General features: G+C 59.0%; 201 protein-coding genes, 5 tRNA genes and 4 pseudogenes (2 of these 210 running past the window's edge). 90 read left to right on the top strand and 120 right to left on the bottom strand.

Annotated features, from left to right (window positions below; all coding sequences use genetic code 11):
* The 5 genes from nuoN to ACA049_RS11145 all read left to right on the top strand — a co-directional run.
* Positions 1-845, top strand: the 3' portion of a protein-coding gene (nuoN, locus tag ACA049_RS11165) for an NADH-quinone oxidoreductase subunit NuoN (RefSeq protein WP_497335382.1). The gene continues 619 nt to the left of window position 1, outside the view; only the last 845 of its 1,464 coding nucleotides appear in the window; the start codon falls outside the window, past its left edge; the stop codon is at positions 843-845.
* Positions 846-1,019: 174 nt separating this feature from the next.
* Positions 1,020-1,403 carry a type II toxin-antitoxin system Phd/YefM family antitoxin gene (locus ACA049_RS11160; protein WP_497335380.1) on the top strand — a complete coding sequence of 128 codons (384 nt, stop codon included), beginning with the start codon at positions 1,020-1,022 and terminating at the stop codon, positions 1,401-1,403.
* Positions 1,400-1,777 carry a type II toxin-antitoxin system VapC family toxin gene (locus ACA049_RS11155; RefSeq protein WP_497335378.1) on the top strand — a complete coding sequence of 126 codons (378 nt, stop codon included), beginning with the start codon at positions 1,400-1,402 and terminating at the stop codon, positions 1,775-1,777. Before ACA049_RS11160 ends, ACA049_RS11155 begins: the two co-directional genes overlap by 4 nt.
* A 181-nt stretch (positions 1,778-1,958) precedes the next feature.
* Entirely contained in the window at positions 1,959-2,309 is a 351-nt protein-coding gene (locus ACA049_RS11150; RefSeq protein ID WP_497336819.1) for a toxin, read from the top strand.
* Entirely contained in the window at positions 2,299-2,613 is a 315-nt protein-coding gene (locus ACA049_RS11145) for a helix-turn-helix domain-containing protein (protein ID WP_497335376.1), read from the top strand. Before ACA049_RS11150 ends, ACA049_RS11145 begins: the two co-directional genes overlap by 11 nt.
* 185 nt (positions 2,614-2,798) lie before the next feature.
* On the opposite strand, the gene ACA049_RS11140 is transcribed toward ACA049_RS11145, so the two are convergent.
* Genes ACA049_RS11140 through ACA049_RS11115 form a run of 6 tightly spaced genes read right to left on the bottom strand, consistent with a single transcriptional unit; the run spans position 2,799 to position 8,754 of the window.
* Complete coding sequence (locus tag ACA049_RS11140; RefSeq protein WP_497335374.1) at positions 2,799-4,541, bottom strand: ABC transporter substrate-binding protein; 1,743 nt, start codon at positions 4,539-4,541, stop codon at positions 2,799-2,801.
* 48 nt (positions 4,542-4,589) lie between these two features.
* On the bottom strand, positions 4,590-4,862 hold the full coding sequence (locus ACA049_RS11135; protein WP_109629387.1) for a DUF2160 domain-containing protein: 273 nt from the start codon (positions 4,860-4,862) through the stop codon (positions 4,590-4,592).
* Between the two features lie 10 nt (positions 4,863-4,872).
* Complete coding sequence (locus tag ACA049_RS11130) at positions 4,873-5,673, bottom strand: carbohydrate ABC transporter permease (protein ID WP_497335372.1); 801 nt, start codon at positions 5,671-5,673, stop codon at positions 4,873-4,875.
* A gap of 8 nt (positions 5,674-5,681) precedes the next feature.
* Positions 5,682-6,548, bottom strand: coding sequence for a carbohydrate ABC transporter permease (locus ACA049_RS11125; protein WP_010458824.1), 867 nt, complete (start codon positions 6,546-6,548; stop codon positions 5,682-5,684).
* The gene (locus ACA049_RS11120) at positions 6,545-7,660 is read right to left on the bottom strand and encodes an ABC transporter ATP-binding protein (RefSeq protein WP_497335370.1); all 1,116 of its coding nucleotides are present in this window, start codon (positions 7,658-7,660) and stop codon (positions 6,545-6,547) included. The genes ACA049_RS11125 and ACA049_RS11120 overlap by 4 nt, the downstream gene beginning before the upstream one ends.
* Positions 7,660-8,754 (bottom strand): ABC transporter ATP-binding protein, encoded by a 1,095-nt coding sequence (locus ACA049_RS11115; protein ID WP_497335368.1) that lies wholly within the window; start codon positions 8,752-8,754, stop codon positions 7,660-7,662. Before ACA049_RS11115 ends, ACA049_RS11120 begins: the two co-directional genes overlap by 1 nt.
* A 370-nt stretch (positions 8,755-9,124) precedes the next feature.
* On the opposite strand from ACA049_RS11115, the gene ACA049_RS11110 reads away from it, so the two are divergent.
* Positions 9,125-10,972, top strand: coding sequence for a sigma-54-dependent Fis family transcriptional regulator (locus ACA049_RS11110; protein WP_497335366.1), 1,848 nt, complete (start codon positions 9,125-9,127; stop codon positions 10,970-10,972).
* A gap of 131 nt (positions 10,973-11,103) precedes the next feature.
* On the opposite strand, the gene cysS is transcribed toward ACA049_RS11110, so the two are convergent.
* Positions 11,104-12,486, bottom strand: a complete 1,383-nt coding sequence (gene cysS, locus ACA049_RS11105; RefSeq protein ID WP_497294770.1) for a cysteine--tRNA ligase — start codon at positions 12,484-12,486, stop codon at positions 11,104-11,106.
* Positions 12,487-12,503: 17 nt separating this feature from the next.
* Positions 12,504-14,204 carry a glutamine--tRNA ligase/YqeY domain fusion protein gene (locus tag ACA049_RS11100; RefSeq protein ID WP_497335364.1) on the bottom strand — a complete coding sequence of 567 codons (1,701 nt, stop codon included), beginning with the start codon at positions 14,202-14,204 and terminating at the stop codon, positions 12,504-12,506.
* 277 nt (positions 14,205-14,481) lie between these two features.
* Here ACA049_RS11100 and ACA049_RS11095 point away from each other — a divergent pair, with 277 nt between their 5' ends.
* Both ACA049_RS11095 and lpxH read left to right on the top strand, forming a co-directional pair.
* Positions 14,482-14,988: a peptidylprolyl isomerase gene (locus ACA049_RS11095; RefSeq protein WP_145309581.1), complete on the top strand. Its 507-nt coding sequence runs from the start codon at positions 14,482-14,484 to the stop codon at positions 14,986-14,988.
* Positions 14,985-15,737, top strand: a complete 753-nt coding sequence (gene lpxH / locus ACA049_RS11090; RefSeq protein ID WP_497335362.1) for a UDP-2,3-diacylglucosamine diphosphatase — start codon at positions 14,985-14,987, stop codon at positions 15,735-15,737. Before ACA049_RS11095 ends, lpxH begins: the two co-directional genes overlap by 4 nt.
* A 129-nt stretch (positions 15,738-15,866) precedes the next feature.
* Here lpxH and ACA049_RS11085 read toward each other — a convergent pair whose 3' ends face one another.
* The 7 genes from ACA049_RS11085 to ACA049_RS11055 all read right to left on the bottom strand — a co-directional run bounded on the left by ACA049_RS11085 (position 15,867) and on the right by ACA049_RS11055 (position 27,077).
* Positions 15,867-17,396, bottom strand: a complete 1,530-nt coding sequence (locus tag ACA049_RS11085) for a DHA2 family efflux MFS transporter permease subunit (protein WP_497294775.1) — start codon at positions 17,394-17,396, stop codon at positions 15,867-15,869.
* A gap of 155 nt (positions 17,397-17,551) precedes the next feature.
* The gene (locus ACA049_RS11080) at positions 17,552-18,757 is read right to left on the bottom strand and encodes an HlyD family secretion protein (RefSeq protein ID WP_497335360.1); all 1,206 of its coding nucleotides are present in this window, start codon (positions 18,755-18,757) and stop codon (positions 17,552-17,554) included.
* 15 nt (positions 18,758-18,772) lie between these two features.
* A complete protein-coding gene (locus ACA049_RS11075) occupies positions 18,773-20,242 on the bottom strand; it encodes an efflux transporter outer membrane subunit (RefSeq protein ID WP_497335358.1) in 1,470 nt (489 codons plus the stop codon).
* A complete protein-coding gene (locus tag ACA049_RS11070) occupies positions 20,239-20,712 on the bottom strand; it encodes a MarR family winged helix-turn-helix transcriptional regulator (RefSeq protein ID WP_219097066.1) in 474 nt (157 codons plus the stop codon). Before ACA049_RS11070 ends, ACA049_RS11075 begins: the two co-directional genes overlap by 4 nt.
* A 256-nt stretch (positions 20,713-20,968) precedes the next feature.
* Positions 20,969-24,637, bottom strand: a complete 3,669-nt coding sequence (locus ACA049_RS11065) for a translocation/assembly module TamB domain-containing protein (RefSeq protein ID WP_497335356.1) — start codon at positions 24,635-24,637, stop codon at positions 20,969-20,971.
* The gene (locus ACA049_RS11060; protein WP_497335354.1) at positions 24,634-26,361 is read right to left on the bottom strand and encodes an autotransporter assembly complex protein TamA; all 1,728 of its coding nucleotides are present in this window, start codon (positions 26,359-26,361) and stop codon (positions 24,634-24,636) included. Before ACA049_RS11060 ends, ACA049_RS11065 begins: the two co-directional genes overlap by 4 nt.
* 65 nt (positions 26,362-26,426) lie before the next feature.
* Complete coding sequence (locus ACA049_RS11055; RefSeq protein WP_497335352.1) at positions 26,427-27,077, bottom strand: GNAT family N-acetyltransferase; 651 nt, start codon at positions 27,075-27,077, stop codon at positions 26,427-26,429.
* A gap of 331 nt (positions 27,078-27,408) precedes the next feature.
* Between ACA049_RS11055 and xthA the strand changes: the two genes are divergently transcribed.
* Together xthA and ACA049_RS11045 are read left to right on the top strand one after the other, a co-directional pair.
* Entirely contained in the window at positions 27,409-28,221 is an 813-nt protein-coding gene (gene xthA, locus ACA049_RS11050) for an exodeoxyribonuclease III (RefSeq protein ID WP_403107730.1), read from the top strand.
* Positions 28,222-28,427: 206 nt separating this feature from the next.
* Positions 28,428-29,768, top strand: coding sequence for a substrate-binding domain-containing protein (locus tag ACA049_RS11045; protein ID WP_497335350.1), 1,341 nt, complete (start codon positions 28,428-28,430; stop codon positions 29,766-29,768).
* A gap of 114 nt (positions 29,769-29,882) precedes the next feature.
* Here ACA049_RS11045 and ACA049_RS11040 read toward each other — a convergent pair whose 3' ends face one another.
* Positions 29,883-31,112 (bottom strand): acyl-CoA dehydrogenase, encoded by a 1,230-nt coding sequence (locus ACA049_RS11040; RefSeq protein WP_497335348.1) that lies wholly within the window; start codon positions 31,110-31,112, stop codon positions 29,883-29,885.
* A gap of 152 nt (positions 31,113-31,264) precedes the next feature.
* On the opposite strand from ACA049_RS11040, the gene ACA049_RS11035 reads away from it, so the two are divergent.
* The 3 genes from ACA049_RS11035 (at position 31,265) to ACA049_RS11025 (ending at position 33,823) form a co-directional block, all read left to right on the top strand.
* Complete coding sequence (locus ACA049_RS11035) at positions 31,265-32,194, top strand: LysR family transcriptional regulator (RefSeq protein ID WP_008148497.1); 930 nt, start codon at positions 31,265-31,267, stop codon at positions 32,192-32,194.
* 180 nt (positions 32,195-32,374) lie between these two features.
* The gene (locus tag ACA049_RS11030; RefSeq protein WP_497335346.1) at positions 32,375-32,776 is read left to right on the top strand and encodes a MerR family transcriptional regulator; all 402 of its coding nucleotides are present in this window, start codon (positions 32,375-32,377) and stop codon (positions 32,774-32,776) included.
* A 147-nt stretch (positions 32,777-32,923) separates the two neighbouring features.
* A complete protein-coding gene (locus ACA049_RS11025) occupies positions 32,924-33,823 on the top strand; it encodes a hydroxymethylglutaryl-CoA lyase (RefSeq protein ID WP_497335344.1) in 900 nt (299 codons plus the stop codon).
* A gap of 669 nt (positions 33,824-34,492) precedes the next feature.
* On the opposite strand, the gene ACA049_RS11020 is transcribed toward ACA049_RS11025, so the two are convergent.
* Positions 34,493-36,190, bottom strand: a complete 1,698-nt coding sequence (locus tag ACA049_RS11020; protein ID WP_497335342.1) for an AMP-binding protein — start codon at positions 36,188-36,190, stop codon at positions 34,493-34,495.
* 295 nt (positions 36,191-36,485) lie between these two features.
* On the opposite strand from ACA049_RS11020, the gene ACA049_RS11015 reads away from it, so the two are divergent.
* The 4 genes from ACA049_RS11015 (at position 36,486) to ACA049_RS11000 (ending at position 42,163) form a co-directional block, all read left to right on the top strand.
* Positions 36,486-37,649 (top strand): isovaleryl-CoA dehydrogenase, encoded by a 1,164-nt coding sequence (locus ACA049_RS11015; RefSeq protein ID WP_438658451.1) that lies wholly within the window; start codon positions 36,486-36,488, stop codon positions 37,647-37,649.
* Positions 37,650-37,661: 12 nt separating this feature from the next.
* Positions 37,662-39,269 carry a carboxyl transferase domain-containing protein gene (locus tag ACA049_RS11010; protein WP_497335340.1) on the top strand — a complete coding sequence of 536 codons (1,608 nt, stop codon included), beginning with the start codon at positions 37,662-37,664 and terminating at the stop codon, positions 39,267-39,269.
* Positions 39,270-39,392: 123 nt separating this feature from the next.
* Positions 39,393-40,208 (top strand): gamma-carboxygeranoyl-CoA hydratase, encoded by an 816-nt coding sequence (locus ACA049_RS11005; protein ID WP_497335338.1) that lies wholly within the window; start codon positions 39,393-39,395, stop codon positions 40,206-40,208.
* The gene (locus ACA049_RS11000; protein WP_497335336.1) at positions 40,208-42,163 is read left to right on the top strand and encodes an acetyl/propionyl/methylcrotonyl-CoA carboxylase subunit alpha; all 1,956 of its coding nucleotides are present in this window, start codon (positions 40,208-40,210) and stop codon (positions 42,161-42,163) included. Before ACA049_RS11005 ends, ACA049_RS11000 begins: the two co-directional genes overlap by 1 nt.
* A 39-nt stretch (positions 42,164-42,202) precedes the next feature.
* On the opposite strand, the gene ACA049_RS10995 is transcribed toward ACA049_RS11000, so the two are convergent.
* Positions 42,203-42,850: a LexA family protein gene (locus ACA049_RS10995; RefSeq protein WP_497335334.1), complete on the bottom strand. Its 648-nt coding sequence runs from the start codon at positions 42,848-42,850 to the stop codon at positions 42,203-42,205.
* 129 nt (positions 42,851-42,979) lie between these two features.
* On the opposite strand from ACA049_RS10995, the gene ACA049_RS10990 reads away from it, so the two are divergent.
* On the top strand, positions 42,980-43,318 hold the full coding sequence (locus ACA049_RS10990) for a DUF6124 family protein (RefSeq protein ID WP_497335332.1): 339 nt from the start codon (positions 42,980-42,982) through the stop codon (positions 43,316-43,318).
* 483 nt (positions 43,319-43,801) lie between these two features.
* The gene (locus ACA049_RS10985; RefSeq protein ID WP_497335330.1) at positions 43,802-44,953 is read left to right on the top strand and encodes a M14 family metallopeptidase; all 1,152 of its coding nucleotides are present in this window, start codon (positions 43,802-43,804) and stop codon (positions 44,951-44,953) included.
* A gap of 43 nt (positions 44,954-44,996) precedes the next feature.
* On the opposite strand, the gene ACA049_RS10980 is transcribed toward ACA049_RS10985, so the two are convergent.
* Together ACA049_RS10980 and ACA049_RS10975 are read right to left on the bottom strand one after the other, a co-directional pair.
* Complete coding sequence (locus ACA049_RS10980) at positions 44,997-45,542, bottom strand: cytochrome b (protein WP_497335328.1); 546 nt, start codon at positions 45,540-45,542, stop codon at positions 44,997-44,999.
* Complete coding sequence (locus ACA049_RS10975; protein ID WP_497335326.1) at positions 45,539-46,630, bottom strand: catalase family peroxidase; 1,092 nt, start codon at positions 46,628-46,630, stop codon at positions 45,539-45,541. The genes ACA049_RS10980 and ACA049_RS10975 overlap by 4 nt, the downstream gene beginning before the upstream one ends.
* A 158-nt stretch (positions 46,631-46,788) precedes the next feature.
* Between ACA049_RS10975 and ACA049_RS10970 the strand changes: the two genes are divergently transcribed.
* Positions 46,789-47,295 carry an RNA polymerase sigma factor gene (locus ACA049_RS10970; protein ID WP_109629333.1) on the top strand — a complete coding sequence of 169 codons (507 nt, stop codon included), beginning with the start codon at positions 46,789-46,791 and terminating at the stop codon, positions 47,293-47,295.
* The gene (locus ACA049_RS10965; protein ID WP_497335324.1) at positions 47,292-48,044 is read left to right on the top strand and encodes an anti-sigma factor family protein; all 753 of its coding nucleotides are present in this window, start codon (positions 47,292-47,294) and stop codon (positions 48,042-48,044) included. Before ACA049_RS10970 ends, ACA049_RS10965 begins: the two co-directional genes overlap by 4 nt.
* A 152-nt stretch (positions 48,045-48,196) precedes the next feature.
* Here the strand turns inward: ACA049_RS10965 and ACA049_RS10960 are convergent, their stop codons facing one another.
* Positions 48,197-49,033: an IclR family transcriptional regulator gene (locus ACA049_RS10960; RefSeq protein ID WP_497335322.1), complete on the bottom strand. Its 837-nt coding sequence runs from the start codon at positions 49,031-49,033 to the stop codon at positions 48,197-48,199.
* Between the two features lie 243 nt (positions 49,034-49,276).
* Between ACA049_RS10960 and ACA049_RS10955 the strand changes: the two genes are divergently transcribed.
* From ACA049_RS10955 to ACA049_RS10925, 7 genes are all read left to right on the top strand, one after another.
* Entirely contained in the window at positions 49,277-50,296 is a 1,020-nt protein-coding gene (locus ACA049_RS10955) for an ABC transporter ATP-binding protein (protein ID WP_497335320.1), read from the top strand.
* The gene (locus ACA049_RS10950) at positions 50,293-51,162 is read left to right on the top strand and encodes an ABC transporter permease (protein WP_010458758.1); all 870 of its coding nucleotides are present in this window, start codon (positions 50,293-50,295) and stop codon (positions 51,160-51,162) included. Before ACA049_RS10955 ends, ACA049_RS10950 begins: the two co-directional genes overlap by 4 nt.
* A 6-nt stretch (positions 51,163-51,168) precedes the next feature.
* Complete coding sequence (locus tag ACA049_RS10945; protein ID WP_077749753.1) at positions 51,169-51,963, top strand: ABC transporter permease; 795 nt, start codon at positions 51,169-51,171, stop codon at positions 51,961-51,963.
* Between the two features lie 7 nt (positions 51,964-51,970).
* On the top strand, positions 51,971-52,261 hold the full coding sequence (locus ACA049_RS10940; protein ID WP_497335318.1) for a (2Fe-2S)-binding protein: 291 nt from the start codon (positions 51,971-51,973) through the stop codon (positions 52,259-52,261).
* A 154-nt stretch (positions 52,262-52,415) separates the two neighbouring features.
* Positions 52,416-53,771 (top strand): FAD/NAD(P)-dependent oxidoreductase, encoded by a 1,356-nt coding sequence (locus ACA049_RS10935; protein WP_497335316.1) that lies wholly within the window; start codon positions 52,416-52,418, stop codon positions 53,769-53,771.
* Positions 53,768-54,883 carry an NAD(P)/FAD-dependent oxidoreductase gene (locus ACA049_RS10930; protein ID WP_497335314.1) on the top strand — a complete coding sequence of 372 codons (1,116 nt, stop codon included), beginning with the start codon at positions 53,768-53,770 and terminating at the stop codon, positions 54,881-54,883. Before ACA049_RS10935 ends, ACA049_RS10930 begins: the two co-directional genes overlap by 4 nt.
* Positions 54,884-54,901: 18 nt before the next feature.
* A complete protein-coding gene (locus ACA049_RS10925) occupies positions 54,902-55,948 on the top strand; it encodes an ABC transporter substrate-binding protein (RefSeq protein ID WP_497335312.1) in 1,047 nt (348 codons plus the stop codon).
* A 188-nt stretch (positions 55,949-56,136) separates the two neighbouring features.
* Here ACA049_RS10925 and ACA049_RS10920 read toward each other — a convergent pair whose 3' ends face one another.
* The 7 genes from ACA049_RS10920 to ACA049_RS10890 form a co-directional block, all read right to left on the bottom strand.
* Positions 56,137-57,099, bottom strand: a complete 963-nt coding sequence (locus tag ACA049_RS10920) for a Csu type fimbrial protein (RefSeq protein ID WP_497335310.1) — start codon at positions 57,097-57,099, stop codon at positions 56,137-56,139.
* Entirely contained in the window at positions 57,096-59,453 is a 2,358-nt protein-coding gene (locus ACA049_RS10915; RefSeq protein ID WP_497335308.1) for a fimbria/pilus outer membrane usher protein, read from the bottom strand. Before ACA049_RS10915 ends, ACA049_RS10920 begins: the two co-directional genes overlap by 4 nt.
* Positions 59,454-59,653: 200 nt before the next feature.
* Positions 59,654-60,442, bottom strand: a complete 789-nt coding sequence (locus ACA049_RS10910; protein WP_497335306.1) for a fimbrial biogenesis chaperone — start codon at positions 60,440-60,442, stop codon at positions 59,654-59,656.
* 28 nt (positions 60,443-60,470) lie between these two features.
* Positions 60,471-60,974: a Csu type fimbrial protein gene (locus ACA049_RS10905; RefSeq protein ID WP_497335304.1), complete on the bottom strand. Its 504-nt coding sequence runs from the start codon at positions 60,972-60,974 to the stop codon at positions 60,471-60,473.
* 4 nt (positions 60,975-60,978) lie between these two features.
* On the bottom strand, positions 60,979-61,515 hold the full coding sequence (locus ACA049_RS10900; RefSeq protein ID WP_497335302.1) for a Csu type fimbrial protein: 537 nt from the start codon (positions 61,513-61,515) through the stop codon (positions 60,979-60,981).
* A 20-nt stretch (positions 61,516-61,535) separates the two neighbouring features.
* The gene (locus ACA049_RS10895; RefSeq protein WP_497335300.1) at positions 61,536-62,069 is read right to left on the bottom strand and encodes a Csu type fimbrial protein; all 534 of its coding nucleotides are present in this window, start codon (positions 62,067-62,069) and stop codon (positions 61,536-61,538) included.
* A 17-nt stretch (positions 62,070-62,086) separates the two neighbouring features.
* Entirely contained in the window at positions 62,087-62,584 is a 498-nt protein-coding gene (locus ACA049_RS10890) for a Csu type fimbrial protein (protein WP_497336817.1), read from the bottom strand.
* Positions 62,585-62,891: 307 nt separating this feature from the next.
* Here ACA049_RS10890 and zapE point away from each other — a divergent pair, with 307 nt between their 5' ends.
* Complete coding sequence (zapE, locus tag ACA049_RS10885) at positions 62,892-64,016, top strand: cell division protein ZapE (protein WP_497335298.1); 1,125 nt, start codon at positions 62,892-62,894, stop codon at positions 64,014-64,016.
* A gap of 202 nt (positions 64,017-64,218) precedes the next feature.
* On the top strand, positions 64,219-65,532 hold the full coding sequence (locus tag ACA049_RS10880) for a leucine-rich repeat-containing protein kinase family protein (RefSeq protein WP_497335296.1): 1,314 nt from the start codon (positions 64,219-64,221) through the stop codon (positions 65,530-65,532).
* Between the two features lie 147 nt (positions 65,533-65,679).
* Here the strand turns inward: ACA049_RS10880 and ACA049_RS10875 are convergent, their stop codons facing one another.
* Positions 65,680-66,387: a YebC/PmpR family DNA-binding transcriptional regulator gene (locus tag ACA049_RS10875; RefSeq protein WP_497335294.1), complete on the bottom strand. Its 708-nt coding sequence runs from the start codon at positions 66,385-66,387 to the stop codon at positions 65,680-65,682.
* A gap of 233 nt (positions 66,388-66,620) precedes the next feature.
* On the opposite strand from ACA049_RS10875, the gene ACA049_RS10870 reads away from it, so the two are divergent.
* Entirely contained in the window at positions 66,621-67,949 is a 1,329-nt protein-coding gene (locus tag ACA049_RS10870; protein WP_497335292.1) for a type VI secretion system Vgr family protein, read from the top strand.
* Here ACA049_RS10870 and ACA049_RS10865 read toward each other — a convergent pair.
* Positions 67,950-68,024, bottom strand: a pseudogene (locus tag ACA049_RS10865) (hypothetical protein); the annotation flags it as partial.
* 83 nt (positions 68,025-68,107) lie between these two features.
* Positions 68,108-69,433, bottom strand: a complete 1,326-nt coding sequence (locus ACA049_RS10860; protein WP_497335290.1) for an MFS transporter — start codon at positions 69,431-69,433, stop codon at positions 68,108-68,110.
* A 268-nt stretch (positions 69,434-69,701) separates the two neighbouring features.
* Between ACA049_RS10860 and ACA049_RS10855 the strand changes: the two genes are divergently transcribed.
* Positions 69,702-70,574 carry a LysR family transcriptional regulator gene (locus ACA049_RS10855; RefSeq protein ID WP_497335288.1) on the top strand — a complete coding sequence of 291 codons (873 nt, stop codon included), beginning with the start codon at positions 69,702-69,704 and terminating at the stop codon, positions 70,572-70,574.
* Positions 70,575-70,795: 221 nt separating this feature from the next.
* On the opposite strand, the gene ACA049_RS10850 is transcribed toward ACA049_RS10855, so the two are convergent.
* The gene (locus tag ACA049_RS10850; protein ID WP_497335286.1) at positions 70,796-71,659 is read right to left on the bottom strand and encodes a LysR substrate-binding domain-containing protein; all 864 of its coding nucleotides are present in this window, start codon (positions 71,657-71,659) and stop codon (positions 70,796-70,798) included.
* A 115-nt stretch (positions 71,660-71,774) separates the two neighbouring features.
* On the opposite strand from ACA049_RS10850, the gene ACA049_RS10845 reads away from it, so the two are divergent.
* The 3 genes from ACA049_RS10845 to ACA049_RS10835 all read left to right on the top strand — a co-directional run bounded on the left by ACA049_RS10845 (position 71,775) and on the right by ACA049_RS10835 (position 74,673).
* Positions 71,775-72,884: a 2-aminoethylphosphonate--pyruvate transaminase gene (locus tag ACA049_RS10845; protein WP_497335284.1), complete on the top strand. Its 1,110-nt coding sequence runs from the start codon at positions 71,775-71,777 to the stop codon at positions 72,882-72,884.
* Between the two features lie 126 nt (positions 72,885-73,010).
* Positions 73,011-73,838, top strand: a complete 828-nt coding sequence (phnX, locus tag ACA049_RS10840; protein ID WP_497335282.1) for a phosphonoacetaldehyde hydrolase — start codon at positions 73,011-73,013, stop codon at positions 73,836-73,838.
* Positions 73,839-74,124: 286 nt separating this feature from the next.
* Positions 74,125-74,673: a cytochrome b gene (locus ACA049_RS10835; RefSeq protein WP_497335280.1), complete on the top strand. Its 549-nt coding sequence runs from the start codon at positions 74,125-74,127 to the stop codon at positions 74,671-74,673.
* A 7-nt stretch (positions 74,674-74,680) separates the two neighbouring features.
* On the opposite strand, the gene ACA049_RS10830 is transcribed toward ACA049_RS10835, so the two are convergent.
* Both ACA049_RS10830 and ACA049_RS10825 read right to left on the bottom strand, forming a co-directional pair.
* The gene (locus tag ACA049_RS10830) at positions 74,681-75,598 is read right to left on the bottom strand and encodes a 1-aminocyclopropane-1-carboxylate deaminase/D-cysteine desulfhydrase (RefSeq protein WP_497335278.1); all 918 of its coding nucleotides are present in this window, start codon (positions 75,596-75,598) and stop codon (positions 74,681-74,683) included.
* A gap of 170 nt (positions 75,599-75,768) precedes the next feature.
* Positions 75,769-77,808, bottom strand: coding sequence for an oxidoreductase (locus ACA049_RS10825; protein ID WP_497335276.1), 2,040 nt, complete (start codon positions 77,806-77,808; stop codon positions 75,769-75,771).
* Positions 77,809-78,017: 209 nt separating this feature from the next.
* On the opposite strand from ACA049_RS10825, the gene ACA049_RS10820 reads away from it, so the two are divergent.
* Together ACA049_RS10820 and ACA049_RS10815 are read left to right on the top strand one after the other, a co-directional pair.
* Complete coding sequence (locus ACA049_RS10820; protein WP_497335274.1) at positions 78,018-79,148, top strand: carbon-nitrogen hydrolase family protein; 1,131 nt, start codon at positions 78,018-78,020, stop codon at positions 79,146-79,148.
* A gap of 3 nt (positions 79,149-79,151) precedes the next feature.
* The gene (locus tag ACA049_RS10815; protein WP_497335272.1) at positions 79,152-80,192 is read left to right on the top strand and encodes an AraC family transcriptional regulator; all 1,041 of its coding nucleotides are present in this window, start codon (positions 79,152-79,154) and stop codon (positions 80,190-80,192) included.
* Positions 80,193-80,538: 346 nt separating this feature from the next.
* Here the strand turns inward: ACA049_RS10815 and ACA049_RS10810 are convergent, their stop codons facing one another.
* From ACA049_RS10810 to ACA049_RS10755, 12 genes are all read right to left on the bottom strand, one after another.
* Positions 80,539-81,375, bottom strand: a complete 837-nt coding sequence (locus tag ACA049_RS10810) for a DUF2242 domain-containing protein (protein WP_497335270.1) — start codon at positions 81,373-81,375, stop codon at positions 80,539-80,541.
* 329 nt (positions 81,376-81,704) lie between these two features.
* Complete coding sequence (locus ACA049_RS10805; protein ID WP_497335268.1) at positions 81,705-83,576, bottom strand: SurA N-terminal domain-containing protein; 1,872 nt, start codon at positions 83,574-83,576, stop codon at positions 81,705-81,707.
* Between the two features lie 102 nt (positions 83,577-83,678).
* Positions 83,679-83,756 (bottom strand) — tRNA-Leu (locus ACA049_RS10800).
* A gap of 53 nt (positions 83,757-83,809) precedes the next feature.
* Entirely contained in the window at positions 83,810-84,082 is a 273-nt protein-coding gene (locus tag ACA049_RS10795) for an HU family DNA-binding protein (protein WP_002552737.1), read from the bottom strand.
* A 147-nt stretch (positions 84,083-84,229) separates the two neighbouring features.
* The gene (gene lon / locus ACA049_RS10790; RefSeq protein ID WP_010458711.1) at positions 84,230-86,626 is read right to left on the bottom strand and encodes an endopeptidase La; all 2,397 of its coding nucleotides are present in this window, start codon (positions 86,624-86,626) and stop codon (positions 84,230-84,232) included.
* A 163-nt stretch (positions 86,627-86,789) separates the two neighbouring features.
* Positions 86,790-88,073 (bottom strand): ATP-dependent Clp protease ATP-binding subunit ClpX, encoded by a 1,284-nt coding sequence (gene clpX / locus ACA049_RS10785; protein ID WP_007946893.1) that lies wholly within the window; start codon positions 88,071-88,073, stop codon positions 86,790-86,792.
* Positions 88,074-88,186: 113 nt separating this feature from the next.
* Positions 88,187-88,822 carry an ATP-dependent Clp endopeptidase proteolytic subunit ClpP gene (gene clpP / locus ACA049_RS10780; RefSeq protein ID WP_095167796.1) on the bottom strand — a complete coding sequence of 212 codons (636 nt, stop codon included), beginning with the start codon at positions 88,820-88,822 and terminating at the stop codon, positions 88,187-88,189.
* A 93-nt stretch (positions 88,823-88,915) separates the two neighbouring features.
* Complete coding sequence (gene tig, locus ACA049_RS10775) at positions 88,916-90,226, bottom strand: trigger factor (RefSeq protein WP_497335266.1); 1,311 nt, start codon at positions 90,224-90,226, stop codon at positions 88,916-88,918.
* Positions 90,227-90,629: 403 nt separating this feature from the next.
* A tRNA-His gene (locus tag ACA049_RS10770) sits at positions 90,630-90,705 on the bottom strand.
* Between the two features lie 78 nt (positions 90,706-90,783).
* Positions 90,784-90,868 (bottom strand) — tRNA-Leu (locus tag ACA049_RS10765).
* 57 nt (positions 90,869-90,925) lie between these two features.
* A tRNA-His gene (locus ACA049_RS10760) sits at positions 90,926-91,001 on the bottom strand.
* Positions 91,002-91,033: 32 nt separating this feature from the next.
* A tRNA-Arg gene (locus ACA049_RS10755) sits at positions 91,034-91,110 on the bottom strand.
* A gap of 275 nt (positions 91,111-91,385) precedes the next feature.
* Between ACA049_RS10755 and folD the strand changes: the two genes are divergently transcribed.
* Both folD and pbpG read left to right on the top strand, forming a co-directional pair.
* Complete coding sequence (gene folD / locus ACA049_RS10750) at positions 91,386-92,240, top strand: bifunctional methylenetetrahydrofolate dehydrogenase/methenyltetrahydrofolate cyclohydrolase FolD (protein WP_497335264.1); 855 nt, start codon at positions 91,386-91,388, stop codon at positions 92,238-92,240.
* Positions 92,241-92,476: 236 nt separating this feature from the next.
* Positions 92,477-93,415, top strand: coding sequence for a D-alanyl-D-alanine endopeptidase (pbpG, locus tag ACA049_RS10745; protein ID WP_497335262.1), 939 nt, complete (start codon positions 92,477-92,479; stop codon positions 93,413-93,415).
* A gap of 55 nt (positions 93,416-93,470) precedes the next feature.
* On the opposite strand, the gene ACA049_RS10740 is transcribed toward pbpG, so the two are convergent.
* The 3 genes from ACA049_RS10740 to ACA049_RS10730 all read right to left on the bottom strand — a co-directional run bounded on the left by ACA049_RS10740 (position 93,471) and on the right by ACA049_RS10730 (position 94,679).
* Entirely contained in the window at positions 93,471-93,686 is a 216-nt protein-coding gene (locus ACA049_RS10740) for a hypothetical protein (RefSeq protein WP_010458697.1), read from the bottom strand.
* 17 nt (positions 93,687-93,703) lie between these two features.
* Positions 93,704-93,910 carry a DUF6021 family protein gene (locus ACA049_RS10735; RefSeq protein WP_497335260.1) on the bottom strand — a complete coding sequence of 69 codons (207 nt, stop codon included), beginning with the start codon at positions 93,908-93,910 and terminating at the stop codon, positions 93,704-93,706.
* A 94-nt stretch (positions 93,911-94,004) separates the two neighbouring features.
* The gene (locus tag ACA049_RS10730; RefSeq protein ID WP_497335258.1) at positions 94,005-94,679 is read right to left on the bottom strand and encodes a cysteine peptidase family C39 domain-containing protein; all 675 of its coding nucleotides are present in this window, start codon (positions 94,677-94,679) and stop codon (positions 94,005-94,007) included.
* Positions 94,680-94,875: 196 nt separating this feature from the next.
* Here ACA049_RS10730 and ACA049_RS10725 point away from each other — a divergent pair, with 196 nt between their 5' ends.
* On the top strand, positions 94,876-95,070 hold the full coding sequence (locus ACA049_RS10725; protein WP_497335256.1) for a hypothetical protein: 195 nt from the start codon (positions 94,876-94,878) through the stop codon (positions 95,068-95,070).
* Between the two features lie 74 nt (positions 95,071-95,144).
* Here ACA049_RS10725 and ACA049_RS10720 read toward each other — a convergent pair whose 3' ends face one another.
* Together ACA049_RS10720 and ACA049_RS10715 are read right to left on the bottom strand one after the other, a co-directional pair.
* Positions 95,145-95,894 (bottom strand): TerC family protein, encoded by a 750-nt coding sequence (locus ACA049_RS10720; RefSeq protein ID WP_438662094.1) that lies wholly within the window; start codon positions 95,892-95,894, stop codon positions 95,145-95,147.
* Positions 95,895-95,922: 28 nt separating this feature from the next.
* Complete coding sequence (locus ACA049_RS10715) at positions 95,923-96,165, bottom strand: hypothetical protein (RefSeq protein WP_497335254.1); 243 nt, start codon at positions 96,163-96,165, stop codon at positions 95,923-95,925.
* A gap of 274 nt (positions 96,166-96,439) precedes the next feature.
* Here ACA049_RS10715 and nhaR point away from each other — a divergent pair, with 274 nt between their 5' ends.
* Positions 96,440-97,339: a transcriptional activator NhaR gene (gene nhaR / locus ACA049_RS10710; protein ID WP_109629261.1), complete on the top strand. Its 900-nt coding sequence runs from the start codon at positions 96,440-96,442 to the stop codon at positions 97,337-97,339.
* A 4-nt stretch (positions 97,340-97,343) separates the two neighbouring features.
* Here nhaR and ACA049_RS10705 read toward each other — a convergent pair whose 3' ends face one another.
* Positions 97,344-98,498 carry an MFS transporter gene (locus ACA049_RS10705; RefSeq protein WP_497335252.1) on the bottom strand — a complete coding sequence of 385 codons (1,155 nt, stop codon included), beginning with the start codon at positions 98,496-98,498 and terminating at the stop codon, positions 97,344-97,346.
* A gap of 281 nt (positions 98,499-98,779) precedes the next feature.
* Between ACA049_RS10705 and sstT the strand changes: the two genes are divergently transcribed.
* Positions 98,780-100,012 (top strand): serine/threonine transporter SstT, encoded by a 1,233-nt coding sequence (gene sstT / locus ACA049_RS10700; protein ID WP_497335250.1) that lies wholly within the window; start codon positions 98,780-98,782, stop codon positions 100,010-100,012.
* A gap of 162 nt (positions 100,013-100,174) precedes the next feature.
* Here sstT and ACA049_RS10695 read toward each other — a convergent pair whose 3' ends face one another.
* Entirely contained in the window at positions 100,175-100,684 is a 510-nt protein-coding gene (locus ACA049_RS10695) for a DUF1993 domain-containing protein (RefSeq protein WP_497316986.1), read from the bottom strand.
* 139 nt (positions 100,685-100,823) lie between these two features.
* Between ACA049_RS10695 and ACA049_RS10690 the strand changes: the two genes are divergently transcribed.
* A complete protein-coding gene (locus tag ACA049_RS10690; RefSeq protein ID WP_497335248.1) occupies positions 100,824-101,471 on the top strand; it encodes a YceH family protein in 648 nt (215 codons plus the stop codon).
* Between the two features lie 136 nt (positions 101,472-101,607).
* Here ACA049_RS10690 and ACA049_RS10685 read toward each other — a convergent pair whose 3' ends face one another.
* Together ACA049_RS10685 and ACA049_RS10680 are read right to left on the bottom strand one after the other, a co-directional pair.
* A complete protein-coding gene (locus ACA049_RS10685; RefSeq protein ID WP_497335246.1) occupies positions 101,608-102,126 on the bottom strand; it encodes a cupin domain-containing protein in 519 nt (172 codons plus the stop codon).
* A 240-nt stretch (positions 102,127-102,366) separates the two neighbouring features.
* The gene (locus ACA049_RS10680) at positions 102,367-103,185 is read right to left on the bottom strand and encodes a shikimate 5-dehydrogenase (RefSeq protein WP_497335244.1); all 819 of its coding nucleotides are present in this window, start codon (positions 103,183-103,185) and stop codon (positions 102,367-102,369) included.
* Positions 103,186-103,430: 245 nt separating this feature from the next.
* Between ACA049_RS10680 and ACA049_RS10675 the strand changes: the two genes are divergently transcribed.
* The 3 genes from ACA049_RS10675 to ACA049_RS10665 all read left to right on the top strand — a co-directional run bounded on the left by ACA049_RS10675 (position 103,431) and on the right by ACA049_RS10665 (position 104,516).
* The gene (locus ACA049_RS10675; RefSeq protein WP_497335242.1) at positions 103,431-103,802 is read left to right on the top strand and encodes a hypothetical protein; all 372 of its coding nucleotides are present in this window, start codon (positions 103,431-103,433) and stop codon (positions 103,800-103,802) included.
* A gap of 236 nt (positions 103,803-104,038) precedes the next feature.
* Positions 104,039-104,233, top strand: coding sequence for a hypothetical protein (locus ACA049_RS10670; RefSeq protein WP_003179723.1), 195 nt, complete (start codon positions 104,039-104,041; stop codon positions 104,231-104,233).
* Positions 104,234-104,333: 100 nt separating this feature from the next.
* A complete protein-coding gene (locus ACA049_RS10665; RefSeq protein WP_497335240.1) occupies positions 104,334-104,516 on the top strand; it encodes a hypothetical protein in 183 nt (60 codons plus the stop codon).
* Here the strand turns inward: ACA049_RS10665 and ACA049_RS10660 are convergent.
* Positions 104,513-105,574 carry an AI-2E family transporter gene (locus ACA049_RS10660; protein WP_497335238.1) on the bottom strand — a complete coding sequence of 354 codons (1,062 nt, stop codon included), beginning with the start codon at positions 105,572-105,574 and terminating at the stop codon, positions 104,513-104,515. The genes ACA049_RS10665 and ACA049_RS10660 overlap by 4 nt on opposite strands.
* Positions 105,575-105,914: 340 nt before the next feature.
* Between ACA049_RS10660 and ACA049_RS10655 the strand changes: the two are divergent.
* Positions 105,915-106,049, top strand: a pseudogene (locus ACA049_RS10655) (U32 family peptidase); the annotation flags it as partial.
* Positions 106,050-106,083: 34 nt separating this feature from the next.
* On the opposite strand, the gene ACA049_RS10650 reads toward ACA049_RS10655, so the two are convergent.
* The 6 genes from ACA049_RS10650 to ACA049_RS10625 all read right to left on the bottom strand — a co-directional run bounded on the left by ACA049_RS10650 (position 106,084) and on the right by ACA049_RS10625 (position 109,581).
* On the bottom strand, positions 106,084-106,701 hold the full coding sequence (locus ACA049_RS10650; RefSeq protein WP_497335236.1) for a hypothetical protein: 618 nt from the start codon (positions 106,699-106,701) through the stop codon (positions 106,084-106,086).
* Between the two features lie 115 nt (positions 106,702-106,816).
* The gene (locus ACA049_RS10645; protein WP_497335234.1) at positions 106,817-107,488 is read right to left on the bottom strand and encodes a YajG family lipoprotein; all 672 of its coding nucleotides are present in this window, start codon (positions 107,486-107,488) and stop codon (positions 106,817-106,819) included.
* A 74-nt stretch (positions 107,489-107,562) separates the two neighbouring features.
* Entirely contained in the window at positions 107,563-107,769 is a 207-nt protein-coding gene (locus ACA049_RS10640) for a helix-turn-helix domain-containing protein (RefSeq protein ID WP_201205025.1), read from the bottom strand.
* 9 nt (positions 107,770-107,778) lie between these two features.
* Positions 107,779-108,384 carry a hypothetical protein gene (locus tag ACA049_RS10635; protein WP_497335232.1) on the bottom strand — a complete coding sequence of 202 codons (606 nt, stop codon included), beginning with the start codon at positions 108,382-108,384 and terminating at the stop codon, positions 107,779-107,781.
* A gap of 140 nt (positions 108,385-108,524) precedes the next feature.
* On the bottom strand, positions 108,525-108,869 hold the full coding sequence (locus tag ACA049_RS10630; RefSeq protein WP_497335231.1) for a hypothetical protein: 345 nt from the start codon (positions 108,867-108,869) through the stop codon (positions 108,525-108,527).
* An 82-nt stretch (positions 108,870-108,951) separates the two neighbouring features.
* Complete coding sequence (locus ACA049_RS10625) at positions 108,952-109,581, bottom strand: hypothetical protein (protein WP_497335229.1); 630 nt, start codon at positions 109,579-109,581, stop codon at positions 108,952-108,954.
* On the opposite strand from ACA049_RS10625, the gene ACA049_RS10620 reads away from it, so the two are divergent.
* Positions 109,569-110,612 (top strand): hypothetical protein, encoded by a 1,044-nt coding sequence (locus tag ACA049_RS10620; RefSeq protein ID WP_497335227.1) that lies wholly within the window; start codon positions 109,569-109,571, stop codon positions 110,610-110,612. The two genes, ACA049_RS10625 and ACA049_RS10620, sit on opposite strands and share 13 nt — an antisense overlap.
* 31 nt (positions 110,613-110,643) lie before the next feature.
* On the opposite strand, the gene ACA049_RS10615 is transcribed toward ACA049_RS10620, so the two are convergent.
* The 3 genes and pseudogenes from ACA049_RS10615 to ACA049_RS10605 form a co-directional block, all read right to left on the bottom strand.
* Complete coding sequence (locus ACA049_RS10615) at positions 110,644-118,926, bottom strand: hypothetical protein (RefSeq protein ID WP_497336815.1); 8,283 nt, start codon at positions 118,924-118,926, stop codon at positions 110,644-110,646.
* Positions 118,927-119,001: 75 nt separating this feature from the next.
* Positions 119,002-119,454: pseudogene (locus ACA049_RS10610) on the bottom strand (ESPR-type extended signal peptide-containing protein); the annotation flags it as partial.
* A gap of 320 nt (positions 119,455-119,774) precedes the next feature.
* On the bottom strand, positions 119,775-120,668 hold the full coding sequence (locus ACA049_RS10605) for an EAL domain-containing protein (RefSeq protein WP_497335225.1): 894 nt from the start codon (positions 120,666-120,668) through the stop codon (positions 119,775-119,777).
* A 551-nt stretch (positions 120,669-121,219) separates the two neighbouring features.
* On the opposite strand from ACA049_RS10605, the gene ACA049_RS10600 reads away from it, so the two are divergent.
* Positions 121,220-121,531 (top strand): hypothetical protein, encoded by a 312-nt coding sequence (locus ACA049_RS10600; protein ID WP_497335223.1) that lies wholly within the window; start codon positions 121,220-121,222, stop codon positions 121,529-121,531.
* A gap of 18 nt (positions 121,532-121,549) precedes the next feature.
* Here the strand turns inward: ACA049_RS10600 and ACA049_RS10595 are convergent, their stop codons facing one another.
* From ACA049_RS10595 to ACA049_RS10555, 9 genes are all read right to left on the bottom strand, one after another.
* Positions 121,550-125,200, bottom strand: coding sequence for a transporter substrate-binding domain-containing protein (locus ACA049_RS10595; RefSeq protein WP_497335221.1), 3,651 nt, complete (start codon positions 125,198-125,200; stop codon positions 121,550-121,552).
* Between the two features lie 199 nt (positions 125,201-125,399).
* On the bottom strand, positions 125,400-129,047 hold the full coding sequence (locus ACA049_RS10590; RefSeq protein ID WP_497335219.1) for a transporter substrate-binding domain-containing protein: 3,648 nt from the start codon (positions 129,045-129,047) through the stop codon (positions 125,400-125,402).
* Positions 129,048-129,674: a response regulator gene (locus ACA049_RS10585; RefSeq protein ID WP_497335217.1), complete on the bottom strand. Its 627-nt coding sequence runs from the start codon at positions 129,672-129,674 to the stop codon at positions 129,048-129,050.
* Positions 129,675-129,894: 220 nt separating this feature from the next.
* Positions 129,895-131,007, bottom strand: coding sequence for an EAL domain-containing response regulator (locus ACA049_RS10580; RefSeq protein ID WP_497335215.1), 1,113 nt, complete (start codon positions 131,005-131,007; stop codon positions 129,895-129,897).
* Positions 131,008-131,211: 204 nt separating this feature from the next.
* Positions 131,212-134,013 carry an ATP-binding protein gene (locus ACA049_RS10575; RefSeq protein WP_497335213.1) on the bottom strand — a complete coding sequence of 934 codons (2,802 nt, stop codon included), beginning with the start codon at positions 134,011-134,013 and terminating at the stop codon, positions 131,212-131,214.
* Entirely contained in the window at positions 134,014-134,640 is a 627-nt protein-coding gene (locus tag ACA049_RS10570; protein WP_497335211.1) for a response regulator, read from the bottom strand.
* 128 nt (positions 134,641-134,768) lie between these two features.
* Positions 134,769-135,842, bottom strand: a complete 1,074-nt coding sequence (locus ACA049_RS10565; RefSeq protein ID WP_497335209.1) for an EAL domain-containing response regulator — start codon at positions 135,840-135,842, stop codon at positions 134,769-134,771.
* 402 nt (positions 135,843-136,244) lie between these two features.
* A complete protein-coding gene (locus ACA049_RS10560; protein WP_497335207.1) occupies positions 136,245-136,478 on the bottom strand; it encodes an Arc family DNA-binding protein in 234 nt (77 codons plus the stop codon).
* Between the two features lie 144 nt (positions 136,479-136,622).
* Positions 136,623-137,492 (bottom strand): LysR substrate-binding domain-containing protein, encoded by an 870-nt coding sequence (locus ACA049_RS10555; RefSeq protein ID WP_094468157.1) that lies wholly within the window; start codon positions 137,490-137,492, stop codon positions 136,623-136,625.
* Between the two features lie 96 nt (positions 137,493-137,588).
* Here ACA049_RS10555 and ACA049_RS10550 point away from each other — a divergent pair, with 96 nt between their 5' ends.
* Positions 137,589-138,497: a DMT family transporter gene (locus tag ACA049_RS10550; RefSeq protein WP_497335205.1), complete on the top strand. Its 909-nt coding sequence runs from the start codon at positions 137,589-137,591 to the stop codon at positions 138,495-138,497.
* Between the two features lie 362 nt (positions 138,498-138,859).
* Here the strand turns inward: ACA049_RS10550 and ACA049_RS10545 are convergent, their stop codons facing one another.
* A complete protein-coding gene (locus ACA049_RS10545; protein WP_497335203.1) occupies positions 138,860-139,573 on the bottom strand; it encodes a FadR/GntR family transcriptional regulator in 714 nt (237 codons plus the stop codon).
* 282 nt (positions 139,574-139,855) lie between these two features.
* Here ACA049_RS10545 and ACA049_RS10540 point away from each other — a divergent pair, with 282 nt between their 5' ends.
* Entirely contained in the window at positions 139,856-141,202 is a 1,347-nt protein-coding gene (locus ACA049_RS10540; protein WP_497335201.1) for an MFS transporter, read from the top strand.
* Between the two features lie 24 nt (positions 141,203-141,226).
* Entirely contained in the window at positions 141,227-142,570 is a 1,344-nt protein-coding gene (gene gudD, locus ACA049_RS10535) for a glucarate dehydratase (protein ID WP_497335198.1), read from the top strand.
* 127 nt (positions 142,571-142,697) lie between these two features.
* Here gudD and ACA049_RS10530 read toward each other — a convergent pair whose 3' ends face one another.
* Positions 142,698-143,576, bottom strand: a complete 879-nt coding sequence (locus ACA049_RS10530; RefSeq protein WP_497335196.1) for a LysR family transcriptional regulator — start codon at positions 143,574-143,576, stop codon at positions 142,698-142,700.
* A 160-nt stretch (positions 143,577-143,736) separates the two neighbouring features.
* Between ACA049_RS10530 and ampC the strand changes: the two genes are divergently transcribed.
* Positions 143,737-144,903, top strand: a complete 1,167-nt coding sequence (ampC, locus tag ACA049_RS10525; protein WP_497335194.1) for a class C beta-lactamase — start codon at positions 143,737-143,739, stop codon at positions 144,901-144,903.
* 120 nt (positions 144,904-145,023) lie between these two features.
* Here the strand turns inward: ampC and ACA049_RS10520 are convergent, their stop codons facing one another.
* Positions 145,024-145,401: a DUF6124 family protein gene (locus ACA049_RS10520; RefSeq protein ID WP_497335192.1), complete on the bottom strand. Its 378-nt coding sequence runs from the start codon at positions 145,399-145,401 to the stop codon at positions 145,024-145,026.
* A 500-nt stretch (positions 145,402-145,901) separates the two neighbouring features.
* On the opposite strand from ACA049_RS10520, the gene ACA049_RS10515 reads away from it, so the two are divergent.
* The 3 genes from ACA049_RS10515 (at position 145,902) to ACA049_RS10505 (ending at position 152,360) form a co-directional block, all read left to right on the top strand.
* The gene (locus ACA049_RS10515; protein ID WP_497335190.1) at positions 145,902-146,525 is read left to right on the top strand and encodes a response regulator; all 624 of its coding nucleotides are present in this window, start codon (positions 145,902-145,904) and stop codon (positions 146,523-146,525) included.
* A gap of 3 nt (positions 146,526-146,528) precedes the next feature.
* The gene (locus tag ACA049_RS10510) at positions 146,529-150,092 is read left to right on the top strand and encodes an ATP-binding protein (RefSeq protein ID WP_497335188.1); all 3,564 of its coding nucleotides are present in this window, start codon (positions 146,529-146,531) and stop codon (positions 150,090-150,092) included.
* Between the two features lie 105 nt (positions 150,093-150,197).
* Positions 150,198-152,360, top strand: a complete 2,163-nt coding sequence (locus tag ACA049_RS10505) for an autotransporter outer membrane beta-barrel domain-containing protein (protein ID WP_497335186.1) — start codon at positions 150,198-150,200, stop codon at positions 152,358-152,360.
* 254 nt (positions 152,361-152,614) lie between these two features.
* Here the strand turns inward: ACA049_RS10505 and ACA049_RS10500 are convergent, their stop codons facing one another.
* The 3 genes from ACA049_RS10500 to ACA049_RS10490 form a co-directional block, all read right to left on the bottom strand.
* Complete coding sequence (locus ACA049_RS10500; protein ID WP_497335184.1) at positions 152,615-153,178, bottom strand: DUF4174 domain-containing protein; 564 nt, start codon at positions 153,176-153,178, stop codon at positions 152,615-152,617.
* A 207-nt stretch (positions 153,179-153,385) separates the two neighbouring features.
* The gene (locus ACA049_RS10495; RefSeq protein WP_438662115.1) at positions 153,386-154,171 is read right to left on the bottom strand and encodes a sulfite exporter TauE/SafE family protein; all 786 of its coding nucleotides are present in this window, start codon (positions 154,169-154,171) and stop codon (positions 153,386-153,388) included.
* 256 nt (positions 154,172-154,427) lie between these two features.
* A complete protein-coding gene (locus tag ACA049_RS10490) occupies positions 154,428-155,177 on the bottom strand; it encodes a hypothetical protein (RefSeq protein ID WP_497335182.1) in 750 nt (249 codons plus the stop codon).
* Between the two features lie 250 nt (positions 155,178-155,427).
* On the opposite strand from ACA049_RS10490, the gene ACA049_RS10485 reads away from it, so the two are divergent.
* The 3 genes from ACA049_RS10485 (at position 155,428) to ACA049_RS10475 (ending at position 158,067) form a co-directional block, all read left to right on the top strand.
* Positions 155,428-156,576 carry an aldose epimerase family protein gene (locus ACA049_RS10485; protein ID WP_497335180.1) on the top strand — a complete coding sequence of 383 codons (1,149 nt, stop codon included), beginning with the start codon at positions 155,428-155,430 and terminating at the stop codon, positions 156,574-156,576.
* Between the two features lie 168 nt (positions 156,577-156,744).
* Positions 156,745-157,566 carry an aldo/keto reductase gene (locus tag ACA049_RS10480; protein WP_497335178.1) on the top strand — a complete coding sequence of 274 codons (822 nt, stop codon included), beginning with the start codon at positions 156,745-156,747 and terminating at the stop codon, positions 157,564-157,566.
* A 30-nt stretch (positions 157,567-157,596) separates the two neighbouring features.
* Positions 157,597-158,067: a DUF1810 domain-containing protein gene (locus ACA049_RS10475; protein WP_497335176.1), complete on the top strand. Its 471-nt coding sequence runs from the start codon at positions 157,597-157,599 to the stop codon at positions 158,065-158,067.
* Here the strand turns inward: ACA049_RS10475 and ACA049_RS10470 are convergent.
* Complete coding sequence (locus ACA049_RS10470) at positions 158,032-160,392, bottom strand: DNA polymerase II (protein WP_497335174.1); 2,361 nt, start codon at positions 160,390-160,392, stop codon at positions 158,032-158,034. The genes ACA049_RS10475 and ACA049_RS10470 overlap by 36 nt on opposite strands.
* A 334-nt stretch (positions 160,393-160,726) precedes the next feature.
* Between ACA049_RS10470 and ACA049_RS10465 the strand changes: the two genes are divergently transcribed.
* Entirely contained in the window at positions 160,727-161,167 is a 441-nt protein-coding gene (locus ACA049_RS10465; protein WP_007944798.1) for a CBS domain-containing protein, read from the top strand.
* 128 nt (positions 161,168-161,295) lie between these two features.
* On the opposite strand, the gene ACA049_RS10460 is transcribed toward ACA049_RS10465, so the two are convergent.
* On the bottom strand, positions 161,296-161,919 hold the full coding sequence (locus ACA049_RS10460; RefSeq protein ID WP_497335172.1) for a glutathione S-transferase: 624 nt from the start codon (positions 161,917-161,919) through the stop codon (positions 161,296-161,298).
* Between the two features lie 157 nt (positions 161,920-162,076).
* On the opposite strand from ACA049_RS10460, the gene ACA049_RS10455 reads away from it, so the two are divergent.
* The 3 genes from ACA049_RS10455 to ACA049_RS10445 all read left to right on the top strand — a co-directional run bounded on the left by ACA049_RS10455 (position 162,077) and on the right by ACA049_RS10445 (position 163,928).
* A complete protein-coding gene (locus tag ACA049_RS10455) occupies positions 162,077-162,592 on the top strand; it encodes a DUF3455 domain-containing protein (protein ID WP_497335170.1) in 516 nt (171 codons plus the stop codon).
* A gap of 98 nt (positions 162,593-162,690) precedes the next feature.
* Positions 162,691-163,212 (top strand): sigma-70 family RNA polymerase sigma factor, encoded by a 522-nt coding sequence (locus ACA049_RS10450; protein ID WP_497335168.1) that lies wholly within the window; start codon positions 162,691-162,693, stop codon positions 163,210-163,212.
* Complete coding sequence (locus ACA049_RS10445; RefSeq protein ID WP_497335166.1) at positions 163,209-163,928, top strand: anti-sigma factor; 720 nt, start codon at positions 163,209-163,211, stop codon at positions 163,926-163,928. Before ACA049_RS10450 ends, ACA049_RS10445 begins: the two co-directional genes overlap by 4 nt.
* Before the next feature lie 6 nt (positions 163,929-163,934).
* Here ACA049_RS10445 and ACA049_RS10440 read toward each other — a convergent pair whose 3' ends face one another.
* Positions 163,935-164,555, bottom strand: coding sequence for a cysteine hydrolase family protein (locus ACA049_RS10440; protein ID WP_497335164.1), 621 nt, complete (start codon positions 164,553-164,555; stop codon positions 163,935-163,937).
* A 225-nt stretch (positions 164,556-164,780) separates the two neighbouring features.
* Here ACA049_RS10440 and ACA049_RS10435 point away from each other — a divergent pair, with 225 nt between their 5' ends.
* On the top strand, positions 164,781-165,143 hold the full coding sequence (locus ACA049_RS10435; RefSeq protein WP_497335162.1) for a hypothetical protein: 363 nt from the start codon (positions 164,781-164,783) through the stop codon (positions 165,141-165,143).
* Between the two features lie 198 nt (positions 165,144-165,341).
* On the opposite strand, the gene ACA049_RS10430 is transcribed toward ACA049_RS10435, so the two are convergent.
* On the bottom strand, positions 165,342-166,433 hold the full coding sequence (locus ACA049_RS10430; protein ID WP_497335160.1) for a DUF1615 domain-containing protein: 1,092 nt from the start codon (positions 166,431-166,433) through the stop codon (positions 165,342-165,344).
* A 206-nt stretch (positions 166,434-166,639) separates the two neighbouring features.
* On the opposite strand from ACA049_RS10430, the gene ACA049_RS10425 reads away from it, so the two are divergent.
* Positions 166,640-168,175 carry an FAD-dependent oxidoreductase gene (locus ACA049_RS10425; RefSeq protein ID WP_497335158.1) on the top strand — a complete coding sequence of 512 codons (1,536 nt, stop codon included), beginning with the start codon at positions 166,640-166,642 and terminating at the stop codon, positions 168,173-168,175.
* 125 nt (positions 168,176-168,300) lie between these two features.
* Here ACA049_RS10425 and hemB read toward each other — a convergent pair whose 3' ends face one another.
* The 3 genes from hemB to ACA049_RS10410 all read right to left on the bottom strand — a co-directional run bounded on the left by hemB (position 168,301) and on the right by ACA049_RS10410 (position 171,084).
* Complete coding sequence (gene hemB, locus ACA049_RS10420; protein ID WP_497335156.1) at positions 168,301-169,275, bottom strand: porphobilinogen synthase; 975 nt, start codon at positions 169,273-169,275, stop codon at positions 168,301-168,303.
* A gap of 234 nt (positions 169,276-169,509) precedes the next feature.
* Entirely contained in the window at positions 169,510-170,352 is an 843-nt protein-coding gene (locus tag ACA049_RS10415; RefSeq protein WP_497335154.1) for a PhzF family phenazine biosynthesis protein, read from the bottom strand.
* 33 nt (positions 170,353-170,385) lie between these two features.
* Positions 170,386-171,084, bottom strand: a complete 699-nt coding sequence (locus ACA049_RS10410; RefSeq protein WP_497335152.1) for a glutathione binding-like protein — start codon at positions 171,082-171,084, stop codon at positions 170,386-170,388.
* Between the two features lie 358 nt (positions 171,085-171,442).
* Between ACA049_RS10410 and ACA049_RS10405 the strand changes: the two genes are divergently transcribed.
* Positions 171,443-172,117 carry a histidine phosphatase family protein gene (locus ACA049_RS10405; RefSeq protein WP_497335150.1) on the top strand — a complete coding sequence of 225 codons (675 nt, stop codon included), beginning with the start codon at positions 171,443-171,445 and terminating at the stop codon, positions 172,115-172,117.
* Positions 172,118-172,258: 141 nt separating this feature from the next.
* On the opposite strand, the gene mnmH is transcribed toward ACA049_RS10405, so the two are convergent.
* Positions 172,259-173,362, bottom strand: coding sequence for a tRNA 2-selenouridine(34) synthase MnmH (mnmH, locus tag ACA049_RS10400; protein WP_497335148.1), 1,104 nt, complete (start codon positions 173,360-173,362; stop codon positions 172,259-172,261).
* Entirely contained in the window at positions 173,362-174,396 is a 1,035-nt protein-coding gene (gene selD, locus ACA049_RS10395) for a selenide, water dikinase SelD (RefSeq protein WP_497335146.1), read from the bottom strand. The genes mnmH and selD overlap by 1 nt, the downstream gene beginning before the upstream one ends.
* A 398-nt stretch (positions 174,397-174,794) precedes the next feature.
* Here selD and ACA049_RS10390 point away from each other — a divergent pair, with 398 nt between their 5' ends.
* The gene (locus tag ACA049_RS10390) at positions 174,795-175,751 is read left to right on the top strand and encodes a nucleoside-specific channel-forming protein Tsx (RefSeq protein ID WP_497335144.1); all 957 of its coding nucleotides are present in this window, start codon (positions 174,795-174,797) and stop codon (positions 175,749-175,751) included.
* A 24-nt stretch (positions 175,752-175,775) separates the two neighbouring features.
* Positions 175,776-176,798 (top strand): purine-nucleoside phosphorylase, encoded by a 1,023-nt coding sequence (locus ACA049_RS10385; RefSeq protein ID WP_497335142.1) that lies wholly within the window; start codon positions 175,776-175,778, stop codon positions 176,796-176,798.
* A 618-nt stretch (positions 176,799-177,416) separates the two neighbouring features.
* Here the strand turns inward: ACA049_RS10385 and ACA049_RS10380 are convergent.
* The 4 genes and pseudogenes from ACA049_RS10380 to ACA049_RS10365 form a co-directional block, all read right to left on the bottom strand.
* Positions 177,417-177,950: pseudogene (locus ACA049_RS10380) on the bottom strand (DUF1254 domain-containing protein); the annotation flags it as partial.
* A gap of 139 nt (positions 177,951-178,089) precedes the next feature.
* Positions 178,090-179,661: a sensor domain-containing diguanylate cyclase gene (locus tag ACA049_RS10375; protein ID WP_497335140.1), complete on the bottom strand. Its 1,572-nt coding sequence runs from the start codon at positions 179,659-179,661 to the stop codon at positions 178,090-178,092.
* 59 nt (positions 179,662-179,720) lie between these two features.
* Positions 179,721-180,518 carry an aldolase gene (locus ACA049_RS10370; RefSeq protein ID WP_497335138.1) on the bottom strand — a complete coding sequence of 266 codons (798 nt, stop codon included), beginning with the start codon at positions 180,516-180,518 and terminating at the stop codon, positions 179,721-179,723.
* A 17-nt stretch (positions 180,519-180,535) separates the two neighbouring features.
* Positions 180,536-181,240 (bottom strand): haloacid dehalogenase type II, encoded by a 705-nt coding sequence (locus tag ACA049_RS10365; protein WP_497335136.1) that lies wholly within the window; start codon positions 181,238-181,240, stop codon positions 180,536-180,538.
* Between the two features lie 108 nt (positions 181,241-181,348).
* Between ACA049_RS10365 and ACA049_RS10360 the strand changes: the two genes are divergently transcribed.
* Both ACA049_RS10360 and ACA049_RS10355 read left to right on the top strand, forming a co-directional pair.
* Positions 181,349-182,197, top strand: a complete 849-nt coding sequence (locus ACA049_RS10360) for a LysR substrate-binding domain-containing protein (RefSeq protein WP_497335134.1) — start codon at positions 181,349-181,351, stop codon at positions 182,195-182,197.
* Positions 182,198-182,308: 111 nt separating this feature from the next.
* Positions 182,309-182,776: a hypothetical protein gene (locus ACA049_RS10355; protein WP_497335132.1), complete on the top strand. Its 468-nt coding sequence runs from the start codon at positions 182,309-182,311 to the stop codon at positions 182,774-182,776.
* Between the two features lie 189 nt (positions 182,777-182,965).
* Here the strand turns inward: ACA049_RS10355 and ACA049_RS10350 are convergent, their stop codons facing one another.
* Complete coding sequence (locus tag ACA049_RS10350; RefSeq protein ID WP_497335130.1) at positions 182,966-184,708, bottom strand: L,D-transpeptidase family protein; 1,743 nt, start codon at positions 184,706-184,708, stop codon at positions 182,966-182,968.
* Positions 184,709-184,789: 81 nt separating this feature from the next.
* On the opposite strand from ACA049_RS10350, the gene ACA049_RS10345 reads away from it, so the two are divergent.
* The 4 genes from ACA049_RS10345 to ACA049_RS10330 all read left to right on the top strand — a co-directional run bounded on the left by ACA049_RS10345 (position 184,790) and on the right by ACA049_RS10330 (position 188,460).
* A complete protein-coding gene (locus tag ACA049_RS10345; protein ID WP_497335128.1) occupies positions 184,790-185,494 on the top strand; it encodes a murein L,D-transpeptidase catalytic domain family protein in 705 nt (234 codons plus the stop codon).
* A gap of 146 nt (positions 185,495-185,640) precedes the next feature.
* Positions 185,641-186,459 (top strand): alpha/beta fold hydrolase, encoded by an 819-nt coding sequence (locus ACA049_RS10340; RefSeq protein WP_497335126.1) that lies wholly within the window; start codon positions 185,641-185,643, stop codon positions 186,457-186,459.
* A complete protein-coding gene (locus ACA049_RS10335) occupies positions 186,446-187,627 on the top strand; it encodes a PAS domain-containing sensor histidine kinase (protein WP_497335124.1) in 1,182 nt (393 codons plus the stop codon). The genes ACA049_RS10340 and ACA049_RS10335 overlap by 14 nt, the downstream gene beginning before the upstream one ends.
* Positions 187,628-187,674: 47 nt before the next feature.
* Positions 187,675-188,460 (top strand): transporter substrate-binding domain-containing protein, encoded by a 786-nt coding sequence (locus tag ACA049_RS10330; RefSeq protein WP_497335122.1) that lies wholly within the window; start codon positions 187,675-187,677, stop codon positions 188,458-188,460.
* Positions 188,461-188,509: 49 nt separating this feature from the next.
* Here ACA049_RS10330 and ACA049_RS10325 read toward each other — a convergent pair whose 3' ends face one another.
* Entirely contained in the window at positions 188,510-188,722 is a 213-nt protein-coding gene (locus tag ACA049_RS10325) for a hypothetical protein (protein ID WP_497335120.1), read from the bottom strand.
* A gap of 250 nt (positions 188,723-188,972) precedes the next feature.
* Between ACA049_RS10325 and dusA the strand changes: the two genes are divergently transcribed.
* Positions 188,973-189,968 carry a tRNA dihydrouridine(20/20a) synthase DusA gene (dusA, locus tag ACA049_RS10320; protein WP_497335118.1) on the top strand — a complete coding sequence of 332 codons (996 nt, stop codon included), beginning with the start codon at positions 188,973-188,975 and terminating at the stop codon, positions 189,966-189,968.
* 54 nt (positions 189,969-190,022) lie between these two features.
* On the opposite strand, the gene ACA049_RS10315 is transcribed toward dusA, so the two are convergent.
* Entirely contained in the window at positions 190,023-190,856 is an 834-nt protein-coding gene (locus tag ACA049_RS10315; protein WP_497335116.1) for an undecaprenyl-diphosphate phosphatase, read from the bottom strand.
* A gap of 499 nt (positions 190,857-191,355) precedes the next feature.
* Between ACA049_RS10315 and ACA049_RS10310 the strand changes: the two genes are divergently transcribed.
* The 4 genes from ACA049_RS10310 to ACA049_RS10295 all read left to right on the top strand — a co-directional run bounded on the left by ACA049_RS10310 (position 191,356) and on the right by ACA049_RS10295 (position 195,351).
* Positions 191,356-192,096 (top strand): winged helix-turn-helix domain-containing protein, encoded by a 741-nt coding sequence (locus tag ACA049_RS10310; protein WP_497335114.1) that lies wholly within the window; start codon positions 191,356-191,358, stop codon positions 192,094-192,096.
* 28 nt (positions 192,097-192,124) lie between these two features.
* Entirely contained in the window at positions 192,125-192,874 is a 750-nt protein-coding gene (locus tag ACA049_RS10305) for an EAL domain-containing protein (protein WP_497335112.1), read from the top strand.
* A 30-nt stretch (positions 192,875-192,904) separates the two neighbouring features.
* Positions 192,905-193,594 (top strand): helix-turn-helix domain-containing protein, encoded by a 690-nt coding sequence (locus ACA049_RS10300; protein ID WP_497335110.1) that lies wholly within the window; start codon positions 192,905-192,907, stop codon positions 193,592-193,594.
* A gap of 362 nt (positions 193,595-193,956) precedes the next feature.
* The gene (locus tag ACA049_RS10295) at positions 193,957-195,351 is read left to right on the top strand and encodes an undecaprenyl-phosphate glucose phosphotransferase (RefSeq protein ID WP_497335108.1); all 1,395 of its coding nucleotides are present in this window, start codon (positions 193,957-193,959) and stop codon (positions 195,349-195,351) included.
* A gap of 245 nt (positions 195,352-195,596) precedes the next feature.
* Here the strand turns inward: ACA049_RS10295 and ACA049_RS10290 are convergent, their stop codons facing one another.
* The 6 genes from ACA049_RS10290 to galE form a co-directional block, all read right to left on the bottom strand.
* Entirely contained in the window at positions 195,597-197,675 is a 2,079-nt protein-coding gene (locus tag ACA049_RS10290) for a YjbH domain-containing protein (RefSeq protein ID WP_497335106.1), read from the bottom strand.
* A complete protein-coding gene (locus tag ACA049_RS10285) occupies positions 197,672-198,394 on the bottom strand; it encodes a capsule biosynthesis GfcC family protein (protein ID WP_497336813.1) in 723 nt (240 codons plus the stop codon). The genes ACA049_RS10290 and ACA049_RS10285 overlap by 4 nt, the downstream gene beginning before the upstream one ends.
* Positions 198,395-198,429: 35 nt before the next feature.
* On the bottom strand, positions 198,430-199,095 hold the full coding sequence (locus ACA049_RS10280) for a YjbF family lipoprotein (RefSeq protein WP_497335104.1): 666 nt from the start codon (positions 199,093-199,095) through the stop codon (positions 198,430-198,432).
* A 14-nt stretch (positions 199,096-199,109) separates the two neighbouring features.
* The gene (locus tag ACA049_RS10275) at positions 199,110-200,219 is read right to left on the bottom strand and encodes a polysaccharide biosynthesis/export family protein (protein WP_497335102.1); all 1,110 of its coding nucleotides are present in this window, start codon (positions 200,217-200,219) and stop codon (positions 199,110-199,112) included.
* Between the two features lie 86 nt (positions 200,220-200,305).
* Entirely contained in the window at positions 200,306-200,548 is a 243-nt protein-coding gene (locus ACA049_RS10270) for a hypothetical protein (RefSeq protein ID WP_497335100.1), read from the bottom strand.
* A gap of 140 nt (positions 200,549-200,688) precedes the next feature.
* On the bottom strand, positions 200,689-201,705 hold the full coding sequence (gene galE, locus ACA049_RS10265) for a UDP-glucose 4-epimerase GalE (RefSeq protein WP_497335098.1): 1,017 nt from the start codon (positions 201,703-201,705) through the stop codon (positions 200,689-200,691).
* A 311-nt stretch (positions 201,706-202,016) separates the two neighbouring features.
* Between galE and galU the strand changes: the two genes are divergently transcribed.
* Together galU and ACA049_RS10255 are read left to right on the top strand one after the other, a co-directional pair.
* Positions 202,017-202,850, top strand: a complete 834-nt coding sequence (gene galU / locus ACA049_RS10260; RefSeq protein WP_090182155.1) for a UTP--glucose-1-phosphate uridylyltransferase GalU — start codon at positions 202,017-202,019, stop codon at positions 202,848-202,850.
* A 28-nt stretch (positions 202,851-202,878) separates the two neighbouring features.
* Positions 202,879-203,286: a mannose-1-phosphate guanylyltransferase gene (locus ACA049_RS10255; protein ID WP_497336811.1), complete on the top strand. Its 408-nt coding sequence runs from the start codon at positions 202,879-202,881 to the stop codon at positions 203,284-203,286.
* 4 nt (positions 203,287-203,290) lie between these two features.
* Here the strand turns inward: ACA049_RS10255 and ACA049_RS10250 are convergent, their stop codons facing one another.
* From ACA049_RS10250 to ACA049_RS10215, 8 genes are all read right to left on the bottom strand, one after another.
* Positions 203,291-204,430, bottom strand: a complete 1,140-nt coding sequence (locus ACA049_RS10250; RefSeq protein ID WP_497335096.1) for an SGNH/GDSL hydrolase family protein — start codon at positions 204,428-204,430, stop codon at positions 203,291-203,293.
* Positions 204,431-204,468: 38 nt separating this feature from the next.
* Positions 204,469-205,506, bottom strand: coding sequence for an acyltransferase family protein (locus ACA049_RS10245; protein ID WP_497335094.1), 1,038 nt, complete (start codon positions 205,504-205,506; stop codon positions 204,469-204,471).
* A 12-nt stretch (positions 205,507-205,518) separates the two neighbouring features.
* Positions 205,519-206,622: a hypothetical protein gene (locus ACA049_RS10240; protein WP_497336809.1), complete on the bottom strand. Its 1,104-nt coding sequence runs from the start codon at positions 206,620-206,622 to the stop codon at positions 205,519-205,521.
* The gene (locus ACA049_RS10235) at positions 206,622-207,842 is read right to left on the bottom strand and encodes an MATE family efflux transporter (protein WP_497335092.1); all 1,221 of its coding nucleotides are present in this window, start codon (positions 207,840-207,842) and stop codon (positions 206,622-206,624) included. Before ACA049_RS10235 ends, ACA049_RS10240 begins: the two co-directional genes overlap by 1 nt.
* Positions 207,839-208,951, bottom strand: a complete 1,113-nt coding sequence (locus ACA049_RS10230; RefSeq protein ID WP_497335090.1) for a polysaccharide pyruvyl transferase family protein — start codon at positions 208,949-208,951, stop codon at positions 207,839-207,841. The genes ACA049_RS10235 and ACA049_RS10230 overlap by 4 nt, the downstream gene beginning before the upstream one ends.
* 14 nt (positions 208,952-208,965) lie before the next feature.
* Positions 208,966-210,048, bottom strand: coding sequence for a glycosyltransferase (locus ACA049_RS10225; RefSeq protein ID WP_497335088.1), 1,083 nt, complete (start codon positions 210,046-210,048; stop codon positions 208,966-208,968).
* 106 nt (positions 210,049-210,154) lie between these two features.
* Entirely contained in the window at positions 210,155-212,383 is a 2,229-nt protein-coding gene (locus ACA049_RS10220) for a polysaccharide biosynthesis tyrosine autokinase (protein WP_497335086.1), read from the bottom strand.
* A gap of 45 nt (positions 212,384-212,428) precedes the next feature.
* On the bottom strand, positions 212,429-212,869 hold the full coding sequence (locus ACA049_RS10215) for a low molecular weight protein-tyrosine-phosphatase (RefSeq protein ID WP_497335084.1): 441 nt from the start codon (positions 212,867-212,869) through the stop codon (positions 212,429-212,431).
* Between the two features lie 300 nt (positions 212,870-213,169).
* Here ACA049_RS10215 and ACA049_RS10210 point away from each other — a divergent pair, with 300 nt between their 5' ends.
* Positions 213,170-214,147, top strand: a complete 978-nt coding sequence (locus tag ACA049_RS10210) for a glycosyl hydrolase family 5 (protein WP_497335082.1) — start codon at positions 213,170-213,172, stop codon at positions 214,145-214,147.
* Between the two features lie 12 nt (positions 214,148-214,159).
* Here ACA049_RS10210 and ACA049_RS10205 read toward each other — a convergent pair whose 3' ends face one another.
* Positions 214,160-214,513 carry a hypothetical protein gene (locus ACA049_RS10205; RefSeq protein WP_497336807.1) on the bottom strand — a complete coding sequence of 118 codons (354 nt, stop codon included), beginning with the start codon at positions 214,511-214,513 and terminating at the stop codon, positions 214,160-214,162.
* 370 nt (positions 214,514-214,883) lie between these two features.
* Here ACA049_RS10205 and tal point away from each other — a divergent pair, with 370 nt between their 5' ends.
* Complete coding sequence (tal, locus tag ACA049_RS10200; RefSeq protein WP_109629027.1) at positions 214,884-215,810, top strand: transaldolase; 927 nt, start codon at positions 214,884-214,886, stop codon at positions 215,808-215,810.
* 203 nt (positions 215,811-216,013) lie between these two features.
* Here the strand turns inward: tal and rssC are convergent, their stop codons facing one another.
* Both rssC and rssB read right to left on the bottom strand, forming a co-directional pair.
* Positions 216,014-216,496 carry an anti-sigma factor antagonist RssC gene (gene rssC, locus ACA049_RS10195; protein ID WP_007935262.1) on the bottom strand — a complete coding sequence of 161 codons (483 nt, stop codon included), beginning with the start codon at positions 216,494-216,496 and terminating at the stop codon, positions 216,014-216,016.
* Positions 216,496-217,677 carry a two-component system response regulator RssB gene (gene rssB / locus ACA049_RS10190; RefSeq protein ID WP_010456296.1) on the bottom strand — a complete coding sequence of 394 codons (1,182 nt, stop codon included), beginning with the start codon at positions 217,675-217,677 and terminating at the stop codon, positions 216,496-216,498. Before rssB ends, rssC begins: the two co-directional genes overlap by 1 nt.
* A gap of 276 nt (positions 217,678-217,953) precedes the next feature.
* Here rssB and ACA049_RS10185 point away from each other — a divergent pair, with 276 nt between their 5' ends.
* Positions 217,954-218,253 (top strand): PilZ domain-containing protein, encoded by a 300-nt coding sequence (locus ACA049_RS10185; protein ID WP_438661898.1) that lies wholly within the window; start codon positions 217,954-217,956, stop codon positions 218,251-218,253.
* Positions 218,254-218,314: 61 nt separating this feature from the next.
* On the opposite strand, the gene ACA049_RS10180 is transcribed toward ACA049_RS10185, so the two are convergent.
* Positions 218,315-219,004 (bottom strand): MlaA family lipoprotein, encoded by a 690-nt coding sequence (locus tag ACA049_RS10180; protein WP_497335080.1) that lies wholly within the window; start codon positions 219,002-219,004, stop codon positions 218,315-218,317.
* A 200-nt stretch (positions 219,005-219,204) separates the two neighbouring features.
* On the opposite strand from ACA049_RS10180, the gene pcrP reads away from it, so the two are divergent.
* Entirely contained in the window at positions 219,205-219,825 is a 621-nt protein-coding gene (gene pcrP, locus ACA049_RS10175; RefSeq protein WP_497335078.1) for an HAD superfamily inactivated hydrolase PcrP, read from the top strand.
* 109 nt (positions 219,826-219,934) lie between these two features.
* Positions 219,935-220,198 carry a DUF4404 family protein gene (locus ACA049_RS10170; RefSeq protein ID WP_094471546.1) on the top strand — a complete coding sequence of 88 codons (264 nt, stop codon included), beginning with the start codon at positions 219,935-219,937 and terminating at the stop codon, positions 220,196-220,198.
* 172 nt (positions 220,199-220,370) lie between these two features.
* On the opposite strand, the gene queF is transcribed toward ACA049_RS10170, so the two are convergent.
* On the bottom strand, positions 220,371-221,201 hold the full coding sequence (gene queF / locus ACA049_RS10165; protein WP_497335076.1) for an NADPH-dependent 7-cyano-7-deazaguanine reductase QueF: 831 nt from the start codon (positions 221,199-221,201) through the stop codon (positions 220,371-220,373).
* A 61-nt stretch (positions 221,202-221,262) separates the two neighbouring features.
* Complete coding sequence (gene copI / locus ACA049_RS10160) at positions 221,263-221,787, bottom strand: copper-resistant cuproprotein CopI (protein WP_497335074.1); 525 nt, start codon at positions 221,785-221,787, stop codon at positions 221,263-221,265.
* 155 nt (positions 221,788-221,942) lie between these two features.
* Here copI and ACA049_RS10155 point away from each other — a divergent pair, with 155 nt between their 5' ends.
* Together ACA049_RS10155 and ACA049_RS10150 are read left to right on the top strand one after the other, a co-directional pair.
* The gene (locus ACA049_RS10155) at positions 221,943-222,623 is read left to right on the top strand and encodes a heavy metal response regulator transcription factor (RefSeq protein ID WP_497335072.1); all 681 of its coding nucleotides are present in this window, start codon (positions 221,943-221,945) and stop codon (positions 222,621-222,623) included.
* Positions 222,623-223,972, top strand: coding sequence for a heavy metal sensor histidine kinase (locus ACA049_RS10150; protein WP_497335070.1), 1,350 nt, complete (start codon positions 222,623-222,625; stop codon positions 223,970-223,972). The genes ACA049_RS10155 and ACA049_RS10150 overlap by 1 nt, the downstream gene beginning before the upstream one ends.
* Before the next feature lie 89 nt (positions 223,973-224,061).
* On the opposite strand, the gene ACA049_RS10145 is transcribed toward ACA049_RS10150, so the two are convergent.
* The 3 genes from ACA049_RS10145 to ACA049_RS10135 form a co-directional block, all read right to left on the bottom strand.
* Positions 224,062-225,306 (bottom strand): lipoprotein-releasing ABC transporter permease subunit, encoded by a 1,245-nt coding sequence (locus tag ACA049_RS10145; RefSeq protein WP_497335068.1) that lies wholly within the window; start codon positions 225,304-225,306, stop codon positions 224,062-224,064.
* Positions 225,307-225,370: 64 nt separating this feature from the next.
* Positions 225,371-226,054, bottom strand: coding sequence for a lipoprotein-releasing ABC transporter ATP-binding protein LolD (gene lolD, locus ACA049_RS10140; RefSeq protein ID WP_178082290.1), 684 nt, complete (start codon positions 226,052-226,054; stop codon positions 225,371-225,373).
* Positions 226,055-226,061: 7 nt separating this feature from the next.
* Complete coding sequence (locus ACA049_RS10135) at positions 226,062-227,312, bottom strand: lipoprotein-releasing ABC transporter permease subunit (protein WP_109629005.1); 1,251 nt, start codon at positions 227,310-227,312, stop codon at positions 226,062-226,064.
* 94 nt (positions 227,313-227,406) lie between these two features.
* Here ACA049_RS10135 and ACA049_RS10130 point away from each other — a divergent pair, with 94 nt between their 5' ends.
* Together ACA049_RS10130 and ACA049_RS10125 are read left to right on the top strand one after the other, a co-directional pair.
* A complete protein-coding gene (locus ACA049_RS10130) occupies positions 227,407-227,985 on the top strand; it encodes a PilZ domain-containing protein (protein WP_109629003.1) in 579 nt (192 codons plus the stop codon).
* 14 nt (positions 227,986-227,999) lie between these two features.
* Positions 228,000-228,722, top strand: coding sequence for a glycerophosphodiester phosphodiesterase (locus ACA049_RS10125; RefSeq protein ID WP_010456321.1), 723 nt, complete (start codon positions 228,000-228,002; stop codon positions 228,720-228,722).
* 42 nt (positions 228,723-228,764) lie between these two features.
* Here the strand turns inward: ACA049_RS10125 and sthA are convergent, their stop codons facing one another.
* Positions 228,765-230,045, bottom strand: the 3' portion of a protein-coding gene (gene sthA, locus ACA049_RS10120) for a Si-specific NAD(P)(+) transhydrogenase (RefSeq protein WP_007907752.1). It continues 114 nt past the right edge of the window; only the last 1,281 of its 1,395 coding nucleotides appear in the window; the start codon falls outside the window, past its right edge — the gene reads right to left on this strand; its stop codon occupies positions 228,765-228,767.

Raw genomic sequence — 230,045 nt, 5'->3', positions numbered from 1 at the left:
CACAACTGGGCCTGGGCATGATGCTGATCGGTCTGGCGTTCAAGCTGTCGCTGGTACCGTTCCACCTCTGGACCCCGGACGTTTACGAAGGTGCTCCGGCACCGGTGGCGGCGTTCCTGGCCACTGCATCGAAAGTGGCTGTGTTCGCGGTGATGGTGCGTCTGTTCCAGATCTCGCCTGCGGCAAGCAGCGGCGTGCTGAGCGACGTGCTGACCATCATCGCCATCGCGTCGATCCTGTTCGGTAACCTGCTGGCCCTGACCCAGAGCAACCTCAAGCGTCTGCTGGGTTACTCGTCCATTGCTCACTTCGGTTACCTGCTGATCGCCCTGGTGGCGAGCAAAGGCCTGGCCGTGGAAGCCATCGGCGTGTACCTGGTCACCTACGTCATCACCAGCCTCGGCGCGTTCGGCGTGATCACGCTGATGTCCTCGCCGTACAACGGCCGTGACGCGGATGCCCTGTACGAATACCGCGGCCTGTTCTGGCGCCGTCCGTACCTGACCGCCGTCCTGACCGTGATGATGCTGTCCCTGGCCGGTATCCCGCTGACTGCGGGCTTCATCGGCAAGTTCTACATCATCGCCACCGGTGTCGAGTCGCACCAATGGTGGCTGGTCGGTTCCCTGGTATTGGGCAGCGCCATCGGCGTCTTCTACTACCTGCGCGTCATGGTCACCCTGTACCTGATCGAACCCAACCTGCGTCGCCACGATGCGCAACTGCACTGGGAACAACGTGCAGGCGGCGTGATGCTGCTGGCCATCGCTCTGGTAGCGTTCTTCCTTGGCGTCTACCCACAACCGCTGCTGACGCTGGTTCAGCACGCAGGTCTGGCGGGCTGATCGCTTAGCGATACTCGGTAGAAAACAGAAACGGCACCTTCGGGTGCCGTTTTTGCGTTTTGGGGGATTGCTCTCCCTTTCTCGGAAAGGGACTTCAAACACATCGGCATCGGCTGACATCCGGTTACCGCTGCTGAGCGCTAAGGTGGGTGAAGAGCTAATCAGGAGCATCCAATGAAGCTAGACGTTCTTTCGAGATCCGATAGTGGTTTCGAGTTGACCACTCACTCGCCACATCACAGTTTGACCTATCGTCCTCTCGCCTTTGCCGCCGCCAAAAATTCTGGCTATATTTGTCCAGAATATGCGGGAGAAATTATGATCATCGTTCCGTTAGCCGAAGCGAAAAACAATTTGTCCAAACTCGTCGATGACGCAGCAGCCGGGCAGATCATCACTATCGCTAAACATGGGCGAGCCCTTGCCCGACTTGTGCCGGTGGGAAAGCCCTCAGCACGCCGTATCGGCGCAATGAAAGGCAAGCTGATCCTGCCTGAAGACTTTGACGCGCCGCTGTCGGAAGAAATGCTGGATGCCTTTGAAGGAATTCAAGGATGAGGGTTCTGCTCGATACTCACATTCTGCTTTGGACGCTCGGCGATGACCCCAAGCTATCTGGTAAAGCCAGAAAGCTCATCGAAAACGCTGCTGACATTTACATCAGTGCAGCGACATTCTGGGAAATGGCGATCAAGGTTGGACTGGGAAAGCTAAACGTTGACCTGGAGGAAATCCGACAGTACAGCCTCGAAAGTGGCTTCATCGAACTGCCAGTCACCTCAGAACACGCCATAGCAGTGAAAGACCTCGAACATCACCACCGCGACCCATTCGACCGACTGATTATTGCGACCGCCATGACGGAACCGATGAAGCTCCTTACCGCAGACCCATTGGTTGCCAAGTACACAGACTTGGCAATTTTGGTTTAACCCGCACGCCTCTCCCCTCTCCTCCCCGATATCCAGAATTGCCTCGCGGTTGAATCAGCCGCGTCCTACATCCCTATCCTGCTTCCGACCTTAACGTAATGACTTGACCGAATTGGCAGGCACAGACGCCTTGACCGATTCGATTATCGAGACAAAACTATACGTAGGTAGCGTACAGAACATGGATGCTCTTTTTATCGAATTACGTATGTTTCAGAAACATCGAGACGAGTACCTGGATGACGATCTGTTTCGCAGCTTTCAACTGGAGTTGCTGAAGAATCCGGAAGCGGGCGATCTCATTGAGGGCACCGGAGGGCTGCGCAAAATCCGCTTCTGCGATCAACGACGAGGCAAGGGCAAGCGCAGCGGATTGCGGGTGATTTATTACTGGTGGTCAGGCTTCGATCAATTCTGGCTGTTCACGGTGTACGACAAAAATGAGCTAGATGACCTGTCGCCCTCTCAGAAAAAAATGTTCAGACAAGCGCTGGAAAGAGAAATCAATACGAGATCCCACTATGAAACGTGACATTTTTTCCGAACTGATGGATGGCCTCGAAGCCCTGGCGGATGAGCGCCAAGGCAAAATCACTTTGCGAACCCACAAGGTTCAGTTGCCAAAACTGGTGCCCATCACTGCCGAGGAAGTGGTAGCCATCCGCCAACAGCTCAACCTCTCCCGGTCCGTGTTCGCCATGTATCTGCGCACCAACACCCGAACCCTCGAGAACTGGGAACAGGGACGGGCAATACCCAATGCCCAGGCAACGACACTGATCCGTCTGGTTGAACGCTTTCCGCAGACGATCGACCAACTCGCGGCGCTGACTTGATTCCAGTGCGATGGCTGATAGACCGCTTCGCGAGCAAGCCCGCTCCCACAGGGGATCTACTGCGAACGCACCACTTGTGAACAACCCGTCCTACTGTGGGAGCGAGCTTGCTCGCGATGGCGGCGACACTGGCACAAACAAAAACGGCACCTTTCGGTGCCGTTCGCCTTTCTCGGTTCAGAAGCTTACTTGCGTGCTTCCGCCCACGACTTCAACAGCTCGTTGTAATTCACGGTTTCACCTTTAGGTTTCTCGTTCGCCAGTTTCGGCTTCGGTGCACCCGGCTGATCGAACCAGTACTGAGCATCGCGCTCCGGGTTCATTTTCGGTGCGCAGGTGGCTTGCGCCTTTGAGCGTTCCAGACGGGTCATGATCGCGTCCTGATCCTTGGCTAGGCCATCCAGCGCCTGTTGCGGAGTCTTCTCGCCGCTGGCCGCTTCCGCGATGTGGCTCCACCACAGTTGTGCCAACCGTGGATAGTCCGGCACGTTGGTCCCGGTCGGGGTCCATTGCACGCGGGCCGGGCTGCGATAGAACTCGACCAGGCCACCGAGTTTAGGGGCCAGGTCGGTCATGGCTTGCGAGTTGATGTCCGACTCACGAATCGGCGTCAGGCCGACGATGGTTTTCTTCAGCGACACGGTTTTCGACGTGACGAATTGCGCATAGAGCCAGGCCGCCAGTTTCTGCTTCTCAGGCGTGGACTTCATGAACGTCCAGGAACCCACGTCCTGATACCCCAGCTTCATGCCCTCCTCCCAGTACGGTCCGCGTGGAGATGGCGCCATGCGCCATTTCGGCGTGCCGTCGGCATTCATTACCGGCAGGCCCGGTTTGGTCATGTCGGCGGTGAACGCGGTGTACCAGAAGATCTGCTGGGCGATGTTGCCTTGGGACGGTACCGGGCCCGATTCGGAGAAGGTCATGCCCGCCGCCTCCGGTGGCGCGTAGGCCTTGAGCCAGTCGACGTATTTCTGCGTCGCATAGACCGCCGCCGGGCCGTTGGTGTCGCCGCCGCGGGTCACGCTGGAGCCGACCGGGTGGCAATCCTCGACGCGGATGCCCCACTCGTCCACCGGTAAACCGTTAGGGATGCCTTTGTCGCCGGCACCGGCCATGGAAAACCAGGCATCGGTGAAGCGCCAGCCGAGGGACGGGTCTTTCTTGCCGTAGTCCATGTGCCCGTAGACACGCTTGCCGTCGATCTCCTTGACGTCTTCGCTGAAGAACTTGGCGATGTCTTCATAGGCCGACCAGTTCACCGGCACGCCCAATTCGTAGCCGTATTTCTCCTTGAACTTGGCTTTGAGCTCTGGCCGTTCGAACCAGTCGGCGCGGAACCAGTACAGGTTGGCGAACTGTTGGTCAGGCAATTGATAGATCTTGCCGTCCGGCGCGGTGGTGAACGAGATGCCGATGAAGTCTTTGAGGTCGAGGGTTGGCGAGGTGAAGTTCTTGCCTTCGTTGGCCATCAGATCGGTGATCGATTCGGTCTTGCCGTAGCGAAAGTGCGTACCGATCAAGTCCGAGTCGTTGACCCAGCCGTCATAGATGTTCTTGTCCGACTGCATCTGGGTCTGCAGCTTTTCCACCACGTCGCCTTCTTGCAGCAAGTCGTGGGTCAGCTTGATCCCGGTGATTTCGGTGAAAGCCTTGGCCAGGGTTTTGGATTCATATTCGTGGGTCGCGATGGTTTCCGACACCACCTTGATGCTCATCCCGCGAAACGGCTCGGCGGCCTTGATGAACCACTTCAGCTCTTCGAGCTGCTGCTCTGGCGTGAGGGTGGACGGTTTGAATTCACTGCCGATCCACTTCTTCGCGGCGTCTTCGTAGGCATCTGCCCAGGCCGAAGCGCTCAGACCGCTGAGTGCCAGCATGGCTGCCAATGAAATGCTATGTCGCAGCTTATTGTTTTTGTCGAACATAGAGACCTCCTGTTTGGTTTTCGGAGCAACATTGCCGATCGATTTCGACTAGCCCCAACGCATCACAGCCAACAGCCACACCAGGGACAACGCGAACGCAACCCAGATGCTCCAGTCGGTGACGCCGATTACCAGCAAATGCAGGTAGGCGCTGCCGAGAAGACCGATAAACAGCCGATCGCCACGGGTGGTGGCAATCGGCAAGAAACCACGCCGAGGGACACTCGGCGAACGTAATTCCCAGGTCGTCATGCCCGCCAGAATCAGGCCAATGGCGATGAAGAACGCCGCCGTGGGGACAGTCCAGCTCATCCATTCCATCATCAGCTCCTCAGACCCGGCCCAGGGCAAAGCCCTTGGCCACGTGGTTGCGAACAAACCAGATCACCAGCATGCCGGGCAGGATGGTCAACACCCCCGCCGCTGCCAGCACCCCCCAGTCGATGCCGGACGCCGAAACCGTGCGGGTCATCACCGCCGCAATCGGTTTGGCGTTCACCGATGTCAGCGTCCGCGCCAGCAGCAGTTCGACCCAGGAAAACATGAAGCAGAAGAACGCCGTGACGCCGATCCCGGAGCCGATCAGCGGAACGAAAATCTTCACGAAGAACTTGGGGAAACTGTAGCCGTCAATGTAGGCGGTTTCGTCGATTTCTTTCGGAACCCCGGACATGAAGCCTTCCAGAATCCACACCGCCAACGGCACGTTGAACAGACAGTGAGCCAGCGCCACCGCGATGTGCGTGTCGAACAGGCCGATCGAGGAATACAGCTGGAAGAACGGCAGCAGAAACACCGCCGGTGGCGCCATGCGGTTGGTCAGCAGCCAGAAGAACAGGTGCTTGTCACCGAGAAAGCGGTAACGCGAGAACGCATACGCCGCCGGCAACGCCACGCTCAGGGAAATGATCGTGTTCAGGCTCACGTAATACAGCGAATTGAGGTAACCGGTGTACCAGCTCGGATCGGTGAAGATCACCTTGTAGTTGGCGAAGGTGAAATTCTGCGGAAACAGCGTCAGACCGCCGAGGATTTCGGTGTTGCTCTTGAAGGACATGTTCAGCAGCCAGTAGATCGGCACCAGCAGGAACAGGATGTAGATCAGCAGCGGAATCAGCTTTCTCTTGCTCATGGCAGACCTCAGCGGTTGGCGTCAGAGTGAGTCATGGCGGTGTAGAACAGCCAGGACACCAACAGGATGATCAGGAAGTACACCAGCGAGAAAGCCGCCGCCGGACCGAGGTCGAATTGCCCTACGGCCATCTGGGTCAAGGTCTGACTCAGGAAGGTCGTGGCATTCCCCGGTCCACCGCCCGTGAGTACGAAAGGCTCGGTGTAGATCATGAAACTGTCCATGAACCTCAGCATCACCGCGATCAGCAGCACGCTCTTGAGCTTGGGCAGCTGGATATGTCGGAAAACCGCCCAGGCCGATGCCCGATCAATCCGCGCGGCCTGGTAGTACACGTCCGGAATCGCCCGCAACCCGGAGAAACACAACAGCGCCACCAGCGACGTCCAGTGCCAGACGTCCATCACCAGCACCGTGACCCAGGCGTCCATGGTGTTGGCCGCGTAGTTGTAGTTGATGCCCATGGCCTTGAGGCTGGCACCGAGCAGACCGATGTCCGCGCGGCCGAAAATCTGCCAGATGGTGCCGACCACGTTCCACGGGATCAGCAACGGAATCGCCAGGATAATCAGCACCAGCGACGACCAGCGGCCCTTGGTCGGCATGGTCAGGGCGATGGCGATGCCCAGTGGGATTTCGATCAGCAGCACACAGCCGGAATAGATGAATTGCCGCAGCAGCGAGTCGTGCAACCGTGGATCGAGCAGCACCTGCTTGTACCAATCGGCGCCGACGAAATAGCGGCTCGACTGGTCGAAGATGTCCTGCACCGAGTAGTTGACCACGGTCATCATCGGGATCACCGCACTGAACGCCACCAGCAGAAACACCGGCAGGACCAGCCACCAGGCCTTGTTGTTCTGCACCTTGTTCATGGCTGCACCTCATTATTGGCTTGCGCTGGCAGCAAGTAATCATCCGCATAAACCATCAACCACTGAGCCGGGAAGCTGATCCAGGCCGTGCCTTCCGGCACCGGTTTGTCTTCGGCCAGACGCACTTTCAACGGCGCGCCGTCGAGGTTCAGGGTCATGATCTTGTAGGTGCCGAGGTCTTCGACGTGTACGACCTGTGCCTGCATCGCGTCATCGAACGGCTCGTCCCATACATGCACGAACTCAGGACGGATACCGACCTTCAGGGTTTTCCACTCGGACTCGGCGATTCGTTGCTGTTGGGCGTCGGACAAAGGCAGATGCGTCGAAGCAAAGCCGACGCCGCCCGGTTGTGGCTGCACCTCGATCAGGTTCATCCCCGGACTGCCGATGAAATAACCGACAAAGGTGTGGGTCGGCCGTTCGAACAATTCGCGTGGGGTGCCGAATTGCACGATCTGGCCGCCGTACATCACCGCGATCTTGTCAGCGAAGGTCGAGGCCTCCAGTTGATCGTGGGTGACGTAGACCATGGTGATGTTGAACTGCTCGTGGATCTGCTTGAGCTTGCGCCGCAGTTTCCACTTCAGGTGCGGGTCGATCACCGTCAAGGGTTCGTCGAACAGGATCGCCGAGACGTCGTCACGCACCAGTCCACGGCCCATGGAGACTTTCTGTTTTTCGTCGGCGGTGAGGTTGCGCGCCTTTTTGCTCAGCAGCGCCTGGAGGTCGAGGACCTCGGCGATTTCCTGCACCTTGCTGTGAATTTTCGCCTCGGCCATGCCCTGATTGCGCAGCGGGAAGGCCAGGTTGTCAAACACCGTCATGGTGTCGTAGACCACCGGAAACTGGAAAACCTGAGCGATGTTGCGCTTCTCGGGGGTCAGGTCGTTGACCACTTTGCTGTCGAACAGCACCTGGCCCTGAGACGGACTAAGCAACCCGGAAATGATGTTGAGCAACGTCGACTTGCCGCAGCCCGAAGGCCCGAGCAAGGCGTAAGCACCGCCCTGCTCCCAGACGTGGTCCATCTCGCGGATCGCATAATCCTCCGGGCCGCTCGGCGTGCTGGTGTAGCTGTGAGCGAGGTGCTGCAATCGGATTTCGGCCATCAGGCAACCCTCGCGATGCGGCGACCGGGCGCCTGGACCAGCCGCCCCTGCGCATCGAACACAAACAGTTTATGGGTCGGGATATAAATCCGGATCGGCGCATCGACGTCGTATTCATGGACGCCGGGCAAGTGCAGCACCAGCAGGAAATGCTCGTTGCGCACGTGCAGGAAGGTTTCCGAACCGCTGATCTCGGCCACTTCGACGGTCACCGCGAGTTCGAGGTCATCGTCGTTGCTCGGCACCAGCGAGATATGGCTTGGACGCACGCCGAAACGGAACTCGCCCTCGCCGACCGGGCGCAAATCGACGTTCAACGGAAAGTGTACGAAATTGGCGAAGCTGACTTCGTTGCCGGCAATTCGCCCCGGCATCAAATTGATCGGCGGCTCGGAGAACAATTCGGCGGCCAGCACCGTTTGCGGTTGGTGATAGACCTCGGAGGATTTGCCGCTCTGGATCACCCGGCCTTCGTGAAGAATGGTGGTGGTGCCGCCCAGGGCCAGCGCTTCGTTGGGTTCGGTGGTGGCGTAGATGGCGATGGTGTGCCGCGCCTTGAACAGCTCGCGCATTTCCTGGCGCAGTTCTTCGCGCAACTTGTAGTCGAGGTTCACCAGCGGCTCATCGAACAGAATCAGCTCGGCATCCTTGACCAGCGCCCGGGCCATCGCGGTGCGCTGTTGCTGGCCACCTGAAAGCTCAAGCGGATAGCGCTTGAGGAATTTCTCGATGCGCAGCATCTTCGCGGTTTCCAGCACTTTGCTCTGGATCAGCTCATTGGAGACACCGCCCTGGCGCAAAGGCGAGGCGATGTTCTCGAAGACGGTCATGGTCGGGTAATTGATGAACTGCTGATAGACCATCGACACGTTGCGCAAACGCACCGGGCGCTGCGTGACGTCGACGCCGTTCATCAGGATGCGGCCCGTGTCGGGCTTATCCAGACCGGCCATCAGGCGCATGAGACTGGTTTTGCCGGACAGCGTGCGCCCGAGCAAAACGTTGAAGGATCCGGGTTCGAAACTCAGGCACGCATCGTCGATCCAGGTCTGGCCCTCGACGGTACGGCTGACGTGCTCCAGGGTTAATGACATGGCTCGGCCTTTTTTATTATTTGGAGTCAAGCGACCCAGGCTGTAGAGCGAGTTTCATGCCAGAAAATGTAAGTTGTTGAACCGCCTTGAAAATCTTCAAAACAGCAGCACAACCGCTTTCGTTGCTGAACAGAAATGAACAGCCACGATTGAACAACTGAACAATCCAACCGTTGACAATGAACAATAGTGAACAACACTCTATAAACACTTTTCAGCCGCACATTGCCCCTGTAGGAGCCAGGCTTGCCGGCGAAGGCAATTTCAATGACGCCTTCGCCGGCAAGCCTGGCTCCTACAGTTATCTAGCGTTTGAACGTGATGCAAAAACCCATAAAAACAATAAAAGCTTGCTCAGAGATCGACTGCCATGGCCGTACCCGCCTCGCCGCTCTCCCACGACGCCATCATCCAGGACTCCTGGTCCCGTTGCCGTGCGTTCGGCCTTGATCATCAAAGTGCCCCGGCCTTCGATCAGCTCCCGGCCGAGGGCATCGCCCAGTTGCTGGAGAGCCAGCATGCCCTGGTGCAAACCACCCACCAGGAAGTCCTGCCGTACTACGAAAACATCCTGAGCAACTCCAACTGCCTGATCATGCTCGCCGACAATCAGGGCCAGGTGCTGACGTCCTGGGGCACCCAGCGTTTTATCGAACCGAGCCTGACCCGCGGTTTCAGCGCCGGCGCCAGCTGGATGGAGCGTTGCAGCGGCACTAACGCCATTGGCACCGCGCTGGCCTGCGAGCAAGCAGTGCACATCGAACACGATGAGCATTTCCTCAAGGCCAACCGCTTCATGACCGGTTCTGCCGCGCCGATTTTCGATGCCGAACGCAAGGTGATCGCGGTGCTGGACGTGTCCAGCGACAGCTACCTGCCGCCGTCCCACACCCTCGGCATGGTCAAGATGATGAGCCAGACCGTGGAAAACAGGCTGATCCTCAACCTGTTTCACGGCCAGCATTTTCAACTGACGTTCAACACCGGGTTGAACAATCTCGACAGCCAATGGGCCGGTTTGCTGATTTTCGATGAAACCGGCCAGGTGCTGTCCGCCAACCGCCGGGCCGACAATCTGCTGGGCATCAGCCTGTCGCGCGTCAGTGTCGAGAGCCTGTTCAAGGTGTCGTTGCTGGAACTGTTGAACCAGCCCGACGGCCTGCCCTTTGCGCTGCAGGCCTCGGGGCGCAACCGCTTTCAATGCCTGTTGAAACGGCCGAAACAGGTGCCGATTCAAGCCAGACTGTTTTCTGAAACCAAAAGCGCGGAACCGGCCGTGGCCGCGCCTGCTGCGATCAGCCTCAACACCCTGCATTTCGGCGACAGCCGCGTTGAAAAAGCCGTGCGCCAGGCCGAGCGTTTGCTGGAAAAAGACATTCCGCTGTTGATCCACGGTGAAACCGGGGTCGGCAAGGAAGTCTTCGTCAAAGCCCTGCATCAAGCCAGTTCCCGGAGCAAACAGCCATTCATCGCCGTCAACTGTGCAGCGATCCCCGCCGAACTGGTGGAGTCCGAGCTGTTTGGCTACGAGAAAGGCGCGTTCACCGGCGCCAATCAGAAAGGCAGCATCGGCCTGATCCGCAAGGCGGATAAAGGCACGCTGTTCCTCGATGAAATCGGCGACATGCCATTGCCGACTCAAGCTCGTCTGTTAAGGGTTTTGCAGGAACGTTGCGTGCAACCGGTCGGCAGTAGCGAATTGTTTCCGGTGGATATCCGCATCATCTCGGCGACCAACCGCTCGTTGCGCGAACAAGTGCAACTCGGCCGGTTTCGCGAAGACCTTTATTACCGGATCGGCGGCTTGACCCTGGAATTGCCGCCGCTACGGGAACGCAGCGACAAACAGGCGCTGTTCAAGCGCTTGTGGGAACAGCATCGCGAGCCATCGCAGTGGGCGGGGTTGAGCCGGGAGGTGATGGAGTTGTTCGGTCGTCATCCGTGGCCGGGGAATTTACGCCAGGTCAGCAGCGTGATGCAGGTGGCGCTGGCCATGGCCGAGGAACAACCGGTGCGGCCGGAGCATTTGCCGGATGACTTTTTTGTCGATCTGGAGATGGAGCCAGTGGACTCGCCGGAGCCGCTGGCGGTGGATTTGAATGATGCCGAGGATTTGAATCGGTTGTTGCAGGCGGCTGGGGGGAATATCTCCCATTTGGCCCGGCGGTTGGGGGTTAGCCGCAATACCCTTTACAAGCGGTTGCGCCAGGCTGAATGACCAGCAACTCGCACTGACTGTATTTGATTTGCGACCGTTCGCGGGCAAGATCAAACACCCCATCAGCTCACCCACTCGCCCAAAAACAAAAACCCGCACAAGGCGGGTTTTGTTTGTAACGAACGCTGCAATCAGTCAGCCAAACGCCAGGTCGTGCCGCCCTTCCCGTCTTCCAGCACCACGCCCATCGCGGTCAACTGGTCGCGGATGCGGTCGGACTCAGCCCAGTCTTTACCCGCACGAGCCGCCAGACGCGCAGCAATCAGCGCATCAACCTCAGCGGCATCAACCCGCCCTTCGGCACCGGCCTGCAGGAAGTCATCGGCTTCGAGCTGCAACACACCCAGCACACTCGCCAATTCCTTCAAGCGCGCCGCCAGACCCGCCGCCGCATCAAGATCGCTCTCGCGCAGACGGTTGATCTCTCGCACCATCTCGAACAGCACCGCGCAGGCTTCCGGTGTGCCGAAGTCGTCGTTCATCACCTGGGTGAAACGCTCGACAAAGGCTTCGCCACCGGCCGGCGCCACGTTCGGCAGGCCTTTCAACGCGTGGTAGAAACGCTCGAGTGCGCCTTTGGCGTCCTTGAGGTTGTCTTCCGAATAGTTGATCGCGCTGCGGTAGTGGCTCGACACCAGCAGGTAACGCACGACTTCCGGGTGGTACTTTTCCAGCACATCGCGAATGGTGAAGAAGTTGTTCAAGGACTTGGACATCTTCTCGCCATTGATGCGAATCATGCCGCAATGCATCCACGCGTTGGCGTAGGTCTTGCCGGTGGCCGCTTCGCTCTGGGCGATTTCGTTTTCGTGGTGCGGGAACTCGAGGTCGCTGCCGCCGCCATGAATATCAAAGGTCTCGCCCAGGCAGCAGGTCGACATCACCGAGCATTCGATGTGCCAGCCCGGACGACCGTCGCCCCACGGCGAAGGCCAGCTCGGCTCGCCCGGCTTGGCGCCTTTCCACAGCACGAAGTCCAGCGGGTCCTGCTTGGACTCGTCGACTTCGATCCGCGCGCCGATGCGCAGGTCTTCGATCTTCTTGCGCGACAGCTTGCCGTAGCCCATGAACTTGGCGACGCGGTAGTACACGTCGCCATTGCCCGGGGCGTAGGCATAGCCCTTGTCGATCAGGGTCTGGATCATGCTCTGCATGCCAGCGATGTGATCGGTGGCCCGCGGTTCCATGTCCGGCTTGAGGATGTTGAGGCGTGCCTCGTCCTCGTGCATCGCGGTGATCATGCGCTCGGTCAGCACGTCGAACGGCTCGCCGTTCTCCTTCGCCCGATTGATGATCTTGTCTTCAATGTCGGTGATGTTGCGCACATACGTCAGGTTATAACCGCTGAACCGCAACCAGCGGGTCACCAGGTCAAACGCGACCATGCTGCGGCCGTGGCCAATGTGGCAGTAGTCATACACGGTCATCCCGCAGACATACATGCGCACATTATTGCCATCCAGCGGCTTGAAGACTTCTTTGCTCTTGGTGAGCGTGTTGTAGATCGAAAGCACTTTAGAGGTTCCTTGAATCACTGGCCCCACGAATCACGCAAGGTCACGGTACGGTTGAATACCGGAGCACCGGGTTTCGAGTCCTTGATATCCGCGACGAAGTAACCTTCGCGCTCGAACTGGAAACGGTCTTCCGGCTGTGCATTGCCCAGCGAAGGCTCGGCACGACAACCGGTGAGAACTTGCAGCGAGTCAGGGTTGATGTTGTCCAGGAAACTGGCGCTGTCTTCGGCCTTCTCAGGGTTGGCCGAACGGAACAGGCGATCGTACAGACGCACTTCACACTCGACGCTGGCTGCGGCCGGCACCCAGTGCACCACGCCTTTGACCTTGCGGCCTTCAGGGTTCTTGCCCAGTGTTTCCGGGTCATACGAGCAACGCAGCTCGACGATGTTGCCATCGGCGTCCTTGATCGCTTCGTCGGCACGGATCACGTAGCTGCCGCGCAGACGCACTTCGCCGTTCGGCTCAAGGCGCTTGTAGCCTTTTGGCGGCTCTTCCATGAAGTCATCGCGGTCGATGTAGATTTCACGCGCGAACGGCAGCTTGCGCACGCCCAGTTCTTCTTTCTGCGGATGACGCGGCAGTTCGAGGTTCTCGACCTGGTCTTGCGGGTAGTTGGTGATCACCACCTTCAACGGACGCAGCACGCACATGGCGCGTGGAGCGTTCTGGTCCAGATCCTGACGGATGCTGAACTCGAGCATGCCGAAGTCGACCACGCCGTCGGAACGGTTGGTGCCGACCATGTCGCAGAAGTTGCGGATCGACGCCGGGGTGTAGCCACGGCGGCGGAAGCCCGACAGCGTCGACATACGCGGGTCATCCCAGCCAAACACGTGCTTTTCATCGACCAGTTGCTTGAGCTTGCGCTTGCTGGTGATGGTGTAGTTCAGGTTCAGACGGCTGAACTCGTACTGGCGCGGGTTCGCCGGTACCGGCAGGTTCTCGAGGAACCACTCGTACAGCGGACGGTGGCTTTCGAACTCCAGGGTGCAGATCGAGTGGGTGATGCCTTCGATGGCGTCCGACTGACCGTGGGTGAAGTCATAGTTCGGGTAGATGCACCACTTGTCGCCAGTCTGGTGGTGATGCGCATGGCGGATGCGGTACATGATCGGGTCGCGCAGGTTCATGTTCGGCGAGGCCATGTCGATCTTGGCCCGCAGCACGCGTGCGCCGTCCGGGAATTCGCCGGCACGCATGCGGGCGAACCAGTCGAGGTTTTCTTCCACTGAGCGGTCACGGAACGGGCTGTTCTTGCCCGGCTCTGTGAGCGTGCCACGGTATTCCTTGGCCTGTTCCGGGCTCAGGTCATCGACGTAGGCCTTGCCGGCCTTGATCAGCTCGACGGCCCAGTCGTGCAACTGGTCGAAATACTGCGAGGCGTAGCGCACTTCACCGGACCATTCGAAGCCCAGCCATTTGACGTCGCTTTCGATCGCGTCGATGTATTCCTGGTCTTCCTTGGCCGGGTTGGTGTCGTCGAAACGCAGGTGGGTGACGCCGCCAAATTCCTGGGCCAGGCCGAAGTTCACGCAAATCGACTTGGCGTGACCGATGTGCAGGTAGCCGTTGGGCTCAGGCGGGAAACGGGTGACGATCTGCGTGTGCTTACCCGAGTCCAGGTCCGCCTGGATGATCGGGCGCAGGAAATTGACCGGCACGGCAGGGCCGGTCTTGGAATTCGAGGTAGGGTCGACAGTGGGCTTGCTCATAGGATCCTTGAACGTACAAGTGCGCGGCCAGTTGGCCAAATCAAAGCGGCTGTTAAAACAAAGGGGCTTATCATAGCCGATGCCGTCAAGTCGCTGACAGAGCAGGCCCGAAAACGGCTGCATTTAATCGGATGCAAATGAAAAACAGCCTCGAAATTCGCGCCCGGCACGCTAAACTGCGCACCTTGGCCGATATTGGCCGGACCGGTTGAGGGCTTCAACGCCCCGAAACCCACGAATTCATTGAAAACGCTTTACCTCATAAAGAGTAATGATCATGACCCAAGTCAAACTGACAACAAACCATGGCGACATCGTCCTGGAACTGAACGCTGAAAAGGCACCGCTGACCGTTGCCAACTTCATCGAGTACGTCAAAGCCGGTCACTACGAAAACACCGTTTTCCACCGCGTCATCGGTAACTTCATGATCCAGGGCGGCGGTTTCGAGCCAGGCATGAAAGAAAAGAAAGACAAGCGCCCAAGCATCCAGAACGAAGCCGACAACGGCCTACCGAACGACAAGTACACCGTCGCCATGGCCCGCACCATGGAGCCGCATTCGGCTTCCGCCCAGTTCTTCATCAACGTGGCTGACAACAGCTTCCTGAACCACAGCGCCAAGACCACTCAGGGCTGGGGCTACGCCGTGTTCGCCAAAGTCGTTGAAGGCACCGACGTTGTCGACAAGATCAAAGGTGTTTCCACCACCATGAAATCCGGCCACCAGGACGTACCAGCAGAAGACGTGATCATCGAGAAAGCCGAGATCATCGAAGCGTGATACTGCTGATTTCAGACTTGCATCTGGAAGAGGAGCGCCCGGACATTACCCGGGCGTTTCTGGATTTGCTCGCCGGACGCGCCCGCTTGGCGAGTGCGCTGTACATCTTGGGCGACTTTTTCGAGGCGTGGATTGGCGACGATGCCATGACGCCGTTCCAGCGTTCCATCTGCCAGGCCCTGCGCACCCTTAGCGACAGCGGCACGGCGATTTTTCTGATGCACGGCAATCGCGACTTCATGCTCGGCCAGGCCTTTTGCAAACAGGCCGGCTGCACGTTGTTGAAGGACCCGAGTGTCGTGCAGTTCAACGGCGAGCCGGTGCTATTAATGCACGGCGACAGCCTCTGCACCCGCGACGAGGCTTATATGAAGCTGCGTCGCTACCTGCGCAACCCGATTACCCTGTTCATCCTTAGGCACTTGCCGCTGCGCACGCGGCATAAGCTGGCGCGCAAGCTGCGCAGCGAAAGCCGGGCGCAGACGCGGATGAAGGCCAATGACATTGTCGATGTCACGCCGGAAGAAGTGCCGCGGATCATGCAGGAATATGGCGTAAAAACGTTGATCCATGGCCACACCCATCGTCCGGCCATTCACAAACTGCAGATTGGCGAACAAGCGGCCAAACGCATTGTGCTGGGGGATTGGGATCGTCAGGGCTGGGCGTTGCAGGTGGATGAGCAAGGGTTCGCGCTGGCCCCCTTCGACTTCACTCCTCCACCGCAGCTGGCAGCCCCAGCCAACTGACAGCCGCACGCAAGACCCCTTGTAGGAGCGAGGCTTGCCCGCGAAGGCTGCGTATCAATCAGTATCTCGGTCGACTGACACGCAGCCTTCGCGGGCAAGCCTCGCTCCTACAGGGGATCTGCGGCGAGTTCAGTGACCGCTGGCAGCAGGGCCTGCTTTAGCGGCAAACGGCGGTTTTGCCAGCCACACAATCACGATCAACCCCATGAACGCCCACCCCAGCAACGTGAAGTAATCCACGGTGGAGAGCATGTAGGCCTGACTGGTCAGCACATGATCCAGCTGCGCATACGCCGGGTTGCTCGGCCCGCCCAGCGCATTCAGTGCCTCGCGGGTCGCCGGTTCATAAGTGCTGATGCTTTCGCTCATATAGGCATGGTGCTGATCCGCCCGGCGGATCCAGATCCACGTGGTCAGCGATGCCGCAAAACTGCCGCCCAGGGTCCGCAGGAATGTCGCGAGGCCCGCGCCGTCGGCGATCTGGCTTGGTGGCAGGTCCGACATCAGGATGCTCAAGGTCGGCATGAAGAACAGCGCCACACCAATCCCCATGAACAGTTGCACCAGCGCGATGTGCTGGAAGTCCACTTCATTGGTGAACCCGGCGCGCATGAAGCAGCTCAGGCCAATCGCCAGGAACGCCAGCCCGGCCAGCAGCCGCAGGTCGAACTTGTGTGCGTACTTGCCGACAAACGGCGACATCAGCACCGGCAAAATCCCGATGGGCGCCACCGCCAGCCCCGCCCAGGTCGCCGTGTAACCCATCTGGGTTTGCAGCCATTGCGGCAGGATCAGGTTGATGCCGAAGAACCCGGCGTAACCCAACACCAGCACGATGGTGCCGATGCGGAAGTTGCGATACGCAAACAGCCGCAGGTTGACCACCGGGTGTTTGTCGGTCATTTCCCAGATCACGAACACCGCCAGCGCGATTACTGAAATTGCCGCGCCGATGAGGATGAAGTTCGACTCGAACCAATCCAGATCATTGCCCTTGTCGAGGATCACCTGCAACGCGCCGACACCAATGATCAGCGTGATCAAACCCACGTAGTCCATCGGTTGACGGCTGGTTTCCACCGGACGCGCCTTGAGCTGCTGGCGCACCACCATCACCGCGAAGATGCCGATCGGCACGTTGATGAAGAAGATCCACGGCCAGCTGTAACTGTCGGTGATCCAGCCGCCAAGGATCGGGCCGGCAATCGGCGCGACCACCGTGACCATCGCCAGCAACGCCAGGGCCATGCCGCGCCTGGCCGGCGGATACACCGCGATCAGTAGCGTCTGGGTCATCGGGTACAACGGACCGGCGACCAGGCCTTGCAGCACCCGGAAGCCAATCAGCTCAGGCATCGAGGTCGAGATACCGCAAAGAAACGAGGCGATCACGAACAGGATGGTTGCCCAGAGAAACAACTTCACCTCACCGAAACGGCGGCTGAGCCAGCCGGTCAGGGGCAGCGCGATGGCGTTGCTCACCGCAAACGAAGTGATGACCCAGGTGCCCTGCTCCGAACTCACGCCCAGGTTGCCGGAAATCGTCGGCAGCGCCACGTTGGCGATGGTGGTGTCGAGCACTTGCATGAAGGTCGCCAGCGACAGGCCGATGGTGCTGAGCAGCAGGCTGGGCGGCGTGAAAGACGCGTTATTGCTCATCGCAAATCCTTTGGAACGTGGCTGGCGCGACGCTTTTCAACTGGCGCCGCGGACCTTGTGGGAGCGGGCTTGCTCGCGATGGCGGTGGATCAATCAAAAAAAATGTTGAATGTAAATCCGCCTTCGCGAGCAAGCCCGCTCCCACAGGGGTGGTGTCAGCGCTGCACGGTTTTGCTGACCGCAGCGCTGTTGTCGTGGATCAACTGCGTGATCATCGCGTCGGCTTCGGCCAATTGACGGTCGTAGACGTTGGTGCTGAACGACGCCTTTTGCGGCGGCTGTTGCGCCAGCACCGGGCCGCTCTGGTCACGCAGGTTCACATCGACCTGAGTCGACAGGCCCACCCGCAACGGGTGCTTGGCCAGTTCTTCGGCGTTGATGTGAATCCGCACGGGCACCCGCTGCACGATCTTGATCCAGTTACCGGTGGCGTTCTGCGCCGGCAGCAGGGCAAACGCGCTGCCAGTACCGGCGCCGAGGCTGTCGATGGTGCCGCTGAATTTCACGTCGCTGCCGTAGAGATCGGCTTCGATATCGACCGGTTGACCAATGCGCATGTCGCGCAGCTGGGTTTCCTTGAAGTTGGCGTCGATCCACAGCTGATCCAGCGGAATCACCGCCATCAGCGCCGTCCCCGGCTGGACGCGCTGGCCCAGTTGCACGGAGCGCTTGGCCACGTAACCGGTGACCGGCGCGATCAAGGTGCTGCGGGAGTTGTTCAAGTAGGCCTGACGCAATTGCGCAGCAGCGGCCATCACGTCCGGATGCGACGAAACCACGGTGTCATCCACCAAGGCGCTGGTGGTTTTCAGTTGCTGTTTGGCGTTGGCCAAAGCGTTTTGCGCCGAGGTCAGGTCATCGCGAGCGTGGGACAGCTCTTCCTGAGAGATCGCGCCGCCAGCGGCGAGGTTCTTCCGGCGATTGAAGTTGTCCTGGGCCTTCTGCACTTCAGCTTGCTGGGCGTTGACCTGGGCTTTCATGCCGTCGACATTGCTGTACAAGCCGCGCACCTGACGCACGGTGCGGGCCAGGTTGGCCTGGGCACTTTGCAGACCGACCTGGGCGTCGTTCGGGTCGAAGTTGATCAGCACCTGGCCTTCATGGACCAGGTCGCCATCATCGGCGCCAATGCTGACCACGGTGCCGGTGACCAGCGGGGTGATTTCCACCACGTTGCCGTTCACATAGGCGTCGTCAGTGCTTTCGTTCCAGCGCCCGTAGAACTCGTGATAACCCCAGACGCCGACACCGGCGAGGATCACCACGATCGCGAGTACGACCAGCATGACTTTGCGTTTGCGCGGGTTGCTGGTGTCTGGAGCGTTGTCAGGGGTTTGTGTTGTCGTTTCGGCAGTGGCCATGACAAATACCTTGAATTAGTTGTGCTGCGTGGCTGGGAGTGCGTTGGCTGCGGTCAGGGTTTCGCCCTGGAAGCCGCCGCCCAGCGCCTGCATCAGTTGGATCGACAGGTCAATCTGCTCGGCATTCAGGTTGGCCAACTGACGCTGGGCCTGGAGCAATTGCTGCTCGATGCTGAGCACGTCCAGGTAGTTACCGATGCCGGAACCGTACCGCTGGACCACGGTGTTGTAAGAATCCTGGGCAATGTCGGTGGCGTGTTGCTGCGCCCCGATCTGCCGCCCGATATCGCGCAACTGGTTGATGGTGTCGCTGACATCACCCAGGGCTTTCACCAGGCTTTTGTTGTACTGCGCCACCGCGAGGTCATAGTCGGCGTCGCGTGAATCGAGGTCAGCGCGCAAGCGGCCGCCGTCGAAAATCGGCACGGAGATGGTCGGCGCAACGTTGAAGAAACGGCTTGCCGAACCAAACATCGCATCCCCCAGCAACGACTCGGCACCGGCTGCGGCGCTCAGGTTGAGGTTGGGGTAGAACTGGGTTTTGCCGGCGGCGATGTTCTTGCTCGCAGCCTCGACCCGCCAGCGTGCGGCCACCAGGTCTGGACGACGACCGAGCAACTCGGCGGGCAATACCGATGGTAATGCGACAGCGCTGGCTTGCAGGATCTTCGGCCGGGCGATTTCGTTGCCGCGATCCGGGCCTTTGCCGAGCAGCACGGCCAAAGCGATTTTCGCGCTTTGCAGGCGTTTTTCGGCGTCGATCAGGCTCGCTTCGGAGCTGGCTTCCAGGCTTTCGGTTTGCTGGAACTGGTATTGGCTGTCGATCCCCGAGCTCAGCCGGCGCTGGCTCAGTTCAAGCATTTGCTTGGTGCGTTTGAGGTCTTCGTTGGCCAGGTCGTAGACAATGTGCGCCTGGCCCAGATCGCTGTAAGCGCGGGCGACGTCGGCGGACAACGTCAGTTGCGCAGCCTGCTGATCGACTTCGGCCGCACGGGCCTCGCCCAACGCAGCTTCCCAGGCATCCCGCTGACCGCCCCAGAGGTCGAAGTTGTAATTGAAACTGGCACCGATGTTACGCACGGTGGAATACGTATCGCCCTGCCCGCTCGGGTCTTGATCGCGGGCCAGACGCGAACGGCTGACACCGGCGCTGGCATCGAGGGTCGGCATGCGTGCGGCATCGGCGGCATACGCCGCGGCGCTGGCCTGATGGGCGCGAGCGTCGGCAATTTGCATGTCGGGGCTGTCGTGCAGGGCTTCGCGGATCAGGCCGTCGAGTTGCGGGTCGCCGAGGCTTTTCCACCAGTCGCTTTTCGGCCAGGCCGCAGGCGACAAAGTCACGCCGCTGAGGGATTGCCCGGCCTTGAGGTTTTTCGCTTCGAGGCTGACGCCTTCGGTGTTCAGGCCGCTGTAACTGGCGCAACCGGCCAGGGTCATAGCCGCCAGCACCAGGCTCAGGCCGGCACGCAGGGTTTTACTGCTCATTGGTCACCTACCCGCAGCAAGGTGATCGAATCACCGGCCGCTACCAGCATTTTCTTGAGGATCTGTTCCAGGGTTTTCAGTTCTTCCGGGGTAATCGCGCCGGCCAGTTCATTCATGGCGTCGGCGCCGATTTCCGGCAGGCGGTCAGTCAATTGTTGGCCTTGCTCGGTGAGCACCAGTTGCACCTGACGGCGATCGGCTTCGGAACGTTGGCGGGCGAGAAAACCTTTCTGTTCCAGACGGTCGAGCATGCGGGTCATCGAACCGCTGTCCAGCGACAGGTGCCGGCACAGCTCGGCCGGGGTATCGACACCGAACTGGGCCATGATGATCAGCACTTTGAACTGCGCGGCGGTGATGCCGTGAGGTTCCATGTGCGTGTCGATGATCCGGTCCTTGAGCAGCGCAGCGCGCCCGAGCAGGAGGCCGAGATGGCAAGTGTGGAATGCGTCTGGGGTGAAATGTTTCATCTGACCACCAATTAGCTGCCTAGGCAGAGAATGTATGACGAGATGTTACTGCCTAGGCAGCGAATGTCAACGTAATAGTTAGGTTGCTTGCTATTTGGCTGATAAATGGCGCGGGAATGTTGTTTCGGATCGGTGACCGCAGCGCGGCCTTCGCGAGCAAGCCCGCTCCCACATTGGATTTGTGTACGCCGCAGATCAAATGTGGGAGCGGGCTTGCTCGCGAAGGGAGCGACTCGGTTTCGGAGGGGAACGCGGGTTAGAAATCCCGCTTGTAGAAGATGTCGAGCGAACTGGCCACACCGCCCGCGGCTTCGAGGTAGACCTTTTTGCTCAGTTTGTAGCGTAAGGCAATGGTGTTGGCCGGTTCAAACACGCCAACGCCATAGCGCAGGCTGAGCTTCTCGGAGATATTACCGCTGGCCACGACGCTGGTGGTGTTGCCGCTGCCCTGGGTGTCGAGCTGGAAGTCCTGAATCCCCAGATCGTTGGCCAGTTTGCCGGTCACCCCCGAACTGCCCATCAAACCCAACCCCAGCGCCGCCTGGGCCAGCATGTTGTTGTCTTCGCCGTTGGTGCTCAGCGGACGCCCCAGCACCAGATAGGACAAGGCCTGCTCCTGGCTCATGGCCGGCTCGGAGAAGATCTGCGTGGTCGGCTGTTCGGCGCTGCCGCTGAGGCGAATGCCAGCAATCACATCGTCGGTCTGGCGAATGGCTTCAATATCCAGATATGGCTGATCGATAGGCCCAGCGAAAAGCAGCCGTGCACGGCGCACCGTCAACCGCTGGCCGTACGCTCGATATCGTCCATCGTTGAGCCATAGCTCACCGCGGGTGTCCATGTTGTCGCCGATGTGCACGTGCCCTTGCAGATTGGCGGTCAGGCCAAACCCGGCAAAGCTGAGTTTGTCCTCACCCACCACCACGTCGATGTCCATCTTCATGGCCAGCGGCGGTTTGCCCTCTTCGGTCTGCTGGCCGACGATCACCGTGTCATCGGAGACCTTGACCGTCGATGGCGGCAACTCGCGCACGGTGATCTCGCCCTTGGGCACCCGCACTTTGCCGGTGATCGCCAGTTTGTCGTCCTTCATCGAAATCTTCAGGTCCGGCGCTACTTCCAGCTTGGCGTACGGTTCGACGGTGACGGGCAATTGCGAGCCCTTGAGCGTCAGGTCCACCACCAGCGCCTGGCCCCAGGCGATGTTGCCGTTGAGACTGCCCTGCCCGCTCTTGCCGCTTTTCCAGCCGCCGTTCAACTGCACCGTTTCGCCGGCGATCTGCGCCTGAAGCTGCAAGCCCTGCAATTCCATCGGCAATTCAGGCCCGGACACTTCGCCATCGCTGAGCAGCAGATTACCGTTCACCTGCGGGGCCAGCAGATCGCCGGAGAGCGTGCCACTGCCGTTCAAACGCCCGGTGAGCTTCTCGACCATCGGCACAAACGGCCGCGCCACCGACAGATCCAGCCCACTGAGACGGAACGACCCCGTGAGCGGTTTGTTTTTCGGCAGCGGATTGATTTGCGCCTGCACCATCAGTTCGCCGAGCTTGCCGCCGACGAAGTTGAGGTCGGTGTCGATGCGTTTGGGCGTGAGTTTGCTGGTGAGTTTCAGGGTCTGGTACGGGAAGTCCAGCCACTGATCCTTTTCCTTCATGCGCAACGTGCCGCCGCTGGCATCGACGCTGATCTGGCCGTTCGGGCCGCTGGCCGGCAGGTCCAGTTGCAGGTCGGCGCTGAGTTTGCCCTTCCAGGCGAAATCCTTCGGCAACCATTGCGCGAGGCTTTCAATCGGGAATTGCTTGAGGTGGTAACGCAGCTTCGGCTCGGGCATCAGGCGCTGGTCTTCTCCACACAAACTGGCTGCGCCGGACATCCAGCAATGAGCGCCGAAGTTGATCTTGCCGTCCGCCAGCCGTTCAAGTTTCGCCGGGCCTCGCAGCTTCCAGTCCTGACCACCGGCCTGGATATCACCGCTGGCCAGACGCCCGCGCCAGTTGCCCTTGTCCAGCGCACCGTCGAGGCCGAGGGCCAGTTTCAGCTTCGGCCCTTGCAGATCGAGGGCGAGTTTCTGGTTCTTGATATCGCCCTGGCCGCTGGCCGTCAGCGTGCCTAGCGAAGTGTCACCGGCCTGAATACCGCTGCCCTTGAGGTCGATTTTCGCCCGTTGCGCGCCGTCGAGGGTCGCGTCGAGGTTCAGGCTTTGCAGGCGATTGTCTTCGAAGGCCAGTTGCGTGCCTTGCAACCCAAGCTTGCCTTGCGGCGCTTTAAGCGTGCCGGCGACATCGAGACGACCATTGAGCTGACCGCGCAGTTGCGGCCACAGTTGCGCCAAGCGCGGCAGCTTGATGTCGATCTGGCCGGCAAGCTTCTGTTGCAGGCTGCCCTTGCCGTTGATGCTGTTGTCACCGAGGCGGATTTGCAGCGCGTTGAGGTTCCATTGCTCACCGGCGCCATCGGCCTTGGCCTGGATGACGGCGGGTTGGCCGCGCAGCTTGCCTTTCAGATCGAGGTCGGCGGTCAGGCTGAGTTTTTCGTTTTTCAGCTCGCCTTTGCTACGCAGCGGTCCGGCCAGCGTGCCCGGCAACTCCGCGACCCAATACGCCGGGTTGATGGCCGACAGATCCAGCGCGGTGTCCCAGGCAATGCCGTCGGCAAATTGCAGGTTCAGATGCCCTTCGGCCTTGCCCTGCCCGGCTTCGAGCTGGATTTGTTGCAGGTAGATTTTCGTCAGGTCGCCGCTGAAGGGGCTTTCGAGGCTGAACGCACCTGCCGGGCCATCGAGGGCCGATTTGAAGTGACCGATGTATTTTCCGTCGGTGTAGGAAACTTCACCGTTGAAGCTGCGCAAAGCGACTTCCGGCTCATCGATCAGCGGATAGAGACGGTGCCACGGGAAGTCCAGCCAGTCGATCTTCGCGTCGGCACTCAGGCCTTTGCTCCAGTCGAGGTTGCCGGTGAGCTTGAGGGTTTGCTTGTCGTTGGCGGTCAGGTCGAGGGCGGCGATCTGCGCGCCATTGGCGTCGACCTTGCCTTGCAGCAGCAAGGCGACCGGGCCTTTTTCTGCGGGCAGCGTGGCTTTGCCGAGCAACTGGTAACCGTTTTTCAGGTCGCCGTCCCCCGTAAGTTCCACTTGATTGAGTTGCAAGGTGTCTGGCAGGTCGGCGCTGGGCTTGAAGCCGTCGGCGGTGATCCGCACTTTCGCCGGAAGGTTGTCGACCAGCGGTTGCAGCTCGCCCGTCAATTGGCCGTTCAAATAACCGCGGCTGTCGGCTTTCAGGTTCAGGGTTTTCAGCAGGTCGCCGTCCACCTTTAACGCCAGGCTCCAAGGCTCGGGCGCCGGAAGGGTCAACGTGCCTTCGGCCTTGAGCGGCCAGTTGCCGCTGGGTTGCAGCAGGCCGGAGAGGTTCAGATTGAGCTCGTCACGCTGCAACTTCACCGAGTCAATCTGCATGCCCTGCGCCGTCCAGTGCGCCGCCAGTTGCAGGCCTTTGAGTTCTTCGCTGCCGTTGAACAGCAGACTGCCGACCTGGATATCGCCCAGTTCGAGGGCCAACGGTAACTTCAGATCCGGTAGCTCGATATCGCCGCTGCTGTCTTCATCGGCGCCCGGAGGAAATTGCAAGCTGACCTGATCGGTTTTCAACTGCTCGATACACAAGGTCATGCGGGTCAGGCACAGCGGCGACCAGGCGAAAATCACCTTGTTCAGCTCAACCCGGCTGCTGTCCTGCTGCCACAGCAGGTGATCGGCACTCCACTGCCCACCCAGGCGCCCCTGGAAATTCTCCACGGTCAAACCCGGCACAAAGCCGAGCGCCCAACGGCTGCCTGCCGCCGTGCCCAGCACCGTGGTCACGGCCAGGACGACCAGGATCAGCAGCGCCAGAATCGCCAGCAGCGTTATCTTCAAACCACGCTTCACAGCTCAGGCCCCATGGAAAAGTGCAGTCGAATGCCGCCGTCGTCGTCCATCGCGTGGGCCAGGTCGAGGCGAATCGGCCCCACCGGGGAAACCCAGCGCACGCCGATGCCCACGCCGGTCTTGAGGTTCGGCAGTTCGAGTGTGTTAAAGGAGTTGCCCTGGTCAACGAAGGTCGCGACCCGCCATTTTTCGGCGACGGAGTATTGATACTCGACGCTACCGGCGATCATGTAGCGACCACCGATGCGGTCACCGTCGGAGTTTTCCGGAGACAGGCTTTGATAGTCGTAGCCGCGCACGCTCTGATCGCCACCGGCGAAGAAGCGCAACGACGGCGGTACGGACTTGTAGCCGTTGGTGGCGCTGCCGCCGACCTGCACCCGACCGAGGAAGCGGTGTTTATCGAAGACCGTAGTCAGGCCTTTGACCAGTGCTGTGCCGTAGACCAGGTTGGTGTCCGAACCCAAACCTTCCTTGGCCACTTTGGTTTCGAATTCCAGGCGATAGCCATTGTGCGGGTCGATGCGGTTGTCGCTTTTCAGGTAGGAATAACTGACGCCAGGCATCAACAAAGTGCTGAGCCCCGAGTCGTCGCCGAGCCGGTATTCCTCGCGCTGCCACTTGAGCGAGACCACGCGCTGCCAGCCGCTGGGCAACTTGCTGTGCCACTCGGGACCGAGGGTCAGGAGTTTGCTCAGGGAATCCTTGTCGGCAATTTCTTCGTTTTGATAACCGCCCGCGAAGCGCAATTTGTCGGTCAGCGGCGGGTCCAGGGGAATGTCGTAGAACACCCCGACGTTCTGCCGGGGCGCCGAAACTTCGGTCTCCCAGCCATAGCTGTGCCCCTGCGGGTTGACCCAGTGCCGGGTCCAGTTGGCCTTGATCCGGGGGCCAACGTCGGTGGAATAGCCAAGCCCCAGGCCCATGGTCCGTGGTTTACGGGTTTCGAGTTTGACGTCGACCGGAATCACATCGTTCTTCGACGCCGTTGGCGCCGCATCCACGCGCACGCTTTCGAAATAGCCGCTCGATTGCATCGCCTGATTGAGCTCGGCGATCAGTTCGGAGTCGTAGGGTGCGCCTTCCTTGAACGGCACCATGCGCCGCAACAGGTCTTCGTCGAACGGCGTGTCGCCCTCGAAACTGACCTTGCCCAGGGCATAACGCGGGCCGCTGTCATAGACGAGGTCGATGTCGGCGACACCGGCGCGCGGGTCCACCGACAACGTCTGATGAGTGAAGTGGCCGCTGAAGAAGCCATAGCGCGAGGCCTGGTTCTGGATCAGTTTCTTGGCGTCTTCATACCTTCCATGGTTAAGCACCGCGCCGGTTGTCAGCGCAGCGCTTTTGGGGACACGAAAGGTTTTGAGGGAAGCCGCCGGACCGTCGACGCGAATCGTGACATTGCGCAAATGCACCGGCTCGCCTGGATCAATGTTGAGGATCAGGCGCGGCGTCTTGCCGCCCTTCACGTCGCTGTCGATCTGCGGCTGGTAATACCCCAAGGCCTGGGCGGCCTTGCGCGCCTGTTCCTCGGCGCCACGACTGAAGCGCAGCAAGGCTTCTTCGTCACGATCGCCGAGGCTGCCGATATAGCCCTCTATATTGGCTTTCAGTTCATCGTTGGACGGTTTGATCCGCACATCCAATTCACTTTGCGCCAGTGCCGCGCAGCTGGTGATCAGCATCAGCACGCCACTGGTAATTCTTCCTGGAAACTTCATAGGCGCGGATGCTATCACGAGCGTGGGAGCGTGATAGAGCCTGGCGTGGCGTGAAAGTTCTACCTTTATGCCGTTGCTGTTTGTAACACCTGGGGATTGGCGTGGAAAAATACGTGTTCGCGGATCGGTCCTACGGCGACCTCGCCGATTTCCTCGTAGCCCTGACGCTTATAGAACTCCAGATAACGAGGATTTCCGGTATCAAGCATCACGCCTTGGGAGGTTTCATCCACGGCGCACCAGTTATGCACCGCTTGCAGCAGTTGCTCGCCGAAGTGCTTGCCCTGGAACTGCGGATGAATCCCCAGCAACGGCAGGACGTGCACCGAGTCGGACGGCACGCAAGCGGCAACGGCGGCGTGGTAATCGAGGTAGCGGCGGGTGCAACGGAAACCGGTGCTGAGCACCATGCGCAAGCGCCAGGCCCAGCTTTCAGTGATGCCCAGTCGACGTTGCGGCGGAGCGATCAGAGCGATGCCGATCAGGCGGTCGTTGACCAGCAGGCCAATGGCCGGCAGATCCTGGAGAAAGTGCTGTTTAACCAGCTCACGCACCGTCGCCCGCACGCGATGCTCGTAGCCGGGGCGTTCAGCCTCAAACAAATAGCCGAAGGTCGGTTCGTGCCGGTAAGCGTGGTAAAGCAGGGAGCGCGCTTCGTGGGCGTAGCCGCTGTCGAGCATGTGGATATCGGCAATGGCGGTCGAGGTTTCGGGCATAACGGTAGATCTCCCCGGGGCGCGGCTCAAAATGGCAGCGCTCTTATTGGTACGAGCCTTTGGGTGGTAATACAGTTCCCCCACAGGTATAGACCAAGGCGGGATCTTCATCGAATGGACGGGCCTCTTCGCGGGCAAGCCTCGCTCCTACAGGGTTCTCGAGCGAACACACAATTTGTATACGCCGCAGAACCTGTGGGAGCGTGGCTTGCCCGCGAAGAGGCCGGCAAAGACAACGCACATCTGACAGAACAAGGTAACTCCCCTGTCTCAACACTGGCCCGATTCCTACAGGTCAGCTAGCATCGCCCTTTTGCCAGGACTGCCGACCATGAAGATCGTCTCCTTCAACATCAACGGGCTGCGCGCTCGCCCGCATCAGCTGGCGGCGCTGATCGAAAAGCACCAGCCGGACGTGATCGGGCTGCAGGAAACCAAGGTCCACGATGACCAGTTCCCGCTGGCCGAGGTTCAGGCGCTGGGTTATCACGTGTATTTCCACGGGCAGAAAGGCCATTACGGCGTTGCCCTGCTCTCCCGTAAAGAGCCGATTGCGCTGCATAAAGGCTTCGCCACTGATGAAGAAGACGCCCAGCGCCGCTTCATCTGGGGCACGTTCGCCGACGCCAATGGCGTGCCGGTGACCATCATGAACGGCTATTTCCCACAGGGCGAAAGCCGCGATCACCCGACCAAGTTCCCGGCCAAGGAGCGTTTCTACGGCGACCTGCAGCAGTTGCTGGAAAGCCAGTTCAGCAATGAACAGCCGGTGGTGGTGATGGGCGACGTGAACATTTCCCCGGAAGACTGCGACATCGGCATCGGCCCGGACAACATGAAGCGTTGGCTGAAAACCGGTAAATGCAGCTTCCTGCCAGAAGAACGCGAGTGGATGGCCCGCCTGAAGAACTGGGGCCTGGTGGACAGTTTCCGCCACTTGAACCCGGACGTGGCGGACCGCTTCAGCTGGTTCGACTACCGCAGCCGTGGCTTTGAAGACGAACCCAAGCGCGGGCTGCGGATCGACCTGATCATGGCATCCCATGGGTTGTTGCCGCGGGTGAAGGATGCAGGCGTGGATTACGAACTGCGCGGTATGGAAAAACCGTCGGATCATGCGCCGATCTGGCTTGAGTTGAGCTGATTCCCCAGGCATTACACAGATCAAACTGTGGGAGCGGACTTGCTCGCGAAGGCGTGGTGTCAGTCGACATTAAAGTTGGATGACACACCGCTTTCGCGAGCAAGTCGGATCGCCGCACCGCCGCTCCCACATTGATAACTGTCATCTTTTAGAAACCTTACTGACTTATTCTCCCGGCACTTCCTTTGGTCAAACAAGGTGCCGGCATGACGCTGCGCATATCGTTCCTGTTGATGCTGTGCGCCTGTTTGCCATTGACGGCTTCGGCTGGCGATTTGCCGACACCCGAAAACGGTCCGGTCCTGCGCATCCAGGGTTCCAACACCATCGGCGCCGCACTGGGCCCGGCGTTGGTCGAAGGCCTGATGCGCGAGCAGGGCCTGCTCAAGGTCCACAGTGAAGTCCCGGACACCGCCAACGAACAACGCATCGTCGGCGAAACCGTCCAGGGACGTCGGGTAGTGGTGGAAGTCGCCGCCCATGGTTCCAGCACCGGTTTCAGCGCCCTGAAAACCGCCTCCGCCGACCTCGCCGCCTCCTCGCGCCCGATCAAGGACGGCGAACGCTCAGACTTGAAAACCCTGGGCGACTTTAAAAGCCCCGCCGCCGAGCAAGTTATCGCCATCGATGGTCTGGCGATCATCCTTCATCCGCAAAATCCGCTGAACCAACTCACCACCGAACAACTGGCGCGAATGTTCAGCGGTGAGGCAAAGACCTGGGAAGAACTCGGTGGCAGTGGTGGGACAATTCATCTGTATGCGCGAGATGATCAGTCGGGCACGTACGACACCTTCAAGGAATTGGTCCTCAGTCGTCGTGGGAAAACGCTGAATAGCGCCGCGAAACGCTTCGAATCCAGCGAGCAATTGTCCGACGCCGTCAGCCAAGACCCGCAAGGCATCGGCTTTATCGGTTTGCCTTACGTGCGCCAGGCCAAAGCCGTGGCGATTGCCGATGGCCAGTCCCAGGCCATGTTGCCGCTCAACAGCCTGATTGCCACGGAAGACTATCCGCTGTCCCGGCGACTGTTCTTTTACCTGCCGCCGAACGGGAAAAATCCTTGGGCACACGCGTTGTTGGCGTTCGCGCAAAGCAGTAAAGGCCAGGCGATTGTCGCGGACAACGGTTTTGTCGCGCAGACCGTGCAGGCCATGACCGTCACGCCGAACGCCTTGATGCCCGAGGGTTATCAGGCGCTAAGCCGCCATGCCCAGCGGTTGTCGGTGAATTTCCGTTTCGAGGAAGGCAGCGCGACACTGGACAACAAGGCCCGACAGGACCTGTCGCGGGTACTCGACTATATAAAGCAGCGCGACAAAACCAATCGGCAGGTAACGCTGGTGGGGTTTGGTGATGCCAAGAGCGATCCGGCGCGTGCCGACCTGTTGTCGAAGCTGCGGGCGATGGCGGTGCGGCGGGAATTGGTGAAAAGCGGCGTGGTGTTTCGCGAGATTCGCGGCTTTGGCGCCGAGATGCCGGTGGCGGCGAATAGCGCGGATGAGGGGCGGATCAAGAACCGGCGGGTTGAGGTTTGGGTGTATTAAACCTGATATTGCTGTGTTGAGAGGACCGACGCCTTCGCGGGCAAGCCTCGCTCCTACAGAGAATGGCGATCCCTGTAGGAGCGAAGCTTGCCCGCGAAGAACGATAACGCGGTCTTACTGCCCGCTACGCATCATCTCTTTCGGCACGTACTTGCCGATCTCGAACTTGCCGATCGCCGCGCGGTGCACTTCGTCCGGGCCGTCGGCCAGGCGCAGGGTGCGTTGCATCGCATACATGTAGGCCAGCGGAAAATCGTTGGACACCCCTGCCCCGCCATGGATCTGGATGGCCCGGTCGATCACCCGCAAGGCCACGTTCGGCGCGACGACCTTGATCTGCGCGATCTCGCTCTTCGCTACCTTGTTACCGACGGTGTCCATCATGTACGCCGCTTTCAACGTCAGCAGGCGGGCCATGTCGATTTCCATCCGCGAGTCGGCAATCTTGTCGATATTGCCGCCCAGGCGCGCCAGCGGTTTACCGAACGCGGTGCGGCTCACCGCTCGTTTGCACATCAACTCCAGCGCACGTTCGGCCATACCGATTGAACGCATGCAGTGGTGGATCCGGCCCGGGCCAAGGCGACCTTGAGCGATTTCGAAGCCGCGTCCTTCGCCCAGCAGGACGTTTTCGTATGGCACGCGGACGTTTTCAAACAGCACTTCGGCGTGGCCGTGAGGTGCGTCGTCGTAGCCGAACACTGGCAGCGGACGAACGATCTTCACACCCGGGGCATCCACCGGCACCAGAATCATCGAGTGCTGGGCATGACGCGGCGCGTCAGGATTGCTCAAGCCCATGAAGATCAGGATCTTGCAGCGCGGGTCGCAGGCGCCTGAGGTCCACCATTTCTTGCCGTTGATTACCCACTCGTCGCCATCACGCACAGCGCGGGCGGCCATGTTGGTGGCATCGGACGAAGCGACGTCCGGTTCAGTCATGGCGAATGCCGAGCGGATCTCGCCACGCAGCAGCGGTTCGAGCCAGCGCTGTTTCTGTTCTTCGTTGGCGTAACGCACCAGCACTTCCATGTTGCCGGTGTCCGGCGCGGAGCAGTTGAAGGGCTCAGGGCCGAGCAGCGAGCGGCCCATGATTTCCGCCAATGGCGCGTATTCGAGGTTGGTCAGGCCAGCACCGAGTTCGGATTCAGGCAGAAACAAATTCCACAGCCCTTCGGCCTTGGCCTTGAGTTTGAGCTCTTCCATGATCGCGGTCGGCTGCCAGCGATCGCCTTCGGCGACCTGGCGCTCGAACACCGCTTCGGCGGGGTAAACGTAGGTGTCCATGAACGCGGTCACGCGCTCACGCAGTTCCTGAACCTTGGGCGAATAAGCGAAATCCATGAGCAATTACCTTCTTGGGCAGAGGTTGTTTAGGTCATGTATCGATGCTAGAACAGCGTTGATAATTTACCTAGCCTATTCTCGGCGTGTATTAACATTCATCACCGATATATGATCGGGTGATTGAGAACCAACAATAAGAGTGCAGCGCAATGAATCTGAGCAAGGTCGACCTCAACCTTTTCATCGTCTTCGACGCGATCTACACCGAAGCCAACCTGACCCGCGCCGGGCAGATTGTCGGCATCACTCAGCCTGCGGTCTCGAACGCTCTGGCCCGCCTGCGCGAGACCTTCAACGACCCGCTGTTCGTGCGCACGGCGCAGGGCATGGTGCCGACGCCGATGGCGCAAAACATCATCGGCCCGGTGCGCAACGCCCTCTCCCTGCTGCGGGTGTCGGTGCAGGAAAGCCGGATTTTCAACCCGCTGCAAGCGGTCAAGACGTATCGCATCAGCATGACCGACCTGACCGAAGCGGTGATTCTGCCGCCGCTGTTCCAGCGCCTGCGCCGCCTCGCGCCAACGGTCATCATCGAAAGTTTTCTGTCCAAGCGCCGCGAGACCACCAAGGAGCTGGCGGCCGGGCGTCTGGATTTCGCGGTCGATGCGCCGCTCAACACCGATCCACAAGTGCGTCACGTCAAGTTGATGGAAGACCGTTACGTGTGTGCGATGCGCAAGGGTCATCCGCTGGCGGGCAAAGAGAAATTCACCCTCGATGATTATCTGTCGTTGACCCACATCCATATCTCCAGCCGCCGCAGTGGCCTGGGGCATGTAGACCTGGCCCTGGGGAAAATGGGCATCCAGCGCAAGATCGCCCTGCGCTCGCAGCATTACCTGATGGCGTCCCAGGTGTTGCAGCAGACCGACATGGTCATGACCGTGCCGGAGCGCTTTGCCCGTCGCCATGATCTGTACTCGGTGAACTTGCCGGTCAACGATGTGCCACCGGTTGAAACTCACCTGTACTGGCACGAAAGCACCGATCAGGACCCGGCCAACCGCTGGATGCGCGAGCAGATGATCGAGTTGTGCCAGCAGGTGACGGCGCATGAGAAGAAGCTCGACAAGGTGTAGGACGCTGCACCGCGTCATCGTTCTTCGCGGGCAAGCCTCGCTCCTACAAGTTCAGTGGCGATACTGTAGGAGCGAGGCTTGCCCGCGAAGAGGCCCGCAAGAACACTGAAACCTCAGACCGCTTGACGTAAACGTCAACCTGCCATTAGCTTAGCGCCATGACCTTCTTCGAGCGCTTCCATGAGCAGCCAGACCTATAGCATTTCCGACCTCGCCCGCGAGCTCGACATCACCACGCGGGCCATTCGCTTTTATGAAGAGCAAGGCTTGCTCAGCCCTGAGCGTCGCGGCCAGGAACGCGTGTATACACCCCGTGACAAGGTCAGCCTGAAGCTGATCCTGCGGGGCAAGCGCATTGGCTTTTCCCTGGCCGAATGCCGCGAGCTGATCGAACTGTACGACCCCACCGGTGGCAACCAGAAACAGCTGCAAACCATGCTGAACAAGATCGCCGAGCGTCGCGAACAGCTGGAGCAGCAAATGCTCGACATCGAGCAGATGAAGCTGGAACTGGACACGGCGCAGGAGCGCTGCACCCAGGCGCTGGAGCAGACGATCAAGAGCCAGCAACCCGTTCAATAAACACCCCGGATACCTGTAGGAGCGAAGCTTGCTCGCGAAAGCGTCAGATCAGTCGACGCCAATGTTGAATGACATACCGCGTTCGCGAGCAAGCTTCGCTCCTACAGGGTTCGTGATCATTCAGACAATTACAGCAGGTCGATTCCCATGTCCCTACCCACCCACGTACGCCTGGTCGAAGTCGGTCCCCGCGACGGTCTGCAAAACGAAGCCCAACCCATCAGCGTTGCCGACAAGGTGCAACTGGTCGATGCGCTGACCGCTGCGGGCCTCGGCTATATAGAAGTCGGCAGTTTCGTTTCGCCCAAGTGGGTGCCGCAAATGGCCGGTTCCGCCGAAGTCTTCGCGCAGATCCAGCGCAAACCGGGCGTGACCTATGGCGCCCTCGCCCCCAACCTGCGCGGATTTGAGGATGCAATCGCGGCCGGGGTCAAGGAAGTCGCAGTGTTCGCTGCGGCGTCTGAAGCGTTTTCCCAGCGCAACATCAATTGCTCGATCAGCGAAAGTCTGGAGCGCTTCGTACCGATCATGGACGCGGCCAAACAACACGGCGTCAGCGTGCGCGGCTACGTGTCCTGTGTGCTGGGCTGCCCTTACGAAGGTAACGTCGCCCCGGAACAAGTCGCCCGAGTCGCCCGCGAGCTCTACGCGATGGGCTGCTACGAAGTCTCCCTCGGCGACACGATCGGCACCGGCACCGCCGGCGCGACCCGCACGATGTTCGATGTGGTCTCGGCTGTTGTGCCGCGTGAAAAACTCGCCGGGCACTTCCACGACACCTATGGCCAGGCTATGGCCAACATCTACGCCAGCCTGCTGGAAGGTATCGCGGTGTTCGACAGCTCCATCGCCGGCCTCGGCGGCTGCCCGTACGCCAAGGGCGCCAGCGGCAACGTGGCCACCGAAGACGTGGTTTACCTGCTCAACGGCCTCGGTATTGAGACCGGCATCGATCTGGACGCTCTGATTCTGGCCGGTCAGCAGATTTGCTCCGTGCTGGGGCGACCAACCGGTTCGCGCGTGGCCAAGGCTCGCAGTGCACAGTGAGGCTTGGGGTGTTACCGCTGCGTCTGAAATGGGGGCGTAAGCGAGTAACACGGAAACAAATTGTCTGGTTTCGTCCGAAGGAAAAATCCGACAAAACATTAACTCATTGATTTATAACTGTTTTTTAAAGTTGGCACGGCTCCTGCTATCTCTACTGCATAACAAGAACAAAAAAAGCGGCAAACCTAATAAAAATAAGACGTAACGACTCTGACATAACAAAAACAACACGGCAGAGACGCAGCTAACAGATTTTTTTGGAGAGGATGTGCTTTTCAGGGTGCTTTTCGAAGTAACCCGCAACCGGGCAGAGAATAATAAAACTACCTTCAGGTAGCTCCCGAACTGGTTGGATCGCTTGGCGAAAAAGTAGATCAGCGCTCAAAAAAATACGTTTGCTCTTGATCCCGGATGGGGATCGACAAAAACAGCGGTAAAGGGTCACGGTCACTAAAAACAACAACAGACCGCCCCTCAATAATAAAAAAAGAGCACGCGCAACGAAAAATTAAAGGGGAGCTTCGGCTCCCCTTTGTGCTTTCTGCGATTTGTATATTCCCCAATCCAAATGTGGGAGCGGGCTTGCTCGCGAAGGCGGAGTGTCAGTCAACATTGTCGTCGGCTGATACACCGCTTTCGCGAGCAAGCCCGCTCCCACAGGGGAATGTGTCAGGCTTTGTTGATGTGCAACTCCTCGATGCTGATCTCGCGCATCCGGAATTTCTGGATCTTGCCGGTCACGGTCATCGGAAACTCTTCCACAAACTTGAAGTAACGCGGCGTCTTGAAGTGCGCGATGCGCTCTTTGCACCAGGCTTGCAGCTCCTGTTCGGTAGCCGTGTGGCCCGGATGGAATTTGATCCAGGCGACAATCTCTTCGCCATAGCGCGAGCACGGAATCCCGATTACCTGCACGTCCGCCACCGCTGGATGGGTAAAGAAGAACTCTTCCAGCTCACGCGGGTAAATGTTCTCGCCGCCGCGAATGATCATGTCCTTGTTGCGCCCGGCAATGCACACGTAGCCCTCGTCGTTCATGCTCGCCAGGTCGCCGGTGTGCATCCAGCCGGCCTGATCGATGGCTTCGGCGGTGCCTTGCGGGTTGTTCCAGTAACCGAGCATCACGCTGTAACCGCGAGTGCACAGTTCGCCAATGGTGCCGCGCGGCACCAGGTTGCCCGCTTCGTCGATGATTTTGCTTTCCAGTTGCGGCTGGGTCCGGCCGACGGTGGTGACGCGCAATTCCAGCTCGTCTGACGGACCGGTCTGCAAAGACACGGGACTTGTTTCCGTCATGCCGTAGGCAATCTGCACTTCGCTCATGTGCATCTCGCTGATGACCCGGCGCATGACCTCGATCGGACACGTCGCCCCGGCCATGATCCCGGTGCGCAGGCTCGACAGGTCGAATTCGGCGCGCTTGGGCTGATCGAGCATGGCGATGAACATGGTCGGCACGCCGTAGAGTGCGGTGGCCTTTTCTTCGGCAACCGTGGTCAGGGTCAACAGCGGATCGAACGCATCGTTGGGGTAAATCATGGTGCTGCCGTGGGTGATGCAGCCGAGGTTGCCCATGACCATGCCGAAGCAGTGATACAGCGGCACCGGGATCACCAGGCGATCATTGGCGGTCAGCCCGAGGCTTTCGCCGACCATGTAACCGTTGTTGAGAATGTTGTAGTGACTGAGGGTCGCGCCTTTCGGGAAACCGGTGGTGCCGGAGGTGTACTGGATGTTCACCGCCTGATCGAAATGCAGGCTGTCCTGGCGTTCGCGCAACTGTTCGGCGGACACGCTGGCGGCGAGATCGCCCAGTTGTGACCACGGCAGGAAACCCGACGGTGGTTGCGCATCCAGACTGATAACGCCCCGTAGCTCTGGCAGGCGTTCGCTTTGCAGCTTTCCGATGGATTGCTCTGCCAGCTCAGGCACCAGGCCTTGCAGCATGCCGTGATAGTCGGAGGTCTTGAAAGCACCGGCGCAAACCAGCCATTGGCAGCCGGATTGCTTCAACACGTATTCGAGTTCGGAGCTGCGATACGCCGGGTTGATGTTGACCAGGATCACACCGATTTTCGCGCTGGCGAACTGGCTGATGCACCACTGTGCACAGTTCGGCGCCCAGATGCCGAGGCGGTCGCCAGCCTGCAAGCCCAACGCCAACAGGGCTCTGGCGTGCAGATCGACGGCGTCGGCCAGTTGCTGCCAGGTGTAGCGCAACTGCTGATGGCGCACGACCAGCGCTTCCCCGTCCGGATACTGCGCGACGGTCTGATCGAACTTCTCGCCGATGGTCATCGCCAGCAAGGCTTTGTCCTGGGAACCACGGGTATAGCTGCGCTGCGGGCTTGCACTGGGTTGATCCATGACGACCCCTATTGTCTTTATTTATGGGCTACCGACGGATACCTGTAGGAGCGATGCTTGCTCGCGAAGAGGCCTCTACATTCAACATTTATGTCGACTGATCTGACGCTTTCGCGAGCAAGCATCGCTCCTGCAAGTTTGGTCCGCCTTCTATCTTGAACTGGCCCTACTGTCGCTCAAGTTGACGTTAACGTAAAGGGTGATTGACAGCCATTCGTCACAGGCTTACGTTAACGTAAAGGTGAGAGCCGAATCACTGCTCTCCCCGCCCAACAAAAATGCCAAAAGGTGACCCATGAGCTACCCATCCCTGAACTTTGCCCTCGGTGAAACCATCGACATGCTGCGCGATCAGGTTCAGTCCTTCGTCGCCAAAGAGATCGCCCCGCGCGCCGCTCAGATCGACATCGACAACCTGTTCCCGGCCGACCTGTGGCGCAAATTCGGCGACATGGGCCTGCTCGGCGTTACCGTGCCGGAAGAATACGGCGGTGCTGGCCTGGGCTATCTGGCGCACGTGGTGATCATGGAAGAAATCAGCCGCGGCTCGGCCTCGGTCGCCCTGTCCTACGGCGCGCACTCCAACCTCTGCGTCAACCAGATCAACCGCAACGGCAATCACGAACAGAAAACCAAATACCTGCCCAAGCTGATCAGCGGCGAACACATCGGCGCCCTGGCCATGAGCGAGCCGAATGCCGGTTCCGACGTGGTGTCGATGAAGTTGCGTGCCGATAAACGCGGCGACCACTACGTGCTCAACGGCAGCAAGACCTGGATCACCAACGGTCCGGACGCCAACACCTACGTGATCTACGCCAAGACCGACCTTGAAAAAGGCCCCCACGGCATCACCGCGTTCATCGTCGAACGTGACTGGAAAGGCTTCAGCCGCAGCAACAAATTCGACAAGCTCGGCATGCGCGGCTCCAACACCTGCGAGCTGTTTTTCGATGACGTCGAAGTGCCGGAAGAAAACATCCTCGGCATCCTCAACGGCGGCGTGAAAGTGCTGATGAGCGGCCTCGACTACGAACGCGTTGTGCTGTCCGGCGGCCCGACCGGGATCATGCAGGCCTGCATGGACCTGATCGTTCCCTACATCCACGACCGCAAGCAGTTCGGCCAAAGCATCGGCGAATTCCAGCTGATCCAAGGCAAGGTCGCTGACATGTACACCCAACTCAACGCCAGCCGCGCCTACCTGTATGCGGTGGCCCAGGCTTGCGAACGTGGCGAAACCACCCGCAAGGACGCCGCCGGCGTGATCCTCTACAGCGCCGAACGCGCCACGCAAATGGCCCTCGACGCGATCCAGATTCTCGGTGGCAACGGCTACATCAACGAATTCCCGGCGGGCCGTCTGCTGCGTGACGCCAAGCTGTACGAAATCGGCGCCGGCACCAGTGAGATCCGTCGCATGCTGATCGGTCGCGAACTGTTCAACGAAACTCGCTAAACGGAGCTGTCCATGGCTATCCTGCATACCCAGCTCAACCCTCGTTCAGCGGAGTTCGCGGCCAACAGCGCGGCGATGCTCAAACAGGTCGACGCCCTGCACACCCTGCTCGCCCAAGTGCAGCAAGGCGGCGGTCCGAAGGCGCAAGAACGTCATACCTCGCGGGGCAAATTGCTGCCGCGTGAGCGGATCAATCGTCTGCTCGATCCAGGTTCGCCGTTTCTCGAGATCAGCCAACTGGCGGCCTACGCGGTCTACGGCGAAGACGTCCCGGCGGCCGGCGTGATTGCCGGGATCGGCCGTGTGGAAGGCGTCGAATGCATGATCGTCGCCAACGACGCCACGGTGAAAGGTGGCTCGTATTACCCGCTGACCGTGAAAAAACACCTGCGTGCGCAGACCATCGCTCAGCAAAATCGCTTGCCGTGCATCTACCTGGTGGATTCGGGCGGCGCCAACCTGCCACGTCAGGATGAAGTGTTTCCGGACCGCGAGCACTTCGGGCGGATTTTCTTCAACCAGGCCAACATGAGCGCCATGGGCATTCCGCAAATTGCGGTGGTCATGGGTTCCTGCACCGCCGGTGGCGCTTACGTGCCAGCGATGGCCGACGAAGCGATCATGGTGCGCCAGCAGGCCACCATTTTCCTCGCTGGCCCGCCGCTGGTAAAAGCCGCGACCGGCGAAGTGGTCAGCGCCGAAGATCTCGGCGGCGCCGATGTGCATTGCAAGATTTCCGGTGTTGCCGACCATTACGCCGAGAGCGACGAACACGCCCTGGCGATTGCGCGACGCAGCGTCGCCAACCTCAACTGGCGCAAACTCGGCGAACTGCAACTGCGCACGCCGATCGCCCCGCTCTACGCCTGTGATGAGCTGTACGGCGTAGTCTCGGCCGACGCCAAGCAGCCGTTCGATGTGCGCGAAGTGATCTCGCGGCTGGTCGACGGTTCGGTGTTCGACGAATTCAAGGCACTGTTCGGGACCACGCTGGTGTGCGGCTTCGCCCATCTGCACGGTTACCCGATCGCGATCCTCGCCAACAACGGCATCCTGTTCGCCGAAGCCGCGCAAAAAGGCGCGCACTTTATCGAACTGGCCTGCCAGCGCGGCATTCCATTGCTGTTCCTGCAAAACATCACCGGTTTCATGGTCGGCCAGAAATACGAGGCCGGCGGCATCGCCAAGCACGGCGCGAAACTGGTGACCGCCGTGGCGTGTGCCAAAGTGCCGAAATTCACCGTGATCATTGGTGGCAGTTTTGGTGCCGGTAACTACGGGATGTGCGGGCGGGCCTACGATCCACGCTTCTTGTGGATGTGGCCGAACGCGCGCATTGGCGTGATGGGCGCCGAACAGGCGGCAGGCGTGCTGGTGCAGGTGAAACGCGAGCAGGCCGAGCGCAGTGGCCAGGGTTTCAGCGCCGAGCAGGAAGCCGAGATCAAGCAACCGATCCTCGATCAATACGAAGAACAGGGCCACCCTTACTACTCCAGCGCACGGCTGTGGGACGACGGTGTCATTGACCCGGCGCAGACCCGTGACGTGCTGGCCCTGGCCTTGTCCGCGTCGCTGAACGCGCCAATCGAACCGAGCCGCTTCGGCGTGTTCCGGATGTGATCCGACCTTGTAGGAGCGAGGCTTGCCCGCGAACAGGCATGACGCGGTGCAACAGGCAAACCGCGGCGCTACCTTCGCGGGCAAGCCTCGCTCCTACAGAACAGAGTTGTGGAGACGGACAATATGAGCGACTTCAACACCCTCGAACTGCTGACCGACCCACGAGGTTTTGCGACCCTGTGGCTCAGCCGTGAAGAAAAGAACAACGCGTTCAACGCCGAGATGATCCGTGAACTGATCCTCGCCCTGGACAAGGTGTCGACCGATGCCAGCCTGCGGTTCCTGCTGGTGCGCGGCCGTGGCAAGCATTTCAGCGCCGGTGCCGACCTGGCCTGGATGCAGCAATCGGCCGAACTCGATTACCACACCAACCTCGACGACGCCCGGGAACTGGCGGAGTTGATGTACAACCTCGCCAAACTGAAAATTCCGACCCTGGCCGTGGTGCAAGGCGCGGCCTATGGCGGCGCGTTGGGCTTGATCAGTTGCTGCGACATGGCGATTGGCACCGATGACGCGCAGTTCTGCCTGTCGGAAGTGCGCATCGGCCTGGCGCCGGCGGTGATCAGCCCGTTTGTGGTGCAAGCCATCGGCGAACGTGCGGCACGCCGTTATGCGCTGACGGCGGAACGATTCGGTGGGCAACGGGCACGGGAAATCGGCCTGTTGTCGGAGAGCTATCCGGTCGCTGAGCTGGAACAGAACGTGGAAAAGTGGATCGACAACCTGCTGCTCAACAGCCCGGCCGCCATGCGCGTCAGCAAGGATTTGTTGCGTGAAGTCGGCAACGGCGCGCTGACCCCGGCGCTGCGTCGCTACACAGAGAATGCCATCGCCCGTATCCGCGTCAGCCCCGAAGGCCAGGAAGGCCTGCGCGCCTTTCTGCAAAAACGTCCGCCGAGCTGGCAAGCACCGACCACCACCAAGGAGTCGCGTTGATGAGCGCACCTGTTCTCACCACCCTGCTGGTGGCCAACCGTGGCGAAATCGCCTGCCGGGTCATGCGCACCGCCAAGGCGCTGGGCCTGACCACCGTGGCCGTTCACAGCGCCACCGATCGTGACGCCCGCCACAGCCGCGAAGCGGATATCCGTGTCGACCTCGGCGGCAGCAAAGCGGCTGACAGCTACCTGCAAATCGATAAATTGATCGCGGCGGCCAAGGCCAGCGGCGCTCAGGCGATTCACCCCGGCTATGGCTTTTTGTCCGAAAACGCCGGGTTCGCCCGTGCCATTGAAGAGGCCGGCCTGATCTTCCTCGGCCCGCCCGCCTCGGCCATTGACGCGATGGGCAGCAAGTCCGCCGCCAAGGCCTTGATGGAAACCGCTGGCGTACCCCTGGTGCCCGGCTATCACGGCGAAGCTCAGGATTTCGACACCTTCCGCGATGCCTGCGAACGCATCGGTTATCCGGTGCTGCTCAAGGCCACGGCCGGTGGTGGCGGTAAAGGCATGAAAGTGGTCGAGGACGTCAGCCAGCTGGCCGAAGCTTTGGCCTCGGCGCAACGCGAGGCGAAATCCTCGTTTGGCGATTCGCGGATGCTGGTGGAGAAATACCTGCTCAAACCGCGTCACGTGGAAATCCAGGTGTTCGCCGATCAGCATGGCAATTGCCTGTACCTCAATGAACGTGACTGCTCGATCCAGCGTCGCCATCAGAAAGTCGTCGAAGAAGCGCCTGCTCCCGGCTTGAGCCCGGAACTGCGCCGCGCCATGGGCGAAGCCGCCGTGCGTTCGGCGCAGGCCATCGGCTATGTCGGCGCTGGCACCGTGGAGTTTTTGCTGGATTCGCGCGGCGAGTTTTTCTTCATGGAGATGAACACGCGCCTGCAAGTCGAGCATCCGGTCACCGAAGCGATCACCGGCCTCGACCTGGTGGCCTGGCAGATTCGCGTGGCGCGAGGTGAAGCGCTGCCGATGACTCAAGAACAGGTTCCGCTGATCGGCCATGCGATTGAAGTGCGGCTGTACGCCGAAGACCCAAGCCATGATTTCCTCCCGGCCACCGGGCGCCTGGCGTTGTATCGCGAATCGGCCGAAGGCCCTGGACGTCGGGTCGACAGCGGTGTGGAGGAAGGCGACGAGATTTCGCCGTTCTACGACCCGATGCTCGGCAAGCTGATTGCCTGGGGCGAAGACCGTGAACAGGCGCGGCTGCGTTTGTTGAGCATGCTCGATGAGTTTGCGATCGGCGGCCTCAAGACCAACATCAACTTCCTCCGTCGGATCATCGCTCACCCGGCATTCGCGGCGGCAGAACTGGATACCGGGTTTATTCCGCGTTACCAGGAGCAACTGCTGCCAGCGCCTGCGGACCTCAGTGAGGAGTTTTGGCAAGCCGCCGCTCAGGCGTTTGCGCAAAGCCAGCCGGATTCTTCGCGCACTGATGACCCGAGTTCGCCTTGGGCTGTGGGCAATGGTTTCCGTGCCGGACTGCCGAGAGAGATCACCCTTCACTTGAGTTGCGAAGGACAGGACCGGGCGCTGACCTTGGGCAACGCAGATGCCCACACCGCCCAATTCAAGGGCGAACAGCTGCTGACCGAACACGACGGCGTGCGTCGCCAGCACCGGGCAATCCGTCGTGGCGAGGTGGTGTATCTGCAATGGGAAGGCGAATTGCGCCGCATCGAGGCCTACGACCCGATCAGTGCCGTCGAAGCCAGCCACAGCCATCAAGGTGGGCTCACCGCCCCCATGAACGGCAGCATCGTGCGCGTATTGGTCGAGGCTGGGCAAACGGTCGAAGCCGGGGCGCAACTGGTGGTCCTGGAAGCGATGAAGATGGAGCACAGCATTCGCGCGCCTCACGCCGGGGTGATCAAGGCGCTGTATTGCCAGGAAGGCGAGATGGTCAGCGAAGGCAGTGCGTTGGTCGAACTGGAAGAAGCGTGAAATGAAGATCGGTCCTACGCATTGCGCGGACCGATCTGATTAGAACTTGGCCGTTGCCTGAACCACTACGCCGAGAATTCGACACTCTTCGGTGAACAGGGCTTTCGGATACGTCGGATTGAGCGGGACCAGGTAACGCTGCCCGCCCTCTTCGATCAGCTTGCGAAAGATTGCTTCGACACTGTCCGCCCATTGCGCGATCACCAGTTTTCCGGGCCCCGGCACAATGGCCGGGTCCACCAGGATCATCATGCCCTCGGCGATGCTGATCCCGCTCGGCGCGGTCATCGCGTCGCCGACCACCTCGAGCCAGAAAGCCGCGCCCTGAGCGTGGTAATCGGTCAGCTCGAATCGCGGCTTGCCGTAGACCGCCAGCTCGCCGTCACGCACCTCGGCAGGCACGCGCCAGTCACTGACCGGGTAACGGAAGTACGGGTTGTACTTGTGCGTCAGGGACATCTCGTCGTCCTGTAGCACCAAGGGCTCCCGAATCACCATCGCCACTTCCAGAAAATCCATCCCGAGCGCCCGCAAGACACGATTCATGTCTTCGATGCTCGGCTGACGGCGTTTATTCAGCCAGTGACCCACACCGCCCTGGGACATCCCGAGGCGATCGGCGAGTACTTCCTGAGTGACTTTGAGTTCACTCATCTTGGCTTTGACCAACTCAATCCATTTATCCATGGGCGGCACGATACGTCGCGGACTCCAAGCAACAAAACACAAATTGTAGTATTTAAATTCTCGTCACAAATACAGTTCGTACTAGGATTGGTTCACGGATCTGAATCTATCACGGAGCTTCCCATCACCATGACGTTACCCAGCAATGACCTGTCGGATATGCAAATAGACACCTCCCTCACCTCGCCCAAAGGCAACGCCGCCGCGCAAAAAGCCTTGGACTATTACTTGAAACCAACTGTGTCAGACGCGGTGGTCGAGGAGCGATTTTTTGATGTGAACCCTGCTGTCAGCGGTGAAGAGGCGCTGGTGCATGCATCGGATCTGTTGCGGTGTGCCGCGGCGACGGCCTACGAGTCGGCCAGCAACCTGCACGGCGCGAGTCGAGACCTGGCCTTTTCGACGGTGCACATGATCGACATGGCCAAGGCGATGATTGATCGCTCTTTACAGGGACATAGCGTCTGAAGCGGACGTACTTTTCGAGAGGACGGGAAAGAATTTTCCAATCGCGCAGATAAAATCATTTGACTTGCAAACGAGAATGATTATTATTGCATGCAGCTGGTCGCGAGATCAGTCGATGGACCAAGGGACCTTAGGTCGGTCTCCTGGACTATCTCCTCATCAGGCTAATCACGGTTTTTGACCCGGCTTTTTGCCGGGTCTTTTTTTTGCCAGTTATTCTGGCTTTGGCTTCAGGCTAATGAAGTCTTTGGATGTTGCGAATTCGATTGGCGCGGATGATATCAAAAGAATATCCATTGGCAAGAGAAGCCCGGCTTCATTGGCCCAAACTAATGAAAAATAGCACTTGAGAATCAATCGCACAGTCTCTAAGCTGCGTCTGCGTCAAGGAAGACGCCCCCCTTTTACCCCGCAATTTCCCCCGATTTTCCCCCTCCCAGCGTGTAAAGTAGCAGCCATAAAAATCATATTCAGGAATCGACTATGACCGTGGCTAAATCCTCTTTCGACATCAGTGCAAATTTTGACAGCGGCAACATTGAAGTGCTGGACATCAGCAATCCACTTCAAGCCCTGCTGGCCATCAAACCCGACACACGCAGCCAACATTTCCAGTGGTTCCATTTCAAGGCCAGCGGTCTGCACGTCGGCCAGGAGCACTGGTTTCGTCTGAACAATGCCAGCAAGTCCTCGTATAACAAGGCCTGGGACGGGTATCAGGCCGTGGCGTCCTACGACCACGTCAACTGGTTCCGCGTGCCGACCATCTTCGAAGGTGACTGCCTGCGTTTCAGCCTCGAAGCGACGGCGACCCATGCCTGGTTTGCCTATTTCGAACCCTACAGCCGTGGCCGTCATGACTGGCTGATCGAACAGGCGCTGACCAAGGCCGGCACCGAACTGTTAGCCACCGGCAAAAGCGCGGAAGGTCGTGATATTCAATTGTTACGCAAAGGCACCGGCGCCGAAGGTCAGCGCAAAGTCTGGATGATCGCCCAGCAACACCCCGGCGAACACATGGCCGAGTGGTTCATGGAAGGCGTGATCGAACGCCTGGAAAAGCACGACGACCCGGTCCTGAACAAACTGCTGGCCAGCGCCGACCTGTACCTGGTGCCGAACATGAACCCGGACGGTGCCTTCCACGGCCACCTGCGCACCAACGCCATGGGCCAGGACCTGAACCGCGCCTGGCAGAGCGCCAGCCAGGAAATCAGCCCGGAAGTCTTTTTCGTACAACAGCAAATGGAAAAGTATGGCGTCGACCTGTTCCTCGACATCCATGGCGATGAAGAAATCCCCTACGTGTTCACCGCCGGTTGCGAAGGCAACCCGGGCTATACGCCGCGGATTGAAAAACTCGAGACCCACTTCCGCGATCATCTGAAACACCTGACCAAGGACTTCCAGACCAAGCACGGCTACACCCGCGACGAACCGGGCAAGGCCAACATGACGCTGGCTTGCAACAGTGTCGGTCAGAAATTCGATTGCCTGTCGGTGACCCTGGAAATGCCCTTCAAGGACAACAATGACGCGCCCAACGCACTGACCGGCTGGTCGGGCAAGCGCTCCAAGCAGCTGGGCAAGGACGTGCTGACGACCGTTGCCGACATGATCGATACCCTGCGCTGATCGCCCTCGATGGCTGCATGCCCGGCATGCAGCCATGACTCATTCAGCCGCGATCCTTTCCTCGCAACATGCTGTCCAGCACATCATCACGCCGCACCCAACCGTGAAACAACGCTGCCGCCAAGTGCAACAACACAGTCAGAAACAGCAAATACGCCAGATACCCGTGAGCCTTGCGCAAAAACGCAAACATCTGCGCATTGGCTGGCAGGATCGACGGCAGCTGGAACGAGTTGCTGAGCATCACCGGGTCCCCTGCCGCCGAGATCATCGCCCAGCCCAGCAGCGGCAAAATCAGCATCAGCACGTACAGCAAGACATGCGAGGCCTTCGCCGCCAGCACCTGCCAACCGGGCAAGTCCGCCGGCAACGGTGGTTGCTGCGTGGAAAAACGCACCACCAGACGCACAATCACCAGCAACAGAATCGCGACGCCCAACGGTTTGTGCAGATGGATCAGCCACTCATGCCGTTCAGACACCGAGGCCACCATGCCCGCGCCGATAAACAGCATCGCGATGATCATCAGCGCCATCAGCCAATGCAGCAGCCGCGCCAACGGCGCGAAATGGTTCGGTTGAGCGCTCATTGATGAGCCTCCTGTTTAGCGTTGGCGGCAGGCAACTGTTTGACTTCACTGGTGCGGCGCAGATAGGAACTGGCGTAACCCGCCGAGCGCGCGGCGAGCAATGGGTCGTCGGAACCTTCGATTCCGGCCGGCAATACCAGCGGGTCGTAGTTGATGTCGCGGCACTCGCCATCGAGTTGCGGCTGGGTACGTTCCAGCACCAAGGTGCCAGCGTTCACCACTTTGCGACCGTCAGGCCAGGCCTTGCTCGCGTCGTTGACCGGGTCACCGGCGTTCGCCAGGGTGATGTTCAACTGCCAACGCAGCGGCCCGGCGGACAAACGCTGCACCAGGTCTTTCTCCAGGAAGTCAGCCCCTTCAGGCGCCGTGGCACCCGCCGCATCCTGAGCAATCGGCGTCATGCTCCAGCGCACCGCCTGGCGCTGACCGGCCGCGTTCACCAGGTAAAACGCGTTGACGCTGTTGTACGTCTCCGTCGCATAACTGGCCGACGGCTTGGCAGTTTTGATCCACGCCAGGAACGGTGCGGCTTCCGGATGCGAACCGAAAAACGCCGGCACGGCAGCAGGATTGGGTTTACCGGTGGCCGGGTCTGGCGATTGCGCTTGCTGCAATTGATAGAACGCTTCAGGCGTACCCACCGGGAACACCGGCATGCTGTTCATCCCGGTGCGCCATTGCTGACCATTAGCTTGAGTGAAACGCAACGCCATACTGCGGATCGGCACGCTGCTGTCAGGTGCGTAGGGATTGCCGGCGGGCAGCGCGAAACGCCCGACCACCGGGGTCTGTGGCTCGCTGAAGACTTGGGCACTGGAATAATTGCGCGCCTCGCTGCTGCTTTCGAAATGCCCGATCACGCAGACGCCCTTGGCGTGGTTACGGCGAAATCCGGGGTGCACGCCGTTGTTGGTTTCCAGCACATTGATCAGCTTTTTCGGCGTCAAGCGCTGTGGGTCGAATGTGCCGTTGACGTAGGCAAAAGCCCCGGCCAAAACAGCGACGACCACAGCAATGCCGGCCAGGCGAAATACCAGGCTCGCAGCACTCAAAGGTGGCCGGGGGGGCGGTGATGATCGATCTACCATGAATGACTCCGGGGCCATCGGCCACAAGTAAGAAGAACCAAGCAGACGTACGCCACCCCGCTTTATTCCATCGCCCCGTATTTATTTTTCCAGGCGTGGAATAACCTCAGGTTCCGGGCGTCTTCCTAGTCCACAGCGTAGTGACTAGTCAGAACTTCATGAACGATATCGACGAACAACTCAGAGAAATCATTCCCAGATTGCGCCGGTTTGCCGTGTCGTTGACGCGCAACCCCAGCAGCGCCGACGATCTGGTGCAGTCGAGCCTGGAGCGCGCCCTGTCGAGTTGGGGCGACAAACGCGCCGAAGGCGACTTGCGCGCCTGGCTATTTTCGATTCTTTATCGGCAGTTTCTCGACGCTCATCGACGCACCCGGCGATACGCGCGGATGCTCGAATTCTTTACCGGTCGTGACGATGCCGAGCCGTCGGTAGAGCGCACCGTGATTGCCCAATCCACCCTGCAGGCCTTCGACCAGCTCACCACTGAACAGCGCGCGTTGCTGCTCTGGGTGTCGGTGGAAGGTTTGAGTTATAAAGAGGTCGCCGAGATTCTCGACGTCCCGACCGGCACCGTGATGTCCCGCCTGTCCCGCGCCCGTCAGGCCCTGCGCCAACTCAGCGACGGCGAAATCACCAGCCCTTCTCTGCGGATACTCAAATGATCAGCATCCCCCCGAGCGAACGCGACCTGCACGCCTACGTCGATCATCAACTCAACGACGCCGACCGACGCCTGGTCGAGACTTACCTGGCGAGCAATCCTGAATCCGCCGCGCAAGTACGCGACTGGCAGCAGGATGCCCAACAACTGCGCGCGGCCATGAGCGGCGCGTTGCACTACACCGCCAACCCGGACCTCGACCCGGCGTTGATCCGTCAACGGATCAAACGCCAGTCGCGCCGTCACCTGGCCAGCGCGGCGGTGCTGTTGATTGCCGTCAGCGTGGGCGGATTGAGCGGCTGGCAAGCGCGGGAAATGACGCTGGTCGGCGCGCCGCCGCCGATGACCGATGCGATGCAGGCTTATCGCTTGATCGCCCAGCAAGGCATCCTGCCGGCCGATTACAAGGTCAGCGACGACGGCGACATGCAGGGTTGGCTCGACCGTTATTTCTCTCACGCCAATCGCCTGCCGGACCTGTCGGGCTCAGGCTTCAAACCGGTCAGCGGTCGTTTGCTCAGCACCGAGCAAGGGCCGGCAGCGATGGTGGTCTACGAGGATCAGGGCGGACACAAAATCAGCTTCTACGTGCGACCACCAGGGCCGAAAAACAACCTGTTGCCTCGGGGCAGTCGCAGCGATGGCGAGTTGCAGGCCGAGTACTGGTCCGGCGCTGGTTACAACTATGCGATGGTCAGCCCGAGCGATACACCGGCGGCGCAGATGCTCAAGCAAACCACCCAGTTCTGACCTTCACCACAATCCCCCTTGTGGGAGCGGGCTTGCTCGCGAAAGCGCCGGATCAGTCGACATCAATGTTGAATGACAAACCGCTTTCGCGAGCAAGTCGAATCGTCGCACCGCCGCTCCCACAGGGTTCAGTGGTTATTTGGACAGAGTGCTCAGCCCTGTCCGAATACTTGGGATGGTCTGCGCAACAACGGATCAAACGGATTGATCCGCGGCCCGATCAGCGCCGCTTCGCGCTTGAGCATCTCCACCACCGTCGGCAAACGATCCGGTCCCAGGCGATCACTCACCGTGGCCACGCTCAACGCCGCCACGGCCCGTCCTTCCCGATCCAGAATCGGCACCGCCACACCGGCCATGCCTTGCAGCACACCGGTGTTGCGTCCGGCGTAACCCAGTGTGCGCACATTCTCGACTTCCGAACGCAGGAACACCTCGTCGTACAGGTGAAAATCCTTGAGCCGCGGCAGGTTGTAATGGATCACCGTGTCGCGCTCCTCTTCCGGCAGAAACGCCAGAATCGCCAGGCTGCCCTGCCCCACACCCAGTGCCACCCGCCCACCGATGTCGCCGGTAAAGGTGCGGATCGGAAACGGCCCTTCACTGCGGTCCAGACAGATCGCATCAAAGCCGCTGCGCGCCAGCAAAAACAAAGAATCCCCCAACGAAGCCGACAGCCGCAATAACGAAGGTCGCACCAGTTCGCGCAGGTTTCCGGTGTTGCCGGCCCGCGCCGCCAGCGCAAAAAACTCCAGGCTCAGACGGTAGCGTTTAGTGCGTGCATCCTGCTCGACCATGCCTTCGTCCATCAGGCTGCGCAGCAAGCGGTGCGTGGTCGGTTGCGACAGGCCGATGCGCTGCGCCAGTTGCGTCACTCGCTCACCGCCCTCGACGGTGTCGCCCAGGCTTCGCAGCACGGCGAACAGTCGTGACACAGCGCCGACACCGACTTCATTTTTGTTTTCATTCCGCTCAATGGAATCAGGCATGTGATTTCTCGACAATAAATTTACTCACTGAATGAAACTGAAAATAGTCATCGCTTCAGTGAAATAGGCCATTGAGCCCATCCTATTCTTCGTCCTACTCTGCGTCCAGACAGGGGCGATTCGAACAACAGCGGCAGCCGACTGAAGTCGAGCGCCAACGCACCCAGCAACATCTTTCGTATCTGCCCATACAAAAAAGCGCGCCTTCGGGCGACGCATAACAATCTCAGGTGGAGCGCAGTTATGGCTTTTGTGCAACTTGAAGGACTCGGCAAACGTTACGGCGAGATCGATGCCGTCGTCGCCACCAATCTCTCGGTCGAGAAAGGCGAATTCGTGTCCCTGCTCGGCCCCTCCGGCTGCGGCAAAACCACCACCCTGCAAATGATCGCCGGCTTCGTCGAAGTCAGCAGCGGGCGCATCCTGCTCGACGGTCGCGACATCACCCACGCCAAACCCGCCAGCCGTGGCCTGGGCGTGGTGTTCCAGAGTTACGCGCTGTTCCCGCACATGAGCGTCAAAGACAACGTCGCCTTCGGCTTGCGGATGCGCAAAGTGCCCGCCGCTGAGTTGCAGCAGCGTGTCGATCGGGTGCTGAAACTGGTGCGCCTCAATCAGCACGCCGAGCGTTACCCGCGAGAACTCTCCGGCGGCCAGCGCCAGCGTGTCGCGCTGGCCCGAGCCTTGGTGATCGAGCCGCCGGTGCTGCTGCTCGATGAGCCTCTGTCCAACCTCGACGCCAACCTGCGCGAAGAGATGCAATTCGAGATCCGCCGCATCCAGCGCGAAGTCGGGATCACCACGTTGATGGTGACTCACGACCAGTCCGAAGCGCTGTCCATCAGCGACCGCGTGGTGGTGATGCAGGCCGGGCGCATCACCCAGATCGACGCGCCTTACACCCTTTACGAACACCCGCGCACCGAGTTCATTTCCGGGTTCGTCGGCAAAGCCAATTTGCTGCCCGGCGAGCGTGATGACGCAGGCGTGGTCCAGGTACGCAGCGGCGGTGAACTGACCCTGAGCCTGCGCCCGGAAAAAATCGATCTGCGCGACCTCGGCCAAGGCCGTCTGCAAGGCAAGATCGTCAGCCGTTTCTTCCTCGGCAGCCAATGGTTGTACGGCGTGTCGACGACCTTGGGCGAACTCAGTGTGGTGCGCCGCAACGACGGTTCGGCACCACTGACCGAAGGCACAGCGGTCGGGCTCGATTGGGACGCGACGTTGCTGCGGGTGCTGACCGTCGACGAGGTGCCGGCATGAGTACGCTTGCCGCCATTCGCCAAGGGCGCCAGGGTTACTGGCTGTCGGCACCGGCCCTGGCGTTGTACCTCGGGCTGCTGATCATCCCGCTGCTGCTGACCCTGGTGCTGTCGTTCAATGTTTTCGACTACAGCTCGGGGATCAACGGCGACGCCTTCACCCTCGATCACTACAGCAGCTTGCTGGGCGACCCGTACTTCTACGAGATCTTCCTGCGCACGATGTGGATCAGCGCCCTGACCACCCTGCTCTGCGTGGTGATCGGTGTGCCCGAGGCCTACATCCTCAGCCGCATGGGCGCGCCCTGGCGTTCGATTTTCCTGATTCTGATCCTCACGCCGCTGCTGATTTCGGTGGTGGTGCGCGCCTTCGGCTGGAGCCTGCTGCTCGGTGCCGACGGCCTGGTCAACCAGACCCTGCAAGCCTTCGGTGGCTCGCCGATGAAGTTGCTGTACACGCCGTTTGCGGTGGTGATTGCGCTGGTCCACGTGATGCTGCCGTTCATGATTATTCCGGTCTGGACCTCGTTGCAAAAACTCGATCCCGCCGCCGAACAAGCTGCCTTGTCGCTGGGTGCCAGTCACTTCACGGTGATGCGCCAAGTGGTGTTGCCGCAGATCATGCCCGGCGTGCTGTCCGGCACCTTGATCGTGTTCGGCCTTGCCGCCAGTTCCTTTGCCATTCCGGGCCTGCTCGGCGGACGTCGCCTGAAAATGGTCGCGACGCTGATCTACGACCAATACCTGTCGGAGCTCAACTGGCCGATGGGCGCGGCCATCGCGGTGGCGCTGCTGTTGCTCAACCTGCTGATCATGCTGTCGTGGAACCGGATGATCGAAGGCCGCTACAAGAAGTCATTGGGATAACTCGTCATGTCCAAGAACGGTCCTTTCGCCCTGCTGTTCCATGCCCTGGTGGTGCTGTTCATGCTCGCACCGCTGGTGGTGGTGTGCCTCGTGGCCTTCACCCCGGAAAACACCCTGAGCCTGCCGACCACGGAGTTCTCCCTGCGCTGGTTCCGCGCGGTGTTCGAGCGTGCCGACTTTGTCGATGCGTTCTACAACAGCCTAATTCTGGCGTTCTGCGCGGCCAGTATTGCCACGCTGATTGCAGTGCCGGCGGCACTGGCGATCACGCGTTTCGAGTTCCCCGGGCGGGATTTTCTCAACGGCTTGTTTCTGTCGCCGATCATCATTCCGCACCTGGTGCTGGGTGTGGCGCTGTTGCGTCTGTTTGCGCTGATGGGCGTCAACGGCAGCTTTGCCTGGCTGATCTTCGCCCACGTGCTGGTGATCACGCCGTATGTGCTGCGGTTGGTGTTGGCCTCGGCCATTGGCCTGGATCGCAGCGCCGAACACGCGGCGCAATCGCTCGGTGCCGGGCGCTTCACGCTGTTCCGGGAAATCACCTTGCCGATGATTCTGCCGGGGGTGGCCGGGGGTTGGTTGCTGGCATTCATCAACAGTTTTGACGAGGTCACGCTGTCGATCTTCGTCACCTCGCCAGCCACGCAAACCCTGCCGGTGCGCATGTACGTCTACGCCACCGAATCCATCGACCCGATGATGGCGGCGGTGTCGGCACTGGTGATCGGGCTGACTGCGCTGACGATGATTCTGCTCGATCGGGTGTATGGCCTGGATCGGGTGCTGGTGGGTAAACAATGAGGGCGCCATGGCACTGTTGAAACGACTGGCCGAAGGCGACCGCCCGGCTGTGGAATTTACCCTGGACGGTGAACCGGCCAGCGGCCTGCTCGGCGACACCCTGCTGACCGCCGTGCTGACCTGCAGCGAACACCTGCGCGGCAGCGACTTCAGCGCCGAACCCCGCGCCGGCTTCTGCCTGATGGGCGCCTGCCAGGACTGCTGGGTCCGCCTGGGCGATGGCCGCCGCGTACGCGCCTGCTCGACGCTGCTTGAAAACGGCCAACACATCAGCCGCGAACCGGGGCGTTCCCTATGAACACATTCTCTACCCGCAGAACCGAGATCCCCTGTGGGAGCGGGCTTGCTCGCGAAAGCGGTCTGTCAGTCTCCACTCATGTTGAATGGGCCGCCCCCTTCGCGAGCAAGCCCGCTCCCACAGGGGTTCAGCGGCGTTCACACATGAGGTGGGTATGAATTCGGTGGTCATTATCGGCGCTGGCCCGGCGGGAATTCGTGCCGCACAAACGCTGGTGGCGCATGGGGTTCGTCCGGTGTTGCTGGATGAAGCGGCACGCGGCGGCGGGCAGATTTATCGGCGCCAGCCGGCGAACTTCAAGCGCTCGGCGGTCAAGCTGTATGGCTTCGAGGCGAATAAGGCCAGTGCGTTGCATCAGACCATCGACGCACTGCGCGAGCACCTTGATTACCGTCCCGAGACGCTGGTCTGGAACGCCGAAGACGGTGCGCTGGACACCTTGCATGAAGGCCGTGCCGCTCGACTGGAATTCTCCCGCGTGATCGTCGCCACGGGTGCCACCGACCGGATTCTTCCGGTGTCGGGCTGGACGTTGCCGGGGGTCTACAGCCTTGGCGCCGCGCAAATCGCGCTCAAATTCCAGGGTTGCGCCATCGGCGAACGCGTGGTGTTCGCCGGCAGCGGCCCGTTGCTGTACCTGGTGGCGTATCAATACGCCAAGGCCGGCGCGAAGGTGGTCGCGGTACTCGACAGCTCGCCTTTCAGCGCACAAGCCCGCGCCCTACCCGGCCTGCTGTCGCAACCGTCCACGCTGGCCAAAGGCATCTATTACCGCAGCTGGCTGACCGCCCACGGCATCCCGGTGCGTCAGGGCGCAACCCTGAAACGCATCAATGGCGAACAGCGTGTGCACTCGCTGGACTGGTCCAACGCAAAAGGCGAGCAGCAGATCGATTGCGACGCCGTCGCCTTCGCCCATGGCCTGCGCAGTGAAACCCAACTCGCCGATTTGCTCGGCTGCGCATTCGCCTGGAACCCACTCAACCGCGCCTGGCTGCCGCAGCGTGACCCCGCCGGCCGCAGTAGTGTCGCCGAGGTTTACCTGGCCGGTGACGGCGCCGGCATCATGGGTGCCGACGCCGCTGAAATGGCAGGTGAACGGGCGGCGTTGGCGTTGCTCGAAGACATCGGTTACCTGATCCCGCCGCAACGTCCCGACAGCCTTGAACGCTCCCTGCAACGCATCGGTGAATTCCGCAACGGACTTGAGCGCGCCTTCGCCTTTCCCGAACACTGGGCCAGCGAAACCGTCGATGAGGTGATGGTCTGCCGCTGCGAAGAAGTGCGCGCCGGCGAGATCCGCCAAGTGGTGCGCGAAGGTCATTGGGAAATCAATCGGGTCAAAGCCCACTGTCGCATTGGCATGGGCCGCTGTCAGGGCCGGATGTGCGGCGCCGCGGCGGCGGAAATCATTGCCTGCGAAAGCCGGCGCCCGGTGTCTGAGATCGGTCGATTGCGGGCACAGGCGCCGATCAAGCCGCTGCCGTTTGGCCTGGAGGTCGAGCCATGATCGAAGTCGATGCGGTAATCATCGGCGGCGGCATTGTCGGGGCCTCGGCCGCGCTGTTTCTGAGCAAGGCCGGTCGTCGAGTTGCGCTGCTGGAGCGCGACTTTTGCGGCTCGCATTCCAGCGGCGTGAACTACGGCGGCGTGCGGCGTCAGGGCCGCCCGCTGTCGCAACTACCGTTGTCGCAACGGGCCCACGAGTTGTGGGGGCAGTTGCCGCAACTGATCGGCATCGACGGCGAATACCAGCGCAGCGGTCACTTGAAACTGGCCCGCAGCCTCAACGATCTGCACGCCTTGCAGCACTATGCCGTCAGCAGCCAGGGCTTCGGCCTCGATTTGCAGGTTTTCGACCGCAGTGAATTGCGCGCGCGTTTTCCCTGGGTCGGCGACGTCGCGGTGGGCGCATCGTTTTGCCCCGACGACGGCCACGCCAACCCGCGCCTGGTGTCCCCTGCCTTCGCGCAAACAGCCCGTCGGCATGGCGCACAGGTCCATGAACAATGCGCAGTGACGGCAGTGGAACATGACGGTCAGCGCTTTAGTGTCAGCACTCAATCCGGCCTCGAATTGCACGCGCCCTGGCTGCTGAACTGCGCCGGGGCCTGGGCTGGACACCTGGCTGCACAGTTTGGCGAAGCAGTGCCGATGCACGCCGGCCATCCGGCGATGCTGGTCACCGAGCCGTTGCCATTGGTGATGAATGCCAGCACCGGCGTCGAGGGTGGCGGCATCTATGCCCGTCAGGTGGCGCGCGGCAATTGCGTGCTCGGCGGCGGCCAGGGTTTTGCCCTCGATGACGCCCGCGCCCGCCCCGGCCAGCACGCCGTGATCGAGATCCTGCGTCAGGCCGTCGAGCTCTACCCGTTTCTTGAAGGTGCCCAGGCGATTCGTACCTGGAGCGGCACCGAAGGTTATCTGCCTGATCGCCAACCGGTGATCGGGCATAGCAGCACCCGGCCCGGTCTGTTGCACGCTTTCGGCTTTGCCGGCGCGGGTTTCCAGATCGGCCCGGCGGTGGGCCAGGCGCTCACCGAGATCATCTGCAGCGGCGCCTCCAAGACGCCACTGGATGCGTTTTCCATCACCCGGTTTCACTCCATCTCCGTTGCTTGATAGAGGAAGGTCGCGCCAATGAATAACGTCAAACGTAGTGCTCTGCTCGGATTCTCCTGTCTGACTGCCCTGCTCACAGTCACCCAGGCCCAGGCCGAACCCACGCTTTATCTCGGCATGAACGGCGGGACCATGGAGCGGCTCTACGCCGACAAGGTGCTGCCGGTGTTCGAGAAAGCCAACAACGTCAAAGTGGTGATCGTGCCGGGGACTTCCGCCGATATCCTCGCCAAGGTCCAGGCCAGCAAAGGCAACCCGCAGATGCACGTGATGTTCCTCGACGACGGCATCATGTACCGCGCCATCGCCATGGGCTTGTGCGACAAACTTGAAGACAGCGCGCCGCTGGCACAGATTCCGGCCAAGGGTCGCATCAAGGATCAAGCGGTGGCAGTCAGCCTCGGCGTGACCGGGCTGGCGTACAACACGCGGCTGTTCAAGGAGAAAGGCTGGGCCGCGCCGACCTCGTGGATGGACATGGCCGACCCGCGCTTCAAGGACAAACTGGTGTTCCAGTCGATGGCGTCCTCGACCTTCGGCCTGCACGGTTTCCTGATGTTCAACCGGATCCAGGGCGGCAGCGAAACCGACGTCGAACCGGGCTTCAATGCCTGGCCGAACACCGTCGGACGCAACGTGCTGGAATACATTCCAAGCTCGGCGAAGATTTCCGAAATGCTCCAGACCGACGAAGCGGCGCTGTTCCCATTGACGCCCACTCAGGTCACCGCGCTGAAGCTCAAAGGCATGCCGGTGGAATACGCGCAGCCGAAGGAAGGCTCCGTGGTGCTCAACGTGGCCGAATGCGCCATCGCCAACAACACCCAGCCGGAACTGGCGCAGAAACTCGCTGCGTTTTTGCTGACACCTGAAGCCCAGGCCGCTGCGCTGGAGGATGGCGACCAGATCCCGTCCAACCCGAACACGCCGACCACCGACAAGACACGCGGCCAGGTCGAGGCGATGAAGCAGTACCTGACCACCGCGATTGCGATTGATTGGGATCAGGTCAACGAACAGCGCCCGGCATGGAATGCGCGGTGGAATCGCAGTATCGAGCGGTAGTTCTTCGACTGGAATGCTCCCCCCCGTAGCAGCTGCCGAGCAGCGCGAGGCTGCGTTCGGCTGCGCAGCAGTCGTAAACCCGGGTTACGCGGTTTTCCTGAAAGAACCGGTTGCCTGATTTTGCGACTGCTTCGCAGCCGAACGCAGCCTCGCGCTGCTCGGCAGCTGCTACGGGTCGGAGAGCTTGGTTAGAACCCGACATCAAGGATCACATTGTCCAGATAGGTCCCGGCCGGCGGTGTGGTCTGGTCGGTGTAGATTTTTGCGTTGTAGTTAAACACCTGGCTGCCCGTGCCCAAGCCATTACCAGGGTTCACCTCCGCGTCGGAACTGGCCCGGCGCGCGCTGCCGATATTGCCCCAGCGGGTAGTGCCGGCACTTTTGAAGATGTCGTAGGCCAGGTAATTGGCGCCGGAGATCATCTGTCTACGCCCGCCAATACCGGCCGCATGCTGGCCGTCGTCCAGCCCCACGGTATAGGCGCTGCCCTTGGTGCAGGCCAGGTTGATGGTCTGACCGGTGACAGCCGTGAAGGCGCTGACCACCGGCGCACTGCCGAAACTGATGTTCGGCGCGGTGATGGTGCAGTCGTTGGCCACGGTCATGTTGACGGTTACCGTCGCCGTGCCATTGCCGATGTCGCGCCCCAGGCAGATGCTGCCGGCACCGATGCCCGCGCAATAATTCCAGTTCCAGAAAATACTCAGGGTCTCGCTATAGACGCCCGCTGCCACGTTGCTGCCGATGGTCGTGCGCAAATAAACGGGCGCGGTTTTCGGTATCACGCTGCCCAGCAGACCGAGCGCATCGATGATGCCATTGCGGGCGAAATCGAATGCCACGGCCCGGTTGATCGGATAGCTGGTGCTGTTGTCGGCATACAACGTATAGCCGATAACGTCCCCGGTCGGCCCGAGCAAGCCGGATTGAGTCGACGAGACAGTGGCGTAGAAGTGGTCATTATTGGTCAGCAAAGACAGCAGTGAACCGCTGCAACTCAACCCCGCATTGGGGGTGGAACTGTTTTGAGCCGTGGTGCGCACCGCAATCGAACTCAGGGAACCGAACCCCGCCGCTGTGGTGCTGACCACCGAGCACAGCGCCCAGGCGCCACCCGGCAGCCACAGCGCCAACAACATCAGCCATTTCATTGGCACACCAACGGACCGATCAATGGAATCTGTTCCTGATTCAAGTCCACGGCGAACTGCACCTGGCAGGTCGTTCCATCCGCCAGGGTCACCCGCAAGCTATTTTGCTTTTGGAGGTTTTCCAGGTACACCAGACCGTCCCAACCGACCACGGTTTGTGCGCCGCTCTGCTCGTGCGCAACATTGCTGCCCAAGGGCAATTCCTGTTGCTGCGCATTCACCAGCACGATGCTCGCAGCGATCACCTTGGTGAGCGGAAACTGCAGCAGATAACCGCTGCCCCGGCGTACCGCGATCCGCTGCTCGACATTGGGGCTGCGCACGTTGGCCGGCAGGTTCAGCGGATCGATCTCGTATTTGCCGCGGTAATAGGCGCTGCTCCACGGCACCAGCAAGTGGCCGTTGCGATCCGTCTGGCCGACCTGCTGGTTTTCGTAACGCACGGGAATGCCTGCGTAGCCCTCGGTGCTGACCACCACAAACGCGTCGTCGATCCGGTTGGCCGCGAACACCTGACGGTCCATCCAGACCAGCGAACCGCTGGCATCGGCCCAACGGGTTTCAGCGTCGCTGTTGCCGTAGACACCCGCCTGCAACTGCACCGATTGCAGGCGCCAGGTCAGGTCGGCCTGACGATAATCCGGGCCGTCGCCATGGGCGTAACCGAGGTTGAAGCCCACCCCGCCTTCGGTGGGAACCGCACGGCTGTAATTGACTCGCTGCTGGTTTTGTCCAGTCTTGCTGCGCTCGTTGCTGATGGCCAGGCTGCCGCGCAGATCGAACGGAATCACCAGCTGCGCCTGCACCGCCCAGTTGCTGTCACCGATTTCGCGGTTGGCCGACAGGTAGAAACTGCTGTTGCGCCACAAGGGTTTGCTCCAGGTCAGGTTGAGCAGCCGGGTGCGCGAATCATCCGCCGCACGCACGTCGAAATAACCGACGCCGAGGCTGCCCCAGGTGTCGAGGTTGATACTCAGCGTCGCTTGTTCGCTGCGTGTGCTCAGGGTGGTGTAAGGGCTGTCGATTACGGTCAGGTCGGCGTACTGGTCGCGACGTTGCAGGCGTTGCCAGGAGAAGCTGTAGCGCTGACTGCTGTACTGATAACCGAGGCTCAGTTGCTGACCGCTTTCGCCGTCGAAACGGCTTTGGCTGAGCGCGGTATTAAGCACCCCGAAATTGCCCAGCCGCAGGTTGCCGCCCACGCCACCGAGGCTCAGGGAGTCCGAGGCTTCGGCATGGCTTTCCAGGGTGAGGTTATCGCTCAAGCCGTAACGCAGGCTGCCGGACGTGACACCGGGGCCGTAGCTGAAATCGCGAATCCCGTAGTCCCGGCGCAAGGTGCCCGCCGCCACGGAAAAATCGCTCAGGCCTTCTTGCAGCAAGCTGCTGGTAACGTAGAACGGCACGGTGGTTGAGACCTGTCGGCCCAACGCATCCGTCGTCACCACCACCGCTTCACCGGCACCGTTGATGAACGGGATATTGGTCAGTGTGTAGGGCCCGGGTTGCAGTTCGGCGCTGCTGGATTTGTAGCCGTTGATGAACAGGTCCACCGAGGACGGCACTGCCGCTTCACCGGCAAATTGCGGTAACGGATAGGTCACCAGGTCCGGGCGTACGCCGAAGTCGCGGGACACCTGCACGCCGCCAAGCCGCACCGAGCTGCTCCAGGGCAAGGCGCCGCTGACCAGGTCGCCGGCCTCATAGGTCAGCAATCGCTCGTCATCGGAGTATCGCCAGGTGGTGTCGTAGCGCAGATAACCATTGCTCAGCGTACTCACCGCCTCCCCCGACAATGTGCGGCGATACTGCCCGGTGTTGGACAGCGTGCCCCAGCTGTCGAACAGCCGCACTTCGTTCCACGCCGCGAGGTAGGTGCCGGCATCATCGGTGTCGTTGAGGTACAGGTCGTAGTTGAGCAAGGCGCCGAAACTGCTCAGCGCTGGCGTTCGCGGATAGGCCTGGCGGTTACCGACGAACTGCTCCGGTAACCAGTCCGGTGGCACCTCCAGCAGCAACCGTTGAGCGCCGCTGTCGTACTCACTGTGCAAGCCCTTGAGGCTGTCGAGGTCGACTTCGGGGCCGGTGTTTTCAGGCAGCTTGATGCCGCTGTCCTTCAACGCGCTCGCGGGCAGAAAGAAGCGTCCGCCGCGCTGCTCCACCGCCACGACTCGTCCGGTATTCATCTGATTGACCACCAATTCCAGAAACAACTGTGCATCGGCCACAGCCTCCATGCCGCTGGGCGGGGGCGGCAGGTCACCGGCCCCGGCTTGAGGGGCGAACACCAGCCAGTACACGCAGCTCACTGCCCACAACGGCCGCTGGAAACTGCGAGCCAGGCGTTGGCTCATTCGCGCATTAGGTCCGTCTATGGACAGATCCCTCCTTGTCACCACTCACACAACCCCTGTAGCAGCTGGCGAAGCCTGCGTTCGGCTGCGCAGCAGTCGCTTGATCAGGCACCGCGGTGCATCAACAAAACCGTGTGCACAGGTTTCACGACTGCTTCGCAGCCGAACGCAGCCTTCGGCAGCTGCTACAGGGGATGTGATTAACGTGCCGGGGTGATGCTCTGGACCTGCGGCGCGCCATTGACCCGCACCTGCAACGCCGGATTGGCGGCCATCGTTCCCGGTGCCGGCCAGCGCATGATTGCGCCGGGCAGCACGTAACCCAGCAGGCCTTCCACCAACGGTTGGGTCTGACTGCCTTGCTTGAGCGCCACATCGGTCAGTCGTGCATGCACCGCGCCCTGATTGCGCACCTCGACATAGGGCCGACCGTCCACCGCCACCGTGCGCCAGCTCAGATCCGGCAAGCCGACACCTTTGGGATCACGTTGGCGGGTGGTGTCTTCCTTGCTCCACAGCCCGGCGCCATAGGCGAACAGCGGCACCGAATAACGCATCTGAAAACGAATCGCCGCAGCGGTCTTGCCGTCTTCGGAAGCCGGGGTTTTAGCCGAGGGAATTTCATCGATGATGATGCGGTAAGCCAGTTCCTGCCCCGGCGGAATCTCCCGGGTGCGGGTCAGGCGCACGAGTTGTTTCTGACCGGGTTCAATCTTCGCCACGGGCGGGCTGCCGATGACATCGCGCTGATTCTGATACTGATCGTTGAAGCCGCTCTGGCTCCAGGCGAACACCCGGATCTGCAGGTTGGCGGTCTCATTGCCGCGGTTTTCCAGCCACAAGGCACTGGCCTGTTGATCGGCCTCCAGCACCGGGTCGATCGGCCAGATCAGCACCGAACTGGCCGCCTGCACCTTGACTGCCCCCAGTAACATCATCACCAACACCGCACAACGCATGACGCAATGCCGCTGCGAAGGTGAACTCATAGGCCTGCTCCTTATTCAAAACGACGCGTTACCACGACACCTGCACTTGCAGCACATCGCTGTACGTCCCCCCAGGCTGATTGCCTGGTAATTGCACCCGTCCATAAATCGGCAGGCTGATGTTATTGGCATCGGTGTAAGCCACGGCGACACTCTGGCCGATCCCCAGGCTCTGGCTGAACGCCGCATCGCGAAACAGCTGATACGCCACGCGGTTACTGCCGGTGGTGAGCTGCATATGCCGCCCGCTGTTGTTGTATTGGCCGCCATCGACACTCATGTTCATCGTCACCCCCGGTGTGCATTGCAATTGCACACCAGCACTCAACGCCACCTGCACGGTGCTGGTGGCCAGGGCTGACTGACTGCCGAAGTTGAGGCTGCCGTAATTCGATACGCCACCCACCACCAGGCACCCGGCGGTGATCGTGGCGCTGACCTGAAAACTCTGGCTGGTCACCGCCGCCAGCGGCAACGGAACGCTCCCCGCACACAGCAGGAGCAGCGCCGCACAGCCGTGCTTTTGGGTCATCGCGCTAGAACGTCAGTTCGACGGCAACGGTGTCGGTGTAGGTGCCGGCCGGCAGCCCGGCCTTGCCCACGGCTTTACCGTAGAGGTTCACGGTCTGCGCCACGCCGGTGCTGGTCGCGAGGTTGATCACCCCGTCGATGGCCAGAATCTGCGAATGCCCGGAGTCGGTGTACAAGTCATACGGCACGTAGTTGCCACTGCCATCGGCCAGTGCCCGCGTACCGCCGGTAGACAGTCCGTCATGGGCGCCCGCCCGGACCTTCACCGCCGGCGTGGTGCCGCTGGAACAGAGGATCGACAACGCCCCGCCCCCGCCGCCCAGCACTTGCGCATTGGCCGTGGTGAACAGGCTGTTTTCGGTGCCGAAATTCAACGCACCGAAGTTCAAGCCGCTGGAACCGCCGGCACCGTTGACCTGACAACTGTTGGTCAGAATCAGGCTGGACGTGATCTGGCCGGTGACCGTGGTCGCGGCATGGGCACTGGACGCCAGCGTCAGGCCGAGCAATGACAAACCTATCCTTGATACAAGCATGTTCATGGTGTCCGTCCTCTACGGGGTTACCAATCCAGCGTCACCGTCAGGGTGTCGGTATAGACGCCGGTCGGTAGCGCACGGGTATTCGCCACCACCGAGCCAAATACCGGGATCGGTATCCGGGCCCCGCTGGTGACAGCGAAATTGTGTTGTTGGCCGATGCTGTAGCGCTGGTTTCCGGACGCATCGAGGAACAATTGATAAGGGATGGTCTGGCTGCCATTGCTCAGGCGTCGGGTCGTGCCGTCGCCATGGGCGCCGCCATCGATGGTGACGGTGAACCCGGTGACCGACGGATTGCACGCGACGTTCAGCGTGCCGTTACCGTTATCGTCCAGTCTGGCGTTGATCGGACGATTCCAGGTCGGACCTTGCTGGCCGAAATCAAGCATGCCGGAGTCGCCGGCAGCACTGCCGGGGTCGGCGTCGTTGGTGACTTCGCACCCGGAGGTAATGGTCAGCCGCGCATGAATCTGCCCGCTGACTGCGGCTTGCGCGTCTTCGGCCAGCAGAACCAGCAAGCTCGCGGCGATCACCGTCCAGTGCCTGTTTTTCATGGCGCCCCCACTCCTCGTTACCAGGTGACCGTCACTTTCACCACGTCTGAATAGCGGCTGACCCGGGGAATCTCCGCCAGCCGTTCGATACGGGCAAACAAGGGCAAATCCACTGAGCCGGAATCCGGCACGCGGCCACTCACCGGGACATTCACCGCCAGCGGGATCAGCCGCGCCGGGTCCTGGTAGAGCCGATAAGGGATGGGTTTGCTGCCGGCGGAACCCGCCATGTAACGCACGTCACCGACGCCACCGTGCAGGCCGCCATCGACGCGTAATTGATAAGGGGTGTCGGGGTTGCATTCGAGCCGTGGCAGTCGCTCATTCATCAGCGCCGCGCCCAGGGGGCCGGCCGGGTCATCCAGCCGCGCGGTACTGCCGAAGTCGAGTACGCCCAGTTGCTCGATTCCTGCGCGGTGTTGCTGCCCGATCACCTGACAACCACGCTGCACGTCGATGCGCACATCGACCTGAAGTTCGGCGGCGAACACTTGCGCGCTGAGCGCCACACCCATAATTGCCAACACCTGAATTCCTTTCACGGCCCCATTCCTTGTGTGGGGTGGCTACTAGACATCAGGGTAGCAATGGACCCGAATTTCGCCAGCCGATGATCGTCAATGCCTCCTGCGACGGGCGTTTTTTACCGGGATTTGGCTGGAAAACACCGGTATAACGGGTTAAAAATCTATACAACCCGCAGAGTTTTGTTGAGATATGGCCGTCATTCATCGACAGCACTGGCAGGCAAATTCAGCCTTTGGTTACACTACGCCGCCGCAGCTCGGGCAGCCTGCCTGACGATTACGGGGTGACCTCACAGTGGCTGTTCGACCGCCCAACCGTTCGCGACTCACACCGCGCTGGCCCTCGCTTCGCCGCTTGTTCGGCAAGGTATCGGCTGCGCCAGCCAGTGCGTCCGGTCGAGTGATCCACGACTACTTCCGCCACAAGGCCCACGCCCAGGGTTACACCCTCAGCCACAGCCAGCAGCGCGTGATCGACCGCATGGCGCAGCACGCCACTGTCCTGCTCGGCCCATCAGCAAAAACACTGCCTGGCCTCTATCTGCATGGTGCGGTCGGTTGCGGCAAGAGCTGGCTGCTCGACGGCTTTTTCCAGGCCATCCCGATCCCGGCAAAACAGCGCCTGCACTTCCATCAGTTCTTTGCCCGGCTGCACCAGGGCATGTTCACTCACCGTGATCAGCCCGATGCGCTGGCGGTCACCCTCGATGAGCTGCTCAGCGACTGCCGCGTGTTGTGTTTCGACGAGTTCCACGTCCACGACATCGGCGATGCAATGCTCATCACGCGGCTGTTCAAGGCGTTGTTCCAACGGGGCATTCTGCTGCTGGTGACCTCCAATTATCCGCCGGAAGGTTTACTGCCCAACCCGCTCTACCACGCGCGATTCAAACCGGTGATCGACCTGATCCATGCGCGCATGCAGGTCATGGAAGTCGGCGAGCCCCATGACTACCGCAGCCAGATGAAAACGCACGCGCATCAGGTGTTTACTCAGGGGCGGTACGTCTGGCCGGGCACCGTGGCGCAACGTCTGGCGTTGAACCTGCCCGAACGTGGCACTCCGGCCCAGCAGCTACCGGTCGGTGCACGGCACCTTCAAGCGCGACGCTGCGAAGGACGCACCATCGGTTTTACCTTCGACGACCTGTGCGAACACCCCACCGCGGTCATGGATTACCTGGAGCTGTGCCGGCGCTTCGATTATTGGATCATCGACGATCTGCCCAACCTGGCAGCGTGTTCGATGGCGGCGCAGCAGCGTTTCATCAACTTGATCGACGTTTTGTACGATCAGGACAAGCACCTGACGTTGCTCGGTGAGCAGCCGTTGCGCGAAAGCCTGGGGGGCGATGCGATTGACTTTGCGCGTACGCGGAGTCGGTTGGGGCAGTTGGTGGAAGTAAAGGGAGTGGTCTGATCAAAGGTCCTCGGTGTGGCAGCCGGCCTCTTCGCGAGCAAGCCCGCTCCCACATGAGTCCGCGTCCGCCCAGGCAACTCGGTCACCTGTGGGAGCGGGCTTGCTCGCGAAGGCGGCCTCACAGGCAACCCACCTTTCCCGCTATCATGTCGCCCATTTCCAGGGCCCCGCGCCCTCCTCTCGATCAATAGCGAACCCGCCCATGGATACCCTCGCCCAACTGCGCGCCGGTCAACTGACAGGCATCACCCGTCTGGACCTGGCCTGCGGCCTGACCGAATTTCCACGCGAAATCTTCGACCTGGCGGACTCGCTGGAAGTGCTCAACCTCAGCGGCAACGCCTTGAGTCGCCTGCCGGACGACCTGCATCGCCTGACCCGTTTGCGCGTGCTGTTTTGCTCGGACAACCAGTTCACCGAACTGCCCGCGTGCCTCGGCCAATGCGCCGCGCTGACGATGATCGGTTTCAAGGCCAATGCCATCGAAACGGTCCCCGCCGCTGCACTGCCGCCGCTGTTGCGCTGGCTGATCCTGACCGATAACCGCCTGCGTGAACTGCCCGCCGAGCTGGGTCGTCGCCCACACCTGCAAAAACTCATGCTCGCCGGCAATCGCTTGCACGGCCTGCCCGATAGCCTGAGCCACTGCCATCAACTCGAACTGATCCGCATCGCGGCCAATCAGTTGACCGAACTGCCCGAGTGGCTACTGACCCTGCCGAGCCTGACCTGGCTGGCCTACGCCGGGAACCCGCTGGAAACCGAAGCCGATGCGGCGGCCCTCGATGCCACGGCGAGCATCCCATGGTCCGAACTGCGCCTGGAGCAACAACTGGGCGAAGGCGCTTCGGGGGTGATTCATCGGGCCACGTGGCAACGACCAGGCCCACCGGCCACGCAGGTCGCGGTCAAACTCTACAAAGGTGAAATGACCAGCGATGGTTCACCGCTGCACGAAATGAACGCCTGCATCACCGCCGGCATTCATCCCAATCTGATCCGGGTCGAAGGCCGCATCGTCGGGCATCCCGAACAGCAGGCCGGGCTGGTGATGCAACTGATCGACCCGAGCTACCGCAATCTCGCCGGGCTGCCGAGCCTGGCGTCCTGCACCCGTGACGTCTATGCCGATGCCACCCGATTCAGTGCTGACGTGGCGCTGCGCATGGCCCGCGGCATCGCCTCGGTGGCCGCGCATTTACACCGCCAGGGCATCACCCATGGCGATCTCTACGGCCACAATATTTTGTACAACGAGCACGGTGAGTGCCTGTTGGGCGACTTTGGCGCGGCGTCTTTCCATGCGACGTCCGACAGCTTTGAGAGCCGAGCGCTGCAACGCATTGAGGTGCGGGCGTTTGGGGTGTTGCTGGGGGAATTGCTGGAGCGGATCGACTCGGGGCTGAGTGATGACGGGCGTGTGCGGCTGGAGGAATTGCAACGGCGTTGCTGTCAGCCGCAGGTGCTGGCGCGGCCGGGGTTCAGTGAGATTTTGGGATTGCTTGATATCCGGTGACCGCTGCGCGGTCATTCGCGAGCAAGCCCGCTCCCACAATAAATCTATGTCGGTCACAAATTATGTGTACGACACAAAACCAATGTGGGAGCGGGCTTGCTCGCGAAGACGGCCTGTCAGACAACAAAGCCGTCAATATTGGAATGCTTAGCCGGCCAAACCAACAAACATATCCTGCACATCATCATGGTTATCGAGGCCTTCCAGGAACGCCTCGACTTCAGCCATCTGCTCATCGGTCAAACCGCTCACCGGGTTTTTCGGCTGATAACCCAGCTTGGCCGCCAACACGGTAAAACCTTGCTCAGGCAGCGCTTTCTGAACGGCGTCCAGGTCACCAGGCTCGGTCAGGAACAGGGTCGTGCCCTCTTCTTCTCCGGGCTCGAAATCCTGGGCACCGGCTTCGATCGCGGCCATTTCCGGATCGGCGTCAGGGCTGTCCGGGGACGCTTCAATCATGCCCACATGGTTGAAGTCCCACGCCACCGAACCGGAAGCACCCAATTGGCCCTTGCGGAAGGCCACGCGGATTTCCGCGACGGTGCGATTGATGTTGTCGGTCACGCATTCAACGATCAACGGCACCTGGTGCGGGGCGAAACCTTCGTAGGTCACGCGATGGTATTGCACGGTTTCGCCCAACAGGCCCGCGCCTTTCTTGATCGCGCGATCCAGGGTTTCCTTGGGCATCGAGGCTTTCTTGGCCTGCTCGACCACCAGGCGCAGGTGAGCGTTGGTGGCAGTATCGGCGCCGTTACGCGCAGCAATGGTGATTTCTTTCACCAGTTTGCCGAAGATCTTGCCCTTGGCGTTAGATGCCGCTTCTTTGTGTTTAACCTTCCACTGTGCGCCCATTACTCACTCTCTTGATCTGTGGCGCCGAGACATCTATTGGCCGACGCATGGCGCCAAGTTTATACGGCCTAAAGTTGGCAATCGACCAAAAATTCCACCCGGCCAAGCGGCATGACCAATCGACTTCTTCACCAGCGCTTGTAGGGCGATTCTGAAAAGGCGATTTGCGGTGACTATAAAGGGCCGTGGTTTCGTACCCTCTGCGCCCATATTCCATGGCAGAAGCGCGTTCGATGCACAACGACAAGGAAAGTCCCTACACCCTGACCCTCCTGGACAGTGAATTGAGTCTGCAAGTGTTGCAGTTCAGTGGCCGCGAAAGTCTCAACCAGCCCTATCGTTTCGAGATCGATGTGATCGGCCTGGCACCGGCCATGAACCTCGAGCGCTTGCTGCAGCAACCGGCGTTCCTGAGCCTGGGGGGTATAACCGGCATTCACGGCATCTTGCACACCGTCAGTCGCGAGTATCGTGGCCCGCACCGAATCGGCTACAACCTGGTGCTGGTGCCCTGGCTTCAACAACTGGACCGGCACCCTTGCCGTCGGGTCTTTCATCAACTCGACGTGCCCGCCCTCCTGCGCCAGTTGCTCACCGAAAACGCGATCCCCGAACACAGCTACCGTTTTGAACTGCCGAACGGGCGCTATCCGGTGCGACCGTTTTGCATTCAGTTTGAGGAGACCGACCTGGCGTTCCTGCAACGGCTCTGCGAAGAGGAAGGCATCCACTATCACTTCGAACATCAGCGCGACGGCCATGTGCTGGTGCTGGCGGAGGACAGCCTGAGCTTTCCCCAGGAACCGCTGTTGATGCCGTTTTACGACGAATCACCTCATCGCACCCACGCACCGGCGATCAGTGAGTTGTTCCAGCGTCACGCCTCGCCCCCGCTTGCCACGCACCCCGTCCCGCAACAGCTCGACCGCGAACAGCTCAGCCGGCGAATACTGGAACGTTTGCGCTGCCGGCATCGACAGATACAGGGGCACAGCAACCACAGTAATTTGCGCAGTGGATGCATCGTGCAAGTGTCGGAACATCCCATCGCGAACTTCAACGACCAGTGGCTACTCACCGACATCCAGCATCAGGGCCAACAGCCGTCGATACTCGCCGAGGACACCTTCGACATGACCCGGCGTTACAGCAACCAATTCAGCGCCATCCCGTGGTCAACGGTGTTCCGCCCCGCGCTGACACAGGCCAGACCGAGCATTGCGGGCTATCAGCCGGCGCGAGTGCTGGGTCCTGCCGGGCAACCGGCGGTGCTGGATGCACAGGGGCGGATAGAGGTTCGGTTGTGGCCCGCCGAGCAGGTCGATGACGATCAATCCACCGGCCTGTGGCTACCCGTAGCGCTCGCAGCGGCGGACGGTCGGATTGATCCGTCGAGGCTGCCGCTCGCCGGGACCGAGGTGCTGATCAGTTTTCTCGACAGCGACCCGGATCGTCCGGTGCTGTGCACGGCGGCGAGCCACCCGCCAGCACCTCGACTCGCTCGCCAGCCACGCAGCGATGGCCGTCTGCTGCTCGATTGGCTGGTCAACCGCCAGGACTGATCAGCCCTTGTCAGCCTTGCCTGCCGCCGCCGCGAACCTGGCCAGACGCACATCCAGATGCCGCGGCCGGCGCCCTGTTACGAACCAAAGGTTCGCACGGCACGCAGGATTCGGCCTCCAGCGCCTGTTCCAGCCAGAAAGGTCTCATCGGTTTTGCCTCAGGTACGCAGGGGTTTTACGGTCATTGCCTGGTTGGGCACGAAAGCGCTGTTGATCAGCAGGCCAGCCGGACGGCTGTTCCAATGGGGGATCAGCACCAGGGCGGAGAACAGCGCGCAGCCGGCGAAGACGATGAACACGGTGACCGAGTCGAAGTAGCCCGGCAGCAAGCCGCCGAGAATCGCCCCGACCGAGCCGCAACCGTTGACGAACCCGGCGGCCGTGGCGCCCGCCTTGGCGGTGCCGAAATCAATCGCCGCCGCGCCGCTGATCATCGAGTCCGGTCCGTACAGAGTCAGGCCCATGACGAACAGCAGCGCCACCACCAACAACACGCTGCCGGTGTGCAGGGCGCCCATGAACAAGGCCAGGGAAACAGTCAGTGCCAACAGACTGATCACGCAGGCTGGCATGCGCCGGGCGCCGAACAGTTTGTCCGAGGCCAGACCGAGCAGGATTGGCCCCAGCAGCCCGGCCAGTTCGAAGGCAGTCGGAATGATCGCCGCGCCGACCTTGCCCACCGAGGGCATCTGCTCGAAGACGATCACCGGCCCCCAGAGCAGAATCGCGTAGCGCGCCGGTTTCAACAGAAAGTACGCCAGGCCCAGGATCAGCACCGTACGGTTGCGCAGGATTTCCCTTAACGGCTCCAGCACGCTGATCTTGCTTTGCGCGTAAGCCTCTTCCGTTGTCAGCTCCGGCTCCGGTTCCACCGCTGGCAAGCCAACGTCTTCCGGTTTGTTGCGTTGGAAAATAAAAAACAGCACGGCGACCAGCCCAACCACCGCCGCACTGGAAATGAACGCCGCGTGCCAGCTGCCGATGAGCGTATACGCCCACCAACCGGCAAATGGCGAAGCCACCAAGCCGCCAAAGGCGTAGCAGGAACTCCACAGCCCCAGCACCCTTCCGCGCTGCTGGGCCGGGAAAAAACTGCCCATGTTCTTGCACAGCCCCGACCATCCGGTGGACTGCGCCTGGCCTTGAATCAGCATGCAGGTGGCGAAAATCGGTAACGTCGCGAAGTTGCCCATCACCAGGGCGGCCGCCGCAGAAATCAGCAACCCGCCGAGCACCACGACCCGCGGGCCGAAGCGGTCGGCGAGGATGCCCCAAGTGAATTGACCGAAGGCGTAGGCGGTCAGGTAGAGAGCGTCGAGGTTGGCCATGGCCATTTTGTCGAGCATGAAGGTGGGGTCTTCGGCGATCCCCAGTTTGGCCACGGAAAAGGCTTTGCGGGTGAAGTAGAAAGCGGCGTAGGCGAGCCAGGTGATCGCGAAAATCTGCACACGCCAGCGCTTGATGGTGCCGATGGAATTGTTCATTTTGGTTCCGACCTCAGGGTGAGAGTGTGCCGGCAGAAATTGAGAAATAACGCCTGTTTTTTTATTGTTGAGCACTTCGATACCGCTGTTTCCCTGAGGCGATACCAGTCAGATGAGGCCCGCCATTGCACGCACAGGCTCATGGCCGCCGATGAGGTTCGACTGACCAGTCACCAGGGCTGAGGTTGATAAAAACAATTACTGATTAATAAGTGAAATCGACTTATCGTATTTCCAAAACAAGTTCAGCTTGTTACTGGAGGTTTCGATGTCGGTTTCCCACGCCCAGCTCAAAGCCTTCCACGCCGTGGCCGTCTACGGAAGCTTTACCAAAGCCGCCGAGCGGCTTTTTCTCACGCAACCAGCGATTTCCGACCAAGTGCGCAAGCTCGAAGAACGCTTCGGTGTGCTGCTGTTCCACCGCAACAAACGCTCTGTGCGCCTGACGGATCTGGGTGATCGGTTGTTGAGCATTACCCAGCGCTTGTTCGTCATCGAAGCCGAGGCGCAGGAGCTCTTGCATGACTCTCGGGCCTTGCAGACCGGCACCCTGATTCTCGCGGTGGATGCGCCGGTGCATGTGCTGCCGCAGATTGCGCGCTTCTGTGAACGCTACCCCGGCATCAGCGTGAAAATCGAAACCGGCAACACCGACGAATCACTGTTTCGCCTGTTCAACTATCAGGCTGACCTGGCGTTGCTCGGCCGGGAGGTGAGTGACGAGCGGCTGATCTCGCTGCCACTGCGCAACGACCCGATGGTGGCCTTCGTTTCACGCAATCATCCGTGGGCGGATCGCGAATCGATCTGCCTCGCGGATTTGCACGACACACCTCTGGTGCTGCGGGAAATCGGTTCGGTGACGCGCCAGACACTGGAAGAGGAAATGGCCGGGGCCGGGTTTTCCATTCGCCCGGCAATACAGGTTGAAGGTCGGGAAGCGGCGCGTGAGGCGGTGGTCGTGGGCATCGGCGTGGGCGTGGTGTCCGCTGCCGAGTTTGGCGCGGATTCGCGGGTGTGTGCATTGCCGATTACCGATTGCACACGACGCCTGACGGAGACGCTGGTGTGCTTGCGCGAGCAGAGTTCGCGGCGGGTGGTGGCGACGTTTCTGGAGATGGTTCGCGAGAGTCTTGTTTAGGCAGGTCCGGCCTCTTCGCGGGCAAGCCTCGCTCCTACAGGGATTTGTGCTTGCCGCAGATGTTGTGAACGACGCAAAACCTGTGGGAGAGTCTTGTGTAGGCAGGTCCGGCCCCTTCGCGGGCAAGCCTCGCTCCTACAGGGATTTGTGCTTGCCGCAGATGTTGTGAACGACGCAAAACCTGTGGGAGCGAGGCTTGCCCGCGAAGGCCGCACCTCGGTCTATCGGGCAGGCGCCAACTCAAAAAACGCCCGAATCAAACGCAAATCCCGCCGCCGCTCCATGCACCCGATCATGTGCCGGTTAACCAGCCCTTCACCCAGAATCGGCACCGCCGCCACCCGCGGGTCATGACTGACCTCCACCGACGACACCACGCCAACCCCCAACTCAGCCGCGACGGCCTCGGTCACCGCCTCGCGACTGTCCAGTTCCAGCAACACCCGAGGATTAACCGACGCCGCCGCGCAAGCCTCATCGAATGTCCGCCGGGTAATCGAACTCGGTTCACGCAACACCATGATCACCTGATCCAGCTCCTTGAGCTTCACGCCCTTGGACGCCTTGGCCCAGGGATGACTGTCAGGCACCAGCGCGCAAATCCGTGACTCGCTCAACGCTTGCAGATGCAGGCCTTTGCGCGGCTCCACCTCGGTCAATACCGCCACGTCGGCGTGCTCGGACAACAACGCCGCCAGCGTTTCCTGAGCATTGCCCAAACGCAGATTCACCGTGATCCCCGGATACCGCGCACGCAGGCTGGCGAGCATCGGCATCACCATGTGCGGCCCGTCCGCCGCCACCTCCAGGCGCCCGGTCAGCAACTGTCGATTCGCTTCCAGCAGCACTTGCGCTTCCTCGGCCAGGCCGAACATCGCCCGGGTGATGGCCGCCAATTTGGTGCCCTCCTCCGTCAGCTCAACGCGTCGCGCGGTGCGGCGCAGCAAGGTGATCTGGTAGTGTTCTTCCAGAGCCTTGATATGTCCGGTGACCGCCGGCTGGCTGATGAACAGCCGCTCGGCCGCGCGGGTGAAGCTGCCTTCGCGGGCCACGGCGTCGAACGCTCGAAGCTGGAACAGGTTCATGGATAACTCTCACTGATGGCTGGCATAACAACAAACAATTTGATTGATAGCACCTGAAATTGCAATTTATGTCCCGTAGCTTCATCCCACAGAGAGCTTTTGCGAGGACACAAGAATGAGCACTGCCCAGCCAATCCTGCTCACCCCCGGCCCACTGACCACATCGGCCCGCACCCGCCAGGCGATGATGGTCGACTGGGGTTCATGGGATGACCGCTTCAATCAACTGACCGCCAGCCTGTGCGAGCATTTGCTGGTGATCATCAACGGCGGCGACAGCCACCAATGCGTGCCCCTGCAAGGCAGCGGCACCTTCGCCGTCGAAGCGGCGATCGGCACCCTGGTGCCCCGCGACGGCAAAGTGCTGGTGCTGATCAACGGCGCCTACGGCAAACGCCTGGCGAAAATCTGCGAAGTGCTCGGCCGCCCGTTCAGCACCTTCGAAACCGCCGAAGACGAACCGACCACCGCCGCCGACGTCGACCGCCTGCTGCGCGCCGATACCAGCATTACCCACGTCGCGCTGATTCACTGCGAAACCAGCACCGGCATCCTCAACCCGCTGCCGGAAATCGCCCACGTCATCGCGCAACACGGCAAACGCCTGATCATCGACGCCATGAGCTCCTTCGGCGCCTTGCCGGTCGACGCTCAACAGGTGCCCTTCGATGCGCTGATCGCCGCCTCGGGCAAATGCCTGGAAGGCGTGCCGGGCATGGGTTTTGTCTTCGCTCGCAAAGACGCACTGGCCAACGCGGCCGGCAACTCTCACTCCCTGGCGATGGATTTGTACGACCAGCACACCTACATGGCCAAGACCGGCCAATGGCGCTTCACCCCGCCGACCCACGTGGTCGCCGCACTGCACGAAGCCCTGCTGCAATACAACGAAGAAGGCGGTTTGCCGGCCCGGCATCAGCGCTACGCCAACAATTGCCAGGTGCTGCTCGATGACATGGCCAAACTCGGCTTGCGCAGCTTCCTGCCCGCTGCGATCCAGGCGCCGATCATCGTCACGTTCCACGCGCCGAAAGACCCGCGCTACCAGTTCAAGGAATTCTACGAACGCGTCAAGGCCAAGGGTTTCATCCTCTACCCCGGCAAATTGACCCAGGTCGAGACCTTCCGCGTCGGTTGCATCGGACACGTCGACCAGGCCGAGATGCACGCGGCCGTGGCCGCGGTGGCCGAAGTGCTGCGCGAGATGGAAGTCCTCGAAATCTGAATGAGCAGACACCGCTGATCCTGTAGGAGCGAGGCTTGCCCGCGAATGCAGACGACGCTGTCCTTCAGGCACACCGAATTATCGTTCTTCGCGGGCAAGCCTCGCTCCTACAAAGGAATTCAAGACATGAACTACACCAACCCAACCAAACTCCAGGCCGCCATCCTCGACTGGGCCGGCACCGTGGTCGACTTCGGCTCGTTCGCACCGACGCAGATTTTTGTCGAAGCCTTCGCCGAGTTCGACGTCCAGGTCTCCATCGAAGAAGCCCGCGGGCCGATGGGCATGGGCAAGTGGGACCACATCCGCACCCTGTGCGATCAGCCTGAAGTTGCCGAGCGCTATCGCAAGGTGTTCGGCCGCACGCCGACCGACGATGACGTCACCGCCATCTACAAACGTTTCATGCCGCTGCAAATCGAGAAAATCGCCGAGCACTCGGCGCTGATTCCGGGCGCACTCGACACCATCGCCAACCTGCGTCAGCAAGGGATCAAGATCGGCTCCTGCTCCGGCTACCCGAAACAGGTCATGGACAAGGTGGTCGAACTGGCCGCCACCAACGGTTACGTCGCCGACCACGTGGTCGCCACCGACGAAGTGCCGAACGGCCGCCCATGGCCGGCTCAGGCCCTGGCCAACGTGATTGCACTGGGCATCGACGACGTCGCGGCCTGCGTGAAGATCGATGACACCGTGCCGGGCATTCTCGAAGGTCGCCGCGCCGGCATGTGGACCGTGGCGCTGATCTGCTCCGGTAACGCGCTGGGTCTGGATTACGAAGGCTTCCGCGCCCTTGGCAGCGACCAGCTCGACAGTGAACGCAAGCGCATCCACGCGATGTTCGAAGGCTCGCGGCCGCATTACATGATCGACACCATCACCGACTTGCCGCAAGTGATCGCCGACATCAACAAGCGTCTGGCCAAGGGCGAGATGCCGCAAAGCAGCTGATCCAAAGACGCACAGCCCCTGTGGGAGCTGTGTAGGAGCTGTCGAGTGCAACGAGGCTGCGATCTTTTGACTTTGATTTTTAAAGATCAAGATCAAGATCAAAAGATCGCAGCCTCGTTGCACTCGACAGCTCCTACACAGCTCCTACAGGGGGCGTGCGTTTTTCTGTCTATTACCTGAACCAGAGCATTCGGAGATCGATCACCTCAGGCAAACCCTGCGAAACGGATTACAGTTAGAGAACACCGTCGACCAAGAACGGTGGCCGACCTGTGAGGAACACCGTATGCCGTGGAAGAATTCCGACTCACGCTACAGCACCGTGTCGATCACGCTGCATTGGTTGATGCTGGTGTTGCTGGCGCTGGTTTACGCCTGTATCGAATTTCGCGGGGTCTTCCCCAAAGGCAGCGGTGGCCGGACGCTGATCACCGAATCGCATTTCATGCTCGGCTTGACGGTGTTCGTATTGGTTTGGCTGAGGCTGTTCGCACGCAGCCTGGGCCCCGCGCCGCAAATCTTCCCCGCCTCGCCGCACTGGCAAACCATGCTCGCCAGGTTGATGCACTGGGCGTTGTACATTTTCATGATTGCGATGCCGATTCTCGGGTGGTTGGTGACCAGCGCCAAGGGGCATCAGGTGATGTTTTATGGCTTTGATCTGCCGTTGCTCGTCTCGGAAGACAAGGCACTGGCCAGGCAAATCGAGGGCTGGCATGTGCTGGGCGGCACCATCGGCTATTGGCTGATCGGCCTGCATGCGGTGGCGGGGATTTATCACCACTATGTTGTGGGTGATAACACACTGCTGCGGATGATGCCCAAGCGTGGGTGAACGCCGCTCATTGAAACCCACGCCGGCCTTGCAAGCCGCCGGAGTGGATAAAGATCAGGCGCGTTCCCCTGGCGAATGCTCCAGCCTCGACGTGCTGCTTGAGCATCAACAGCGCTTTACCGGTGTACAGCGGTTCAAGTGGGATGCCGCTGGACAGTTCGGTCTGTTCGATGAAGTCGAGTAACTGCGGATCGACTTTGGCAAATCCACCGCGGCTGGCATCGAACAGCTCATAAGCTGAATGCTGCAAACCGGCCTCTTGCAGGATCGATTCAACCTGCTGCGCCACGCCATGATCGTCCGGCACTGCAAGCGCGCCATACACCGAATGTTCACCCGCCTCGGCCAGCGCCAGACCGGCCAGGGTCGTGCCCGTTCCGCAGGCCAGCCACCAACCGTCGTAATCGCTCCAGCCCAGGTTGCCCAGTTGCTCAAGGACCATTGCCTTCAACGGCATGCAGCCCCGCGCCCCCAGCAAACCACCACCCCCTTCGGGCACCGGATGCAGGTCGGGATATTGCGCCTGCCAGGGCAGCCAGAAACCTGGTTCATGCCGCGCGCGATACCCGCCATAACCCAGCCAGTGCAGCTGCATGCCGAACGCTTGCAAGTCCTTCACCGTCGGCGTTTCCTGCGGATGACCGCGCAGCAGGCCGACCGTTTTGAAATTGAAGCGTTTGCCGGCGGCGGCCAGTGCGTGCAGGTGATTGGAATGCGCACCGCCGAGGCTGATGATGCCGTGGGCACCGATCTGGTCAGCGGCTTTGAGGTGTTCGATGAGTTTGAACCACTTGTTGCCGCTGATCAGCGGATCGATCTGGTCGAGGCGCAGGATGGCGACTTCGACGTTGGCTGCGGTGAGCCAGTCGAGGTGCAGGGGTTGGAGCGGGGCTTGGGGTAGCCAGTTGTTGGGGGGGAGAAGCATCGATGCCGGCTCTGCGGTAAATAGCCGGCATCTTAGCAGCCTTGAGGATGCCTTCGCGGGCAAGCCGCGCTCCTACAGGTCCGCGTTGTTCACGAATTGTGTGACCGACGAAAAACCCCTGTGGGAGCGAGGCTTGCCCGCGAAAGCCATTGGCACGCTCGACCTGCGGATTACAACTCGGCAGCCAACCGCGAACCCTGGTTGATCGCGCGTTTGGCATCCAGCTCCGCCGCCACGTCCGCGCCACCAATCAGATGCACGTTCTGCCCTGCGGCAACCAAGCCATCCTGCAATTCACGCAGCGGATCCTGCCCGGCGCAGATCACGATGTTGTCCACCGGCAGCACCTGCGGCTCACCGGTTTCGCCGATGCGAATGTGCAGGCCTTCATCGTCGATCTTCAGGTATTCAACGCTGTTGAGCATCTGCACCTGCTTGTTCTTCAAACCGGTCCGGTGAATCCAGCCAGTGGTTTTGCCCAGGCCGTCACCCACCTTGGATTTCTTGCGTTGAAGCAGGAACACCTCACGCGCTGGCGCATGCGGTTCAGCCTTGATGCCGGCGACACCGCCGCGCGCTTCCAGATGCGTATCAATGCCCCACTCTTTCCAGAACGCTTCGCGGTCCTGGCTGGTGGCCACGCCTTGGTGAACGAGGAATTCCGATACGTCGAAACCGATACCGCCCGCGCCAATCACCGCGACACGCTTGCCGACCGGTTTGCGCTCGAGGATCACGTCCAGGTAGCTCAGCACCTTGGCGTTTTCAACCCCGGGAATCGCCGGAGTTCTCGGGGCGATGCCGGTGGCCAGGATGATTTCGTCGTAACCGCCCTCCACCAGTTTCGCCACGTCGACACGGGTGTTCAGGCACACCTCGACGTTGGTGGTCTGCAGCTTGCGGTTGAAATAACGCAGGGTCTCGAAGAACTCTTCCTTGCCCGGTACACGCTTGGCAATGTTGAACTGGCCGCCAATCTCGCTGGCCGAATCAAACAGCGTCACCGAATGCCCACGCTCGGCCGCCACAGTGGCAGCGGACAGGCCCGCTGGACCGGCGCCGACCACGGCGATTTTCTTGATCTGCTGCACGGGCAGGTAGTTGAGCTCGGTTTCATGGCACGCGCGCGGGTTCACCAGGCAGCTGGTCAACTTGCCACCGAAAGTGTGATCCAGGCATGCCTGGTTGCAGCCGATGCAGGTGTTGATTTCATCGCCACGACCGGCGGCTGCCTTGTTGACGAAATCCGGGTCGGCGAGGAACGGCCGCGCCATGGACACCATGTCGGCGTCGCCTTCGGCCAGAATCTGCTCGGCCACTTCCGGGGTGTTGATGCGGTTGGTGGTGATCAGCGGAATGTTCACCGAACCGCGCAGCTTGGCCGTGACCTTGCTGAACGCCGCACGCGGCACCTTGGTGGCGATGGTCGGAATGCGCGCTTCGTGCCAGCCGATGCCGGTGTTGATGATGGTCGCGCCTGCCTGCTCGATGGCTTTGGCCAGGGTCACGATCTCTTCCCAGCTGCTGCCGCCTTCCACCAGATCGAGCATCGACAGTCGGAAAATAATGATGAAGTTCGGGCCGACCGCTTCGCGCACGCGGCGGACGATTTCCACCGGCAGGCGCATACGGTTTTCGTAGCTGCCGCCCCAACGGTCGGTGCGGTGGTTGGTGTGGGCCGCGAGAAACTGGTTAATGAAATAACCTTCCGAACCCATGATCTCGACACCGTCGTACTCGGCTTTTTGCGCCAGGGTCGAGCAGGTGACGAAATCGCTGATCTGCTTCTCGATGCCTTCCTCGTCCAGCTCTTTTGGCTTGAACGGGTTGATCGGCGCCTGAATGGCACTCGGCGCGACCTGTTTCGGGCTGTAGGCATAACGACCGGCGTGGAGGATCTGCATGCAAATCTTGCCGCCCGCCTCGTGTACCGCACGGGTGACGATCTGGTGCTTGAGCGCTTCTTCCTCGGTGGTCAGTTTGGCCGCACCGGAATACACCCCGCCCTCATCGTTCGGGCCAATGCCACCGGTGACCATCAGGCCGACACCGCCGCGAGCACGTTCGGCGAAGTACGCCGCCATGCGTTCGAAACCGCCGGGCTTCTCTTCCAGACCGGTGTGCATCGAACCCATCAGGGTGCGGTTGCGCAGCGTGGTGAAACCCAGGTCCAGCGGGGCCAACAGGTGCGGGTAATGAGCGGCGGCCATTTGTAACTCCACATCGAGCGATCACGGAAAATATGCAGGAGCTCTTCGGCCCCCGTCAGTCATGTTGGACAGACTAAGAGTCGCGTCCGTGTCACTCAATGACCGAAACTGACAACTTATTGATCCAAATGTGCAGCGCCCCTTGGCAAGCGCCGGCATGCGCCCTACCCTAGTCGCGAACCCTGCACACGGCTGTCGACTGTTTCCCCATGCGCAAACTTCTGTACCTGACTTTCTCCATGGCATTGATTGCCGCCCTGACGACCTACGCCATGTGGGCCGCGGACCGTCCGGTGGGTCATTACCTGTCGGACCTGCGCATCCACCTCGCGGTCGATCAAGGCACGCCCGCCGATCGCGGCAATCTGCTGGGCATCCAGCCCGAGTTGTTCCCCACCGACTATCAGAGCCCCGAACGCCTGCACCGCAAGCTCGCGGCCTATTTGCAGCAAGCCCAGGACCAGGGCTTGCTGAATGAAAAGACCGTCGTCGTGCTGCCCGAACACATCGGCACCTGGTTGATGGTCAGCGGCGAGAAAGATGAGCTGTACCAAGCGACCACCCTCAATGAAGCGATGAACTGGCTGGCGGTGAGCAACCCCGTGCAGTTCGTCCGTGCGTTGATCAGCGCCAAGGGCGAAAGCCGTCTCGACGACGCTCACTTGCGAATGAAGGCCAAAGGCATGGCCAAGGATTATCAGGCACTGTTCGGCGGGCTGGCGAAGACGTTCAACGTCACCCTGGTGGCGGGCACGATTGTGCTGCCCGAGCCGAGCATCATCGATGGCACGCTGAAAGTCGGCCGCGGTGCGTTGTACAACAGCAGCGTGGTATTTGGTCGAGACGGTTTGCCGATCGGCCAGCCGCAACGCCAGATGCATCCGGTGTTTGCTGACCATGACGTCATCGAGGCGAATGGCGAGCATACGCTCAACGTCGTCGACACGCCGGCCGGTCGCCTGGGCGTACTGATCGGCAGCGACAGCTGGTACCCGGACAACTACCGCAAACTCGACGCCCAGGGCGCCCATCTGGTGGCTGTCCCCGCGTATGTCGTCGGCCGCGACACCTGGGACAAACCGTGGCGGGGTTACAAGGGCTTGTCGACGCCCGGCTCCGTCAGCCTCAAGGCTGGTGAACTCAGTGAAGGTCAGGCCTGGCATCGCCTGACACTGACCGGCCAACCTCCCAGCAGCCAGGCCATTGCCGGCATGAGCGTGTTCCTGCGCGGTCAGTTCTGGGACAAGGGCAGCGCAGGCCAAAGTTTTCTCAGCAACAACGGGCAACAGTTCGCCGACGGCAACGCCCGTGGCGCGCGGTTGCTGAACCTCTGGCTGTAGCCCATGAAACCGCTGCCGATGCGCCTTGGGGATCTGTCGGTGGGCTTTGTTCACAGCCTGGCCGATGCCGTGCGCAGCCACGGTGTGGACCCGCAGCCTCTGCTTGAGCAATACGGCCTCGATGCAGCGCGCCTGGCCGAAGCGGGAGCCCGGCTGTCGATCCCGCGCTACATGCGCCTGGGCCACGGTGCCATTCAATTGACCGACGACCCGGCGCTGGGGTTGCGCATGGGTCAGCTCAGTCGTCTGAGTCAGGCCGGTCTGGCCGGGGTCACCGCCGCCCAGGCACCGACGGTTCGAGAAGCGGCGCGCTGCCTGATTCGCTTTGAAGCCTTGTATGGCTCCAACTATCGTGGCCAATCGAGCTTTCATGAAGACGCTCAGGGCGCGTGGCTGCGCTTCTATTCCATCAGCCCTTACAACGCTTACAACCGCTTCGTGGTGGATTCGATCATCGCCGGGTGGTTACATCAATTGTCCAGCGTGAGCCCTGCTCCGCTACGCGCCGAACGGATCGAGATCGAGTTTGCCGAACCGGATTATCGTGAGGCGTATGCCGCGCTGGGGGATTGCTCAATTCAGTTCGGCGCTGAACAGAATCAATTGCGCCTGAGTCTGGCCAGTCTCGCCCAGCGCAACCCTGAACACTGCCCAAGTACCTGGCGACACTTGCTGCAACTCTGTGAACGGGAACTTGAGCAGCTGACACGCACCCGCAGCCTGCGTGAACGCATCACTCAGTTGCTGGGGCCGTTGCTCAATGGGGGCCGGGAACCCGACCTGGAAGAAGTGGCGGCACGCCTGAAGCTGCCGACCTGGACCTTGCGTCGCAAACTCGCCGAGGAAGGCACGCAATATCGCGCAATTCTCAACGACACCCGCCGCGACCTGGCCATGACCTACATTCGCGACACGGAACTGGCGTTCGGTGAAATCGCCTACCTGCTGGGTTTTGCCTCTGCCGAAGCTTTCCAGCGGGCCTTCAAACGCTGGAACGGCCAGACACCCGGCGAGTTTCGCCGCAGTCATCGCCAATCCGCGTGATTTTTACAGCTCTGTAGCGTCTTCCGCCGGTTCCAATGGGTCCAGTTCAAACGCCTGGTACTCGAGCAGCTCTTCTTGATAATCGTCCATTGTGAAATCCCCCTACCGCTCGTTTAAAAATGCCTGAATAAATGACCAACGCCTTGAGCATAAAGTGCCCGCATGAAAGAAAAATGACGCGGGCATACCGCTCAGCGGCTACTTATAAAACGTAGCAGGCGGTCAGGAATTTATCACAGGATTTTTTCGATAGAGGCTGTAGGACTACAGCCCGGGTTGACGCGGATCAATCCAAAAGCCATTTCGGGAACGGTGTCATCTGACACGATCCCGAAATGTATACCGATTACGGGTTAGTGGCAGGCATGGCCGAAATAGGCTCGCTCGGTGGCGGAAGGCTGGATTGCGGCGGTGGCGTAACGGTTTCCGAGGACGGAGCCGGTGCCGGGTTTTCAACCGGGGTGATCGGCGCTGTTTCAGGCGGCGGTGCGACAGGCTCCGAGGCAGCAGGGGCTGGAGCAGGTTCAGCCGCAGGTGCTGGCGCGGGCTCCGCAGCCGGTGCCGGCGTTGGGGCTAAAGGCGCCGGAGCTGCCTTGGCCTCAGGCATGCCCAGGTCGGTCTTGGGTTTCTCGGGAATGTGCGCAGCCTTCTTCGCTTCCGGCGGCAGGAACAACTCCACCAGCGCAAAGAAACGCTCATAGAACTTGGCCGACGAGACGGTCTCGCTGGCAACCTTGACCATCGAATCGTCGGACGAGCCGATCGGCATCGACACCGAACCCAGCACACCCACCCCAACGCTGGCGGAGTTGTTGGTCTTCTTCAGTGCATAGCGGTCCTGCAGGGCGTTGGCGAACATGGTCGCATGATGCCCTTCGCTGCCGTCATCGGCACAGACCACACTGAAGCTGATCTCCATGTGGGTCTCGCCGGTCTGCTGGAAGCTTTTGTGCCCGCTTACCAGTTTCGGGTCGGCGCTGGTGATGATGTAGCCTTGGCTGAGCAACGCCCGACGGGCGGCTTCGCACGTCTGCGCATCAGTCACCGGGTAATTGCGCGAAAACGTCCCGGAGTCATCGAAGTTCTCATGCTCATAGATGGGGGCTTTCTTCGACGAGCAGCCGGCAACAGTGGCCAGCAACAGCGCCAGCCCGGCAACACGCATGGGAATTGATTTAAACATTGAACATCCTGAGGAAAACGATCCGGGGCGTATTGTGCAACAGATCGATGCTTAGCGGAGCATCGATTAGTGTCTTAAAACATTTACAAGTCTACTGACTGTCAGTTACGGGAAAAAGTCCCGTTCGGGGCTACAGCAAAGGATCCCCTGTGGGAGCGGGCTTGCTCGCGAAGGCGGGCCTGTCAGTCAACATTGGTGTTGAATGTGATGGCGCCTTCGCGAGCAAGCCCGCTCCCACCTTCTGATCGCATTCCATTCCGGAATTGCAGGCATAAAAAACCCCGGCCTTTCGGCCGGGGTCTTTGTGGAACGGGCAACTCAGTCAAGCATCAGAAACGCTTGATCTCGGCCTGGCTTTCCAGCTGTTTGCGGTAGGCCGCAAAGTCCTGCTGGCCAATGCGCGAGGCGAGGAAGCGACGGTACTGAGCCTTCTCTTCATCGGTCGGCGCTGCTGCTTCGTTCACGCCGTTCAGGCGCACGATCACCAGGCTACCATCGGCCAGGGTCACGCTGCTGAAAGTCGGCTTGTCCTTGGCGGCAGGTTTAGGCATGCGGAACAACGCTTGCAGCACGGTTGGGTCAACCCCTTCCTGAGCGCGCGTCGCTGCTGCGGTGACTTTCCAGTTCTGGCCGTCAATCGCCTTGTCCAGTGGGGTCTTGCCGTCGCGCAGGCTGGCGATCAGCTCATCAGCCTTGGTCTTGGCGGCAGCACTGGCGTGTTCCTTGGCCAACTGCGCACGAATGCTGGCATTGACGCTTTCCAGCGGCAGTTGTGCAGGCTTCAAGTGTTCCTTGGCGCGCAGCACGATCACTGTTTCCGGGTCCAGTTCGATGGCGGTGCTGTTGGCACCTTCATCCAGCACTTCAGGACTGAACGCTGCGGTGACCACGGCACGGTTGGCCGAAACACCTTCGCCACCCTCGCGGCCGAACGGCTTGGAGGTGTGAACGGTCAGCTTCAGGTCCTGCGCCGGCTGGGCCAGATCAGACGATTCGAACGAGGAGTCTTCCAATTGCTTGGTCGCCTCGACGAAACGCTGCTCGACCTGCTGGGTTTTCAGCTCGCGAGTCAGCTTGTCTTTAAGGCTGGCAAGCGTCGGAACTTCCGGCGCTTCAACACCCAACAGTTTGATCAGGTGGAAACCGAAGTCAGTGCGAACCGGTGCCGACACCTGATCCTTGGCCAACGCATACAGCGCGGTTTCGAATGCTGGATCGTAGACACCAGGGCCTGCGTAGCCCAGATCACCGCCGTTGTTCGCCGAACCTGGATCCTGGGAGAACTCCTTGGCCAGCGCCTCGAATTTCTCGCCTTTGGCCAGACGCGCCTGAACGTCTTCGATCTTGGCCTTGGCTTGCGCCTCGGTCACCTTGTCGTTCACTTCGATCAGAATGTGCGCAGCCCGGCGTTGCTCGGACAGGTTCGCGATCTCTTTCTGATACGCCGCTTGCAGGTCTTCGTCCTTGACGGCGACCTGATCAAAGAAGGAAGACTTCTTCAATTCCAGGTAGTCGATGACCACCTGATCCGGCGTCATGAACTCCTTGGCGTGTTCGTCGTAGTAGGCCTTGACCTCATCGTCGGTCAGCTTCACTGCTGCCGGGTCAACCTTGACGTTCAGGGAAGCGAAATCGCGGGTCTGTTTTTCCAGACGGGCGAACGCCAGAACCTGTGCGTCGGTGACGAAACCGCTACCCGCCAGGCCAGCGCGCAGCTGACCGATCAGCATTTCCTGAGCCAGCATCTGGCGGAATTGCATACGGCTGTAGCCGAGTTGACGAATCACTTGGTCGAAACGCTCAGGACTGAACTTGCCATCGACCTGGAATTCAGGCGTTTGCAGGATCACTTGGTCCAAAGCCGCTTCGGAGAAAGCGAATTTCGATTTTTCTGCGCCTTGCAGCAGCAGTTTGCGGTCGATCAAGCCTTTGAGGGCCGATTCGCGCAGCATTTTTTCGTCGAGCAAGGAAGCGTCGAAGTCTTTGCCCAGCTGTTGCATAAGCTGACGGCGTTGCATATCGACCGCCTGGCTCAGCTCGTTCTGGCTGATTTCTTCGCCGTTGACCTTGGCCGCATCATTACGGCTGGTAGTGGCCTGAAAAATGGCGTCGAAACCGGTCAAAGCCATCAGTGCAACGATGACCCCGATAATGGTCTTGGCAATCCAGCCTTGTGAATTGTCCCTGATATTCTGCAGCATGCGTCCCCCAGAAACGGTTGAACTTCAAAATTAGGCAACCGTGGAGCGTGGGTAGAATCCGGATAGAAGAAAGGCGCATCCGAGGATGCGCCTTCTCGTAACTGGCGGAGCGGACCAAGGGTTCGAACTTGCGACCCTCGGTGTCTCGGACCGGCAACTTGCCGACTGGACTACCGCTCCGCTGCCAGGTCAGGCATGACCCCGACCCGGATAGACAAAAACCTGAAGCGAACTTAGTTGACAGCTTCTTTCAGTGCTTTGCCGGCTTTGAAACCTGGTTTTTTGGCTGCAGCGATTTCCAGCGTCTTACCGGTCTGTGGGTTACGACCAATGCGAGCTGGACGATCGGTAACGGAGAAAGTACCGAAACCAACCAGAACAACAGAGTCGCCAGCCTTGAGAGCGCCAGTGACGGATTCGATTACAGCGTCCAGCGCACGGCCAGCAGCAGCTTTCGGGATATCAGCGGATGCAGCGATAGCATCAATCAGTTCCGACTTGTTCACTCTAAGTCCCCTTATATCTATTTGAGTATGATTCTAAGTTTTTTGGTGAAAGCAAAAACGTGTGCTGAATGGCCTACAGACACTTAAGAGCCGCTTTATAACAAGGGCTCTAAAAAGCTGTCAACAAGCCACTCAGGCAAATGCGTACTAATGCGTGCTAATTCTTTCCTTAGAGTCAGACTCGCGTTTTTCATCCTTTGCAACTATCTCTGGAACCACATCAGGCAGCGGCTCCGGCGCGTATTGCAGCGCAATTTGCAGGACCTCGTCAATCCATTTAACCGGTTTAATCTGCAGATCTTGCTTGATATTGTCAGGAATTTCCTTCAGATCGCGTACGTTCTCTTCAGGAATGATCACGGTCTTGATTCCGCCACGGTGAGCCGCCAGCAGTTTTTCCTTCAGACCGCCGATCGCCAGCACCTGACCACGCAAGGTGATTTCGCCAGTCATGGCGACATCCGCACGCACCGGAATCCCGGTCAATGCCGACACCAGGGCCGTGCACATGCCTACACCGGCGCTAGGGCCATCTTTCGGGGTCGCCCCTTCCGGCATGTGGATGTGCGTGTCGCGCTTCTCGTGGAAGTCCAGGGGGATCCCCAGGCTCTTCGCACGGCTGCGGACAACGGTCAGCGCGGCAGTGATCGATTCGACCATCACATCGCCCAGCGAACCGGTCTTGATCAACTGGCCTTTACCCGGCACGACCGCGGCTTCGATGGTCAACAATTCGCCACCCACCTGAGTCCACGCCAGCCCGGTCACCTGACCGATCTGATCCTGCGATTCGGCCAGGCCGTAGCGGAATTTGCGCACGCCCAGGAAGTGTTCCAGCATCTCGGCAGTGACCTTCACCGAGAAGCGTTTTTCCAGTGCGTGCTCTTTGACCGCCTTGCGGCAAACCTTGGCAATCTGGCGCTCCAGCCCACGTACACCGGCTTCGCGGGTGTAGTAGCGGATGATGTCGCGGATCGCTTCGGCGTCGAATTCCAGCTCGCCTTTCTTCAAGCCGTTGGCCGTGATCTGCTTCGGCGAAAGGTATTTGACGGCGATGTTGATCTTCTCGTCTTCGGTGTAGCCCGGCAGACGAATCACTTCCATCCGGTCGAGCAGCGCCGGCGGAATATTCATGGAGTTGGAGGTGCACAGGAACATCACATCGGACAGGTCGTAGTCGACTTCCAGATAGTGATCGTTGAAGTTGTGGTTCTGCTCAGGATCGAGCACTTCCAGCAACGCCGACGCCGGATCGCCACGCATGTCGCTGCCCATCTTGTCGATTTCATCGAGCAGGAACAGCGGGTTGCGCACGCCCACTTTTGTCATCTTTTGAATCAATCTTCCTGGCATCGAACCGATGTAAGTCCGGCGATGACCACGGATTTCCGCTTCGTCACGCACGCCACCGAGGGCCATACGGACAAATTTGCGGTTGGTGGCGTGAGCGATCGACTCCGCCAGAGAGGTTTTACCCACCCCCGGAGGACCGACCAGGCACAACACCGGACCGCGAATTTTCTTCACGCGCTTTTGCACGGCGAGGTATTCGAGGATCCGCTCTTTGACTTCTTCGAGACCGTAGTGGTCTGCATCGAGAATGTCTTCTGCGCGAGCAAGGTCCAGACGCACTTTGCTCTGAGCCTTCCACGGCACCTGAACCAGCCAGTCGATGTACGAACGCACCACCGTCGCTTCCGCGGACATTGGTGACATTTGTTTCAGCTTGTTCAGCTCACCCTGGGCTTTGGCCAAGGCATCTTTTGGCAGGCCGGCGGCATCGATGCGCTTTTTCAGCTCTTCGATTTCGTTGTGGCCTTCGTCGCTGTCGCCGAGCTCTTTCTGAATGGCCTTCATCTGCTCATTCAGGTAGTACTCGCGCTGGCTGCGCTCCATTTGTTTTTTGACGCGACCGCGAATACGTTTTTCGACTTGCAGCAGATCGATCTCGGCATCCAGCAACGCCAGAACGTGCTCGACCCGGGCCGACAAATCGATGATTTCGAGGATTTCCTGCTTCTGCTCGATCTTCAGGGCCATGTGAGCGGCCATGGTGTCGACCAGGCGACCTGGCTCGTCGATGCTGTTGAGCGACGACAGGACTTCAGCCGGGACTTTCTTGCCCAACTGCACATATTGTTCGAACTGAGCCAACAGGCTGCGCACGAATACTTCCGACTCGCGCTCAGGCGCGTCGACTTCGTCGATCAGCGAGACTTCGGCACGGCAGTGGCCGTCCACTTCGCTGAAGCGCTCCACGGCGCCCCGCTGCTCGCCTTCGACCAAAACCTTGACCGTGCCATCAGGCAGCTTGAGCAGCTGCAGAACGGTCGCAATCGTACCTACGCGATAAAGTGCATCTTCACCGGGATCGTCGTCAGCAGGGTTTCTCTGAGCCAGCAGAAGGATCTGCTTGTCGCCCGTCATCGCAGCCTCGAGGGCTTCGATGGATTTCTCGCGCCCCACGAACAGCGGGATAACCATGTGCGGATAAACCACAACATCACGCAATGGCAGGAGAGGCAATTCGATGGTTGTCTTCATGATTTCGCCTCTACGGCGGCCATAAGGCCGTAAACAGATGGAAGTAAGCTTGAAACCAAGATGGGGGCTGCTTTGAAAAAAAACAAGCACAAAGAGGGAGTTAAAAAATGCTTTAAAAGAAAAGGGGCCCGAAGGCCCCTTCTTTATTCCAGCTGCCTGACGCTTAAGCGTCCGGCGCAGCCTTGGCAGCCGGCTCACTGTTTTCGTAGATATACAGTGGCTTGGACTTGCCTTCTATTACGCTTTCGTCGATCACTACTTTACTCACCTCGGACTGCGAGGGGATTTCATACATAGTGTCGAGCAATACACCTTCGAGAATCGAACGCAGTCCACGGGCACCGGTCTTGCGTTCCAGGGCACGTTTGGCGACCGATTTCAGCGCGTCGGCCCGGAATTCCAGGTCCACGCCTTCCATCTCGAACAGCTTGGCATACTGCTTGGTCAGAGCATTCTTCGGCTCGGTGAGAATCTGCATCAACGCAGCTTCATCAAGCTCGTCCAGCGTGGCAAGAACCGGCAGACGACCGACGAATTCCGGGATCAGACCGAACTTGACCAGATCGTCAGGCTCGACTTCACGCAGGGACTCACCGACTTTCTTGCCTTCTTCCTTGCTGCGCACTTCCGCGTTGAAACCGATGCCGCCCTTGGTGGAACGGTTTTGAATAACCTTTTCCAGACCGGAGAACGCACCACCGCAGATGAACAGGATGTTACGGGTGTCGACCTGAAGGAATTCCTGCTGCGGATGCTTGCGACCACCTTGCGGCGGAACGGAAGCGACCGTGCCTTCGATCAACTTGAGCAGGGCCTGCTGCACGCCTTCACCGGAAACGTCCCGGGTGATCGACGGGTTGTCAGACTTGCGCGAGATCTTGTCGATCTCATCGATGTAGACAATGCCCATCTGGGCTTTTTCTACGTCGTAATCGCACTTCTGCAGCAGCTTCTGAATGATGTTCTCGACATCTTCACCCACGTAACCCGCCTCGGTGAGGGTGGTTGCGTCGGCGATGGTGAACGGAACGTTCAGCAAGCGGGCCAGTGTTTCGGCAAGCAGGGTTTTACCCGAGCCTGTCGGGCCGATCAGCAAGATATTGCTTTTGCCGAGTTCGACGTCGTCATTCTTTTTGTCACGCTGGTTCAGACGCTTGTAGTGGTTGTACACCGCTACGGCCAGAACCTTTTTCGCACGTTCCTGACCAATCACGTACTGATCAAGGATGCCGCTGATTTCTTTAGGCGAAGGCAATTTATGCGCGCTGCTTTCGGCCTGGGCTTCCTGCACCTCCTCTCGGATGATGTCATTGCACAGGTCGACGCACTCGTCGCAGATAAAGACCGAGGGGCCGGCAATCAATTTGCGCACTTCATGCTGGCTTTTGCCACAGAAGGAGCAATAGAGCAGCTTGCCGTTGTCCTCGCCGTTGCGGGTGTCAGTCATTCGTTCGATCCAAATCCGATAGGCTTGCAACACAAGATGAAGGCTATTGCGGGCTTTTTCAAGCCCGCCGGTGATCAGACCAGCCGACCAAGCCTATTTTGAGCTGCTTATTTTTAAGCTGGGCGCTGGGCGATCACTTCATCGATCAACCCGTACTCACGCGCGGCTTCCGCACTCATGAAATTGTCGCGGTTGGTGTCGCGCTCGATTTCTTCAAGAGTGTGGCCGCTGTGCTTGGCCATCAGCGTGTTGAGACGCTCACGAATGAAGAGAATTTCCTTGGCATGGATTTCGATATCCGACGCCTGCCCCTGGAAACCGCCCAGTGGCTGGTGAATCATCACGCGCGAATTCGGCAGGCAATAACGCTTGCCAGCGGCACCGGCTGTCAGAAGAAAGGCGCCCATGCTGCACGCCTGACCGATACAGGTGGTCGATACGTTGGGTTTGATGAACTGCATGGTGTCGTAGATCGACATGCCTGCTGTCACCGAACCGCCCGGGGAGTTGATATAGAGATGGATGTCCTTGTCCGGGTTTTCCGCTTCAAGGAACAGCAGTTGCGCACAGATCAGGTTGGCCATGTAGTCCTCTACCGGACCAACCAGAAAGATCACTCGCTCCTTGAGAAGGCGCGAGTAGATGTCATAGGCGCGCTCACCACGAGCAGACTGCTCGACAACCATCGGGACCAGGCCGCCTGCGGCCTGGATATCAGAGTTCTGCTGAATATACGAATTACGGAACATGCTCTGCAGTCACTCCCAAATAGTTATGTCTTGAATACGCATAAGCCAGCACGAAGGCTGGCTTATGGTGTGTACTTCTTATCGCAAAAACGATCAGTCGGCTTGTGGAGCTTCTACCGGCTTGACTGCTTCTTCGTAAGAGACCGATTTGTCGGTCACGCTAGCTTTCTGCAGAACAGTATCCACAACTTGCTCTTCCAGCACAACCGAACGGACTTCGTTCAGTTGCTGGTCGTTCTTGTAGTACCAGGACACAACCTGCTCAGGCTCTTGGTAGGCCGAAGCCATTTCCTGAATCATTTCGCGAACGCGCGCTTCGTCAGGCTTGAGGTCGAATTGCTTGACCACTTCAGCCACGATCAGACCCAGCACAACGCGGCGCTTGGCTTGTTCTTCGAACAGCTCGGCCGGCAGTTGATCAGGCTTGATGTTGCCGCCGAACTGCTGAACAGCCTGCACGCGCAGACGGTCAACTTCGTTGGACAGCAGAGCTTTAGGCACTTCGATCGGGTTGGTGGCCAGCAGACCGTCCATTACCTGATTCTTGACCTTGGATTTGATCGCCTGACGCAGTTCGCGCTCCATGTTCTTGCGAACTTCGGTGCGGAAGCCTTCCAGACCGGTTTCCTTGATGCCGAATTGAGCGAAGAATTCTTCGTTCAGCTCTGGCAGTTTTGGCTCGGAAACAGTGTTCACGGTCACGGTGAACTCAGCGGTTTTGCCCGCTAGGTCGAGGTTCTGATAGTCCTCTGGGAAGGTCAGGTTCAGAACGCGCTCTTCGCCGGCTTTAGCGCCAACCAGACCGTCTTCGAAACCAGGGATCATGCGGCCGGAACCCAGAACCAGCTGAGTACCTTTGGCGGAACCGCCAGCGAACACTTCACCGTCAACCTTGCCAACGAAATCGATGTTCAGTTGGTCTTCGTTCTGGGCAGCGCGATCGGCCACTTCGAAACGGGTGTTCTGCTTGCGCAGCACGTCCAGCATTTTGTCCAGATCGGCGTCAGCCACGTCAGCGCTCAGGCGCTCTACGGTGATACCTTCGAAGCCGGCAACGGTGAACTCAGGGAACACTTCGAAGATGGCGACGTATTCCAGATCTTTGCCGGCTTCCATCGATTTAGGCTCGATCGAAGGCGCGCCAGCCGGGTTCAGCTTCTGCTCGACAACAGCTTCGTAGAACGAAGACTGGATCACATCGCCCACGGCTTCCTGACGCGCATCAGCACCGAAACGGCGCTTGATTTCGCTCATTGGCACTTTGCCTGGACGGAAGCCAGCAATCTTGGCCTTTTGGGCAGTCTGCTGCAGACGCTTGTTGACCGCAGTCTCAATACGCTCTGCCGGCACGGTGATGCTCAGGCGGCGCTCGAGAGCAGTAGTATTTTCAACAGAAACTTGCATGGATATTCCTCGTTGCACAGACGTTAGCCGGCCGTTTCCGACCCCAGAATCAAGGGCATGCATTCTAGTGGGTCAAACTCAAGAAGTCACCCTACTGAAAACGGGTAAAAAAGCAGCAGGCAATTTATAGGCGAGGGACAAACGGTTGTGCCTCGCCCTGTTAGCAAATACAGCCAGTCACGCCAGGGCTCTGCACCAATTCTTCTATATATAGAAGAATCTGCCAATCATCTCCCTGACAGCCGATCTTGCGAGCAAGGTCGGCGGGCGGCGCGGCATCATCGAGAAACATAAATACGACGAATCACCCCACCCGTGCGACCCAGAACATGCAGCCGCTTGGCACTCGAACCGCTAAAACAAAAAAGGCGCCAGACTGTTAAATCTGGCGCCTCTCGAAATATGGGGTGGACGAAGGGGATCGAACCCTCGACAACGGGAGTCACAATCCCGTGCTCTACCAACTGAGCTACGCCCACCATATTGCTTTGCAAGGAAGCCAAACAACTCCCTTGCTGCGCCCCAACCACGCCAACCGGCCTGAGTGAAGCTTTATTTGGTGCGGATGAAGAGACTCGAACTCTTACACCTTTCGGCGCTGGAACCTAAATCCAGTGTGTCTACCAATTCCACCACATCCGCGGTTTGAAGCTGTTAAAGCAAAGGCGCCAGACTATTAATCTGGCGCCTTTCGAAATATGGGGTGGACGAAGGGGATCGAACCCTCGACAACGGGAGTCACAATCCCGTGCTCTACCAACTGAGCTACGCCCACCATATTGCGCTACTTGTGCCAAAGCTGCCTAATGGCGCACCCGGCAGGACTCGAACCTGCGACCATCCGCTTAGAAGGCGGATGCTCTATCCAGCTGAGCTACGGGCGCCTTATTAATCTGTACTCTTGGAGGACTACAAACTAAGAGCTTTCCAGTCTTGCAGAACCGTAATTCCGCTTGACCTTCTCATCCAGTGCTAGGCTGTGCCCGACAAGTGCGACGAATAGTATAGAGCGCCCCGAAGGCCGTCAAATCCTTTTTATAAAAAATTCATTTAATTAAAGGGCTTAGACGAATTTGCAGACCAAGCGCCTTTGCCCTCACCGCATGACATGCGAGAATGCGTTCTCTTTTTTTCCCCTCTCGATGGTTAATCACGCGCAATGACTGCACAACTAATCGACGGCAAATCGATCGCCGCCAGCCTGCGCCAGCAGATCGCCAAACGAGTCACCGAGCGTCGCGAGCAAGGCCTGCGCACACCGGGCCTCGCGGTGATCCTGGTCGGCAGCGATCCTGCCTCTCAGGTTTATGTCTCGCACAAGCGTAAAGACTGTGAAGAGGTCGGCTTCATTTCCCAAGCCTACGACCTGCCTTCCGAAACCACTCAAGAAGCACTGACCGACCTGATCGATCGCCTGAACGACGACCCGACAATCGACGGCGTGCTGCTTCAGCTTCCGTTACCTGAGCATCTGGACGCCTCCAAATTGCTGGAGCGCATTCGTCCGGACAAAGACGTCGACGGTTTCCACCCTTATAACGTCGGCCGACTGGCCCAGCGCATCCCGCTGCTACGTCCGTGCACCCCCAAAGGCATCATGACCCTGCTGGAAAGCACCGGTGCTTGCCTTTACGGGATGAATGCCGTGGTCGTCGGCGCGTCCAACATCGTTGGCCGTCCGATGGCGATGGAATTGCTGCTGGCCGGTTGCACCGTGACCGTCACCCACCGTTTCACCAAGGACCTGGCGGACCACGTCGGCCGTGCCGATCTGGTCGTTGTCGCCGCCGGCAAGCCGGGCCTGGTCAAGGGTGAGTGGATCAAGGAAGGTGCGATCGTGATCGACGTCGGCATCAATCGCCAGGAAGACGGCAAACTGGTCGGTGACGTGATCTACGAAACCGCCCTGCCCCGCGCCGGCTGGATCACTCCGGTACCGGGCGGCGTCGGCCCGATGACGCGTGCCTGCCTGCTGGAAAACACGTTGTACGCGGCGGAAACACTGCACAGCTGAGTGCCCGTTTCGACATAAGTGACGAACAAAAGAACCCCGCCAATCGCGGGGTTCTTTTTGTCTGAAGCGAAAGATCGACCATCCGCCGGAAAATGACTTTTTTTTCATGTTCCCGGGGACTTTCACCTCCTGCTTGAACAACCATCGACAGTTATTCAGCCATACTCCAGAATGTCGCGCTTTTACGAAATAGCCCGTTACATAACGGCTTATCAACACTTTATGAGTCTGCCAGCGTGAAAATCCGTCTTTCCATCCTGAGCCTATTTTTTGCAATTACAGGGACGTTCATCACGCCAATCGCCAGCGCCGCGGAGACCACCGCGGCACCCCGAGATACGAAACAACTCAAGCTCGCTTCCGGCAGCTCTTTGCTGCTGGATATGCAGACCAACAAAGTCATCTATGCCAGCAATCCCGATGTGGTTGTTCCTATCGCCTCTGTCAGCAAATTGATGACCGGTCTGATCGTGGTTGAGGCCCGACAGAACATGGACGAGTACATCAACATCAACATCAGCGACACGCCGGAAATGAAAGGCGTGTTTTCCCGCGTCAAACTCAAAAGCGAATTGCCGCGCAAGGAAATGCTGCTGATCGCCCTGATGTCCTCGGAAAACCGTGCCGCCGCGAGCCTGGCCCATCACTATCCGGGCGGCTACGTCGCTTTCATTGCCGCGATGAACGCCAAGGCCAAGGCGCTGGGCATGACCAGCACTCACTTCGTCGAGCCGACGGGCCTCTCTCCTCGTAACGTGTCCACCGCCCGCGACCTGAGCAAATTGCTGATCGCCGCTCACAAGTACCCGTTATTGACCGAGCTGAGTACCACCAAGGAAAAAACCGTCACGTTCCGCAAACCCAACTACAGCCTGGGTTTTCGTAACACCGACCATTTGGTCGGCAAGCCAAACTGGGACATCAAGCTGACCAAGACCGGGTTCACCAATGAAGCGGGTCACTGCCTGGTGCTGGTGACCAGCATGGGCAATCGCCAGGTGGCACTGGTGATCCTTGACGCCTTCGGCAAGTACACGCATTTCGCCGATGCCACCCGCATCCGCAGTTGGGTGGAAACCGGCAAAGGTGCAGATGTGCCATCGGTGGCCTTGCAGTACAAGTCGGACAAGAACCTCAAGCACCGTCAGAGCGGTGTGGTTGAAGCGTCAAAGTAAGTCGGCGACAGAAAGAACAAAGCCCCGATCATTCGGGGCTTTTTTTCGTCTGGCGTTAATCGTTGGGTAACGGCATCTGATCGTCATCCGGAATGCCATCCCCGGCGCTTGGATCTTTCATGCCATGGGGATGCTCCGTCGGCACTACCATCGGACGCGCCAAAGGGTCTCTTAACGGATCGTTCGGATCCATCACCGGATCAACACCCTCTTCGGGGGTGGTTGGAACACTGTCCGGACGTTTGTCGTTGAAACTCGAATCAGTAGACATACGCACCTCACCAAGGGTTAGGGTTTCAGATCAGCGAGTGGGTCGTAAGGCTTCGCCGGAGCCTTGGGATTGTCGCCCGGCTTTACATCCAGGGGCGCCTTGGCAGGTCCGATGGGATCGACCTGGGGATCGGCAAGGTCCGGCGAGTCAGGGTCGAAACCGAGTTCGTCGCCCGAAGCATGCTCGGATGAATGCGGGCCGTCGGGGGTATTGGAATGTGCCATGGAGTGCCTCCTGGGAGCTGGCCCGGAGAAACCGGGTCTTGTCCTTTAGAGGCCATGCATGCCCGGCGGTGCCGGGCAAATGACGAACGGAAGCTTACTGCGCGGTCAGCGCCTTCTTCGCACGGGCAGCAGCTTGTTCCTGACCGGCCTGGCCGAGATCGCTCGCTGCTTTGAGCCAGCGCTGCTGATCGACGTTGGCAGGGATCTGATTGGGCTTCTGAATCAATACAGCCCAGCCGCCGGCATCCTTGAAAGATGACTCAAACGAACTGAAGCTCATCAAATTCCGGCGATTCATGCCGGCCCGCAGCAGAACCGTCTGCTTCTGGCGATTGTATCCGGCGAGAATGGCGTAACGCGGTTCAGCCCAGAGCGCCGTGCCTTCAGTGAAGCGCACCATCACCGGATAGCCGGCCGCGACCTGAGTCAACAGCGCTGGCAAATTGCTGTCGAGGGGATACACCACCATCCCGTACTCACGTGCCAGGTTTTGCATGTTCTGCTGCAGCTGAGCCTCGGCGCCCGGCAAGTGCAGGGGTTTTTCGAGCAACCCGGGCGTAATCACGATGCCCTGCTGCGACAGCATGCTGGCCAGCACCTGAGGTCCGCTTTGATGGTCTTGGCCGCGGTAGAACGTGCCGCTGAGTTCCACGCGTTCCGGCAGGCGCTTGATCTCCGGCGCCACACTCCCCGCGCACCCTGCCAATCCTGCAACGCAGCCGACAATCAGCGCCGCCGTTCGAATTCGAGAAAATACCCGCACGATCATCACTCTCTTGTTCAGACGCCAGGCAACACACTCCCGGCTTGGCCGTGGATCATAGGACGCCACGCAGCGGCGGTATAGCCTTAACCCGCAGTTGAGTGCATTCGATAGAGCGAACTGGTTGATGACAGCCGACCTTTGGTCAATAGCCTGAAACACTGCAGCGACTAGACTGTCATTTGCAGAGAGTGTGTGCCCGATGCAGGGCAAAGAGGAGGCACTGATGAGCCTGACAATGACAATCGTGATGTTGATTTCCGGCTGGCTGGCTGTGGCCGCCGCCATGTTGTGGGGCGTTTTGCGGATCACCCGTCGGCACCATCACCACCCGGCTCAATCGGCGCCTGTGGCGAAGGCTGGTAAACCGGCTGCACATCACGCGACCGCGCACTGACGCTGACCGGTCCACAAACAAAAACGGCCGCCTGGGCTCTTTCGAGCGCAGGCGGCCGTTTCGTTTTTCGCGGGTTAAGCTTCAGCCGCTATTTTCTTCTGCTTGGCCCGACGCGACATCATGTTCAAGCCCTCGATGGTCGCCGAGAAGGCCATGGCCGCATAGACGTAGCCTTTAGGCACATGAGCACCGAAACCTTCAGCGATCAGCGTCATGCCGATCATGATCAGGAAGCCCAGCGCCAGCATCACCACCGTCGGGTTGTCGTTGATGAACTTGGCCAGAGGATCAGCCGCCAGCAACATCACCAACACCGACACCACTACAGCGATGATCATGATCGGCAAATGCTCGGTCATGCCGACAGCGGTAATAATGCTGTCGATGGAAAACACCATGTCCAGCATCAGGATCTGACCGATCGCAGCCGCAAAGCCCAAGGTCACCGTCGAAGTCGCCGACGTCGGATCATCCGGAGCCGGGTCCATGCTGTGATGGATCTCGGTGGTCGCCTTCCACAACAGGAACAGGCCACCGGCGATCAGGATCATGTCTTTCCATGAGAACGCGTGGCCGAGAATATCGATCACAGGCTCGGTCAACTGGACGATGAACGCGATGGTACTCAACAGGCCCAGGCGCAGAATCAGCGCCATGCCGATACCGATGCGGCGTGCTTTCTGCCGATGTTGCTCGGGCAGCTTGTTGGTCAGGATCGAGATAAAGATCAGGTTATCGATGCCGAGCACGATTTCCATCACGATCAACGTGGCCAGGGCGACCCAGGCGGTGGGGCTTGCAGCAAGTTCTAAAAGGTATTCCATGGGTCAGTCCTGACTCGTTGTAGACGGTTTAGATTTCCTGGGACGAAGATTCGGTTTTCTTCTTGTCTTCGGCCGATGGTTCTTTCTTGCTGATCAGGCCGCCGGTGGCATCACTGATCGCTTGTTCGGCGGCTTTATGGGTGTCGTCGATCGCCTGTTTGGCGGTTTCGGCAGCCTTGCCCATCAATTGCTGCGCGCTTTTCTCGGCCTGGTCGCAACCGGCCAATACCAGTAAAGACGCGATCAGCAATGCCGTGGTTTTAAGCTTCATGATGCTTTCCTCGATAGAACAAAACGGGCCGAAACGATGGCCCGTTGATAGCGAGGCATTCTAGGGAGGCAAACACTTCTGGAAAATTCGTATTTTCAGCGGTTATACTTCGGTTTTTACGAACTTTAGGATATATGTATGAGCTGTGTAGGAGCTGTCGAGTGAAACGAGGCTGCGATCTTTTGATCTTGCTTTTAAAAAGATCAAGATCAAAAGATCGCAGCCTCGTTTCACTCGACAGCTCCTACACAGCCCCCAGCACAACAGGAACACCATGCTTAATTATCGACAGCTGCATTACTTCTGGGTCGTGGCCAAGACCGGCAGCATCGTGCGCGCCTGCGAACAGCTGAACCTCACGCCGCAGACCATCAGCGGGCAGATTTCCCTGCTCGAACAGACCTACGGCATCGAGCTGTTCCGCCGCGTAGGCCGACAGCTTGAGCTGACCGAGGCCGGCCGCCAGACCCTGCCCTACGCCGAGCAAATGTTTCAGCTGGGTGGCGAACTGGAATTGATGCTGCGGGCGCAACCCAACGAACAGCAGATCCTGTTTCGGGTAGGTGTCGCCGATGTGGTGCCCAAATCCATCGTCTATCGCCTGATTGCGCCAACCATGGAATTGAGCGAACCGCTGCGCATTACCTGTCGCGAAGACAAACTCGAACGCTTGCTCGCCGACCTGGCGATCCAGCGGCTGGACCTGGTGATTTCCGACAGCCCGATGCCGTCGCACCTGGACATCAAGGGTTACAGCCAGAAACTCGGTGAATGCGGGATCAGCTTCTTCGCCACCGCTGAGTTGGCCGCGCAGTACGGTCAGGATTTCCCGCGCAGCCTGCACGGCGCACCGCTGCTGATTCCCGGGCCGGAAACCGTGGTGCGCAGTCGCTTGCAACGCTGGTTTGCCGAGCAGCAGATCCAGCCGCGCATCGTCGGCGAGTTCGATGACAGCGCCTTGATGCAGGCTTTCGGCCAATCCGGCAGCGGGATTTTCATCGGCCCGAGCGTGATTGCCGATGAAGTGAAACGCCAATATGGCGTCGAGTTGATTGGCCAGACCGACGCCGTGACGGAGTCGTTCTACGCCATTTCAGTGGAACGCAAGGTCAAGCACCCCGGCATCGTTGCGATTACCGAAGGTGCCCGACGCGAGCTGTTCACCGAGGTGTGAAAGGTCAGGCGCAGACTTCTCGTGGCTTCATGGTCATCAGCGCCATGGCCAGCAGAATCGAAGCCAGGATAAACACCGCCGCCGCAAAACCCAGCCCGCCCAGGCCAACGCTGTCGATTACCCGTCCGCCGACCATCGCACCCAGACCGATGCCGAGGTTGGCCCCGGCAATGTTCAGCGACGCGGCAAAGGCCGGTGCCTCGGGCGCGGCCTTCATCAATCGCACATGGCTGACCAGGAACAACGCGGCCTGGGTCACACCCCAGATCCCCATCGCCGCCGCCAGACCCAGCGGCGAATGAATGTTCGGCACCAACGCCACCATGCCGGCGATCATGAACGCGCAGAACATCATCGAAGCCATCAGCGGATGACGATCCACCGCTCGGCCGCCCAACGAGTTGCCGATCAAACCGACCGCGCCAAAGCCCATCAGGCACCAGCCGACCACCGTACCGTTGAAACCGGCGAGGCGTTCAAGGATGTCCGCCAGATAGGTGTAAGCGGTGAACATGCCGCTGAACACCAGGATCGACAGCAGCACATGCCCGAGCATCAACGGGCTGCGCAGGATCTTGAACTGCGAACGAAAGCTCACCTGATGCTGATGCAGGTTGGTTCTCGGCAGGTAGATAAACAGCAGCAACGCCTTGGCGAACGCGATCACCGCGAGAATGCCAAAGGCACTGCGCCAGCCGAACGCATCGGAAATCAGCGTACCCACCGGAATGCCGAATACCGTGGCGCAGACGATACCGAATCCGATCTTGGCGATGGCGCGCCCGGCAAAATCCGGCCCGACAATGTCCACCGCGGTTTCACTGGCCAGCGCCCAGAACACCGGCAGCCCCAGCGCGGGGATCAGCCGGGCGATGGCCATCACCCAGATGTTCGGCGCAAACGCCGCGAGGGTGTTGGCCAGGCCGAACATGATCAGCACCGAAATGAACAGCTTGCGTCGCTCGAACCTTGCGAAGTACGCGGTCAGGAACGGCCCGAACGCGGCGACGGTGAAGGCGAACAAGGTCACCAGCAAACCCGCCTGGGGGATGCTGACCTCAAGGTCTCGGGCAATTGCCGGCAACAGGCCGACGATGATGAATTCCGTGGTCAGCACGGTGAAACCGGCGGCCGACAACAGAAGGATGGGCAACAGCATGCAGAACTCCAGAAAACGACGACACCAGCGATAACCCGAAGGCCCACTGGCATGACTTGAAAATGAGGATGCGCAATCTTAACAGAGTGTTTCCGATCAGGGTTGCACGAACCTGCCGATCTTGTTGGACGCGCTGGCGGCAGATCGTCACAGGTCTGAAGGAAGAGGACCACGCTGTGATAAAGTCCGCGCCCTGCGATACGTACACCTTGTTCATCGGCCAGTCATTGGCATTGATGTCGCGATACCCCCGCACCTAATAAAATCAGAGATGCCGTTTTATGACCGCTTCATCCCCTTCGCTATTGCACCGTTTGAAACGCTTGAGCCTGGTCTCGCAAATCATCATCGGCCTAGTCGCCGGGATTGCCCTGGCGCTGATCGCGCCGGACGTGGCGAAGTCCACGGCGTTCATCGGCAAAGTCTTCGTCTCGGCACTGAAAGCCGTCGCGCCGATTCTGGTGTTCGTGCTGGTCATGGCGTCGATCGCCAACCATAAGCACGGTCAGGAAACCCACATCCGGCCGATTCTGTTTTTGTACTTGCTGGGTACGTTTGCTGCCGCGGTGGTCGCGGTCGTTGCCAGCATGATGTTCCCGTCCAGTCTGGTGTTGTCCACCCATGACGTTGCCGTGAGTGCGCCGGGCGGCATCAGCGAAGTGCTGCAAAGTCTGCTGCTCAGCGTGGTCGACAATCCGGTCAGCGCACTGATGAACGCCAACTTCATCGGCATTCTGGCCTGGGCGATCGGCATGGGCGTTGCGATTCGCCATGCTGGTGACACCACTCGCGAGGTGCTCGGCGACTTGTCCAACGGCGTGACCCTGATCGTGCGCCTGGTGATTCGTTTCGCGCCGCTGGGGATCTTCGGCCTCGTCGCATCGACCCTCGCCACGTCCGGCTTCGGCGCCTTGATCGGTTACATGCATCTGCTGGCTGTGCTGCTGGGCTGCATGCTGTTTGTGGCGCTGGTGATGAACCCGGTGATCGTGTTCTGGAAACTGCGCCGCAACCCGTATCCGCTGGTGCTGACCTGCCTGCGGGAAAGCGGCATCACCGCGTTTTTCACCCGCAGTTCGGCGGCGAACATTCCGGTCAACCTGGAATTGAGCAAGCGCCTGGGCCTGCATGAAGACACTTACTCGGTATCGATTCCACTGGGCGCGACCATCAACATGGCGGGCGCGGCGATCACCATCACCGTGCTGACGCTGGCGGCCGTGCATACCCTGGGCATCGCCGTGGATATTCCGACGGCCATTCTGCTCAGTGTGGTGGCGGCGATCTGTGCGTGCGGCGCGTCGGGCGTGGCGGGCGGTTCGTTGTTGCTGATTCCGCTGGCGTGCAGCCTGTTTGGTATTCCAAGTGAAATCGCCATGCAGGTGGTGGCGGTAGGTTTCATCATTGGTGTGTTGCAGGATTCTGCGGAGACTGCGCTGAACTCGTCTACTGATGTGCTGTTCACCGCTGCGGCGTGTTTAGGGGAAGAACAGAAAGCCCAGCGTATGGCGTAATTAAGATCAAAAGATCGCAGCCTCGTTGCACTCGACAGCTCCTACATTGAAATGCGTTCCCCTGTAGGAGCTGTCGAGTGCAACGAGGCTGCGATCTTTTGACCCACCAAAAAAAGCCCGCCAAGGCTTGCACCTTGGCGGGCTTTTTAGTGCGCGGACGGTTTAGAACGCGCCCATGTAATCACGCTTGCCCACTTCCACACCGTTGTGACGCAGCAGAGCGTAAGCGGTGGTGACGTGGAAGAAGAACTGCGGCAGGCCGTAGCTCAGCAGGTAAGCCTGGCCACTGAAGCGCTTCTCTTTCGGCGTGCCTGGACGGGTGACGATCTCGATACCTTCCTTGCCGTCGATCTGCTCAGGCTTGATTTCGCCGATGTAAGCCAGAACCTTGGCGATCAAGGCTTGCAGTTCAGCGAAGGTGGTTTCGGTGTCGTCGTACTTCGGCACTTCGATCTCGGCCAGGCGCGAGGAAACGCCTTTGGCGAAATCAACGGCGATCTGCACCTGACGCACCAGCGGGAACATGTCTGGGTACAGGCGGGCTTGCAGGAACGCGTTCGGGTCGATGTTCTTGGCGGTGGCGTGGGCTTCGGCCTTGTTCAGAACGTCGCTCAGGGCGTTGAGCATTTGTTTGAAAACAGGAACGGAAGCGGCATACAGGGAAATGGTCATGACAGTCTCGTGTGGTGACAGGAGGGAAACGTGGGCCGATTATAGCCATGCCTGCCCCTCCTGCGGCTTGTCTTTTATCCAGCAAGGATTAGGCTAGTCGGCTTCGACTGCATGCTTCGACTGCATAGGGAAAAGCGCGATGAGCACTGAGCAAGAGACGACCTTTGACGAGCCACGGCTCAACAGCACGGAAATCCGCATTCTGGGCTCGTTGATCGAGAAACAGGCCACCAGCCCGGAAACCTATCCGCTGACCCTCAATGCACTGGTGATTGCCTGCAACCAGAAAACCAGTCGCGAACCGGTGATGAACCTGACCCAAGGCCAGGTTGGCCAGAGCCTGCGTGCCCTTGAAGGTCGCGGCTTTACCAAACTGGTGATGGGCAGCCGTGCCGATCGCTGGGAGCACAAGGTCGACAAGGCGCTGGAACTGGTGCCGGCCCAGGTAATTCTGGCGGGATTGCTGTTTCTGCGTGGCCCGCAGACGGTCAATGAACTGCTGACCCGCAGCGGTCGCATGCATGATTTTGAAGATGCCGAACAGGTGGTGCATCAGCTGGAACGCTTGATCGCTCGTGGGCTGGCGCTGCTGATTCCGCGTCAGGCCGGGCAGCGGGAAGACCGCTATATGCATGCGTTGGGTGATCCGGCGGATATCGAGGTCATTCTCGCAGCCCGGCACAACCCGGCCGAACGTGGGGCCAGCAGCGGCGTTTCCGTAGAACGGATCGAAGAGCTTGAAGCGCGGATTGCCGCACTCGAAGAACGCCTGGCCCGCCTCGAATAACCAACACGATCCTGTAGGAGCTGTCGAGTGAAACGAGGCTGCGATCTTTTGATCTTGCTTTTAAAGAGATCAAGATCAAAAGATCGCAGCCTCGTTTCACTCGACAGCTCCTACAGGGGTAGTGCGTGCCTGAAAGTCATTCGCCGTCCCAGTAGTCCACGCCGTCACCCGGTCGCGCGATGGCGACGAAGCCTGAGGCATTGCCTTCGGCGTCGACCTTGAAGTCGTCCATGACCGCATATTTGCCGGAATCCGGGTACTCGCAGATCTCCGGCGATTGCTGGGTGCTGACCGCCAGGTAGCGCAGCTCGCCCTTGCTGGTGTTGATGATCTGGTGCGCCGCTTCAGGACCGCCCGGCGGGCAGGCGATCACGTCGCCGGCGCGGATCGGAAAACGCTCGGCACCGAGACGAATCTCTCCTTCCCCGGCCACGACGTAAAACATTTCCTCATTGACCCGATGACTGTGAAACGGACTGCCACGCATGCCCGACTCCAGAACGTACAGCCGATAACCGAGTTTTTGCGCACCCAGTTGCTGGCCGATGCGAGCCATTTTCTGCTGGTAGCGGCCGGCGGTTTCACCGGTGGGCGCCAGTGCTTCGGGCAGCGGTTCGAGTTCGACCTGATTCAGGTTGAGAATGGGGGGATGCATGTGAACCTCGGGCACGGTTTGTTGGTTGGGAGGGCAAGTCTTTGCTGACTGGCGGGAGTATAGGCGGGGAAATGTGCGGCAACTGATTGCGCTAGCCGGAAGACCGAGTCGCGGCATTCGCGAGCAAGCCCGCTCCCACAGAATCTCTGTCGATCACAACATTTGTGTACGACACCGATCCACTGTGGGAGCGGGCTTGCTCGCGAAGGGGCCGGTCCAGCCACTAAATACCTTGGCTGATCAGCTGCGAGCAAACTCCACCGCTTTCTTGAACTGCTCATCCGTCGGCCGCACGCCGGTGTACAGGACAAACTGTTCCAGCGCCTGGATCGCGATCACTTCCAGCCCGGTAATGACGCGTTTGCCCTCGGCGCGACCGCGCAAGATCAGTGGTGTTTCCGAGGGAATCGCCACCACATCGAAGACAGTGTCGGCAGCGGCAATGGTTTCAGCGTCGAACGCCAGTTGATCGGCCTCCGGGCCGCCGCTCATGCCTATCGGCGTGACGTTGATCAACATCTGCGGACGCTCAGCGCCCAGTTCCGCCTGCCACTGATAACCCAGCGACTCGGCCAATGCCCTCCCCGCGCGCTCGTTACGGGCGACGATCAGGCCGTTTTTATAGCCGCCATCGCGCAAGGCACTCGCCACGGCCTTGGCCATGCCACCGCTGCCGCGCAGGGCAAAAGTCGATGCCTTCGGCACCTGATGAGTTTCAAGCAACTGGGCGATGGCAATGTAATCGGTGTTGTAGGCCTTGAGATGGCCGTTGGTGTTGACGATGGTATTGATCGATTGAATGGCCGCCGCTGACGCGTCCAGTTCATCGACCAGCGCAATGCAGGCTTCCTTGAACGGCATGGACACGCCACAACCACGAATGCCCAATGCGCGAATGCCGCCAACGGCACCCGGCAGATCCTGACTGCTGAACGCCTTGTAGTAGAAATTCAGGCCCAACTGTTCATACAGATGATTGTGAAACCGCAGGCCGAAATTGCCAGGGCGCCCGGACAGCGACATGCACAGCTGGGTATCTCTGTTGGGGTTCATCTGCATGAAACATCTCCTTCATAAGCACTTTCAGATGGACGGGATTAGCCATTCCATCGCGTTCTGATCGATCATTACGGGGTGCCTGAGCAGGTTCGCAGGGGCCGTAAAGAAGCCGGTACAGACCTTACACAAAATTTACCCAACGGCTGTGCTGATTTTCAAAAAACCGCTGTCTTAGATGTATCCCCGCGACGATCCTTGGGTCTATTGCAGACGCAAGCGCCGGGTCGAAGAACCGAGGAATTATCATGATCCGTAAAATCCCCACAGTTGCCTTGCTGATCGGTGCTCTTGCTATCGCAGGGCAGGCAGAAGCCGGTGGTCATGGCGGTGGCGGTTGGCAAGGTCCAGCGGTATTTGGCGCGATCGTTGGTTCGGCAATCGTCGGCTCGGCCATCATCAACAGCAACCGGCCAGTCTACGTACAGCAACCGGTCTACGCCCAGCCACAGCCGGTTTACGTGCAACAACCGCCACCGGTTTATTACCAGCCTGCGCCGGTCTACGTGCAGCAACCGGTCTACTACGGGCCACCACCGGTCTACTATGGCCCGCCCCGTGGTTATTACGGTCCACCGCGCGGTTACTACGGCCCTCCCCACGGTTATGGCCGCTGGTAACAGCCCCAATTAGGCCCCGCCTTATCAGCGGGGCTTTTTTGTGACCGTTCGTCGGCGAAGGTCTGGAAAAATCGCGTCAAGGTCGCTGTCGGGACAGTGTGGGCGGTTCAAGTTGGCAAGATTGACCCGACCGCCCTTCCCCCGCACCGGGAAAAACGGTCATATTTATGTCACGCCAGGTCCGCAAGCTTGGATCTGTCCGTAAACAACAGGTTGATAAAAACAAGGACGACCTCATGCCCACGCAAAACCCGCACCGCATTGTCGGCTTGTGCACTTCCAGCAAGGTGTACAACGCTTTGACCGAACTCAAGCACCTGGAAGGCCATCGCAGCGCCAAGTTTCTTTCGCTGCTGGCCGAAAACCTGGTGCGCAAAGGCCTGCTCAACGAGCAGGAAGTGGTCCATATGCTGGATCTGGTGGTCGACTGAGCCAAACACTCACTGTCGTCAATGACGACTATCGAAAGTGTTGATTGTCCGTTCAAGCGGCAGGTCCGTAAGGTAGCTCCATCGATTGATGGAGGTGCTTATGTCCCAGGTTCAAATCATGTCCGTAATTGGCAGCGCCGTTCCCGCACCGCTCAGAGAGCTAGGATTGCTCGCCTGTTGGTATCTGGTGCAGGACGGCGAACCGATCAGCGGACCGCTCACTTCGCTGCCGGCCGCCCAGGCGATGTCGCAACAAATCGGCCAGGGTCAGCTCAGCGCTTAAGGCAGCTGCACCCTTGGCTTGGTTTCGATGAAGATCGCCCAGCTCGACATGAACAGCGCTGCGATCAGCGGCCCGATGACAAATCCGTTCAGGCCGAAAATTGCCAGGCCGCCCAGGGTCGAGATGAGGATCAGATAGTCCGGCATCTTCGTGTCCTTGCCCACCAGGATCGGTCGCAGCACGTTATCCACCAGTCCGATCACAAAAACCCCGAACAACCCCAGCACCACGCCTTGCCAGATCGCCCCGGTGAACAGGAAGAACGCCGCCACCGGCGCCCAGACAATCCCCGCCCCCACCGCCGGCAACAGCGATAGAAACGCCATCAATACCGCCCAGAGCAATGCGCTCGGGATGTCCAGGAACCAGAAAATCAAACCGCCCAATGCGCCCTGAGTGATCGCCACCAGCAGGTTGCCCTTTACGGTCGCCCGAACCACGCGATTGAACTTGAGCTGCAAACGACGTTTCTGGTGTTCCTGCAACGGTACGGCGGAGCGAACTTTTCGGGCCAGTTCCGCGCCGTCTCGCAGGAAGAAGAACAGCAGGTAGAGCATGATGAAAAAGCCGACCACAAAATCGAACGTGCCCTGACCGAAACTGAATACTTGCGTGGCGACAAACTCATTGCCCGTCACTGCACTCTTGATGATTTTCTCCCGCAGCCCGTCCAGCTCGCCGAGCCCGGCTCGATCCAGCAAATGCTGGAAGTACGGCGGCAAGCTGTGCTTGAAATGTGTCACATACCCCGCGATGTCCAGCTCGCCGCTTTCAATGCTTTTGTAAAGCGACGCCCCTTCCTGGACCAGCAAGATACTGAGAATGATCACCGGCAGGATCGCGATCAGCAGGCAGATGCTCAGGGTGAGCAGCGATGTGAGGTTGCGCTGCCAGCCGAACTTCAGTTGGATCCGGCGTTGCAGCGGTGCGAACAGAATCCCGAGGATCACCGCCCAGAACACCGCGCCGTAGAACGGCAGCAAAATCCAGATAAAAGCGGCGGTGACCACTCCGAGCAAAATCACCAGCGATTTGTTGTGTACCGTCTGTTCGTTCATGTCCGATCCATGTCAGTGCGCTCTCATATTGAAGAGCCGTGCTGATGCTTAGTCCGCGACGGTTCGCGCGAGTGCCATCCGTTTGTTCATCAAGCATAGATCCAGATCAATGAACCCCGCGGGCAGCCGCGTTACAACCTGCGGGTGCGCAACAACGAATTCGATCACGCCAAGCTCGCGTTCGGCATTCGTCAGTCAGATTCGGGCGTCGGCAGCAGGGATGTTTTTCGGTGCGTTTCCAGATGGGAAGATCAAAAGATCGCAGCCTCGTTTCACTCGACAGCTCCTACACAAATCTCTGTAGGAGCTGTCGAGTGAAACGAGGCTGCGATCTTTTGATTTTTGCACCAACGCCTGCCGCTGGAAGTACTCGGCGACGCAAGCCACGGAAAACCCGCTGGGTGAAATCGTTCAGCAGTGCCGGCCTGAGCCGCCCCTGAGCATCGGCGCGCCGACCGATCGGTTCGGGTTGTTGATGCGGGATGTGAGCGTCGTTTAGCGCCTATGTGTCAGCGGCGGTCAAGGCAAGGCTGGATGACTTTCTTCAACCCAGCGTTGTTTTTTGGCAATAAAAACGTGGCGCTCAACGGCTTGCCGCCTTCTTTGGGCGCCAGCACAAGCTGTAAGGGTTGGCCACGTGAGGCATCACTCGCCCAGTAGGCCAATTCATCGCGTGGGATGGCGGTGTAAAGCGAAAAGATCGTACCCACCTGAAATGCCCCGCCGTCAGTCCAACTGCCAGAGGTCTGGTGATCGACAGCGGTGCGTGTGCCGGTCGTGATTCGCATCGCCCCCTCTGCACCCGGACCTTCAAATGGACCGATTTTGAAGCCCAGCGACTCCGGTGCGAAATGCAGCGTTAGTCCGGCCTCTGGACTCTCCGGGTGGCAGCTGATTTCCAGGGTGGCCTTGGTGTGATAGTCACCGTAAGCGCTGTTGCCGTAAGTAGTCGCACTCAGCATGGGACCATCGACATAAGGTTGCTCAATCAACCACACGGAGTGCGCCGGGCTAATAACCTGAATGCCCTCAGCTGACTCGCTCACTCCCTGTGCATGAGCATCGAAATGTGGAAAACAAATAGCGGCGAACAAGGTCAAGCTCAGGGTCTTAATAGAGCGGATCATAAAAGTGTTCATCCGAATCAGTTATCTGGAAATGCAGCGTTAGTGACTGGCAGGCCCAGTAAGATCAGTAACGCTTCCGACAAATGCCTCACGCACCTGCAGTTGTATAAACAAACTATTTGCAGCTGTACCCCTCGGGCATCGTGACGGTGTAGTTGCGTTGTACGCGGTCATCGAAATTCAGGTTCCGCAGGCCCTGTTCCACCAGAAAGACTTCGACCTTCTCTCCTCGGCAATCCTCGTTGTAGGACGACACCCGCAGCAGGTACACCGCACGTTTGCTGACTTCATCCCGGGCAGTGGCCGTGAAGGTGGTCAGCGTGGTGTAGCCGGTTCGCTCCGAGGTTCCCACCGGGCCATAGGTCATATTCGGTGTACTGGTGCAGATCAGTCGGTCGTCTTTTTTCTTGCTGTTCTTGCACACGGTCGAGGTGCTGGTTGGCACCTGTCCATACTCGGTCGCGGTGTAGCGGTAAGTCACTCGCCGGCTGCTGACATCGAGGGTGATGGTCATTTTGATCGGTGAATGGTGCTTGGGCAGGCTGGTGTCGGTAAACACCTCCCGGAAGCCCTGGTCTTTCAGCGCGTTGACCATATCGCGCAAGTAGTAGCGAGCATTCAGTGCGTTTTCATCACTGCCACCGGTGGAAGTCACAAGTACGGTGGCCTGTCGGTCAAACTGATAGTCCGGATCAGGTGTCGCATTGATCGCTACGTCCATTTTCGTTGCACAGCCGCTGAGCAACGCCGTCAGCCATAACAGCATGCAGCACAAAAACCGGGTCATGAAGGTGTCGCCTTGCAACTAAGGATTTAATAAAAGCTAAACGGTTGAGCCTCGCGATAAACAACTCGCAATGCTCAGTCTTTCTGAAATTCCAGCAGGTCGCCTGGCTGGCAATCGAGCGCCGCGCAGAGTTTGTCCAGGGTGGCGATCTTCACCCCCTTGACCTTGCCGTTTTTCAGCAATGAAAGATTGGCCTCGGTGATGCCCAGCAGGGCAGCCAACTCTTTCGAGCGAATTTTCTGCGTGGCCATGACAACGTCGAGGCGAACGATAATGGTCATTAAATTGTTCTATATGTATTGACTGTGCTCATCGCTGAGCGCTTTGGCATCGCGCATGATAATGGAAAAAACGCAGAGTAATAGTCCTTTGACGATCTCGTACGCGGAAGCGGAGGACAGGCCGATCGAGACTTTGAGAATACCTTGCCCCGGGGGCAGGTCCATGGACAACGCCAGACCTTGCAGGGTTTCTATCAGTGGGTAGGTCGCGGGCAAAACGATGCACAACACACCGATGCGCCACAGGATGCTGGTGTTGCGGTCGGACCAGGTTTCGCCGCGGGACAAGCGCAGGAAGAACAACCCGGTCAGCCATAACACGTACGCCGATAGCAACTGGGGCAGGAAGTCCAGAACGATGATCAGTGCAGTGACCCGTGGCGAGAGAAACGTATGGGGGTCAAGCAGCGCATCTTCGGCAAAGGGGTCGAGCAGTTGCGGCGCGTTTTCGGCAAAAGCACCGAGCAACGCAGCGAGCATTTCATCCTTGTCATAGATCCAGACCATGGCGTTACTACCCACCTCGATGATGCCCATGGCCCAGACCAGTAACGCGGCCAGCAGTCCGATCCAATGCATCCGTTGCAGCGCCGAGTAGTTTATACGGGAGTTCATGCACAGTTCCTTACTGAGCCGTTAGGGTGACTTATATTTGACGATAAATTATCTGATTACAATAAATAATTATTATTTTGAGAAATGATTCGACCGTGCAAGCACCCGCCTGCACGATCGAGCACGAGGTTTCGCCCTGCTTAAGAAGTCAGCGTGACCTTTTCATCGGGATTTTTCTGCATCAAGCATTCCCCGTAAGGATTGGTGTCACCCTGGCGTTGCCGGCAGATCCATCGCTCGCCCTTGTTCAGGATCAGGACGGGCTCCAGTTTGTAGTTCAACCGGATATAGGCATTGGCGACCTCGATCGCCGCCGGACAGGCACGTTGCTTCGCCTGAGTGGTGACGGCATTGACACCCAGACCGTTCGAGGCCGATCCACAATAGAGGGATCCGATGTGGGCCTGCGTTGTTCCGGGTATGGACAACGCAAAGCCCGCGATGCCCATTGCAAAAAGAGAAGAGACAAAATCAGAAGGTCGCATCAGCATTGACTCCAAAGTAGCTGGAACGCCACTCGATGAAACAACCGAGGCATTGTCCTCAGTTGCTGAATAAAAATCCGGACTAGCAGCTGGTGACTTGCCCCGCATCAATCCGGTTGACGCGCCCTTTGTCCGACCGGGTCCGCAGCCAGTTATAGACGTCATACCCGCCTTCGCACTCGCCTTGCTTCCTGCCCTGAAAGTCGAAAGCCCGCCATGCACCTGCCTGATGTGAAGGCATCCCCAGCATCTGTTGAATAGCGATGTCCGTGGAGCCAAGCCACACGTCATTGGCAAGTGACAAGGGCTGCAACTTTACCGGTAACGCAGGACAGTCGATGCTCGCCCGGGCAGACTTGAATTGCTCGGCGATAACACCCGTCACCGCGTGGTTGTCACCCCCCATCTCACCGTTTGAGATGATCCATATCAGCGCGCCGGCATTGGGCTGGCTGTAGCACAACCAATAAACACTAGCGCCAGCGTCGCCTTGATGCGCGATGGTGCCAACGGACGCTTCGCTCATCACCTGCGCGAGCGTCGTTTTTTCGAATTGAATAACGAGATCCCCAAACGTGGCGCTTTTTGAAGGCGCGTTCCTCAGAGAGGCTGGCCATTCGATTGCGTCGAATGCTCCGCTGGGCGGTGGAACAGCAGCTGTCACGCTGAAGGCGATACTGAAGGCCCCAAAAAACAACGATGCTCGTTTCATTGCACGCTTCCGATTCTTCGATGTTCACTCACCTTTCGGCAGTGTCTGCAGGTGATTTCCCAAACCTTCATGCGCCGGGTGAAATTCAGACGCTGTCTTCATCACCCTGCGCGATCACGATGTCATGGGGTCGAGCATCAGGATTGAGGCGGTGCCAGCAACGCCTTGACGGTCTTGTCGAAGTAAGCCACCTGAAGCGGGTAATCCTTCCCCAGCAGTTTGCCTTCGCCATACCAGGTAATGCCGCCCAGGTTCAGGATCAGACCGTTGCTGCCAAATTCGAATACGCTGCCTGCGGAGCTGCTGAAGAGAAAGCGACTGTCATCCATTTGCAGCAGCTTGTACTGCGTGTCCGCAGGCGGCAGTTGATCCTTGATGCGTTGCAGGTAAGTCGGTGCCAGGCGGGCAAACAACTGCCCGGCGCGCTCACGGTATTGCGGTATCGTCAAACCGGGACTGCGTTGCAACTCGGCGGCGATCAAGGCAAACACATCGGCATTGGCCCGCGCCTCCGCCAACTTGATCGACAGCGCCGTGGTCAACAACGCGTTATCAACCTGCAGCGTCGATTTCTCCGGATGCCCATCGGTGGCCGGCGTCGTGACGGGGCGCATGAACTCGGCCACATTGACCGGCGACAAGACGGTCGTTGCCAGGTACGCCGCACAGGCCGTGGCTTGCCCTGCCTGGTTGCCATTGATAAACAGCGAGAACTGGCTTCCTTGTTTCGGCAACTTCTCTGCGTCTACCCCTGCCTGCTTGAGGAAGGCGTTGACCTGCTCCTGTTTCGCTTCACCCCGGGCCAACGCGCAGAGCTGCTCCATCGCCGGCGCATTGCGCTGCCCGTTGAATGTCGGCGACAACTCGAATATCGCATCGTGAATCACTGGCAAAGCGGGGATGTTGAGCCAGTTGGTCTTGACGTCCGCGGGTCTGTTGATCAGGAACTTGTCGTAACCGGCCAGTGCCAACAAAGTGATCAGTGTGGTGACGAAAATTGTTTTTATGTTCATGGTTTTTTGCCTGAGTAAAAGTCGGATAGAGACGTATCAAAAACTGCCATCACCACTGATAACCAACACCCACGGCCACTCCCACCTGGCGCTGCGAGTCGGTAGAGCCCTGCAACTTGGTCAGCCACCGCCCGTTGCTGGACAAATGTGAAACACCGAAGGCCACCGACGCTTGACCGCGATAGGTACTGGCGGCCACCGTCGTCATGCTTGCACCCGGTGAGTACGATTGCGGCATGCTGGCCATGGCCATGGCACCGGCAATCCCCGCGCTGAGAATGTCGTCCTGCTTCTTGAGGTCATTTTTCAGCTCCGAATAACGCTGGTCGGTGTAGGCATTGGCGCTGTCGGTAATGCCCGCCACGCTCTTGGTCAACTGGTCGTAGTTCACTGCATCCGTGCCGCTGGTACCCGCTGCCACGTTGGTGATCTGGCGCTCGTTACCCACGCTGCCGACCGATACGCTGTTCTCGCGATCAGCCACCGAATTGGCACCCAATGCCGTGGCGTTCCTGGCCGAAGCCTTGGCCCCGTTGCCCACGGCGACCGAGTTTTCCCCAGTGGCCTGAGACCGGGTACCGACCGCCGCGCTGTTTTTGCCCGACGCCACCGCCCCCGTACCCCCGGCGATCGAATCGACGCCAGTGGCTTTCGGTTTGGCGGCGGCGCTGCTGTTGTTCACCTGGAACATGCCGTCGGTGCCATTCTTGATGTTGGAGACATCACCCTCGACGACGCTGATGCGGGCACCCTGCTGAGCCGCATTGCCACCGATATTGGCGATCGAGACATCCGTGTATTGCTTGGACTCGGCGACTGCACCGTCGAGCTGGCGTACGTTGACCGCATCGTTGGCGTCCTTGCCGTCGGCAACGTTGCTGACCGTGCGGGTTGCGCCGGTCGCGGCATTGCCCACCGACACCGTGCCCGCGGTCTGGTTGTTCGCCGCCGAGTACTTGCCGCTGTAAGTCTCTGCACCTCTACCCTCATCGCTGGAGCCACTGCCCAACGCCACACTGCCGTCAGCGGCAGCCTTGGCATCGTCGCCCACCGCCACCGAGCCGTTACCCGATGCCAGGGCTTTGGAACCCAAGGCCATCGAGTTGGTACCGGTGGCAGCGGAGTCGGCGCCGGTGGAGTTGACGTGCAAATACTTGATGCCGCCTCCCGAGCCGATAAGGTTCTCGAGGCCGCCGACCCGACCGCCCAGGTTAGTGATGTCCGAAGTGTTTTGATCCACTTGATCACCGACCCATTTCAGTTGCGCCACGTTAACTGCGTCGTTGTCTTGCGTGCCTGCCGCCACCCCGGTGAGCTTGCGATTGCCCTGTGCCGTGCCGAAGCCGATCTCGCCGACCGACGTCTGCGGTGCGGCCAATCGATAGGCGCTGTAATTCGTCTCGGCGCCGACCGTGGTCACCGAGCTCGAGCCCAGCGCCACACTCATGGCGTGACTGGCATTGGCACCGGCACCCAACGCGACCGATTGCTCAGCCGACGCCTGGGCCGCGCTGCCCATGGCGATACCGGAAGCCAGCAGCACCTGCGTATTACGGCCGATGGCAATGCCGCCGGCAGCGGCCAGACCGACAGTGGCCTGGTTGCCGATACCAATGCCGTTGTCACCGTTGACCACGGTGGCCGGACCGACCGCAACCGACTCGGCACCGCTGGCGAGTGAGTCCGTAGGGTTCGTCGAGTTGGCGTGGAAATAACGGGTGCCGGTCGAACTCAAGGAGCCCATCGCCCCGGTCAATTGACGCAGGGTCACGGCGTCGTGAGCATCGGTGGCATCCGCCACGTTGGTGATCTGCCGGTAGCTACCGGCCTTGCCCACCGACACCGAGCCGAGCAACGTGGCATCCGAGGTGTCATAGATGATCGCGCCGCTACCGACCGGGATGGTGCCGGTGGCCGGTGCCAAGGCACGGTCCGCAACCGAGCCTTCGCCCAGTGCGATACCGCCCGCGACCTGAACCTGACTCTGACGCCCCAGTGCCACACCACCATCAGCGGCCGCACTGGCACCCGAGCCGGCGGCGAACGAATTGGCACCTGCGGCGATGGACGCGGGGCCGATGGCAACGCTGTCCAGGCCGGTTGCGGCGCTGTCGGTGAGAGCCGAATTACTGTGGAAATACTTGATGCCGGTGCCGTTGTTGACGATGTTGTCGACGCTTTGGTTGGTCGCGAACAACTGCGAGCCGTTCACCGCGTCGGTGCTGGTGCTGTTCAAGTTACCGGCCGCAACGTTGGTCAATTTGACCGCCGAGCCTGCCGGGTTGAAGGTCACCTGAGCCTTGGTGCTGGCGTCGTCGTATTTCACGGCGACGGCGGCGGTGTTGGTCAGGCTGGTATTGAGATTGCTCAGTGCGGCGCCGACGTTGTTGCTGGCCAATGGACCGGTGTTGGTGCCGTTGACGCTGATGCTGTTGGTGGCATAGCTCGGTGCCGTCCATGTGCCTGTGGTGGCATCGACTGCCGCTCCCCCGCCCAGCGCGGTCGCCGTGTCCTGCCCCACTTTATTCAGTTGGCTGACGTTGACGGCATCCGTCGCACTGGCACCCGCAGCAAGACCGGTAAGGCGACGGCCGTTGGCGCCGTTGGCGATGTTCACTTCGCCCCCGGTTGCCGCGCCGCCAACGCCATAAGCTGCGTTTGCCAGCGTGGCGCCAGTGGCCGAGGAGTTCGAGCCGAGCGCCACGCCGTTGGCCACGGTTGCACTCGCCGCTGGACCGATGGCCACGCTGTCAACGCCGGTTGCGCTGCTGTCGGTGAGAGCCGAGTTACTGTGGAAATACTTGATACCGGTGCCGTTGTTGACGATGTTGTCGACGCTTTGGTTGGTCGCGAACAACTGCGAGCCATTCACTGCATCAGTGCTGGTGGCGTTCAAGGCGCCGGCAGTCAGGTTGGTGATTTTCACCCCGCCGGCCGGGGCGCCTGCACCACCGGTTGCGCCCAGGGTGATGGCGTTGCCGCCGACCGCATCGTATTTCACCGCGATGTTGGCGGTGTTGACTGTGTCGGTGTTCAGCGCCGACAAGGCACCGGCAACGCTGGTTTGCGCAGTGGTAGCCCCTACCGCACCGGTGGTGCTGATCGCGTTGATCGGCAGACTGAAGCCAGTAACGCCTGTTGCCGCAGAGTAAGTGGCGCCGCCACCCAGGGTGCTGGCCGAGGTGTTGCCTAATGTTGTGGTTTGGGTGCCGACCGCATCGACCGCCGTGTTGGTGGCAAACAGTTGGCTGCCGTTGACCGCGTCGGTGCTGGCGGCAGTGACTTGGCCAGCCGCTACATTGGTGATCTGACGTTCATTACCGACACTGCCGACGCTCAATACACCCACCGGAGCAGCGCCTGCGTACGTAAAGGTGGTGCCGTTGACTATCCCGCTAGGTGTAGCGGTCGCGGCGGTGGTCGTCGCACCATTACCCAGCGCGAGAGAGTTCGCCACGCTAGCCACAGCACCATTGCCGATGGCCACCGCATTGGTTGCCGTCGAACTGGCCGCCGGGCCGACCGCCACACTGTCAGTGCCCGTGGCGGTGCTGTCGGCGAGGATCGAGTTGCTGTGGAAATACTTGATGCCCGCGCCATTGTTGACGAGCCCATCGACGGTCTGGTTGGTCGCAAAAAGCTGCGAGCCGTTCACTGCGTCGGTGCTGGTGGCGTTCAAGGCACCAGCACTCAGGTTGGTGATTTTCACCCCGCCGGCCGGTGCGCCTGCGCCACCGGTTGCGCCCAGGGTGATGGCGTTGCCGCCGACCGCATCGTATTTCACCGCGATATTGGCGGTGTTGACTGTGTCGGTGTTCAGCGCCGACAAGGCACTGGCAACGCTGGTTTGCGCAGTGGTAGCTCCTACCGCACCGGTGGTGCTAATCGCGTTGATCGGTTGACTGAAGCCAGTCAGACCCGTGGCCGGCGAGTAAGTGGCGCCGCCGCCCAGGGTGCTGGCCGAGGTGTTGCCCAACGTTGTGGTTTGGGTGCCGACCGCATCGACAGCCGTGTTGGTGGCAAACAGTTGGCTGCCGTTGATCGCGTCGGTGCTGGCGGCAGTGACCTGGCCAGCCGCTACGTTGCTGATCTGACGTTCGTTACCGACACTGCCCACGCTCAGCACACCGATTGGAGCAGCGCCTGCGTAAGTGTAAGTAGTGCCATTCACCACATCCGTTGCGGTCGCAGTCGCCGCCGCAGTGGTTGCGCCACTGCCCAAGGCCACCGAATCGGCAACGCTGGCCACGGCACCATTGCCGATGGCCACTGCATTGGTTGCCGTCGAGCTGGCCGCCGGGCCGACCGCCACGCTGTCAGTGCCCGTGGCAGTACTGTCGGCCAGGGTCGAGTTGGCGTGGAAGTATTTGATGCCCGCGCCATTGTTGACGAGCCCATCGACGGTCTGGTTGGTCGCGAACAACTGCGAGCCGTTCACTGCATCGGTGCTGGTGCCGTTCAAGGCACCGGCCGCGATATTGGTCAACTTCACCGCGGTGCCTGACGGGTTGAAGGTCACCTGAGTCTTGGTGCTGGCATCGTCGTATTTCACGGCCACGGCGGCGGTGTTGGTCAGGCTGGTGTTGAGATTGGTCAGTGCCGCGCCGACGTTGTTGCTGGCCAACGGACCGGTGTTGGTGCCGTTGACGCTGATGCTGTTGGTGGAATAACTCGGTGCCGTCCAAGTGCCCGCGGTCGCATCAAGTGCAGCGCCGCCGCCCAAGGCCGTCGCCGTGTCCTGCCCCACTTTATTCAGTTGGCTGACATTGACCGCATCAGTCGCGCTGGAGCCTGCGGCCAGTCCGGTAAGGCGACGGCCATCGGCTCCATTGGCGATGTTGACTTCGCCCCCCGTCGCCGCACCGCCGACACCATAAGCCGCGTTAGCCAGCGTGGCGCCAGTGGCCGATGAGTTCGAGCCGAGCGCCACACCATTGGCCACGGTCGCACTCGCCGTTGGACCGATGGCCACGCTGTCGACGCCGGTCGCAGTGCTATCGGCCAGGATTGAGTTGCTGTGGAAATACTTGATGCCCGCGCCGTTGTTGACGAGGCCATCGACGGTCTGGTTTGTCGCAAACAACTGCGAGCCATTCACTGCATCAGTGCTGGTGGCGTTCAAGGCACCGGCGCTGAGGTTGGTGATTTTCACTCCGCCGGCCGGTGCACCTGCACCACCGGTCGCGCCCAGGGTGATGGCGTTGCCGCCGACCGCATCGTATTTCACCGCGATGTTGGCGGTGTTGACCGTGTCGGTGTTCAGCGCCGTCAATGCATCCCCTACGCTGGTTTGCGCAGTGGCGGCCCCGACCGCACCGGTGGTGCTGATCGCGTTGATCGGCAGACTGAAGCCAGTCAGGCCCGTGGCCGGCGAGTAAGTGGCGCCGCCGCCCAGGGTGCTGGCCGAGGTGTTGCCCAACGTAGTGGTCTGGGTCCCCAGATTATTGACGGTCGAATCGGTGGCAAACAGCTGCGAACCATTCACTGCATCAGTGCTGGTGGCATTCAAGGCACCGGCGCTGAGGTTGGTGATTTTCACGCCGCCGGCCGGTGCGCCTGCTCCACCGGTCGCGCCCAGGGTGATGGCGTTGCCGCCGACCGCATCATATTTCACCGCGATGTTGGCGGTGTTGACCGTGTCGGTATTCAGCGCCGACAACGCACCGGCAATGCTGGTTTGCGCAGTGGCGGCCCCTACCGCACCGGTGGTGCTGATGGCGTTGATCGGCAGACTGAAGCCAGTCAGACCTGTGGCCGGCGAGTAAGTGGCACCGCCGCCCAGGGTGCTGGCCGAGGTGTTGCCCAGCGTAGTGGTCTGGGTTCCCAGATTGTTGACGGCCGTATCGGTCGCAAAAAGCTGCGAGCCATTCACTGCATCAGTGCTGGTGGCGTTCAAAGCACCGGCACTGAGGTTGGTGATTTTTACCCCGCCGGCCGGTGCGCCTGCACCACCGGTTGCGCCCAGGGTGATGGCGTTGCCGCCGACCGCATCATATTTCACGGAGATATTGGCGGTGTTGACTGTGTCGGTATTCAGCGCCGACAACGCACCGGCAACGCTGGTTTGCGCAGAGGCGGCCCCTACCGCCCCGGTGTTGCTGATCGCGTTGATCGGCTGGCTGAAGCCAGTAACACCTGTGGCCGCAGAGTAAGTGGCGCCGCCGCCCAGGGTGCTGGCCGAGGTGTTGCCCAGCGTAGTGGTCTGGGTTCCCAGATTGTTGACGGCCGTATCGGTGGCAAACAGCTGCGAACCATTCACTGCATCAGTGCTGGTGGCGTTCAAGGCACCGGCACTCAGGTTGGTGATTTTCACCCCGCCGGCCGGTGCGCCTGCGCCACCGGTTGCGCCCAGGGTGATGGCGTTGCCGCCGACCGCATCATATTTCACGGAGATATTGGCGGTGTTGACTGTGTCGGTATTCAGCGCCGACAACGCACCGGCAACGCTGGTTTGCGCAGAGGCGGCCCCTACCGCCCCGGTGGTGCTGATCGCGTTGATCGGCTGGCTGAAGCCAGTCAGACCTGTGACTGGCGAGTAAGTGGTGCCGCCGCCCAGGGTGCTGGCCGAGGTGTTGCCCAACGTTGTGGTTTGGGTGCCGACAGCATCGATGGCCGTATTGGTGGCAAACAGTTGGCTGCCGTTGACCGCGTCGGTGCTCGCGGCAGTGACTTGGCCAGCCGCTACGTTGCTGATCTGACGCTCGTTACCGCCACTGCCAACGCTCAACACACCGATTGGAGCAGCACCTGCGTAAGTGTAAGTCGTGCCATTCACCACACCCGTCGGGGTGGCCGTCGCCGCCGCAGTCGTTGCGCCACTGCCCAAGGCCACCGAATTTGCCACGCTGGACACAGCGCCATTGCCGATGGCCACCGCATTGGTTGCCGTCGAGCTGGCGACCGGGCCGACCGCCACACTGTCAGTGCCCGTGGCGGTGCTGTCGGCCAGGGCCGAGTTGGCGTGGAAGTATTTGAGGCCGTTGTTGATGATGTTATTGATGCTTTGGTTGGTCGAGAACAACTGCGAACCATTCACTGCATCGGTGCTGGTGGCGTTCAAGGCACCGGCGCTGAGGTTGGTGATTTTCACCCCGCCTGCCGGTGCGCCTGCACCACCGGTCGCGCCCAGAGTGATGGCGTTGCCGCCGACCGCGTCATATTTCACCGCGATATTGGCGGTGTTGACCGTGTCGGTGTTCAGCGCCGACAACGCACCCGCTACGCTGGTTTGCGCAGTGCCAGCCCCGACCGCCCCGGTGGTGCTGATCGCGTTGATCGGCAGACTGAAGCCAGTAATACCCGTCGCAGACGAGTAAGTGGCGCCGCCGCCCAAGGTGCTGGCCGAGGTGTTGCCCAACGTTGTGGTCTGGGTCACCACATTACTGACGGCAGTATTGGTGGTAAACAGTTGGCTGCCGTTCACCGCATCGGTACTGGTGCCGTTCAAGGCTCCGGCAGTCAGGTTGGTGATTTTCACCCCACCGGCCGGTGCACCTGCTCCGCCGGTCGCACCCAGGGTGATGGCGTTGCCGCCAACCGCATCGTATTTCACCGCGATATTGGCGGTGTTGGTCACGCTGGTACTCAGATTGGTCAGTGCTGCGCCGACGTTGCCGCTAACCAGCGGACCGGTGTTGGTGCCGTTAACACTGATGCTGTTGGTGGAGTAGCTCGGAGCCGTCCATACCCCGGTGGTTGCATTGACTGCCGCACCGCCGCCCAAGGCGGTTGCCGTGTTCTGACTGTCCGCAAACAATTGGCTGCCATTCACCACGTCTGTGCTGGTGGCGTTCAAGACACCGGCCGCGACGTTGGTCAGCTTGGTCGCAGTACCCAACGGGTTGAAGGTCACCTGAGTTTTGGTCGCGGCATTGTCGTATTTCACCGCCACGGCAGCCGTGTTGGTCACGCTGGTATTCAGACTGGTCAGTGCCGCGCCGACGTTACTGCTAACCAACGGACCGGTGTTGGTGCCGACAGCGTTGATGCTGTTAGTGGAATAACTGGGTGCCGTCCATACCCCGGTGGTCGCATTCAGCGCCGCGCCGCCGCCCAGGGCGGTCGCGGTGTCCTGCCCCACTTTATTGAGTTGGCTGACGTTGACGGCATCCGTCGCATTGGCACCGGCGGCAAGACCGGTAATGCGACGGCCGTTGGCGCCGTTGGCGATGTTCACTTCACCGCCCGTCGTCGCCGTGCCGCCGATGCCATAAGCCGCAGTAGCCAGCGTGGCGCCGGTGGCGGACGAGTTCGAGCCCAGCGCCACGCTGTCGGCGGCTGTCACGGATGCAAATGCACCCAGCGCAACACCGGAACTGCCCGCCGCAGTCACCGATGAATCCGTCCCTAGGGCAATACTGTTCGCTCCAGCAGCACTAGCGGCCAACGCTGCGGTTGAACCACCGCCCAAAGCAACTGCGTTTAACCCGGCAGCGGTAGTATATGCACCTAACGCCGTTGCATTTACACCGGAAGCGATAGCATTTCTGCCTACAGCGGTGGCACTTATGGCTGTAGCGTTCGAATATTCACCGAGTGCCGTTGCGGCTTCCTTGGTCGCGCCGGCACCATAACCTAAGGCAGTCGTATAATTATCGGTCGCATATGATGCATCTCCAATTGCCGTGGAGTTAGTTCCTGATGCGTTAGCACCGCTACCTAACGGGACCGCCGCCAATGCCATAGGGCTCAGTGTCCCCAACGGAAAAGCGACTAGCACAAACACTGTTGTCCTGCGAATTTTCGAGCTGCATTTACGCTGAGGAGCGGGCCCACTCTTGGTCTTCTTGCTGGCAAGTTCCGAAGCAACCACCCAGCAACACATTGACGTGTTCCAGACAACAGAAAATATTTTATTCATCAATGTATTGGCGTCGAGCCAACCTCCGAAACTGCGTCATCCATGGCGTGATGACGTCCGCTTTTAATTCAATCCTTGATATATAAACCCCCGCCTTTAAAACGACGCACGATCCTGAAAACGACAAGAATCAGCACTTCGCCTTATTTAAAAACAGGGCCCACCCAGGAACTACGAGACTCTATTGTCTCGACTTGCCCAGCGAATTAAGTTAGGAAATTTCCTGCTACCTGTAGGAAATTTCCTGCTAAATCGATATCAAGCAACCTCACAAAAGCTGACGAGGCGAAAACTTTACAAATCGCTCAATAACTTACGAATCAACTAAAGGCAACCATTGACTGAAGTTCCAGCCAATTCAATAAATCCGCCGCCATCATTGGTCGCGCACACAAATAGCCCTGCCCTTGAGTGCACCCAAGTTGCAGCAATACCTGACGTTCTTCTTCAGTTTCGATCCCTTCGATCACCACCGTCATGCCCAACGCCTGGCCCAGCGCCAGGGTGCTGCTGATAACGGCGCGGCAACGCGGCTCTTGCTTGAGCCCGCGAACGAATTCAGCGTCGAGTTTGATTTCGTTGAACGGCAACTGACACAAGCGCTGCAGCGATGAAAACCCGGCGCCGAAATCATCGATCGACAGATCACAGCCCATCATCCGCAGGCGCACCAGGTTTTCCAGGCTGGTCGACGGCGCTTCGATCAGCCCCGTTTCGGTCAATTCGAATGTCAGCCCTGAACCGGGCAATTCATGGACACAGAGCATCGTCTTGATCCGACCCGCGAGTTCGGCATTGACCAGTTGCGCAGCCTGCAGATTGAAGGCGATGTTCAGCGAGATTCCCTGATTAAGTGCCTGGCGCTGGAGCCGCAACCCTTGATCCAGTTGAAAGAACAGCAAGTCATCCATCCATCCGCACTGCTCGATCACCGGCAGGAACACCGACGGCGGCAATACCCCCTTGAACGGATGGTGCCAACGGGCCAGGGCTTCGACACTGCACACTTCACCGGTCAGCAAGTTGAATTTGGGCTGAAAGTAAGTCTGCAACTGCTGGTCGCTGAATGCGCGGCGCACCTCCTCTTCTGTGGCCAGCACAGCCACTGGCGGCACGGCCGGCGCGTCTAAAGGTGAGCCCAGCATGCTGACCGCCATCGAGCGATGGAAGGCGTTGTCGCCAAATACCGGAACGCGAAACGGGAGCATGGGCATGGGAGCGGCTCACTCTAAAAGGGATGAGCCAATTGTCCGCGCCAGACCTGTGGGTATCTCTAGGAAACTTCCTTCTGAGTGTAGGAAATTTCCCAAGGTGATGATTTGGAGTATTCCGACAGAGCGCTGGAGGATTGTTTGTTCCTTGCGAAATTTCCTACAGACAGGTCACGACTTCCATCACTAATGTTTAACGCAAGTTCAATTCGGGTATCGGCCCACTTCCCCAAGACAGAGTCCGACGTGATGAAAGAGCGAAAACAACTGCGGATCTTACTCAGGCGACACGAAGAAAACCTCAAGTTATTAACCGCGCACAGCGAATCGTGGCGAGGTGAAGATCGCGACAGAGGCGCCGCCACCCTGCAGAACCTGACACTGCAAATGGAAAGATTGTTGCAACAACTTAACAAACGACAGGGTTGCAAACTTGCGGAGTAACCCCGCGCATGATTTACGCAAGTATTCACTTCTATAGAAACGTTTAAACCATGAATACCCCAGCACTTTCCCCAGAAGAAGCCTCAAACGAAACCCCCTTGGAGTCTGCCGTGAGTGACGAATCCAAACTTCACCCACGTGAAATCCTTGCTGCAGAACTGGAACATTACAAAGCGCAGTTCTTTGCAACCGGAAAGACCATCCAGAACGTTCCGGCCGGCCACAGCGGGGTTCATTCAGTGCGGCATGCCTCTGGCCATCACAAGACGCAGCAAGTCGTGCGCACAAAACTCGCACGCGCCCTGCGCGAGCACGCTGACGCCGGGCGCACGCTCAAGGAATCTGCCAGAGCCATGAGGATGAAAATCGATAAAGCGCGACAGATCGCCAGAGAAGACGGGATCGTTTTCAACGTCGAATAGCCAATGCCGGGCGTGGACCTACATCGCCGGATCACCGATGCGCTGCTCCAGCGCTTGCGCCAACCGCTCCATCGCCTGCTGCAACGCATCCACGGCCTCCGTCAGCACAGTGGAATCCGCCCCCATGCAGGCGGCTTCCAACCGTTCGCAGCACTGGATCAAACGGCTCGCCTTGATGATTCGGGCGCCGCCCTTGACCCGATGGGCCAGATCGGAAAGGCCCGGCAAGTCATGCTCGCCGAACAACTTGATCAGCCGCAACATGTCCTCTTCGTTACTGGTGCCCAGATCGCCCAGCAAGTTCTGGATCGCGGCGCCATCGCCACGGGTCAGTTGCTGCAAGCTGGCCAGGTCGATGTCGTCTTCCATCGCATACACCTTCCCGCCCACCGCCACTGACTCGGCGCCAGGTTGAACCGAGGCGAGCCGGGCACTCAGGTCCCCGAGACTGATCGGCTTGAACAGGCAATCGTTCATGCCTTCTGCCAGGCAGCGGTCCTTTTCATCCGGCTGGGCATTGGCCGTGAACCCCAGGATCAGGCAAGGCTCGGCCCCCGAAGACCGTTCTTCATCACGAATCGCCCGGGTCAGCTCATAACCGTTCATGACCGGCATGTTGCAGTCGGTGATGACCACATCGAAGTGGCCGTTGCGCCAGGCGCGCAGGCCGTGGGCACCGTCCTCGGCATCGCTGACGTCGTGGCCGAGGAAAGACAGTTGCTGGGAGAGCAGCAAACGGTTGGCCGGGTAATCGTCGATCACCAGGATGTTGAGCACCCCGGCCTGGGACGCCAGTTCGGACGCCGGCAACTCGGCAGCGGGCATGGGTTTCAACACCACCAGGTCAAGGCAGATATCAACCTGCGTGCCCTTGCCCGGCACGCTGGTCAGGTGCAATTGCCCTTGCATCATTTCACACAGGGTCCGGCTGATGACCAGGCCCAGCCCCGAACCGCCCCGCGCCGACTGGTGATGATTGCTGGCCTGGCCGAAAGGGCTGAACAACTGCTCCTGATCCTTGGCGGAAATGCCGATGCCGGTGTCCTTGACTTGCACATGCAGCGCCAAGCGCTCGCCGCCCGCGCCGGGCACGGCCTGCACGCTCAAACGCACCTCGCCTTCATCGGTGAACTTGATCGCGTTGCTCAGCAGGTTGGAAAGAATCTGCTTGAAGCGCAGCGGATCGATCAGGACATCGCAACCGGCCTTGAGGTCGAAATTCAGCAACAACCGCAAACCCTTCTGCCGCGCCACGCCTTCGAACATCCGCACCACCGATTCCACCAGCTCACGCAGATTGGCCCGTGCCGGGGCCAGGGAAAGGCGGCCGGATTCAATGCGGGCAATGTCGAGAATGTCGCCGATCAGGTCCAGCAGCCCCCGTGCCGCGCCTGCGGCGACTTCGATGGCGAACCGGTCCATGACGCCCTGGTCGGCCCTCTTCATCGCCAGTTCGAGCATGCCGATCACGGCATTCATCGGGGTGCGGATTTCATGGCTCATGGTGGCCAGGAAGGTGGTTTTCGCCCGGTTGGCGTCATCGGCACTTTTCTTGGCGCTCTGCAATTCATCGAGCAATCGCTGACGGTCGCTGATATCGATCCAGCCGGCGATGATGCCGGCGACCACGCCGTCACTGGTGTGGTACGGCAACATCCAGTGATACACCGTGTGGACCACGCCATCTTTATGGGTGTAGGTACGGTCCTGAATCCATCGCGTCCCCTCCTCCATCACCCTCACGTACTCGGCCTGAAAGGTCTGGGCATCGGACGGTCCGATCAGGATGCTGTCGGTAATCTGCTGGCCCATCACCGTCTCGCGCGGGACGCCCAGCACGTCCAGGTAAGCCGAGTTGCAACTCACCAGGCGCCCCAGACGGTCACGGACGTAAATCGGGTGGGGCGTGCCGTCAATCAGGACGCGCATGAACTCCATCTGATCGTTGAGCGCCAGCTCGGCCTTTTCCCGTTTGGACATCAACTGGCGCAAATAAATGATCCAGCCCACGGCCACCATCAGCAGCAGCGCGAACAGGACAAACCCCTGAATGATCGCTGAGCGATGGTGCAGCCAGCTGCCGTTATCGATGACCACGTCGTGGTGCCAGCGGCCCGTCAATTCATCCAGTTCTTCCGGGGGAATGCTTCGCAGGGCCTTGTCCAGGATCGCATACAGCTCCAGCGCCCCACGGTCGGTCGCGAAACCGGTCTGGACCAGCTGCGAACCGACGATGCCGGCCACGCGCAGACGGTCGCGGTATTCGCGCAAGATCAAGTAACGCCCGTTGATCAGCGAATTGATGGCGCCGTCCGCCTCCCCTTCGGCCACCAACGCCATGGCTTCGGCCGCCGTCGTTGTCTTGATCAGTTGAATGCCGGGGAATGTCTGATTGATGAAATCAAGCAGCGCATTGCCGCGCCGGATGGCCAGTTTTTTGCCGACCATGGACTCCAGTGTTGCGGGCTTGCCTGACTCGTCTGGAGTGATCAGGACAAATGGATTGGTCAAATAAGGGCGGGTGAACCGCAACTCGCTTTCGCGTTCGGCACTGGGAATGAACGACGCGATCAGGTCGGCTTCACCACTTGTGATTTTCTCGATCAACGGAGTCATCGAATCGCCACGCAGCACATCGAATTTCAAACCGGTGCGCTGGCTGATTTTGGCCAGGACCTCGGCACTGATCCCCCGAAACTCCCCCTGCTCATCGAAGAAAGAAACGGGAGCGAGGCTATCGTTGACGGCCACGGTCAGGCGCGGATGCTTTTTCAGCCAACGTTGTTCGGCTGCACTGAGTTGGAGTGGATGTAGGCCGGTCATGCTCATGTCGCCCGCGCTCCAGCGGCGCAGAATCGTCATGCGCTCCGTGGTGGGGATCGCCGCCAGCGCGGCATTGACGATGGTCAGCAACCGACTGCTGCTCTGGTTGACGGCGAAGGCGAAATGCGTGGTGAACACGCCCGGCAACGTGGCCAGGCGCACGTCATTGAGGAAGTGTTTGCTGACCAGATAGTGGGAACTGATGAGATCCCCCAGGAAGCCGTCCGCCTGACCAAACGCCACGGCCCCGATAGCGCGCTGGACCGACGGGTAAAGCTGCAGCTCAGCCTTGGGATAGGCGGCACTGACGCTGTCTGTCGGCTGATAGTGATCCAGCAGGGCCAGGCGACTGCCGGCCAGGTCGGGCGTCAACACCGGGTCGACGCCACTGCGGGTGACCAGCACCGACGGGGCGTCTACATAGTCACTGGTCAGCGCCAACGCGGGATCTTGCGCATCGCAACCATTGGCAGTGCCAACCAGGTCCAGCTCACCGCGCTTGAGTGCCTGGATCACTTCGGCGCGAGAGTCGTAACGACGCACCTCGATCTTGACGTGCAGCAGGTTGCCCAGCAGCTCGGCGTAGTCCGCGGTGATCCCCTCGTAATCCAAACCATTAGTGACGATGTCGAAGGGGGGATAGCCCGGCGCGGACACGCCCAGACGCAATGAGCTCTTGCTGCGCAGCCAACGCCAGTCGGCGTCATCCAGAGGGACGGCATAACGCTCGCCATTCGAACGGCCGAAGAGATTCAGGGACTGCACTTGGGCCTGTACGGTCGAAACACTTCCCAACTGGCCGAGTAAAAGCACCGCAAGCAGATAGTTACGCAGGAGAATTTTCATTCAGATCAGACTATTCGCTTGGCGAAGTCGGCAAGACCGAATTCACGTTGGTTTTGTGGTTTTCAGATACTGACCGTTGCCCGGATGAACGATGCCGAGGGTCCGGACTTGCGCTGAGTATCTCTGGAAATTTCCTTTATGAATGTAGGAAATTTCCCAAGGACAGGCGCACGTTCCTTGGCTGCGCGAGCGCCGGGATCTAAAGGGCCGGATCGACCAGGCGCTGCTCCAGGGTTTGCGCCAACCGCTCCATCGCTTGCAGCAACGCATCCACCGCCTCGGTCAATAAGGCAGAGTCCGCCCCCAGACAGGCGTCCTCCAATTGCTCGCAGCACTGGATCAAACCGTTTGCCTTGACGATGCGTGCGCCGCCCTTGACCCGATGGGCCAGGCTGGAAAGCCCCGACAGGTCATGGGCACTGAACAGTTTGATCAGCCGCAACATGTCCTCTTCGTTACTGGCGGCCAGATCGCCCAGCAAACGGTCGATGGCGTTGTGATCGCCATGGGTCAATTGCTCCAGGCTACTGAGGTCGAGGTCGCCTTCAATCGCGTACACCTTGCCGCCCACCGGCCGTGACTCGGTGCCGGGCTGGATCGAGGCGAGTCGGGCACTCAGGTCGCCGAGACTGATCGGCTTGAACAGGCAATCGTCCATCCCCTCTGCCAGGCAGCGGTCTTTTTCATCCGCCTGGGCATTGGCGGTAAACCCCAGGATCAGGCAAGGCTTGGCGCCCGAAGCCTGTTCCTCATCACGTATGGCTCGCGTCAGCTCATAGCCGTTCATGACGGGCATGTTGCAGTCGGTAATCACCACATCGAAGTGGCCGTTGCGCCAGGCACGCAGGCCAAGAGCACCGTCTTCGGCGTCGCTGACGCCGTGGCCGAGGTAGCTCAATTGCTGGGAGAGCAACAAGCGGTTGGCCGGGTAGTCGTCGATCACCAGGATGTTGAGCATCCCCGCCTGAGACACCGGTTCGGCTGTCGGCAACTCGGCAGCGGGCAAGGGCTCCAGGATGAGCAAGTTGAGGTGAATATCAACCTGCGTGCCTTTGCCCAGCACGGTGGTCAGGTGCAACTGCCCGTGCATCATTTCACACAGGGTACGGCTGATGACCAGGCCCAGCCCCGAACTTCCCCGCGCCGACTGGTGGTGATTGCTGGCCTGACCGAAAAGGCTAAACAGCTGCTCTTGATCCTTGGCGGAAATACCGATGCCGGTATCCTTGACTTGCACATGAATCGCCAGCCGCTCGCCGCACACGTTGGGCGCAGCCCTCACGCTCAAACGCACCTCGCCTTCGTCGGTGAACTTGATCGCATTGCTCAACAGGTTGGAAAGAATCTGTTTGAAGCGCAGCGGATCGATCAGGACATCGCAACAAGCCTTGAGGTCGAAATCCAGCAACAGCCGCAGCCCTTTTTGCCGGGCCGCCCCTTCGAACATCCGCACCACCGATTCCACCAGCTCACGCAGGTTGGCCCGTTCCGGGGACAGCGACAGGCGGCCGGATTCGATGCGGGCGATATCGAGAATGTCGCCGATCAGCTCCAGCAGCCCCCGTGCGGCACCAGAGGCGACTTCGATGGCGAACCGGTCCATGACGCCTTGATCAGCCTTCATCATCGCCAGTTCGAGCATGCCGATCACTGCATTCAACGGCGTGCGGATTTCATGGCTCATGGTGGCCAGGAAGGTGGTTTTCGCCCGGTTGGCGTCATCGGCACTTTTCTTGGCATTCTGCAATTGATCGAACAGCAGCTGGCGTTCGCTGATGTCGATCCAGCCGGCAATGATGCCGGTGACCACGCCATCGCTGGTGCGATAGGGCAGCATCCAGTGATACACCGTGTGTACCGAGCCGTCTTTGCGGGTGATGGCGCGATCCTGGATCCATCGCGTCCCCTCCTCCATCACCTGCATGTATTCGTCATGATAGACCTGAGCGTCGGCATGACTGAGCAGTACGCTGTCGGTAATCTGCTTGCCCATTACCGTCTCGCGCGGGACGCCCACCACGTCCAGGTAAGCAGTATTGCAACTGATCAGGCGCCCCTGACGATCACGGACATAAATCGGGTGGGGCGTGCCGTCGATCAAGACGCGCATGAACTCCATCTGATCGTTGAGCGCCAACTCGGCCTTTTCGTGTTTGGCCATCAACTGGCGCAAGTAAATGATCCAGCCCACGGCCACCAGCAACAACAGCGCGAACAGGACAAAACCCTGGATGACCACGGTGCGATTTTGCCGCCAGCTGCTATTGTCGATCACCACGTCGTGGTGCCACCGGCCCGTCAATTCATCCAGTTCTTCCGGGGGAATGCTTTGCAGGGCTTTGTCCAGGATCGAATACAGCTCCAGCGCCCCGCGATCGGTGGCGAAGCCGATTTGCGCCGACAACACGCCGACGATACTGGCCATGCGCAAGCGGTCGCGGTAGTCGCGCATGATCAAGTAACGCCCGTTGATCAGCGCATTGATGGCACCGTCCGCCTCCCCCTTGGCCACCAACGCCATCGCATCGGCTGAAGCCGGTGTCTGTATCAACTCAATGCCCGGATAATTCTGGCGGATGAAATCATGCAGCGCATTGCCACGCCGCAGTGCCAGTTTTTTGCCGGCCATGTCCTCCAGTCTTTCGGGGCTGCCCGACTCGTTCCGAGTGACCAGCACAAACGGGTTGGTCAAATAAGGGCGGGTGAAACGCAGCTCGCTGGCTCGCTCGGTACTGGGATTGAATGCCGCGATCAGATCGGCGTTGCCCTTTTTGATCAGCTTGATCATGTTGTCCGTCGAGCTGCTGCGCAGCACATTGAATTTCAAACCGGTACGCTGGCTGACCTTCGCCAGGACCTCGGCACTGATACCCCGTAACTCACCCTGCTCATCAAAAAACGACAGGGGCGCGTAGCTATCGTTGACGGCCACCGTCAGACGCGGATGTTTTTCCAGCCAGCGTTGTTCAGCCGCACTGAACTGAAGTGGATTAAGACCGGTAATGCTCATGTCACCGGCGCTCCAACGGCGCAGGATTGTCATGCGATCCGTGATGGGGATCACCGCCAGGGCGGTATTGACGATGTGCAGCAATCGACGGTTGTTCGGGTGTATGGCGAAGGAAAACTGCGTCGCATACACGCCTGGCAACGTCGTCAGTCGAACGTCGTTCAGGTAGTGTTTATTCACCAGATAGTGAGTGCTGATGAGATCGCCCACGTAGGCATCCGCCTGACCAAAGGCCACCGCACCAATTGCGCTCTGGGCCGAGGGGTGAAGCTGCAATTGCGCCTTGGGATAGGCCGCACTGATGGCGTCCGTTGGCTGAAAGCGGTCAAGCATGGCCAGGCGACTGTCAGCCAGGTCTGGCTTCAACACCTGGCTGCCACTGCGGGTCACAAGCGCCGACGGGGCCTGCGCGTAGGGACTGGACAGCGCCAACACCGGATCTGTCGCATCGAAGCTGTTGGCAGTGCCCACCAGGTCCAGCTCGCCGAGTTTGAGTGCCTGGATCACTTCGGCGCGAGAGTCGTAACGACGTACCTCGATGCTGGTGTGCAACAGGGTGGCCAGCCGCTCGGCGTAATCCGCCGTGATCCCCTCGTAATCCTGGCCATTGGTGATGATGTCGAAGGGCGCATAGTCCGGCGCGGACACGCCCAGGCGCAGTGAGTTCTTGTTGCGCAACCAGCGCCAGTCCGACTCGTCCAGCACGACGGTGTAGTTCTCGCCACTCGAACGGCCGAAGAGGTTCAGGGATTGCGCCTCGGCCTGGGCTGAAGCAATACCTCCCGACTGACCGAGTAGAAGTACGGCAAGCAGATAGTCAAGCAGAAGAGTTTTCATTTAGACCAGATTATTGCGCTTGGCAAAGTCGGCCAGATACACCACCGATTTAACGTTGAGCTTTTCGATCAGGCGGGTTTTATAGGTACTGACGGTCTTGTTGCTTAACAACATGGCATCGCCGATTTCCTTGTTGCTCAGGCCGCGGGCAAGTTGCTGCAAAATAATCAGTTCACGATCGGACAGTTCGCGGATCATCTCCATCTCGGTGCAATCGACATCAGATCGACGTACGGAATGGCCTGCCAGATTGGGAAAGAAGGTATAACCGGCCATGAGCGCCTTGATCGCTTTGCTCAATTCGCTCAAATCGTCGGTCTTCGAGATATATCCGGCGGCGCCCGCCTTCATGCAGCGCATGGCATAGAAAGACGCTGGCTGGGCGGTCAATATCAAGATCCGACTCGACAGTTTCAGTGCGCGGATCCGGCTGATGACTTCCAGTCCGTCCAGGCCTGGCATGGCGATATCCAGCAGAATAAGTGCCGGTTCATGTTGACGAGCCATTTGCACTGCATCGACGCCATTGTCGGCCTCGACGATGAGTTCAAATTGATCACGCTCAAGCAACACTTTTACAGCAGCCCGAATGAACGGATGATCGTCTACCACCAACGCCTTATGCATATAAACCTCTCTACAAGACGAACCGGAAAATACCGGCGACTCAAAGGGTCATGCATACAAGGAGTATGGTACAGATCACCCGCAAGTGCGGCCCTCATCACTGTGTGATATAGCCTCCCTATTGAAAGAGTCCGGATAATGCAATTGTCGTTTCCAAGTGGATAATTGCGGGTTTTACAATCACGGGCCTGAACCGCTGGGCATTCAAGCAAGACATCGATCAGATAATGGCCGAGAACCTGCCGCTGACCGTTTGCTGGAGGTCTAGCCACTGCAACAGGTCCGCTCCCGGCATCGGCCGGGCGCACCAATAGCCTTGCCCTTGCGTACACCCGAGTTCCAGCAGCACTCGTCGTTGTTCTTCGGTTTCGATGCCTTCGGCGACAACGGCCATGCCCAACGCATCGCCCAGCGCCAGGGTGCTGCTGATCACGGCGCGGCAACGCGGTTCGTGCATCACGCCACGAACGAAACCGGCATCGAGTTTGATTTCGTTGAAGGGCAGCTGGCATAGCCGTTGCAATGAGGAAAACCCCGCGCCAAAGTCATCGATCGACAGGCCGCACCCCATCATCCGCAGGCACGTCAGTCTTTCCAGGCTGGCGGGCGGTACTTCGAGCAGTCCCGTTTCCGTCAGTTCGAACGTCAGCCCTGAACCGGGCACATCATGAATATCCAGAACCATGCGGATCCTGGGGATGAGGTGGGCATTGGCGAGTTGCGAGACCTGCAGATTGAAGGCGACATTCAGCGAAACGCCCTGTTCAAGTGCCTGGCGTTGCAGGTTCAGGCCTTGTTCCAGTTGCATGAACAGCAGTTCATCAAGCAAACCACACTGCTCGATGACCGGAATGAACACCGAGGGCGGCAGGACGCCTTTGAAAGGATGATGCCAGCGCGCCAGGGTTTCGATGCTGCAAACCTCTCCCGTCAGCAGGTCGAACTTGGGTTGGAACCACGTCTGCAATTGCCGCTGGGTAAAGGCCTGACGCACATCTTCTTCATGGATCAACGCTGTCACAGGAGGCGAGACGGGTATCTCGAAACATTCGCTGTTCTTTTTTTCCAGCAATGCCTGCAATGGACGCATCGGTGAATATTCATTGAAGTCCCCCAGCAGGACCATTCCCAATGGCGAAACAATCTGCCTCACCGCCCGAAGCACGTCTGCCGGCAGTGGACTGCAGATGATGATCGCCCCCATCAGGCCCGATCGACCGACGCTCTGCAGCAGCTCCAGGTTATTCACCCCCTCGAAACGCAGGTCGCACAGCGTGATATCCACCGGTCCCACCCGTTCGATTATCGCCAGGGCCTGTACCCAGTCAGCCACTTCGAAGATCTCCTGGCAATCTGGCTGCGACCGCATTTTGCCCGAGATCAATCGCTGAAAGTGGGGGGCACCAAGAACGAGGATACGTAACGGACGCATGGGCATTGGCAAGGGCTCACAATCGAAGATGTGAACGCATTGTCGGGACTTGGCCGAGGCGGATCTTTAGGAAATTTCTGCCTGTATGTAGGATTTTTCCGACAATCACTCGGCAACCACAGCCAATTGCTGCTCGTCAGCACACCTGTGCAACTCGAGCGTTTGTGCCAATTGCTCCATGGCTTGCTGCAAGGCGTCGACCGCTTCCGTCAACGATGCAGATTCGCCCCCCATGCAGACCGCTTCCAACTGCTCGCAACAGACGATCAAGCCGTATGCCTTGATGATCCGCGCCCCACCCTTGACCCTGTGCGCCAGATCGGAAAGCCCCGGCAAGTCATGTTCGCCAAACAGCCTGATCAGACGCAACATGTCCTCTTCGTTACTCACGGCCAGATCGCCAAGCAAATGGTCAATGGCGCAGGGATCGCCACAGGTCAGTTGCTGCAGGCTGCTCAGATCGATGGTGTTGCCTGTCTCGAAAAGCGTCCCGCCACGCGGTAATGGCTCGGTGCAGGGTTGTATCGAGGCCAGTCGAGCACTCAAGTCCGCAAGACTGATGGGTTTGAACAGGCAATCGTCCATCCCTTCTGCCATGCACCGCTCCTTTTCCTCCGGCTGGGCATTGGCGGTGAACCCCAGGATCAGGCAAGGCTTGGCGCCAGACGATTTTTCCAGATCGCGAATCGCCCGCGTCAATTCATAGCCGTTCATGACCGGCATGTTGCAATCGGTAATCACCACATCGAAGGAACCGGTGCGCCAGGCACGCAAGCCATGAGCACCGTCTTCGGCGTCACTGACCCCATGACCGAGATAGGTCAGCTGCTGGGACAGCAACAAACGGTTGGCCGGGTAATCGTCGACCACCAGAATATTGAGCACCCACTGCTGGGCCTCCAGCTCGGTCACCGACACCGTGGCCGCGGGCAAGGGTTGCAAGACCAGCAGATCGAGCGAGATATCAACCTGCGTACCTTCGCCCGGCGCACTGCTCAGGTGCAGCTGCCCCTTCATCATTTCACACAGAGTACGGCTGATGGACAACCCAAGCCCCGAACCACCGCGCGCCGACTGGTGATTGGTGCGGGCCTGAGTGAAAGGACTGAACAACTGCGCTTGATCCTGTGCGCAAATACCGATCCCGGAATCCTTGACCTGCACATGAATCATCAGGCGCTCGTCGCAGCTGCCTGGTGCGGCTTGCACGCTCAAGCGCACGCTGCCCTCGTCGGTAAACTTGATGGCGTTGCTCAGCAGATTGGACAGAATCTGCTTGAAGCGCAGCGGATCGATCAACACGTCGCGACTGGCCTGCGGGTCAAAATCCAGCAGCAGGCGCAAGCCTTTTTGCCGGGCCACGCCTTCGAACATGCGCGTCACCGATTCCACCAACTCCCGCAATCCTGCGCGCTCCGGCGCCAGGAAAAGACGCCCGGATTCAATTCGCGCGATATCCAGAATGTCGCCGATCAGGTCCAGCAAGCCACGCGCTGCGCCGGACGCCACCTCGATGGCGAACCGGTCCATGATGCCTTTGTCCGCCTTCTTCATCGCCAGTTCGAGCATGCCGATCACGGCATTCATCGGGGTGCGGATTTCATGGCTCATGGTGGCCAAAAACGTGGTTTTCGCCCGGTTGGCGTCATCGGCACCTATCTTCGCATTCTGCAATTCATCGAACAGACGCTGGCGTTCGCTGATATCGATCCAGCCACCAATCATGCCCTTGACCACGCCATCGCTTGAACGATAAGGCAGGATCCAGTGGTAAACCGTATGGACGACACCGGTTCGCCTTTTCAGGACCCGATCCTGAATCTCCCGGGAGCCCTCATCCATCACCCGCAAGTACTCTTCATGAATGGCCGCGGTGTCGGCATAAAAGAGCTGCGGGCTGTCGGTGATTTTCTTGCCGATCAACTTCTCGAGACTGGCCCCCACCACGTCAAGGTAGACCGAGTTGCAACTCACCAGCCGCCCTTCGCGGTCACGGACATAGATCGGGTGCGGGGTGCCATCGATCATGGCGCGCATGAATTCCATCTGGTCGTTGAGCGCCAGCTCGGCCTTTTCGCGGGTCACAATCAATCGACGCAGGTAAATGATCCAGCCCACGGCCGCGAGCAATAACAGCCCGAAGATCATGAAACCCGGAACGATCACCGACCGGCGGTGCAGCCAGATGCCCTCATCCACGACCGCGTCGTCGTGCCATTGCCCGGTCAATGCCTGCAATTCTTGCGGGGGAATGTGTTGCAGGGCTTTATCCAGAATCGACAGCAGCTCCACGGCTTTGCGGTCGGTGGCGAAACCCACCTTGACCGACAGCAAACCGAAGGTACTGGCCATGGCCTCCCGCGCTCCCGGGCTGCCCGGCTCGACCTTGTTCATCAGCACATTCGGGTCGGTCAGGTAAGCGCGGGTCACCCGCAGCTCGGCGTCCTTTTCAGCGCTGGCGTTGAAGGCCGCGATCAGATCGGCGTCGCCCTGCTTGATCTGCCGGATCAGTTCGTCCATTGAATGACCGCGCACCACATCGAACTTCAATCCGGTGCGCTGACTGATTTTAGTGAGCACTTCGGCGCTGATTCCCCGGTACACACCCCACGGGTCGAAGAAAGACACGGGGACGAGGCTATCGTTGACGGCCACTCTCAATCGAGGGTGTTTGGCCAGCCAACGTTGTTCGGCCGCACTGAGACCCAGCGCGGAAATGTCCGGTTGCCGTGGCCTTGAGGTGCGTAGCCAGTGCACGTCCGATTCCTGCGAACCAACGATGAAGCTTTCATCACTTGAGTGAATGGACAGTTTCAAGGTTTGCGCACCGCCATGGGCCGACGAAATACTTCCCAACTGGCCGAACACAAACACCGCAAGCAGGTAGTTACGCAGAGGCATTCTCATTCAGATCAAGTTATTCCGCTTGGCAAAGTCGGCCAGATAGACCACCGACTTGACATTAAGCTTTTCGATCAAACGGGTTTTATACGTACTGACGGTCTTGTTGCTTAATAACATTGCATCGCCGATTTCCTTGTTGCTCAAGCCACGTGCAAGTTGCTGCAAGATCATGAGTTCACGATCGGACAAACACCGGATCATATCCAGTTCGGTCGCATCGATATCATTCCGGCGTACGGAATTACCTGACAGATTGGGAAAAAAGGTATAGCCCGCCATAAGCGCCTTGATCGCTTTGCTCAGTTCGCCCAATTCGTCGGTTTTTGAAATATAACCAGCCGCACCGGCCTTCATACAGCGCATGGCATAAAAGGCCGGCGATTGGGAAGTCAATATCAGTACCTTGCACGGAAGTTTCAGCGCAACAATCCGACTGATGACTTCCAGGCCGTCCAGCTTCGGCATGGCGATATCCAGAACGATCAGCGACGGGACATGCTGGCGAGCCAGTTGCACCGCGTCCGCACCATTATCAGCCTCGACGATCAGCCCGAACTCCTCTCTCTGTAGCAGAATTTTCACCGTTGCCCGAATGAATGGATGATCGTCCACAACCAACGCTTTATGCATTTGAACCTCGCTGTAATACGCACCGGACACAACCGATGACGGAAAGGTCATGCATCACAAGATAACGGAACCTATAACCGTACAAAGAAGCACTCACCTCTACATCACTCGCCAGTCGACGACCGTTATTATTCTTTTCGTATTTCCCGGTTCTGCAGCCATTGCATGAGCCGGCTCGAATCCATCGGCGGCGCCAAATGAAAACCCTGACCTAATGAACAGCCGATTTCGACCACTGCATCTCGAATCACCTCGCTGCTCACCCCCTCGATGACCAGGCTCATGTCAAGGGACCGCGAAAGTGCCAGGGCACTGGTGATCATTGGCCGGGTGCGCGAGTCAGAAATGTCCTGGACAAGCTGGCCGGCGAGCTTCAATTGGTTGAAAGGTGACTGACAGAGCAGCTTCAGCGAGGAAAACCCCAGGCCGAATCCATCGATTGAAAGAGCGCATCCCATGGCACGCAGGCGCAGCAAGTTATCCTGGGCAACCTGGGGGGCGCCGAGCAGACCGTTTTCCGCCACTTCGAACAACAAGGTCGATCCGGGGAAATCGTGGCACTTCAAGCGCCCCAGAATATGGTCGGTCAGGTCATTGCGGGTCAGTTGCGAAGCGTGAAGATTGAAGCCGAATTGCAGACTGAGACCACGATCGCGCAGGGCAAGCAACAGACTCATCCCCTGCTCCAGCATTTGCTTGAACATCTCATCAATGAGGTCATACGCCAGCACCGCGGCCAGGAAGTCTTTGGGCAGCAACAGCCCCCTGACAGGATGTTCCCAACGCGCCAGCGCCTCAACCCCCACCACCGCACCACTGGTCATCTCGAACTTGGGCTGGAACCAGGCTTTGAAATCACCCGACGCCAGGCCCTGACGGACTTCCTCTTCACTGGGCAGCTTGTGCAACGGTGAAGATTCAACGGCAGACGCATGGCGGCGGTGCCGGTAGCGATGCAACACACCCTGCAATGAACCGGGCTGCATCGGGTTGCTCAACTCCCCGAGCAACTGCAATTTCGAAAAACAGGTCATCTGCCCCACGGCCCGACGCATTTCCGGCCGTACCTCGCTGCTCAGCGCGACAGCGCGAACCATGCGGTTCTGGCCGACGGTGTGCAAAAACCCCAGGCAGTTGAGGGCCGTGTTACGCAGGTCGCAGAGCACAATGTCCACGCCCCCGGGTCGATTGATCTTCGTCATAGCCCGTTCGGTACTATCCGCTTGCAAGATATCGATGACTCCCAAGTGTTTCAAAGCGTTGACCAAAACACCGCGCTGAATCGATTTATCTTCTAATACAAGAACGCTAAGTGAGTCCATCTTCACTAGTTGCTCTACCAAAACTGAAGACAGAATTGTGGCAACGTCCTACTGCTCCAGACGAAGGATTCATCCTTCTGCCTTGTAGGAAATTTCCTAGCAGGGCCGGTAGTCTATTTAGTACGACTTTGATTTTCCAGCGTCTGCCGGAAACATCGACGGCCAGTTTTGGATCCAGTTCGAGTAGTCGTTTAGAACGGATCAGACTGACAAACGCTGTTCTTTTCACGCTTCGACATGAAGGATTGCAACGCGAAAGACTCAGCCTGGAAAAAAGTGGAGTCATCCGTCCAAAGCCGTCCTGGCGCCTGTACTGACTGTCGAGTGTTCCAATGCAAGTACTTCGCGAATCAACAAGAACCTGATTTCATCATCAAGTTCACTCATGGATATATCCGCTAATGCACGTTCCATTCGAGCGATAATCTCGCCGTTCAAACTTCGCCTGTTTGCCTTGGCGGCGCGTTTTAGTTTTTGACGTAAACCGTCAGGTAGCCGAAGTACAAATGTCGTCATTACCGAATCCAGAGAGCAAAAAGTGTCCGATAGTCTGGCGCCCTCTTGCTTGAATTTTATGTAGGACGGTTCTCGCTCAAGCTCGAGAAATTTCCTACAGGTGACGCCTCTCCATCAGCGACGGATAACCCGATCAACTTCCGCCTACCCCGGCAAAAACTCCTCACGCAACATCGCCACAAACGCTTCTCGCGCCGGGTGAACCCCGGCGTTTTCGTGCCAGTAAAACAGGTTGTCGATGGCCGTCAGCTCAGGGAACTCAAACCCCGCGCACCCCGCCCCTTTGGCGTACTGGTCAAACACCCCTTTGGGCACCAGCGCGACCCCGGCCCCGGCACTGACACACCCGACAATCGCCCCATAACTGGCCAGGCTGACAATCGGCAGCGCCTGCCCTTGCCGCAACAGCCAATGCTCCAATGCGGCCCGATAAGGGCAGCCTTGTGGCCACATGAACACGGTCTTGTCCTGCAAATCGGCGATATCACGCACCGGCCCCAGGGAGGTCGAGGCGATCAGCAGCAGTTCTTCGCGGTACATCGGCGTGCGCTTGAGTTGCGATCGCTCGACATCCACCGCGACGATTGCACCGTCGAGCCGATGATTGAGGGTGTCATCGAGCAGTTGGCTCCAGGTGCCGGTGGTCAGCTCCAGCGCGACGCCGGGATAACGCTTGTGAAACTTGGCCAGCAGGCGCGGCAGGCGACCGGTGGCCGAGGACTCGATGGCGCCGATACGCAGCGGGCCGGAAGGTTCGGCCGAGGGGTCCACCGCACGTTTAGCTTCGACGGTCAGCGCCAGAATCTTCGAGGCGTAAGACAGAAACGTCTGCCCCGCCGGGCTGATGCGCAAGCCTCGGCCCTCGCGCAGAAACAGCGCCACGCCCAACTCCGCTTCCAGCGACTTGATGCGTGCCGTGATGTTCGACGGCACGCAATGCAGCAGCTCCGCCGCCCGGGCGATGCTGCCGACCTCGGCCACGGTCTTGAACATGCGAATCTGCGCCAATTCCATACATCACCTAAAGTGAACAGTTGCCGCAGTATAAGTCAGTTGTGGCGAATGGTCAGGCTTCCGATACTCGGCGCATCAACCCTCCGGTGATCGACCATGAAGCCCTCTTCGCACACCCTCAAAATCCTCCTGGCCATGGCGTTTGTCGTCGCCTGCTGGGGTTACTCACCGACCGGCATCCACCTCGGTTTGCAGGCCTATGACCCCGGCCACTTGGCGCTGCTGCGCTTTCTGATTGCGTCGGTGTTCATGGCCGTCGTCGCCGCGTGCAAAGGCATCAGCTTGCCGAAGCTTCGCGATCTGCCGCTGCTGTTCGCCCTGGGTTTCTTTGCCGTGAGTCTGCACCACGTCGCCCTGAATATCGGCCAGCAAAGCGTCAGCGCCGGCGCCTCCAGTGTGTTGGCGCAATCGACGCCGTTGTTCAGCACCTTGCTGGCGCGGTTCGTGTTCAAGGACCGGGTCAGCGCCTGGCGCTGGGCGTGTGTGTTGTTGGGATTGATCGGCGTGGTGATTGTGGTGGCGGGCGATCGTGGGCTGGGCAGCCTTGATGCGCACGGGTTGCTGATCTTGCTGGCGGCCGTGTCATGGAGTTTTTACTTCGCGTTGCAGAAGCATCATTCCGGGCGCTACGACGGGTTGACGCTGGTTTGTTATACCGTCTGGTCGGGCACGGCGCTGTTGCTGATTTACCTGCCGGGGTTGGCCGGCAAGGTCGTCAGCGCGCCGATTCACGTGCAATGGGCAGTGATTGCATTGGGCGTGTTCCCCAGCGCCCTCGCCTACCTCGCCTGGGCGTTTGTGCTGGCGCACATCGACCTGAGTCGCGCGACCATGACGCTGTACCTGATTCCGCCGACAGCCATGGCCATTGCGGCGTTTGCCCTGGGTGAGCAGCCGACGTTAATGGTCGGGGCCGGTGCAATGGTGGTACTGATCAGTGTGCTGGCGTTGAATCTGGAGCGGCGCCCCATCGTCATCGCGTCCAGTCTGCCCGGTCAGCGCTGACGGTTTTATAAAAAACCCGGCACATTGGCCGGGTTCTGTTTATCGCCTGTCATCGGATAAAGGGGTTGGCTCATCCGCTGGCGGTACGTCCTCGTCGGCGGCCGGGTCCTTCCAGTCTTCAGGTCGATCAGTGTCTGCGGCAGCCGGGTCCAGTGAAGGGTCCCTGCCAGGTGGAGCATTTTGATCCTGCATCGGCTCGTCGGTGCCGGGCATGGGTCTGGTTGGGTCTGTATTAGTTGTTCCATCCGGGAACATTGAGTCGTTAGCCATGACGCACCTCACTGATGAGGTCCAGCAAATCTGGGCCGTACTTGTTGGAAGCAGGCGCGAGAATGGCGTGCTATCGAGTAGACAAACGGTTGTCAGGCGCCGGCCGAAAACCGGTCACGGCTGTTGGTCAGGTGCAGCCACATGGCGGCGCGCGCAGCGTCCGGGTCTTGTCGTTTGATCGCGTTGAGAATCGCCTCGTGTTCGAGGTTGGCCAGTTGCCCGAGCTTGCTCAAGTCCGCCGCGCCACGCTCGGCGGCGTTGACCCGGGTTCGCGGAATCATGGCGCTGCCCAGGTGCTGCATGATTTCGGTGAAGCACACGTTGCCGGTGGCTTCGGCGATCAGCAGGTGAAAGCGCTTGTCGGCCTCGACGCAGCTGTCGTTGTTGGCGAGCAGGCTTTGATAATCATCGAGCGCTTCGCGCATCTGCAGCAACTGCTGCTCAGTGCGACGGCTCGCCGCCAGCGCGGCGGCCTGGGTTTCCAGGCCCATGCGCAACTCCAGAATGCTGCGCACCCCCAGCGCGGTATCGACATTCAATCGCAGCCCCTGCTCGGGTGCGCGCTCCAGCACAAAAGTGCCGATGCCGTGACGGGTTTCCACCAGACCTGAAGCCTGCAATTTCGAGATCGCCTCACGCACCACCGTACGACTGACCCCGTGTTCCTGAACAATCGTGTTCTCCGACGGCAGCTTGTCTCCCGGCAACATCTGCCCGAGCAAGATGCTCTGGCTCAGCTTGGCCACCAGGTCATGGGCCAGGTTGTGGGTGCGCTTGCGCGCGGGCGCGTCGAGGTCTTCTTGCATGGCGATCATCCGGAAGCAGGGTTATCGGAATCGTAGCACTGCACTCGGCTGGAATCCCCAAGAAAACCACCTTCCACTTGTATGACAACATTCAACAAATGGTCGTAAATGACCTTCATAAAGAAACCAAAAACTCACAAAAAGCATAAGAAACCGCCACGAAAGCGCCATTTATCTGGATAAGAACGCTTGCAGAACAAAAAAACCTAGTTGTATGATGTCTATCAACGCAGCAACATCCAGCTACACCCCGCATAAAAATAATCAGTGGGAGAAAACCAAGTGAATACATCCGTATCCGGGATGCACGAAGGCGCCAATTCGGTCCTGAAGTCCGCCATCTCGAAAGTGAAACGCCATGTCCTGCCGCTGTTCGTCATCATGTTCATCGTCAACTACATTGACCGCGTGAACATCGGCTTCGTCCGCGCCCACATGGAGCAGGACCTGGGCATCGGCGCTGCCGCCTACGGCCTCGGTGCCGGCCTGTTCTTCATCGGTTACGCGCTGTTCGAAGTCCCTTCCAACATGCTTCTGCAAAAAGTCGGCGCCCGCATCTGGCTGACCCGCATCATGCTGACCTGGGGCCTGGTCGCCGCCGGCATGGCTTTCATCCAGAACGAAACCCACTTCTACATCCTGCGATTCCTGCTGGGCGTGGCGGAAGCGGGGTTCTTTCCCGGGGTGATTTATTACTTCACGCGCTGGCTGCCGGGTGTTGAACGCGGCAAGGCGATTGCCATTTTCCTCAGCGGTTCGGCCATCGCTTCGCTGATCTCCGGCCCGCTGTCCGGATTGCTGTTGCAGATCAGCGGATTCGGCATGCACGGCTGGCAATGGATGTATTTCATCGAGGGGATGTTTTCAGTCGGGCTGTGCGTATTCGTGTGGTTCTGGCTGGACTCCAAACCCCACGACGCCAAATGGCTGACCCGAGCCGAGCAAGACGCGCTGGTCAAAGCCATCGATGACGAACAACTGGCCCGCGAAGCGGCGACACCAATCAAGCCGTCGCTGGGCACGCTGCTCAAGGATCGCCAGATCATCCTGTTCTGCCTGATCTACTTTTTCATCCAGCTGACCATTTATGCCGCGACCTTCTGGCTGCCGAGCATCATCAAAAAAATGGGCGACCTCAGCGACATTCAGGTCGGGTTGTTCAACTCGATCCCGTGGTTGCTGTCGATCGTCGGCATGTACGCGTTCGCTTCGTTGTCAGCCAAATGGAAACACCAGCAAGCCTGGGTCGCCGCTGCCCTGCTGATCGCGGCAGCCGGGATGTTCATGTCCACCACCGGCGGGCCAATCTTTGCCTTCGTGGCGATCTGCTTCGCGGCGCTGGGTTTCAAGTCTGCGTCGTCGCTGTTCTGGCCGATCCCTCAGGCTTATCTGGATGCTCGGATTGCGGCGGGTGTGATCGCGTTGATCAACTCGGTGGGCAACCTCGGCGGCTTCGTTGCGCCGACCACGTTCGGCCTGCTCGAAGAACACACCGGCTCCATTCAGGGCGGGCTGTATGGCCTGGCCGCGACGTCGATCATCGCCGCGATCATCGTCTTCGCCGCACGCAACACACCGAAAACCGCACCTGCCGTTGCCCTGGGCAAACCAGCGCCCAATCACGCCTGAATCTCTGTTTTGAAGGACACAATAATGAACCCACAAGACACCGCCAAAGCCCCGATCATCACCAGCATGCAAGTGGTGCCGGTGGCCGGTCATGACGGCATGCTGCTCAATCTGAGCGGCGCCCACGGCCCGTTTTTCACCCGCAACATCGTGATCCTCCAGGACAACGCCGGGCACACCGGCGTCGGTGAAGTACCCGGCGGCGAGCGCATTCGCCAGACGCTGGAAGATGCACGTTCGTTGGTGGTTGGCAGCCCGATCGGCACCTGGCAGAAGATCCTTAATCAAGTGCGCCAGACCTTCGCTGATCGCGATGCCGGTGGTCGAGGTTTGCAGACCTTCGACCTGCGCATCACCATCCACGCAGTCACGGGCCTGGAAGCCGCCCTCCTCGACTTGCTCGGCCAGCATCTGGACGTGCCGGTCGCCGCCCTGCTCGGCGAGGGTCAGCAGCGCGACGAAGTGAAGATGCTCGGTTATCTGTTTTATGTCGGTGACCGCAACGAAACCGATCTGGCCTATCGCAGCGAACCGGACGCCGACAACGACTGGTTCCGCGTGCGTCACGAGAAAGCCATGACCGCCGACGCCGTGGTGCGCCTGGCCGAGGCCGCGCACGCTCGCTACGGCTTCAAGGACTTCAAGCTCAAGGGCGGCGTGCTCAGCGGCGACGAGGAAATCGAAGCCGTCACCGCGCTGGCCGAACGTTTCCCGGACGCACGTATCACCCTCGATCCGAACGGTGCGTGGTCACTCAAGGAAGCCATCCGCCTGTGCCGCGATCAGCATCGCGTGCTCGCTTACGCCGAGGATCCGTGCGGGGCGGAAAACGGCTACTCGGGTCGTGAAGTCATGGCTGAGTTCCGCCGTGCCACAGGCCTGAAAACCGCGACCAACATGATCGCCACCGACTGGCGGGAAATGGGCCACGCGATCCAGCTGCAATCGGTGGACATTCCGCTGGCCGACCCGCACTTCTGGACCATGCAGGGCTCGGTTCGCGTGGCGCAGATGTGCCACGAATGGGGCCTGACCTGGGGCTCGCACTCCAACAACCACTTCGATATTTCCCTGGCGATGTTCACCCATGTCGCAGCGGCGGCGCCGGGTGAAATCACCGCCATCGACACGCATTGGATCTGGCAGGACGGACAGCGCCTGACCAAGGCTCCGCTGCAGATCGTCGGTGGTTGCGTGCAGGTGCCGCAGAAACCGGGGCTGGGGGTTGAGCTGGATCTGGATCAGCTGGCCAAGGCCCATGAGTTGTACAAAGGCATGGGACTGGGCGCGCGGGATGACAGCGTGGCGATGCAGTTTCTGATTCCGGGCTGGAAGTTCGATAACAAGCGCCCGTGCCTGGTGCGCTAAACCTCGCAACCACCTCATTCCCTGTGGGAGCGGGCTTGCTCGCGAAGGCGTCCGTACAGTCGGCATTGATGTTGAATGTTATGGCCCCTTCGCGAGCAAGCCCGCTCCCACAGGATTTGCATTCACTTCAGTTCATCTTGGCCGCTTGCAACAGCCACTCCTTGAACATCGTCATCGCCGATGTTTCGGGGCGCGACTGCAAGCGGGTCAGCCAATAACTGCCGGTGGTGATGCCGATGTCGAACGGTTGCTCGATTGCCCCCGCCGTCAGTTGCCGGGCAAACATCAGCGGTGGCGCCAAGGCGATGCCGGCGCCCTGTAGCGCGGCCTCCATCATGGCCAGCGAGGAGTCGAAGACGATGCTCTTGGGCGCTGGCGTATTGGTCGGCAACCCGGCGGCCAGGAACCACTCGGGCCACTCGTCTGTGCGGTAGGAACGCAGCAGCGTCTGCTTGAGCAAATCGGCGGGCTCTTGCAATTGCCCGGCTATTTCTGGAACGCAAAGCACCGACAACGGCGCCTCGATCAGTTTTAACGCTTCGATCCCGTGCCAGGCGCCAGCGCCAAACCGGATCGCGTAATCCAGGCCTTCGGCGGCCACATCCACCCGGTTGTTGTTGGTCGACAGGCGCAAATCTATGAACGGATGTTTCGACTGGAAGTCCGCCAGGCGCGGCAACAGCCAACCCACCGCAAACGTCCCCACGGCGCCGACGGTCAAGACTTCACGAAAATGCCCGCCCTCGAAACGCTCAAGGGTTTCAGCAATTCGGTCGAAGGACTCGCGCAACACCGGCAGCAAGGTTTCGCCTTCACTGGTCAGCATCAAGCCGCGGGGCAAGCGTTTGAACAATGTCACGTTAAGCTGGGCTTCAAGGCTTTTGACTTGATGACTGACCGCTGCCGGCGTGACGAACAGCTCCACCGCCGCCCGAGTGAAGCTCAAATGGCGCGCGGAAGCCTCGAAGGCGCGCAGCGCATTCAGCGGCAGATGAGGACGAATCATGTCCACTCCCAAATTTTTCTAATGGCTAACCCGAAATATCGTCGATTGTCGATTGTCACCCGCGCGCCTAGATTGGGCGCGCCCGTTAGCCGTCCGGTTTTGAATCCGTTCGGAGTGTAGCGGTTAAAGTAATGGCAACTCATGGAGAGTGGTTCCAATCATGTACAAATTTCATCTGCCAAGACTGGCGTCCTTCAGCGCTTTCGCCCTGCTGCTCGGTGCAAGTCACTGTATGGCCACGACAAAATCCGACGATCAACTCGACGCGCTGGTGAAAGCCGCCATCGGGCCGGTCATGCAGCAACAGAATATTCCCGGTGTCGCAGTCGCGATCACCTTGAACGGTCAGCAGCATTACTTTAATTACGGCGTGGCCTCGAAAGAGGACGGCAAACCGGTCAACCAAGACACCCTGTTCGAAATCGGCTCGGTGAGTAAAACCTTTGCAACCACGCTGACCGCCTACGCCCAGGCCAGCGGCAAATTGTCCTTGTCTGACCGGGCCAGCCAGGTTTGGCCGGCGTTGCGAGGCAGCGCGTTCGACAGCATCAGCGTGTTGCAACTTGCCACTTACACCGCTGGCGGGCTGCCGCTGCAATTCCCTGACGAGTCCGACCGTTCAGACAAAATGCTGGCTTACTTCAAACAGTGGAAACCGGTATATACCGCGGGCTCCCACCGTCAGTACTCGAATCCCAGCCTTGGGCTGTCCGGTTATCTGGCGGCAAAAAGCATGGGCCAGCCATTCGATGAGTTGATGGAAAAAACCCTGCTGCCCAAACTCGGCCTCAAGCACACCTACCTCAAGGTGCCACAGGATCAAATGGGGCTTTATGCCCAGGGTTATGGCAAGGATGGCAAACCGGTGCGGGTGAGCCCGGGCGCGCTGGATTCGGAGGCGTACGGCGTAAAAACCAGCGCGGCGGATTTGCTTCGCTACGTTGAAGCGAACCTGAAACCGGCGACGCTTGAGAAGCCGTTGCAGCAAGCGATCGCCCTCACTCACAGCGGTTTCTACACCGTGGGCGAGATGACGCAGGGCTTGGGTTGGGAGCACTACCCCTATCCGGTCAGCCTCGATACGTTGCTGAGTGGCAACTCAACGGAGATGGCGATGCAGGCGCACAAAGTCCAGTGGCTGAACCCGCCGCAACCTGCGCAAGACGCAGCATGGTTCAACAAGACCGGGTCGACGGGTGGATTCGGCGCTTATGTCGCGTTCGTGCCGTCTAAAGACATCGGCATCGTGATTCTGGCGAACAAGAATTACCCGAATTCTGAGCGAATCAAGCTGGCTCACAACCTATTGACCGCCCTGACGGAATAACCCGGAGCAACACAGCCCCCTGTAGCAGCTGTCGAGCCTGCGAGGCAGCTGCTACAAATATCGTTCGGCAATAAAAATGGGCGACCTTTTGAGGTCGCCCATTTTTGTTATTGCATCAGCTCAATGCCGGGTCGGCGTTGGAGCCTCAGGCGCATCGTTGCGCGGATCAAGATTGTCCCGAGCCTGATTCACCAACAACTCCGCAATCCCCGCCAACTGCTGAATCGCGCCCAGCATCGCGCGGTTCGAGCCATCGAGCTTGAAGGCAAAATTCACGATCACGGCATTCAGGGAAGCGAGGGTTTCGCTGGCCTGACGCAAGAGCGTGATGGTGTCGACGCCCGGGGCAACAGACAAGATCTGGTTGATCGGAACAGAACGCCTGGGCTTGCGCGCGCGAATGCTGGTGTCTTGTCCGGTCGTTTCGCCCAGCCGAACGAGCTTCAGGTGACTGGCATCGGTTGGGCGTTGCGGATCATTTTTGCCGAACTTCTTCATAGACGAGGCTCCTTTCTGGCCATTTGGTTTTTTCGTCCCTGGATCCCTCAGTGTTGCGGATTCCCACGTCCGACCGCGATGGTTGCGGTGGATGACGAAGGCTAGCGATGCGCTCTGACAGAAACCAGTTCATGAAGTCCGACAGGACTTGAAGGAAATTTCCGAGACCAATGAAATCAATAAAAAACCACGCAGAACCCACGCTTTTTTGTAGCAGCTGCCGAGCAGCGCGAGGCTGCGTTCGGCTGCGCAGCAGTCGTAAATCCTGCGCACGCGGTTTACCTGATAGACCGCAGTGCCTGATTTCACGACTGCTGCGCAGCCGAACGCAGCCTCGCGCTACTCGGCAGCTGCTACGACCATTGGCCCCATGAGATTACATCCCCTCACCAAACCAAGTAGCATCGCCCTCTTTTTTCTCCCACCCCACCACGCATCAGCCCCTGCACGCTGCTTTCCAGCGCCGGGACTATGCTGAATCAGGGCATGAGGGCTGACCTATGAAAGTGCTGTTGGTCGATGATCACGCGGTGGTGCGCATGGCGATCGGGATGATTCTGGCCCGTGAGGGCCATGAGATTGTCGGCGAGTGCGACAACGGTGTGGACGCCCTCAGCAAGGCGTTTGAACTCAAGCCGGACGCCATTGTGCTCGACCTCGACATCCCGCAACTCGACGGCATGGCGGTCATTGACCGGTTGCGCATCGGCGGCAGCCCGGCGCATGTGCTGGTGCACACTGGGTTGAAAAGTCAGGCTTACGCCGCGCAATGCCTGCGTGCCGGTGCGTCGGGCTTTTTATCGAAAATTGATGATCCGGCAGAAATCGCCGCCGCGCTCAAAGCCGTGGCCAGCGGCAGGTCGTGGTTTCCCGTCAGTACGTTCGATTCGGTGCGCAAAAGCGATTTTGCCCGCAACGATGCGCAACTGCTCAGCGCCATCACCCGCCGTGAACTCAAGGTGCTGCATGGCCTGGCGCTGGGCAAAAGCAACAAGGAAATTGCCGACGACATGCTGCTCAGCAACAAAACCGTCAGCACCTACAAAACCCGCCTGATGCAAAAACTCAACGTCTCGACGCTGCTGCAACTGATCGAATTCGCCAAACGCAATGACCTGGTCTGACTCATGACCGCGATCCGTCGGGTGCTGCTGGGTGTGTTGATGCTCCTGTCATCTCACGCCGCCGCGGAACCGCTGTCACTGCTCAGCCGCGCTGCGGATAGCAGCATCGTGATCACGCTCACGGCTGCGCAGCGCCAATGGCTCGATCACAAAGCTGCGCTGCGGGTCGGCGTGTACCTGCCGGACCGGCCGCCGCTGGACATTACCGCCAATCAAAAGGACTACGAAGGTCTCTCCGCCGATTACCTCGATGTGCTGGCCCGTGGATTGGGCGTGCGCTTGCAGGTCAATCGTTATGCCAGCCAGGACCAAGCCCTGGTGGCGCTGCAACACGGTGAAGTCGACCTGGTGCCACGAATCAATCACCTCGAAGCCGTCCACGCCGATCTGCTGCTGAGCGCGCCTTACGCCTACGACCAGGCGGTGTTGATCAGCAAGTTCGGTACGCATTGGCCTGAGGACAAACCACCCGCCGGCACCACGGTGTTGTTCGACCCCGACTGGATTCAACAGGAGCGTGTTGGCGCCCTGTTTCCGCAGTTGCAGGTGGAGTCGGTGCACTCCACGGAACAAGGCCTCGGCCTGGTCGCCTACGGTGAAGACAGGGTGCTGCTGACCGACGCGATTTCCGCGCAGTACCTGGTGGAACGCAGTTATCAGCAAAGCCTGAAGCAGACCATTCAGCGCGACTCCGAGGGCTTGGGCTTCAGCTTTGCGGTGCAGCGCCAGGACAGCCAGTTACGCACGCTGCTCAACAGCGCCCTGGCGAACATTTCGCCTCAGGAGCGCGCCGTGATCGCCCGGCGCTGGGGCATCGGCGCCAATCCAAGGCTGGGTTACAGCCGCCTGCAACTGACCACGGCGGAACAGCAATGGATCAAGGACCATCCACACATCGACGTGCTGGCCAACGACTTGTATTCGCCCTTCAGTTTTTTCAACGCTGAAGGTCAATTACGCGGCATGGCGGCGGATTTGCTGGAACTGATCAACGACCGCACAGGGCTGGTGTTCCGCGCGAACAAAATCACCTCCGTGGACGCCATGGTCAGCCGTGTGCAGCGGGACCCGGTGAGCATCATCGGCGCGCTGACTTACAGTGAACGCCGCGAACCCAACCTGATGTTCTCCCGCCCCTTCGTGGTTAACCCCTTTGTTTTGGTGACGCGTACACAACCCGAACATGCGGGCCTCACCGGCATGAAAGGCCAGCGAGTGGCGATCGTCAAAGGCTCGGCTGCTGCCAACTGGCTGGAGCGCGAGTGGCCGGACATTGAACGGGTGGAAGTCGACGCGCCCATCGAGACGTATGAGTTGCTTGCTGAAGGGCGGGTCGAGGGTGTCATCCAGCCGCAACTGGGCGCCACGTACCTGATCGACCGTTTTTTCCGTGGCCGCCTGCAGATCGATTCGGTGATCGGCTCCCAACCCGCGCTGATCGGTTTTGCCACCGGGCATCAGAACGAAGAGCTGATCTCGATCCTCAACAAAGCCCTGCTCGATATCCGTCCCGAGGAGTTCAGCGACTTGGCCAACCGCTGGCAAAACCCGCAGGAAAGCCAGGGCGGCTGGAACGCCTACAAGAGCTGGTTCTACAAGGCCGTGCTGGGGCTGTTGGTGGTGCTGCTGGCTATCCTGGCGTGGAACTTCGGCTTGCGCCGGCAAATCGCCGAACGCCAGAAAGCACAGAAAGCCCTGAACGACCAATTGGTGTTCATGAAAGTGCTGGTGGACGGCACGCCGCACCCGATTTATGTGCGCGACCGTCAAGGCTTGCTGCTGACCTGCAACCGCGCCTACCTGCAAGTGATGGAAATCGAACTGGAGCAGGTGCAGGGCAAAGGCTTGATCGAAGCGAACATCATCGCCCCCGAAGACGCCTGGAGTTACAAACGCATTCATCGTGCGACCCTCGACAGCGGCGAGCCGTCCTTCGACAACTTCACCATGACGGTTAACGGCAAGACGTATCACATTTACCACTGGGCCCTGCCCTACCGCGATTCCGACGGCACCATGACTGGAGTGATTGGCGGCTGGATCGACCTCACCGAACAACAACATTTGCAGCACGCGCTGCATCAGGCCAAGGACTTGGCGGAAGCGGCCAACCGGGGCAAAAGTCATTTCCTCGCGGTGATGAGCCACGAGATCCGCACACCAATGAGTGCTTTGATCGGCGTGCTGGAACTGCTGCGCGAGCGCTCCGACACGCAACTGATCGACATCGCGCAACAGTCCGCGAGCGGCATGATGGAGCTGATCGGCGAGATTCTCGACCTGTCGAAAATCGAATCCGGCCAGTTCGAATTGCGCAGCGGCACTTGCCACCCGGAGCGACTGGTCAGCACGGTGATCCAGAGTTTCGCCAGCCTTGCGCAGCAGAAAAACGTAGCCCTGGAATTCATCAACCAGGGGCTGGATATCGCGGTGAAAATGGACTCGCTGCGGTTCCGGCAAATCGCGTCCAACCTGATCAGCAACGCAATCAAATTCACCCCGCAGGGTTCGGTGATGGTTCAGTTGATGATCGAACCGGATGAAGACATCGCCCATGTGCGCCTGAGGGTTCAGGACACCGGCATCGGCATGGATGACAAGCAGCGCGAGCGGCTGTTCCAGCCCTATACGCAGTTCGAATCCAGCGACAGTGAATTGCAGATTGGCACCGGCCTGGGCCTGGCGATCTGTCAGCAGTTGACGCAGTTGATGGGCGGGCGACTGGCTTGTGCAAGTGAACCGGGACAAGGCTCGTGCTTCACCCTTGAACTCGACGTCGTCCTGGCGCCCGACGAACCCTTGGCGCCTTTGCTCAGCGTTGAAGACCTGCCACCGCTGCCGGTGCGCAACATCCTGATCGTCGAGGATCACGAGTTCAACCGTGTGGTGCTACAGCATCAACTGGAGTCGTTGGGCATGCGCGTGACGTGCGCCGAAAACGGGCTTGAGGGATTGCGCTTGTGGGATCGGGAGGCCTTCGACTACGTGATCACCGACTGCAATATGCCGCAGATGAACGGCGATCAGATGACCCGCCAACTCAGGGCCGTCGAGGCTCGAAAAGGACGTGCCGCGGCCCACGTGGTCGGGCTGACGGCCAACGCTCAGCCCCAGGAAATCCAGCGCTGCCTGGACGCCGGAATGAACGACTGCCTGTTCAAACCCGTTACCCGGTCGACGCTTGAACGCTATCTTCGGCAGGTCGAACAGGCGCAGCAGGTCGCTGCGCCCTGCTTCGATCTCTCGAAGGTCAGCGATATTACCGCCGGTGATGCGGCCATGACTCGCCAGTTACTGGCCACGGTGTTGCGCACCAACCAGGAAGACTTCGACGCCATGCAAGCGCTGTATGCCGCAGGCGATTACAACGCCATGGGCCGGCGCTGCCACAAGATCCTCGGCAGCGCGCGGATCATCCATGCCGGGCCACTGATCAGCGCTTGCGAGGCGCTGGAACAGGCGTGTGGCGAGCCGGTTCCGGCAGAGGAATTGAGTCGATCACACCAGGCCTTTGTCGAGCAGATGCAACACCTGAAAAACAGCCTCCAAGCGCAGCTCAACAGCTGACTTTTGTAGGACGCATCCTACAAAAAGATGGGAAGCGCCTGCGTTACCCGCCCCGCCCGCACCCGGAGAATCCGCGGCTCATTTCCATGCGGTCGGCGGGTGATCATGTTTAAGTTTGGTGTGCGGTTTTCTCGTGTTTCGGTCTCCGGTGCCTTGTTGATGCTGGGCTGCGCGCCTGCCGGTGCCTTTGCTGCCAGCTGCGACTCGCGCAATTGCCTGACAACGCCTCAGGCAAACGTGGTGGTGAACGATGGCTCCACATTCGCCGTCGGCACAGGCGGCACCTTGACCGATAGCTCCGTGAACAATGGCGCCATCCACATCCTCGACGCCGGTAACGCGATCGGCACCACGGTCGACGGCAACGGATGGCTGAATCTCTATGACGCCGGAGCGGCCTTTAGCACCGTCGTCGAAAACGGCACCATGGTCGTCGTCGGTTCAGCCACGGCCCTGCGCACCACCGTCAACGGCGGCAACCTGGAAGTGGCGCAAAACGCCGTGGTCAGTGACACCCAACTCAACGGAGGCACGATGTGGGTGTATGCCGATGCCGCCGCCAAGAACACCTACGTCAACCACAGCCGGATGGCTGTTTACCAAAACGGCTCTGCCGACCGCACGACGGTCAATGACGGTGGCGAACTGTCGGTCGACGAAAACGCCTCGGTGATCAACACCGTGGTCAATCAGGGCGGGATGATGCAAAGCGTGGCGGGCACCCATGTGCATTTCACCACCGTCAATCAGGGCGGACTCATGGTGCTGGGCGACCGGGCCGATGCCAGTGACACAACGATCAATGCGGGTGGTGTTCTGCAGCTCAAGGGCGATGCGGTGCTGGGCGGTGCGAACCATGTCGACGGTCAGGTGGCGTTCGCCGCCCCTGCCGTCAACGGCTTTCACACGCTGATGATCAAAGGCCCGCTGACCGGCAATGGCACCTTCCTGATGAACACGGACCTGGCCTCACTGCGAGGCGACCTGATCAAGGTGCAGGGCCCGATCAGCGACAGCCACACATTGGTGGTCGCCGATTCGGGTAATGCGCCGAGCGGTGAGCAGCAGCAATTGATGCTGGTGGATGGCAACGGCGGCAGCGGTGATTTCAAACTCTATGGCGAGACGGTCGATGTCGGCGCTTATCGTTATACGTTGCAGCAACACGACAACGATTGGTTTCTGGCCAAACCGGGTATCAACACACCTGATGAGGATCCGAATCCGGTTGATCCGATAGATCCGGCAGACCCTGTCAGCCCGCCAATCACTGAACAGCCAGAGAAGCCCGTAGTCGTCCCACCGCCGGTCACGCCTCAACCGGGTCAGAAACCCTACGATCCTCAAGCACAAACCCTCAGTAAAGGCGCCAACGCAGCGGTCGCCAGCCACGCCGCCTCCGCTGCGCTGATCGGTGCTCAAATGAATGCCACAACCCAGCATCTGGGCGATCTGCGTTCGGGCAAGGATCAGGGCGGTCTCTGGACCCGTGGCTACGGCACTGAACAACGTCTGGACACGGGCGCCAGCCGCGCGTTCCAGCAACAGGTCAACGGCATGGAAATCGGCGCCGACACTGCCCTGCCCTTCGCCGACGGCACGCTGTATGTGGGCGGCTTGCTCGGCAAGGGCCAGGCGCGGCAGCACTTCGGTGAGGCCAGCAAAGGCACGATCGACAGCGCCACGCTGGGCGGTTATGCCAGCTACCTGGACCGCAGCAGGTTGTATGTCGATGGCGCGCTGAAATACAGCCGCCTGGACAACAACATTGACATCACCAGCAACCTCGGCAACAAGGTCAAGGCCCGCTACAAGAACCACGCCGTCAGCGCTGACGTTCAAGTAGGCAAGACCATCGACCTGAACGCCGGCTGGTTCGTCGAACCGCAAGTGGGGCTGCAAGTGGCGCGGATCAGTGGCGGGCGCTACACGGCGAGCAATGGTTTGGATGTCGAGCAGGATTCGATGGTTTCGCTGCAAAGTCGTGTGGGCGGGACGTTCGGGCGGGATCTGCGATTGAGCACTGGCGTGGCGGTGAAACCTTACGTCAAGGCCGCGTGGATCACCGAACATGCGGGCGACAGCAATGTGAAGGTCAACGGAGCAAAACTCGACAGCCGCCTGCCGGGCTCACGGGCCGAAGTGGGGGCTGGCGTCAGGGTGGCGGCGGCTGAAAAGCACAACTTCTTCGCCGAGGCGGGCTACACCAAAGGCAGCGATATCGAACAGCCTTGGGCCGTGTCGGTTGGTTATCGCTACACCTGGTAACGACACAGCCCCTGTGGGAGTGAGCCTGCTCGCGATGGTGCCGGCAGATCCGGCTCTGATGGTGCCTGATCCACCGCTTTCGAGAGCAAGCCCGCTCCCACAAGTGTTTGGCGGCGTACACAAAGACCCGCCCCCTGCACAGATCAAAATGTGGGAGCGGGCTTGCTCGCGAAGAGGCCGGCACATCTTGCATTGATGTAGTCTGATCCACCGCTATCGCGAGCAGGCTCGCTCCCACAGGGATCAGTGGGTATTCAATCATCTGGCATTTCAGGGGGCTTAGCCGGTTTCGCCGGTTTACCCGGTTTTGCACCCTTGGCGCCTTTGGCGGCTGGTTCGGCGACAACGGGCGTTGCGACCGTCGGTGGTGCGGCTTCTTTCTCGGTCGCCGGCAGGGCGTCGATGGTTTCGAAGATTTTCTTTAGATCGACCGATTTTGATTCATCCCCCGAACTCTCGAACTTCTTCTCGCCGTCCTTGCCCACCAGGATGACTTTGGGCAACGCCCCCGCGCCAAGTTTCAGCGAGCGGATCAGTGCCATGGTGTCCTGTTGACCGAGATCCTTGCCGTCGAGCTGACCGAACATGTTCAGCACCGTGTACACCCTGATATTGCGCTGGGCGACACCCTCCTTGTTGGCCGGATCATTCAGCGAATTTTTCAGGCCCGTCCAGACTGGGTCAACCGTGCTGGGAGCAATCACAATCAGTGGCCGGGCCCTGCCCTTGTCAATGTCCAGAGGCGAGCCGTCTTCGGCGGCGAGCAAGGGGCCGGCGAAAGCCAGCAAGGTAGTCAGGGTCAAAGACCTGATGAGCATGCGCATCTCCTTTTGATATCCACGCTCTAATGATTGCGCATCGCGGCGATCGTTCCGGGTGACGCACCGCAATTGTGTTCCGCCTTGACCCAAGCTTAGGTCAGGGCGGTCATTGCGCAACAGGTGGACGACGGGTTTACTTCGATGACCCGGACGGGCATCTGCTGGAGATTCTCACGCGCCCCTGATGTTGCAAGCAGCGCCGGCTCAGAACGCCAGTTTGTAGCCGATCAGCACCAGCATCGTGGCCAGGCACGGACGCAGCACTTCGTCAGAGATGCGACCGGTCAGGTGACTGCCCAGGTAAATCCCCGGCAGCGAACCGATCAGCAAATAACCCAGCACATGCCAATCCATGTTGCCCATGCTCGCGTGACCCAGGCCGGCGACCAGGGTCAGGGGCACGGCGTGGGCGATTTCCGTACCGACGAGACGGCGCGTCGGCAGCAGCGGATAGAGGATGAACAGCGCCACGGTGCCGAGGGCGCCGGCACCAATCGAAGTCAGCGCGACCATGGTGCCCAGGACCAGACCGGTGATGACCGTCAGAACATTCAGGCGCGAACCGCTGGGGTTGTACTGGCCGCCGGCCCGTTTGTGGGCGAAGTCGAGCAGGCGTTTCTTGAAGAAAATCGCCAGTGCCGTGGCAAACAGTACGAAGCCCAGCGCCTGTTTGATGACGGCGTTCATTGCATCGGGCGAGGTCTGCAAACTGCTGAGGAACCACAGCGTCAGCGCTACCGCCGGCACGCTGCCGAGGGTCAGCCAACCGGTAATCGCCCAGTCGATGTTGTTGTTCTTGCGATGAACCAGCACACCGCTGGATTTGGTAATGGCCGCGTACAGCAAATCGGTGCCCACCGCCGTGGCCGGGTTGATCCCGAACCAGAGCAGAATCGGGGTCATCAACGAACCACCGCCCACGCCGGTCATGCCGACGATGAAGCCCACGACCAATCCTGCAACCACCAACCCGAAGTTAACGAAATCCATTAACACGCCCGCAAAAAACGCATGAAAAAACTGGCCCGCAGCATAGCGATTTTTCTTATAACCACTTATATCGATGCGGACTATCGTTATTCCACAACGTGCCATTCTCTCTGTGTCTACGCATTCTCCCTGTGGGAGCGGGCTTGCTCGCGAAAGCGGACTGTCAGCCAACAAATGTGTTGAATGCCAAACCGCATTCGAGAGCAAGCCCGCTCCCACAGGGATCTGCGGTGTCTGTGCGTGTGGTGAGGTTGATCTACTGCACCGGCAAGAAATTCAAAAACAGCAAACTCTGGGCGTAATTCAGGCCGATCCGCCGATAACGCTCGTCCAGCATCTGCGTCAGCAGGTCCAGCCGCGCGACGATCTTGCCGAACTCCACGGCAAAACTCAGGTTGCTGCCCTCCTCCGAAATTTCGTTGGAGAACAGCAAGGGCTCGCCGTTTTTATTTTGCCGCTGGCTCAGGATCCAGGTGGCTTTCTCGATGTTGCGTGCGGCGTTGTTGACGAAGGTCGGGTTGATCGCATCGGTCATGTAGAACTCGAGGCGATTGCCGTGGGCAGTGACCAGCATGCTGCCGATGGCGTAGATGAAGGCGCCGACCCGGTCGCCGAGAAACTCCGGGCTCATGGCATAACTCAGCGCCGCCAGGTCTTTCTTGCCACCCAGGGTGGGCAGCGGCTGTTGCTGTTCGATGGCCAGGCGCACTTGCTTGCCTGCGGTGCGGGCGTCGAGGAAGCCGGATTTTTTCAACTCGTCCGGGTTGCGCAGGTAGAGCTTGCTCATCAGCAAGTAGAGGCTGTCGAGGTTGTCGCGCATTGCCAGGGTGGCCATGCGGTCGACGCTGGTCTGGAGGAATTCCTGGGGGCTGCCTTCGCGGAACTGGCTGACGAAGTCGCTGCCCTGTTGCTGGCTGCAACCGCTGGCGAAGAGCATCGACAGGCTGGCCAGCAGCAGGCATTGGCGACGGATTGATGAACTGAAGCAGGGTAAAACTCGAGCCATGGGTGCTTGAACTTGGGCATTGGCCGACGGTGGGGATCGCCGCAGGCTGGCCAAGGATAGAGCCGCCAACGCTGAAAAAGTGCAGTGCCGATGGTCCGTTTACGTTTGCGCCCAGAACGATCATCGCCATATTAGTCATACTTTTTAATTGCAACACTTTACACATAGGCTATAAATCCTTCCTTGATCGCCTGTTAAATCGATCATTAGTATGACTACATACCAAAAACAACAAGAAGGAAGCTCAACCATGCTGCAATCCCGACACCTGCTCTCCGGCCTCGGACTGTCCCTGATGATCGCCACCCTCACCGCTCAAGCGGCTGGCCTGTCCAGCGAACACAAAGCCTTCGGCAAGACCAACGACGGCACCCCCGTCGAACAATACGTCTTGCGCAACAGCCATGGCCTGCAAGCCACGATCATCACCTATGGCGGCATCTTGCAGTCGCTGAAGGTGCCGGATAAAAACGGCAAGCTCGACGATGTGGTGTTGGGTTTTGACGATGTTCAGGGCTATCAGAGCGGCACCGCGTACTTTGGCGCAACCATCGGGCGTTTCGGCAATCGCCTGGCCAACGGCGCGTTCGAGCTGGATGGAAAACGCTATCAAGTGCCGCTCAATGACGGTTCCAACTCGCTGCACGGCGGCCCGCAAGGGTTTGACAAGCACGTGTGGAAAGCCCAGCCGAGCAAAGGCAAGGATTCGGTGGGCGTGACCCTGACGTATCTGTCGGCGGACGGTGAAATGGGCTTCCCCGGCAACCTCAAAACCGAGGTCACCTACAGCCTCACCGAGAACAACGAACTGCGCATCGACTACAAGGCCAGCACCGATAAACCGACCGTGCTGAACCTGACCAACCACAGCTATTTCAACCTCGCCGGCGCAGGCAACGGTGATGTGCTGAAACAGCTCGTCACCCTGCACTCGACCCACTACACGCCGGTCACCGCCAAGCTGATTCCTACCGGCGAACTGGCCCCGGTCGCCGGTACGCCGATGGACTTCACACAACCCACCGCCATCGGTAAAAACATCAAGGCCGATCATCCACAACTTAAATTCGCCGAGCCGAAACAGGGTGGCTTCGACTTCAACTGGGCCCTGGACGCCAAGGGTGACGTGGGCAAACTGGCTGCGGATGTCAGCGACCCACTCTCCGGGCGCCGTTTGCAGCTCTACACCAGCGAACCCGGCGTGCAGTTCTACACCAGCAACTTCCTAGACGGCACGGTCAAGGGCAAGGGCGGCAAGGTTTATCCGCATTGGGGCGCGTTCACGCTGGAGACTCAGCACTATCCGGACTCGCCTAACCAGCCGAACTTCCCGTCCACCCGACTCGACCCGGGTAAAACCTATACCCAGAGCACCGTGCTGAAGTTTTCGGCCAACTGAAGATCAGGAGATCGCAGCCTCGTTGCACTCGACAGCTCCTACAGGGATTGGTGTGTAGGCGCTGTCGAGTGCAACGAGGCTGCGATCTTTTGATTTTATGGACGGAACCACCGGGCTATTCTGCTGCCAACCAGAGAGTATCCATCGGTTCTGAAAAAGGAGGTTTTCATGCGGACCCTCGAATTGGCCGGCGTCCACGTACCGGTCATCGGCCAAGGCACCTGGCGCATGGGCGAAGATTCTTCGCAACACAGCAAGGAAGTTGCCGCGCTACGCCTGGGCATCGAGTTGGGCATGACCCTGATCGACACCGCCGAGATGTACGCCGAAGGCGGTGCCGAGGAAGTGGTCGGCGAAGCCATCGCCGGTCTGCGCGACAAGGTCTTTCTGGTCAGCAAGGTCTACCCGCACAACGCCAGCCGCCAAGGCATCCCCCAGGCTTGCGAACGCAGCCTGCGCCGTCTGAATACCGATTACATCGATTTGTACCTGCTGCATTGGCGCGGCCAGTATCCGCTTGAGGAAACCGTCGAAGCCTTCGAGCGCCTGCGTGAAGCAGGCAAAATCGGCCGTTGGGGGGTGTCCAACTTCGACGTCGACGATCTGGAGGAATTGAACTCAGCGAACTGCGCCACCAATCAGGTGCTGTACAACCTGGAAGAGCGCGGCATCGAATTTGACCTGTTGCCCTGGTGCCAACAGCATCAACAGCCGTTGATGGCATACTGTCCCATCGGTCAGGGAGGAACGATGCTGGCCCATCCGGCACTCAAGCAGATTGCCACCCGTCACGCCGTCACGCCGGCTCAAGTAGCTCTGGCATGGATTCTGCGACAGACTGGCGTGATCGCCATCCCCAAGGCGGTCAAACCTGAACATGTGCAACTGAATGCGCAGGCCGCGCAATTGCGGCTCGAAGACGAGGACCTTAAGGCGCTGGACCACGCGTTTCAAGCGCCACAACGCAAGCACCGGTTGGCCATGGTCTGAGCCATCGCGGTACTGTCAGAGGGCTTCTGCATGAGAAGCACTGATCCACATGACTCATTCAATCTGCCACGCTTTATCCAGGCTCAAGACCCGGTGTTCAAACGCGTTCAGGAAGAACTGCAGGCTGGCCACAAACGCAGTCACTGGATGTGGTTCATCTTCCCGCAGTTTGCCGGGTTGGGCGGTAGCGAGATGTCCAGGCACTTTGCCATTCGTTCCGTCGAGGAAGCCGTAGCTTACCTGAGTCATCCGTTGCTGGGTTCACGACTGTGTGACTGCACGGAACTGGTGCTGAACATCAAAAAAAGCTCGATTGCCGGCATATTCGGCCATCCCGATGACCTCAAGTTTCACTCGTCCATGACCCTGTTCGCCCAGATTGCGCCCAAGGGCAGTGTCTTCCACAAGGCACTGGATCAATATTTCCACGGCATACGGGATGACTGGACGCTGCAGCTGCTGGACTCAAAACAGGCCCAGTTGCCCACCAATCAAGGTTGAGAAGTCGTCGTCCACGAAGGGCAGAATCGCATCCGCCACCGGCTGCAATTGCCGGGTGACGTAATGGTCGTAATCGATGGGCGCGCTGCGAATCTCCAGCGGTTCCGGCCCCGCGACGCTGATCACGTAGCTGATCCAGCCGCCGTTCTGGTATTGCCGGGGGCGGCCCTGCTGGTCGTTGTAATCATCGGCGATCCGCGCTGCACGAACGTGTGGCGGCACGTTTCGCTCATAGTCATCCAGGGTACGGCGCAGGCGCTTGCGGTAGATCAGGCGGTCGTCGAACTCGCCGGCCAGGGTTTTGCGCACGTAGTCACGCACGTAATCCTGATACGGCTTGCGATGGAAAATTCGTGAGTACAGCTCCTGCTGGAATTGCCGGGCCAGCGGCGACCAGTCGGTGCGCACGGTTTCCAGGCCCTTGTAGACCATTTCGTCAGTGCCATCGGCGCGGGTGACCAACCCGGCGTAACGCTTCTTGCTGCCCTCCTCGGCACCGCGAATGGTCGGCATCAGAAAGCGTTTGTAGTGGGTCTCGAACTGCAACTCCAGGGCGCTTTCCAGCCCGTATTCCTGCTGCACATGCTCGCGCCACCACTGGTTGACGTGGTCCACCAGCGCGCGGCCAATCTGCGCGGCTTCTTCCTGACCATGAGCGCGACGGAGCCAGACGAAGGTCGAGTCGGTGTCACCATAGATCACCGTGTGGCCCTGGGCTTCGATCAACTGCCGGGTGCGCAACATGATCTCGTGGCCGCGCAAGGTAATCGACGAGGCCAGGCGCGTGTCGAAGAAGCGACAGCCGCTGGAGCCGAGTACGCCATAGAAGGCGTTCATGATGATCTTCAACGCTTGCGACAGCGGCGCGTTGTGTTCGCGCTTGGCGGTCTCGCGACCTTCGGCCACCCGGGCGACGATCGATGGCAGGCAGTGCCGGGTCCTGGAAAAACGCGCACCGCGAAAACCCGGTACGGACTCACTGTCGTCAGGATGCTGCAAGCCTTCGATCAGCCCGACCGGGTCGATCAGGAACGTGCGGATAATCGACGGATAGAGGCTTTTGTAGTCGAGCACCAGCACCGATTCGTACAGGCCCGGTTGCGAGTCCATGACAAAACCGCCGGGGCTGGCCTGCGCGGGCTTGTTCCCCAGATTCGGCGCCACGAAACCCTGGCGGTGCATCAGCGGCATGTACAGGTGGGTGAACGCCGCGACCGAGCCGCCGCTGCGGTCCGCCGGCAAACCGGTGACGCTGGCGCGTTCCAGCAGGAAGGTCAGCAGTTCGGTCTTGGCGAAAATCCGCGTCACCAGTTCGCAGTCCTTGAGGTTGTAAGTGGCCAGCGCCGGTTTGTCCTCGGCGAACATGCGGTTGATTTCGTCCATGCGCTGATACGGCGTGCTGATCGCCTTGCCTTCGCCGAGCAGGGTTTGCGCGACGTTTTCCAGACTGAACGAGGGAAAACTCCAGGTCGCCGAGCGCAGGGATTCAATGCCATCGATAATCAGCCGGCCGGCGGCTGAAGCGAAGTAGTGATTGCGGCTGCCGTGTTCGCGCCACTGCATTTCTTCACCGCCGCGCCCCAGTTTCAGCGGGACGCCCAGCTGTCGGGCGTGCTGGTGCAGCACGCGCAGGTCGAACTGCACGACGTTCCAGCCGATGATCGCGTCAGGGTCATGGCGGGCGAACCACTCGTTGAGCTTTTTCAACAGCACGGTTCGCGAGTCGCAGTATTCGAGCTGGAAATCCACCGCGCTGTCGTCGCCATTCGGCGGGCCGAGCATGTAGACCTGGCGCTCGCCACAGCCTTCCAGGGCGATGGAATACAACTCGCCCTGGGCGGTGGTTTCGATGTCCAGCGAGACCAGCCGGAGGTTGGGTCGGTAGTCGGGAGCGGGTTTCATCTGTGCGTCGAGCAGCAAGCCGTCGTCGCCGGGCGTGCCGCCGAACAGCACGGGCGCGGTGATGAAGCGCTCCATCATGTAGCGTTCCGGCGGGCGCACGTCGGCCTCGAACATCTCGACGCCGGCTTTACGCAGCGCGGTTTCCAGGCGCATCAACTGACCGTGTTGCTGGCAATACAGGCCAAGCACCGGGCGGTGCTCGAAATCCTGAAGGGCCAATGGCTTTAGCTCGACGTTTTTTTCACCGCGCAGAACAGCCTCGGCCTGCTCGCGCTGGACAGCCGGGATGAAGGCTACCGACGGTTGATGAGGCAGACGGATACGCTGGGGACCGGTGTCGGTCGCCAGCCAGAACTCGACGTGCGTACCGGCCGGGGTGTCGCGCCAATGCCGGGTCAGGACGAAACCCTGCTGTAAATCCACCACTGCAACCTCAAGATTTGATTCAGGCGGCAATTCTACGCGTCATCGCGGGGGATAGCCCCATCTCGAAGCTGTTGCGGTCCCTGTGGGAGCGGGCTTGCTCGCGAAGGCGGTGGGTCAGTCGACATTTGTATTGGTTGACCCACCGCTTTCGCGAGCAAGCCCGCTCCCACAGGGGATTGAGTTCAGCCCATGGATCAGCGAAAAACTTCCGGTTTACCGAATAAAAACCGCCGAATGACGTTTTTTGCGCGTTATCTGCCGCTTTGCGCCTTGCCCTCGGCGCCCGGGTCTACGATTCTTCAATAACAACGACAACACCTGAGAAGCCATCATGAAAACCGTCGCCCAACTGCTCAAGTTGAAAGATCAGAAGAATCAGGAAGTGCACCAGATCAAACCCGATCACATGGTGCTGGAAGCCCTGATGAAGATGGCCGAAAAGAACGTCGGCGCCTTGCTCGTGGTGGAGAATGACGAGGTGCTGGGCATCATCAGCGAGCGTGACTACGCGCGCAAACTGGTACTGCATGGCCGCTCTTCGGTCGGCACCCCGGTGCGCGACATCATGGTGTCGCCGGTGATCACCGTGGACACCCATCAAACCGTCGATACCTGCCTGGGCATCATGTCCGACAGACGCCTGCGTCACCTGCCTGTGGTGGAAAACGGCAAGTTGATCGGTTTGTTGTCGATCGGCGACCTGGTCAAGGAAGCCATCGCCGAACAGGCTGAATTGATTCGCCAGTTGGAGCAGTACATTCGCGGCGAATAGTTCCGAAACCCCACCGACCCAATGTGGGAGCGGGCTTGCTCGCGAAAGCGGTGTGTCAGTCATACAAGTGTCGACTGATACACCGCTTTCGCGAGCAAGCCCGCTCCCACATTTGTTTTGTGGTGTTTTCAGGTGGGCCAATGCCGGGCGAAGACCGGGGCCAGCGTCGGGTGACGGTCGATGCGTGTCAGCCACGCATAAAAACCGGGTCGGGCATTGCGCAGATGCTCGCGACTGCCCGCCCACCGTGTCACCACCGCCGCCAGCACATCCAATGCGCCAGGCGTCTCGTCGTCCAGGTACAACTCGCCCGAGAACTGATCGGCAAACACCTCCCAACTCCAGTGCAAGCGTTGGCGGGCGCCGGCGATGAGGTTTTCCATGGTCGACTGATCGGCCTCGACCAGCCAGCGCTCGGGGTAATCGATGATGCCAATGGCCGCGTAGCAATTGCTGACGATGTACACCAGCCCACGAATGGCCTGATCCCGCTCGGCGGGCGTTTTCGACAGCAGGTTCGACTCGGGAAACGCCAGCCCCAGATGAATCAGGATCGCCGCGCTCTCGGTGAGAATGCTGCCGTCGGGCAGCTGCAAGGTCGGAATCTGCTTGAGCGGGTTGAGCTTTTCCAGGGCTTTGGCGGCTTCCGCAGACAACTCGACGTCGATGAAACGATAAGGAATTTCACAGAGCTCGAGTGCGGCCTCAATCGCCGCGGCGCCGGAGTTCTGGTGTCCGTAGAGCTGGTACATAAGCACCCCCTTCAAGATTGCCTCGTTGTAGCATCTGATACCGACCATGCTGGAAAATTTCTTTTTATACCACTGCATCCAAATCGCTTTCCGATGGGTAGTACCTGTAGCAGCCCTGAGGCTGCCGAGCAGATTACTCATTTACGGAGCGCTATTCATGAACGCCAAACAGCTGATTTGCCTTGCCGGTTTGTTCGTCGCGGGTTCCATGGCCTACGCCCAATCAGGTGTGCCCGACAGCATCAAGGTCCCGGACGGGCACAAAGTCGCCCTTGAAACCACCGGTGTCGGCGAGATCACTTACGAATGCAAGGTCAATGCTGCCGGTCAGGCCGAATGGTTGTTTGTCGGCCCCAAAGCGGTACTCAATGATCGCAGCGGCAAACAGATCGGCACCTATTTCGGGCCGCCAGCGACCTGGCAGGCGAAAGACGGCTCGACAGTCACCGGCACCCAGTTGGCTGTCGCGCCTTCGAGTCCGGGCAACCTGCCCTATCAATTGGTCAAGGCCAATCCGGCCGAAGGCAAAGGTGCGATGACCGGCGTCAGTTACATCCAGCGCGTCGCCCTCAAAGGTGGCGTGGCCCCGAAGACTGAATGTTCGACGGCCAACAAGGGCCAGCAAGAAGTGGTGAAGTACCAGGCGGATTACATTTTCTGGGCCGCCAACTGAAACAAGACCTGCGCAAAATTGGTCTACGCTGCTCAGCACTGGCCCCGGTCCTGTGGCCCGGGGCTGCTGCCCATTATTGACGGCTGAATACAGTGTCCTTGCCCGAAACTCTTTTCGATTACGAAGCCCACATCGCCGCCTGCGCCCGCGGTGAACGTCAGGCCCTGCGTGATTTGTATGTGCAGGAGAGTCAGCGCCTGCTGGGCGTTGCCAAACGCCTTGTGCGTGACACTGCGCTGGCGGAAGACATCGTCCACGACGCCTTCATCAAGATATGGAACGGCGCCGCGCAGTTCGATCCGGCGCGAGGTTCGGCGCGGGGGTGGATGTTCAGTCTGACGCGGCATCTGGCACTGAACTTCATCCGTGACAACAGCCGCGAGATTCAAGGCGATATCGATGAGTTAGAGGACACCGCAACACTCGATGCTCAGGCTCATTCGGGGCGCATTCATCACTGCCTGGAACAACTGGATCCTGCAAGGCGCGTCTGTATCCTGCATGCCTACGTCGACGGATACTCTCACGCTGAAATCTCACACAAACTCGGCACCCCGCTGGGCACCGTCAAAGCCTGGATCAAGCGGAGCCTGACGGCATTGCGGGAGTGCATGGGATGATCAGCAAACCCACGAATGAAACGCCGGAAGAGCTCGATGAACTGGTCAGTGAATATGTGTTGGGCACACTGCCCGCAGCGCTTCGCACCCAGGTCCGGCAGCGCCTGCGCGACGAACCTGAGTTACGGGCCGCCGTGGATGCCTGGGAACGTCGACTGCTCGGTCTGACTGATCTGGCCGAGCCTCACCCACCGTCGCCACACCTTTGGCAGCGTATCGAGCGCAGCGTGAATAACGTAAATCGGCCACCTTCGTTCAGCGCGGCTCAGTCTTTATCCTGGTGGAATCTATTGCCGCTGTGGCGCGGGCTCGCCGGTGCGGGGCTGGCCGCCACGTTGCTGCTCGGCGCGTTGATGTTGACGCAAACCACCGTCAAGCCGACTTACCTCGTGGTGTTGGTCGGCCCCCAGGACAAGGCACCGGGCTGGGTGATCCAGGCCAGCAACCCGCGGGAAATCCAGCTGATTCCGCTGGGCATCGTCGAAGTCCCGGCCGACAAGGCGCTCGAGTTCTGGACCAAGGCCGACGGCTGGCAAGGACCGGTGTCTCTGGGGTTGGTCAAACCGGGCCAGACGCTGTCCATTCCGCTCGACAAATTACCGCCACTGCAACCCAACCAGCTGTTCGAACTGACGCTGGAAAATCCGCAGGGCTCACCGATCGGCAAGCCGACCGGGCCGATTCAATTCATCGGTCGGGCAGTGAAAGTCATCTGACCGCGATCAGCCGAACGCCGCGAGCAACTCCGCCGTCGTGACAATCGCGTGGGCATAGGTCGGCCCGTTGATTTCGTGCGCGGCGTGCATGGCCTCGGCACTGAAAGCGGCCGTGGCATCGCGTACCAGCGTGACGTGATAGCCCAGTTCAGCGGCGAATCTGGCGGTGCTTTCGATGCACGTATTGGCGAGCATCCCCACCACCACGACCTTGTCGATCCCGTGCTGTTTGAGCAAGTAATCCAGATCAGTGTTGGCGAAACCACTGCCACCCCAGTGTTCCTTGACGATCGCGTCACCGGCCTTGGGCTGAAAGTCCGGATGCCACTCGCCGCCCCAGGTTCCAGCGGCAAAAACCTGCGCTCGGCTGGCGCCTTGTTGATAGGGGCTCGGGTGTTTCCAGCGCGCCAGTTCATCGGGTTCGGCACGGTGGTGCGGAACGTAGAAGACCTGGATGCCGGCCTTGCGAGCCGCCGCCACCACCGTCTTCAGGTTGGCCAGCGTGCCTACGCTGTCGGCCACCGGTTGAGCGCGGCCGTGGAGTTTGCCGCCTTCGCTGAGGAAGTCGTTGTAAGGATCCACCAGCAGCAGGCCGGTGTGGGCGGGAACGTAGGAACTGGCATTCATGGTCGACTCCTCAAGGGCAAAGGCACGCGCCAGCTATCCAGTGTAGAAGCGTCAAACGCCCCGACCTTGGCCATCCGACGACTGAACCATCACGCCCACGTGGGGGTATCGCGCTACCTATCATTGCCGTCGATGTTCACCATCACCTCAATGAAGTTCTCATAAAAAATCCGCGGCGTAAGATCGGCCCCATACCAAAACAACTACACCCCGGAGCACAAAATCATGAAACGCCAAATCCTTCTCAGCATCGCTTTCTCGGTTTTTGCAGTTAACGCTTTCGCCGCTTCTTCTGCCCACCCGGTTGTCGCTGAAGGCGGCTCGGATCGTCTGATCGAAAGCCGCGTGGCTGAGGGTGGTTCGGATCGTTTGATCGAAAACCGCGTCGCCGAAGGTGGCTCGGATCGTCTGATCGAAAACCACGTCGCTGAAGGTGGTTCCGACCGTCTGATTGAAAACCGCGTTGCCGAAGGTGGTTCCGACCGTCTGATTGAAAACCGCGTTGCCGAAGGTGGTTCCGACCGTCTGATCGAAAACCGCGTCGCTGAAGGTGGTTCCGACCGTCTGATTGAAAGCCGCGCTGTATAAATGAATGGTTTTACCGAAGTCCTCAATAAAAAACCCGGCCTCATCAGCCGGGTTTTTTTACGCCCGCGATCATCGGAAACTCATGCGCGTCTGTTAATGCGCCAAGATCGCAGCCTCGTTTCACTCGACAGCTCCTACAGGGGAATGCAAAACCTTGTAGGAGCTGTCGAGTGAAACGAGGCTGCGATCTTTTGATCTTCAATTACCCTTGGCCATGCATCGCTGATAACGCTCATCGACCCGCTTGGCAAACCACGCCGTCGTCAGTTTGCGGGTGATTTTCGGGCTCTGCAGCACGATCCCCGGCAACACCGCCCGAGGCAACCCCCGGCCTTCCGCTTTCTCGGCCAGGTCAAACACCCGCGTATAGAGCTGGGTGTCCTCGAACTGCAGGTTTTTGCCCTCCTCCAATTGATCCCGAATGGTCGTGTTGCGCATGCCCAATTGCTTGCCGAGCGTGCGCACCGCCAACTCCGTGGTGCCGGGCATGATCGCGCCATAGCGAACCAGATCGCCATCGAGCGCTAAAGGGATGCCTGACGCACGACTCACCGCATTCTGAAAGGCCGCATTGCGGCTGGCGTACCAACCGGCATTGAAATCGGCGAAGCGATACAGCGGTTGCTTGTAGCTCACCGGATACCCGAGCAAATGGGCGATGCCAAAGTACATGCCGCCGCGACGGCTGAACACTTCGTGACGGATCGAGCCGTCCACCGGGTACGGATAATCCCGCGCCTGTTGCTCGGCGAAGTCGATGCTGACCTGCATCGGTCCACCGGTGTGCACCGGGTTGAGCCCTCCAAACAAGGTCCGCCCCATGGGCACAATGCCGATGAAGTCATCAAAAATGGCGCTGAGTTCTTTTTCGCTACGCGCTGCATTAAGGCGATCGCTATAACTTTTGCCGTTGGATGAACTGACCTGCAATGCACCGCTCACCAGCAGGCTGGGGATATGAACTTTAGCGGCGCGACGATTGATCTCTTCGCGGGCGATCTTGCCAAGGCCCGGCACGGGTGGGTCGACCTGGAAGGTCGATTCCTGCTCGGTGACCGCGATTACCGAACACAGGTTTTGCGTGGAGGGATAGATGTTCTGCGCGGCAAATGCGGCGTAGATGTCCGTGGCCCAGCCTTGGCGGTCAACGGTTTTGGCCGGCAGCAGGCGCACGATCTCAGCCTTGACCTCGGCGGGTTTGCGGGCCGGCAACTCCTGAGTGCGCTGGGTGCCGCAACCGGCCAAGACCAGCAATGCCGCGATGCTCATGATCAATCGATTGACTTGCATGGTGCTCCATCAACTCTGCTGAACCGGGTTAACCATACGATCAATGGCATGGCGCAGGCTATGACTCCTGCCGCCATCCCCTGTTCCCCTTGCCCTGCATCTCCCCGTAACTTCACGGTTGCGGGGCCTTTTTCCGTTGGGCAGCGGGCCTTTTCATATCCCCGGGCTGGACCATACTTGTGCCACACACCGAGGAGGACAGGCTCATGAACCGTAGCGACGTGCTGATCGTCGGCGCCGGCCCGACCGGGCTGGTACTGGCGCTGTGGCTGAGCAAACTGGGGATTCGGGTACGGATTATCGATAAGACATCGGCCCCCGGCACCACGTCCCGAGCGCTGGCCGTTCAGGCACGGACGCTGGAGCTTTATCGCCAACTCGACCTCAGCAATGCCGTGGTACAGAAAGGCCATCGAGTGGACGCGGCGAATTTCTGGGTCAAGGGCGAGCCCGTGGCGCGCCTGCCATTGACCGGCATCGGCGAGGGGCTGACGCCTTACGCGTTTCTCGAGATGTTCCCTCAGGACGAACACGAACAGCTGCTGATTGAACGCCTCGAAGGGTTCGGTATCAAGGTCGAGCGCGACACTGAGCTGGAGGATTTCGAGGAAACCGGCGATGGCATCAGCGCAAGAGTGCGCTTGCCCGATGGCCAGCAGGAAATCTGCCAGGCGTGTTACCTGGCCGGTTGCGACGGCGCCCGATCAATCGTGCGCAAGACTCTGGACACCGGTTTTCCCGGCGGCACCTATCAGCAGATTTTCTATGTAGCCGATGTGCAGGCCCAAGGTCCGACATTCAACGGCGAGCTGCACCTGGACCTGGATGAAGCGGACTTTCTCGCGGTGTTTCCGTTAGCCGATGAAGGCCGCGCCCGCTTGATCGGCACCGTGCGCGACGAGCGCGCCGACCGTGCTGAGACCCTGCAGTTTGAAGACGTCAGCAGCCGGGCCATCGAGCATATGCAGGTGCAGATTGATCAAGTGAACTGGTTCTCGACCTATCGGGTGCATCACCGCGTGGCGGATCACTTTCGCAACGGTCGCGCCTTTCTATTGGGCGACGCCGCGCATGTCCACAGCCCGGCGGGTGGCCAGGGCATGAACACCGGGATCGGCGATGCCATCAACCTGGCCTGGAAACTGGCGGCGGTCTTGAGCGGCGGCGCCACGGCCACGTTGCTCGACACCTACGAAACCGAACGCATCGCCTTCGCCCGCAAACTCGTATCCACCACCGACCGTGTGTTCACCTTCGTCACCGCCGAAGGGCGCATGGCCGATTTGCTGCGCACCCGGCTGGCACCGTTCCTGATCCCGAAAATGGCCTCATTCGAGACATCCCGTGAATTTCTGTTTCGCACGGTGTCGCAGATCACCCTGAACTATCGTGGGACAGCGTTGAGCACGGGTGTCTCCGGCCACGTTCATGGCGGCGACCGCCTGCCCTGGGCGCACGACGGTGAGGGTGACAATTTCGAATCGCTGAAGTGTCTGACCTGGCAAGTGCATGTGTATGGCGACACCAGCGACGAAATGATCGCCTGGTGCCACGAGCATCACCTGCCGTTGCACGTGTTCGGCTGGCGGCCGGCATTTGAAGCGGCGGGGTTGGGGCGTTCTGGGTTTTACCTGCTGCGGCCAGATACATATGTAGCGATTGCCGATAACTCGGCTGATCCCAAGGTGATTGAGCGGTATTTCAAGGAGCATGGAATCCGGCCGTTTTTCGGCAGCCCTTGAGATCACCACAAATCAAATGTGGGAGCGGGCTTGCTCGCGAAAGCGGTGTATCAGTAAACAAATGTGTTTACTGATACACCGCTTTCGCGAGCAAGCCCGCTCCCACAGGGGATAGTTGGTGAGGTTTAGATCCCGGCCAGGGCCAGGTCCATCGCGAAGTAGGTGAAGATCAGGTCCGCCCCCGCCCGCTTGATCGCGCCAAGGCTTTCACGCACCACGCGATCTTCATCAATCGCCCCGGCCTGTGCGGCGAATTTGATCATCGCGTACTCGCCGCTGACCTGATACGCCGACAGCGGCAAACGCGACACCTCGCGAATGTCGCGGATGATGTCCAGGTACGCGCCGGCCGGTTTGACCATCAGCGCGTCGGCGCCTTCCTGCTCGTCCATCAGCGACTCGCGCACCGCTTCGCGGCGGTTCATCGGGTTCATCTGATAGCTTTTGCGGTCGCCTTTGAGCGCACTGCCGCCGGCTTCGCGGAACGGCCCATAGAGCGCAGAAGCGAACTTGGTCGAATAGGCCATGATCGCGGTCTGGGTGAAACCGGCTGCGTCGAGTGCGCGGCGGATGGCCTGGACCTGCCCGTCCATGGCGGCTGACGGGGCAATCACATCCGCACCGGCCCGGGCCGCCGCCACGGCTTGTTTGCCGAGGTTGATCAGGGTCTGGTCGTTGTCGACTTCGTGGTTGTGCATCACGCCGCAATGGCCGTGGTCGGTGTACTCGCAGAAGCAGGTGTCGGACATCACGATCATCTCCGGCACCGCATCCTTGGCAATGCGCGACATGCGCGACACCAGGCCGTTGTCGCTCCAGGTGTCGCTGCCGCTGCTGTCCAGATGATGGGACACGCCGAACGTCATCACCGACTTGATCCCGGCGCGGGCGTAGCGCTCGATCTCGCCCGCCAGTTTCGATTCCGGAATGCGCATCACGCCAGGCATGCTCTTGATCGGCACGAAATCATCGATTTCTTCCTCGACAAAAATCGGCAGCACCAGGTCGTTCAAACTGAACTCGGTTTCCTGGAACAGGCTGCGCAGGCTCGCATTGCGGCGCAGACGGCGAGGACGTGCTTCGGGGAACTGACTGGACATGAGGGGTTCCTGAAAAACGGAGGACGAGACAAAAGTCGTAGGGGGCGAAGCTTATGCCCTGAAAGGCGTGAGGCACAAACCTCGATCACTCAAGACTGCGTTACCGGGGCAGCAATAATCGCGCGCGTCTAACGCGGTTCCCTGTGGGAGCGGGCTTGCTCGCGAAGGCGGCGGCACATCCAACATTGATGTGCCAGACACACCGTCTTCGCGAGCAAGCCCGCTCCCACAGGGTTAGATCTTCAGGGTGCCATTTATGCAAGTGACCACAGACCCGCCAATCCAGATCTCTTCCCCCACTCGCTCCACTTGAATGCGTCCGGCGCGGCCCATGGTCAGGCCCTGGCTGACCACGTAAGACGGCGGTGCCAGCCCTTCCGCAAGCAACCACTGTGCGATCCCGGCGTTCAGGCTTCCGGTGGCCGGGTCTTCCGGCATGCCGTCGCCGGAGATGAAGGCGCGCACTTCAAACTGCGCGTCATCACCGTCGCGCTCAGGCTGCCACGGCGCGATCACGCCGACGGCCAGGCCCAGCATTTGCGAATGATCCGGCTGCAAATCCAGCACCTGCTGGCGGTCCTCGACCATCACCGCCAGCCAGCCAGCGCCATTATCGACCCACTGGGCCCGGACAATCGCCCCCGGCTCCAGCCGCAACCCACGGCGCACACGTTCGACTACGTCGGCGTCCACCGGCCCGGTCTTGATCAGGGGCGGCGCGAGAAAAGCCAGCTCCGCGCCTTGCCTGCGGACCCGCACCAGACCGACGCCGCACTCCTGAATGATCTCCTCGCCCTTAGGCACGCCACCCGCTTCAAGCCATGCGTGGCAAGTGCCCAAGGTCGGGTGACCGGCGAACGGCAACTCGTTGAGGGTGGTGAAAATCCGTACCCGATAGTCCGCGCGAGGGTCGCGCGGTTCGAGGATGAACGTGGTTTCGCTGAGGTTGGTCCAGGTCGCGAACGCTGCCATGCGTTCATCGCTGAGCCTGTCTGCACCGAACACGACCGCCAACGGATTGCCCTTGAGCGCCACCCGGCTGAAAACATCCACTTGCTTGAAATCGAATGAGCTCATTGCCTGCCTTGGTCTTGAGAAAGTCGAAGCGGTTTACTTGGGAATTTCCAGGCCGCGGATCACTGCCGGCCGCGCCAGGAAGCGTTCCAGTACGCGTGTGACATTGGGGAAATCCTTGATGCCCACCAGATCGCCGGCCTCATAGAAACCGATCAGGTTGCGCACCCACGGAAAGGTCGCAATGTCGGCGATGGTGTAGCGATCGCCCATGATCCAGTCGCGTCCTTCCAGACGGCCATCCAGCACTTTCAGCAGGCGTTTGCTTTCGTCAACGTAACGGTCACGCGGACGTTTGTCCTCGTAGTCCTTGCCGGCGAATTTGTTGAAAAAACCGAGTTGACCAAACATCGGCCCGATTCCGCCCATCTGGAACATCAACCACTGGATCGTCTCGTAACGCGCCGCCGATTCCTGCGCCAGCAACTGGCCGCTCTTGTCGGCGAGGTAAATCAGGATCGCCCCGGACTCGAACAACGGCAGGGGTTTGTCCTCTGGACCGTGGGGGTCGAGGATCGCCGGGATCTTGTTGTTGGGGTTCAGCGACAGAAATTCGGGGGACATCTGATCGTTGGTGTCGAAGCCCACGCGATGCGGCTCGTAAGGCAGACCGATCTCTTCGAGCATGATCGAGACCTTGACGCCGTTGGGGGTCGGCAAGGAGTACAGCTGGATCCAGTCAGGGTATTGAGCCGGCCATTTTTGGGTAATCGGGAACGCGGACAGATCGGTCATGGGGAGCATCCACAGGGAACAGTAAGCGCTGATCATAATGGAGGAACCGGATACTTGGCGTATCAATGTTGCTGATAAGCAAGATCAAAAGGTTGCAGTCCTCGAGTGGCGCCTCGACGTGTACCGTGTCCATAAATCCGCAACATCCTGTCGATAACCTCTGCGACAACCCATGCAAGGTTACCGGTACATTGCGGCGCACTCGCCGGAATCGAACCAAATGGGCTTCAGAGGACTCTGAGAACTGCCCTTTCGGAAACGGACCGGCCCAACGACATGGAAAACACCCCGATGCTGGGAGCTCGCGGTGTAAAGGTTTGTCAGCCTTAACCGAATGCGCTGAAGATCACCTATTCCAATGATGAACCTTTTCAAATTTGCCAATCGCTTCAAGCAACGTGCCTATGTCGTCCTGCCCTCCCTGCTGGCGGCGAGCGCACTGTTTTTGTCGCTGGAGTCCAGCGAAAGCCGCGCCCAACCGGCAGACGGGACCCAGACCCTGGTGTTCCTGCGCCACGCGGAAAAACCCGAAGGCGGCCTGGGCCAGCTCAACTGCCAGGGCCTGAACCGCGCCATCGATCTGGCCACCTTGCTGCCGGAAAAATTCGGCAAGGCCAACTACGTCTTTGCCGCCAACCCGACCCGTAATGTCGAGGAAGGCGAACTGGACAACTCCTACAGCTACATCCGCCCCCTGATGACCATCAGCCCCAGCGCGATCAAGCTCGGTTTGCCGGTGAACATCAACTTTTCGGCCAACGACACCAGCGACCTGGCGGATGAGTTGCTCCACGACAAGTATCACAACTCGGTCATCTACACGGCCTGGTCCCACGGTTACCTGCCCGAGCTGATCAACAAGGTCGCGGGCGACGCTGTCGGCAAGAAACAGAAGATCACTGAAGACTGGGAGTCCAGCGACTACGACTCGTTGTTTGTACTCACGCTGACCTGGCACAACGGCAAGGCGAGTCTGCAGAGCCACAGCTATAAGCAAGGGCTGGATAATGGGCGGGAGACGTGTCCGACGTAATGAAAGCCTTGTAGGTATCAAGGTTTGTGGTGTCTACAAGGGCACCTTCGCGAGCAAGCCCGCTCCCACATTGGATCTCCGGTGCGACACAGATCCAGTGTGGGAGCGGGCTTGCTCGCGAAGGGGCCGGCAAAAACAACCTTACCCTCGCTGGGTAGCACGCTCGCGCAAGTATTCAAGAACCGCGCCCTTCTCCCCCGCAAACTCAATCCGCGCGCCCTTCTTCTCCCGCTGAAACGCGTACATCGGATCGTAATACTCACGCAGCAACCCTTCGATCCAGCCTCGATGCAAATCCACCGCCCCGCTGCTTGCCTGCTCCGCCAGCGCGTCCTCCATCAAGATCAACATCCGCCGGTGCCGTTCACCGCCCAGACGCTTCTGCACGTTGTTCAGGCTCTCCAGCAGGCGCTCGGAAAACAGCGCGAACCCTTCATCGCCGTGCACGCCAATGAATTCGGCACTCAGGTCCACGACGTAATCGCGCAAGATACGTTCGACCCGCCCTTGCAGGCTGTCTTCCAGCCAGACCATCGGAAACTGCTGCATGCCCTGATAGAGCGGTAACGGCAACGCGCAACTGCCGATCGCGCGGCTCTCGTCTTCCAGCACAAACTGCTCGATGCCGTGGGCGCGCTTCTTCAGCACGTCCACCGCCAAGCGGTTTTCAAAGTCGATATTGGACGGCTGGCCGGTGGCGCGTTTGCCGAAGCTGGAGCCGCGATGGTTGGCGTAACCTTCGAGGTCCAGGCCGTTGCGCAGCTGCGTGAGCACCTCGGTCTTGCCGGTGCCGGTCATACCGCCCAATAACACGAAATCGCACTGGGCCACGGCCTGATCGACCGTGTTCAACAAGAAGCTGCGCATGGCCTTGTAGCCGCCACCGACACGCGGATAGTCGATGCCGGCCTCGTCCTTGAGCCACTGCTGGACAATCTGCGAACGCAAGCCGCCGCGAAAACAATACAAGTAGCCCTCGGGATGCGCCCGGGCAAAATCGGCCCAGGCCTGGATGCGCTCGGCCTTGATCTCACCGGAGACCAATTGGTGCCCCAGCGTGATCGCCGCCTGCTGGCCGTGTTGTTTGTAGCAGGTGCCGACCCGTTGCCGCTCGTGGTCATTCATCAGCGGCAGATTGACCACACCGGGGAACGCCCCCTTGTGGAATTCGACCGGCGCACGGGCATCCATCATCGGCCGGTCGTTGAGAAAGAGGTCGCGGTAATCGGTGAAGTCGATTGACATCAATACACCTCGACCGCGTTGGTCTGTCGCTCGACCAGTTCACCGATGGGCTCAAGGGACAGGCCCAGTTCGGCGGCTACGTTGAGGAACTGCTCGTTGCCCTCCAGCGTGACCGCCACCAGCAGGCCACCGCTGGTCTGCGGATCGCACAGCACCCGTTTATGCAATTCCTGCACGCGCCCGACCTTGCTGGCGTAGCTGTCGAAATTACGCAAGGTGCCGCCCGGCACGCAGCCCTGATCAAGGTAATACTCGACCCCCGGCAGACGCGGCACACGGTTGTATTCGATGCGTGCGGTGACATTGCTGCCATCGGCCATTTCCACCAGATGCCCCAGTAAACCGAAGCCGGTGACGTCGGTCATCGCCGTCACGCCGTCGAGCTTGCCGAAACGGCTGCCGGGTTTGTTCAGGGTGCACATCCAGTCGCGGGCCAGGCCGATGTCGGCCGTGCGCAACTTGCCCTTCTTCTCGGCGGTGGTGAGGATGCCGATGCCAAGCGGTTTGGTCAGGTAAAGCAGGCAGCCGGCGGTAGCGGTGTCGTTGCGCTTCATGTGGCGCTTTTCAACCAGACCGGTCACGGCCAGGCCGAAGATCGGCTCCGGGGCGTCGATGGAATGCCCACCGGCCAACGGAATGCCCGCCTCGTCACACACCGAACGTCCGCCGCGAATCACCTCCCGGGCAATCTCCGGCGCCAGCACATTCACCGGCCAGCCGAGGATCGCAATCGCCATCAACGGATCACCGCCCATGGCGTAGATATCGCTGATGGCATTGGTGGCGGCGATGCGGCCGAAATCGAACGGGTCGTCGACGATCGGCATAAAGAAGTCGGTGGTCGAAACCACGCCGCGTTCTTCGTCGATCGCGTAGACCGCCGCGTCATCACGCGAGGCGTTGCCGACCCAGAGTTTGGGATCGAGGTTCTGCGCCCCGCTGCCGGCCAGAATCACCTCCAGCACTTGGGGTGAAATCTTGCAGCCGCACCCGGCGCCGTGGCTGTATTGGGTCAGACGAATCGGCTCGCTCATGGGGCCACACCTCGGAAAATGAATGCGACCGAGTCTAGCATCGGCGGTCATTGAAGGCGCAACGCACATCCTGTGTAAGAGCGGTGTAGGAGCTGTCGAGTGAAACGAGGCTGCGATCTTTTGATCTTGTTTTTTAAAAAATCAAAGTCAAAAGATCGCAGCCTCGTTTCACTCGACAGCTCCTACACAGCTCCTACACAGCTCCTACAGCGTGTTTCGAGGCCTGAACCTGACCTGATCGACAGTAAAAAACCTGATTTACCTTTCTTTTCCATGCCTTGAGCAAAACTGGTATGCGTTGTGCAAACGTTTGCGAGTCGTTGATACAGACGTTTTCGCGACTTTACTGCGCAAGCCCGAAGAACCGGGCCTTCGATCCGCACGAAAAGGGACTTTTAATGCACCGCACGTCCAGCCGCGTGACTTGCTCGCGCAACTTTGCTGTTTCCTTGCTGCTGGCCAGCGTTACAGGACTACTCAGCAGCACCGTTTTGGCGCAACCCGCCCCCGCCGAAGAATCCGCCCAAGGCGAAACCCTCAGCCCTGAAGCCAGCCCGCCGAAAAAAGGCGTGTACCTGTCGGACTGGTTCAACCAGGACCTGACCGTCATCGGCAGCAAAGACATCAGTTTCGGCCCGCAACCGGCCGACGATATTTACCTGGAGTACGAGTACTTCGGGCGTAAAGGTCCGTTCGAGTTGTACGGCTACATCGACATCCCGAAGATCTTCGACATCGGCAACAGTCATGACAAAGGCGTGTGGGACCACGGCTCACCGGTGTTCATGGAACACGAACCGCGCATCTCCATCGACTACCTCGCCGGCCGCAGCCTGGCCATCGGGCCGTTCAAAGAGTGGTACGTGGCGTTCGACTGGATCTACGACCACGGCAGCAACAGCGCCAACCGCGCCAATACGCTGTACAGCGGCTTGGGCACCGACATCGACACCCACTCGCGAGTCAACTTGTCGGCGAATTTCTACGGGCGTTATCAGTGGGAAAACTACGGCGCCAGCAACGAATACTCGTGGGACGGCTACCGCGCCCAGCTCAAATACATCGTGCCGATCAGCAGTTTCAGCAACGGTGCGTCGCTGACGTACATTGGCTTTACCAACTTCGATTTCGGCTCGGACCTGCACAAGGACAACCCGGCCCGCACGGCCAACGCCACCGTCGCCACCAACGTGTTGCTGTACTCGTTCACCCACTTGCGTTTCACCCTGGTCGGCCGTTATTTCCACAACGGCGGCAATTGGGACGATGGCAGCGAGTTGAATTTCGGCGACGGCGACTTCCGCGCACGTTCCAATGGCTGGGGTTATTACGCCGGCATCGGTTATCAGTTCTGAGGCATGTTTGAACCTGGAGGTTTTATGAATGCAATGACGCGTATTTCCCTGGCCTGTGCCGCCCTGCTCTCTTCCACTGCCTGGGCGAGCGAAGCGCCGATCCAGCCGAAAGTGATGCTGATCACCATGTTCGCCCCCGAGGCGCAGAACTGGATCGATCGCCTGGAACTCAAGCAAGAAGTCCGGGTGCCGGGCTTGTCCGCCGAGTACCCGACCATTCGCTGCAACACGCAGCAGGTGTGCCTGATGGTCACTGGCATGGGCCAGACCAACGCCGCGGCGTCGACACTGGCCCTGGCCCTGTCGCCCAAATTCGACCTGCGTAAAAGCTACTTCCTGATCGCCGGAATCGCCGGCATCAGCCCGAAACACGGGACCATCGGCACCACCGCGTGGGCGCATTACCTGGTGGAGTTCGGCACCCAGTGGGAACTGGATTCGCGAGACGCGCCGAAAGACTGGCCGACCGGGTACATCGGCATCAACACCAAAGGCCCGAACGAAAAACCGCCGCTGGACTACAAGACCGAAGTGTTCGAGCTCAATCCGACGTTGCAGGCCAAGGCATTCGCGCTGACTCAAAAAGTGGAACTGAGCGAGAGCAAGGAATCGGCGGCGTGGCGCCTGAAGTACCCGTCTGCCCCGGCCAATCAGCCGCCAGTGGTGACGCAGTGCGACACGCTGGCGGGCAACACCTGGTTTTCCGGGACGCGCTTGAGTGAGCGTGCCGAGGTCTGGACCAAACTCCTGACCGACAACAAAGGCGAATACTGCACGACGCAACAGGAAGACAACTCCACCTACGAAGCGCTGTTGCGGGCCAGTCGTGAAGGGTTGGTGGATGTGCAACGCCTGGCGGTGGTGCGCGCGGGCTCCGATTTTGATCGACCGGCACCGGGCCAGAGCGAAGTGGACAACCTGCTCAAGTATGCGGATCAGGGCGGGTTTGTGCCGGCGCTGGAGAACCTGTACCGGACGGGGAATCCGTTGGTGCAGGAAATTTTGAACAATTGGTCGGCGTGGGAGAACGGTGTGCCCGAGGCTTGAGCCACGCTTGAAACCGCCATCGCTAGCAGGCTCGCTTCCACAGGTTCAGCGCAATCCCTGTGGGAGACAAGCGAGCCTGCTCGCGAAGGCGTCATCACCATTCGTCATCCCGCCAACACTCTCCGCCGTCCCCGTTACACCATCAGCAGGTAACGACTCATCCCGGGAGACGTGCGCCGATGAACATCAAAATCACCACGCTGTTGTTGACGGGTTTGCTGGCCGCAGCAACAGGGGTCACTTGCGCCGCCTCCGGCAACGACAATGAGGCAAGCGAGACCCGGTCCTGGTCTGGCGGCCGCTCGACCCTGTCGCCCAATCACTCTCCGGATCAGCCCTCAGGGCGATATAGCCCTGACAGGGGAAAAGGCGGATATGGCTCATCGAGAGAAGGCAATGGCGGCAATGCCGGTGCCAGCGGCTCGGGAGCGGGCGGCGGCACAGGCGCTGCCGGCGGTGGGACCGGCGGTGCAGGAGGCGGGACCGGCAGCTGGACGCGCAGAAGCGGCCAATGACGGGGAAAAAATTCGGCTGCTTTCTATTCAGTGTTCTTAACGTCGTTGCCCCAAACGCCGAGAGTGTCGGCACTCATCGACCCGCCGTGACCACTCGGGCATGGACTGCGACCGGCTCGGCGCTTTTGCCGATCAGCGACAGTGGCGTCACGGTGTAGCCCGCCTGAATCCTGTTCACCGTCGCATAGTCCACCGCCCCGCTGATGTCGGTGCGACCGACGACCCAGACGAAGGGCGTGGGCGCCGGTAAATGATTCAGTCCTGCCGGCACCGTTCCGGTCCATCCCGGAGGCGTTACCAGAAACTCACTGGCCTGCGTGCCCGTCGCAAATCCACCCGGCGAGGCGAACACATCGCTCCACATGTCGAGCATGGGCAACACGTAAAATTGCCCGGCGGTGTCCGGCGCGGTAATCACCAGCGGCCCCTTGGTCAAATCGAGCCAGGCGATGGAATACAACGTGTCGACGTTCGATTGCACCACGGCTTGGAAATCTTCGGACGGGTACTGCGGCACCGTCACAAAGGCGTTGGCTTCTTGCGGCGGGATATTCGATTGAGCCTGGCTGGCCAGCGGAAAGACAGCGCAGGCTGCAAGGGTTAGAGCAACGGCTGTCAATGCTTGAGGTATCAACATTTTGGCGATTGTCCGTGCTGTGGGAAACCCTGCCGGGTTCGACGGGGCTACCGGAACTCTAGACGATCAAATCAGACGGATCTGACGGGTAGACAGACGGACAAGACTGTTGCAGGACTGAAACAACGGTGCAAATGTCTCAACGATCAGAGCGCATCAACGCCTCCACGCCGCCCTCCATCGACAGCACCGCCGCACGGTTTCGACCCGAATGCTTGGCCTGATAAAGCGCTGCATCCGCGCGCTCTATGAACACTTCGATGCTGTCGTGCCCCGTCGGCACAAACGAATAACAGCCCAGACTGACCGTCACGTTACCCGTGGGAGAACCGCTGTGGGTGATGTTCTTGTCCATGACGCTGCGGCGGATCTGCTCGGCAATCACCAGCGCGCCGTGAAGGTCTGTGTCGGGCAGCAGCACCGCAAACTCCTCACCGCCATAACGCACCGCCAAATCGGCTTTGCGGTGGCAGCAACCCTTGATTGCCCGCGCCACTTCCGCCAGGCAATGGTCCCCCGCCACATGGCCGTAGGCATCGTTGTAGCGTTTGAAGTAGTCGATATCGAGCATGATCAAACTCAGCGAACTCGACTGCCGGGCGCCTCGGCCAAACTCGATGTCCAGCGCCTGTTCGAACAGCCGGCGATTGGCCAGGCCCGTCAGGCTGTCGTGAGTCGCGATCAGCTTCAGGGCTTCCTTGGCCTTGCGCAAATCGGCTTCGACCCGCACGCCGACGCGCACCTGGCGAACGAACACCCAACCGAACAGCCCCACCCCCAACACCACCAGGGCAACGATGAAGCTGGATTGAAACGCTGTTTCGTACCATTCCTTAAGAATCGAATCCTTGGACGATGCCGCCGAGACCACCAGCGGATAGGCATCGAGCTGACGGTAGCCATACAAACGCACGATGCCATCGACCACCGAGCTGATCATCGCGTTGCCGGCAGGCGCGTTGGGCAAGTGCTTGTAAAAGATTTCGCCCTTGGCCAGGGACGTGCCGATCTGTGATTCCACAAACGGCCTGCGCGCCAGCAACGTGCCGTCGGTCAACGCCAGAAACATCGAGCCGTTGTCATCGATGCTGAAGCTTTTGAAGAACTGATCGAAGTAGGCCATTTTGATCCCGGCCAACACCACACCCTGGAAGTTGCCGTTCTTGTCATTCACACGCTTGGAGACGGGAATGATCCATTCGCCGTTCTCCCGACTGCGAAGTGCCGGACCGATGTGCGCAAGGGTGGACGCGTTCTGCTGGTGAAACTTGAAGTACTCCCGATCAGCCACGCCCGGACCGTGGGTCAGATCCTCGAACGAGGTCACGACCCACTGCCCTTGCTTGTCGAACAGAAATATCCCGTGCAATTGACCCAGTGCCTGTACCCGCCGGGCGAAGGTTTTCTGCAGGCGTGGTTTTTGTGCCGCGCCGTAGCCATCGGCCTGAATCCAGTCCACCAGGCTGGTCAACACCAGATCGGCTTTCATGAACGTGTCTTCAGCCTGCTGCGCCATGGCACGCGCCAGGTTCGACGACGAAACTTGCGCAACGTCCAGCGCGTGGCGGCGCGATTGCTCCAGCTGCAGGTACAGCAAACCACAGAGACACAGGCACACCGTCGCGATAAACAGCACCGCTGCCTTGAGCAGGGATAACCGTTTCAACGCGCCGTCAGGCGTTTGTTGCGGGTCTTGAGTGAGGATTGGCAAAGCTCGTCCTGTAAGGGCAAGGCATGGGCGAAGGCCCAAATCCCTTATATTTTCTGAGCTTAATCTACGCGGGGGGTGAGGGGCAATTGTCCTTTGGAGAGCCGCCGCATCGCACTGTGCAAATGCGCCCGTGCGCTTTCGGCGTCGCCCAGGCGCATTTGCTCGTAAGCCCGCTGGGCAATTTCATGGGGCACCGGCTTGAGGTCGCGCTGGGTCGCCATCGCTATCAGTTGCACTTGCGCGGCACGTTCCAGGTAATACAAATCGTCCCAGGCTTCGGCGATGGTCGGCCCGGCGACGATCACCCCGTGATTTTTGAGAAAGAGGATGTCGGCGTCGCCCATGACACTGGCAATCCGGTCGCCTTCGGATTCATCGAGGGCCAGGCCGTTGTAGTCTTCGTCCACCGCCGTGCGACCGTAAAATTTCAGTGCCGTCTGACCCAACCACAACAGCGGCGGCCCCTGCAGCAAGCACAATGCCGTTGCGTGAGGCATGTGGGTGTGGAACGCCACTTTCACTCGCGGCAGCTGTTTGTGCAGTCGGGCATGGATGTAAAACGCGGTCGCCTCGGGCTGCCCTTCGCCGTCCACGACATTGCCGTGGAAGTCGCACACCAACAGATTCTGCGCCGTCACCTCAGCAAACGCGTACCCGTAGGGATTCACAAAAAACAGATCATCCCGGCCCGGCACCATCGCCGAAAAATGGTTGCAGATGCCCTCCTCCAGGCCATGCAGCGCGGCCAGTTGAAAACACGCGGCCAACTCCGTCCGGGCGGTGACAGCGGCTAGCGAATCCAGGTTGAGGTCGGCATAACGCGCAGCACGCGAACGGCCTGCAAGGGTGTGTGCCATGGCGAGGTCTCCTTTTTTTACCAGCCGAGGGATGTGAACAAAGGCACGACCTGATCCAGCGTGTTCAATATCGCATCGGGTCGGTAGTCCGGTAGCAATTGCCGACCGGTGCCACGGTCGATCCATACGCAGCGAAAGTGCATGTCTCGGGCGGCGGTGTGATCCAGTGTCGGGCTCGCGCAGATGTGCACCACTTGATCACGGCTGACACCGAGCTGTTCATGAGCGTAGTCAAACAGCCGCGGATTCGGCTTGTAGGCCCCCGCCTGTTGCGCGGTGATGACCCGGTCGATATGCCCGCCGAGTTGCGCGACGTTGCCGGCAATAATGTCGTCGTCGGTGTTGGAGACGATGCACAGCTTGAAACCCATCGCCTTGAGTTTCGCGAGGGTCTCGATCACTTCAGGGAACGGCGCCATCCGCGGAATCGCCCCGGCCAGGCGCTGACTGTCTTCAGGCCGGCTCGACAAGCCCAACTCCTCCAGGGCGAGTTGCAACCCGAGCGTACTCAGTTGGCGAAACGAGCGATGCGGCGGAATCTGTTCCAGCCGATGTTCGTGGCGGTCGTAAACCTCGATCAGGCGAGCGACTTCAACGCTGTGATCGCCCTTGTCGCGCAATATCTCGGCGACCACGGCTTTCAAGCCTTCATCCCACTGGATCAACGTGCCGTAGCAATCGAAGGTCAGCCATTCGGGGCGCGAGGTGTTTTCGAGTGTCATGTTTATAGCCTCTGAAGGGTGATCTTCAGATTACGAGCCATTTGCGATAGTGTGAAATTAAATTAATATCGACTCGTCAGTGGCAAATCAAATATCAAGGAGACCGCCATGCTCGATCTTGAACTGCTCAAGACCTTCGTCTGCGTGGTCGACGAAGGCAGCTTCACCCGCGCCGCCGAACGCGTGCATCGAACCCAATCCACCGTGAGCCAGCAGGTTCGCAAACTGGAAGAATTGGTCGGTCATCCGCTGCTGCTGCGTGACCGCACCGGCCAGAACGTCACAGTCACGGAACATGGCGAACTGCTGATTCACTACGCCCGGCGCTTGCTGGCCCTGTCCTCTGAAGCGGTTGAAGCGTTGGCCAGCGACCTGGATCTGGAGATCCTGCGCATCGGTGTGCCGGAGGACTTCGATGCGCGGCGCATGGCGCTGATCCTGGCTGGCTTCAATCGCGCGCGGCCGCAAGCCCGGCTGGAAACGGTCAGCGGCATGAGCACGGATCTGAAGCAGAAACTCGCGTCGGGCGAGATCGACATCGCCCTGGTCAAACGCGAACCGGACAGCGGACCGTGCTGGGCGGCGTGGCCGGAAGTGCTGGTGTGGGTCAAAGGTGCGGGCGTGGACTCGGCCAACGGCGTATTGCCATTGGCGTTGTTTCCGCAAGGGTGCATTTATCGGCAGCGGGCGATCCGCTTGCTGGACGTGGCGCAGCGCCCCTGGCGAGTGGCGTTTGGCAGCCACAGCTTGACCGGAATTCAGGCGGCGGTGGCTTCGGGACTGGGGATTTCCGTGCTGCCAGCTTCTGCGGTGTTGCCGGAGCACAGCGTGTGCACCGATCTGCCGGAATTGCCGCCGACGGAATTGGCATTGATTAGCCGCGAGGGAGCGTTGACCGGGTTGCAGCGGGATCTGGTGGAGTTTTTGCGGGGCGAGTTGGCGGTCTTGGGCAATTGAGTGATGAGTAGAAATGATTTGTCACGCATGGGTGGCTGACATGACGCAGGGCAAAGCCCGGATGGCGTTGAAGGAGCTACGATTACTCTTACATCACGACAGGGAATCGAAATGAGTAAGGCAGACGAGCTTGCGGCGAAACTGAAACAAACCCGGCCTACCAGTGCGGATCAGATGATCGACAGCTGGCCCGGCCAAGTTTACGAGTTGTATGAGCAGATCGGGGCGTGGCTGCTGCCAGTGACCGAGGTGGGTTTGATCCTGCGGCGTAATCCCACTCACGTATTCGAACGCGATCCGGACGGTGAAACTTTCGACTACGCCATCGACCAACTGCTGATCGAAGGTAACCGTCATACCATCACCTTTGATCCTGTTGCACGCTTCACTACAGATGGCGAGGGACGTGTCGAGATTCACTCCAGCAGCAAAGAGTTCGCACTCCTGCGCACGGTGGGTGAACACGGCGAAACGCACTGGTGGCTGCAGGTGATTGAGCAGGCTGGACAGCAACTGGATGCGGTAGCGCTGACTGAGAGCAACTTGTTGGCGGTGGTGCAAGAGGGGCTGGAGATCTGAGGCGTTACGGGCGACCGACTTGGCAACGCGGCCCCTGTAGGAGCTGTCGAGTGAAACGAGGCTGCGATCTTTTGACCTTGATCTTTCTGGCATCACTGAAGATCAAGATCAAAAGATCGCAGCCTCGTTTCACTCGACAGCTCCTACAGGATTAAATGGGGACGGACTTATTTAATTGAGCGCAACCCCCTACTGCTGGCTCGGCCCCGCCGCCACCACCGCCGAATGCAACTCCATCACAGGCACTGGCGAAGGCCGGTTCAACGCGCGCAACACCGGCGCATCGTAGCCATACACATCAGGCTTGAACGACACTCGCCCGTCACTGCCCAAATCCACCGTCCAGTACGCCAGCAACACCGGTACTTTTACCGGCAGCCGAATGTTCTCGGTCTTGCCGCTGGCCAACTGCTTTTGAATCCCTTCGCTGTTCCAGCGTACCGGGTCGTTGAACAACAATTCCACCAGCTGCAGCGGATTCTCTACCCGGATGCAGCCTGAGCTGGTTGCACGGACGGTTTTGGCAAACAACTCGCGGTGCGGCGTGTCGTGGAGGTAAATCGCATAATCGTTGGGAAACCGGATCACCACTTGGCCGAGCGAACTGTCAGGCCCAGCATCCTGGCGCAGCGTGAGGCCGCGCGGGTTGGTCCAGTCGACGGTCGACGGATCGAGCACGTTACCTTCCCGATCAAGCACCTTAATGCGATTGGCAGCAAGGTAGCCGGGATTGCTCTGAACCTTCGGCAGCATATCTTCCTTGAGGATCGTCGGCGGCACGGTCCAGGTCGGGTTAAACGTGATGTAGGTAATCTGCGCCTGGAAGATTGGCGTATTGCGCGCCGTTTTGCCGACCTGCACCCGGGATCGCCAGATCGGCAGACCATCGCGGTACATCGCCACCTTGTAGCCGGCGATATCGACGATGACGAACGTGCCCTGGAGTTTGTAGAGCAGCCAGCGCGCGCGCTCCATGTTCACCCGGACCTGGTCGATTCGCGCATCAACGGGCACGTTCAGCGCCGCCAGTGTTGTCGCCCCTGCCATGCCGTCCGCGCCAAGGTATTGCTCGTTTTGATACTTTTTCACCGCTGCGGTGACGGCGCCGTCGTACTTCGTACCGTGGATCAATCGTGGATCGAGAAAGCCTGCCGCGACCATCCGCGCGCGCAACTGCGCGACCGCTGGTTCGTCCATGCCCGGTTTGAGCGAGTGGTCGACCACCACTTTCGGCCAGCCGCCCCGATCCCGGATGCCGCGCAGTTGGGCCAGGGCCTGACGCAAACCGACGTACACCGCTTCTTGCGGTGGCGCCTGGGCAAACGCCTTGGCCACGTCGTGACTGTCGAGCGCCGCGAAGAAGGCATTGACGTCGTCACGTGGGTCGACGCCATTCGAATCAAAGTTCCAGTGAATATCGAGTCGCGAAGGATCAACCTTGCCGCGACGCAGTTGCAGCAACGCGGTGATAAACGTATGCGTGGTCGCCATATCGAAAGCCGCCCGCTGCTCGGGTGTGACCGGCGTGGCTTGCATCGTGGTCTGCGACCGGACCAATTCATCGATATGAAAGTCCGCCGGGGTCAAGCCATCGGCCTCGGTCGCATTCAGGCTGGCGATCAATTGCGCGACATCGCTGTCATTCGTCCACGCCGCGCGATAGGCACGGTGGGTATAAAAATCCATGACCAGACGGCTGACATCCACCCGCCGATTGCGGGGTGCAGTGAGCAACGGCGGAAATGCAGTTTTCAGCGGCTCAAGCGAGGCCTGGATCGCTTGACCGACGTTATCGTCCGCTGCGGCTTCGACAACGGAGTTAGGCGCGTTTACAGGCTCAATCGGCGAAGTTTCCGCGAACGCCGTGCCGCTTATCAGAAAGCCCATAAAAAATACGCGGCTTATGACGAATAACCTTGTTAAAAGCACCATGAATAATCCTTAATCTCCCGCATTCAACGCCTGGCTGCCATCGCACTGCTAGACTCGAACTTAACATGATGAGACATCTATATGGCGCCACTACGTATTGGCTATCTACTTTCGGCCCTGCTACTGACTGCAATGTCCGTACCGTCAGCCTACGCCGATTCCCTCGCGGCCGCCCTCATCAAAGCGGCTCCGAAAGCTAACGCCAACGTCATCAACCTCGCCGTTCGCGCCTCGCAATGCAGCATCGCCCAAGGTAAAGCGCCTGTCCAAAGGCTCGCGGTCATCGACTATTCCCTGCCTTCGACCGAACAGCGCCTCTGGGTGTTCGATTTAAAGAAGCGCAAGTTGCTGTTTCATGAACTGGTCGCTCACGGTCGAAACAGCGGCGAGAACATGGCTGTCAACTTCTCCAATCAAAACGAAAGCTTCGCCACCAGTCTCGGCCTGTACCGCACACAGTCAAGTTATGTCGGGCAGAACGGCTACTCGTTGCGCATGGAAGGCCTGGAGCCGGGTTTCAACGACAACGCCTTTGACCGCGCCATCGTGATTCATGGCGCGCCGTATGTGAGTCCGGTCCTGGCCCGTGCAAACGGGCGGATTGGCAGAAGCCTCGGTTGCCCGGCGGTGAGACCGGCGGTTGCTCGTCGGCTGATTGATTCGATGAAAGATGGGCAGCTGTTGTTTTCTTACTATCCGGATCAGCGTTGGCTGAAATCATCTTCGTACATCAATTGTGGCAGCGGCACCGTGGCGTCGGCCTCCAAGACGACTGTGCGCAAATGAACATCGCGTGAAGCGGTCTGCAATTAACAGAGGGCGTCTCATCAGGGCGCCCTCTTTCTATAGAGCAACGCGTGACCTGATGCCTGCGACTATCTAAACTCCCACGGATGCCAAAAAATACATTTGGCCCGCCCGGGAAGACACGCATGGACCTTCAACATCGCAACAACGCAAAAGTGATGGGCGACGGTCCGGCAACGCTGATCTTCTCCCATGGCTTCGGTTGCGACCAAACCATGTGGCGCTATCTTGTCGACAACTTTACGGGTCGTTTCAAAGTCGTTTTGTATGACCTGGTCGGCGCCGGGCAGTCGGATCTCACTGCCTACGACAAAGAAAAATACGATTCACTGGCCGGATATGCCCAGGACCTGGGCGAAATCATCGATCAGTTCGCCACCGGCCCGGTGATTCTGGTGGGTCACTCCGTCAGCGCCATGATCGGTGTCCTGGCGGATCGTCAGTCCCCCGGAAAAATCGTCGCCCACGTCATGATTGGTCCTTCACCCTGCTACATCGATTCCGACGACTACGTGGGCGGATTCAAACTCGAAGACATCCACTCTCTGCTCGACACCCTCGACAGCAACTACCTCGGCTGGTCCAGCACGATGGCCCCGGTGATCATGGGCGCACCAGGGCAACCGGCGCTCGGCGAAGAACTCACCAACAGTTTCTGCCGCACCGAACCCGACATCGCCAAGCAATTTGCGCGGGTCACGTTCATGTCGGACAACCGCAAAGACGTCGCGGGCCTGGCCACGCCGACCCTGATTCTGCAATCCACCGACGACCTCATCGCCCCGATCGTCGTGGGTGAATACCTGCATGCCGCACTCCCCAACAGCACGCTCTGCCTGGTGGCCAACGTCGGCCATTGCCCGCACATGAGCGCGCCGAGTGCCTGCTCCGAAGCCATGGACAGCTTCCTGTCGCTGTGGGTGGGTGCCGATGTCGACCGATGACCCGTCACTGCCCGACCCGCAGACGCTATTCGACGGTGCGCCTTGCGGCCTGGTGGTGACGAAAGAAGACGGCACGATCCTGCGCAGCAATCAGACCTTCAGCAACTGGATCGGCTTCGATTCCCAAGCGTTGATCGGCCGACGCTTTCAAGACCTGCTGACCATGGGCGGGCGCATTTTTCATCAAACCCACTGGGCACCGCTGATGCAAATGCAAGGCTCCGTGGCCGAGGTGAAACTCGATCTGGTTCATCACGACAAACGGATCGTCACCATGCTGCTCAACGGCGTAAGACGCGAGTACGCCAGCGGTGCGTTTTATGAACTGGCGCTGTTCGGCACCACCGACCGCGACAAGTACGAGCGCGAACTGCTCAACGCCCGAAAACTCGCCGAGGACCTGCTGTCCAAAAAAACCGCCGCCGACACCGCCCTTCTCGAGGCCCAGACCCAACTGAACCGGGCCTACGAAAAAGCCAAACGCCGCGCCTCTTTCGCCGAACAAATGGTCGCTATCGTCAGCCACGACCTGAAAAATCCGCTGACCGCGATCAAAATGGCCTCCGACATCCTCGCCCGAGGACAACGCACCGCCAAAGAAACCAAGATGCTCGGCCACATCAGCCAATCGGCGGAACGGGCGGAGCGCATGATCGCCGACCTGCTCGACTTCGCCCTGGCCAGAGTCGGACGCGGCATCGGGATTTCTCTTACGTCGCTGGACCTGCATTCCTTCGTCTGCCACAGCGTTGATGAACTGCGTGTAGCATTCCCCGAGGCGACATTGCTGCACCAGTCCATCGGCACCGGCATCGCTTATCTGGACGCTGACCGGGTGCAGCAAATCATTGGCAACCTGGTCGCCAATAGCGTGGCTTATGGCGACTTGCAGCAGCCGATTACTATTACTTCGCAACTGGAAGATGATCAGGCTGTTGTGTCGGTACAAAACCACGGGCCGGTTATTCCCGAGTCATTGATGGCGATTCTGTTTGAACCGATGACTCGCGGCACCGAGACGGACAGTGATGTCCGCAGCGTGGGGCTGGGGTTGTTTATCGTCAGGGAAATCGCCAAGGCCCATGGCGGGGATGTTTCGGTAAGTTCGAGCCTGGAGGGTGGGACGGTGTTTAGTGTTTATTTTCCATTGGGGACCGCTGCGCTCTAAGCGCTGCGCCGAGAACTGATCAAATCCATTATGGAAGCCGGATAACAATGAAAACCCTGAAAAGCACCTTCATGCTCGGTGGCCTGCTCGCCCTATCATTTGCCGCGCAGGCAGAGCCATCGCATCTGGACAACATCATCCAGCAAGGCCAACTACGCGTTTGCACAACAGGCGACTACAAACCCTATACCTTCAAAGCCGAAGACGGCGAATACTCAGGAATCGACATCGCCATGGCCCGCTCACTGGCCGACAGCCTCGGCGTGAAGGTCGAATGGGTGCAGACCACCTGGAAAACCCTGATGCCCGACATGCTGGCAGGCAAGTGCGACATCGGCGTTGGCGGGATATCGGTCACGCTGGAACGCCAGAAAAAAGCGTTCTTCAGTACAACACTGGATGTCGACGGCAAGATCCCGTTAGTGCGCTGCGAAGATCAGGCGTTGTACCAGACCGTCGAACAGATCAACCAGCCTGCGGTTCGTTTGGTCGAACCGGCCGGCGGCACTAACGAAGCGTTTGTTCACGCGTTTCTGCCCAAGGCGCAACTGAGCCTTCACGACAACGTGACGATCTTTCAAGAACTGCTGGATAAGAAGGCTGACGTGATGATTACCGATGCGTCGGAAGCGTTGTACCAGCAGAAACTTAAACCCGGGTTGTGTGCGGTTAACCCGAGCCAGTTTATGCAGTACGGTGAGAAGGCCTATCTACTGCCCCGTGACGATATGACCTGGAAGTTGTATGTCGACCAATGGCTGCACCTGGCCAAGGTGACCGGCAACTACCAGAAAGTCCTGAGCCAGTGGATTGCCGCGCCCTCGCCCAAATAAACGCCACAACCACGCCCCGGCGGAAACAGCTTCCGCCGGGGCGTCACACCTAATCGTCGTGCAGCAACCCCGAGCTGTACTCGCTGAAACTGCTACCGATCGCGCTTCCGCCAAGGTTTAGCTTGTTGGCGCCATGACCGTCGAATGATTGGCAGCCTTCTGAAAAACAGGTGCTGGTGCTGGTGCTGGTGCTGACGCCTGAGCAGGCGGTTAACAGCAAAGCGCTGGTGATCATCACGACTTTTAAGAGGTTTGAGATCATTTTTCAGGTTCCTGGGGGGGGGTGGAAGCATGGGTGGTATGACCGTTGCTTTTTATCCTAGGACGACAATTCATCAGACATCATGAAACTTGGCTGGGCGACAGGATTGGTTCAGCGATAGCGGTTTTTGATGTAAAAAAGGGCGCTCTCTTCTACCGCAATGCCACCCCAGTCAGACTAGCCTCAACCTCAAAAGCCCATTCCTGATAAACTCCCCGCACCTCCCAGCCTCACCGATTCCAGATCCCTAATGTCCGTATCCAACGCCACACCCGCCCCGCTCTCTCGCCGCTTCTCCGTCGCCCCGATGATGGATTGGACCGATCGCCACTGCCGCTTCTTCCTACGCTTATTGTCGAAAAACGCCCTCCTCTACACTGAAATGGTCACCACCGGCGCGCTCCTCAACGGCGATCACGAACGGTTCCTCCGTCACAACGAAGCCGAACACCCGCTCGCCCTGCAACTCGGCGGCAGTGTTCCGTTGGACCTGGCCGCCTGCGCCCGCATGGCTCAGGACCACGGTTATGACGAGGTGAATCTGAATGTCGGCTGCCCGAGTGATCGGGTGCAGAACAATATGATTGGTGCGTGCCTGATGGGGCATCCGCAGTTGGTGGCGGATTGTGTGAAGGCGATGCGCGATGCGGTGTCGATTCCGGTGACGGTGAAGCATCGGATCGGGATTAATGGGCGGGACAGTTACGAGGAGTTGTGTGATTTCGTCGGCACGGTTCGGGATGCCGGGTGCACGAGCTTTACGGTGCATGCGCGGATTGCGATTCTGGAGGGGTTGTCGCCGAAGGAGAACCGTGACATTCCGCCTCTGCGTTATGACGTGGCGGCGCGGTTGAAGGCGGATTTTCCGGAGTTGGAGATTATTCTCAATGGCGGGATCAAGACGATGGAAGCCTGTCACGCGCATTTGCAGACGTTCGACGGCGTTATGCTGGGCCGTGAGGCGTATCACAATCCTTATGTGATGGCTGAGGTGGATCAGCAGTTGTTCGGCAGTACGGCGCCTGTGATCACTCGGGCGGAGGCGCTGGCGCAGTTGCGGCCTTATATAGCGGCGCATATTGATGCGGGCGGTTCGATGCACCATATCACCCGGCATGTGCTGGGGCTGGGTACCGGTTTTCCGGGGGCGCGCAAGTTTCGGCAGTTGCTGTCGGTGGATATTCACAAGGCTAAAGAGCCTTTGGCGTTGCTGGATCAGGCGGCGGAGTTGCTTGAAGGGCGTTAATCAGTTTTATCTTTATAAACACCAGGCTGGTGGGTCTTCAGCCTGGTTCAAGTGTCAGAGCGCTGCTGCTTCAGTCCAGTTAACCCAACCGAATGCCCATGTGGCCAGAATCACCAGACCGAATGCAATTCGGTACCAGGCGAATGCGGCGTAGCTATGGCTGGCAATAAACTTGAGCAAACCGCGCACGGCGATCATGGCGAAGAAGAACGCGGTGACGAAGCCCAAGGCGAAGACTGGCAGGTCGCCGGCCTGGAACAGATCGCGATATTTGTAACCGGAGTAGACGGCGGCACCGACCATGGTCGGCATGGCCAGGAAGAACGAGAACTCGGTCGCCGCCTTGCGCGACAGTCCAAACAGCAACCCGCCGATAATGGTCGATCCAGAGCGCGAGGTGCCCGGTATCATCGCCAGGCATTGAGCGAAACCGACCTTTAACGCGTCGGACCAGCGCATGTCGTCGACATGGTCGACATACACCACATGTTCCCGTTGCTCAGCCCACAACATGATGATGCCGCCCACAACCAATGCAATCGCCACGGTAATCGGGTTGAACAGATACTCATGGATCTTATCGGCGAACAATACGCCCAGAACAACTGCCGGCATAAAACCGATCAACAAGTTCAAGGTAAAACGTTGTGCATTGCGTTGGGTTGGCAGGCCAGTGATGATCTCGAGAATCTTGCGTCGAAACTCCCAGACGACGGCCAGGATGGCGCCCAGTTGAATGATGATGTTGAAGGCCATCGCTCGCTCACCGCCGAAGTCAAGCAGGTCCGCAACAATGATCTGGTGCCCTGTACTGGAGATGGGCAAGAACTCTGTCAGCCCTTCCACCATGCCTAAAATCAATACCGTTACGGTAGTCCAAAAATCCATTAATCCCCCTCATCGACAAAAGCAAATCCGCTGACGAACTTCTATTTTATCGCCAACGCGCCAGTAAAACGCATTTAGCCGGGCATTAAAACTCAACGTTAGTAAATGTCCATGACCGCACCATCAACTTGAGCGTTATATAACAACCCATATCAGCTAGTTCAAAACAAACGACAGACCCAAAACAGCACATAAAGCAGACCAGTTACGGCAATCCATAACACCTATTTAACGAATTCAACTACGGACGCTCTAGCCACCGAGGTCATGCTTATTGAACTGGAAAAGCGGGACATCGAGCGAAAAGATGGCACAATGATACTCCTTTGCCACTGCGCGAACGAAGCGCAGGTAGCACAAAGGATCTCGTCAGATTGGCAGCAATGTTAAAAAAATTGTGGCGCCTGCTAGAAAAACCGGGGAAATGTTACCAATTGTCAGTCACAAATGAGAATCGGTGCTTTAACATCCAAATGTCAGCACCCAGCCGAGTCAAAGCATGATGCTTACAGGGAAATTAACGAATACCAGCCACAGCCACACAAAGGAGGTGACAGGTATTCTCACCATTGGGCGGACCCATAGTTTAGCTGAGGGTTTCAGGACATTAGTTGCAAGTTATGTAGCGCATGATATACCCGTTGATACGATGTGTTACAACAACTCGTTTAAAAAAAACAAGGACTCCCACTCATACCGTGCAGTATTCATTGTCATTGACAGCCCTCAGGCGTTTGATGAAAGTCTCGCCCTTGTGGAAAATATGCGAGCCGACAACCAGGCCCTTATTATTTTCATAGCCATCACCGGTAAAGGCACCTACAACAAGATGAAATATTATCTTGCTGGCGCCGACCATTGTATTAAATTCAGTACGCCCCCTGAAGAAAACCCGGACGTGCTTTCGGAGTTTTTCAACAGTGCAGAATGGCACAAGCAGCACAATTTGCTCTTGGACCCGACGCGTATGTGCCTGATTGGAGACTATAAAAAGCTCGACGTATCGTTTCCGGAAATGAAAATTCTCGAAGCATTCTCCGAAACAAGAAACCAAATATTGAGCCATGATGAAATTGCCAGAATCATGGGTCTGAATATTACTTTTTATGACCCTAGAGCCTTGGAAAAATCAATCAGCCGTCTGCGCGGAAAGATAAAAGGCATGTATGGCACCAACGCCATTCAAAGTATTCGTGGGCATGGATATCGTCTTGTCAGGGGTCTGATCTCGACCGCCTGATGATTAAAATGCAGGGAGTTTTTGCAATATGAACGCTACGATGAGCGCGTCACACATCTATCGTGCGAGTCATTATCTGTCTCGACAATTGATCCTCACTCGCGACGACTGCCCGTTTGGCAGCGAGATCAGAATCCAGTTTGACGACAGTCAGGCTCATGCATCCTATGCGCCTGCGCAAGAGATGAACGGCATCTACAGTGAAGTTCTCATGCAGACCCGGCTGATTGCCTTTTCGCTAAAAGATCATAATATCTCTAATGAAAACAAATACTTAAGTCGTCGATTCGTTTGCGTTGGACAATCAGATCTCGCCGACTCAGCCCTTACGGAAGAGTTGATACAGTCCAGCGACGCCCTCCGCGATTTTGGCCAGACACTGGTTATCGCGTTCAATGAGTTACCCCTTTCGGCGGTCAGCTTTATTGATAAAAAGAAAATCCTCAACAACGTATACCTGTTGAAAGATCACGGCGTAGAAATTGCGTTCGATGGCTATAACATCGAAAATGAAAGTATCGAAATATTTACAACCCTGAATCTTTTCGACTATATAAAGATTCCCCTTTCAGCCCTAGACTTGAGCCTTAAACTGACGGGCAACCCCGATTTATTCAATCGACTCCACGAACGCATGACCATGCTGTCTCATACCACTAAAGTCGCCTTCATAGCCGACAGAGTCGAGCATGCTGCTAGCCATATACTGGCACGCGCGTTACCTTTTGATTACTTTCAAGGGAGCCATTACTCCCCTGCCGACATCCTATTAAACTAATAACCGAGTGTGCCCCTTCAGGAGAGAGACATGGAAAGCAGTACACCCCTCCCCAGAAAATATTTTGTCGTAGTTACTCATAGCCCGGCATTACAACTTGAGCTTGAGGCATTACTGTCGAGTGAGCGATATAACTCATTCGGTACGTCGCAGGCAAAGATGTTTGTCGAAGGTGTTGCCCTACCCTCTTCCGCCCCTAAACTAATGGAGTTTATCTCCCCTCACCTGGACAGGATTGTCCCTCCTGTTATCAAACATGATACACAGCGCATACTCTCGACATTCGAATCCGAGTGGCGTGCGGCTCAGTCCGATACTCGGCTCAAGAATATCTCCTCATTGGCAAATGACGACCGGGATGACACCCGTGATTCACACTTCGACGTGGCGACCAGCCCCCACTATCCTTATTCCGAAGCCTGGCGACTGAGCAATGTCAATGGCGCTTTGATTAAAGATGACGTCGAGATTGTCTTGACTGGCCTGGAGGCCACACTGGTCAAGAAGATGCTGCACCATGATGACCGGGTAGTCAGTAAAGATGATCTTATTCGGAGCATTGGCAGAGAACCCGAACATTATCGGGGCCTGGAAATGTGCCTGAGCCGGCTACAGGAAAAGTTTAAAAATGCCAGTAATGGCGAACGTCTTTTCCGAGCGGTCAGAAATCGCGGCTATTGCCTGATCCAAAAAATCATACGGGGGAAAAGCCTCACCTGAGCCAATGAAATGACCACGATGGTAGTGCATACAAAAACAACAAAAGCACCCACCCATTTCACCCTCCAGCGCCTCCCCTCCCCTCAAATAAATCCCCCCGCACCTCCCACCAGACCAACTTATAACATCGACTATTTCTAACACACCGCCCCCCCCAACATAACCGTCAGATGAACAAACCACTCGTTAAAAGTCGTCAGACAGCTTTCAGTTCAATAACTTAATCTATTCACTGACGAGCGCGCCGCACAGTGGCGTTTCGCCCGTCAAAGTTTCGCCCTCTTATAACAATAATAATATTTATCACATCAACTTGGCTGTTGTCTGTCGACGCGCGAATGGACGTATTTTGGGGATATCGCATGGTTAACAATCTTCGTATCAATCGAAATACCCACCTCAAAGGATTGACCTTCTGGGGACAATGGGCACTGGGTCAGGGCTTTGTTGTTGCCCTGTTGTTTCTATTGGTTTATTACCAGACTGGAACGGTAGAGTTTTATTATCGAGTGTGCGCAATTCTTGCTGTACTCGCTTCGGTGCCCGCCTATACATGGTGTGGCGTCTATGCGAAGAAAGATAACTACCTGGAGGGATTGGGACGGTTGCTGATGGGCTGGACAATGACCCTCGCGGCTTTGGCCAGTGTGGCGTTCATCTGCAAGGCCGATGAATTGTTTTCCCGTCAACTGATCCTGGTATGGGCAGCCTGCGGTTACATCGGGCAGGCACTGTTGTACGTTCCGCTGCACGGATTCTCGCAATACTATCAACGCTCACTTCAAAGCGAGCATAAAACCCTGATCGTCGGCACCGGCGAGTTGGCATTGGGGCTCGCCAGGAAGCTGCGCAGCCTTGAACACTTCCCGCTGGTCGGGTTGGTCAGCACCGACACCACGCTCCCGCTGGCGATGGGTTCGCCACCGATCGTAGGTCCGCAGGAGCACCTGCTGGAGTTGATCAAGGCCCATGACATCCGACGTTTGTACATCACGCTGCCGCTGGGTGAAGCGGCAAAAATCGAAGCGATGTATATCGATTTGCTGGGTGCCAACGTAGACGTGGTCTGGGTGCCGGACTTGAACAGCCTGACGCTGCTCAATCACTCGGTAAGGGTCGTGGACGGCTTGCCGGCGATCTACTTGAATGAAAGCCCGTTGACCAGTCAGCCGACCGCTGCACTGAGTAAAAGCCTGCTGGAAAAGAGCGTGGCGCTGTTTGCCATTGTTCTTCTGAGCCCGCTGCTTTTGCTGATTGCTTTGGCCGTTAAACTCAACTCCCCGGGCCCGGTGTTCTTTAAACAGGACCGTCACGGCTGGAATGGCAAGGTAATTCAGGTCTGGAAGTTCCGCTCGATGCGCGTGCACGATGATTTAGAGGTCAAGCAAGCCAGCCGTAACGATTCGCGGATCACTCCGGTCGGACGCTTTATCCGTCGCACTTCGCTCGATGAACTGCCGCAACTGTTCAACGTGCTGCAAGGCCATATGGCCCTGGTCGGGCCACGCCCCCACGCTGTTGCGCACAATGATTACTACTCCGGAAAAATTCTCGCCTACATGGCGCGTCACCGAATCAAACCGGGGATTACCGGACTGGCTCAAATCAACGGTTGCCGCGGCGAGACCGACACGCTCGACAAAATGCAGAAACGCGTTGAGATCGACCTTAGCTACATCAACAACTGGTCGTTGTGGCTGGACTTGAAGATCCTGGTAAAGACGCCCTTCACCTTGCTGTCAAAAGACATCTACTGATGGCTTAGAAGTCAGAAACCGCAAAACGAAAAGGGGACGAAAGTCCCCTTTTTCGTGATCGCATACATTCCCTTGCAGGAGCTGTCGAGTGAAACGAGGCTGCGATCTTTTGATCTTGATCTTGATCTTCAGCGATGCCAAAAAGATCAAGATCAAAAGATCGCAGCCTCGTTTCACTCGACAGCTCCTACAGGGGAACACGTGTTTCCGAGCCAGCTGGCTGACACCCTGTAGACCGCCCGCCTTCACTCAGTGATCTTGTCGAAGTTACGGTAGAACAAGTCGCTGTCACGGCTATCGGTCATCGAGTGCAGCCAGTAGCTGCGATTGAGCCGAGCACCACCGTCCCGAGTCAGCGGCGACCACACGATGTTGGCGCGACGCATGGTCGACATGCTCATCAGCTCGTCGAACGGAATGGAGATGTAGATGCCTTTGTCGAAACTGCCTTCGCCGTATTCCGCTTTTGTCGCCGTAGTAAGCGTGGCCCAGGCACCAAATCGCACACCATTGCGGAACTCCCGGGACAAGTCGACCGTGGCACCCCAATCCCGCGCCAGATAGCGGCCGACGCTGACGGCTGCCTGAGTATCGAAAGGCAAGTCGGTATAACCGGTGATGTGGCCGGTCACGGTCGAGTAATCACGCAGGCCAAAACCCTGGTTGAACTCGCGCTGACGCACGTAGTTCAGGTCTGCGCCCACTGACCAGCGCTGGCCCACCGGACGAAACAGCACTTCACCACCAACCCCGGCAAACATCGACTCCAGATAGCCGCCGTAGACCATGCCATACAGGTCTTTATCCAACTGTTCGGCATGGGTGAGCTGGAACGTGGGCATGGTGACGTCAGAGGTTGTCAGGTACTTGCGCAGGTCCGTCCGCACCCGGGGCAAGCCACTCGGTGCGTCGTAGGTAAAGTTGTCGTAGTTGTTCACCAGGTTGGCGCTGAGCAGGCCGCTCCACCAGGTGTTGCGCGTGAAGCGATACTCGGCGTCCGCATCGGCACTCAACTGATAGAGCAAACCATCAGGGCCGCCGACGTTCTGTTTGTAGCCCAGCCCGATGCCGTAGTTGAACGGATCGCGCGCCGCGGTAAATAGCGTGGTTTCGTTGTGGGGCATCGCCCCGTTGACCTCGGTCGTGCGGTGCAACGTTTGCAGCGGCTCCTCGTTATTGACCACTTCGCGAAAGGTCTCGCGCGGCACACTGGTTTCTTCCAGCGGCATGTCGTAGCGCTTGTTCACCAGGGTGAACCAGTCGATATCGTCGTTGACGCTGTTGTCCAGAATCCGGCTGGCACGGCCGACAGCTTTTGCCGAATGGAAATAATTCGTCTGCTCACCGTACACAAACAACTCGGGACCGCGCTGAGTGATGCGCTCGACTTTATAGCCGGCATTTTTCCGCAGGCGTTGCGACACGTTGGCCCAGTTGACCTGATCCGGCGGGGTGGCGGGTGCGTGTGCCGGCAGACGCTCCGCTGGCGGGTCATAAGTCTTGGCCGGTGTCTTGCGGCTAACGAAGTTGGTGTGCAGGGTGATGCCGAACATCGCGGTATTGCCGCGCTCCCAACCTGCGCTGAGATCCACCGAATCGGTCAGCTTGAACACCGCGCCGATGTTGATCGGCGAGTCTTGCTTGATGGCATTGTCTTTCGGCTCGTGTTTGTAGTCGTTGCCTTCGTACTCGAGCTTCAGGCTGAGCGGGTCCCACGGTGTCTGGTAGGTCACGCCACCAAACAATGAAGGTCGCCCCCGGAAATAGGCATTGGTGTTGACGTCACCGGTGCCCTCGCCGTCTGGCCGGGTCTTGAAACGATCACTTGCCCAACCCAACGGGTTGTCGAAATCGCCTCGATTGCCGATGTATCCCCAGGCAATACCGGCGCTGAAATCAAAGTCGTCATAGCGTTTGTTGGCGACCAGGAATTCGCTGGAGAACAGGCCGGTACCGCCGATGTCGCGAAAGCCCAGCGCCAGTTCAGGCGCCCAGTGGCTTTCTTGCCACAGGCGGACCTTGAGGTCGACGGCTTTGTCCTTGTAACTCTGGTCGCCGCTCAACGACTCGGGGCCATACCGGCGGTTGGTGATCGCGGTGTAGCGAAACGAACCTTCCAGCCATTCATAGGGCTGCAATGAAACGCTGTAGCGGGTATAGGGGTCGGTTCGACTGGCATTCACACTCAACTCGCCGGCCGGGGCCATTCGGGCCGTCGGCGTCTGCATCAAGCCCACGCCGCCGAAGTCATTTTGAGTCAATCGCGGCTCTGCGTGAGCCAAACCACACGGCAACAACAGCACTGCAGCAAAACGTAAATTCAAGGAACCACCTCAGCCAGTTGCGTGGCAAGAAATTCGGCCAACTGCTGATTCAGTTCAGGTATAGGCGGATTAAGATCATCGGTTTTGACAGGGACCAGGATTTTGCTGCCGGCGGCAGGCACCTGCCCGCTTTCGCGATTCCACGGCGCAATGCCGACCCGGCGGGTGATGCCATCGGGCTGAACGATCCAGAGGTAATCGACGTCGGCATCGGTCAGCGGCGAACACCCTTGCAGGTAATCGCGGGCCTCTTGCAGCGGGCGATAGGCGAGTCGGCACGGCTCGGCGACAGCGCCCAACACTTCCACCACATCGGAACGCATCGGGTAGATCAGGCTGTCGCCGTCATCGAGGCGGAAGTTGCGGGCGAACCCGACCTCGACCGCGACCGGATCCAGCACGGCCACCTGGCGCCCGGTGACCGGCAATCGGCTGACCTGCTCGTACAACCGCAACGCCAATGCCGCCCGGCTCGGGCGATCGAAGAGCAATGCGGTGCGTTGCAGCACCTTCAAATCGAACAAGACCCCGGCTTTGAGCCGAGTCTGCTCCTCAATCAAAGGTTGCCGCAGCCAGGCGGCCGCCAGCCAGTAGCTTTCAGGATTGGGTAACGCCGAACGCATCACGTCCAGCACGCGGCCCCCGGGTTGCAGTTCGACCGCCCCCGGATTGCGCACATCACCACTGACGTTGACGGCCGCATTCGCACCGCCGGACATCAACAACAGGCACGTCCACAACACCTTGGGAAACTTCAACGGACGGCCCTGCGTTCAGAGGTCAACTGCACGACTTTCACCCTGAGCTGCCCCGTCAGTTGCTGTTCACTCTGGAGGATGAAACCGTTGGCCGGATCGACCCAATAATGATTGGTCGCGCGCAGGCCAATGGCCGGTGCCTCTATCTGCTCATCGACACGCAGCACGGCGTATTCCTTGTCCAGGATCCTGATGGTTTCCATGGGTTTTCGGCTGAAGCGACTGCGCACGGCCACACCCACTTCGTAACCGCGATAGAGATCGATCCAGCGCTGGCTGGTGTAGCCATCGGGCAGCCGGTGAAGGCCTTGCTTGAACGGCGAATCGTCTTCGATGCGGGTCCCGTCCAGGTCACCTTCGAAGCCCAGTCCGACGGTGCGAACCGCCAGGCCGTCGCGCAGCAACAGCACTTGCTTGCCGGACGCGACCCAGTACTGCAAGTCGCCTCGCTCACGCACCATCGCCAACACCCCTTCGCCGGAAGGAGTGGACAGCTTGAGTTGCGGATACTGAACTTCGGCCACTTGCGCCGGGGTCAACTCCAGTTCGTCGGGCCCGGTGGCCACGGCTTTGAAGTTGGCCAGCGTGGCCTTCATCAGCGGATTACATCCACACAACAGCAAGCCCGCCATCACGCAGACGCTAACTTTCAACGTTCTCACAGTGGGACCAGACCTTATCTGCTGTTGGCTTCACTTAAGTTGTTTTGTGCCGCGGCGCCCATGCCGAGAATCGAGGCCGATGGCACCAATTGGCTGATGAAGCGGTTCCAGCGGGTAACGTTGGCAGGGCCTACGTAAACAATGTCCTGGGGACGAACATCGAAGTGAGTGGCGAGCGCCATGGCGGACGGCGACTCGGCTTGCAGCTGATAGATTTTGGCGGGTTCTACATCGAGGTTTTCCACACCGCGAATGACGTACACGGCGTTGCCGTTGGAGGTGGTCTGGTTCAATCCGCCGACCGAGCCAATGACGTCAGAAAGATTCATGGTGCGGGTCTTGAACGTCAACGCACGCGGCTGATTGACCTCACCCATCACGTAGATCTTTTTGCTGTCGTTGTACGGCAAATACAACTGATCGCCGCCTCGAAGGTAGACCTTCTGCAACTCGGCATTCTGCTGATTGAGCCCATCGAGATTCAGCGGATAGCTGCGTCCATTTCGCGTCAACAGCAACCCGGATAAATCGGCGTTAAGCGGGTCAACACCGGCCGAACCCAAGGCTTCAACCACATTGAGCGGATTGGTGGAAATCGCTTGTGGGCCTGCTTTCAATACAGCGCCCGACACCACCACTTTCTGGCTGGCAAAGCGCAGCACGGCAACGTCCACTTGCGGGTCGGAGATGAAGGTCGACAACTTCTCGGCAATATCAGATCGCAGTTGCTGGATGGTCTTCCCGGCCGCCTGGACTTCTTTGATGTAGGGGTAATAAAGCGTGCCATCGGAACGAACCAGACGACCGTTTGCATCGATCTGCTGTTGCGCGCCTGAAGGGGCGGTCAGCTCGGGGTGATCCCATACCGTGATGTACAAGACATCGTTGTTGCCGATGCGGTATTCGTCGGGAGTGGTCAGCAATTCCGGAGGCAATGACTCATGTGTCTGAGTGGCCCTGTCCATGGCGATGAGCTTGGGGGTAATCGGAATAAGCTCGACCCGACTGTTTTCACTGGCGCCTTCGCGCGTGATATCGCTGGTGCTCATATGTTGCCCCGGCGAAAACATACAACCTTGCAAAGCAATACTTGCCAGCATTAAAAAAGGAACACTACGAATCATAATGGCACTACGCTATTCAAGGGCAAACCCAAAACAAGATCGCCCAGTGTTAGCCGGGCAATCTTGTGTGACACCTGCGGTATTTCTCAGTTTGTGCCGGTGGTCCCGGTAGTGCCAGTAGTCCCGGTACTTCCGGTTGTTCCGCCATTGGAACTTCCACCGCTGTTAGAGGCTGCCACCGCGCCGGCAACCAACGCAGTGCTGGCCAGTGCAGCTTGTGCCGCCGTTACATCACCCAGCACTTTTGTATCCAGTGTGAGCGGTGCTTCTACCGCGAACGCCCCACTGCTCATCATGGACAGCGCGGCAATTACCATCATCTTTTTCATATCAAACTCCTTCCTGCGTGTTCTTTATATCTACGGACTTGCGACATGGGTTTCCAGTCAATTTTCCCGACCATAATTAACATCGCGTCCTGATATAACAGTTCAGCAGAAAAAACCGGGAACTGAAGGCCCTTCAAGCCTTATTCGAGGTAGCCCCTGGGATGGTTCGATTGCCAACGCCAAGTGTCCGTCATCATCTCCTGCAAACTCCGCGTGGCCTTCCAGCCAAGCTCCTTCGCCGCTTTGGAGGGATCGGCCCAACACTCGGCGACATCGCCCGAACGTCGCGGCATCACGCGATAAGGCACTGACCGTCCGGAAGCCTGCTCGAATGCTCGCAGTACCTCGAGAACGCTGTAGCCTTCGCCCGTGCCGAGGTTCCAGATGTTGATTCCCGTGCGTGACGAAATCGACTGCAATGCCTTGAGATGCCCGTCCGCCAGATCCACCACGTGGATGTAGTCGCGCACGCCGGTGCCATCGACGGTGGGGTAATCGTCACCAAATATCGATAGTTCCTGCAGGCTACCGACGGCAACCTGGCTGATGTAAGGCACCAGGTTATTGGGAATTCCGCTAGGGTCTTCCCCCATATGCCCACTGGCATGAGCGCCGATCGGGTTGAAATAGCGCAGCAGCGCGATGCTCCAGCGCGGCTCTGCCGCACACAGATCCTGCAGCACGTTTTCGATGAACAGCTTGGATTGTCCGTAAGGATTGGTCGGTGTGCCTGTAGGAAAATCTTCACGAATCGGCATCTGCTCCGGCGCGCCGTACACCGTGGCCGAAGAACTGAACACCAGGCGGAACACACCGGCCGCGGCCATCGCCTGGCACAGCGTAATGCTCCCGCTGACGTTGGCTTCGTAATACTCAAGTGGCTTGCGCACGCTCTCGCCTACGGCTTTGAGCCCGGCAAAATGCAGGACGGCATCGATGCAATGCTCCTGAAAAATCCGGTCCAGCAATGCCCGGTCGCACACATCCCCGCGAATCATCAACGCGGTTTTGCCGCAGATGGCTTCAATGGCGTGCAGCGACGCGTCAGTGCTGTTGCAAAGGTTGTCCAGCACCACCACGTCGAAGCCCGCTTCAAGCAGCGCAAGTGTGGTGTGAGAACCGATATAACCGGCTCCCCCCGTTACCAGAATCTTCATAGAGCGGTCCATAGTGGGGTATTGAAGTGCTCGATTACATGCGATGTTTGATGCACACATAACGAATAGGCGCCAAACACTTATTAGCACTTCATAACAACCAACACTATTAATGGACACCGACTAAAACTAACTAAAGACCGCCCAGCCCGACAACTAATAACATTTACCCAACTCTGCACCCACTGATAATTGCCAATAAACCCCCACTCAGGTATTAAAGTACAACCTCAGTAATACTTCAAAACTCGCCGCCATTCCCGACACTGTTTTCTGTCTGGCTGTGGACAATGACTTTCCAGGATATATCTATGATTCGTAAATGCTTGTTCCCCGCCGCCGGCTACGGCACGCGTTTCTTGCCTGCTACCAAAGCAATGCCGAAAGAGATGCTGCCGATCGTCAACAAGCCTTTGATTCAGTACGCCGTTGAAGAGGCACGGGACGCTGGTTTGCAGCACATGGCGATTGTGACCGGCCGGGGCAAACGTGCACTGGAAGACCATTTCGATATCAGCTATGAACTGGAACACCAGATTCGCGGCACCGAGAAAGAAAAGTTTCTGGCCGGCACGCGGGAGCTGATTGAAACCTGCACGTTCGCCTACACCCGCCAGGTCGAAATGAAGGGCCTGGGGCATGCGATTCTCAGCGGTCGTCCCTTGATCGGCGACGAACCTTTTGCCGTGGTGCTGGCGGATGACTTGTGCCTGAACCTGCAAGGTGACGGCGTACTGGCGCAGATGATCAAGCTCTACAAAAAATTCCGCTGCTCGATCGTCGCCATTCAGGAAGTGCCCCGGGATCAGACTCACAAATACGGCGTGATCGCCGGCGAGCTGATTTCCGAAGGCATCTACCGGGTCAACAGCATGGTCGAGAAGCCGGCGCCCGAAGACGCTCCGTCCAACCTGGCAATCATTGGCCGCTACATTCTGACCCCCGATATTTTTGATCTGATCGCCGACACCCAGCCGGGCAAGGGCGGCGAAATCCAGATCACCGACGCACTGATGAAGCAGGCGCAGAACGGCTGCGTGCTGGCCTACAAGTTCGAAGGCCTGCGCTTTGATTGCGGTGGTGCGGAAGGTTATATCGACGCCACCAACTTTTGCTATGAGCAGCTTTATCTCAACGGTCTTTAACCAGACTCATTCACCCAGGCAGGCCACTATGACCACTGCAAAACGCTCGGTAGACATCGAACACAAAACGAGCAACTTCGGGGTGATGGCCTGGCTGTCAAAAACCCCGTCGTTATCGTCCACCTCGGCTGCCTGGTTTGGCACAACCTTGTTGGTTGAGCGTATCGGGGTGTTCCCCTCTTCAGGCGATATCCATCGCCCGATCAAGGACCCCTTTGCGCTCCTGGAGCACCTGAAAAGCCTGTACGCTCACCAGGCTCTGGACTTCGATGAGCGCGACGGGCTTAAAGTGATATTCAACGATTGGCGATTCCGGGTTCGCGTCCGTTACAGCGACCCGGCAATCGTCATCACTGTTGAAAGCCGACGTGATCCTGACTTGATGCCTCTGAAAACCGCAGAGCTGCTGAGCCATCTGGAACACTTTGAACGGTGAATGATTACTTCAAAGCGGAACCGCACTCACTGACACCACCAACAATCAGCCGATACACGTAATCAGCGATAAGCCGACCGCCCGAGCCCGGGATCGGGTGTATTTTGTCCGGGCCGATCATGGGTGTCGGCCCGTCATTGGCGTAGCGTTTAAAGTCCGGACCAAACGCGCACTGCAAACTCGAATACCCGATGCGTTCCGAACGCGCCCACGGTTCAAGCACCTGGGCGTATTCCGTCATCGGATAGGCGCTGGAGCGCGTTGTGTCCTGACGCAGGATCACGTTGATGCTCGCCACCGGATGAACTTCGCGAATCATCCGCACCAACCCTTTCATGTTCTCCAGGTAGTCCCTGGGCTTTACGCCAAACCCTTGGTCGTTACCGCCTAACATGATCAGGTAAACGTCCGCCGGTATCCTGGAAACAACAGCCTTCCATTGGTTTTGCCATTGGCGGTCGCTCTTGTAAAAGTCACCTGAGGCGGCGCCGGAAGCCGCGAGTTTAGAGACCCTGACACCGCCATGATTGTTAGCCAGCCACAGACCAAACAACGTCGGCGCACCTTTCACCACTTCGAGCCTTAACGCCCATTCAGCAGTGTCGGGAACGCTTAGTTGCACTTCCTGAACCCCTGAGCCCGTCATCGTCAAAGGATGCCAGGCGTCCGAAGGTGACCACCGATAGCGCATCTCACTGGTTTTGCCATCGCCCAGGTAAAGCAACTTGGCTTGGGCAATGGAGGTATTGATGACGGCCGTTTCGCTGGAATCCACTTCAAGATAAGCACCCGGTTGCCCGGAAACCGTGCGGCTGTCCGGACTTGCCTGGCCAAGACTGGAAACGTCCCAATCCCCTCCGAAGTACTTCTTGTTGCTGCGGGTGTATTTGAAATTCGAACCACCGAGTGCAGCGCCGTGATTAAACCCGACATAGCCAGGCCCGGCGAAACCAAACTCTTTCGCCAGGTGTTGAGTGAAGTCATTCAAGTAAAAGTCCTGCCCGGCGCTGTAGCTGTCGCCGATCACCGAGATGTCCAGCACCTCCCCCGCTTTCCCCTTGGCCATTGCGGCAAGCCGCTCGCGTGAACGGCTCACTTCGATCACTGGAGCCGAAACGGGTCGCACATCTTCGACATAGTCCATTGGCTCATCCATCTATCAGCAAGTGGGTGAATCGGCGCTCAGGATTGAGGCACCTTCAACCCGACCTCTGGAGTCTTTTTGCTGCTCGCACGTTCGCCCAAAAACAGAACTGAAGTAATGGCGAAACGACTGAAGATATTCGACAGCACCACCGGTCCCAACAATCCGCACAACACACCGCCCAAGACCAGGATGCTTTCGTCCGTGACGCCCAAACGCCCCAAGGCGAACCGCGAGCTGGCGGCAAACAGCACGTGAAAGAGGAAGATGGCGTAAGAGTATCCGCCGAGCCAGATCAGTGCTTTGGAGCGCATATCACTCGACAGTAACGCGACGCAGGACGTACAGCCAACGAGCAAACCGACCAGGCTTCGGCGATCGACAATGAGTTCGCGATCCACCGCCGCGATATAAAGCAGCGTAACCGAGATCAAGACGAACACCACCGGCCCGATCACTTTCAGCGATTGCTTTAAAGCGTTGACCTTTTCGTGGCAAATCATTCCCGTCACGAAGAACGGCAACAAATAGACGGCGCCATTAATGCCAAACGCATCGACCGGAAAGGACGGCAGCAAGAACACCACCGCCGAAAACAAAAACAACAGATACAACCGCGTCGCTGTTTGCAGTAGACCGCGCCACCGCAGAAAACCGACAAACATGAAGATGATAAAAACCGCCTGCAAAAACCAGAAATGGTTAACCGGCACGTAGAACGACAACAAGGCTTCCGTTAAACCGAGGTCTTTGTTCACACCCGGCCCGACAACCTGCAGCACCGAGAACGGGATGCCGACAAAAAACAGAGGCACGATCAACCTTCTCACTTTGCCCACGCAGTAAGCGGAGAAGTCATTGCCTCTGATTTTGTAAATCGAATAGATATAGCCCGAAATAAAGGTGAACAACGGCATCCTGACGTACACCATCGAATCCGCCAGAACCCGAAATGGCGATCCCAGGTCTATTTTCAGCCCGCCACCCAGCGGACCTATGACGTGATAGAGCACGAGCAACAGGCACGCCAGGCCCCTGAGCGTTTCTATTTCCAACGATTTTTTCTTGCTTTGCATAGACCGCAAACCTCAGCGCAACACGCTTGATTCAACCGACTCAGGTGTTCTTGAGCGCAACTGCAACCCCAGCCCCAGAAACAGCACCGGCACCACCATGGAGAAATGTCGGGCAAACGAGCCGAAGTCCGGCTCGAACAAACCCTGCACCAATAAAAAGGACAGTGGGATCGCAATCAGCTCTTTGACTTTCGGCGCGATGGTTGCGCCCTTGTAATGACTCGACGTCATCATTTTGAACATCAGCAACGAGGTCATCATCATCAGGACAACGAATATGATCTGGCCCAGGCCGGAGAGCAGAATCAACTCCACCGGGAAGGACAGCCTGAAAAAGATGCTCATCGAGTCCACGGCCTGCGACACGAAATCACCGCCGTTAATCCACGACACGATCAATGACTTTGACCCCTCTTCACCCAGGGTCCGCTGTTCGTTGTTACTGGCGCGAATGGACGAGACGGAATAGCCGACCAGCAACTGAATCGCCGTCGCGATCACCAGATAGAACATGAACAACATCACGAAAAAGCTGAATCGCGAGACATGCTTCTTCATGACGCACACACCGACCCAGACCAGCGAAAACAATATCCAGTAAGGTCGAATCAGTACGCCGTAAAACAGCGCAGAAAGGAAAAAGCCCGCTCGGTATCGTTTCGAAAAGGAGAAAAAAAGAATCGCGATGACCGCCACCGAGACAATGATTTCCTTGGTCAGGTTATCGAGGAAAAACGACCTGACCACGCCCCACAGGCACAAGGTCAGGAAGATCGTTATCGGGATTCTTTTGAAGATGAAGACCGGTATAGAGGTCAGAAAAAGGTTACATAACATCCCGTAGGCCCACGCATTGGTCAGGTTGATACCGGTGGGACGCAACAGGTAGGCGGAACACTCGTAAGAAGACCGGTCGGGCGAAAACGGATTCCAGAAATTGCAGTTGTCTGAACGAACGTATGACGTCCACAACGTCATTGCATCAGGGCCTGGATCGCGGTGCATCAACAGCGGCATCGCAATGGACAAAAAAAGTCCGCATAACAGAATCAGGAATGAAATGGGCGAGTCGAGCTTTCTTCCGCGAAACTCTATGGACGGTAGAGTGATAGCCATTACAAGCTCCCCTTCGACCGGGTGAACCTGGTCAGCAACGCAATAACGCCCAGTTGCACCATGATCGAAAAGACATTGCCCCATGCCGCGCCATAAATTGAATAGTGCTTGATGAGTACATAGCTGACGGGCAGTGAAACGATCAGGCAGATCGCCGCACTGGCTAACGAAACCCGACTGTTCTTGGAGGCAATAAGGCCTCCCCACACAATGTCGCCGACAGCGCGCAGGGCAAAAGAGAAAATCAGAATCGCTAGTATCCGGTTATCCGGGCGCGGGACTGCCGCGGCCACATAATCGAGCAGGATGTTGAAGAAGGCATAAATCAGCACAGCCACCGCGCAGGAAACAATCAGGGAGCGCAGCACCCATTGATTCACGAATAACTGCCGGACCGTCAGCGCCTGCTGGTTGTCTTTATAGCGCTTGGCGAGCACGGGAATGCCCACCACTGCGACAACAGCGTAGGACAACGCTTGCAACGTGTTGGCGGCGGACCAGGAATACACGTACTTGCCGAGGCTGGCATACGGTTCCATGTCCAGAATCAGAAAACGCTCAGCGTACTGACTTAATGCGATCAGCCCGCCGCCCAGATAAAAGGGCAACCCTGCACGCCAGACCGAAACCGTGGTGACGGCACTGATGTCCCGCCCCTTATGAACGTTAACCACAATCAAGTAACCGGCCACGATCACCATAAGGTTGGTGGCCACCCATAACCAAAGCACACTGGCGATGGTCGACACCATGCCCGCCATGAGTCCGCCCACGGCAATGAGCGCCCAGAGGCCGGTCTTGATAAAAAACAGCAACGCGCCCCAGTTGGCTTTCTGTGCGGAAAACACAAACGAGTTTATTTCGAAGGAAAGATGCTCTGTGAGCAGCAAAAGCGTGACACACGCAATCAACGCGGCACTCGCCTCAACATCGCTGAACAGTGAGTAGAGTGCGACCGTGACCACCGATAACAACAAACCCACCGCCAGGTACAGAACCAGTACCTTATCAACGACGAGTTTCGTACTGCCCCCGATGCTGATCAGCCGGTTGATTTCAGAGCTGAACCCGACGCTGTAAAACTTGGAAGCGATCAAAGAGGCGGCCACTACCACGCCGTAGAAACCCAAGGCGTCATAACCCAGGTAATGGGTGATGGCCAACACCAGTAAAAACTTTGCGCCTAATGCACCTCCCCGTAGCAACAACCGAAATATCATCGAACAATCCCTTTGATGATATTGTCCATCAGCTCCGTTTTGGCTTCGATTTCCTTGCAGGTGTCCGTCAGTTTTTTGCCGAATCTGGACAACGCGTTCGGGGCGTAAACAGTGTCGATGATGGTGTCGACATTGATATCTCCACCGTTGATGACCCAGTCTTCCACGCCCATATCCTGATAGGCGCCAAAGCCTTTGCGTTCATAGCTGATATGGAACGCAGGCACGCCGGCGAGGAGCGACTCAATGGCTCCGTGCAGCCTGACGGAAATGACTAGATCAGGCTGATACCTGGCCAGCGTCGCCTTCAAGGGCAAGAGGTCCTCGGTAATGCCGAGTTCCCGATAGAACGCGCCGTCATCGTTGCCACGGACGGCGCTTTGGACAGCGCAAACCACTTTGCTTTTCGCCCTTAGTCGCTTCAACAGCAGCTTCAGGTTGGCAACGTAGGCAACTTTCTTCTCTTTGCTCCATTCCGGCGGCTTGCGTAAAACCACGCAGACCACAGCCGGCGATGATGCACAGCGGGTGAACTTGGGTTGCGCAAGTATCTTCTTCGCCAACGCCTGCACCGCCAGGTCTGGCGCTCGATAAACATTGGCATTGGATTCGAAAATGGCTGACGACCTGTTGTCGCGGACAAACACCGCATCGGCACTGGCGTAGTGTTTTACGATTGCACTGCTTTCACCGTGGAACGGGCCGATGCTTTGCGGCAGGTAAACCGACGGCACCTTGCTCAGGATCGCCGTTTCGAGTTGTTTGGCATGCCCCAGTTTCAGCTTGATGTGTTCAAAGGCGCTCTTCGAGCGCATGTACCCGCCGCCCACCCCGACGATCAGATCAGTGGTGCTCAAGAGGTCTGCGAGTGGTGCGTAAGACTGTTTGAGGAACACCGCTTCCTTTACGCGCCCCAGCCCTTTAGCTGCCATGACCGGCGCGTCATATCGCTTATAGGGAAGGTAACTGAATGATTGGGGGTCTGACGCAACGACGTTGATTAAAGTGTCCTTGCCAAAGTTTCGCAGCACCAAGGCGATTGCCAAATCCACGAGAAGGCCATCACCCGAATTTGACGCACTGTAGCCATGCAAAATAGTTACGTTCATAGCTTGATATCTACTTAATAAGTTTGAGCGGAATACACGTCATAGGTCTGCTGGATCATCAGCGTTGCGCTGAACCGTTCGCGCACCCGCTTACGGCTTTCAGTACCGAGTTCCAGCAACTTTTGCTTCTTGATATTCACCAGGATGTTGGCGAGCGCCTGGTGATCGCCGGTCGAAAATATGTAGCCTGTGACGTCGTGCGTGACCAGTTCAGGCAGCGACGTACAGTCACTGGCAATAACGGGCACGCCCATGGCCATTCCCTCGAGGGGAACCATTGCAAAACCTTCCCAGCGACTGGGAACAATCAGGGCATCGGCCGTTTTATAAAGGGCATTCACTTCGGCCGGGGTGACCCAAGGCAGGTATTCAACCGCGTCAATGACGGGGCACTCGACCGGTTCCTCATTCACCGCACTGCCGACAACTGTCAGTTTCAAGTCGGTGCGTTCGACTGCCGTGAATGCCTTGAGCAAAACATCAAAGCCCTTCTGATAGTCCAGCCGCCCTACAAACAGAAGTTGAATATCTGTGCGCTGGCTGGACAGGCTCTCATCGGTTTTATAATGAATGCCGTTGTAGATCAGCTTCATGCGGTGGCGGTCGATACCAAACGAGGCCGCTTTATCCAACTCATACTGACTGACACAGATAATCACATCCGTGACTTTTTGCAGAAGCCGTTCAATCAGCGAATACACTTTCTGTTTAGCCGGAGAGCTTTCCATCAAGAACGAAAATGCGTGCGGGCAATAGATGATTTTTGGTGACCGCCAAGGACGCATGACCAGGCAAACACATCGACCAATGACGCCGGAGAACGTGCTGTGTAAATGCACGACATCCGGTTTTTCCTTGAAGATCACCCGCATGAGTTGCCAGGCAAATCGCAGCAGGGACACCACATCTCTCTTGTTCCGGGAGAAGGTTCGGATGTCTTTTTCATCAATGCCATGCAGTTCTTTTTTCTGGTCGAACGGGATCAAATAGACCAGTTCATACTGCTGGGCGTCGCCCTCAGGAGGGGTCGATATCGTCCGGATGACCGTCGCAACGCCACCTTTGATCGTTTCCGCCACGTGTAGTATTTTTTTCACAATCCACCCAATTCCATGAACGTAGTCGCGGGGCAAAAGAAACCCGGAAAGTGGTTAACGATCGTTAACCACTCTCAACCTGATTACCTGACAGATAGAACTCGCATCACGCTTTGTCAGAGGCGTATTCATAGTTGTAATAGCCGTAGCCGCCATTACCGTAATAGCTGGACGCCCGCTTCTCGACGCCGTTAAAAATCGCGCCTTTCAATTCGATACCGTTCTGAGCAAATCGACGAATCGTCAATTCGATCTCTTTGGCTGGATTCACCCCGAAGCGCGTCACGATCAGATTGATGGCGGCTTCACGCCCGACGATTGCCGCATCGGTCACGGCCAGAAGAGGTGGCGTGTCGATAATCACCACGTCGTAGAGTTCACTGAGTTCCGCCAGGAGTTCTCTGAAGTTGGCATGCATCAACAACTCGGAAGGGTTGGGCGGTACTTGTCCACGACTGATGAAATGCAGGTTATCGACTTCGAGTTTGTTGATCGCTTGCTCAATGCTGCAGCGCTTGGTCAACAGATCGGACAAGCCGTTGCTGATCGGAGTCGCCAATGTCTTGTGCAGGTGACCTTTGCGCATATCGGCATCGATCAGTACGACTCTCTGTCCACTTTGCGCAATGACCGCGGCCAGGTTAGAGGAGACAAACGTCTTGCCAACCTGGGGGCTCGGGCCGGAAATCATGATCCGGTTGTTGGTCGCATCCAGCCCTGCAAAGTGCAGACAGGTGCGCAGGCTGCGTATCGATTCGATGGACAGGTCAGTGGGATTACGCAACGCCAATAGAAACGCCTGGTTGCTGGCACTGTCACCCAGCCGGACTTTTTTAGTGTCCTCTTCTTGTTGCAAGGCACTGTAAGGAATGGAGGCATAGACAGGCAGTCCAAGTTGCTCGATGGCTTCTGGTCCTTCGAGTCCTCTGCTCAGCGATTTACGCACCAACACCAGGGCAACACCGACAAAGCCACCCAGGAAAGTTGCAATCAGGACAATCAGGGCTTTGCGGGGTTTGACCGGGGTGGTGATGTCGACGTCCGCCGTATCAATCAGCCGCGCATTGCCGACCGCCCCTGCCCTGACGATGTCCAGCTCCTGGGATTTATTCAGAAGTTGGGTATAGATCTGGGTCGCCACTTCCACGTCACGGGTCAGGTTCAACAGTTCCTGCTGGGTCGCCGGAAGCCCCTGGACCTTCTTTTCCAAGCCTTGTCGCTGCTTGTTCAAATCGCCCATCTGAGCCATCAAGGCGCGGTAGGCCGGGTGCTCACGGGTGAACTTTCGATCCATGTCCGCTTGCTGGAGTTTCAGATCCGAGATGCGCGTATCCAGCACCACAATCTGTTCCAGCACAGACTTGGTTTCGAGCGAAATGTTTACCGTATTACCGCGGGTCTGATAGCTGTTCAGCGCGTTACTGGCTTTGACCAGATCGTCTTTGACTTGCGGAAGTTGCGCCTGCAGGAACTCCAGGCTCTGGGCCGCTTCGGCAGAAGTGCGTTGCACATTCTGCTGCACATAAAGCCTGGAGACCTTGTTGAGAATCTTCACCGCCAAGGTGTAGTCAGTGCTGGCCAAGGCCAGGCTAATAATGCCCGACTCTTTACCTTGCTCCGAGACTTCGAGGGCGTCCTGGTAATTCTGAATGGTGACAATGCGTGGATTGCGCACCACTTCGAACTGGGTGCCTGGATTCGCGTTCATGCTCGCGATGAGCACCTCGACCCCCTCTTGTGCGACGGATTCGCCAGTGGCGCCGCTGACCAACAAACCGCCATTGTCATCGTAGAGCTTGAATCGATTCCGCTCTTCGGCAACCAGCGTCAGTTTCTTGCCCAACAACTCATTCGGCAGATGGAGTTGTTCGATATCAAGCCGCTCGCCGCCCCACGCATAGCTGTTCATGCCGAAACGTGGCGGCGAAACACTTTCAGTGGGGGTGCTTTTATATCGCCGTGCGAGAAAACCGCCGATAACGGGAAAGGTGTTGGGGGTGATCACAATATCAAGACGCAGATCATCGACCGTTTTACCGATGACCGCGCGGGACTTGATGATGCCGATCTCGGTAGCCGCCGGTGATTGCCCACCGAGCATGCTGCTGATATCCGAGAACCCCAGCATGTCGTTCTTTTTCGGCTCGACCTGGACAAGCGCGTTCGCCAGATACACGGGTGGCGATAAAACCGAATACGCGGCACCGGTCACCATGAACGCCCCGGTGATGGCACCGATCAACCATTTATGGTCAATCAATGTGCCTAATAAACCGAGCAGATCAATTTCGTCTTTATCTTGATCCCGGGTGTTGATTACTGACGGTAACTGCATAAGGTCTATTCTTTTACCATTATTACTGATCTGAAAATTCGTCCATCAACGTCCGAGGCGCTGCGCCCATGAGCAAACGGCATCTTCAATCAATGCGTGGGCATGGACAAAAGCAGCTTTTCCTTGACGATACGGGTCCTTTATTTCGCGCTCGCTCTGCCACTTCCCCAGAAGAAACACTTTGCCTCTGGCGTGTGATGCAATCTTTAGTACGCCCTGCACATGCTCTTTTTCCATGACCAGAATAAGGTCTGATTCATTAACAATGGCTGGCGTGATCTGTCGCGCTATAAACCCTTGGGCTGTATGACCCTGCTCTTCCAGAACCCGAAGTGCGTCGGGCTCAATAGATTCACCCACCCGCGCGCTGAGTCCCGCGGAGGTCACCGAGATACCTGAAGGTTGCAGCGCATGGCGAAGCAACAGTTCAGCGGTAGGACTTCGGCAAATATTACCGACGCACACCACAAGAATATTTCTGAACAAGGCTACTCTTCCCGTGTAGTGTCGAATCGGCCAACGTATAGCGAGGAGTTGAGTGCCGATATGATCGTCCCGCACTCAGAGAGGGATCCATCGTGAAAATACTTTCGTATTAAATACCACGACACCTAAAAAACGCCCAACCGGAAAGCCGGACCATAAATAACAACCGGGACCAGAAAGTTATTTATCCGACAAAAATTAACAATGAAGTGTCTGCAATAGAGAATTGATGATATCGCTGTATTAACTGACTAATGCTATTTTCACCCGGCTCACATTGAATCATCAGGAAATCCAGATATGCCCTCCCCGCGTTTGCGACTGATTGCCACTTCAACACTATTTATACTTGGCGCATTCAGCCACGCTGATGCCAGCCAGGCTTTTTCAACGCTGGCGCAAGACAACAAGACAATAGGCGTCCAGGTGAAGATTCAGAATTTCTCAGCCGCCGACGCCGACCAGATCAAAGCCGCCGGGTTCGGATTCGTGCGCTTTGGCGTATGGACCAACAGCCTGGGCAACCCGGCCTACCAACACCAGATCAATGAAGCCTTCGCTGCCGCCAAATCTGCCGAGTTGCCGGTATTGATGACCGTTCGTTCGACCAAAGCGTTAACCCACAAAACGCAAAACAGTGACCGGGATCTCGCCACCGCTGGAGATTCCTTCGCGAACTCGGTCATCAGCCTGGAAAACACCTACAGCACGCAGCTTGTCGCCATTGAAATATGGAATGAACCGGACTTGCCAAAATACTGGCCCACCCAGGACTTTGAAGTCACCTTCGTGCCTTTCATGAGCGCAGTGTGCAACGCGTTACAACAGCGGGATCACTCAACGCCACTGATCGGGTTTGGGTTCGCGAAGGCGCCTGCCAAAGACTCGAAGGCGACCGTCGCACTGGCTAAAATCCTGAAGGATTACCCGCAATGCCTGAGTGCTGTTTCCTACCACCCCTATGGCATGTCGGGCACCGAGATCAGCCGTACTCAAGCGTTTATCCTTGAGAACTTCCATGTGCCAGGGGTTATTACCGAATGGGGCGTGCCTTCGCTTAGTTCAATCGGAGGCACCACCGGCCAAGCATCACGCATCTCTAGCTTCATCTCGGACGTCAAAAAACTGAATATCCCGCTGACATCCCTTTACGAGTGGAAAAACAGCGACTCTGGCAGCAATGATCGCGAGCGAAGTTTCGGCTTGAAGTCGTCTGACGGAACATCAAAACCTGCGGAGACTGCCGTGAGGATGTTATTGAAGTCACCCACCGAATGAAGCCTCTCTACATTAAATGCGGCTTCCTTTAATCCACTCTGCATAACTCGCAGCGTCCATTGCCAGCGATTCCTCCACCAGCACCTCGAACAATACGGCTTGCGCTTCGAAGCGCAGGTCATGTTTGAATCTCTGTGAGTCGTTCATTTGCTTCAACAACACGCCAGTGACTTGACTGGGCAGGCTGTGTTTCACGCGTTTCAGCCAACCGGGGATTTTCCTGGCAGCTTTCACCCTTCCCATCTCAACCAGGCCCTTCAAATTGTCCGGGTGGTTTTTCTTTGAAGCAGCCAACAACGCTTCAAATACATGGCTCAGTTTTTTCAAGGCATAACCGAGAATAAGATCATCGAAGGCCTCCACCATGGCGGACACCCGTTCCTCCTGTGAAATCATCTTCCCATCCAACACCTACATTTATCCGCGCCACATTACACGCCATCCGAGTTGTTCTTTTTGACATCTTATAACGTCTGAAATTGACCATTTTTAACGCTCGTAGCCCCCCGAATGCAGGCATGGCAGCGCAAGCGCAGGAGTTGTCGGAGAGCCGTCAACGGTCAGATGCTTTGAACCTGCGCCGCGTTTTGGCATCGTATTAACCGATACCCGCGCCCCGCCTTTCAAACATCCGTTTCCCGGTTGTTGCCCACGGGGCCACCGATACGTACATGCGCCCTTGAGTGGCTGTCAGCGCTCGGGTAATGTCATTAGACCCATAGGACAGAGCACGCCCATGACTTCCAAGCTGGAACAACTCAAACAAATGACTACCGTCGTTGCCGACACCGGCGACTTCGAAGCTATCGCTCGCGTAAAACCCGTCGACGCTACTACCAACCCTTCCCTGCTGCTGAAAGCGGCGGCTATTCCCGGTTATGCCGAGTTGCTGAACGCCTGCGTTCACGACTGCAAGGGCGATGTGGGCCTGGCCAGCGACCGTTTTGGCGTGGCGGTAGGGCAAGAGATTCTGAAAGTTGTACCGGGCCGTATTTCCACCGAAGTGGATGCGCGCCTTTCGTTCGACACTGACGCCGTATTGAAGCGTGCGCACCGTCTGATCGAGCTGTACGACAAGGCCGGCATCGGCCGCGACCGCGTGCTGATCAAGATCGCCTCCACCTGGGAAGGCATTCGCGCCGCCGAGAAGCTGGAAAAAGAAGGCATTCAAACCAACCTGACGCTGCTGTTCTCGTTTGCGCAGGCTGCGGCGTGTGCTGACGCTGGCGTGTTCCTGATTTCGCCGTTCGTAGGCCGCATCTACGACTGGTACAAGAAAGCCAACGGCAACGACTACACCGGCGCGGATGATCCGGGCGTGCAGTCGGTGACGCGCATCTACAACTACTACAAGGCCAATGACTACAAGACCGTGGTCATGGGTGCGAGCTTCCGTAACCTGAACCAGATCGAGCAGTTGGCCGGGTGTGATCGCCTGACCATCAGCCCGGACCTGCTGGAGAAGCTGGCAGCAGACACCGGCAAGCTGGAGCGCAAGTTGGCCCCGGGCCATGCGGGTGAAGCGCGCTTGAGCCTGAATGAAGCGCAGTTCCGCTGGTTGTCCAACGAAGATGCGATGGCGACCGAGAAACTGGCTGAGGGGATTCGTCAGTTCGCTCGTGACCAGGAAAAACTTGAGGCATTGCTGCAAGCCAAGCTCTGATTCAGTCAGAGCAAACGCAAAAAGGGCGAACCCTCACAGGTTCGCCCTTTTTTATGCGTTGAATTCGGTTGCTTGTCAGGCCGCCATCGCGAGAATGTACACAGACCCCCTGTGGGAGCGGGCTTGCTCGCGAAAGCGTTGTGTCAGTGAATACAAGGATTAGAGACCCACCGCTTTCGCGAGCAAGCCCGCTCCCACAGGAATCAGTGACGCTCTAGCGCATTCACCAGATCATGGAACGCTTCACGATTGGAGTCGTTCAGGCCCATGAGGATTTTGTGTGCCTCGAGCACTTTGATCCGCACCACTTCCTCGGACTGATCCTGGTCTGGCAGGTCGGTCAGGCATTCAGGGCACGGGATCGGGCGGTCAACGATGTTGAACACTTGCTCGAAGCCCATGGACTGCAGCAGACGGGTGATGTCTTCGTGGGTGGTGACGACGGTCGGCAGCAGGCCGACCTTTTGCCGCGACAGGATCGACAGTTTGGCCAGCAGGCCCAGGGTGGTGCTGTCGATGCTGCGGGTTTCGGTCAGGTCGATCACGATCGCGTTGAAGTTCAACGCGGTGAAGATCCGCTCAATAGTCGCATCCAACGCCGAACACAGGGTCAGGCGAACTTCACCGACGAACTTCAGGACGAAGGTGCCGTCCTGCTCGGCGAACTGGATTCTACCGGTACTCATCAAAGATTCCTGCTCAACACCAACAGGGCGATATCATCCGGCATCTCCCCTAGCGTGGCCAATCCAAAAACCTGCCGCAGACCATCCAGGCTGCCGCCCGCTGCCTTGACCCGTTGGGGCAAAGCCGCTTCTTTTTCTTTGAGTGTAGGTTCTGGCAAAAGGTCCAGAATGCCATCGGACATCAGCGTCAGGCTGAACGTCGGCGGCAGCTCCAGCACGTGGTCTTCATAGGTGGCTTCATTGAAGAGGCCCACCGGCAGACCGCGCCCTTCCAGATAACGAACACTGTCTGGCGTGTACAACACAGGCAACGGCAAATGACCACCGATGCTATAGGTCAACAAACCTGTCTCCTCGTCGATGACTCCACCGACCATTGTGACGTGTTTACCCAGCTTACAACTGATCAGGCCCCGGTTGATATGACCAAGGACTTCTGAAGGCTTGAATTCCGGCAATGTGCCGCTGCGCTTGGATTCGAACAGCAAGCGCGTGGTCATGAACTTCAACAGCACGGTTACGAAGGCTGAAGAGGCGCCATGACCGGAAACATCCGCCAGGTAGAAGGCTACCCGACGCTCGTCGACCCGAAAGTAGTCAACGAAATCACCCGACAGGTACAGCGACGGGATGATCTGGTGAGCAAACTGGAACTCGTCGATGGTCCAGGGGCTGACCGGCAGCATGTTCATCTGCACCTGGCGACCGGCGTTCTGGTCTTCCTGGAGCAGGTTCAGGCTGGCGGCGAGCTCGCGGTTGGCCTTTTCCAGCTTCTCGCGGTAGCGCTGGTTTTCCAGCAGCAGGCGCGCGCGATCCAGGGCCCGGCGCACAGAGTGCTCGAGCACCGCCAGATCTTCGAGAGGCTTGATCAGGTAGTCCGCCGCGCCCAGGCGCAGGGCCTCGACCGCGTCGTTCATCACACCGGCACCCGAAACCACAATCACCGGCGTTTGCGGCGACAGCTCGGTGACCTGGCGAATGAGTTCGAGTCCGCCCATCTGCGGCATGCGCAGATCGCAGATGACCAAGTCGGGCTTGTCTTGCTCGAATACCTGAAGACCCTGCTGGCCATTGCTGGCCTGCAGGACACTGAAACCACTGTCTTCCAAGTAGGCCGCGAGACTCGCGCGCACTACTTCGTCATCATCGATTATCAGCAGCGTGGCACTGGTTTTTGGCATGTGGGCAAACGGCGCCAGAATTAGGTTGGCGTAGCAGGCACGGGTTTTAGCCCGGCTCACACTACTGGATTCGCTTTCTAGCCTCTCTGTCGCACCGTTATCGGGCATTTGCCCTACACACAGGTACACCAGAGGTGCCCTTCTAAGGCGCAGACGGTACTCCCATCCGCGGGGCGTTTCAAGCTCACGCCGATGGTCGCTTGACGTCTTTACTTGTCAAATCACCGGGAGTTATAAGAACAGGCAAATCCGTAACCCAATGGAAGGATGAAGCCCATGAGCCAAACCGATCGGGACTACAGCGAAAAGCGCGATTTCATCCGCATGCGGGTCGATGCCGATGTGTCGCTGATTCACGAAGGCGATGAGGTGCCAGCCGTCTGCATCGACCTTTCCAGCAGTGGCATGCAGGTCGAGGCACCCCGCCTGTTCAAGGTCGGTGACCGCATCAGCGTGCGCATCGATTCCGATCACGCAGCGCTCAAGGGGCTTGAAGCCGACACCGAAGTGGTCTGGGTAAAAGAACAGGACGGTGGCAGTCAGAAACTCGGGCTTACAATCTTGAAGATGAAATAAGCCCGGCCCCAAACGAAAGAAGGCGGCCGATTGGCCGCCTTCTTCATTTTACCGGTCGAGATCAAAAATCGTCTTCGACCTGGCCGTCTTTGACTTTGAACTCGCGGTTCTGCAAATACGCATTGCGGATGAAGGTGTACTTGTCGCCGGTGATCAACTTCTCGCTCGACAGCAAGCTGGCGCGGGTATCGACGATATTCAGGCCGAAGATCGAGTTACGCACGGGCACGTCGTTGATATAGCGGTATGGGCCGGTGTAGCCGTCAACGTACTTGGAGGGTGCATCACGCAACGTGCTTGGACCCAACAGCGGCAGCATGACGTACGGGCCGCTGCCCACGCCCCAGTAACCGAGCGTCTGGCCAAAGTCTTCATCGCTACGATTCAGGCCCATCTTCGTGCCGACATCGAAGAAGCCCAGCAAGCCGAAGGTGGTGTTGAAGATCAATCGCGCCGTGTCTACGCCCGCGGCTGCCGGCTTGACCTGCAAAACGTTGTTGGCAAGGTTGGTGACATCACCGACGTTGCGAAACATGTTGTGAATCCCGTCTTCCAGAAACTGCGGCGTCACGAACTGATAGCCCTGAGCGATCGGCTTCAGCGCATAGGTGTCGACAAAATCATTAAACTGGAAGATAGGACGGTTGACGCTTTCCCAAGGGTCTTCTTCCGTGGCAGCCTGGGCTGCGAACGGAACCAGCAACACGCTGGCACACACACAAAGCTGAGCTAGACGATTGCTCCAGCGCATAGAAAACTCCTTGGATTGTACTGGCATGGGCGCTTGGCCCAGGCGATAAGTTGGCTAGTATAAGACGGAAAAGCCGGTTTAGGGCAGCCTCGCGCACGATGGCCTGCGCAAGATTCGTCCTGACTGAGAGTGCTTCACATCAGTGTCACTCAACTGTCACCGGCAGCGCATAGCCTTGTCGCTATTTCAGGGACGTTGATATGCCGCACGCCGAAGCCTTGCCCCTCGCTGCACCCAGCCTGACCGCCGTACTGTTCGGGCTCAGTGGTTGCCTGGTGGATTTCGGCGCCCGGATGCGCCAGCACGATACTCACACGATCGAACATGCCGAGCTCACGCCCGGCGCAATGGACAGTCTGAACAGCTTGCAGCGCCAGCAGATTCCTTGTGCCTGGCTCGACGAGCTGCCCCCCGCCCTCAGTCATTCCCTGGCCGGCGCCCTGCCTGCGTGGATCAAACCTTCGCAACACCCCGCAACAATCAATCCATGGCCGTCTCCGAACGCTTGCTGGCAAGCCTTGATGGCCCTGAATGTCGAACGACTGGACGGTTGCGTCCTGGTCAGCGGCGAGCCACGCTTGCTGCAATCGGGACTGAATGCCGGGCTGTGGACGATCGGACTGGCGTCCTGCGGCTCGCTCTGCGGTTTGGCGCCCAGCGAATGGCAAGCCTTGAGCCAAAAGGAACGCGAGCATCGGCGCGGTAAAGCGACCGTGCAGTTGTTCAGTCTGGGCGTGCATTCGGTGATCGATCACTTGGGTGAACTCGATACCTGCCTCGCCGACATCAGCCTGCGCCGGTTCAAGGGCGAAAAGCCCTGACCGAGATCATGCAGGTTGCGCGCGAGTGGATTAATCTAAAGGCAAGCCATAGACCTTTGGCGCGCTGCTGCGGTCTATGCCAGTGCCTATCGATAAAAGGAAGAACGCCATGCCTGCCCGCGAACTGCAACAACAGCTCAATACTCTGCGCGAGCAATTGGAACAGAATCCGCCGCTGACCGAAGCCGAGCGCGAAGACCTGCACGCGCTGATGCAACAGATCGAATTGGAGCTTGAGCTCGAAACCAAAACCCAGGACACCAACCTCGCCGACAACGTGAACCTGGCCGTCGAGCGCTTCGAAATCGAACACCCTACCCTGGCCGGGACCTTGCGCAACATCGTGCAAGCTCTGGGCAACATGGGGATCTGAACCCGCCAGATGCAAAAAAGCCCCGCCAGTGATGGCGGGGCTTTTTCATATCCGGGATTTGCAAATGCAATCCCTGTGGGAGCGGGCTTGTTCGCGAAAGCGGTATATCAGTCGACATAAATAGCGCCTGACACTACGCCTTCGCGAGCAAGCCCGCTCCCACATAGGTTATTTACTGGCGGACCAGGCGATGGTTCGGCAGTTGTACTTTTTCGGTGCTGCGGTACGGGTTGATGTCCAGCCCGCCGCGACGCACATACCGCGCATAGACCGTCAACTTCTCCGGTTTCAGCAACCGCTGCAAGTCGAGGAAAATCCGCTCCACGCACTGTTCATGGAAGTCCGAGTGCTGACGGAAGCTCACGATGTATTCCAGCAGACTCGCGTGATCCAGTGCCGCGCCACGGTATTCCACCGCCACGCTGCCCCAGTCTGGCTGGCTGGTCACCGGGCAGTTGGATTTGAGCAAATGGCTGTGCACGCTTTCTTCGACAATGCGCGAATCATCGCAACGCAGCAGCTCGGGACGCGGATGCTCGTAGTTGCTGACGCTGATCTCCAGATCATCGATGCACACACCCGGCAACGCCACGACGCCTTCGGCTTCAACATCCTTGAGGCTACGGATCCGTACGCCAACCGGCTTGCCGGCTGCGGCCGACAGGTCTTTCACCAGCGTTGCTTCAAGGGTTGCGGTGTCGGCAAACGGCGTCTGGTTCAACGAGTTCAGGTACAGCTTGAACGACTTCGACTCGATGATGTTCGGCGAATCCGCCGGGATGCTGAACTCACCAATCGCCACCACCGGCTTGCCCGACGGCAACAGCCACGACAGCTCGAAGCAATTCCAGAAATCCACACCCTTATATGGCAGGGTCTCAGCCGTCAGGCCCAACTCCGCCCATTTCGCGGTGCGCGGGATCGGGAACAGCAAGGACGGCGTGTAGGTGGCGATGTATTCGCTGGATTTGCCCAGCGGCGAGTGTTCGGCTGCGGGATGCATGGCGGAAACCTGACTGAAGAATCAGCGGATTCTACCAGCCTTTGCGCCCGCCTTTGAGTGCTTACTGACTGACAGTCAGTTTGCCGACCATGCCCGCCTGATAGTGGCCTGGAATATTGCAGGCAAACTCCAGGTTGGTGGCCTTGGTGAAGGTCCAGGTCAGCTCGGCGGTTTTGCCCGGCTCAACGAGGACGCTGTTGGGGTCATCGTGTTTCATCATGCCGTGATCCATGCCCGCCATCGAACCGTGGTCCATTTCCTTCATGCCTGTAGGCGTGAGCATGCCGCTCTGCTGCATCTTCAACATTTCCTGCTGATGCCGGGCATGCATCGCCGCATCGCCGAGGTTGAATTCGTGCAGCAACTGGCCTTTATTCACCAGCACAAAACGAACCGTCTCACCGGCCTTGATATCGATCGCCTTGGGGGTGAACGACATGTCGCCCATCACCACCTCGACATTGCGGGTCGCCTTGGCCGCCGGGGCCGGTTGACCGAAATCGTAGGTATGCGCCGGCGAAGCCCACACCGGGGAACTCAGTGCCAACAAACACGCGGCCAGCACCAGAGGTTTGCGCAAAAACATAGTCGTACTCCAACAAGATAAGGTTCAGCCTGTGGAAAACTCTAAACTGTCGCCACTGCCCGCAACCTGACAGCCAGATTACAACTTTGTCAGGTTGAGCTGTATCAACGCTGCCCACGGTATAAAGCGTTCGTTCCATTTGCCTCGAGTTGCCCATGAAGCTGCTGATCGTCGAAGACCAACCGAAAACCGGCCACTACTTGCGCCAGGGCCTGACCGAGGCCGGTTTCAACACCGAGCTGGCGGCCGACGGCAACACCGGGCAACAACTGGCGTTGAGTGGCGATTACGCGCTGTTGATCCTTGATGTAATGCTACCCGGCCGCGATGGCTGGCAAATTCTGCAAGCGGTGCGCGGTGCCGGTCTGGATACGCCGGTACTTTTTCTGACCGCGCGAGATGCGGTGGAGGACAGAGTCCACGGCCTCGAACTGGGTGCCGACGATTACCTGGTCAAGCCGTTCGCCTTCTCCGAGTTACTGGCGCGAGTCCGCAGCCTGTTACGACGCGGCAGCGCCTCGCCTCAGGAAACCAGCCTGCAACTGGCCGACTTGCGCCTGGATCTGATCCGCCGCCGGGTGGAACGCGGCGGCCAGCGCATCGACCTGACCGCCAAGGAGTTCGCCCTGCTGGAAATGCTCCTGCGGCGCCAGGGCGAAGTCCTGCCCAAATCGCTAATTGCCTCCCAGGTCTGGGACATGAACTTCGACAGCGACACCAATGTCATCGAGGTCGCGATCCGCCGTTTGCGCCTGAAGGTCGACGATGAGTTCCCCAACAAGCTGATTCATACCGTGCGCGGCATGGGTTATGTCCTTGAAGAGCGCCCTGCCTGATGCGTCGACTTTCGCTGAGCAGTCGTCTGGCGCTGCTGTTTGCGGCTTGTACCGCCGTGGTTTCATTGTTCGCCGGGGTATTGTTCAGTCGCGCCAGCGAGGCGCATTTCATCGAGCTCGACCAGCAGTTGCTGGACGGCAAGTTGATTGGTTTGCGCCGGGCGCTGCACGACGTCCAGTCGAGTAAAAGCGAAGTCAGGCTGGCGGATGAGCTGAGCCGGCAGGCGGATCTGTCGCTGCGAATCACCGGCAGCGATGGCCAGCGCTGGTATGACAGCTCGCCGCGCCTGCCGGAAAAGCTGCCACAAACACCGGGCTTATCCACGCTGAACGACGGCGGCACCGATTATCGTGTGCTGAATGCGCCGTTGTTTGTCGACCGGCCCGATTCACCGCAACTGACCCTGCTGCTGGACATCACCCATCACCAGCACTTTCTGCAACGCATGCAGCACCTGATCTGGCTGACCGTCGGCTTGTCAGCCCTGGCCACCGCGTTGCTCGGTGCGTGGGCGGCCCGCAGTGGTTTGCGCCCGTTGCGGCGCATGAGTGCGATTGCCAGCGGTGTTTCGGCACAATCGCTCAATGCCCGACTACCTGAAGAGAATATGCCGTCGGAACTCACCGAATTGGCCCACAGCTTCAACGCCATGCTCGGACGCCTCGACGACTCTTTTCAACGGCTCTCGGCCTTCTCCGCCGACATTGCCCATGAATTGCGCACGCCGTTGTCGAACCTGCTGACTCATACCCAAGTCACCCTCACCCGCCCACGCCCCATTGAGGATTACCGTGAAGCGCTGCACAGCAACCTCGAAGAACTGCAATGGATGGCGCAACTGGTCAACGACATGTTGTACCTGGCCAAGGCGGACCATGGATTGCTGACGCCCAAACGCGAATCCCTGGAACTGGCAGTAGAAGCGGATGTGTTACTGGAGTTTTTTGCGCCGCTGGCCGAGGACGTCCGGGTGACGTTGAGCCGCGAGGGCAGCGCGCGGATTGCGGGTGACCGCGGCATGCTGCGGCGGGCGCTGTCCAATCTGCTGGATAACGCGTTGCGGTTTACGCCCGCTGATGGCGAGGTTCGGGTGCGGATTGTTGATCAGGTCAACCGCTTGAGTTTGACGGTTGAGAACAGTGGCGAAGGCATTGATGCGGCGTTGTTACCGCGATTGTTTGACCGGTTTTATCGGGCTGATCCGGCGCGTCAGGAATGCAGCAGTGAACATGCGGGGCTGGGGTTGGCGATAACCCGGTCGATCATTCGTGCCCATGGCGGGCAGATTCGCTGTGAATCGGAGAATGGGTGGACGCGGTTTGTGATTGAGTTGCCGAAGGGGGATTGAGGCCAGCAGGGCCGGCCCCTTCGCGGGCAAGCCTCGCTCCTACGCGATCATGTAGGAGCGAGGCTTGGCCGCGAAAACGGTGTAACGGCTTATGAATACCGCAACGCGTGAGCCGGCTCAATCTTCGCCGCCCGCCACGCCGGGTAAACCGTCGCCAGGAAGCTCAAGACAAACCCCGCCGAGCAGATCAACAACACGTCCCCGCCCTGCAATTCCGACGGCAAGTTACTGACGAAATACACGTCAGAACTGAAAATGTGCTGGCCACTGACCCGCTCCATCCACCCCACCAACTCACTGACGTTCAACGCCGCAATCACGCCGAGCACGCCACCGATCAAGGTGCCGACGACCCCGATCACCGTGCCCTGCACCATGAAGATCGCCATGATCTGCCGCGGTGTGGCGCCGATGGTACGCAGGATCGCGATGTCCGCGCCCTTGTCGTTCACCACCATGATCAGCGTTGCGATGATGTTGAAAGCCGCCACGGCGACGATCATCAGCAACAGCAGGCCGATCATGGTTTTTTCCATTTTCATCGCACTGAACAGACTGCCCTGGGTGTGGGTCCAGTCGTCAGCCCTGTAGGCAGTGCCGAGTCCGCCAGCCACATCGCTGGAGACCTTCGGCGCCGCGTACAAATCCTTCACCGCCAAACGCACACTCTGCACCTGGTTCGGTTCCCAGTGCTGCATCTGCGCGGCATCGGCGACGTGGATCAGCGCCATCGAACCGTCCAGCTCGGCGCCGACCTTGAACACGCCGACCACATTCAGCCGTTGCATGCGCGGGGTAATGCCGCCCGGTGCGTTGCTGACTTCAGGCACGATCAGGGTGATCTTGTCGCCGACATTCAAGCGGAAACGTCGCGCAGTGATTTCGCCGATCACCACGCCGAATTCACCCGGTTTCAAGGCATCGAGACGGCCCTGAACAATGTGTTGGGCGACAATCGACACCTTGCCTTCCAGCGCCGGGTCAACACCACTGACCTGGATCGGCTGCATCGTGCCCTTATAGGAAAGCATGCCTTCCATCTCGGTGAACGGCACCGCGGCAGTGACTTCGGGATTTTTCATCGCGGCGGCGGCCACGGGCTGCCAGTCGTCGATCGGGTTCACGCCGACGATGGTCGCGTGCGGCACCATGCCGAGGATGCGCGAACTCATTTCGCGCTGGAAGCCGTTCATCACCGACAGCACCACGATCATCGCCAGCACGCCGAGGGCGAGGCCGATCATCGAGGTCATCGAGATGAAGGAAACAAAGCGATTGCGGCGCTTGGCGCGGGTATAGCGCGTGCCGATAAAGATCGATAACGGTCTGAACATTCGCTGGGGCACCGTATAAAAATAAAAGACCCGACGCATTCTTCACACGTCGGGTTTATGCCAATCAGATGGGCGTCAGGCAACCTTCCTGCAAATGCAGGACGCGATCCATCTGGCGGGCCAGGTTCATGTCGTGAGTCACCACCAGGAACGCCGTACGCATCGAAGTGCTGAGTTCGAGCATCAAATCCTGAATGCCCTGGGCGGTGTGGGAGTCGAGGTTGCCGGTCGGCTCGTCGAGCATCACCAGGCCTGGCTTGTTCACCAGGGCGCGGGCGATGGCCACGCGCTGACGTTCGCCGCCGGACAGTTCGGCCGGTTTGTGCTCCAGGCGATGCCCAAGCCCTACCCGCTCCAGCAGCGCGGTCGCACGCTGACGCGCTTCCGGTATCGCAGTCTTGCCGATCAGCAACGGCATGCAGACGTTTTCCAGCGCGGTGAACTCAGGCAGCAAATGGTGGAACTGGTAAACGAAACCCAGCGACCGGTTGCGCAACAGGCCGCGATTCTTCTCGCTCAGGGCCGACAGCTCTTCGCCGTCGAGCCACACGCTGCCCTTGGTCGGCGTGTCGAGACCGCCCAACAGGTTGAGCAAGGTACTTTTGCCCGAACCCGAGGTGCCGACAATCGCCACGCGCTCACCCGGGTGCAGCTCCAGTTGCAGGCCGGCCAGCACTTCGACCGACTCCGGGCCTTCCTCGTAGGATTTGCCCAGGTCACGGCAGCTCAAGATTGCTTTATCACTCATACCCAACTCACTCATAACGTAGCGCCTCCGCAGGCTGGGTGCGCGCGGCACGCCAGGCTGGATACAGGGTGGCGAGGAAACTCAGGACCAACGCGGCGGCGCAGACCATCAATACGTCCTGGCTCTGCACTTGCGACGGCAGGTAATCGATGAAGTACACGTCGGCGTTGAGGAACTTGTGGCCGATCAGCCCTTCGAGGGCCGAGATCGCGGCGCTGACGTTCAGCGCGGCGAAGATCCCGACCACGGCGCCGATCAGCGTACCGATCACGCCAATGACCGTGCCCTGGACCATGAAGATCGCCATGATCTGCCCCGGCGTGGAGCCCAGGGTACGCAGAATCGCGATATCGCCCTTCTTGTCGTTCACCACCATCACCAGCGTGGAAATGATATTGAACGCGGCGACGGCAACGATCAGCAGCAACAGCAGGCCGATCATGGCTTTTTCCATGCGGATCGCCTGATACAGATTGCCGTGGGTGCGCGTCCAGTCACGGGCATAGAAATGGTCTTCGCCGAGTTGCTGGGCGATGTTCCACGCCGTGCGCGGCGCCTGGAACAGGTCGTCGAATTTCAGGCGGATGCCCTGGACCTGATCCGGCTTCCAGCGGTGCAGCTTCGCCAGATCCTGCAGGTTGGTGACACCCAGATACCCGTCGATCTCACCGGCGCCGACATGGAAGATGCCGACCACGGTAAAGCGTTTCATGCGCGGGAACATCCCGGCCGGGGTGACGGTGACTTCCGGCGCCACGAACGTCAGCTTGTCGCCGATGGCCGCGCCGAGCTTGGCGGCGGCCTTGTCGCCGATAACGATGCCAAAACTGCCCGGCGTGAGGTCGTCGAGTTTGCCCTGCTGCATGAAGTTATCAATGATCGAGACCTGGCGTTCCAGCGCAGGGTCGATGGCATTGAGCAGGACTTTGGACACCTTGCCGTTGTTGGTCAGCAAGCCCTGCATCTGGGTGAACGGCGCCACGGCCGTCACCTGCGGGTTCTGCTTGACCTTGGCGGCCAGGCTTTGCCAGTCGCTGATCGGTTCACCGGACTCGATGGTCGCGTGGGGCACCATGCCCAGCACGCGGGTGCGCATCTCATGATCGAAGCCGTTCATGACCGACAGCACAACGATCATCACGACCACGCCGAGGGCGAGTCCGATCATCGAGGTCAGGGAAATGAACGACACAAAATGATTGCGACGCTTTGCACGGGTATAACGCGTGCCAATAAATACGAAGAGAGGTCTGAACATGTCGGGGCTTGTTCGGAGGGAAAAGGAACGTCCTTGTGGCGGGGGTCGATAACCAGCTTTACACTCAGACCACCGCCGCTACCATGGGTTCGCCATGTCGACATTAGATGAAGAAGATCGCCGCGAATACTACCGTATCGAGGACACGATCGCACTGGAAATTCGGCCCCTGTCCGCTCCCGAAGCCGCAGGCCAGGAAGTGTTGCAGGATGCTTCCCCACTGTTCAACTTGCTCAGCGAACTGCACCTGAGCGAATTCGAGTCGCAACACCTGCTGCGCCAGATCAGTGAGCGCGACCGCAACCTCGCGGCGTTCCTGAAATCCCAGAACAAACGCATCGATCTGTTGAGCCAGGTGATCGCCATCACCGTACTCGGGCAGATCGGCGAGCCGCAGCCGGTGATCATTTCCGAAGGTGGCATCGACTTTCAGTATCCGACGCCGATTGCCGTGGGCGCACACCTGTCGGTCAAGCTGGTACTGATGCCGCAAGCCCTCGGCCTGTTGCTGCGGGCCAAGGTCACGCATTGCGATCGCAAGGCTGGCGCCTACGACGTCGGTACCGAGTTCGAATACCCGACCGATGCCCAGCGCCAATTGCTCGCCCGCTACATTTTGCAGAAGCAGGCCCAGGAACGACGTCTGGCCCGCGAAAACGAATCAGGCATTTAATTTAAGGAAGAACCGTGACCCTCATCTACGGCCATCGCGGCGCCAAGGGCGAAGCACCGGAAAACACGCTGACCAGTTTTCAGCAATGCCTCAAGCACGGCGTACGCCGCTGCGAACTGGACCTGCACCTGTCCATGGACAACGAGTTGATGGTCATCCACGACCCGACGCTCAAGCGCACCACCGACCGGCGTGGCAAGGTTGTCGAACACACGGCGGCCGAGCTGGTGACCTACGACGCGCGCAAGGGCGGTCCGGGCTGGATCAAGCCTTGCCCGATCCCGACACTGGAGGAACTGTTCGAGAAATGCGATTTCGAGCACTGGCAGCTCGAAGTCAAAAGCGCTTCACGCACCCGCGCTGCGACGACCGTGCTGGCGATTCGCGAAATGGCTCAGCGTTTCGGCCTGCTCGACAAGGTCACGATCACGTCGAGTTCACGTGAAGTATTAAAAGCCGCGCTCGACCTGGTGCCGGACGTGTCCCGCGGATTGGTGGCCGAGTACGCCTGGCTCGACCCGTTGAAGGTCGCGCAAAGTTATGGCTGTGAGATTCTGGCGCTGAACTGGACCCTGTGTACGCCGGAACGCCTGCAGAAGGCGCAGCGTCAGGGGTTGCATGTGTCGGTATGGACAGTCAACGAGCCCGCGCTGATGCGCAGACTCGCCGACTTCGGCGTTGACAGCCTGATTACAGACTTTCCCGGTTTGGCCAGCGCCACGCTCGAGAATTGCTGAAATCGGTCTCCCCGGCCGGCTCAGGCCACCGGCCGGAGCCGCTCAAAAAAGCCGGTTGAGGCCATCGTACGCCGCTACCCGATAGGCTTCGGCCATGGTCGGGTAGTTGAACGTCGTGTTGACGAAGTACTTCAGCGTGTTCAATTCGCCCGGCTGGCTCATGATCGCCTGACCGATGTGCACGATCTCCGACGCCTGATAACCGAAGCAGTGAACACCCAGCACTTCCAGAGTCTCGCGGTGGAACAGGATTTTCAGCATGCCCTGAGGCTCGCCGGCAATCTGTGCACGCGCCATGCTCTTGAAGAACGCCTTGCCCACTTCGTACGGCACCTTGGCCTGGGTCAGCTCCTGCTCGTTCTTGCCGATCGAGCTGATCTCCGGAATGGTGTAGATGCCGGTCGGCACGTCATTCACGAAGCGCCAGCTGTTGTTGTCGACGATGCTGCCAGCGGCCGAACGACCCTGGTCATGCGCGGCACTGGCCAGGCTCGGCCAGCCGATCACGTCACCGGCACCGTAAATGTTCGGTACGCAGGTGCGGTAGGCTTCGTCGACTTCGATCTGGCCACGGCTGTTGACCTTCACGCCGATGTTTTCCAGACCCAGCTGATCGGTGTTGCCGGTACGACCGTTGCACCAGAGCAAGGCGTCGGCCTTGATCTTCTTGCCGGACTTGAGGTGCAGGATCACACCGTTGTCCACGCCTTCGACGCGGTCGTAGTCTTCGTTGTGGCGAACCGTGATGTTGTTGTTGCTGAAGTGATAGCTCAGGGCCTGGGAAATTTCCGAGTCCAGGAAGCTCAGCAACTGACCGCGGTTGTCCACCAGCTCAACCAGCACACCCAGGCCACTGAAGATCGATGCGTACTCGCAACCGATCACGCCAGCGCCGTAAACGATGAGTTTGCGCGGGGTGTGGCCGAGGCTGAGGATGGTGTCGCTATCGTAGATACGCGGGTGATGGAAATCGATGTCCGCCGGGCGATAGGGACGCGAGCCGGTGGCGATGATGATGTGCTTGGCCACCAGTTTTTCGACCACACCGTTGGCGCAGACCACTTCGATGGTTTGCTCGTCGGCGAAGCTGCCGGTGCCGAAAAACACGTCGACGCGGTTACGGGCGTAGTAGCCGGTGCGCGAGGCGACTTGTTTGGAAATGACTTTCTCGGCGCTTTTCAGCACGTCCGGGAACGAGAACCAGCGCGGCTCACCAATGGCCCGGAACATCGGGTTGGTGTTGAACTGCATGATCTGCCGGACCGAGTGACGCAGTGCCTTGGACGGGATGGTACCCAGATGGGTGCAGTTGCCGCCGACCTG

This window comes from Pseudomonas sp. LBUM1662, from assembly GCF_059695915.1.
Note: the sequence above shows the minus strand (reverse complement) of the source record. Positions and strands in the feature narration are given on the sequence as shown.

What these genes read in the sequence shown, in the direction of transcription:
- ACA049_RS10935 (WP_497335316.1), top strand. Translation starts at nt 52,416, where the DNA reads ATGAATTCGGTGGTCATTATCGGCGCTGGCCCGGCGGGAATTCGTGCC.
- ACA049_RS10705 (WP_497335252.1), bottom strand. Translation starts at nt 98,498, where the DNA reads ATGCTGTTGCCCATCCTTCTGTTGTCGGCCGCCGGTTTCACCGTGCTG.
- ACA049_RS10530 (WP_497335196.1), bottom strand. Translation starts at nt 143,576, where the DNA reads ATGATTCGTCCTCATCTGCCGCTGAATGCGCTGCGCGCCTTCGAGGCT.
- lolD (WP_178082290.1), bottom strand. Translation starts at nt 226,054, where the DNA reads ATGAGTGATAAAGCAATCTTGAGCTGCCGTGACCTGGGCAAATCCTAC.
- ACA049_RS10370 (WP_497335138.1), bottom strand. Translation starts at nt 180,518, where the DNA reads ATGGCACACACCCTTGCAGGCCGTTCGCGTGCTGCGCGTTATGCCGAC.
- ACA049_RS10690 (WP_497335248.1), top strand. Translation starts at nt 100,824, where the DNA reads ATGAGCACTGAGCAAGAGACGACCTTTGACGAGCCACGGCTCAACAGC.
- ACA049_RS10135 (WP_109629005.1), bottom strand. Translation starts at nt 227,312, where the DNA reads ATGTTCAGACCTCTCTTCGTATTTATTGGCACGCGTTATACCCGTGCA.
- ACA049_RS10670 (WP_003179723.1), top strand. Translation starts at nt 104,039, where the DNA reads ATGCCCACGCAAAACCCGCACCGCATTGTCGGCTTGTGCACTTCCAGC.
- ampC (WP_497335194.1), top strand. Translation starts at nt 143,737, where the DNA reads ATGTACAAATTTCATCTGCCAAGACTGGCGTCCTTCAGCGCTTTCGCC.
- ACA049_RS10685 (WP_497335246.1), bottom strand. Translation starts at nt 102,126, where the DNA reads ATGCATCCCCCCATTCTCAACCTGAATCAGGTCGAACTCGAACCGCTG.
- ACA049_RS10460 (WP_497335172.1), bottom strand. Translation starts at nt 161,919, where the DNA reads ATGTACCAGCTCTACGGACACCAGAACTCCGGCGCCGCGGCGATTGAG.
- ACA049_RS10695 (WP_497316986.1), bottom strand. Translation starts at nt 100,684, where the DNA reads ATGACCATTTCCCTGTATGCCGCTTCCGTTCCTGTTTTCAAACAAATG.
- ACA049_RS10945 (WP_077749753.1), top strand. Translation starts at nt 51,169, where the DNA reads ATGTCCAAGAACGGTCCTTTCGCCCTGCTGTTCCATGCCCTGGTGGTG.
- ACA049_RS10390 (WP_497335144.1), top strand. Translation starts at nt 174,795, where the DNA reads ATGCACCGCACGTCCAGCCGCGTGACTTGCTCGCGCAACTTTGCTGTT.
- rssC (WP_007935262.1), bottom strand. Translation starts at nt 216,496, where the DNA reads ATGAGTACCGGTAGAATCCAGTTCGCCGAGCAGGACGGCACCTTCGTC.
- ACA049_RS10920 (WP_497335310.1), bottom strand. Translation starts at nt 57,099, where the DNA reads ATGAAATGGCTGATGTTGTTGGCGCTGTGGCTGCCGGGTGGCGCCTGG.
- ACA049_RS10245 (WP_497335094.1), bottom strand. Translation starts at nt 205,506, where the DNA reads ATGCAAAGCAAGAAAAAATCGTTGGAAATAGAAACGCTCAGGGGCCTG.
- ACA049_RS10890 (WP_497336817.1), bottom strand. Translation starts at nt 62,584, where the DNA reads ATGGGTGTGGCGCTCAGCGCGCAAGTGTTCGCCGCCGAACTTCAGGTC.
- ACA049_RS10295 (WP_497335108.1), top strand. Translation starts at nt 193,957, where the DNA reads ATGGTTAACAATCTTCGTATCAATCGAAATACCCACCTCAAAGGATTG.
- ACA049_RS10340 (WP_497335126.1), top strand. Translation starts at nt 185,641, where the DNA reads ATGGACCTTCAACATCGCAACAACGCAAAAGTGATGGGCGACGGTCCG.
- ACA049_RS11135 (WP_109629387.1), bottom strand. Translation starts at nt 4,862, where the DNA reads ATGGAATGGATGAGCTGGACTGTCCCCACGGCGGCGTTCTTCATCGCC.
- ACA049_RS10845 (WP_497335284.1), top strand. Translation starts at nt 71,775, where the DNA reads ATGAGCACTGCCCAGCCAATCCTGCTCACCCCCGGCCCACTGACCACA.
- ACA049_RS10665 (WP_497335240.1), top strand. Translation starts at nt 104,334, where the DNA reads ATGTCCCAGGTTCAAATCATGTCCGTAATTGGCAGCGCCGTTCCCGCA.
- ACA049_RS10575 (WP_497335213.1), bottom strand. Translation starts at nt 134,013, where the DNA reads ATGAGAATGCCTCTGCGTAACTACCTGCTTGCGGTGTTTGTGTTCGGC.
- ACA049_RS11015 (WP_438658451.1), top strand. Translation starts at nt 36,486, where the DNA reads ATGAGCTACCCATCCCTGAACTTTGCCCTCGGTGAAACCATCGACATG.
- ACA049_RS10585 (WP_497335217.1), bottom strand. Translation starts at nt 129,674, where the DNA reads ATGCATAAGGCGTTGGTGGTAGACGATCATCCGTTCATTCGGGCTGCT.
- ACA049_RS10415 (WP_497335154.1), bottom strand. Translation starts at nt 170,352, where the DNA reads ATGAGCTCATTCGATTTCAAGCAAGTGGATGTTTTCAGCCGGGTGGCG.
- ACA049_RS10255 (WP_497336811.1), top strand. Translation starts at nt 202,879, where the DNA reads ATGACCACTGCAAAACGCTCGGTAGACATCGAACACAAAACGAGCAAC.
- ACA049_RS10520 (WP_497335192.1), bottom strand. Translation starts at nt 145,401, where the DNA reads ATGAAGAAGTTCGGCAAAAATGATCCGCAACGCCCAACCGATGCCAGT.
- ACA049_RS10715 (WP_497335254.1), bottom strand. Translation starts at nt 96,165, where the DNA reads ATGAAGCTTAAAACCACGGCATTGCTGATCGCGTCTTTACTGGTATTG.
- ACA049_RS10130 (WP_109629003.1), top strand. Translation starts at nt 227,407, where the DNA reads ATGTCGACATTAGATGAAGAAGATCGCCGCGAATACTACCGTATCGAG.
- ACA049_RS11005 (WP_497335338.1), top strand. Translation starts at nt 39,393, where the DNA reads ATGAGCGACTTCAACACCCTCGAACTGCTGACCGACCCACGAGGTTTT.
- ACA049_RS10440 (WP_497335164.1), bottom strand. Translation starts at nt 164,555, where the DNA reads ATGAATGCCAGTTCCTACGTTCCCGCCCACACCGGCCTGCTGCTGGTG.
- ACA049_RS10510 (WP_497335188.1), top strand. Translation starts at nt 146,529, where the DNA reads ATGACCGCGATCCGTCGGGTGCTGCTGGGTGTGTTGATGCTCCTGTCA.
- ACA049_RS10915 (WP_497335308.1), bottom strand. Translation starts at nt 59,453, where the DNA reads ATGAGCCAACGCCTGGCTCGCAGTTTCCAGCGGCCGTTGTGGGCAGTG.
- ACA049_RS10825 (WP_497335276.1), bottom strand. Translation starts at nt 77,808, where the DNA reads ATGGCCGCCGCTCATTACCCGCACCTGTTGGCCCCGCTGGACCTGGGT.
- ACA049_RS10170 (WP_094471546.1), top strand. Translation starts at nt 219,935, where the DNA reads ATGCCTGCCCGCGAACTGCAACAACAGCTCAATACTCTGCGCGAGCAA.
- ACA049_RS11070 (WP_219097066.1), bottom strand. Translation starts at nt 20,712, where the DNA reads ATGAAACATTTCACCCCAGACGCATTCCACACTTGCCATCTCGGCCTC.
- ACA049_RS10180 (WP_497335080.1), bottom strand. Translation starts at nt 219,004, where the DNA reads ATGCGCTGGAGCAATCGTCTAGCTCAGCTTTGTGTGTGTGCCAGCGTG.
- dusA (WP_497335118.1), top strand. Translation starts at nt 188,973, where the DNA reads ATGTCCGTATCCAACGCCACACCCGCCCCGCTCTCTCGCCGCTTCTCC.
- ACA049_RS10300 (WP_497335110.1), top strand. Translation starts at nt 192,905, where the DNA reads ATGGAAAGCAGTACACCCCTCCCCAGAAAATATTTTGTCGTAGTTACT.
- ACA049_RS10430 (WP_497335160.1), bottom strand. Translation starts at nt 166,433, where the DNA reads ATGCAAGTCAATCGATTGATCATGAGCATCGCGGCATTGCTGGTCTTG.
- ACA049_RS10315 (WP_497335116.1), bottom strand. Translation starts at nt 190,856, where the DNA reads ATGGATTTTTGGACTACCGTAACGGTATTGATTTTAGGCATGGTGGAA.
- ACA049_RS10205 (WP_497336807.1), bottom strand. Translation starts at nt 214,513, where the DNA reads ATGGTGGAGGCCTTCGATGATCTTATTCTCGGTTATGCCTTGAAAAAA.
- ACA049_RS10680 (WP_497335244.1), bottom strand. Translation starts at nt 103,185, where the DNA reads ATGCAGATGAACCCCAACAGAGATACCCAGCTGTGCATGTCGCTGTCC.
- ACA049_RS11150 (WP_497336819.1), top strand. Translation starts at nt 1,959, where the DNA reads ATGGATGCTCTTTTTATCGAATTACGTATGTTTCAGAAACATCGAGAC.
- ACA049_RS10735 (WP_497335260.1), bottom strand. Translation starts at nt 93,910, where the DNA reads ATGGCACATTCCAATACCCCCGACGGCCCGCATTCATCCGAGCATGCT.
- ACA049_RS10240 (WP_497336809.1), bottom strand. Translation starts at nt 206,622, where the DNA reads ATGGCTATCACTCTACCGTCCATAGAGTTTCGCGGAAGAAAGCTCGAC.
- ACA049_RS11035 (WP_008148497.1), top strand. Translation starts at nt 31,265, where the DNA reads ATGAATCTGAGCAAGGTCGACCTCAACCTTTTCATCGTCTTCGACGCG.
- ACA049_RS10870 (WP_497335292.1), top strand. Translation starts at nt 66,621, where the DNA reads ATGCACAACGACAAGGAAAGTCCCTACACCCTGACCCTCCTGGACAGT.
- ACA049_RS10720 (WP_438662094.1), bottom strand. Translation starts at nt 95,894, where the DNA reads ATGGAATACCTTTTAGAACTTGCTGCAAGCCCCACCGCCTGGGTCGCC.
- ACA049_RS11100 (WP_497335364.1), bottom strand. Translation starts at nt 14,204, where the DNA reads ATGAGCAAGCCCACTGTCGACCCTACCTCGAATTCCAAGACCGGCCCT.
- ACA049_RS10740 (WP_010458697.1), bottom strand. Translation starts at nt 93,686, where the DNA reads ATGTCTACTGATTCGAGTTTCAACGACAAACGTCCGGACAGTGTTCCA.
- ACA049_RS10650 (WP_497335236.1), bottom strand. Translation starts at nt 106,701, where the DNA reads ATGATCCGCTCTATTAAGACCCTGAGCTTGACCTTGTTCGCCGCTATT.
- ACA049_RS10955 (WP_497335320.1), top strand. Translation starts at nt 49,277, where the DNA reads ATGGCTTTTGTGCAACTTGAAGGACTCGGCAAACGTTACGGCGAGATC.
- ACA049_RS10570 (WP_497335211.1), bottom strand. Translation starts at nt 134,640, where the DNA reads ATGCATAAAGCGTTGGTTGTGGACGATCATCCATTCATTCGGGCAACG.
- ACA049_RS10645 (WP_497335234.1), bottom strand. Translation starts at nt 107,488, where the DNA reads ATGACCCGGTTTTTGTGCTGCATGCTGTTATGGCTGACGGCGTTGCTC.
- ACA049_RS10895 (WP_497335300.1), bottom strand. Translation starts at nt 62,069, where the DNA reads ATGAAAAACAGGCACTGGACGGTGATCGCCGCGAGCTTGCTGGTTCTG.
- ACA049_RS10490 (WP_497335182.1), bottom strand. Translation starts at nt 155,177, where the DNA reads ATGGCTCGAGTTTTACCCTGCTTCAGTTCATCAATCCGTCGCCAATGC.
- ACA049_RS10360 (WP_497335134.1), top strand. Translation starts at nt 181,349, where the DNA reads ATGCTCGATCTTGAACTGCTCAAGACCTTCGTCTGCGTGGTCGACGAA.
- ACA049_RS10675 (WP_497335242.1), top strand. Translation starts at nt 103,431, where the DNA reads ATGATCCGTAAAATCCCCACAGTTGCCTTGCTGATCGGTGCTCTTGCT.
- ACA049_RS11110 (WP_497335366.1), top strand. Translation starts at nt 9,125, where the DNA reads ATGGCCGTACCCGCCTCGCCGCTCTCCCACGACGCCATCATCCAGGAC.
- ACA049_RS10835 (WP_497335280.1), top strand. Translation starts at nt 74,125, where the DNA reads ATGCCGTGGAAGAATTCCGACTCACGCTACAGCACCGTGTCGATCACG.
- ACA049_RS10455 (WP_497335170.1), top strand. Translation starts at nt 162,077, where the DNA reads ATGAACGCCAAACAGCTGATTTGCCTTGCCGGTTTGTTCGTCGCGGGT.
- ACA049_RS10435 (WP_497335162.1), top strand. Translation starts at nt 164,781, where the DNA reads ATGAAACGCCAAATCCTTCTCAGCATCGCTTTCTCGGTTTTTGCAGTT.
- ACA049_RS11085 (WP_497294775.1), bottom strand. Translation starts at nt 17,396, where the DNA reads ATGAGCAATAACGCGTCTTTCACGCCGCCCAGCCTGCTGCTCAGCACC.
- ACA049_RS10515 (WP_497335190.1), top strand. Translation starts at nt 145,902, where the DNA reads ATGAAAGTGCTGTTGGTCGATGATCACGCGGTGGTGCGCATGGCGATC.
- ACA049_RS10930 (WP_497335314.1), top strand. Translation starts at nt 53,768, where the DNA reads ATGATCGAAGTCGATGCGGTAATCATCGGCGGCGGCATTGTCGGGGCC.
- ACA049_RS10405 (WP_497335150.1), top strand. Translation starts at nt 171,443, where the DNA reads ATGATGAACCTTTTCAAATTTGCCAATCGCTTCAAGCAACGTGCCTAT.
- ACA049_RS10900 (WP_497335302.1), bottom strand. Translation starts at nt 61,515, where the DNA reads ATGAACATGCTTGTATCAAGGATAGGTTTGTCATTGCTCGGCCTGACG.
- ACA049_RS10480 (WP_497335178.1), top strand. Translation starts at nt 156,745, where the DNA reads ATGCGGACCCTCGAATTGGCCGGCGTCCACGTACCGGTCATCGGCCAA.
- ACA049_RS11000 (WP_497335336.1), top strand. Translation starts at nt 40,208, where the DNA reads ATGAGCGCACCTGTTCTCACCACCCTGCTGGTGGCCAACCGTGGCGAA.
- ACA049_RS10805 (WP_497335268.1), bottom strand. Translation starts at nt 83,576, where the DNA reads ATGCTGCAGAATATCAGGGACAATTCACAAGGCTGGATTGCCAAGACC.
- ACA049_RS10210 (WP_497335082.1), top strand. Translation starts at nt 213,170, where the DNA reads ATGCCCTCCCCGCGTTTGCGACTGATTGCCACTTCAACACTATTTATA.
- ACA049_RS11030 (WP_497335346.1), top strand. Translation starts at nt 32,375, where the DNA reads ATGAGCAGCCAGACCTATAGCATTTCCGACCTCGCCCGCGAGCTCGAC.
- pcrP (WP_497335078.1), top strand. Translation starts at nt 219,205, where the DNA reads ATGCCGCACGCCGAAGCCTTGCCCCTCGCTGCACCCAGCCTGACCGCC.
- ACA049_RS10550 (WP_497335205.1), top strand. Translation starts at nt 137,589, where the DNA reads ATGAAGCCCTCTTCGCACACCCTCAAAATCCTCCTGGCCATGGCGTTT.
- ACA049_RS10975 (WP_497335326.1), bottom strand. Translation starts at nt 46,630, where the DNA reads ATGGTAGATCGATCATCACCGCCCCCCCGGCCACCTTTGAGTGCTGCG.
- lon (WP_010458711.1), bottom strand. Translation starts at nt 86,626, where the DNA reads ATGAAGACAACCATCGAATTGCCTCTCCTGCCATTGCGTGATGTTGTG.
- ACA049_RS10810 (WP_497335270.1), bottom strand. Translation starts at nt 81,375, where the DNA reads ATGTTTAAATCAATTCCCATGCGTGTTGCCGGGCTGGCGCTGTTGCTG.
- galE (WP_497335098.1), bottom strand. Translation starts at nt 201,705, where the DNA reads ATGAAGATTCTGGTAACGGGGGGAGCCGGTTATATCGGTTCTCACACC.
- ACA049_RS10235 (WP_497335092.1), bottom strand. Translation starts at nt 207,842, where the DNA reads ATGATATTTCGGTTGTTGCTACGGGGAGGTGCATTAGGCGCAAAGTTT.
- sstT (WP_497335250.1), top strand. Translation starts at nt 98,780, where the DNA reads ATGACCGCTTCATCCCCTTCGCTATTGCACCGTTTGAAACGCTTGAGC.
- ACA049_RS10230 (WP_497335090.1), bottom strand. Translation starts at nt 208,951, where the DNA reads ATGAACGTAACTATTTTGCATGGCTACAGTGCGTCAAATTCGGGTGAT.
- ACA049_RS10965 (WP_497335324.1), top strand. Translation starts at nt 47,292, where the DNA reads ATGATCAGCATCCCCCCGAGCGAACGCGACCTGCACGCCTACGTCGAT.
- tal (WP_109629027.1), top strand. Translation starts at nt 214,884, where the DNA reads ATGACTTCCAAGCTGGAACAACTCAAACAAATGACTACCGTCGTTGCC.
- ACA049_RS10385 (WP_497335142.1), top strand. Translation starts at nt 175,776, where the DNA reads ATGAATGCAATGACGCGTATTTCCCTGGCCTGTGCCGCCCTGCTCTCT.
- phnX (WP_497335282.1), top strand. Translation starts at nt 73,011, where the DNA reads ATGAACTACACCAACCCAACCAAACTCCAGGCCGCCATCCTCGACTGG.
- ACA049_RS10850 (WP_497335286.1), bottom strand. Translation starts at nt 71,659, where the DNA reads ATGAACCTGTTCCAGCTTCGAGCGTTCGACGCCGTGGCCCGCGAAGGC.
- ACA049_RS11010 (WP_497335340.1), top strand. Translation starts at nt 37,662, where the DNA reads ATGGCTATCCTGCATACCCAGCTCAACCCTCGTTCAGCGGAGTTCGCG.
- ACA049_RS10940 (WP_497335318.1), top strand. Translation starts at nt 51,971, where the DNA reads ATGGCACTGTTGAAACGACTGGCCGAAGGCGACCGCCCGGCTGTGGAA.
- ACA049_RS10220 (WP_497335086.1), bottom strand. Translation starts at nt 212,383, where the DNA reads ATGCAGTTACCGTCAGTAATCAACACCCGGGATCAAGATAAAGACGAA.
- ACA049_RS10270 (WP_497335100.1), bottom strand. Translation starts at nt 200,548, where the DNA reads ATGAAAAAGATGATGGTAATTGCCGCGCTGTCCATGATGAGCAGTGGG.
- selD (WP_497335146.1), bottom strand. Translation starts at nt 174,396, where the DNA reads ATGAGCGAGCCGATTCGTCTGACCCAATACAGCCACGGCGCCGGGTGC.
- gudD (WP_497335198.1), top strand. Translation starts at nt 141,227, where the DNA reads ATGAACCCACAAGACACCGCCAAAGCCCCGATCATCACCAGCATGCAA.
- ACA049_RS11095 (WP_145309581.1), top strand. Translation starts at nt 14,482, where the DNA reads ATGACCCAAGTCAAACTGACAACAAACCATGGCGACATCGTCCTGGAA.
- ACA049_RS10500 (WP_497335184.1), bottom strand. Translation starts at nt 153,178, where the DNA reads ATGCTCATCAGGTCTTTGACCCTGACTACCTTGCTGGCTTTCGCCGGC.
- ACA049_RS10620 (WP_497335227.1), top strand. Translation starts at nt 109,569, where the DNA reads ATGCTCGTTTCATTGCACGCTTCCGATTCTTCGATGTTCACTCACCTT.
- ACA049_RS10325 (WP_497335120.1), bottom strand. Translation starts at nt 188,722, where the DNA reads ATGATCTCAAACCTCTTAAAAGTCGTGATGATCACCAGCGCTTTGCTG.
- ACA049_RS10505 (WP_497335186.1), top strand. Translation starts at nt 150,198, where the DNA reads ATGTTTAAGTTTGGTGTGCGGTTTTCTCGTGTTTCGGTCTCCGGTGCC.
- ACA049_RS10475 (WP_497335176.1), top strand. Translation starts at nt 157,597, where the DNA reads ATGAGAAGCACTGATCCACATGACTCATTCAATCTGCCACGCTTTATC.
- ACA049_RS10605 (WP_497335225.1), bottom strand. Translation starts at nt 120,668, where the DNA reads ATGCCCATGCTCCCGTTTCGCGTTCCGGTATTTGGCGACAACGCCTTC.
- ACA049_RS10310 (WP_497335114.1), top strand. Translation starts at nt 191,356, where the DNA reads ATGATGCTTACAGGGAAATTAACGAATACCAGCCACAGCCACACAAAG.
- ACA049_RS10145 (WP_497335068.1), bottom strand. Translation starts at nt 225,306, where the DNA reads ATGTTCAGACCGTTATCGATCTTTATCGGCACGCGCTATACCCGCGCC.
- clpP (WP_095167796.1), bottom strand. Translation starts at nt 88,822, where the DNA reads ATGTTCCGTAATTCGTATATTCAGCAGAACTCTGATATCCAGGCCGCA.
- ACA049_RS10855 (WP_497335288.1), top strand. Translation starts at nt 69,702, where the DNA reads ATGTCGGTTTCCCACGCCCAGCTCAAAGCCTTCCACGCCGTGGCCGTC.
- ACA049_RS10565 (WP_497335209.1), bottom strand. Translation starts at nt 135,842, where the DNA reads ATGACGAAGATCAATCGACCCGGGGGCGTGGACATTGTGCTCTGCGAC.
- ACA049_RS10730 (WP_497335258.1), bottom strand. Translation starts at nt 94,679, where the DNA reads ATGATCGTGCGGGTATTTTCTCGAATTCGAACGGCGGCGCTGATTGTC.
- mnmH (WP_497335148.1), bottom strand. Translation starts at nt 173,362, where the DNA reads ATGTCAATCGACTTCACCGATTACCGCGACCTCTTTCTCAACGACCGG.
- copI (WP_497335074.1), bottom strand. Translation starts at nt 221,787, where the DNA reads ATGTTTTTGCGCAAACCTCTGGTGCTGGCCGCGTGTTTGTTGGCACTG.
- ACA049_RS11040 (WP_497335348.1), bottom strand. Translation starts at nt 31,112, where the DNA reads ATGGATTTCGCTTATTCGCCCAAGGTTCAGGAACTGCGTGAGCGCGTG.
- ACA049_RS10635 (WP_497335232.1), bottom strand. Translation starts at nt 108,384, where the DNA reads ATGAACTCCCGTATAAACTACTCGGCGCTGCAACGGATGCATTGGATC.
- ACA049_RS10985 (WP_497335330.1), top strand. Translation starts at nt 43,802, where the DNA reads ATGACCGTGGCTAAATCCTCTTTCGACATCAGTGCAAATTTTGACAGC.
- ACA049_RS10995 (WP_497335334.1), bottom strand. Translation starts at nt 42,850, where the DNA reads ATGGATAAATGGATTGAGTTGGTCAAAGCCAAGATGAGTGAACTCAAA.
- ACA049_RS10485 (WP_497335180.1), top strand. Translation starts at nt 155,428, where the DNA reads ATGCTGCAATCCCGACACCTGCTCTCCGGCCTCGGACTGTCCCTGATG.
- ACA049_RS10880 (WP_497335296.1), top strand. Translation starts at nt 64,219, where the DNA reads ATGGATACCCTCGCCCAACTGCGCGCCGGTCAACTGACAGGCATCACC.
- ACA049_RS10875 (WP_497335294.1), bottom strand. Translation starts at nt 66,387, where the DNA reads ATGGGCGCACAGTGGAAGGTTAAACACAAAGAAGCGGCATCTAACGCC.
- ACA049_RS10950 (WP_010458758.1), top strand. Translation starts at nt 50,293, where the DNA reads ATGAGTACGCTTGCCGCCATTCGCCAAGGGCGCCAGGGTTACTGGCTG.
- ACA049_RS10625 (WP_497335229.1), bottom strand. Translation starts at nt 109,581, where the DNA reads ATGAAACGAGCATCGTTGTTTTTTGGGGCCTTCAGTATCGCCTTCAGC.
- ACA049_RS10560 (WP_497335207.1), bottom strand. Translation starts at nt 136,478, where the DNA reads ATGACGACATTTGTACTTCGGCTACCTGACGGTTTACGTCAAAAACTA.
- ACA049_RS10495 (WP_438662115.1), bottom strand. Translation starts at nt 154,171, where the DNA reads ATGGATTTCGTTAACTTCGGGTTGGTGGTTGCAGGATTGGTCGTGGGC.
- nhaR (WP_109629261.1), top strand. Translation starts at nt 96,440, where the DNA reads ATGCTTAATTATCGACAGCTGCATTACTTCTGGGTCGTGGCCAAGACC.
- ACA049_RS10345 (WP_497335128.1), top strand. Translation starts at nt 184,790, where the DNA reads ATGGCGCCACTACGTATTGGCTATCTACTTTCGGCCCTGCTACTGACT.
- xthA (WP_403107730.1), top strand. Translation starts at nt 27,409, where the DNA reads ATGAAGATCGTCTCCTTCAACATCAACGGGCTGCGCGCTCGCCCGCAT.
- ACA049_RS10545 (WP_497335203.1), bottom strand. Translation starts at nt 139,573, where the DNA reads ATGCAAGAAGACCTCGACGCGCCCGCGCGCAAGCGCACCCACAACCTG.
- folD (WP_497335264.1), top strand. Translation starts at nt 91,386, where the DNA reads ATGACTGCACAACTAATCGACGGCAAATCGATCGCCGCCAGCCTGCGC.
- clpX (WP_007946893.1), bottom strand. Translation starts at nt 88,073, where the DNA reads ATGACTGACACCCGCAACGGCGAGGACAACGGCAAGCTGCTCTATTGC.
- galU (WP_090182155.1), top strand. Translation starts at nt 202,017, where the DNA reads ATGATTCGTAAATGCTTGTTCCCCGCCGCCGGCTACGGCACGCGTTTC.
- ACA049_RS10990 (WP_497335332.1), top strand. Translation starts at nt 42,980, where the DNA reads ATGACGTTACCCAGCAATGACCTGTCGGATATGCAAATAGACACCTCC.
- ACA049_RS11080 (WP_497335360.1), bottom strand. Translation starts at nt 18,757, where the DNA reads ATGGCCACTGCCGAAACGACAACACAAACCCCTGACAACGCTCCAGAC.
- ACA049_RS11020 (WP_497335342.1), bottom strand. Translation starts at nt 36,190, where the DNA reads ATGGATCAACCCAGTGCAAGCCCGCAGCGCAGCTATACCCGTGGTTCC.
- ACA049_RS10555 (WP_094468157.1), bottom strand. Translation starts at nt 137,492, where the DNA reads ATGGAATTGGCGCAGATTCGCATGTTCAAGACCGTGGCCGAGGTCGGC.
- ACA049_RS10630 (WP_497335231.1), bottom strand. Translation starts at nt 108,869, where the DNA reads ATGCGACCTTCTGATTTTGTCTCTTCTCTTTTTGCAATGGGCATCGCG.
- ACA049_RS10660 (WP_497335238.1), bottom strand. Translation starts at nt 105,574, where the DNA reads ATGAACGAACAGACGGTACACAACAAATCGCTGGTGATTTTGCTCGGA.
- ACA049_RS10410 (WP_497335152.1), bottom strand. Translation starts at nt 171,084, where the DNA reads ATGACCGATCTGTCCGCGTTCCCGATTACCCAAAAATGGCCGGCTCAA.
- ACA049_RS10925 (WP_497335312.1), top strand. Translation starts at nt 54,902, where the DNA reads ATGAATAACGTCAAACGTAGTGCTCTGCTCGGATTCTCCTGTCTGACT.
- ACA049_RS10640 (WP_201205025.1), bottom strand. Translation starts at nt 107,769, where the DNA reads ATGACCATTATCGTTCGCCTCGACGTTGTCATGGCCACGCAGAAAATT.
- ACA049_RS10590 (WP_497335219.1), bottom strand. Translation starts at nt 129,047, where the DNA reads ATGAAAACTCTTCTGCTTGACTATCTGCTTGCCGTACTTCTACTCGGT.
- rssB (WP_010456296.1), bottom strand. Translation starts at nt 217,677, where the DNA reads ATGCCAAAAACCAGTGCCACGCTGCTGATAATCGATGATGACGAAGTA.
- ACA049_RS10250 (WP_497335096.1), bottom strand. Translation starts at nt 204,430, where the DNA reads ATGGACTATGTCGAAGATGTGCGACCCGTTTCGGCTCCAGTGATCGAA.
- tig (WP_497335266.1), bottom strand. Translation starts at nt 90,226, where the DNA reads ATGCAAGTTTCTGTTGAAAATACTACTGCTCTCGAGCGCCGCCTGAGC.
- ACA049_RS10725 (WP_497335256.1), top strand. Translation starts at nt 94,876, where the DNA reads ATGCAGGGCAAAGAGGAGGCACTGATGAGCCTGACAATGACAATCGTG.
- ACA049_RS10595 (WP_497335221.1), bottom strand. Translation starts at nt 125,200, where the DNA reads ATGAAAATTCTCCTGCGTAACTATCTGCTTGCGGTGCTTTTACTCGGC.
- ACA049_RS10815 (WP_497335272.1), top strand. Translation starts at nt 79,152, where the DNA reads ATGAAACCGCTGCCGATGCGCCTTGGGGATCTGTCGGTGGGCTTTGTT.
- ACA049_RS10365 (WP_497335136.1), bottom strand. Translation starts at nt 181,240, where the DNA reads ATGACACTCGAAAACACCTCGCGCCCCGAATGGCTGACCTTCGATTGC.
- ACA049_RS11140 (WP_497335374.1), bottom strand. Translation starts at nt 4,541, where the DNA reads ATGTTCGACAAAAACAATAAGCTGCGACATAGCATTTCATTGGCAGCC.
- ACA049_RS10185 (WP_438661898.1), top strand. Translation starts at nt 217,954, where the DNA reads ATGAGCCAAACCGATCGGGACTACAGCGAAAAGCGCGATTTCATCCGC.
- ACA049_RS10155 (WP_497335072.1), top strand. Translation starts at nt 221,943, where the DNA reads ATGAAGCTGCTGATCGTCGAAGACCAACCGAAAACCGGCCACTACTTG.
- ACA049_RS10335 (WP_497335124.1), top strand. Translation starts at nt 186,446, where the DNA reads ATGTCGACCGATGACCCGTCACTGCCCGACCCGCAGACGCTATTCGAC.
- ACA049_RS11125 (WP_010458824.1), bottom strand. Translation starts at nt 6,548, where the DNA reads ATGAACAAGGTGCAGAACAACAAGGCCTGGTGGCTGGTCCTGCCGGTG.
- ACA049_RS10830 (WP_497335278.1), bottom strand. Translation starts at nt 75,598, where the DNA reads ATGCTTCTCCCCCCCAACAACTGGCTACCCCAAGCCCCGCTCCAACCC.
- ACA049_RS11120 (WP_497335370.1), bottom strand. Translation starts at nt 7,660, where the DNA reads ATGGCCGAAATCCGATTGCAGCACCTCGCTCACAGCTACACCAGCACG.
- ACA049_RS11075 (WP_497335358.1), bottom strand. Translation starts at nt 20,242, where the DNA reads ATGAGCAGTAAAACCCTGCGTGCCGGCCTGAGCCTGGTGCTGGCGGCT.
- ACA049_RS11115 (WP_497335368.1), bottom strand. Translation starts at nt 8,754, where the DNA reads ATGTCATTAACCCTGGAGCACGTCAGCCGTACCGTCGAGGGCCAGACC.
- ACA049_RS10355 (WP_497335132.1), top strand. Translation starts at nt 182,309, where the DNA reads ATGAGTAAGGCAGACGAGCTTGCGGCGAAACTGAAACAAACCCGGCCT.
- ACA049_RS10330 (WP_497335122.1), top strand. Translation starts at nt 187,675, where the DNA reads ATGAAAACCCTGAAAAGCACCTTCATGCTCGGTGGCCTGCTCGCCCTA.
- ACA049_RS10980 (WP_497335328.1), bottom strand. Translation starts at nt 45,542, where the DNA reads ATGAGCGCTCAACCGAACCATTTCGCGCCGTTGGCGCGGCTGCTGCAT.
- ACA049_RS11060 (WP_497335354.1), bottom strand. Translation starts at nt 26,361, where the DNA reads ATGAAGTTTCCAGGAAGAATTACCAGTGGCGTGCTGATGCTGATCACC.
- ACA049_RS10150 (WP_497335070.1), top strand. Translation starts at nt 222,623, where the DNA reads ATGCGTCGACTTTCGCTGAGCAGTCGTCTGGCGCTGCTGTTTGCGGCT.
- ACA049_RS11155 (WP_497335378.1), top strand. Translation starts at nt 1,400, where the DNA reads ATGAGGGTTCTGCTCGATACTCACATTCTGCTTTGGACGCTCGGCGAT.
- ACA049_RS10305 (WP_497335112.1), top strand. Translation starts at nt 192,125, where the DNA reads ATGAACGCTACGATGAGCGCGTCACACATCTATCGTGCGAGTCATTAT.
- ACA049_RS10425 (WP_497335158.1), top strand. Translation starts at nt 166,640, where the DNA reads ATGAACCGTAGCGACGTGCTGATCGTCGGCGCCGGCCCGACCGGGCTG.
- ACA049_RS11055 (WP_497335352.1), bottom strand. Translation starts at nt 27,077, where the DNA reads ATGCCCGAAACCTCGACCGCCATTGCCGATATCCACATGCTCGACAGC.
- ACA049_RS11145 (WP_497335376.1), top strand. Translation starts at nt 2,299, where the DNA reads ATGAAACGTGACATTTTTTCCGAACTGATGGATGGCCTCGAAGCCCTG.
- ACA049_RS11045 (WP_497335350.1), top strand. Translation starts at nt 28,428, where the DNA reads ATGACGCTGCGCATATCGTTCCTGTTGATGCTGTGCGCCTGTTTGCCA.
- ACA049_RS10970 (WP_109629333.1), top strand. Translation starts at nt 46,789, where the DNA reads ATGAACGATATCGACGAACAACTCAGAGAAATCATTCCCAGATTGCGC.
- ACA049_RS10465 (WP_007944798.1), top strand. Translation starts at nt 160,727, where the DNA reads ATGAAAACCGTCGCCCAACTGCTCAAGTTGAAAGATCAGAAGAATCAG.
- ACA049_RS10860 (WP_497335290.1), bottom strand. Translation starts at nt 69,433, where the DNA reads ATGAACAATTCCATCGGCACCATCAAGCGCTGGCGTGTGCAGATTTTC.
- ACA049_RS10285 (WP_497336813.1), bottom strand. Translation starts at nt 198,394, where the DNA reads ATGTCCGGCGGTGCGAATGCGGCCGTCAACGTCAGTGGTGATGTGCGC.
- ACA049_RS11025 (WP_497335344.1), top strand. Translation starts at nt 32,924, where the DNA reads ATGTCCCTACCCACCCACGTACGCCTGGTCGAAGTCGGTCCCCGCGAC.
- ACA049_RS10910 (WP_497335306.1), bottom strand. Translation starts at nt 60,442, where the DNA reads ATGAGTTCACCTTCGCAGCGGCATTGCGTCATGCGTTGTGCGGTGTTG.
- hemB (WP_497335156.1), bottom strand. Translation starts at nt 169,275, where the DNA reads ATGTCCAGTCAGTTCCCCGAAGCACGTCCTCGCCGTCTGCGCCGCAAT.
- ACA049_RS10905 (WP_497335304.1), bottom strand. Translation starts at nt 60,974, where the DNA reads ATGACCCAAAAGCACGGCTGTGCGGCGCTGCTCCTGCTGTGTGCGGGG.
- ACA049_RS11160 (WP_497335380.1), top strand. Translation starts at nt 1,020, where the DNA reads ATGAAGCTAGACGTTCTTTCGAGATCCGATAGTGGTTTCGAGTTGACC.
- queF (WP_497335076.1), bottom strand. Translation starts at nt 221,201, where the DNA reads ATGCATCCCGCAGCCGAACACTCGCCGCTGGGCAAATCCAGCGAATAC.
- ACA049_RS10820 (WP_497335274.1), top strand. Translation starts at nt 78,018, where the DNA reads ATGCGCAAACTTCTGTACCTGACTTTCTCCATGGCATTGATTGCCGCC.
- ACA049_RS10275 (WP_497335102.1), bottom strand. Translation starts at nt 200,219, where the DNA reads ATGATTCGTAGTGTTCCTTTTTTAATGCTGGCAAGTATTGCTTTGCAA.
- ACA049_RS10350 (WP_497335130.1), bottom strand. Translation starts at nt 184,708, where the DNA reads ATGGTGCTTTTAACAAGGTTATTCGTCATAAGCCGCGTATTTTTTATG.
- ACA049_RS10960 (WP_497335322.1), bottom strand. Translation starts at nt 49,033, where the DNA reads ATGCCTGATTCCATTGAGCGGAATGAAAACAAAAATGAAGTCGGTGTC.
- ACA049_RS10445 (WP_497335166.1), top strand. Translation starts at nt 163,209, where the DNA reads ATGATCAGCAAACCCACGAATGAAACGCCGGAAGAGCTCGATGAACTG.
- ACA049_RS11130 (WP_497335372.1), bottom strand. Translation starts at nt 5,673, where the DNA reads ATGAGCAAGAGAAAGCTGATTCCGCTGCTGATCTACATCCTGTTCCTG.